Genomic DNA, 167,077 nt, shown 5'->3' with positions numbered 1-167,077 from the left:
CCGGCTTGTGCTTCTTCTGGGGCATTCCTTCATCCTCCTCAGGCCCGAAAGCCTACTTCAGGGAGGACCACTTTTCAGGGGGCAGACCACCTTTGCTTCGCCTTCTGCGACCAGAGGTACCTTAATCTTGCCTCCCCCCTCGGCATTCCCAGTAATCTGGTTTGATTTGTTCGAAGAAATGGTGACGGTGGAGGGTGCGCCCATCCAGTCAAGAACTCTGTTCCAGAGGTCCTCGGCGCGTTCTATGCTGGCTCCGCGTACGGTGATCAGATGATCGTCAGGCACGACCTTCTTGATCAGAACTGTCTTGCCGCTCTTGGAGGGGCCAGCGATTGAAATAACGAGGTTTGGTGTCTCATAGAAGTCTATCAATTTTTGTTCGAGTTGGTGTGCAGCCCGGTCGACGTATGTGACAGTCGGGATGTCATTCGGAGTGAATACTTCATAGACCTTCACGCAATCCCCCATTGAGTTTGTGAGCGCGTCTCGGCTGCGCGTTTTTTGAGATCAGCTAACATCCAGTGCATGTTCGAGTTTGGTTGCGCAAGGCTCCTTGAGTAGCCTCGAGATGGACGCGATCAGCAGAGCAACATCGAGAGCACCGCTCCGAGCGCCCTTGATGGGAACAAGGATGAACGAGCGGCCCGCATATTTCCCCCTGATCGGAAAGATGCCCGTTTCGCATGTCACCCTTAGAACGAAGTTGCGGTTGCCCGGCCCTCACCTCGCCAGGCGCGCTCCTCATGGCGAGAGCGCGCCTCACGTGGCGGGCCGGGACGTAAGAAAGAGAGGGATCTCCGCACCGATCTTGACGGCCCAAGGCGCGGTGCCTGTGGCACCAATGGGGATCTCCAGATGACGACTTACCCTGCCATCGCCATCGAAACTGCCGTTCCTGCCATCTTCCCGCTCGCCAAGACATCCAGCGCATTTTCGCGCTGGCGGGCCTACTTTGAGGGGGGAGCGATGACCTCATTGCCTGCTGTGAATAGTTGAGTGGCCCAAAGTGGAGGCTCATGGCCGAAACCCTCATTATGGCGGTGCTCCGCTCCGAGCCCCTCGGCCGATGGCACCGCCGCGTTCTCGAGGAGCTGCGTGGCCTGCTCGCATTGGAGCGGATCGATGATCTTGAAGACACCGAAGCCAGACCGTTCGTGTGCCTCGACCCGGAGGACCCGAAGGTCCACGTCTGCTGCCGTCACTTCGATGCCCTCGACGACATCGTCCGGCAACTGCGCACCGAAGAGCCGGCAGCTCAGGACGGCGGGCGGCAGATAGGAATCCAGGCTCCGGCAACCTGAGGCCCCACGTCCGCCCGAGTGAGGCGGACGCTTGACGCGTCGGCATCGGGCTGGCGCAAGGAGAGCTCTCCATGACGATCATTACCAAGACCCATTCCGACTTCGCTTGCGCGGAGGACATCGCCGCAGGCGCGCTCCAGGCTGGTCGCCGTGCTGCCGCGGGGCTGCGCCAGCTCGGGATCGTGCCGGGCGGCCGTGTCGGTCATCTGGCGCGCCTCCTGAGCTCCGAAGCATTGTTCGAGGAACTCGCGCTCGCCGAGCTCGAGGAGCTGGAAGGCGAGCTGCACGTCCTCGTCGAGGCGGAGGCATACTACGTGCCAGCCTACGGCTCATCCGACGCGGAGGAGCCGATCTCGCCGGACCGGCGTCTCACCGAGACAGGGCGCCACATCGAGCGCGTCCGCTCGGACGTCGCCCAAGCTCTGCATCTTGCGAGATACATGCTCGATCTGGCTGTGGCGGAGAGGGTGGTTGGTCGGGCGCGAGGATTCCTCGAGAGAGGCAAGTAAGAGCTCTCCCTCGGACGGGGAGGAGACGCCGGCGGGATAGCCAGCTGCTGTTCAGATCACCGCCGACACACCCTGACCCCCTTTGCGATGGGATTGCGAAATTCCTTGCCGGATCCGCTTCGTCGATCCGCGGACCGGCCAACCTCCCTATCAGCGGCGCCGAACGCCGCAGGACACAAGGAGCCCGTCACATGAGTGACACCACCGACCACCCCAAGCCTGCACCCCAGCCGATCACCGTGACGCTCGAGCTGCCCGCGCGCGTAGTCATGCACTACGACCTCATGACGGAGGCGGGTCTCTACCTCTCCACGGAGGAGGCGCTTCGTCAGGCGATCCTCAATTCCCTTCGATTTGAGAAGGGCAGCCATCTCTCCTTGCGCCTCGACGCGGATGCGGGCGAGGACAAGCACGCCGACAAGGCCGAGATGAGCGAGGAACCCAGTTCGACGTTCGAGGCCTGATCTCGTGCGACCGGGTGGTCCAAGGCCGCCCGGTCAACCCCCTGTCCGACCTCCAAGACTTCAGCAGGATAATGACCATGCCGATCGAAATTCCGCCCGAAGAGATCGTCATTACCGGCCAGCAGGCAACATGGCGTGGGTGGCCTACCGACATCGGGCCGAAGCAGCGGCTCATGGCCGCGCTGGATGCCGCCGGACACGGGCTGCTCGTCGAGGCCTGCCTGCGACGTATCATGGCCAGGCAGCTCGTCCTCGAGGTCGAGGCCATGTCGCACCACGAGAAACTGCTGTTCGAAGCCACCACCCTTGGCTGGGCCCGGTGACCGCATTCTCACGGGAGTTCAGCAGACATGACGAGGGGACTCCTCTCGATCCTGCCGGAATTTCGACGTCATGTCCCATCATGAGCGGGGGAAGTTCCTCATGAGGACTCGCACCCCCTGAACCTGCCTGAGGACGTCGCCTGAGGAGAACCTGCTCCGCAGGATCCGCGAGCAGGGTCCCGAACTGAGGAAAGAGCGAGATCCTTCCGGACGAACGCTCTCGTTCCCCAACAGCGATCTGCGCTCCGCACCGGTCGGGTCAGCAGGTGGCGCCTTCCCCCCTGCCCTTCCAGCGGGCCCGGGCGGCGAGGTCCACAAGCCGGCGCTGGCGATGGTCGAGCCGGCGCCACGCGGTACGGAAATCATCGTAAGGCTCGGGCAGAAGATCCGCGCGGCCGAACGCGAGAGCCACCGCAATCGCCTCGCTGATCGAGAGACCTTCCACGGCCTCGTCGACCGTGCAGGACGAGGAGAGAATCTCCCTACAGGCGCAGGCATCCGCCCGGAAGGGCTCGTTCAACGGGGACGGAAGAGACTGGGCGGTCCCGCGCAAGTGCTCGAGATCCGAGAGCTCGGCGAGGTGGTCGTTCTTGTCGTACATCATGGCAAGGTCCTTCAGGAGCCTGGCGGAATGCCCGGCCTGACAAGGAGATTGGTCCACCCGATCCGCCCGGAAACGGCTTGCCCCGACGACATGGCCTGTCCTGAGGGCGAATCGCGGGTCAATGAGTCGAGCCGGCTCGAGCACATTTTGCGACGGGCGTTCCGGGAACCAGCTTCCCTCGATGGAACACCTGAACTTCACAGACCTTAACGACGCTGAACTCGTCGCGCAGACCATCAGCACGGCCGACTACGTCCGGCTGATGCATCCCGAAGGCTCGGTCGGGAAGCTGTCTCTCATGGTCAAGACCGGCGCACGGCAGGCTCACAGCAAGATCTACCCGGTCGACGAGGCGCCGCTCCGCGCGGAATGCCTGCTCGACTACGACGCCTATGTGACGCTCCACCGGTTCCATGGCCCTCGGAAGATCGCCAAGCTGGCATCCTTGAATGGGTTGTTCTTGGACCTCGACGTGGATCGGGTGCCCCCGATGACGGCCACAGATCCCGCCATGTGGTGGCTGGAGGTGAGCATGCGCCTGTTCGACCTCAAGCTGCCCGAACCGACCTTCGTGCTGTTCACGGGACGTGGACTCGCGGCCATCTGGTTGGTGGTTCCCCTGCCCCCTCAGGCGCTCCCGAGGTGGCACGCGGCGCAGACCGCGCTCATCGAGCTGTTCCGCTCACTGGGGGCGGATCCGAGCTGCCGCGACGCGGCGCGCGTCACGCGCCTGCCGGGCTCTATCAATTCCAAAAGCGGCAAGGAGGCGCGGCTGATCACGGGCACCCTCCAGCGCCTGGACTTCGACGCTCTCGCCGACAGCATCTACACGGCTGCGGGACGCCCCGCCCGAGCCGAGCTCCAGAAACGGAAGGAACGACAGGCAAGACTGGCAATCACTGGCATGCCGCAGGGCCTCACGCCGAAGGCGCGTTTCCGGGCGGTTCTGCGCGATCTCGACCGAGTCCGGACCGCTTGGGGCGGCGCCGTTCCGAAGGGCGTGCGCAACAGCTGGCTCCACCTTTACGCGACCAGCCTCGCCCATTTCTCTACGCCGCAGGAAGTCGAGAGCCGGATCCTGGAGGTCGCGGCCTTTGCCACACCGGGTCTGCCACCGGCAGAAGTCCGGGCGCTCATCAAGGCCGCTTCCCGGCATGCGGCCCTACCGGTCTCGGCGGGTCCGCTCAAGGACGGGCGATACCACTACTCAGGCGCGACCATTGCGGAGATACTGGGCATCTCCGCCGAGATGACCCAAACCCTCGGCCTCGAGCAGGTTATGCCCGAGGAGGAACGCGCGCGTCGAAAGGCTGCGAGGGAGCAAGAGCGGCGGCAGACGGCTGGTGCCGCGACCCGGGAGGCATGGCTGGAGACGAACGATCAGGAGCGTCGCCAACCGTGGGTCGAACTCGGCATCTCCCGCCGAACATACTTCAGGCGCAGGGCAGCCGGGACGCTCTGTGCCGACCAGGGTGCCACGACCGAAGTTGGCACTGGTCCGTGTCCGCTACTGGGGGGCTCCGCCTCGCCGGAGGCCCAGGTCGAGGGGCAAAGCCCCTCGACGGAAGGCTCCACACCCCCCAACCCTTCCCGCCGCCACGAGCCCGCCAGCTCAGCCGACAAAGCCGAGAACGCTCCGGAACTCGCGGCCGACACCTGCTTCGAAGTCGTTGTCGAGACGCATCCGCGTGTGCAACCTTTGTACCAGCCGGGGGTGATCGATTTCGCACGCCGGCGGCTGTTCTACCGCTTGGGGAGTGGCCGTCCGGGGCGAAATGATGTCTGCTCCGGTGTCGCGAGTGGGATGGGCGAAAGTGGTGCAGGAGCAGCGCAAGCAGATCGCGGCAGGACAGGCTGCAAGCCAGAATTTTTCCCACCTTGAAGAGATTGATGCGCCGCTGGCCATGCTCGGCTCCCATGCCGAACGCTACTTCGTCGACGACGCGAATACCGCCCTGATCAAGACCCGCCAGTTTGCCGAGCGGCTGGCCCAGGTGGTCGCGGAGCGGTCGGGCATTCTCCTCGAGCCTCGCGACACCTTCGCCGATCTTCTCCAAAGGATGCGCGCCGATGCCGTCGTCCCCAAGGAGGTGCTCGACGTCCTGCATCACCTCCGGGTTGCTGGTAACGACGCCGTCCATGGCTTCGCTGGTGAGCGCAGGGCTGCCTTCGAGTCGATGAAGCTCTGTCACCGCCTCGGCGTTTGGCTCCGGGCGACCGTCACCCGCGTGCCCGGCTTCGCCATGGCGTTCGTACCGCCGCGGCCGGCCGCGAACGAGGCCGAGGACCTGCGCGCACAGATTGCGGCTCTTCAGGCCGAACTCGAAGCGCACTCAACTGAAGCCGAGCGTCAAGCCCAGGCGCTCCATCTGGCGCGGCAGGCGGCTCTCGATGCAGAGGAGCGGGCTCGCCTGGCCGCGGAAGAGCGGGAGGTCTACGAGGAACTGGCCCAGGAAGCCGAGCGGCGGGCCAACGAGGCGCAGTCCGCACCCGCGGCCAGGGGCTTCGTGCAGGCCGCCTTCGAATCCGCCCGAAGCCTGGATCTCGACGAGGCCGACACTCGCCTTCTGGTGGACGAGCAACTGCGGCAGGCGGGCTGGGAGGCGGACACGAAGGTCCTGCGCCACTCGGCCGGCACCCGGCCGGAGCGTAACCGCTACATGGCGATCGCGGAATGGCCTACGGCTTCGGGCTCGGCAGATTATGCGCTCTTTGTCGGCCGCACCCTGGTCGGGGTGGTCGAGGCCAAGCGGCAGCGGACAAACGTGCCGGCCGCGCTTGATGTGCAGGCCAGCCGATACGCGAAGGACATCCAGCCCAGCGATGCGTTCCAGATGGCTGGTGGGCCCTGGGGCGAGCACCGGGTTCCCTTCATCTTCGCCACGAACGGCCGCGGCTACTATCCTCAGATCTCGATCCAGAGCGGTATCTGGTTCCGGGACACCCGCCTGGCCATCAACGCCGCCCGGGCACTCGAAGGTTGGCCCACGCCAAATGGGTTGATGGAGCGGCTCGAGGTGGATCGGGCCGCTGCCGAGAAGGAACTGGCCACGAAGCCCTTCGACTTCGGCTTCCCGCTCCGGCCCTACCAGGTGAACGCTATCAAGGCCGTCGAGGCCGCCATCGCCGAAGGTCGGCGCGAGATGCTGGTGGCTATGGCGACCGGAACTGGCAAGACCAAGCTCGCCATCGCGATGATCTACCGGCTCCTAGAAGCGAAGCGCTTCCTGCGGGTCTGCTTCGTCGTCGACCGCAGCGCGCTGGGCGAGCAGGCGGAGACCGCCTTCGAGACCACCCGCATGGTCGGCGCCCGGACCTTTGCAGAGATCTTTGGCTTGCGGGGCCTGGAGGACGCCGACATCGATCTTGATGCCAAGGTCCACGTCTGCACGGTCCAGAGCTTGGTGAAGCGCATTCTGGAGCGCGAGCCCGAGCGCCGGCCGCCGATCGACCAGTATGACCTCATCCTCATCGACGAGTGTCACCGCGGCTACCTGCTCGACCGCGAGATGAGCGCGGCCGAGGCGACCTTCCGCGACGAGAACGACTATGTCTCAAAGTATCGGCGGGTCGTGGAGTACTTCGATGCCGTCAAGGTTGGCCTGACCGCCACTCCCGCGCTCCACACGGCGCAGATCTTCGGTGCCCCGATCTACCGCTACAGCTACCGTGAGGCGGTCGTGGACGGCTGGCTCATCGACCACGATCCGCCGCACCTCATCACGACCGCTCTTAGCAGTGCCGGCATCACCTTTGAGGCCGGCGAGACGATCGAGGCCCTGAACCCGTATACGGGTGCCATCGACACCGCCACGCTGGAGGATCGCCTCGACTTCTCGGTCGAGCACTTCAATCGGAAGGTGCTCTCCCCGCAGTTCAACAAGGTAGTGGCCGAGGAACTTGCCCGGCGCATCGACATCCTGTCGCCGAATGCGGGCAAGACCCTGGTCTTTGCCGCCTCCGACCTCCACGCGGACGAGGTAGTCCATCAGCTTCGGCAGGCCTATCGAAACGAGGGGCTAGCGATCGAAGATGGCATGATAGCGAAGATCACCGGCTCGGTCGACGCTCCCGGAAAGCAGATCTTGAAGTTCAAGAACGAGGCGGACCCGCGGATCGCAGTGACGGTCGATCTTCTCACCACCGGGATCGACGTGCCGACCATCACCAGCCTTGTCTTCCTGCGCCGGGTCAACTCTCGGATCCTCTACGACCAGATGATCGGCCGCGCCACGCGCCGCTGCGACGACATCAGTAAGGAGGTTTTCCAAGTCTACGACGCGGTCGACCTTTACCCGAACCTCCAGGCGATGACGGAGATGCGGCCAGTGGTCGTGAACCCGCAGGTTGACTTCGCCACCCTCTTCGGTGGGTTCGAGGGGACGGAGGACGAGAACCACCGGGACGAGATCCTCGACCAGCTCATTGTCAAGCTTGCCCGCAAGATCCGGAAGATGACGGACGAGATCCGGACCCAGTACACGGCGCAGGCTGGCGAGACGCCGGAGCAGACGCTCACGCGCTTTCGCAGCGGACCCTCGGCTGACGTTCAAGCCTGGACCAGGCAGCGGCCGGGCCTCGGCGCCTTCTTCGATTTTGAGGGGCCGCGAGGCGCCCCGCCGATCATCCCCATCTCTCATCACGACGACCGGGTGATCAGCGTGACGCGTGGCTATGGTGAGGGTGTCCGGCCTGCCGATTTCATCGACGCCTTCACCAGCTTCGTGCGCGAGAACGGCAACCGGATCGCCGCGCTGAACCTGGTCCTCACCCGCCCGCGCGACCTCACACGCGGGAGCCTGCGCGAGCTCAAGCTGCTCCTCGACGGCCATCACTTCACCGAGCCCGCGCTGCGGGCCGCGTGGCGCGACCAGACCAGCGAGGATGTCGCGGCCGGCCTCATCGGCTTCATCCGGCAGGCGGCGCTGGGCGACCCCCTCGTGCCCTATGCTGAACGGGTCGACCATGCCATCCGGCGCGTAGCTGCGCGCCACAGGCTCGATGATCCGCAAAGGCGCTGGCTCAACCGGATCGCCGATGAGATGAAGAGCCGGATCGTCGTCGACCGCGAGTCGCTGGACGAGCCGCCCTTCGCCCAGCAGGGCGGTTTCCGACGGCTCGACAAACTCTTCGAAGGCAGGCTCGAGGCCCTCCTCGACGACCTCAGAACGGAGACATGGGAGCCCGCAGCTTGATTGATGAATTGGAAACCGACGATATTTTGGAAGCTGTCGCGCAACAGGCGGGCATGCAACGACAGGACGTAAGCTTGGTTGCGGATCTGCTGTTTCGAGAGATGCACAAGCGCCAGTATGAAACGGAGACGGACGACTATCTTTGCAGTCGCCTACGATTCGACCTGAGTGAATTCGCCTGGATACACCTGTATCAGTTCTTAGTTCTTTGCCAACTGCGAAGTTCTCATACGCGGGACGCAGAGGATCTGATTGGAAACAGCATAGTTCAATTGCAGTATCTTGGCGGAAAATCGCAATGGCGAAAATATTTCATTGAGATGACCAACTGGAAGATGTCTTCGAAGTACGGAAGAGACACGGGATTGTATTCATGAGTGCCACGCAGGACATCGTCGCCAAGCTCTGGAATCTTTGCCACGTCCTGCGCGACGACGGGGTGACCTACTCGGAGTACGTGACGGAGCTCACCTACCTGCTTTTCCTCAAGATGCTGGAGGAGACGGGCCAGGAGAACCGGCTGCCGCCGGAGTACCGCTGGGCGAACCTCGCGCGGCGCGAGGGTCTCGACCAGCTCTCCTTCTACAAGCAGCTCCTCAATGCCCTCGGCGATCCGCTTGAGATGGACGAGAAGGGCAACCGCAAGCCAGCGAAGGACCCGCTGGTTCTCGCCATTTTCACCGACGCCCAGACGAAGCTGAGGAAGCCTGCCAACCTCAAGAGCCTGACGACCAGCATCGACGGGCTCGACTGGTTCGATGCCCGCGAAGAAGGCCTGGGGGACCTCTATGAGGGTCTCCTCCAGAAGAACGCCGAGGATCGCAAGTCTGGGGCTGGGCAATACTTTACGCCACGTCCACTGATCGACTGCATCGTCCGCCTGATGAAGCCCCGGCTGGGCGAGCGGATCCAGGATCCGGCGGCCGGCACAGGCGGCTTCATCGTCGCTGCGCACCGGCGCATCCACGAGAAGAATAACGAGTTCTTCGGCCTCGACGAAGGCGTGGCCCAGCGTCAGATCCGCGACTGCTACATCCTGGCCGAGCTGGTCCCTGACACCCACCGCCTCTGCCTGATGAACCTCATGCTCCACGGCATCGAGGGCCAGGCGCAGTCCATGGACACGCTGACCGCCGAGGGCGCGGGCCTGCCCAAGGCGGACCTCATCCTCTCCAACCCGCCCTTCGGTACAAAGAAGGGCGGCGGCCGGCCGCAGCGCGAGGACTTCTCGACCACCGCCGGCACCTCCAACAAGCAGCTCGCCTTTGTGGAGCACATTATCCGCGCGCTAAAGCCCGGCGGCCGTGCTGCCGTGGTGATCCCCGACAATGTTTTGTTTGAGGACGGCGTGGGCCGGCTTTTGCGTCAGATGCTCATGGACTGGTGCGACCTGCACACAATCCTGCGCCTGCCGACCGGCATCTTCTACGCCCAGGGCGTCAAGACCAACGTCATCTTCTTCACCCGCAACGGCGGTGGCGCCCAGAAGGGCGGGACGCAGGAGGTCTGGGTCTACGACATGCGGGCCGGTGCCCCCTCCTACGGCAAGACCCGGCCGCTGCGCGAGGCCGACTTCGCCGACTTCGAGGCAGCCTTCGGCGACGATCCCTACGGCCGGGCCGAGCGGCGTGACCAAGGCGAGGAGGGCCGCTTCCGCCGCTTCACCCGTGAGCAGATCCGAGAGCGCGGTGACAACCTCGACATCTCCTGGCTGCGCGACGGCGAGGAGGAGGCCGAGGACGGCCTGACCGACCCCGATGACATCACCGCCGCGATCCTCGGCCACCTGCGCGAGGCCACGCGGGAGATCGAGGCTCTGGTGCTGGAGCTGGAAGGCGAGGAAGAAGAGGCGCCAGAGGCGATGGCGGCGGAATGAAGCGCTTGCCTGCGACGGAAGTCCCCAGCGATGAGGCTATCCCGGATAGCTGGTCATGGATCAGTCCGGACGAGCTCGCCTCAGATCATCCACACTCTATCGCAATCGGTCCTTTCGGCAGCAATCTGTTGAAGTCCGACTACCAGGACTCTGGTGTGCGACTTATCTTTGTCCGGAATATTCGAGCCGCAGACTTCTCTGATCTCGGCTCGCGATTCGTTTCTGAGAAGAAGGCATCGGAGCTTCGATCGCACTCCGCAGATGCGGGTGATCTGCTTGTCACTAAGATGGGTGACCCCCCAGGCGACACGGCGATCTATCCGGAGGGATTGGGTCCGGCTATAATCACATCTGACTGCATCAAGATTACACCGCATCCCGGTCTGACGTCATCAGAATTCCTATCTGCCGCGATTCGGTCGCAGCCAGTGAAGAATCAGATCTTGGCAATCACCACCGGCGTTGCCCATCAGAAGGTAAGCCTCGACCGGTTTCGCAAGATTGCCATTCCCATCCCTCCTCTGCCCGAACAGCGGCGGATCGTGGCGAAGCTGGACCGGCTCTCGGCGCGCTCCGCCGCCGCGCGCGACCACCTCGCCCGCACCACCAAGTTTGCCGCCCGCGCCAAGCAGGCAATCCTCGATTGGGAAACCGTAGCTGGGCTTTCGTCCTGCCAAACACAATCAATCGCTGATGTGGCAGCGACCTTATTTGATGGGCCGTTCGGTTCAAATCTGAAAACTGAGGATTATACCGCGTTTGGCGTGCGAGTTGTGCGCCTTGAGAATATTGGAGTGATGAGTTTCCGAGCGGACAAGGAGACCTTCATCGCCGTTGAAAAGTTTGCGACGCTTCGTCGTCACGAACTCTTTGCCGATGATGTTGTGTTCTCCTCATTCGTGGCTGATGACATACGCGCAACCCTCATCCCCGGGGACCTCGGTCCGGCGATCAATAAGGCAGATTGCTTCTGCATCCGGGCAGACAGGAGCGTCATCTGTCCGAAATTCCTGCTATATCGGCTCAGCGCCCGCCAGACGTTTTGGGACATGGAGCAACTTGTCCATGGTGCGACCCGGCCAAGGATCGGGCTGAATCACCTGAAGACTTATCGAGTCGCGGTGCCGTCGATTGCAGAACAACAAGCCATTGTCCGCCGCATCGAAGCCGCCTTCGCCCGTATCGACCGGCTGACCGAGGAGGCCACCCGCGCCGCCCATCTCCTCGACCGGTTCGACGAGCGTCTGCTAGCCAAGGCCTTCCGGGGCGATCTCGTCCCCCAAAACCCAGACGACGAACCCGCCGAGGTCCTCCTCGCCCGCATCCGCGCTGCCCGCGCCGGTGCTCCCACTGCAAGGCACAAGAAGAGGTCGGCTGCTGAATGACGACAGAGTTCCGTAGCTCCCCGTTGACGGACGGGAACTTCAAGGCAGCACGCATCACGATCACCCCGTTTCTGTCGCAGCTTCCTACGGACGTCATCGGGGGATCGGACAAGGCGCGACCGGCGCCTCGTAGATTGAAGCTTCACTGGGGCCAGATTTCTACCGAAGCGGACCTGCCGACCGAAAGGCACTCCGGACGCCCACGCGGCTTCATGAGGGAACGTGGCGAGTTCACCAAGGCGGTGTTGGCCGAGGCGGCGCCCGGTGATGTGGTCGTGTTCCAGCAGATCGGCCCATATGAGTATCGTCTCATGGTCGAGAAGCCTGATGGCCGCCGTGTTACCCCGTCGCAGTCCGACAACGAACTGAAAGAGCGCGTTCGAAGATGGGCTATGCGCGAGACCAGGCCAGAGCAGCAGAATTTCCGCCGACAGATCGCCGAGCGCGATGGCCTCAGGTGCGCCGTCACAGGGTGCGCCATCCCCGAAGTACTTGACGCCGCTCACATCGCCCAGCGCGCTACTGGCGGGCCGGATGATCCGCGAAATGGAATGATCTTGCGAGCAGACGTCCACCGCCTTTTCGATGCTGGCCTCCTGACTATCGATCCGGCGACGCGCACGGTCGTGGTCTTGAGCGTCGTCGATGACGCCACCTACCGTGACATGTGCGGACGGGTGGTTTCGACGAAGGCCCATCTGGGTAACCTGCCACCTTCGTCGGAGATGCCGGCGTAGAGGCTACGTCGCGCCTTTTGCGTTTCCGTCCACATCCGGACGACTCCAATTCCTCCCTGCCACCCCATCGGGGCGGTAGCGCGGGTATCGGTAATACCGGCGCTTACCATTACCAGAGGCAGGAGCCGAAGATGACCACCAACAACAAGGCTAGCGCCGCCCTCGAGAAGAAGGTGCGGGCGGCGGTCGCCGAACTCGAGAAGGACGGTGTCCGCGTCACGAATGCGACCGTTCGCGCAAAGACCGGCGGGTCGTTCCGCGACCTCGGTCCGCTCGTCAAGGCGTTGCTTGCCGAGAAGGAGGCCCGCGCCAAGGCCGAGCGCGAGGTGCCGGAGATGCCGGACGACGTGGCCGAGCTCGCCACGGCGCTCTGGGAAGGAGCGTATCGCCTCGCCGACGAAGGCGCCGCCGCTGAACGCCGGGCCAGTGCCGAGAGGATCAAGGCGCTCGAGGCCGAGCGGGATGACCGCGAGAACGAGGTCGCCCTCCTGGAGGACGAGCGTGACGCCACCCTGACCCGGGCCGAAGCGGCGGAAGTCAGGCTGGCTGCGCAGGTCAGGGAAAACCTGGAACTGAAGATGAAGATCGCCAGCTTGGAAGGACGTCTTCAGGGGCGCATCGAGGCGGCCAAGGAGAGCGGCAAGGAAGCTGACGACGCGACGGACGGGGCAAAGCGCGGCCCCGACGATCCCCACCAGACGAACATGTTCGGCCTCATTGGCGAACCCGCTGCCGTTGAGCGCCCGGCAGCGTGATCCGGATCGCCTGAACGTCCTCATCCGTGTGCAGCCTCGCCCGCTCCGGGTCAGAGGCTGCACACGGATCATGTCGGCCGGTCTCGAGGTCGAACCCGCGCCGGCCCGCCTCCCATTTGAGCAACTGCTGCCCCCGGTCGAAGCCGGCATGGATTTCCTGTTGCCCGACCGTGATCTCCGCCGCGTCCCTGGTGGCAAGAAAGCAGTCGCGCAGGCCCCTGTTGGACATCTCGTCGAGCCGGGCCTTCACCTTGCGAGGATCCGGATGAGCCTGAATAGCCCAGGCGCCCGGGAAATCTTCCACCTCGTAGGTGACAGTCTTGGAGGCATCCAGGATCTCCTGAAGGCCAGGAGACACCGGTCGCCCGTTGCGGCTCTCCGCATCCGCGACGACGGCCGCGCGGCGGGTGACGTCAGCCTCCGACCGTCGCACCGCGAACACCCTCTCTCTGAGCCGGAAGGCCTGCCTTGCGAAGCGGACCAAGCGTCCATAGGCAGGCTGGATGCGCGTCCAGAGCCTGCCCTGCTCCTCCGACGGCTGTGCTTCTGCCTCTGGTCCGTCCTCCAGCCCCTCTGGCTGGCCATGCTCGGCAGGCGTGTACTCCAGGCGGTGGTCAAGGATGGCCTCCAGCCCCTCGGTCATCGCGTCGGCATAGGCGTTGACCTCCGCCTCCCTCTCAGACGCGGCTGAGAGCTTCTCGTCGGCGTGGCGCTCCTTCTTCTCGGCCCTCCGCTCGGCCCCCTCGGCGTCCGCCAGGGAGGCATCCAGGGCGACCTCGTCGAGGAAGATCTCCGCCTGGCGAAGATCCAGATCGTTCTCGCGATCACGCAGGTTCAACTCCTTGGCGCGGATCGCGCGAGCCCGTGCGTTGCGATACTCCCGGGGCGGGACGTGACGGACGGCATCGGGCAGCGGCAGATCCGATTCCTTGGCGTCACGCACCTCCTGCGCCCGCTTCTGGCCACGCACGAGCCCAATCTTCGAGAAGTGCTCCCCCGCCACGTCCTGGGCCAGCTCGTAGTCGGCGAGAAGGGGATGGGCGGAGGGCTGAATGAGCCGCTGCATGCCGCGCGTCTTGTTCGTGGTCTCGGCAGTGACGAAGAGCACGGCATGGAAATGTGGCGTTTCCTCGTCTAGGTCTAGGCGCAGGTGCCGCACAGCACCGGGGAAGTACTTCTCGAAGAACTCCAGCGTCGCCTCCTCGAAGGCTGCGATCTTCTTCTTGCTCAGGGTGTGGACGACGTCCTTGCCGTTCGGATCAACCCCGTAGGTCGTGAGCACGTCGTCGAGGTCGGACATGATCTCGACCTCGAAGTACTGCCAGTGCGCCGTCACCACTACCTCCCGGATCGGACCTTGGGAGTTGCCGTGCCAGGGGTTGGTCAGGCCCATCTCCTCGCGCGCTTTGGCCTCCTTCTTGCGTCTGCGCGCATGACAAGCCGCTACCTCCTCATCGAGGTTCTGGCGCTTCATCTGCCGAATCTCGGCCCGCACCTCCTTCGCGAAGGTCGGGCCGACATGGACCTTGTTGCGATCCGAGAAGGCCAGCTCGATGTTGTCGAGAGGTCCCCCGCTGCGCCGGGCATGCATTTCGATGCGGGCCAGAGCGGCCGGATAGATGCTCGCAAACCGGAACACGATCGGGTGCTTCTTCTCTGACATGGACCCATCTCCTCACCATCCGGTGGGGAGATCGCGCTGCAAAGCTGCGCCCGCTCCTCGGGGAGCGGGTTTGATACTCAGTAGGAAACTCGCACTGCGGCTACGCCTGCGTTCGAGTTTTCCCTTCGCCGGGCTCTGCCCTGGACCCGCCCTCCGGGGGCACCTGCGCGGTGGGCGGCCGGGCGTTCGCCACCCCGGCACCCTGGCGCCTCCGGCGGCGAGGAGAGGCGGGTGCCCCCTCTCCTCGACCTCTCCCGCCATCACACAGGGGAAAGGCCCAGCCGGCCTCCTCTATGACCTGACATCGGCGGCCCGAGATCGCAAAGCCGCATCCATCGTTCAGGGGGACCAGCGTCGGCCCGACCTCCGCGCACGTCCGGGTCCTCGAGGCGAGACCCGGCCGAGCGCGGGGGCCAGGGCTCCTGGGATCGATAGCAATCACAATCATCCGAGGACCCCCGACCTGGGCAAACTACCGGCCGAGGAGCCAACAGACTGGCAATGATCCACACCCTTCCTTCATCTGCCACGAGCGCGCAGTCATGCCGAGGCGACCGACTGCGGCAGTTCATCGAGGAACACAGCAAGGCATCGAGGAATGCCGCCGGCCTCTCGGGTCGTCCACGTCACGCGAGAACGGTCGATGAACCGGTCGGTCTTCTCGCCCAGCGGGCCGTCCTCAACCGTCGATGCCGGGTTGCTGATCTTACCGACCTTGCCCTGCGTCGCGCGCCTTAGATATCGAATATGCCGAACGGCCGACGTTCTTGGCGAGAGCCTCGGACAGTGTTTGATCCGTGGAGCCATCGCTTAGCGGGGAAGGTGACAGATCAAACCTCACCCCCTGGTCGCTCGCATCCTATATTCAGAGAGAGGCTGATTACGACACTCTTCATCCCACCCCTCTCGCTGCGCCTACGTCATAGAGCGCAACGAGAGGCTGTGCGCATTCTAAACCGGCTTGATCGAACGCGGGTTGAGGAGATCGAGCCGTTTCTCCTCGGCCGTGCACCACCGCCGAAGGTAGTCATTCAGATCGCCATGACGATCTCGTCCCGCGAAACCCTCAGGTCATTGAGTCTCTGTATCGTCGATCCAAAGAGCATCGCGGTGGTTCAGCAAGTACCGATCGTCGTCTTTGGGAAGCGCCGACAGGCAGCCGTCATGATCGAAAGCAGGGTCTATCTCACCTTTGTCAATCTGGTGTTGGCCCAAAGGCACCCCGACGGACGGCCGTTCTACACAGCTTGTGACGAGAGGCTCAGGGATCTCCTCCGGCCCGACCTCGGAGCCCTCAACGTGGTCGACCGGCTCGCTGGGCTTCCGGATCCCGAGGCCGCCCTGAGGCAGTACTTCAGCGTCCTACATGCTTTCCAGGAGTTGGAGTGCCGGCGCGACGAGAGCCATCACGCCCGGATCACGCGGCTCCGTGCAGGTGCGGAGCTTTAGAAGTCAGGCTGACCTTCGATCTGGGGAACCCTCAATCAAGGCAGGCTCCGCGCAGACCAGAAAGGCTGCCTTTTCCGCATCGGCCAGACCGCTTGTGCAGACAAGCCTTGTCACGTCGACGGGCCAGCACGGGCCTCTGCCTCACTCGACCCCCTACCCTCTCGACGCCCTGCGATATCAGAGGCTGACCAACGTCAAAACGGGGACGCGAACCCGCTCGGCCTCTGGGCGGGACCCCATCGGGAGTTTTCGGCTGCTGAACGAGAGGCGGCTCGATCTCCCGACCACGCAATGCAGGAGCGTGGAAATGACGAACAAGGGTGCGACTTCGGTCCTCGATCTCTTCACTATTTCTAACCCGTCCGTGGCAGACCTGGTCATGCTGACGGGCGACCAGCTGGCCCGCCTCCAGGGCTTCGAAGGCGTTACGTCCTCCTTCCGTTCGTGGTGCACGCAGGTCGGCATCACCACGGTTCCGGGTCGCCGCGACATCTACGACCCGCGCCATGTGCGGCAGCGCCTCGATGCCATTCAGATGAATCACCCCGCGCCGGCAAACACCGACGTGCTGGTCTCTACCCCTATGCAGCAGCGGAAGGCTCGCATGTCCCATGGCTGACACCACCGGTATCCATCGCGTCTCGAAGACCCTCACCGACGGCACTGTTCGTCAGTATCACTACGCCTTCCGCGGCGGCCCCCTCTTCTGGAAGACCGGAGACAAGATCCCGGTCGACTCCCCGGCCTACGAAGCATCACGTCAGAAGAAGATTGCTGAGCATCGGCGGTCCAAGAGCCTGCCGCAACTGAGCCTGTCGTCGCCGGAGGAGCGCACCACGAAGATCATCATGGACCGCTACCGCGCCAGTCCGGCCTATGTGTTGCGCGCCCAGCGGACGAAGGACGACTATGACGAGTTCTTGGACTCATTCGTCAAAGAGTTCGGCCCTGACCCCATCAAGATCTTCGAAGACCCCGAGTCGGTGTCTCACATCAACGACTGGAAGCAGGCCTGGGCGCACGCACCGCGCCGGTATGACTATGCCACCACCGTTGTGACCCGTTTCCTGAATTGGGCAAAGGCCACCGACAAGGCGATCAACACCCATCACCACTGGAAGCAGGAACGGTACTACAATTGCGACCGCTCCCACATCATCTGGTTGCCGCAGGAACGTGAAGCTCTGCTTACAGGAGCATCTGAACGGGAGTACCGGATCGCGGTCGCAGCGCTCAATGCTCTCACGCCCCAAGACATCGGCCTGATCAAGCCCGAGCACGTTCATCCCACGCCCAAGGGTCGCCGGTTTCTCTGGCGGCGCACCAAGACGGGGAAACCCTTCAGCATCCCTCTGACTCCGGACCTCGACCGGGTTGTCGACGAGACCCCTCCCGACCAAGAATATCTGTTCGTGGCGCTCGATGGCGGCCAGTTGAGCCCGGAACGGGCTGCTCAGATCGTCCGAGCGATGAAGATGCGTGCGAATTTCCGGCAGCCGAATAGCATCCGGCAGGAACTGCGCCTGTATGATATGCGCGGCACCGCTGCGACGCGTCTTTTCCGGGCGGGCTGTTCGTTGAAGCAGATTGCGACCTACATGGGTTGGGGCATTCGCCATGCCTCCAACGTGATCGAGAAGTACGTGTGTCTCGTGCCGGAAGAGGCGGATGACATCCTAGAAAAGCTGGCACTTGCCCTGTCGCGTGAGATCGAGTGATCGGACATGATTACGTCCTCACGGTCTCTCTCTCTCGCTTCCGGCCTGCGGGCCGTTGGCGGAGGGTAACCTGATCGAGCAATCCAGAGATGGAGTATCTGAAGAGTTCCTAGTCTCTGGGATCATCGAGCTGGATCATGATTGTTCTGACACATCTGCCGTGAGAAAGCGTGGCCCGGGGGTCATTGCGAAGGGGTGTGCGTCAATCAGGAATGGCGGCGTCCGTGGAAGGCCGGACTGGATGCGCACGCCTGAACCACAGCCTCAGGTCAGCGTCCGTGCAGCCGCAGGCTGACCGAAGGATGCGATGAAATCTTCCAAGGCGCCCGGCATGCCAGGAGTGGTCACCGACGGTGGATCGTCAGACCGCAGGTCCAGATACAGGCGTGCTGCGGCGAGGAGGCCGTCTCTGACCATGGCCGCCTCATGCCGCGCCACTGTGTCAGACAGCCGGTTGTCCCCGTCTAGGCCCAGCGCCTCGATCCGCCGCATGCCGCGCTGGGGGAGCCCCGCTCGCCGGTGCAGCATCGGGCCCAGCACCTGTTCGCGAAAGAAGGCGAGCATGCCCATGGCCTCGAAGAGCTCGCTCCGGCCGAGCTTTGTGGCCCCGTAGTGGAGCCAGATCCAGGCGCGCGCCTCAAACCAGTCCGGGTCCCGGTTGGGCCAGGCCACCGGGGCCTCGTCGAGCCGAGCCTCCAGCGCGGTAGGATCTCGGGAGAACAGGATGGCAGGCCGCTCGATGAGCCGGTCCAGGTCGGCCAGAGTGACCACCTTCAGGTCCACATGGAGAAGGGGTGGTCCATAGAGGCAGATGAGCAGGCGCGGCTCGCCCACGTGCTCCCCCGTAAAGGCGCTGAGCAAGGGGCCAAGCACCTCGGCAAAGGCGCGGCGCGATGCGAGCAGGTCCTCCTGAGCCTCCGGCTCCGCCACCAGGACGAAGTCGAGGTCCGAGAACTCGTCCAGCCCGCCGTGGATGAACGAACCGGCCGCCAGCAGGCTGTGGATCCGTGGGTCCCGCTCGACAGCGTCACAGATGCGCTCGAGGAACTCGGCGTGGGGCTGGGGCAGCGTGCGGGTCATCGTGTCTCCAGGGCAGCGGCTTACGATAGGGGGAGGAACTTGCCAGCAGCAACACGAGACGACCCCCTTCTGGGCAGTCCAACCTGCACCACGCAGCTAGAGCGCCCGCCAGAAGGTGAGCTTGCCGTCGCCTGGGCCCCAGTAGTCGGGGATGAGCGCCACGCGCTCGTAACCCAACGCCTCGTAGAGCGCCCGCGCCGCCTCCATGGGTGGCTCGGTCGAGGTGTCGATCAGCACCATGCGCGCGCCTTGCTCGCGCAGCCGGCGCTCGACTTCGGCGATCAGCGCCCGGGCCACGCCACGGCGCCGCGCGTCGGGTTGGACGCCCAGGAACAGGAGGTTCCACACGCCCGGCCCGGGCTCCGGCGACAAGTAGGCGGCCCCGGCGCCGTCTCCGGCCAGGAGCCAGACCCGGCCCTCACCCCCACCCTCGAAATGGCCGGGCAGGCTGCCAGCAAAGCCGTCACCCTCCTCGGGGGTGAACAGGCCGCAGTCGCGAATGACGGCCTCAAGGGCGGGGATGTCGGAGGCGTGCGCGTCGCGTATGGCAATGGGGTGGGTCAATGTCGTGATCCCTGTGTATCGTGTGATGGGGCAGGCGTGTTCGTCGTGGTGAGCATGGCCCCTGCCGCTCCCACGATCAGCACAGCGCCGGCGAGTTGGAGGGATGCGATGCGCTCGCCCAGGAACAGCATGCCGCCCGTCACCCCGAACACCGGCGTCAGGGTCAGAAACAGGCCCGTGACGCTGACGGGCAAGCCACGCAGGCCCACAAGGTAGAGCCAGAAGGCCAGCGCATACTGCACCCACCCGGACACCACCGCGAGCAGGACCATCTCCCGGGGCAGGCTGGCCGGGAGCCTCTCCAGCCCTGAGCTCAAGGCGACGGCGGCCAGGCCGACCACGACCAGAAGGCCCAGGCTTTGCTGGAGGCAGGTCAGGACCAACGGCGAGGTGTCGATCACCAGACGGCTCGAAGAGACCACATAAATGGCGGCAAAGGCGGTCCCGAGCAGAACGAGCGCGTCGCCCCGCAGGTCGCCCTGACCAAGGCCGGACAGGTCCGGCAGCGACACAAGGCAGACCCCCAGGAGGGCTGCGCCGATGGCGCCCGCCACGACCCATCCCGGCCGGACGCGGAACACCGCCCAGGCGAGCAGGACCACGAACACCGGCTCGAGCGCGGCAACCACCGAGGCGTTCCCGGCCGTGGTGAGCGCGAGGCCGGGCACGCCCACCGCATAGGCCAAGCCTGGCTCGAACAGCCCGGTCGAGGCGGCCCGCAGCGCCGGCCCTCGCGGTCCGAGGCGCAAGCCGAATGCGAGTACGGCCAGCCAGAGCACGGCGACGCTCGAGGCAAGCTGGATCGACAGGAGCGTGAAGGGCGGGATGGCGTCCAGTGCCCCCTTGGTCATGACCGTCGCCCCACCCCAGCAGGCGGCCGAGCCCACCATGGCGACGACTGAGATCCCCCGGCCCAGACCGGGGCGGAGATCCTGGACCGCCTCGCTCATGGTCCGTCGATCTCCACGGCGCGGCGCTCCACCGGGCAGTTGTTCCGGCCGCAGGCCTCCTCGTCGCACAGCCGGCAGATGTGATCGGCCACCGCGCGGCTCGTGGCGAAGTTCTGAAGCAGGCGCGCCATGCCGCGCTCGAGGGCGCCCCGCTCGTCGTCCTCCAGAACCGAGACAGCGCCTTCCAGCACCTCCGCTCGGGCTCGCATCGCGGCTGATCGCAGGGCGATCCCCTGCTCGGTCAGCAGCAGGCCTACGGACCGCCGGTCGGCCTTGCCTTCGCGCTGGACCAGCCCACGCCGCTCCAGGTCATCGGCCAGCCGAACGGTGGCCGAGTGGGTCAGACCGAGGATGCGCGAGAGCCCGCCCAGCGACTCGCCTGGGTACTCGCCCAAGGTGACAAGGGCCCCAAGCGCACTGGGGCCGAGGTCCGCGGACGCCTGCATGCGCCGGAGCTGTTCGTCCGTGACCGCAAGGGCTAGGGCTCCAAAGAGGTTGGCAAAACGGTCGATAGGGTCAAACCTATATGTATGCATCATACATAAAGTGATCTTTCTGTGAGTCAACATTTCTCGAGAACAGGCTACAGACGATCAATGCGTATTTCTTAAATTCTGCCGAGGTGGAGCTGTTTGGTTGTGCCCTTGCCGACCTGCACGCCGCGGCTCACAGCGCCTTCCGCATCCGGTAGTTGGTCAGCACCACCCCGCGGATGACCACCACCTGCTCCGTGATCACCGACCAGCCCTGCCGCTCGAAGAACGGCCGGGCCATCCGGCTCGCCTCAGTCGTGAGCACCGAGGCACCACGCTCCCGCGCCCTTGCCTCCACGGCCCGGTAGAGCTGCCAGCCCACGCCCCGGCCCAGGACCGCAGGCGCCACGAACGCCAGGTCGATATGCCCCCCCGTCCCAGCGAGTGTCATGAAGCCCACGAGCCGGCCGTCCTCCTCGGCCGCAAAGCCCTCCACGCCCCAGAGCCGGTCGCGCCAGCTGTCCGGACCGGGAGGCTCGCCCGCCCAGGCCCGCCGCTGCGCCTCGGTGTAGTACTTCCTTGTGCCCTCGCGCACGGCGTCGAAGAAAACCCGCGCTGCGTGCGGTCCATCGTCAGGGCGCAGCGGGCGGATGGTAACAGGTGGCATGTCGGTCTTCCCTGCATGTCGAAGGAGCTGGGCTTGAGGATCATATGCCTGAACGGCTGGGGCGGCACGCTCTGGGACGAGCTGGACGGCTACCTGCGCGCGGAACAGCCGGACGTGCTCTGCCTTCAGGAGGTCGTGCATACGCCAGCAGCCATGACGGGCTGGCTCACCTACCGCGACGGCGACCATGTCCTACCGCAGCGGGCCAACCTGTTCCGCGAGGTCAATGCTGCCCTGCCCAGGCACCGAGGCACCTTCTGCCCGGCGGCTCAGGGCGTGCTCTGGGACGGCGACCAGGCGGTTCTCTCGGAGTGGGGGCTGGCCACCTTCGTGCGCGCGGACCTCCCCGTTATCGGCCAGGCAAAGGGCTTCGTGCATGGGGCCTTCTCGCCCGACAGCTACGGCGAGCATCCCCGATCGCGCACCGCCCACGCCGTTCGCGTCCACGACTTCGAGCGGGGCTGGCCCGTCACGATCGCTCACATGCACGGGCTGCGCGATCCTGCTTGGGGCAAGGCCGACACGCCCGAGCGGCTGGCGCAGGCGCACCGGCTCGCGCGCCTCGTGGGCTCCGTGGCCGAGCCGGGGGAGCGGCTCGTGGTCTGCGGCGACTTCAACGTCGAGCCGGATAGCGAGACCTTCGAGGTGCTCGGGCGGCTCGGCCTGCACGACCTCGTGACCGGCGGCGGCCACCGGGACACCCGGACCTCGCACTACCGCAAGCCCGGCCGCCTCGCCGATTACCTGCTCGTCAACGACGCGGTTGAGGTCCTGGCCTTCGAGGTGGTCGAGCACCCTGAGGTGTCCGACCACCGGCCACTGCTCCTGACCATCTGAGCGCTTCCAGCGGTCGCGGGCCCCGCCCGCACCACGCTGCGGGACAGCTCGGCCCCGCCTCCCGTGCCGGGATCACCGCGCAGCTAGGTTCTTCGCACCATCGTTCGACGCAGCCCTCGCACGAGCCGCCCATCGATCAGGGCGAGCCCCGCCCCGATCAGCGCCATGCCGAGAAGGTGCTGCGGCTCCAGCGCCTCGCCCAGGAACAGGAGGCCGAGCAGGATGGCGCTGACCGGGATCAGGAAAGTCACGAGCAAGAGGTTCGTGGCCCCCGCCGTGGCCAGGATGCGGAAGTAGAGCACATAGGCCAGCGCCGTGGAGAGGGCCGTGAGGCCGAGGAGCGCGCCCCAGGTGGCGAGCGAGGGCATGGGCAGCGTCCAGGGCCGGTCCACGAGCAGCACCAAGGGCAGCAGGACCGCGCTCAAGGCGCAGACCTGCCCGGTGGCGGTGGCCAAGGGCGCCACGCCCATGCGGCGGAAGCGCCGGCCCCAGAGGCCAGCCAGCGCATAGGACAGTGCCGCGGCCAGGACGCCGAGCTGTGCTGGCAGGTCCGCCCCAAGGGTGCCCACGGCATCAAGGCCGATCGTCACCGCAACCCCCGACAGCCCGACTAGCACGCCCCCGAGGCGCTCGGGCGTGAGCCGCTCGTCGGCGGTGAGGACATGGGCCAGCACGACCCCGAAAAGCGGCGTCGTGGCGTTGAGGATGGAGGCCACGCCCGAGGCGATGTGGTGCTGGCCCCAGACGATCAGCGTGAAGGGGACCGCGTTGTTGAGGAGCCCCATGACCCCGAACGCCGCCCAAGCGCGGCCGTCCCTTGGTATCCGCACGCCCATGGCCCGGCACACCAGAAGCAGGATCCAGGCGGCCAAGGCGACGCGGGCGAGCACGATGGTGAGGGCCGGCAGCTCGCGCACGGCAATGCCGTTGAAGAGGAACGAGCCGCCCCAGAGCACCGACAGCGCGAGGAGCATCCCCCACTCCCCGGTGGTCATGGGACGGCTGGCGGCGGTTGTCATGTGTGACTCTTGTGGCTCTCCGGTGTGCTGCCGGCCGGGAGCTAGCCGCAGGGTGGTGGGGCCGCGACCCGGTTCTTGTGGTTTCCGCGCGGACGGTTGGCTGGCCCGGAGCTTCGGCCGGACCTGAGCGGAGCATTGATGAGGACGAGCTAGAGCCTCAGGGACAGCGCAGAAGTCATAATTGACGCACGCGTCATCGACTGGACAGGATCAATATCTTGGACTGTGCATAAGTCCGGTGCGGTACTCGCCTGCCTACGCTGCCCCGCCCATCGGGACCGATGCTTCCACGCAATCGTGGCAAGTGGTCGTATGTGCGCCAGATCCGATTCGCTTGTAGATCCGATCCCTCGGAGCGAGTGTAAACCACGATAAACCGTGTAAACCTTGGGCCTTGGCTCGCAAGCCAGCTTTCGGCCAAAAGCTAAGAAAACATGGTGCCGGTGAAAGGACTCGAACCTTCACGAGGGGTTGCCTCGGCGGATTTTGAATCCGCTGCGTCTACCATTCCGCCACACCGGCCAGCCCCGCTGCTCTAACGTCCCGCATCGCCTCCGTCAAAGGGTCAAAGATCCCTCGTCCCGAACGTGTCGCATTGGCCGATGTCGCCGGACTGGTACCCCGTGTAGAACCAGCGCTCGCGCTGTTCGCTGGACCCGTGCGTGAAGGAGTCGGGTCGCACGGCCTGTCCCGCCTCCTGTTGCAGCGTGTCGTCACCGATCTGCTCGGCCGCGTTCAGGGCCTCGTCGATGTCGCCCTGCTCGAGGGTGCCGAGCTGAGTCTGGGCATGATAGGCCCAGACCCCGGCGAAGCAGTCGGCCTGAAGCTCGATCCGGACGGCGCTGCTATCGGCGCCCTGCTGGCTGCCCCGCTGCGCCTGGGACAGGATACCGAGCAGGTCCTGCACATGGTGGCCGACCTCGTGCGCGACGACATAGGCATCGGCAAAGTCGCCGCCGGCCCCAAGTTGCCGATCCATCAGGATAAAGAAATCTGTATCCAGATAGACCTTCTTGTCGACCGGGCAGTAGAACGGCCCGGTCTGGGCGCTTGCTCCACCGCAGCCGGACTGGGTCGATCCCTTGAAGAGAACCAGGGTCGTAGGCTCGTAGGTCTGGCCCAGCTGGTTCTGGAAGATGTCGGCCCAGACCTCCTCGGTGTCCGCGAGGGTGACCGAAGCGAACTGGGCCGCCTCCTCGTCGGCCTGGGTCGGCTCGTAGGGACCGCTCTGGATCATGCCGCCGCCGCCGCCATTCAAGATCGGCGTGAGGTCGACCCCGAGGAAATAGCCTATCAGCACGATCGCCAGGGCACCCACGCCGCCGACGCCGCCGATGGCGGCCCCGCCGCCCATCCGGCGACGATCCTCGATGTTGCTGCTCCCGCGCCGCCCCTGCCACCTCATGGCCGACCTCCACCGCTGTCCATTGCCGGTTCACAACGCGACGAGCCAGACCAAAGGTTCCCATAACCGTCTTGTCACTTCGGTCTGGCTCGGAAAGGGTGCGGGGCGATTCCCGGAGACCCGACTTGACCCGCAATACCCTCGTTCTCCTGGCTGCCGGAGGCTCCTTCGCGCTCCTGGCCGGGGCCTACCTGTTCCAGGCCATGGGCTATCCGCCTTGCGCGCTGTGCTGGTACCAACGCTACCCCCACTTTGCCGCCGTCGCGATCGGGGTCCTCGCCCTTGCTGTCAGGGGCCCGCTCTTCCCGATCCTGGGCTCCATCGCCGCGTCCGCGACGGCCATCCTGGGGGCCTACCATACGGGGGTGGAACGTCACTGGTGGCTTGGCCCGGCGCATTGCACGGGGTCGGGCCTGGGCGGCCTGTCGGGCGGGGACCTGCTGGCGGTCGAAGGTCCGCGGATCGTCATGTGCGATCAGATCGCCTGGCAATTCCTTAGCCTGTCCATGGCCTCCTGGAACGCGATCTTCTCTTTGGTGCTGATGGTGATCTGGATCGTGGCGGCGCGGCGGTCCTCTAGCCAGGCCGCCTGATCGGCCGCCGCGTGCTGAGGAGCAGGTTTGTCTCGCTCCTCGTGACGCCCTCGATGCGCCGAATGGCGAACAGCACCTGGTCGAGCGCCTCCAGCGTGGGCGTTCCGATCTCCACGATGAGATCCCAGGTGCCGTTCGTGGTATGGAAGGCCGTGACCTCGGGCAGCCCCGAGATCCGCGCCATGACCCGGTCCGTCCCGCGTCCTTCCACCTGAAGCATCATCAACCCGCGAACCGGAGCCGCCGCCACGTCGGCCCGGCTGAGCACCGTGAAGCCGGCGATCTCGCCGGAGGCGATGAGGCGCGCCATCCGCGCCCTCACGGTGGTTCGCGTCACGCCCAGATCATGGGCAAGCTCCGACAGGCTCGCCCGTCCGTCGCGCCGCAGCGCCGCCATCAGCCGTTGATCCAGTTCGTCCAAGGTTGCTGCCCAGATTGCGCAATCAACATACCATTCGCACAGAATACCTACTTCAGTCCTCCACTCAACGAAACGAGCCTGACATTATGGAATCGCGTGACATCATTCTCATCGGTGCCCCCGTGGACAGCGGCAAGCGGCGCCGCGGCTGCCTCATGGGGCCGGACGCCTATCGCGTGGCGGGCCTGGCCGAGGCGCTGTCCAGCCTGGGGCACCGGGTCGTGGACCGGGGCAACGTGGCGCCGGACCCGGTGGACGTGGCCGAGGATCCCCGGCTTTTCGCGCTGGGCGAGACCGTGGGCTGGACGGTCAGCCTGATGCGCGCGGCCGAAGAGGCGGCGCCACAAGGGATGCCCATCTTCCTGGGCGGCGATCATGCGCTGTCGATGGGATCGGTCGCCGGCGTCGCGGCCCATGCGCAGCGGGTGGGCCGGCCCCTGTTCCTGCTGTGGCTGGACGCCCATAGCGACTTCCATACGCTGGCCTCGACCGAGACCGGCAACCTCCATGGCGTGTCCGTGGCATATCTGGCTGGACGCGACGGGTTCTCCATGTTCCCGGCCATGCCCGCGCCGATCCCGGGCAAGAACATCTGCATGATCGGGCTGCGCTCCGTCGATCCCGCCGAGCGTGCCGCCCTGGCCGAGACCGAGACTCACCTCGCCGACATGCGCCATATCGACGAGGTTGGGATCAGGACGCCGCTGGCGGACTTCCTGGCCCGGGTGGACGCGGCGAACGGGCTTCTTCATGTCTCGCTCGACGTCGACTTCCTCGACCCGGGCATCGCTCCGGCCGTGGGCACGACGTCGCCGGGCGGCGCGACCCTGCGCGAGGCCCATCTGGTCATGGAGATGCTCTGCGACTCGGGCCTCGTCTCCTCCCTCGACCTCGTGGAACTGAACCCCTTCCTCGACGAACGCGGGCGCACCGCCGGAGTCATGGTGGACCTCACCGCGTCCCTGCTCGGACGCCGCATCTTTGACCGACCCACACGGAGCCTCGCATGAACGCCAGCTTTCCCATGCCTGTGACGCACGCGGCCGCGCCGTCCGAAAAGGCGCTGATCCCCTTTGTCAGCGTCGCGAACATGATGCGCCTCGTGCATCGCATCGGGCTCGAGGCCATGCTGGCCGAGATCGCCGAGGTCATCGAAGGCAACTTCCGGCGTTGGGAAAGCTTCGACAAGACGGCCCGCATCCCGGCCCATTCGCCTGAAGGCGTGATCGAGCTGATGCCGACCTCGGACGGAGAGGTCTACGGGTTCAAGTACGTCAACGGCCATCCGCGCAACATGCGCGCCGGGCTCCAGACGGTCACGGCCTTCGGGCTGCTGGCCGACATGCACACCGGCTACCCGGTCCTTCTGTCCGAGATGACGCTGCTCACGGCCCTGCGGACGGCGGCGATGTCGGCGCTGGCGGCCCGGCACCTCGCCCCCCAGGGTGCGAAGGTGATGGCCCTGATCGGCAACGGCGCCCAGTCCGAGTTCCAGGCCGTCGCCTTCAAGGCCATCTGCGGGATCGACACCGTGCGGCTTTGGGACATCGACCCCCGGGCCACCGCCAAATGCGCGGCGAACCTCGCTGGGCATGGACTTCGCGTCGTGGCCTGCGCCACGGCCGAGGAGGCGATCCTGGGCGCGCAGATCATCACCACCGCGACCGCCGACAAGAGGCTGGCCACGATCCTGACCGACAACATGGTGGGCGCGGGTGTGCACATCAACGCGGTCGGCGGCGACAGCCCCGGCAAGACCGAGCTGGCCCGGGACATCCTGCTGCGTTCGGACATCTTCGTGGAGTTCCCGCCCCAGACCCGCATCGAGGGCGAGATCCAGCAGCTCGATCCCGAGCATCCGGTGACGGAGCTTTGGGAGGTGATCGCGGGGCGGAAGCCCGGTCGCCGGGACGACCGGGCGATCACGCTGTTCGATTCGGTCGGCTTCGCGGTCGAGGACTTCTCGGCGCTGACCTATGTGCGCGAAAAGGCCGTGGCGACCGGCCTTTACGACCTGCTGGACATGATCGCGGATCCCGACGATCCGCGCGACCTGTTCGGGATGCTGATGCGCGCCGGGGCCTGAAGGCCGCGCGGGCGGGTGGGACGCAGTCGGCACGGGAACCTCCTTCAATCGGGTGCGACGGCGAAACAGTCCCACGGAGCAGTTAACGCCGCCCGACAGCATCGCGCGTTGCGCGGGCCGGCTCCTCTGGACGCCCCGGGCCTGTCCTTCCATGATGGCCCGACACCAGGGGAGGAATGGTCATGGCGGAACGGGTCGGCTTTGTGGGCGTGGGCCTGATGGGTCACGGGATGGCGCACAACATCCTGGCGAAAGGGCATTCCCTGACCGTGGTCGCCAACCGCCGACGCGAGGCGGTCGAGGATCTGGTCGCCAAGGGAGCCACCGAGGCCCCCTCGCCCGCCGCGCTCGCCGAATCGTCGGACGTGGTCGTGCTCTGCCTGACCGGGTCGCCGCAGGTCGAGGCCGTGATGCGGGAGATGATGCCGGCGCTGCGCCCGCGCAGCCTGGTGATCGACTGCTCCACCTCGGACCCCACCGTGACGGAACGGCTGGGCGACGAGCTTCACCCCCGCAAGGTGTCGCTGGTCGATGCGCCGCTGTCGCGGACGCCCAAGGACGCCTGGGAGGGCACGCTCGACTGCATGGTCGGATCGACCGACATGGACTTTGCGCGCGCCGAGGCGATCCTGAGCACCTTCTCGCGCCGCGTGGTCCGGGTCGGCGGGCCGGGCGACGGGCACAGGATGAAGCTGCTGAACAACTTCCTGTCCCTAGGCTATGCCGCCCTCTATTCCGAGGCGCTGGCGCTGTCCCGCAAGGTGGGGATCCCCGTCGCGGGGTTCGACAGCGTGATCCGCGGCGGACGGATGGACTGCGGGTTCTACCAGACCTTCATGGAGTATGCGCTGGACGGCAACCGCGAGGCGCACAAGTTCACCATCTCGAACGCCTACAAGGACCTGCGCTATCTCGAGTCCATGGCGAACGCGGCGACGGTGGCCACGCCCATGGCGTCAGCCGCGAAGAACACCTTCGCCTCGGCCATGACCACCGGGGGCGACGGCCCCGAGGACTACATCCCCCACCTTGCCGACTTCGTCGCCCGCGCGAACGGGATCAGTGATAGGTGAACTCGCCGGTGACGTGCCGCCACTCACCGGGCTTGATCAGCTTGCGGTGGGTGAAGCGCACGGAGTGAAGCGGTCCCTCGATCTCCTTCTGCCAGAATTCGATGAACTCGAAGAGCCGGGGATGATCGGGGGCCAGGTCGTAGTCCTGCCACACGAAGGTGTTCAGGACGTTGCGGTAATCGGGCATCCGGTAGAAGAGTTCGGCCGTGGTCAGGCCGTATCCCCTGAGCATCAGCTCGGTCTCCGAGGCGGGTCGTGTCGTCATGTCGTCTCCCCTGTCGAGGCGGTTCAGGACCTCTACGGAACAGGGTCGATCAAGGTTCCCCAATAAGTCAACAATTTCAGTTTGTTAGCAAATGGCGTCCGCGGCTGCCACCCTTGTTTGCGGGAGCGTTCTGCCCTATATGCAGGGGGTGTTCAGACCCGACACCGACTAGATATTGAGCAGGCCCGTTCGCATGACCGACACGCCCGACACCCCCGACGAGACCTTCGGCGCAAGCCCGAAAGGCGTGCACGGCCCGACCGTCTCGATCGAGGAGGAGATGAAGTCCTCCTACCTCGACTACGCGATGAGCGTGATCGTGTCCCGCGCGATTCCCGACCTGCGCGACGGCCTCAAGCCCGTGCACCGGCGCATCCTGTACGCCATGCACGAGACCGGGAACACGCACGACAAGCCCTACCGCAAGTCCGCGCGCCCGGTCGGCGACGTCATGGGGAAATACCACCCCCACGGCGATGCCGCGATCTACGAGGCGCTGGTGCGGATGGCGCAGGACTTCTCGATGTCGCTGCCGCTTCTGGACGGCCAGGGCAACTTCGGCTCGATGGACGGCGATTCCGCCGCGGCCATGCGGTACACCGAAGTGCGGATGGACAAGCCCGCGGCCTATCTCCTTGCGGATATCGACAAGGAAACGGTCGACTTCCAGGACAACTACGACGGCAAGGACCGGGAGCCCACGGTCCTGCCGGCACGCTTCCCCAACATGCTCGTCAACGGCGCGGGCGGCATCGCCGTCGGCATGGCCACCAACATCCCGCCACACAACCTGGGCGAGGTCGTGGACGCGACGCTGGCGCTGATCGAGGACCCGGACCTCACCTCGGAAGACCTGATCCAGTACGTCCCCGGCCCGGACTTTCCCACGGGCGGCCAGATGCTGGGCCGGTCAGGCGCGCGCAAGGCCTACCTCGAGGGGCGGGGCTCGGTCGTGATCCGCGCCAAGACGCATATGGAGGAGATCCGCGGCCGTCAGGCGATCATCGTGGACGAGATCCCCTACCAGGTGAACAAGGCCACGATGATCGACCGCATCGCCGAGGCCGCGCGAGACAAGCGGATCGAGGGGATCGCCCACGTCCAGGACGAATCCGACCGCAACGGCGTCCGCGTGGTCATCGAGCTGCGACGCGACGCGACCGCCGATGTCGTGCTGAACCAGCTCTGGCGCTTCACGCCGATGCAGACCTCGTTCGGCTGCAACATGCTGGCGCTGAATGGCGGCAAGCCCGAGACCCTGACCCTGCGCGGGTTCCTGACCGCCTTCGTCGACTTCCGCGAGGAGGTGGTCGCCCGTCGCACCGCGTTCGAGTTGCGCAAGGCGCGGGAGCGGGCGCATATCCTCTGCGGGCTCGCGGTCGCGGTGTCGAACGTGGACGAGGTGGTGCAGACCATCCGGTCGTCGCGCGATGCGTCGGAGGCCCGGACGCGCCTGATGGAGCGCCGCTGGCCCGCCCACGAGATCGCGCCCTTCATCCGGTTGATCGACGATCCCCTGCATCCGATGAACGAGGATGGGACCTACAACCTGTCCGACGCGCAGGCGCGCGCAATCCTCGACCTGCGGCTGCAGCGTCTGACCCAGCTGGGCGTTCAGGAGGTCACCGACGAGCTCCAGGAGCTGGCCGGCAAGATCAAGGAGTACCTCGAGATCCTGGGCTCGCGCGAGCGGATCATGGGCATCATCGCGGACGAGTTGCGCGAGGTGCGCTCGCTCTTCGCCGTGCCGCGCCGGACCGAGATCACGGAATGGGCCGCCGATCTCGAGGACGAGGACCTGATCGAGCGCGAGGACATGGTCGTGACCGTGACCCAGGGCGGCTACATTAAGCGGACCGCCCTGTCCGAGTTCCGGTCGCAGCGGCGTGGTGGCAAGGGCCTTTCGTCGATGCAGACGAAGGAGGAGGACGTCATCGTCCAGCTTTTCGTCGCGAACACGCACACGCCGCTGCTGTTCTTCACGACCGACGGCATGGCCTACAAGCTCAAGTGCTGGCGGCTGCCCTTGGCCGGACGCACGGCTAAGGGCAAGGCGCTGGTCAACCTCCTGCCCATCGACCAGGGCGTGACGATCGCGGCCATCGTGCCCGTGGACCGGCCCGAAGACCACTGGGATGAGCTTCAGATCGTCTTCGCGACCTCGACGGGGGATGTGCGGCGCAACGCCCTGTCCGACTTCACCGACGTGCGGCGCGGCGGGAAGATCGCGATGAAACTGCCTGACGGGACGCGGCTCGTGAACGCCAGGATCGCGTCCGAGGAGGACGATGTGCTGCTGGTCACGGATCATGGCCGCGCCATCCGTTTCCCGACCACCGACGTCCGCGTGTTCAAGGGCCGCGATTCGACCGGGGTCCGGGGCATCACGCTGCGCGACGAGAGCGATCACGTCGTGTCGATGGCCACCGTGCGCCACTTTGAAGCCACGTCCGAGGAGCGCGTCGCCTACCTCAAGATGCGGCGGGCCGTCCTGGGCGTCACCGACGAGGACAACGGCGTCAGCCCCGAAGAGGATGAGGCCGTGGCCGGGGCGATCAGCCAGGAACGCTACGCCGAGATGTCGGCGGCCGAGGACCTGATCCTGACCGTCACCACCGGCGGCCTGGGCAAGATCAGCTCCAGCCACGACTATCCGGTGCGCGGGCGCGGGGGCCAGGGCGTCGTCGCCATGGACCTGTCCGACCGGCGGGGACGCGAGACGGGCCGCATCGTGGCCGCCTTCCCGGTCGAAATGTCGGATCAGGTCATGCTCGTGACCTCGGGCGGGCAGTCGATCCGGATGCCGGTCGACGGCATCTCCTTCCGCTCGCGCGGCTCGGGCGGCGTGCGCGTCTTCGACGTGGACGGCGAGGAGGTCGTCTCCGTCGCCAAGGTGGCAGAGCAGGCCGAGGCCGACGGCGCGCTCTGACCGCGTCGGAAAACCTTGCGGGTCCGGCGGTTCTCTGCCGGACCTGGGCGCCAACGTGCCGACGCCCCCTTGCCCCTCATCGCGCTTGGTCGCAGGATGCAGCCAACCGAGACGTGACCGCCCAAGGTCCGCATCACATGAGGGCACGAGCATGACCACCCGCTTCCTTCCCGCTTTCGCGGTTCTCCTCGCGCTGCCCGGCGGCATGGCCGCCGCGCAAGGCTTTGCCGGCGCCGAGATCTCGACCGAGCTGCTGGCCTATGCCGACGACCTCGACCTGGGCGAAAAGGAGTACCGCGGCGCCCTGGAGTTCGACATCTATTCCGGCTTTGGCGCGGCGGCGGACCTGTCCTACCACAACTCGCGCGAGTTGGGCCTGGGCGGCCATAACACGACGCTGCACGGCTTCTACGACCGCCTGCCGATGGCGACCGTCGGCCTTTATGTCGGGCGGGACAGCAACGACGATGACGAGACCAACCTGTACGGGGTCGAGGCCGCGACAGAGGTCATGGGCGGCAACATCCAGGGTTCGCTAGGCTCGTACAATGGGGACGACGGCGACGGCGGCATGCTGTCGGTGGACGCGCGCTACGGGTTCGGCAACTTCGCCGCGACCGGCTTTGCCGGCGGGCTGACCGGCGACATCGAAGGCAGCCGTTTGGCCCTGGGGGGCGAGTACCAACTCGGCCTGGGGCCGACCCTCTACGCCGAAGTCGGCCGGAGGAGCGTGGACGAGGATCCGGAGGCTTATGTGAGCGTCGGGGCGCGGCTGGCCATCGGACCCAAGGCGGGGACGACCTTCGATTCCCGCAGCTTGTTCGAGATCCTGCCGGGCCGCTGAGGCCCGGAGCTTTGCCGCCGACGGGTGGGCCGGTCTTGTCGACGGCGCCGGGATCGCGGCGATCTGACCGGCTTCGCCCTTCCCAATCCGGCGGGATCGCCCTAGACCCCTGCCCATGAGCGACGCGATCCATATCATCGGCGGCGGGATGGCGGGGGTCGAGGCGGCTTGGGCCGCGGCCCAGGCCGGCGTGCCCGCCGTCATCCACGAGATGCGGCCCAAGACCGGCACATTCGCCCACAAGACGGGCGACCTGGCCGAGATGGTCTGCTCCAATTCCTTCCGGTCGGACGACCATGAGCAGAACGCCGTGGGCCTGCTGCACTGGGAGATGAGGGCGGCGGGCTCGCTCGTCATGCAGATGGCGGCCCGGCACCGCCTGCCCGCCGGCGGCGCGCTGGCCGTCGACCGGGAGGCGTTCTCCCAGTCGGTGACGCAGGCGGTTCGGCAGCATCCCCTGATTTCCGTGGTCGAGGAGGAGATCTCCGCGCTTCCGGCGAATGGCCGCTGGATCGTTGCGACCGGACCCCTCACCTCGGGTCCGCTGGCCGAGTCGATCCGTCAGGCGACCGGGGCAGAGTCGCTGGCGTTCTTCGATGCCATCGCGCCCATCGTCCATGCCGACACGATCGACATGAACGTGGCCTGGCTCCAGTCGCGCTACGACAAGGGCGAGACCGAGGAGGAGCGGACCGCCTACATCAACTGCCCGATGACCCGTGACCAGTACGAGGCCTTCATCGACGCGCTTCTCGCCGCCGAGAAGACGGAGTTCCATGAGGGCGAGACCGCTGGTTACTTTGATGGATGCCTCCCGGTCGAGGTGATGGCCGAGCGTGGGCGCGAAACCTTGCGCTTTGGTCCGATGAAGCCGGTCGGGCTGACCAACGCCCATCAGCCGGACGTGAAGCCCTATGCCGTGGTCCAGTTGCGCCGCGACAACGCGCTGGGGACGCTGTACAACATCGTGGGCTTCCAGACCAAGATGAAGTACGGGGCGCAAACCGCTGTTTTCCGGGGCATCCCGGGGCTTGAGAACGCAAGCTTTGCCCGCCTTGGCGGCATCCACCGGAACACGTTCATCAACTCGCCCACGCTGCTGGATGGGCAGATGCGGCTGAAGGCCGGGCCCCATCTCCGCTTTGCCGGCCAGATCACCGGCGTCGAGGGCTACGTGGAATCGGCGTCCATGGGGATGCTGGCGGGCCGTCTCGCTGCCGCCGAGCTGAAGGGTGAGGTCCTGCCGCATGTGCCGCCGACCACCGCGGTCGGGGCTCTGCTGAGCCACATCACCGGGGGCGCGGACGCCAGGACGTTCCAGCCGATGAACGTGAATTTCGGCCTGTTCCCGCCCTTGCCCGAGGCGCGCTCGGGCCGTCGCGGGCGAGCCGACCGGTATCGCGGCTACACGGAACGGGCCAAGGCCGACTGGACCGCATGGCTGGCGGGCGGACTGGCTCAGGCGGCCGAGTGAGGACACGGTTCGCGCCCTCGCCCACGGGGCCGCTGCACCTCGGTCACGCCTTTGCCGCCATCACCGCCCATGACCTCGCCCGCGCGGCGGGGGGCGCCTTCCTGCTCCGGATCGAGGATATCGACCGGGTCCGCTCCAAGCCGCAATGGGAGCAACAGGCGCTGGACGACCTGGCCTGGCTCGGGCTTGGCTGGGACGAGCCGCCGATGCGCCAGTCGGATCGGCTTGGGACTTACCGCGCGGCGCTGGCCGAACTCTGGGCGCTGGGGCTCCTTTATCCCTGCACCTGCCAGCGCCGCGATATCCTCGAGGCCGCGACCGCGCCGCAGGAAGGCGGGGCGCCGCTGATCGGACCTGACGGGATCGTCTACCCCGGCACCTGCCGGCACCGGCCGCGGACCGGGCCGCTTCCCGAGGGCGTGGCGCTGCGGCTCGACATGGAACTGGCCTTGTCCGGCACAAAGGTCCCCCATTACACGGAGACCGGAGTGCATCGCCCGGGACAGGTCGTCGTCGATCCGATCCGGATGATCCGCGAGGTCGGGGACGTCGTGCTCGCCCGAAGGGACTTCGGCACCTCGTATCACCTGTCCGTAACCGTGGACGATGCGGCCCAGGGGGTGACGCTGGTCACGCGGGGCGAGGATCTCGCCGAGGCGACCCCGATCCATGTGCTGCTGCAGCAGCTGCTCGGATTGCCGAAGCCTACCTATCACCATCACCGCCTGATCCGCGACGAACACGGGCGGCGGCTGGCGAAGCGCGAGGATGCCAAGGCTATCGCCCGCTACCGGGCCGAGGGCGAGACGCCGTCAGACATACGCCGCCGGATCGGCCTCTGACCGCTCCACGCCATCGCGCACGGACGTGAAGAAACAGCTGCGCGCGCCCGTGTGGCAGGCCGGCCCAGTCTGGCGCACCTTGAGAAGGAGCGCGTCGCGGTCGCAATCCACCCTCAGCTCCACCAGCTCCTGGACATGGCCGCTCGTTTCGCCCTTGACCCAAAAGGCGCGGCGCGACCGGGACCAGTAGGTCACGCGACCGGTCTCGAGCGTGCGGGCGACAGACTCGGCGTTCATCCAGGCGAGCATGAGCACCTCGCCGGTGGCATGATCCTGCGCGATGGCCGGGATCAGTCCCGCGTCGTTGTAGGTCAAGGTCGCAGGATCGAAGGCCATGGCAGGAGTCCTTTGGCAACACGGGCGAACGCGCCTATCTAGGCGTGACGCGACCGAAGGGCAAATCATGTCGGACCAGGACCTCCTGCAACTCTACTCCACCCGCATCCTGGCGCTCGCCTCCAGCATTCCGCGCCTGGGCCACCTGCCCGAGCCGCAGGGCACGGCCCGGCGACGTGCGCCCCTGTGCGGCTCCTCGGTGGCCGTGGAGGTGGCGCTGGAGGATGGCCGCGTCCGCGAGTTCGCCCAGGATGTCCGTGCCTGCGCGCTGGGCCAGGCCGCAGCCTCGGTCGTCGGCGCGACTGTCGTGGGGCTGACCCCCGACCAGGTCCGGGAGGGACGTGACGCGCTCTGGTCCATGCTGCGGGACGGGGCCGAACCTCCGGTCGCGCCCTGGGACGGCTTTGCGGTGCTGATCCCGGCCCGCGACCATCCGAACCGGCATGGCTCGATCATGCTCGCGATCGAGGCCACGCTCGAGGCCATCGAACAGGCGTCCGGAACGCAGAAAAAAGCCGCCGCGACCTGACAGGCGCGCGGCGGCTGAGGAAGCACCCCCGCCGGGACCCGGATCATCCGCCGGGAACCAGATGGTTCCCCCTTGGCCACAGGGCAGTCGGCCAAGTTTCCCGTCTCGAGACAGGGAGGCGGCGCCGGTACGGGGGCGCGGGCAGATCAGAGAAAGCTGGGCAGGACCAGGGACCCCACAAGGATCACGACCAAGGACAGGGCTCCGACGGCGTCGGACAGCAGATCCCAGTCGAGTTCGGTCATCAGTTCGTCGTCGCGTTCCATCCCGTCCTCCTGTCGTTCAGATTCGTTGCCCATTTGTTCTCATGCTCTTCATCACCTGTAAAGAACTTTATGAGAACATAGTTGCCGACGAGGGAACTGTGGCCTTCTGCCCAGTGAACCGGGGGCGGGTCTGTCCTGCCGGCGGTGGCTTCGTTAGCCGACGCTGATCAGTCGGATTGCCCTGTCCTGCTCCATCAGCCACAGGAGCAGGCGCGCCGCCTGTCCCCTTGGGCTTTCCAAGCGCGGATCGTCGTGAAGGAGCTTGCGGGCGTCCCGCTGGGCCGTCTCCATCAGCCCGGCCTGCCGTTCCAGATCCGCGATGCGGAACCGCGGGAGCCCGGACTGGGCCGTGCCGATCACGTCGCCGGCACCGCGAATCGCGAGGTCCTCTTCGGCGATGCGAAAGCCATCCTCGCTCTCGCGCAGCAGCGTGAGACGCCTCCGCGCCGTTTCGCCGAGAGGGGCCTCATACAGGAGGATGCAGGTCGAGGCAGCTGAGCCCCGGCCGACCCGGCCGCGAAGCTGATGAAGCTGCGCCAGCCCAAAGGTCTCGGCCCTCTCGATCACCATGATTGAGGCGTTGGGCACGTTCACCCCGACCTCGATCACCGTAGTGGCGACCAGCAGCGCGGTGCGCCCCTCGGCGAAGGCCTGCATGGCGGCGTCCTTCTCGGCCGGGGGAAGACGTCCATGGACAAGCCCCACCTTTGCGCCGAACACCTCCCGGAGTTGGCGGAACCGCTCCTCGGCCGCGGTCAGGTCGCTGGTGTCGGACTCTTCGACCAGAGGGCAGACCCAGTAGGCTTGCCGCCCTTCGGCGATGGCCCGGCCCAGGCTGCCCACGACCTCGTCCAGCCGCTCGGTGGAGACGAGCAGCGTCGTCACGGGCTTCCGTCCGGGCGGCTTCTCGTCGAGGACGGACAGGTCCATATCGCCGTACTGGGCCAGCGCCAGGCTCCGCGGAATGGGCGTCGCCGTCATCACGAGAACGTCGGCCAATTCGCCCTTGGCGCCCAGCTCCATCCGCTGAGCGACCCCGAAGCGGTGCTGCTCGTCGACGACGGCCAGGCGGAGGTCGCGGAATTCGACGTCCTTCTGGAACAGCGCGTGCGTGCCCACCAGGATGTCCGTCCGACCCTCTGCCAGCGCGGCGAGCTTGGCCGCCCGCTCCCCCCCTTTGTCGCGTCCGGTCAGCAGTTCGACAGTGACCCCGGCAGCATCCGCAAGGGGCTTCAGCCCGTCGTAGTGCTGCTGGGCAAGGATGCCCGTCGGCGCCATCAGGGCGCCCTGCCCGCCCGCCTCGACGACGACCAGAAGAGCAAGGAGGGCGACCAGGGTCTTTCCGGCGCCCACATCCCCCTGCAACAGGCGGTTCATGCGCCGACCCGAGGCCAGGTCGGCCTCGATCTCGGCCACGGCCCGCAGCTGAGCCGCCGTCGGCCGATATGGCAGGGATTCCAGCACCCGCTGGCGGAGCCGCCCGTCGCCGCGCGTTTCCCGCCCTCGGGCGCGCCGGGCCGTCGCCCGCGCGAGCGCCAGCGTCAGTTGATGCGCGAACAGCTCGTCATAGGCCAAACGCTTGCGCGCGGGGGCGTCGGGCGACAGGTCGGCCGCCTCATTGGGCGCGTGCCCCTCCCGGAGGGCCTCGCGCCAGGACGGGATCCCGTCGCGCGCCATCAGCCCCGCGTCGATCCATTCGGGCAGCTCGGGCGCCAGCGCCAGCGCACCCCGGACAGCCTTGCCCATGGTCTTCTGGGTGACGCCGGCCACGAGCGGATAGACGGGCTCGAAGGCCGGGAGGTTTAAGACGTCATCCTCGGGCAGGATGTAGTCCGGATGCGCCATCCGGCCGACGCCGTCGTAAAGCTCGACCTTTCCGCTCACGATACGGCGGCTTCCGAGAGGAAGCGCCCGGGCGGGCCAGTCGGCCGGCGCATGGAAGAAGATGATCTGGAAGCTCGCCTGCGAGTCGGACACCGTGACGATGTGCGGCTTGCCCTTGGCCGCGGGGGGGCGATGACGCTCGACCTTGACGGCCACGGTCACGGTGGCGGGCAAGGAAACGTCCTGGATGCTGCCCCTCAGGCGACGGTCGATCCCGCCTTGCGGCAGCGTGAACAGCAGGTCCCGCGAGCGGCCAAGGCCCGCCTGCTCAAGCGTTTGCGCCGTCTTCGGCCCGATCCCCTTGAGCCCGGTCAGGGACCCGAACAGGGGCCATAGGATCTCGGGCCGTCCCGTGGATCGCCCGTTCATGCGGCCCCGATCATGTCCAGCCAGGTGGCTTCGTCGATGACCTTGACGCCCAGCCGTTCCGCGTCCTTGGCCTTGGATCCGGCCCCCGGTCCTGCCACCAGGAGATCGGTCTTGGCCGACACCGATCCAGCGACCTTGGCCCCCATGGCTTCGGCGCGTGCCTTGGCTTCGGCGCGCGTCATTTTTTCCAGGGTCCCCGTGAAGACCACCGTCTTGCCGGCCACGGGGCTTTCCGTGGCGCGCGGGGCGGGATTGTCGATCCGGAGGTGCGGAATCAGCCGGTCGATGGCTGCCCTTTCAGCCTCCTGGTGGAACGCGGTCACCACCGACGTGGCGAGCACCCGTCCCACCCCGTCGATGGAGTTGAGTTCCTCCCACTCCGGACCTTCGCCGACCCGGGCTGCGGTCATGGCGAACTCGAAGGCCGGCCAGGATCCATAGTGCTGGGCGAGCAGGGCCGAGCCAGCCTCACCCAGATGCCGGATGCCAAGCGCGAAGATCAGCCGGGCGAGAGCGATGCTGCGCCGCTCTTCGATCGCGCGGAAGAGATTGGCCGCACTTCGCTCCCCGTAGCCCAGGCGGTCGCGGAGCCGTTCAGAGTTCTGGCGGTCCCGCTCCTCGAGCGTGAAGATGTCGGCGGGTTCCCGGATCGGAAGCACGGGATCGTTGAAGAACATTTCGATCTGCTTGATCCCCAAGCCTTCGATGTCGAAGGCGTTCCGGGACACGAAGTGCTTGAGCTTTTCCACCGCCTGCGCGGGACAGGCGATGCCGCCCGTGCAACGGCGCACCGCATCGCCAGCATCGCGAACGGCGTCGGACCCGCATTGCGGGCAGATCGTCGGGAACGCGAAAGGCGCAGCGTCGCTGTCGCGCCGGGTCAGGTCCGCGTCCACGATCTGCGGGATCACGTCACCGGCCCGCCGCACCTCGACCCAGTCGCCCGGCCGCAGGTCCTTGCCGCCCCGGATGGGTTCTCCGGTCGAAGCCGAGCGGCCGGCGATGTAATCCTCATTGTGGAGGGTGGCGTTCGACACCACCACCCCGCCGACGGTGACCGGCTGGAGGCGGGCGATCGGCGCCAGCGCCCCGGTGCGGCCGACATTGATCTCGATGGCAAGGAGGCGCGTCCACGCCCGCTCGGCCGAGAACTTGTGCGCTATGGCCCAGCGCGGCGTCGTTGAGCGGAAGCCTAGCCGTCGCTGGAGCCCGATCTCGTTCACCTTGTAGACCACACCGTCGATGTCGTAGCCCAGGGTCGCCCGCTGCGCCTCGATCTCCTCATAGGTCGACAAGAGGGCATCCGGGCCGTCGCAGAGCCTTGCGAGGGGGTTGACCTGAAAACCAAGCTCCCTGAGCCGCTGCAGCGCCCCCCACTGCGTGTCCGCCAGCGGCTCGGACATCTCGCCCCAGGCGTAGGCAAAGAATCGGAGCGGCCGGCTGGCGGTGATCCGGGCATCCAACTGGCGCAGGGATCCCGCCGCTGCGTTACGTGGGTTGGCGAACACCTTCCCACCGGTCTCGATCGCACGCGCGTTCAAGGCGGCGAAGTCCCCATGGGTCATGTACACCTCACCGCGGATCTCGAGGACACGGGGAGCCCCCTCGGCCAGTTGGTTCGGTATGTCCTCCACGGTGCGGGCGTTTGCCGTCACATTCTCGCCCACCTCGCCATCCCCGCGCGTCGCGGCCTGGACCAGACGTCCCTCTTCGTAGCGCAGCGAGAGGGAGAGTCCGTCGATCTTGGGCTCGGCGACATAGGCGAGCGGCACGTCCGGCCCGAGGTTGAGGAATCGGCGCGTCCGGGCGTCGAACTCCCGGATATCGTCCGGCTGGAAGGCATTGGCCAGGCTCAGCATCGGCACCCGGTGCGCTACCTTGCCGAAGCCTTCCGCAGCGGCGGCCCCGACCTGATCGGACGGGCTGTCAGGCCTCTTGAGGTTCGGGTAGCGGCCCTCAATGGCCGCGTTCCGGCGCTTCAACTCATCATAGGTGGCGTCCGACATGATCGGCGCATCAAGCCCATGGTAGGCTTGGTTCGCCGCAGCAAGCTCCTGCGACAGCCGGCTCAACTCGACTGCGGCCTGTGCCTCGGTCAGCGCGTTCACGTCGGTGGTGGCGAGATGGACGGCACCGGCATCCATCGAACCAGAATCGCGTGCCTGCATGTCACCCCTCCGACGTCTGCTCCTGAGTGATAGGCAGAGGGTCCGCCGTGGTCCAGACGTCGACCTCCTGTGGAGCCCCCTGAGACCGAGCCGCCGGCGGACGCAGCAGATCAGCTCATGTCAGCGGAGGCGGGCGGTCCAAGGGCGACGGCTGGCCTGGACTAACAGCAACGACGACCTTGAACGCGTCACGCGCCCAAGGATCCCAAAATGCCCGACGGAAGAGCGGACTTCAGGGATGCGCCGCCGCAGATCTCAGAATGGGGTGCCGCGGGGTCAGCCTCAGGCCCCGACTGCCATCCGCTCCATGTCACGTTCCACGGGCTCTGGATCGCGCAGCACGTAACCACGCCCCCAGACGGTCTCGATGTAGCTCTCGCCCCCGGTCGCTTGCGCCAGCTTCTTGCGAAGCTTGCAGATGAAGACGTCGATGATCTTCAGCTCGGGCTCGTCCATGCCGCCATAAAGGTGGTTGAGGAACATCTCCTTCGTCAGGGTCGTCCCTTTCCGAAGCGAAAGGAGTTCCAGCATCTGGTACTCCTTCCCGGTCAGGTGAACGGGTTGCCCGCCGACCTCGACGGTCTTGGCGTCGAGGTTGACGGCAATCCGGCCCGTCCGGATGACCGACTGCGAGTGGCCCTTGGACCGGCGGATGATCGCATGGATGCGGGCGACCAGCTCCTCCCGGTGGAAGGGCTTGGTCAGGTAGTCATCCGCCCCGAACCCGAAGCCCCTGAGCTTGCTGTCGGTGTCATCCTCTCCCGAAAGGATCAGGATAGGTGTTTCGACCTTGGAAAGGCGCAACTGTCGAAGCACCTCGTGGCCCGGAATATCGGGAAGATTGAGGTCGAGGATGATCAAATCGTAGTCGTAAAGCTTCGCAAGATCGATCCCCTCCTCGCCCAAGTCCGTCGCGTAAACGTTCAGGTTGGCGTGGGTCAGCATCAACTCGATGCTGCGAGAGGTAGTCGGGTCATCTTCTACGAGCAGGATTCGCATCCCGGGGCCTCCGCTACTCGATTCGCGAGCCACCCTAATGGGCCATTGGTTAACTGCTCGTTACGAGATCTCCGTAATTACATTTCTCGTTATGGTTGTCGATACTTCTGCAGCCATGTCGTCCGGAGCGCAGCCTCCCCATGCGAAGAGACAGCCTGTTCCCATTCCGTGAACTCCTCGTCGCTGAGACCGTAGGTCCCCAGCGCCGTGCCGCGGGAGATCAGTCCCGCAGTCACCGCGCGCACCACCGCAGCCTTCCGCGAGGCCACCCACCTTCGCGTGTCGGGCGGCGGCAGATCCGCCCGGGTCATGATCGTTCCATCGGGCAGCGTTACCGAACGCGGCCCATCAACCTTGCGCAGAAACATCTCTCACCCCTGTTTGACGGTCCTCGCGTCGGGGATGCTGTGCCCTGCAGCCTTAAGAGTGGGTGAAGCCGGGGGTTGTGAATAGACGGCATTTTCTTATATTGTCCACCAACTTGGGCCGAATACGGCCCTGCCTGGACCCGGTTCTCATGCCCCTCGATCCCGCCGTTCCTACCCTTGGGCTCAACTCCCTGGGCCTTCCCAAGCCGCCGAGCGAAACCCGCGTGGTGGTCGCCATGTCCGGCGGCGTGGACAGTTCGGTCGTGGCCGCCCAGTTGGCGGAGGAAGGTTACGACGTCGTCGGCGTCACCTTGCAGCTTTATGACCACGGGGCCGCGCTTGCGAAAAAGGGGGCCTGCTGCGCGGGGCGCGATATTCACGACGCGCGTCGCGTTGCGGAAACAATGGGTTTCCCGCATTATGTTCTCGATTACGAAACTCTGTTTCGCCAATCGGTAATCGATGAGTTTGCGGACAGCTATCTGGCCGGCGCAACACCGGTGCCTTGCATCCGATGCAATGAACGGGTGAAATTCCGGGATCTGCTCAATGTGGCAAAGGACCTGGACGCCGACTGCATGGCGACCGGGCATTACATCCGGCGCGAGGTGGGGCTCCTTGGGCCTGAACTTCACCGGGCGGCCGATCCGGCGCGCGACCAGTCGTACTTCCTCTTCTCCACCTCGCGCGAGCAGCTTGGCTACCTTCGCTTCCCCCTCGGAGGGCTTGCGTCCAAGGCCGAGACCCGAGCCCTTGCGGCGCGGTACGGGCTGCCCGTCGCGGACAAGCCGGACAGTCAGGACATCTGCTTTGTCCCGTCGGGCAACTATGCGGCCGTCATCGAGAAGCTTCGGCCCGGAGCGGCGGAGCCGGGCGACATCGTGGATCACGAAGGCCGGGTGCTGGGACGGCACGACGGGGTCCTTCGCTACACCGTCGGACAGCGGCGCGGGCTCGGGATCGGCGGACTGGACGAGCCGCTGTTCGTGGTGCGGCTCGATGCCGAGAAGCGGCAGGTCGTGGTCGGCCCGCGCGACCTTCTCCGCTCCCGCCAGATCAGCCTGCGGGAGGTGAACTGGCTTGGCGACGGACCCCTGGACCGGGAGCATGACGTGCTGGTCCGCGTTCGGTCCACTCGGCAGCCGGTTCCCGCTCTGGTCCGGCCTGCGCCGGACGGTGCGGAAGTGACCCTGCTATCGCCGGAAGAAGGCGTAGCCCCTGGCCAAGCCTGCGTGTTCTACGCCCCCGAAGGCACCAGGGTCCTGGGCGGCGGCTGGATTTCGCGTGCCTCGTAGCAGGCCCGCCGGGGGTCGCCTGGCGTCAGCTCCACCGGGCCAGGATGGCCCTGGCAGCCCGGAGCCCGGGGGGTTCCCCTCCTGCGCCGAGCCGCTGCATGGTCAACTCCATGGCGGCCCGCTGGGCGCCGGGGTTGGCCATGACCGAAAGCAGGGAGTCGGCGATCGGTCCGGGCTGGCAGTTGGGGCCAAGAAACTCGGGCACGGCACGGACATCCGAGACGATGTTCACAAGGGTTGCCGTGTCCACCTTAACCATCCAGCGCGCCACCTGCCAGGTCATCCAGGCCATGTCATAGGCGATCACCATCGGCGTCCCGCTTGCCGCCAACTCAAGCGAGACGGTTCCAGAGGCCGCCAGCGCCACATCGGCTGCCTTGAAGGCTGCCCTCTTTGCGCCTTGGGCCAGTGGGTCGCTCCGCGGATTGAGGATCACCGGCTTGAGGGGCCAGGAGGCCGTGAGGTCGCGCACCAGATCGGCGACAGGCCCGGCCGCCGGAAGCACGACTTGCGTCCCTGGGCGTGCGGCGGCCACGCGGCCCAAGGCCTCTCCGAACCGGGCGCTCAGTCGTTCGACCTCGCTCCGGCGCGAACCGGGCAGAGCGAGCACCAGGGGAGCATCCCCGATCCCGAGCGCGCTCCGGAAGGCCTGGGCCTCGGCTTGGGTGGCCACAGGTTCGGCCACGACCGGATGGCCGACGAAGTCGCAGGGAATGCCCTGCGCCTCCCAGAGCGGCGGCTCGAAGGGGAAGAGGGCCAGCAATTGGTCCGACACCCCCCGCAGCTTCCGCGCGCGCCCGGGCCGCCACGCCCAGATGGTCGGAGCAACGTAATGGACGCAGCGAACCGGAGCACCTGCCGCCTTGACCGCGCGCGCCACACGGAGGCCGAAATCAGGACTGTCGATCGTGAGCAGGATGTCCGGCCGCGACGCCAGCACCGCCTGAATGGTCTGATCGAGCCGCTGCCGAAGAAGCCGGTATCGTCCCAGCACCTCGACGACCCCCATGACGCTGAGATCCGACATCGGGAAAAGGCTCGAAAGCCCCTCTCCGGCCATCGCATCCCCGCCTACGCCTTCGAAGACCACGTCCGGGCGAAGGCTCTTCAGACCGGCCATTGCGGCGGCCCCCAGCCGGTCTCCCGAAGGCTCTCCGGCAAGGACGAAGACCTTCACTGCGAGGGCTCGCGGACCCAGAGCACGAGACCGGCCGCGTCGGCCGCGGAGATGGTCGCGCTGTGGTCCAGCATCATGACTCCGCCCGCCTCGATGACGATGGCGGACAGCCTGGACGCCCGCGCGAGTTCGACCGTTCCAGCGCCGATGACCGGCAGATCGGCCCGTCGATCCTGCCCAAGCTTGGGCGCCTTGTAGAAGAGCGCCCCCTCTGCATGCTCCCGCGCGGAGCGGAGCATGACATCCGTGCCGGGCGCCGCCTCGACCGCGATCACCTGGCCCCGGCGCACGATCAGGCCCTGGCCCACATCGGCAGGCGCCATGATCCGGTGAACCTGCTCGGCCCGAGCCGCATCGGCCTCGTGCTGGCGGGTCGGCTGGGCGACGCTCAAAATGCCGGGGGCGGGAAGGAGGGCGGGAACGAGGTCGTGGGCCGCCACGATGCCGAATCCCGCTTCCTCGAAAAGACTGAGGGCGGCCCGCAACGCGCCATCATCGCCCTGCCCCAATGCCGCAACGATCCGTGGCACCAAGGGGACGGTCGCCTTGTCGATCTGCCCTGGATCGATCGAGGGACGGCGAATGCCGCCGCTGAAGCACACCTGCCCGACGCCCAGGGCCCGGAGATGCTGCAGCAGGGTGCCCACATGCTCGACCCGGAACGTGACCGGTGCCCCTGCGGACGGGTTCAACTCGGTCCTGTCGCTGACGACACAGACGATGCTGGGCTCGCCCCGCTCGTGCAGAGCGCTCACCAGACGTGAGGTCAGCGGGTCGGGACTGCCAACGAGGGCGATCATCTCGGCGTCATGAACTGGCGGTCCGACCCGGCCAGCACGAAATCCGCCCATTCACGAACCAGCGCGCTCTCCGACTCAGCAAAGGACCGCATCCGTTCGAGGAAGGAACCCTCCCCTTCACGCAGGACCTGAAACGCGGCCCGCAGGGCCGAGATGTCGTCCCGCGGAATGCCCCGGCGCTTGAGGCCGACGAGGTTCAGGCCTTCGAGTTCGCTCCGCGGACCTTGGACGAGACCGTGGGGAATGACGTCATGCGTGATCTTGGACATCCCGCCGATCATGGCGCCGCGTCCGATCCGCACCCACTGATGCACCCCGGCAAGACCCCCGATGACGACGTCGTCGCCGACGGTGCAATGCCCCGCGATCGCCACGGAGTTGGCGACGATGACCCTGTCCCCGACCTGGGCGTCATGGGCCACGTGACAGTTCGCCATGAACAGGCACCCGTCTCCGATCCGCGTCTCACCCCCGCCACCGTCGGTGCCGATGTTCATGGTGACATATTCGCGGATGCGATTGCGCGCCCCGATCCGCAGGCGGGTCCGCTCGCCCGCGTATTTCAGATCCTGCGGGATCTCGCCAAGGACCGCGAAGGGAAAGACGACGGTCCCTGCCCCGATCTCGGTGTCGCCGGCCACCACGACATGCGACCGGAGCTCGACGCCGTCGCCCAGGACCGCGTCCGGTCCGACGACGCAGAACGGGCCGATCCGGACCCCCTGGCCGAGCCGCGCCCGGGGATCGACCAGTGCGGTGGCATGGACCTCCATCAGGCGCCCGCGCCCCAATCGACCATGGCCGCGAACTCGGCCTCGGCCGCCAGTTCGCCATCCACGGTCGCCCGGCCCGCAAAGCGCCAGACCTTTCCGCCCGGCTTGCCCCGCACGGTGGTCACGTCCATCAGGAGCTGGTCGCCGGGAACGACCTTGCGGCGGAACTTACAGTTGTCGATCGACATGAAGTAGATGAGCAGGTTCCCCCCGGTCAGCCCCAGGGAGGTGCCGATCATCACGCCTGCGGTCTGGGCCATGGCCTCCACGATGGTCACGCCGGGCATGACCGGCACCCCCGGGAAGTGACCCTGGAAATGCGGCTCGTTCATCGTGACGTTCTTGAGGCCCTGCGCCCGGGACGTACCCTCGATGTGACGGACGCGGTCCACCAGGAGGAACGGATAGCGGTGGGGCAGGATGCGCTGGATGAGGTGGATATCCGCCTCGGTGATCGCCGTTGGTTGGCCTCCCTCGGCAGCCGCCTGCTCCATTGCGCATCCCCTCTGACTATGCGGCGCCTGCCTAGCAACAAGCCCCCGCACCCGCAAGCGCCCCGGATCAGCCGTCCTGATCGGGGCCCGATGTGCCAGGCGCCGCCTCGGCCGGATCCGTGGACCCGGGCTCCTCCGGCTCCGGACTCGGCGGCGCCTCGGCTGGGCCGCTGTCCGTCGGCGTGGTGGAGCCGGCGCCGCCCTGTCCTTCGCCGAGTTGCTGGTCGATGGCCGTGATCGCTTCGTCGGTGATATCCACCAGACCCACGCTCAGAAAGACGTCACGCCGTTCCAGGATGACGGCGGCTCCGCTGTCGATCATCAGCCGGGCCAGAACGGGCGTGACGGCATTGAGGAAATCCTCGCGTCCCTTGCTGACGGCGGCCTCGAGCTCGCGCTGCTTGGCGTCCTGCTCGCTTCGGATCGACTGGACGCGGGTGTCGAAGGCTTCCGCTTCGGATCGGAACGCCTCGACCTCCATGCTGGGCCGACGGTCGGTAAGCGCACGCTCCTCGGCCGTCAGTTCGGTGGCCAGACGGTCATTCTCGGCGGCCAGCGCTTCTGTGCGGGCCTTCAGGTCCTCGTTGATACGCCGCCCGTAGCGCGTTTCGCTCAGGAGCCGGTCGACGTCGATCGTGAGGATCGGGCTCCGGATCTGCCCCATCGACAGGTCGGTCTGGGCCGCAACCCCCTGCGGAGCCGCGACCGCCAGGACGAGCGAGGCGATCAGGGCAAGGGCGCGCATCAGAACTGGGTTGAGACCGTCACGTCGAAGTTCTGAACCTCGTCATAATCCTCGGCGATGAGGGGACGGCTGAAGTTGAACCGGAGCGGGCCCAGAGGCGTGGTCCAGAACAGCGACAGGCCGGCGGTGGCGCGCGGTGTGAACTCATCGCCCAGGATGCGGTCGCCTTCGGGCGCGTCCACGCCGACATCCCAGACCGAGCCGTAGTCCACGAACGCCCCGCCCGAGACGCCATATTCCTCCGGAACGGGAAGCGGGAACTCGGCCTCGAGGCGGGCGACGGCATAGGTATTTCCGCCCAGCGCGTCGTCCGTGTCCTCGTCCCGCGGCCCGATGCCGCCACGCTCGAACCCGCGCATGATCCGGGAGCCAAGGAAATATCGGTCCGTCACACGGCTGTCGCCATCCGTGAAGTTCAGGATCCCGCCTTCGACCGTCGCCCGCAGGGTGAGATCCTCACCCCAGACCTTGGTTTCAGCCGAAGCGAGCGCCGAGGTCTGGATGAACATCCGGTCGCCGAATCCATACTCCTGACCGGCGCGGATCAAGTAGTTGGTCGGCGTGTCGATGTTGTTCCGCCGGGTGTCGAAGCTGAAGGTGAACCCGACCGAGTTCGTCCAGATGCCGCCATCGTCGGCCTCGTTCTTGATGATCTGGCTCGCGTCCTCATCGACATCGGTGATGTCAGTGAACTCGGTGGCATAAAACACGTTCAGCCGGCCGCGTTCGCTGATCGGAAAGCCCAGCGACGGCGAAAGGCGGAAGTTGTTGGTGTCGTAAAGCGCGCTGGCGTTGTCCGTCTGACGGAAGTTGAGGCTGATGCCACCTTCCAGATCGCGCCCCAGGAACTGCGGCTCGGTGAAGTCGAAGGACAGCCGCCGGTTGTCCTGGCCGGTCGAGATGCTGAAGTTCAGCTCCTGCCCGCGGCCCAGGAAGTTGTCTTCGGAGAAGCTGGCGATCAGCGCCGGACCGTCATCGCTCGAGTAGTTGACGCCGAAGGACAGCGACCCGGTCGGTTTCTCCTCGACGTTGACGTCGATCACGACTTGGTCGGGCGCGGTCCCGGCGCGCGCCTCGACGTCGGCGTTGGCGAAGTAGCCGAGCGCGCGAATCCGCTCGGCGGACTCGCGGATCTCGCGCGGGTTGAACGGATCCCCCTCGACCGCGCGAAACTGGGACCGAATGACCCGGTCCAGCGTGGTCGCGTTCCCCTCGATGTCGATCCGCTCGACGAAGATGCGGTCCCCGGGAACGAGCGCATATTCAAGGTTGAGGATGCGTCCCCGCTCGTCGCGGGTGATGCGGGGGTCCACACGGACGAAGTTGATCCCCCGCCGGAGCGCCACGGCCTCGATCCGGGAGATGTCGTTGTCGATCGCCACCGGCGAATAGGTCTGTCCGCGATGGACCCTGATGACCGACTGGAAGATCGCGGGATCTGCCTCGGGGATCGCACTGGTGACGGCGACGTTGCCGAAGGTGAATTGCTGGCCTTCCTGAATGTTGAAGGTGATCAGGTAGGCGTCACGCTCCCGCGTGAGGTTCACGTTCACATCGTTGATGGTGAAGTCGGCATAGCCGCGGGACCGGTAGAAGTCGGTCAGGAGCTGCCGGTCCAGGTCGATGCGCTCCGCCACGAAGGTGTCGCTGCCGATGATCGCGCGCAGCAAGCCGGCCTGCCGCGTTTCGAGCACATTCCGGAGACGACGCTCGGAGAAGCTGCGGTTCCCGACGAACGAGATCCGCTCGACCTCGGTGACGCCACCTTCGGCGACCTGGAACACGAGATCGACCCGGTTGTCGTCGCGGCGGATGATGGACGGGGTCACGACGGCGTTGACGCGGCCGGCGGTCACATAGGCCTGCGTGATCGCGGCGGTGTCCTGTTCGGCCTGCGTCGGGGAGTAGACCCGCCGCTCAACGGACTTCACCAGAGCCGAAAGCTCCTCGTCCGAAAGGGACGAGTTCCCTTCGAAGTTGATCCTGTTGATCGTTGGCCATTCCTGCACGCGGATGACCAGGGTGCTGCCCTCGGGAACCACGTCCACGGCTTCGAAGAGCCCGGACGAGCGCAGCGCCTGCGCGGCGTCGTTCAGCTGGCCCGCCGACACGGCTTCGCCCTGCGAGATGCCGGCACGGGCCAGGATGGTTCCCGTCTCGATCCGCTGGTTGCCCTCGACCCGAACCGAGTTGAAGCTGAAGGTCTGGGCGCCGAGCGCGAAAGGCGTGGTCGAAACCAGGACCGCCGCCATCACGCGGGCGCGCCATGCCGCGCGTTTCGTGCGCCACTGGGAACCGCTCATCTCCACCGCCCGCTTCTTGTGCTTATGCGGGCTCAGGCGTAGCCGCATCCAGACCTGTTGTCAAAAGCCACGCGGCCCCTTGGCGAGAGGTCAACCCAGAGCGCGGGATGCAAGCCACGCTGCCAGGATCAAGGCCCCACCCACTGTGAAGAGGGCCATCGCCCATTCCGCCAGGATCACCCCCAGCATCGTCGCCGCCCGAGCGGCGGGCAGAATCCTCGTCATCCCTATGGTCTCCCTTCTGGGACACCTTGCGGGAAGGTTCTTACGATTCGGTAACCAGCCCGTCAGGGGCAGAGGAAAAGGTCGTTCGCGACAGCCCAGAACATCAGGGTCAGCAGGAGAGAGAGCCCAGCCGCCATGAGAACCCGCAGCGCCCGATCCCCCGGCGGGCGACCGGTAACCGCCTCCCAGGCGTGGAAGACCAGATGCCCGCCATCGAGGACGGGAATCGGGAACAGGTTCATGAGGCCGACAGCGGCGGACAGGACAGCCAGGAACGACAGGAAACTCGAGGTGCCCTGAGAGGCCATGGCGCCCGAGGTTTCGGCGATTCCCACCGGCCCCGACAGGTTGCAGGTCGAGATGGCCCCGGTCAGCATATGCCCGATCCCCGACAAGGATGAACTGAGCACGAACCAGAGCTGCCCGACTGCGTCGCCGATGGCCGTCGGCAACCCCGGAGTCTCGGTCCGGGCCTCGAAGAACGGAGCGGCCGAGAGCCCGACAAGCCAGCGTGTCTCGAAGCCTCCGCCCGGCAGCGGCATGTCCGCCCGCCTCGGCACGACGGTGAACTCGTGCTCCTGGCCGTCGCGCCAGATCAGAAGCCCCATAGGACGCCCGTCGGACACACGGACCGCCTCGACGAGGTCGTCGAAGGCCTGGACGGGGCGGCCGTCGAGTTCGAGGACCACGTCGCCGGCACGGATCCCCACGTCCCATGCGGCGCTGTTCGGCGAAACCGAGGCGGCGACCGGCGGGAACGGGAACGGTCCCGGCACGGTCAACTCCTCATCGTCCCGACGGATCCTGTAGTCGACGGTCGCGGCCGATGGCAGTTCGGCGGCCACGTCGGCCAGGGAGTCGACGGTGACGGACCGGCCCGCAATCGCGAGGATCTGGTCACCTTCCCGCAGATCCTGCACATACCCCGGAGGCAAGGGCTCCAGCCGTTCGATGGTCAAGGGATCGACCGGGCGGCCCTGGGTGAGGATCAAGACGAGGAACAGGACGATCGTCAGGAGGAAATTAGCAAAGGGTCCCGCAGCCACGGTCGCGGCCCGCGCCCAAAGCGGCGCGCCCAGCATCGTGTGGCGGCGATCCGTGCCTGCGGGCGCCGAACCTGCCCCGACCGAGGCGGCATTGGCATCCCCCAGGAACTTGACGTATCCCCCCAGCGGCAGGGCCGCCACCTGCCAGCGCGTGCCGTGGCGATCCGTGCGCGAAAACAGCACGGGCCCGAACCCCAGCGAGAAGACCTCGGCCTTGATGCCGGTCCAACGTCCGACGATGTAGTGGCCGTATTCGTGGATCGCGACAATGATCGACAGGGCCACCACGAAGGCAATGAGCGTAAAGGCCAGGTTGCCGAACTGCGGCAGGAATTGCGTCACGTCCACCTGGTCACTCCCCTATGCGCGCCACGGCATCTCCGGCCCGCAGGCGGGCGATCCGATCGGCCTCGAGGACATCCTCGAGGATCGGTGTCGCGTCATGGGAACTTAGGCGTGGAAAGGCCGGATCGCCACCCAGGCGGTCAAGGGTCTCCGTCACGACGGATGCCATGTCGGTGAAACGGAGGCTGCGCGCAAGGAACGCATCCAGCGCAACCTCCTTGGCCGCGTTGAACGCAGCCCCCGACAGGCCGCGGGCCTCCATCACCCGACGCGCGAGGGCAAGGGCCGGATAACGCTCGACCTCGGGGGCGCGGAAGTTGAGCTGCCCGATCCTCGCCAGATCCAGCCGCTCGACCGGCAATTCGGCGCGGGCGGGATGGTTCAGGGCGAAGCCGATCGCATGACGCATGTCGGGCGCGCCGAGATGCGCCATCAGGGCACCATCCCGGAACCCGACGAGCGCGTGGATCAGGCTTTCCGGATGGATGAGGACCTCCACGGACCGGGGCTCAAGGTTGAACAGCTCCCGCGCTTCGATGATCTCGAGCGCCTTGTTGAACATCGAGGCCGAATCGATGGTGATCCTCTGCCCCATGGCCCAGTTCGGGTGGGAGGAGGCCTGCTCCACGGTCGCCGTGCAAAGACGTTCGAGCGGCCAGTCGCGGAACGCCCCGCCCGAGGCCGTGAGGATCACGCGCTCGACCTCGCGCGCGTCTTCCCCGCGAAGCGCCTGGAAGATCGCGGAATGCTCGCTGTCCACGGGCAGGATCGTCGCTCCGCTCGCCTTTACGCTGGCCATCACCAGCGGGCCGGCTGCCACCATCGTTTCCTTGTTGGCGAGCGCCAGGGTCCCGCCACGGCGCAGGACCTCCAGGCTGGGCAACAGTCCCGCAGCCCCCACGACGGCATTGATGCTCCAATCCGCAGGCCGGGCCGCAGCCTCGGCCACGGCGGCCGCACCGGCCGCGACCTCGATCCCCGTCCCTGAGAGACACTCCTTGAGCGCCGAGTAGAGCTGGTCGTTCGCCGTCACCGCGAGCTTTGCCCGCATCCGCATCGCGTCCTGCGCCAGCAGGTCGATGTTGGCCGCGCCGGTCAGTGCCTCGACCTCGAACTCGTCCGGCCGCCGGGAGATCAGGTCGAGGGTGTTCTGACCGATGCTTCCCGTCGCGCCCAGGACGGTGATGCGCCTCACGTCGGGCCCCCGGGGACGCCCACCACGGCACTGACCAGCAGCATGAACAGCGAAGCCCCCAGCATCGCGTCGAACCGGTCGAACAACCCGCCATGCCCGGGAATGAGGGCCGACGAGTCCTTGACGCCCATGCGTCGCTTCAGCGCGCTTTCGGCGATGTCGCCCCATTGGGACGCCACGCTCAGCAGGATGGACAGCGGCACCATCTGCGGACCCAGACCCGCGAAGCTGCTGAAGATCATGCCGACCGCCGCCGCGCCGACCCAGCCCGCGATCGTCCCCGACCATGTCTTCTTCGGACTCACGCGGGGCCAGAATTTCGGCCCGCCGATCAGTCGGCCCGCGAAATAGCCTGCGACGTCGGTCATGACGACGACGCCGATCAGCCAAAGGAGCCAGTAGAAGCCGTATTCCAGACGGAAGGTCACCAAGCCCCAGCCTGCGACCTGGACCCCCAGCGCAAAGGCGAAGAAGGTCAGCCGCTCACGCTTCAGGGTCACCGCGCCGCCGATCGCAGCCAGCAGGAACAGGACGAGCCCCCAGGTCTCCTGCAATTCGAGCTGGCCGGAAAGCACGCTGGCCACGAGGGCCGCCAGCAGCATCCCGCGCGTGGGTCCCTGCGGCTCGATCATGGTCCAGAGTTCCCAGATCATCACCGCCGTCACGAAGACGGTGACCATCTGGAACCAGACCCCGCCCGCGACGACGCAGGCCGTCCCGATCCCGATCATGACGGCAGCCGAGGCCGCCCGCGGCCCCAGATCGGCCCATCGCGACGGATCGGCGGGCGTTCTCACGCCGGGGCCTTCACCCCGCCATACCGGCGGTCGCGGGCCGCGTAGTTCTGGACGATGCGCCCGAATTCGGACGCGGAGAAATCGGGCCAGAGCGTGTCGATGAACTCGTACTCGGCATAGGCCGACTGCCAGAGCAGGAAGTTCGAGATCCGGGCCTCGCCCGAGGTGCGGATCACAAGGTCGGGGTCCGGCAGGACATGGGTGTCGAGGAACCGCGCCAAGGTCTCGGCGTCCACGTCCTTGTGGCTCAGCCGCCCCATCTCGATCTCGTAGGCGAGCCGCTTGGCGGCCCGGGTCACCTCGTCGCGCCCGCCATAGTTCAGGGCGATGGTGAGGTGCACCCGGTCGTTGCCCGAGGTGAGCAGCTCCAGGTCATCCATCAGTGTCACGAGCTTGTGGTCGAGACGGATCCGGTCACCGATGAAGCGCACGCGCACGCCCCGTCGGTAGAGATCCTGCGCCTCGCGCTGGATGTAGCGACGGAAGAGCGACATCAGTCCGGCAACCTCGGACTGGGTCCGCTTCCAGTTCTCGGTCGAGAACGCGAAGATCGTGAGATACTTCACCCCGTAGTCGGGGCAGGCCTCGACGATCTCCCGGACCCGCTTTGCGCCGGCGTGGTGCCCGAGGAGACGCGGCCGTCCGCGCATCTGGGCCCAACGGCCATTGCCGTCCATGATGATCGCCACGTGCCGGGGTCCGGCCGGGCCGGCACCCCGCGGGGCGTCCGTCTTGCTGTCTAGGGCCATGGCCGAACTCCGGATTAGGTCAGGTCAGACCTGCATGATTTCGGCCTGCTTGGCCTCGAGCGTTTGGTCGACCACCTTGATGTAGCGATCGGTGAGGTCCTGGACCTCGGACTCCCAGAACTTCACGTCGTCCTCGGACAGGCCGTTGGTCTTGGCCTTCTTGATCTGGTCCATCCCGTCGCGGCGCAGGTTCCGCACGGCCACGCGGGCGTGCTCGGCGTAGTTGGCCGCGACCTTGGACAGCTCGCGCCGCCGCTCCTCGTTCAGCTCGGGAATCGGGAGCATGATGATGGTGCCGTTGGTCTGCGGGTTGATCCCCAGGCCCGAGTCGCGGATCGCCTTCTCGACCTTGGAGACCATGCCACGGTCCCAGACGTTGATCGTCACCATCCGCGGCTCCGGCACGTTGATGGTGCCGAGCTGGTTGACCGGGGTCATCTGTCCATAGGCCTCGACCTGGATGGGCTCGAGCATGGAGCCCGAGGCGCGGCCGGTGCGCAGCGAGGCGAACTCTGTCCGGAGCGAGGCAATGGCCCCTTCCATCCGGCGCTGGAGGTCGTCGGTGTCGAGTTCGAAGTCGTCAGACATGAGGGTATCGTCCCGAGGTTCGTCGCGGGTTTGGTGCTCTATATCCGCATCGCGACGAGGTTGTATAGGTGCGACGGACGTCGGGCCGTCCAGCTTGTTCCTGGCTGTGCACAAAAGCCCCTGCCAGCCCCAATTGTGTTTGCAATAAGGCGCTTACAGGGCGCTCCGGTTTCAGGGCTTCTCATAGGCGCTGCCGTCCTCGGCCCGCCGTGGCTCGGCGACATACCGCCCCTGCCGGGGGACGGCCACCTGGGGGAACTCCTGGGCCAGGCGATGAAGCGCGGCTCTCATCTCGGCCCCGTGCAGCGGCTTGCCATGCATCGTGAGCGCGATCTCGGGCTCCAGCTCCGCCAGCACCCCGACCGAATGCCCGGCCGCCGGCCAGTCCACCGTGAAGTACATCGGCGGGCCATGCATCTGCGGCTCCTGTATCGCCACCTGATAGGCGGACTCCTGTCCCGTGGTCACGAAGGCGTCCCCGGCCAGGAGGCAGCGATCCGCCTCGCGCCAGAACGAGACATGGCCGACGGTGTGTCCCGGCGTATGGAGCCAGCGCCAGCCCGGCAGGAAGGGCACGCTTCCATTCGCCGGGAGATCGTGAAGTCGGGCTCCGACATCGACGGGCTTGGGAGAGAAGAGCGGCGAGAGCAGGGCCATCAGGCCCCCGCCCACGCTCGGGTCCCCCGGCGGATAGGCGGCGGAGCCGTCGAGATACGGCCGCTCCAGGGGATGGGCGTAGACCGGGACGTCCCATTCCTCGGCCAAGGCCTCGAGCGCGCCGACATGGTCGATGTGCCCGTGCGTCATGACAATGGCGGCGGGCCGGGATGCCTCACCGAACCTTGCCGCCGCCGCGCTGCGGATGAAGCCCCTGGTCCCGGGCAGTCCGGCGTCGATCAGGACCCACCCACGGTCGGGCGCTCCGGGCGGCCCGACGAAGACCACGTTGACCATTCCGAGCCGCCGGTAGGCGACGTCAGGCGTCACCTCCCGGGTCTTGTCGGCCCTTGCGGCGTCCAGCACGGGATGCGTGGCCACCGCCTCGTCTGGCACGGGAATCTGCTCGGCCATCCTCGCCTCCGCCGTTGGGTCGGGCGGACAACGGGCGCTGGCCTGAGCGGGTTCCGGTCAGCCGTGGACCGTCGTGTAGGTTCCGCGCCCCGCGAGGATGCCCCGGAACCCGCCGGGCTCGTCGAGCGAGAAGACGATGATCGGCAGGTTGTTGTCCCGCGCGAGCGCGATGGCGGATGCGTCCATCACGCCGAGGTTCTTGGTCAGGACCTCGGTGTAACCCACATGGTCGAACCGTTTGGCATCGGCGTGCTTCTTGGGATCCTTGTCATAGACCCCATCGACCTTGGTGCCCTTGAAGATGGCCTCGCAGCTCATCTCCGAGGCGCGCAGGGTCGCGGCCGTGTCGGTCGTGAAATAGGGGTTCCCGGTGCCGGCCGCAAAGATGCAGACGCGCTTCTTCTCGAGATGACGGACGGCGCGGCGGCGGATGTAGGGCTCGCAGACCTGATCCATCGGAATGGCGCTGATCACCCGGGTGAAGACGCCAAGGGCCTCCAGGGAGGACTGCATGGCGAGCGCGTTCATCACGGTCGCCAGCATCCCCATGTAGTCCGCCGTGGTCCGCTCCATCCCCTGGGCCGAGCCCTGGAGCCCGCGGAAGATGTTGCCGCCGCCGATCACCATGCAGATCTCGACGCCAAGATCGCGGACGCTCTTCACCTCGCGGGCGATCCGCTCCACGGTGGGCGGGTGCAGGCCGAAGCCCTGGTCGCCCATCAGCGCTTCGCCCGAGATCTTGAGCATGACGCGCTTGAACGTTGGCTGGGAGGACTGGAACTCCGGCGTTTCCGTTACGTCGTTCATCCGCTGCCTCCGCCTGCTTCCACCGGCGCCTCCAATGTCGCAAAGAGCGGAGGGATTCAATGGGAGGCAGCGATGGATCTGCGCGGGATTCCCCCGAACCGGCCCGTGCTGATCGCCGGGCCGACCGCATCCGGCAAGTCGGCCCTGGCGATCCGGATCGCACGCGACGCGGGCGGGATCATCGTGAATGCCGACGCGCTGCAGGTCTATTCCGGCTGGCGGGTCCTGACCGCGCGCCCGTCGCCCGAGGAGGAGCGGGACATCCCCCATGCGCTGTTCGGTCATGTGGGGATGGAGCAGGCCTACTCCGTCGGACACTGGCTCCGCGATGTAGGGCCGCTGCTGGACGGCCCTCTCCGTCCGGTCATCGTCGGCGGGACAGGGCTCTACTTCAGCGCCCTCACCGAGGGTCTGGCCGAGATCCCCGCGACGCCGCCCGAGGTCCGCGCCGAGGCCGACGGCCTGAGCCTCGAGACGCTCCTGTCCGGGCTGGACCCGCGCACTGCGGCCGGTCTCGACCAGCGCAACCGCGCCCGCGTCCAGCGGGCCTGGGAAGTTCGAACCGCCACCGGGCGCGGCTTGGCCGACTGGCAGGCCGACACGCCACCGCCGCTCCTGCCCCTGCCCCGCGCCCACGCCGTCGTTCTGCGGCCGGAGGTGCCCTGGCTCAATGCGCGAATCGAGGCCCGGTTCGATTCGATGCTGGCCCAAGGCGCGGTCGAGGAGGTGGAGGCGCTACTCCCCGTGTGGCGGGCCGGCACCCCGGCGTTTCGGGCTCTTGGCGCCGAGGAGATCCGAGCTTGGCTTGTTGGCGAAATAACGAGGAGCGAGGCCACGGAGCGTGCCGTGATCGCGTCACGCGCTTACGCCAAACGGCAACGGACCTGGTTCAGGTCGCGAATGGCATCCTGGCCCCCGATTTCGCTGCCCTGAGGTCGCTTTGGCGAGCCAAGGAGTCGAAAGCGCGCATTGACCTCGCGGGGCCCGCCGTGCCCAATGCGCAAAGCCGCGCGTGGTGCCGGTCCGGCCCGATCTGGACCGCACCCACAAGAATGCGGCGAAGGGGAGACAAGATGACGCTTCACACCACAGCCCTCCGCGCCGTGCATCCGGCGGCCCTGCTGTACGCCGAGGAGGCGAAGGCCGGGCTGCTGTCCCGGCGTGAGTTCCTGACCCGTGCCACGGCGCTGGGCGTGGCGTCGGCCACCGCCTACGGCCTGATCGGGCTTCCCTCGCCGGCCAATGCCCAGGACGCGACGACCCCGGTCCAGGGCGGCACGCTGCGGATGAACATGGAAACGCGGGCGACCAAGGACCCCCGCACCTGGGACTGGTCCGAGATCGCGAACTTCGGTCGTGGCTGGCTGGACTACATGGTCGAGTATGAGCCCGACGGGTCGCTTCGCCCCATGCTGCTGGAGAGCTGGGAGGCGAACGAGGACGCGACGGAATGGACGCTGAAGGTGCGCCAGGGCGTCAAATGGAACAACGGCGACGACTTCACCGCCGAGGACGTCGTGAACAACATCCGCCGCTGGTGCGACGGCACCGTCGAGGGCAACTCGATGGCAGCCCGGTTCGGCGGCCTCATGGATGCCGCGACGAGCCAGATGCGCGAGGACGCGGTCGAGATCGTCGACCCCGCCACCATCCGGCTCAAGCTCTCCGAGCCTGACATCGCCGTCGTCGTGAACATGGCCGACTACCCGGCTGCCGTCGTCCACCAGAGCTACGACAACGGCGATCCCGCCGCGAACCCCATCGGGACCGGCGCCTTCCTGCCCGAGACCAACGAGGTCGGGGTCAAGCAGGTGCTGGTCCGCAACCCCGACCATACCTGGTGGGGCACAGCGGTCTATGGTGGCCCCTACCTCGACCGGATCGAGTACATCGACTACGGCACCGACCCCGCCGCCGTGCTCGCGGCCGCCGAGTCGGGCGAGGTCGATGCGACCTACCAGACGACCGGCGACTTCATCGACATCTACGACGGCCTGGGCTGGGTGAAATCCGAAGCCGTGACGGCCACCACCCTCGCCGTGCGCTTCAACCAGAGCCAGCCGCCCTATGACAACGTCGAGGTGCGCAAGGCGCTCCAGATGGCGGTGGACAACAACGTCGTGCTCGAGCTCGGCTACAACAATCTTGGCGTCGTGGCCGAGAACCACCACGTCTGCCCCATCCACCCCGAATATGCCGAGCTCCCGCCTCCCGTGGTGGACCCGGCCGGGGCGAAGGCTGCCCTCGAAGCCGCCGGGCAGGCCGACACCGAGTTCGAGCTGATCTCACTCGACGACTCGTTCCAGGCCGCCACCTGCGACGCCGTCGCCGCGCAGATCCGGGACGCCGGGATCAACATCAAGCGGACGGTCCTTCCGGGGTCGACGTTCTGGAACGACTGGCTGAACTACCCCTTCTCGGCGACGCAGTGGGTGATGCGCCCCCTTGGCGTGCAGGTCCTGAACTTGGCCTACAAGTCCGGCGTGGCCTGGAACGAGACCGCCTTCGCCAATCCGGAGTTCGACGCCGCGCTGGCGCAGGCCAACTCGATCAGCGACGCCGATCAGCGTCGGGAGGTCATGGCGACGCTCGAGAAGATCATGCAGGACCAAGGGGTTCTGATCCAACCCTACTGGCAGTCCCTGTACCGGCACACCACGGCCCAGGTTCATGGGGCGGAGCAGCATCCGATCTATGAGCACCACCACTACAAGTGGTGGAAAGAGGCCGCGTCCTGAGCGGCGGCGGAACCACCGTGGAAGGGCGCGTCCACCTGCGCGCCCGTCCGGCCCCCTCCGCGCGGGCCTGAGGGCGTGGGAAGGGGACGACCTCCATGCTGCTGTTTCTCGTCAAGCGCCTCGTCACGATGCTGGTCACGGCCATCTGCCTGACCATCGTCGTCTTCGCCCTGACCAACCTTCCTCCCAACCTCGAGAAGATCGCCAAGTCCGAGATCGGCACGCGGATCTCGGACGCGGAAGTGACATCCTGGCTGGACAAGAACGGCTTCGGGGCGCCGCTGCTGGTCCGTTACGGTGAATGGCTGGGCCTACTCCCGGGTTGGACACGGACCGACGAGAATGGCGTCGTCTACGGCCGCTGCATCCGTGAGGGCGAGGATCCTGCGACGGCTCCCATCCGTTGCGGGGTGCTCCAGGGCGAATGGGGCTATTCCCGCGTCTTCCGGCAGGAGGTGGCCGACGTCATCGCCCGCGGCCTCGGCCTGACGGGCAAGCTCATGTTCTGGGTCCTGCTCGTGATGGTGCCCGGTGCGCTGCTGACCGGCGTCCTCGCCGGGATGCGGGAGGGATCGCGCACGGATCGGGCCCTGTCCACCGCCTCGATCGTCGCCACGGCGACCCCGGAATACGTGTCCGGCGTCGTCTTCATCGCCGTGTTCACCTCGTCCGCGGTGGGCCTGAAGTGGTTCAACGGCTCGGCCACATCGGCCATGGACGATGCGACGCTCGTCAACTTCACCCTCCCGGTGCTGACTGTCGCGCTCTATGCGATGGGTTACGTCGCCCGCATGACCCGGGCCTCGATGGCCGAGGTCATGACGGCGCAGTACATCCGGACAGCGCGGCTCAAGGGCGTGAGCTTTCCAAAGATCGTCCTGCGTCATGCACTTCGCAACGCGCTGATCGCCCCGTTCACGGTCATCATGCTTCAGATCCCCTGGCTCCTGAACGGCGTCGTGATCGTGGAAACGCTGTTCAACTACAAAGGCTTTGGCTGGACGCTGGTGCAGGCGGCCGGGAACAACGACATCGACCTGCTGCTGGGGGTGTCCGTGGTGTCGGTCATCGTCGTGCTGCTGACCCAACTCATCTCGGACGTGGGGTACGTGTTCCTCAATCCCCGCATCCGCCTCGCCTGAGAGGAAGAGACCATGGAACCCATGACCTGGACCGGCAGCCTTGGGTTCGTCCTGAACCCCCTCCTGCTGGCGGGCGGAGTTCTCCTCCTGGTGGCGGTCGTGCTGTCGGTCCTGATCCGCCTGGTCACGCCAGAGCCGCAGGTCACGGTGAGCCCGGATGGCACGCTCGCGGTCCATCCCGGACTACGCAGCTACACGAGCCTGGCGGTCCGGGCCGCCGGCGCCCTGCTCGTTGCGACGCTGCTGGCCTATGTCCTGGGGGGCATCCTGCTACCTTGGGGTCAGGCAGGGATCGTGGGCGCCATCGCGCGCCGGTTCCTCCCGGTCTGGGTGGCCCTGATCCTGACCTTCACGTTGTCGATAGCTTACAGCCCGCATCTCGGTCTCTACGGGAGGCTGTTCGACTCCACCGTCGGCAAGATCGGCTTCGGGCTCGTGATGTTCTGGGTGTTCACCGCCCTGAGCGTGGGGGTGTTCGGCTGGATCGCCACGCATGACCCGCTCGCCGCCGTATCGGGCCTCAAGAACAAGCCTCCCGGAATACCGGTTCCGGGGGTCGACCTGCTCGGTCCTGGGTCGCATTATCTGCTGGGCGGGGACAACCTGGCCCGGGACGTGTTTTCGCGGGTCGTGCATGGCTCGTGGATCGTGGTGCAGATCGCTCCGATCGCCACCTGCTTCGCCTTCATGGTGGGGATCACGCTGGGCCTACCAGCGGGGTACTATGGTGGCCGGCTCGACACCGCGATCTCGTTCCTGGCGAACCTGATCCTCGCCTTCCCTGTCATCCTCCTCTTCTATCTCCTTGTCACGCCAGAAATCGTTCAGACCGGCATCCCCAGCTTCATGGCGGCGGGGCTGTTCATCTTTCCCCTGGTCTTCGTCGGCGTCCTCATCTGGTCGCGCTACCGGACCGAGCCGCGCCGCGCGATGACGATGCTGGGCGTCATCCTGGCCGTGATGGGATGGGGCTACCTTTCGCTGATCAGCCAAGCTGGAACACCCCTGGCCTTCATGGGGCCGGTCGACCTGTTCGATGTCCCGCCGGGGGTGCTCGTGGTGTTCGTGTCCGTGGTCTTCGTCAATTCACCGACAGTGTTCCGGATCGTCCGGGGTCTCGCCATGGACATCAAAACGCGGGACTACGTGGCGGCCGCCCAGACCCGGGGGGAACGGCCCTGGTACATCATGCTTTGGGAGATCCTGCCGAACGCCCGGGGGCCATTGATCGTCGATTTCTGCCTCCGGATCGGCTATACGACCATTCTCCTGGGAACCCTGGGCTTCTTCGGCCTCGGACTGCCCCCCGAAAGCCCTGACTGGGGCTCGACGATCAACGCGGGACGGCAACTGCTTGCCGTGTTCCCGCACCCCGCCATCGTGCCCGCCGTCGCCCTGCTGAGCCTTGTCCTGGGGCTCAACCTCCTGGCGGACGGCTTGCGCGAAGAGAGCCTGAGGGACTGAGGACATGAACGCATCCCATGGCCTGGGCACGATGGAATCCGCCGCCGCGCTGCTCGAGATGGAGCGTGGCCCCATCCTCGAGATCGATGATCTCTCGATCTCCTTCTTCACCCGCACCCGCGAGATCCCGGCCGTCATGTCGTTCTCGTGCTCGGTCATGCCTGGCGAGGCCGTTGGGCTGGTCGGGGAATCCGGGTGCGGCAAATCCACCGTGGCGCTGGGCGTCATGCAGGATCTCGGGGTTAACGGACGGGTCGTCGGAGGGTCGATCCGCTTCAAGGGCCGCGATCTCGCCAGGATGACTCCGGCCGAGTTGCGTCAGATCCGCGGCTCGGAGATCGCGATGATCTACCAGGAGCCGATGGCGTCCCTCAACCCGGCGCTGACCATCGGGCGGCAGTTGATGGAAGTCCCGATGATCCACCAGGGCGCCAGTTCGGCCGAGGCGCGTGCCCGCGCGCTCGAGGTCGTGGGCGACGTCAAGCTTCCCGATCCCGAGCGGATCCTCCGGTCCTATCCCCACCAGTTGTCCGGGGGGCAGCAGCAGCGGATCGTCATCGCCATGGCGCTGATGTCCCGGCCGTCGCTCCTGATCCTGGATGAACCGACGACCGCGCTGGACGTGACGGTCGAGGCCGCGGTGGTCGAGCTGGTGAAGGAGCTCGGGCGGAAGTACGGGACCTCCATGCTGTTCATCAGCCACAATCTCGGGCTGGTCCTGGAAACCTGCGACCGCATCTGCGTCATGTATTCGGGCGAAGCCGTTGAACGTGGCCGGGTCGGCGACGTCTTCGACCAGATGAGGCATCCCTACACCCAAGCCCTGTTCCGGTCGATCCCGCTGCCCGGCGCCGACAAGAACCTGCGTCCTCTCAAGAGCATACCGGGCAATTTTCCCCTGCCACATGAACGACCGCCCGGCTGCAACTTCGGGCCGCGCTGTTCCTATTTCCAGCAAGGCCGTTGCGACGCGCAGGATGTACCCATGTTCCCCGTGGACGGTGGCGACCGGCATGAATCCCGATGCCTCCGCGTGCGGGAGATCGACTGGAGCGCCCCGGACACGATCGCATCCGAGCAGGAGAAGTTGGCGCCCGGTCCTGTGGTGCTCCGGCTGGAAGACCTCAAGAAGTACTACGAGGCGGGGAGCAGCGCCTTCGGCGGCAAGGCCAGGCGCGTCGTGAAGGCCAATGAGACGCTGAGCTTCGAGGCTCGCGAAGGTGAAACGCTCGCCATCGTCGGGGAGTCGGGCTGCGGCAAGTCGACCTTCGCCAAGGTCCTCATGGGCCTCGAGACCGCGACGAGCGGGCGCATCACCCTGTTCAACCAGGACATCCAGTCGACGCCCATCCAGGCGCGCGATCCGGGCACCGTGTCGAAAGTGCAGATGGTGTTCCAAAATCCGTTCGACACCCTCAACCCATCGATGACCGTCGGCCGCCAGATCACGCGCGCCCTGGAGGTCTTTCGGATGGGGCGCTCCGGCCACGAGCGTCGCGAGATGATGCTGCGCCTTCTTGATGTCGTGAAGCTGCCGCGTGCCTTTGCCGACCGGATGCCGCGGCAACTCTCGGGCGGGCAGAAGCAGCGTGTCGGAATCGCCCGGGCTTTTGCCGGCAGCGCCAAGGTGGTCATCGCGGACGAGCCCGTGTCAGCCCTGGATGTTTCCGTCCAGGCCGCCGTGACCGAGCTCCTCATGGAGATCCAAAGGAAAGAGCGGACGACGCTCCTGTTCATCAGCCACGACCTGTCCATCGTCCGCTATCTGAGCGACCGGGTGCTCGTGATGTATCTGGGGCATGTGGTGGAGATCGGGACGACCGATCAGGTCTTCGCGCCGCCCTACCACCCCTACACCGAAGCCCTGTTGTCAGCGGTGCCGATTGCCGACACGAAGGTGGAAAAGACCCATATCGTGCTCGAAGGTGAGATCCCGTCGGCGATGAACCCGCCCCCCGGATGCCCCTTCCAGACCCGGTGCCGCTGGAAGAGCGCGGTTCCGGGTGGTCTCTGCGAACGGCAGGTTCCCCCGATGCGCACGCTCGCGCCCGGGCACCAGATCAAGTGCCATCTGCCCGAAGAGGAACTGCAACGGATGCAGCCGGTGATCCGCCTCGCGGCCACCTAGTCGAACAGCAGCGCGCGCTTGGGTTAGGGTGCCAGCCCACCGGTCCGGCCGCTCCGCAACGGGGCCGGGCCTTCAGTGACCCCAAATAGCCTTTACATAGCCCTGCGTTTCCGCATAGGGCGGGACCCCGCCATACTGCTGAACCGCTTCGGGGCCGGCATTGTAGGCTGCGAGCGCAAGGTCCCAGGTCCCGAACCGTTCATACTGGCGGCGCAGGTAACGTGCGCCCCCTTCTAGGTTCTGGCTCGGGTCGGTCGGATCGACGCCCAGCAGCCGGGCCGTGTCCGGCATCAGCTGAGCCAATCCGATGGCGCCCTTGGGAGAGACGGCGCCCTGGTACCAGCCCGACTCCTGCTGGACCAGGCGGAGGTACAGATCCTCGGGCACGTTATGGCGGCGCGCGGCCTCGCGGGCGACTTCGATCAGGGGCCCATCATAACGCCCATTGTAGGACGCCACCGGAAGCTCGGGCAGTTCCACCCGGGGGGGCTGCAGCCGCGTGGAGTTGTTGTACTGCTGAGCCGCCCGGCCATCGAGCACGGACAGTTGCGACGCGAACAGTCCGGGCCGATTCATGGTCGAGATCGTATCGGCGGCCGCGGATTGAGCCATCCAAAGACCCAGTACGCATCCACCCAGCAGGACCGACGATCCCTGAAAGCGCATTGCCAACCTGTCCCGGTTCCCTTTTCGTGTCCGGCTAGCCTACCCAATCTGACGAACTTTGCCAGATCGTTCTTGCGGCTTATCCACAGTCCGAGGCACGGGGCGGCGGCCGAGATCGTGGTGACGGCTCCAAGATCTGCCCTTCTGTCCCGCCGCCCGACGCGCCTCATGGGGTCCGGCCCCTGCCACGACCTTGCTCCCTGTGCCGTCGGGGTCTCCGGTGCCGCCCCGCGGGAGTTGCACTCGGGCGTCGCCCGCCTGAATTCCGGCCGGCTCCGGAGTTCGCGGGTTCATGCCGTGGACCCGCATCTGTAAGGCCCTTACAGGTGCGGGGATCGGCCGTGTTCCGCTTTCATTCCGGGGCATGACATGGTCTAACTGCGTGACGCACGACGCGACGAGACAAAGGAGAGAGCCATGGCGGGCTCGGTGAACAAAGTAATCCTCGTGGGGAACCTGGGCCGCGACCCCGAGGTGCGGAGCTTCCAGAACGGTGGAAAGGTGGTCAACCTGAGGATCGCGACCTCCGAGAACTGGAAGGACCGCAACACCGGGGAGCGCAAGGAGCGCACCGAATGGCACTCGGTCGCCATCTTCGACGAGAACCTCGCCCGCGTGGCCGAGCAGTACCTCAAGAAGGGGTCGACGGTGTACATCGAAGGGCAGCTCGAGACCCGGAAGTGGCAGGACCAGTCCGGCCAGGACCGCTACACGACCGAGATCGTCCTGCGGCCGTTCCGCAGCTCGCTGACCATGCTGGGTGGCCGGGGCGGCGACTCGGGCGGGGCCGATACCTACGCTGACAACGAGCAGGGCGGCGGCTACGGCGGCGGTGGCCGCGGTGGGTACGGCGGAGGCTCGTCGGGCTCGGGCGGCGGCTACGGCGGGGGCCGGAGCGGCGGTGGCGGCTCCGACCTCGACGACGACATCCCGTTCTGATCCGAAGCGACCGGCCGCGGCTTCGTCAACGGCAGATGGACGGTTCAGGGCGGGCTTCGGTCCGCCCTAGCCGTTTCGAAGCACGTCCAGCACCGTTTGGGTCGGCACGTCGTCGGCCACGAAGGCCCGTCCGATGCCGCGGGCGAGGATGAAGCGCAGCTTGCCGCCGACGGCCTTCTTGTCCTGCCCCATCAGCTTCAAAAGCTCTTCGGCCGTCGGCAGCCCGCCCGGGACGTCGGCGAGGTTGCACTTCATTCCCATCGCACGGAGATGCGCGCGGACGCGTGACGGGTCTTCCTGGCTGCACAGGCCCAGCCGCGCGGACAGGTCGAAGGCCAATCCGAGCCCGACGGCAACGGCCTCGCCATGCAGAAGGCGGTCCGAGTAGCCGGTCGCCGCCTCGAGGGCATGGGCGAAGGTATGGCCGAGGTTGAGGAGGGCCCGGTCCCCTTCCTCCGTTTCGTCGCGCATGACGATCTCGGCCTTCATCTCGCAGGAGCGGCGCACGATCCGGTCCAGGGCCGAAATCTCGCCGGCCTGGATCGCAGCGCCGTTCGACTCGAGCCAGTCGAAGAACGCGGCGTCGCCGAGCAGACCGTACTTTACCACCTCGCCGTAGCCGGACAGGAAGTCCCGGCGCGGCAGGGTCGCCAGAAGGCCGGTGTCCGCAAGCACCAGCACGGGCTGGTGGAACGCTCCGACCAGGTTCTTCCCCTGTGGGGTGTTGATCCCGGTCTTGCCGCCGACCGACGAGTCCACCTGGGCCAGGAGCGTCGTCGGCACCTGGACGAAGCGGACGCCGCGCCGCAGGACCGCTGCCGCGAATCCCACGAGGTCGCCGATCACGCCGCCGCCCAGCGCCACCACGAGGTCGCGGCGCTCGACCTTCCGATCCAGGAGCCATTCGACGGTTTCCGCGAGATGACCCCAGCTTTTTGTGCCTTCGCCCGGCGGAAGGACGAGGACTTCGGAATCGATCCCGGCGGCGGAAAGGGAATCACGGAACGCTTCCCAGTGAAGTGCAGCCACATGGGCGTCGGTCACGACCGCGACCCGGGGACGACGCAGCAGTGGCCCGAGAAACCGTCCGGCGCCGGCCAGGAGCCCTTGGCCGATCTCGATGTCATAGGCACGGCCGGGCAGGTCTACGCGGACGGTCATGGCGTCTCCAGAATGTCGGGGCGGCCGGCCAGGATCTCGATCGCGCGGCTCGCCGTCTCTTCGATCGAGAACCCGGGTTCGGTGCGGACGTGCAGTTCCGCCAGACGGTAGATCGGCACCCGCTGCTCATACAGCTGGGCCAGCGTCGCCCTGGGGTCGGGCGTCTTGAGGAGCGGGCGCGTGTCCTTGTGGCGCACGCGGTCCCACAACAGATCGAGGTCCGCGTCCAGCCACATGGCAACCCCTGAGGCCGAGATCGCCTGCCGGTTCCGTTCCGCCATGTAGGCCCCGCCCCCGGTGGACAGGATCACGGGCGGACCGGACAGCAGCCGGGCGATGACTTCAGCCTCCCGGTCGCGGAAGAAGGGCTCTCCGTCCCGGGCGAAGATCTCGGGGATGGTCGCCTTCGCCGCATCCTCGATGGCGGCGTCGCTGTCGAGGAACGGCACCCCGAGTCGCGCGGCCAGTGCCTTGCCGACGGCGGTCTTGCCCGATCCCATCATGCCGACCAGCACGAGGCTGCGGCGAAGCCGTGCGGACGCGGGCTCCGAAACCGGGGCCTTGCGCGCGCGCGGGGCTTTTTTCTTCGGTTCGCTCCCTGCCATCCACCGGGCCATGCTGTGGCGGGCCGGCCCATGTGGGACCGTGCCGATTTCATCTTTGCATGACCTAATGGGGTGAACTCCGGGAAAAGGCCATATATAACCCGACCGGCGGCGCAGGTTGGCCGCTGGGGGATCGGACGGGACGATGTGGCGACTCATCAAGGTTCTGCTGATCCTGGCGGTGCTCGCCGGGATCGCACTGATAGCCTTTGCCTATGTGGGTCCCCTCATCCTGCCGGGCGACTTCCAGCCGCCTTCGCATCAGGTCGAAGAACCCGTGGAACTGAACCTTCAGTGACCCAGCGAGTCGCCCTTGCCGCCACGCTGATCCTGCTGGCCACGCCGATCGCGGCCCAGGACTCTGCGGCCCCCTTGTCCGCGATCGACTGGCTGTCCCAGAGCGTGGAAAGCGCCTCGGCCTCGCGGGTCGAGCAGCCACCCCGGCCCGAGCCGCCGGTTACCGGGAACGCGGCGGCTCCGACCATCTCGGTGGCGCCACTCGCGGCGGCGGCCAGCGCTACGGGCATCCTGCCGCCCGAAGTCACTGGCCTGCCCCTCGACCTCTGGGCCAAGAGCGATGAAAGCGTCCTGATATCGCTGATCCGGGCCGAGCAGACAGAGACCCTGCCCGCCCTTCAGGAGCTCATGGTCACGCTCATGCTAGCTGAGGCCAGCGCCCCGGTGAACGGGTCCGCAGACGCCATGTTCCTGGCTCGCGTGGACAAGCTTCTGGACCTCGGAGCCCTGGAGGCGGCGCAGTCGCTGCTCGAATCGGGCGACCTTCATGACGCCGAGACCTTCCGCCGCTGGTTCGACGTATCCCTGCTTCGCGGCACCGAGGCGGACGCCTGTACGCTCCTGCGCGACAACACCTCCCTCGCGCCCACGCTGATGGCGCGGGTGTTCTGCCTGGCCAGGAACGGCGACTGGAACGCGGCCGTGCTGACGCTGAACAGCGCGCGGGCGCTAGGCGACGTCACGCCGGACGAGGACGGGCTCCTGACCCGGTTCCTCGATCCCGAGTTCGCGGAACCGGAGGAAGACCTCCTGCCCCCATCCCGCCCGAGTCCGTTGGTGTATCGCCTGAAGGAGGCGGTGGGTGAGTTGATGCCCACATCCGGCCTGCCTTTGGCCTTCTCTCACGCGGACCTGCGGGACATCGTGTCTTGGCGCGCGCAGATCGAAGCGGCCGAGCGATTGGCCCGACACAGCGTCCTGTCCGAGAACGTCCTTCTGGGAATCTACACGGCGCGCGCGCCCGCGGCTTCGGGGGGGATCTGGGACCGCGCCGCTGCGATCCAGAGGCTGGATCGTGCCTTGTCGGCAAAGGACAAGGCTGCCGTCGGCGACGCCCTACTGCCAGCCTGGAAGGCCATGCAGGATGTGGACCTCGAGGTGCCGTTCGCGCGGCTCTTCGGACAGCCTCTCCTGGACCTCGGGCTCGACGGTGAAGCCGGCACATTGGCGCACCGGATCGCCCTGCTCTCTCCCAGCTACGAGGACGCCGCCCGGTCCTATGCCCCCATCTCTGCCCAGGACCGCGTGCTGCGGGCCGTGGCGAGCGGAGAGGTGACAGAGGACCTCGTGGGAGGAGACGCCCCCTCCGAAGCGGTCCTGTCGGGATTCCGGAACCCCACCCTGTCCGAGCCCCTGAAAGCCGCCATCGAGGAGGGCCGCACCGGCGAGGCCATCCTGAGGGCCATCGCGGCCTTTCAGCAGGGCTTGGACGGTGACCACAAGGCGATCACCGAAGCTTTGGCCACCCTGTCGTCCGTCGGGCTGGACGACGTGGCGCATCGGGCGGCGCTGCAATACCTGCTGCTGGACGCCCGCGCATGAGCGAGGGGCGCTGGATCGAGGCGTTCCTCGACACCATCGCCGCCGAACGCGATGCCGCGCTGAACACCAGGATGGCGTATCGGCGCGATCTCGAAGATTTCGCGGTATGGCTCGCTGGACGGCGGGTCCATCTGGGAACCGCCACCCGGTCGGATATCGATGGATATCTGTCCTCCTGCGAGGCTGACGGGCTCTCCAAGGCGACACGGGCGCGACGGCTTTCGTCGATCCGGCAATTCTTCCGCTTTGCCCTCGATGAAGGCTTGCGCACCGACAATCCGTCGCTCCGCCTTGCTGGCCCAGGCCGGTCACGCAAGCTGCCGGGGACCTTGGACGTCCCGGAGATCGAGGCGCTGATCGCTGCGGCCCGGACAGCGCCGCGCGACCGAACCCGGAGCACCTGCCTTCTGGAGGTGCTCTATGCGACGGGGATGCGGGTCAGCGAACTCGTGTCGCTGCCGGTGGGAGCCGCGCGCGGCGACCCCAGGGTGCTCCTCGTGAAGGGCAAAGGCGGGAAGGAGCGCATCGTTCCGCTCTCTGTCACGGCCCGCGAGGCGTTGGCCCATTGGCTGAGTGAGAGGGATGGCGCCGAGGCGGCGCGGGGCGGCGCCGGGCCGGCGTCCCGCTTCCTGTTCCCGTCCCGTGGATCGGCTGGACATCTCACCCGTCAGGGCTTTTTCGGGATGCTCAAGGAACTCGCTCTTCGGGCTGGGATCCCGCCGGAGCGCGTGACCCCGCACCGGCTTCGGCACGCCTTTGCCACCCATCTGCTGGCGGGCGGTGCCGACCTTCGGTCGATTCAGGTCATGCTGGGCCATGCCGATGTGGCGACAACGGAAATCTACACCCACGTCCTCGACGAGAAACTGAAGGAACTGGTCCTCACCAGGCATCCGTTGGCTCAACCGGACGGGGATGCCAGTTAGTGGAACGGCCTTCCTCGTGTCCCGGCGCGCCGTGCTCAACGTCGAATTAACTAAGGTCTGCGAATCTGCAGTTGTTCGGGATGCAGCAAGTCCCCTCGCAGTCCGAACACTTCCTCCCTGTGAACTTGCCGCGCCTTCGGGCGCGGCGCTTTTCCGTTCCAGCGGGCAGCGGCTCCGGGCAGGCTGCCGGCGGGAATCCCGTTGACGCATAAGGACAGTTGCCCTAACGTCCGCTTGAAAGCTGGCCAAGTCCGGCAGGGAGAAAGTGGGAAAGGGGTGCGGGTTCGCACCCCTTTCTCATTTTCTTGATCTCCGCATCCTTGCCCCTCCTTCGGGAGCATGAGCCCCTGACACTCCGGCCTGCGCGTGCTAAGCGCGGCCCGACGCCACATTCGGAACGGACACGACTCGATGCCGATCTCGCTCAAGCCCCTCACCTTCCTGGCCCTGGTCGCCTTGGCCGGCCCGGCCCTCGCGCAGGAGACCACCGATGCTCCCGCCACGGACCCCGCCGCCGCGGCAACGGCGCCGGCGGACGATGCCGCATCCGGGGCCGATCAGGCCAATCCAACCACCGACCTGAACATGGGCGAACCGGCAGCCGCCTCGGGCGAGCCGCAAGTCGGCCAGCCCTACACCCGCGAGTCGTTCGGCGATTGGGCCCTGCGTTGCCTCAAGTCCGCCGAAGGTCCGGACCCCTGCCAGCTTTACCAGCTTCTGCATGACGATCAGGGCAACACCGTCGCCGAGATCAGCATGTTCCCGCTGCCCGAAGGCCAGCGGGCCGCGGCTGGCGCGACGATCGTGGCCCCGCTGGAGACCCTTCTCACTGAAGAGCTGACCCTTTCGGTCGACGGCACGGGCGCGCGCCGCTATCCCTTCACGTTCTGCAACCGCGCTGGATGCATCGCCCGGGTCGGGTTCACCGCCGAGGAGTTGGCTCAGTTCAAGCGGGGCAACTCTGCGCAACTGTCGATCGTCCCCGCCGCGGCGCCGGACCAGACCGTCGACCTGACGATCTCCCTTTCGGGCTTCACCGCCGGCTTCGACGCGAGCTCGGTGCCGCCGGACGCCGCCGAGCAGCAGTAACCTCCAAACCCCAGGCGTCCTGCCCGCCGTGGCGGGACGCGTGGGTCAGGCGGCCTTCAGCGCAAGCACGGCGTTGAGGCCGCCGAACGCGAAGGCGTTCGACAGGCACGCTTCGACCTTCGCGTCACGCGCGACGTTCGGCACGACGTCCAGCAGGCAGTCCGGATCGGGCGCTTCGTAACCGATGGTTGGTGCGACGACGCCCTCCCGCAGGGCCATCAGACAAGCCAGAAGCTCGATGGCTCCCGTTCCGCCGATCACATGCCCATGCATCGCCTTGGTCGAGGAGATCATCAGCGACCCGGCGTGATTGCCGAAGGTGCGGGACAGGGCCGCGCATTCCGTTCGATCGTTGGCAGCCGTCCCGGTCCCGTGGGCGTTCACGTAACCGATCGACTCGGCGCTCAGCCCGGCATCGGCAAGGGCCGCACGCATGGCCCGGTCCGCCCCGTCAACCGAGGGTGTCACGATCTCCCCGGCGTCGGCCGTCATGCCGAAGCCGGCGACTTCCGCGAGGATCTCGGCCCCGCGGGACACGGCGCGGTCCCAGTCCTCGAACACGAAGACCGCCGCCCCCTCGCCCTGGATCATGCCACTCCGGTTGGCGCTGAACGGTCGGCAAGCGTCGCTCGACATGACACGCAGGCCTTCCCAAGCCTTGATGCCGCCAAAGCAAAGCATGGCTTCGGACCCGCCCGTCAGCATGACATCCGCGGCGCCCGAGCGCACCATCTGCAAGGCCAACCCCATCGCGTGGTTCGACGATGCGCAAGCCGAAGAGACGGTGAAGGTCGGCCCCTGGAGCCCGTGCTGCATGCTCAGCGCACTTGACGCGGCGTTGGCCATGAGGCGCGGGACCACGAAGGGGTGAACGCGATTCTTCCCTTCCTGGTAGACCGTGCGATAGTTGTCATCGACCGTCGAGAGTCCGCCGCCGCTGTTGCCGAGGATCGCTCCGGCACGCAACTTCAGAGCGTCGTCCAGGACAAGGCCGGACTGCGCGACGGCCTGTTCGGCCGCGATCAGGGCGAACTGCGTGAAGCGGTCGAACAGGGTCAGCTGCTGCCGCCCGAACCTTGCCGTCTCGTCGTAGTCCTTGACCTGCGCGCCAATCTGGACGGAAAGGCGCTCGACGTCGCGCAGGGCCAGCTGGTCGATCCCGCAGCGCCCCTCCCGCATGGCGGCGAAGGTGGATGGCACGTCGTGACCCAGGGCATTGATCGTCCCCGCGCCCGTGATCGCGACACGACGCATCAGGCCCGCCCCGAGATCAGCCTTTCGACGGCCTCGATGATACTCCGCACCGACGAGATGTCGAAGTCGCTTGCCTCGGGATCGTTGGCGTTGAACGGAACCTGGATGTCGAAGGCTTCCTCGATGGCATAGATGCTCTCGACCACACCGAGCGAGTCGATGCCGAGGTCAGCCAGCGTCATATCCTCGCGGACATCGGACGGGGCCAGAAGCGCCTGCTCTGCGATGATGGCGATGACGCGCCCGCGCGTGTCCATTGGTTGTCCCCGGTGCCAGTTGGGCCTGACTTACTCATCCTTCCGGGGCTTTGGAACCCCTGCGGCAAGGTCGCGCAGAAGGCGCGGCAGCCGCCGCAGCGCCTTGTAGCTTTCGATCTGCACGTCCATCCGCGTCGCCGGATAGCCCATCATGACACGACCCGCCGGCACGTTCGACAGGGCCGCCGTATTCGCGGTCAGCACGGCGTCGTTGCCGACCGTCAGGTTGTCGCCGACCCCGGCACGGCCGCCCAGCACGACCCTGTCGCCAAGGACACTCGAGCCGGCGACGGCGGCCTGCCCGCAAAGAAGGCAATGCCGCCCGATGACGACGTTGTGGGCGACCATCACCAGGTTGTCGATCTTGGTCCCATCCCCGATGCTGGTAGGCCGGATGGTTCCCGCATCGATGGTGGCCGAAGAACCCACCTCGACGTCGTCACCGATGGCCACGCCCCCGAGCGAGTGGATCCGGTGCCAGGTCGGGTCCGCAGGCACAGGCACCTCGCCTCGGCCCAGCGTCTCCCGGGCGATCTCGACATAGGCGGGCTCACGGGTCACGAAGGAAAATCCGTCGCCGCCGATCACCGCATTCGGCTGGACGACGACACGCGCCCCGATCCGCACGCGGCGCCCGATCCGAGCCCCGGCGTGGAGCAGGCCCTGCGGACCGATCCGCGCGTCGGTCCCGACGGTGACATGCGGACCAAGCCGCGTGCCGTCCCCGATCACCGCGCCCGGTCCCACCACGGACAGCGGCCCGATTCCGACGTTGCGCCCCAAGCGGGCGGTCGGATCGATGATCGCCGAGGGGTGGACCCCAGCCGGATAGGGGCTCTCATCGAGGAGTTGCGTCAACCCGGCGAGGGCGAGCCTCCCCCGCGGCGCGAAGACCGCCGCCTGGAGACCCAGCGCCCGCCAGTCGGCGCCGGGCCAAAGGACGGCGGCTCGCGCCGTTCCGCGCGCCAGTGTCTCAGCCCAGGCCGGGGCGAGCGCGAGCGCGAGGTCCCGCGGCCCGGCCGTGCCCGGCTCGGACGCGCGGTCCACCTCGATGGAGAGGTTTCCCGCAGCCTCGGCCTGCAGGGCTTCGGCAATCTCCGCGATGGTCGGCATGTGCATCCCCGTGCTTGTCGGGGCGCGTTCTAGCCCTGGAGCGGCGCGGCCTCCACCCCTTGAGCTTCGAGAGCGGCCCAGATGCGCCCATCGCGGCCGTACACGTCACGCCGAAACTGGAGGCCCCCGCGAACGTTCGTGAATGCGGTCCGGTATTCGAGGTGGACGGGAATCGGCTGGTCCAGATTGACGCGCGTCTCGGCGCCCGACCGGAGCTTGTCCTGGAAGAACCCCTGCGGATCGGAGGTCTGCCGCGCCAGCAGGCGGTAGGCGAAGTCGCGCGGGTCGGCCAGGCGGACGCATCCATGGCTGAAGGCCCGTGTCTCACGCTGGAACAGGTCCTTGGCCGGAGTGTCGTGCAGGTAGATGTTCCACGGGTTCGGGAACATGAACTTGACCACCCCGAGGGCGTTGCTGTCGCCGGGAGGCTGGCTCATCGCGAAGGGAAAGTTCGACGGCGTATACGCGCCGAAGTTCACGGCGCCCCGGTCGATCGCGCGGCCCGAAGAGTCGGTAATCCGGAGGTGGCCGGCGGCGTTCGGATTGCTCTGCAGTTGCGGCAGGTATTCCTTGACGATGATCGAGCGCGGCACGAACCAGCTCGGGTTGATCACCATGAACTGCATGAGATCCGAGAATTCGGGGGTCTGCCGGTCCTCGGCGTTCCCGCCGATAACGGCGCGGGTGCGGAAGGTCGGCACCTCGTCGTCCACGATCATGGCCGAGAAGTCGGTCAGGTTCACCCAGACATGACGGGCTCCGCGCGGCCCTGCGTTCCAGCGCTCCCGCTCGAGCGCCACGAGCACGGATCGCAGCCGGTCGGTCGGCGACAGGTTGACCTGCTCAAGGGTGCCTGACCCGGCCACGCCATCCGCCGCTAGGCCATGTTCGGCCTGGAACGCCCGCACGGCCTGAGTCATTGCCGCGTCGTAACGTGCGGTGGCCGTCGGCGTGAGATATCCCATGTCGATCAGGCGATCACGGAGCGCGATCACGCCCGGTCCGTCCTGGCCCGGCTCGTAGGCGGTCCCGGCCACCTCGCGGCCCCAGCCCCCGTTCGCGATCAGCTCCTCCAGGCGGATCTTCTCCCGGAGAAGGCGGGCGTATTCCGGCGTGGCCGGCGCCAGCCCACGGATGAAGGAGACGGGCTCCTCTTCCGGAAGGACCGTGATGATCCCCAAGGGGTCTGCCGCCAGCACCTCGCGCTTGATGTGGGGATCGACCTTGGACGGAACGAGCATCCCGGCATTCAGGTCCCCCGCGAGCCTGAGGAACGCCTGGCTCACCTCGACCTCGGCGCGCCCCTGGTCATAGGGGGACCTTGCCTCCTGCAAGCGACGGACGAGGGCCTCGGGATCGTGACGCTGCCCCCCGAGGCCGTGCATCGGAGCCTCGGCCATGGCCGCCAGCAAGGCATTGCGACGGGCTACGACGGCGTCGTCCGCCCCGGTCCAGATCCCCTCGAACGAGCGGCCGCGATAGAAGGCGGCAAGGACATCGCTCTGCGCGGCCGCCTCGGCGACGCCTTGGCGGAATCCCGTCACCGCGGACAGCGCAGTGGCTCCCGTTGCGGGAAGCGAAGCTGCCAGGGCGCCTGCGGACAAGCCCGCAAGGAATCGGCGTCGGGATGTCATGGTCATGGGGGCCTCGGGCTGCTGATGCGGGGACAAGGTGAAGATAGTGGGTTTCCGCCGAGGACGCCACAACGCGCCTGCCATGGCGGGGTGAGGCGATCGGGCATTTCTGCAACAGCGAACGGCCGCCCAGCATGTGAGCAGATTCCCGCCTAGTTAACTAGATGGCAAGAAACTCTGTGGCAGTCTGACCTTGGTAGAGCTCGCGAGTCATGTCATAGTCGTGAGGCATCTGGGCAAGGATGACAAAAAATACCCATGAAACATGGGTTTATAATATAGGCGACGGGACAGGCGCTGGCGGTATGGACAACAACAGCTCTTCGGGCATTTCTCGGCGTGCGCTCTTGGGCGTGTTCGCAGCAACGGCAGTCACGGCTGCCCCAACTCTGACAAACGCGGCTGGCCTGCTTCGCGGGGCAGGCGATATCCGGCGGGTCCGCATGTATTCGGGCCGTACCGGTGAACATATGGACACGATCTACTGGATCGACGGCGAATACATCGCCGAAGCCGTCCGGGAGATCAGCATGTTCATGCGCGACTGGCGGAACGGCCAGGCCGTGGCCATGGACACACGGACGATCGACATCATCGCGGCGACTCACAATCTCCTGGATGTGTCGGAGCCGTATATGCTGCTGTCGGGCTATCGCTCTCCACAGACCAACGCGATGCTGCGGGCGAACTCGTCGGGCGTGGCCCGCAACTCTCTTCACATGCGGGGTCAGGCGGCCGACCTCCATCTCGACTCGCGGTCGGTGAACCAGATCGCGCGGGCTGCGGCAGCGTGCCAGGCGGGTGGTGTCGGGCGTTATTCCAGCTCGAACTTCGTGCATATGGACTGCGGCGACGTCCGCACCTGGGGAAGCTGACGCCTCGCTGGGCAGCTCAACTGCCCGCATGACCGACCGATCATCGGCCCGGCCCTGTTTTCATCAGGGCTGGGCTGATCTGTCTTCGGGTGTCGGTGCGCATGACGTCGGGCAGGTCCGTGGTGCCCTTGTCGGGAATCGTGGCGCCATCCAATGACAGGTCGTTTCCTGGATCCGCCGGATCGCAGGCCAACGTGTTTGGAACGCGTTCCACATGTCTGCGGGCGCGCCCTGCCCTCGTCCATTCAGGCGGGAGCCGCGTATGGTCTGAGGTGGGCCTGATCCGTCAGACGCAAACCGCGGGGCTCCTGGAATGATCGATCGAGCCTGCCCTGACATGGGCAGCCGCTCTCCCATTCGGATCCAGCGCCTCTGTGGAGTCGGATCTGCGGGCTGCCATTCTGATCCGGAATCATCACCTCACCGCAACTGAGTCGCGATATTTCCACAATCTAGGGTCAATCTGTCGCCAGATCCTCAGGAAGAGGACGCCGGTTGAAGGACAGTGCGATGACGATCAGTGTTCCAAGCCTGCCGGCTCTCGTGGCCGGTCGCGCCCTCAAGGCCGACGCAGCAGCCGCGGCGGAGCGGACTCTCCGCGACGCCGCGCGCCTGCTCGACGCCTACGAACTGGCGGCCGGCCTCATGGACAGCCTGCCCGACGAAGCCCGCGCCAGCTTTGCCCAGGCGCTGGCCCGGAAGCTTGCCGCCACGGACAGCATGGCGAAGGCCTGCCAGTCACGACTCGATGAGGCTGTGGAGTTCTGCCGGTCGTTCGGGCGTTTCGTGTCGCCCGTGGAGATGGTCGAAGTCCCGGGTGCCTTCTTTGAGATGCTGTCGCCCTATCTCGACGATGCGATGGACCCGGTTCACCGGATGCTGGCCAAACGGGCTGGCCCGGGCTGCTCGGTCGAGCTTGTCGAATCGTTCTTCCCACGACCAGTGCCGGTCGGCGCCGCCTGACGCCGTGCCACACCCCCTCAGAAGGCGCTCCGCGCTGCGGAGATGAGGGCGTGGTGAAGCGATGCCGCCGATGAGCGCGGGCCAAGCAGAGTTATCCGGTCATCGGCCTGGCGGAGGACATAGCACCCCAGATGCTCGATGATCGTGCGGGTCGCGGAGCCCGGCACGAAGCGCACCAGGTCGAGATTGCACAGCCGTTCGAACATCGGCCGCAATGGGCCGGTCACCTCAAGCCTGACCCACGCGTCCGTCTGCTCGGTCACGGACGCCGATTCGCCAAAGATCGTCTTCAGCACAGCGGCAATGTCTTCGTAGGTGTCCTGAGGCCCCTCGATCATCCATTGGGACGGCGCAAGCCAAAAGCCCGCCCAGTCGCCCTGGCGCACCATCTGCCCCGGCGCAGGCAGGGGGATTCCGGCATCCGCGGCGATGCGGCGGACCTCATCGTCCCGCCCCCGCCGGCTCGCCAGGGACCCAAGGGCCGTCCCCATCGACTCCGCGATCCGAACCGGACCGACCGCGACCACGTCGGGCTGGTCGATGCCAAGCGCCGGCCGCGCCCTCAAGCGATGTTCACACACGGAGACGCTCTCCTTCCGGATCGACAAAGTGCGGGGATACGATCTCGACCTCGACCTCGGTCTTGGCGAGCAGGTTCACGGCCCTCAGTCGTTCGCCCAGCCGGCTGGCCCCATTCCTGAGGTAGGCCAAGGCGATCTGGTGGCCCAGGTGCGGTGAGTGGACCACCGAGGTCAGCCAGCCGTCGTCGTTGGCCGCCACGGGGTCCCGGCCCGCGGCGATCAGATGGCTTCCAGCCTCCAGCACCGCCTTGGGGTCCACCGGCCGGATGCCCACCAGCCGAAGCCCGTCGGCACGGGCGAGTTCCTCCCGCTGGGACAGGACCATGCCAATGGCATCCTTCTTCTTCGACACCATCTTGCCCAGGCCCAAGTTGAGCGCCGTGGTCTGACCGTTCAACTCGTTGCCGGCTATATGACCCTTCTCGACGCGCAGGACGCCCAGAGCCTCGGTCCCGTAGGGCATGACGCCCAGATCCTGTCCCTGCGCCATCATCTCGCGGACGAGAGCATCGCCGTACCGCGCCGGGACGGCGACCTCATAGGCCAACTCCCCCGAAAAGCTGATGCGGAACAGGCGCCCACGCAGGCCGCCGCACACCGTGACGTTGGCGCAGGCCATGTAGGGGAACGCGGCATCGGAGATATCCTGATCCACGATCCGCTGCAGCAGCCTCCGCGCGTTCGGCCCTGCAACCGAGAACTGCGCCCAGGCTTCTGTGGTGGAGATCAGCTGAATGTCGAGGTCGGGCCAAAGGCACTGCCGACAGAACTCGAGGTGCCGGAACACCGGGACCGCGTTCGCGGTCGTCGTCGTCATGATGTACTCGTGTTCGCCCAGTCGGGCGGTCGTGCCGTCATCAATGACGATGCCATCTTCGCGCAGCATGATCCCGTAGCGGACCTTGCCCACCGGAAGCGTCGAGAAGGTGTTGGCGTAAACCCGGTCAAGAAAGACACCCGCGTCGGTGCCCTGAATGTCGATCTTGCCCAGCGTGGTCACGTCGCAGATGCCGACGCCCTTACGCGTGCCCAGCACCTCCCGGTCCACCGACTGGCGCCACGTCGTCTCGCCGGGCCGAGGGAACCACTGCGCGCGCATCCATAGGCCGGCCTCGACGAAGATGGCCCCCTGTTCGGCCGCCCATCGGTGCGACGGCGTCAACCGACGCGGCTTGAAGTCCTCGCCCCGGGAGCGCCCGGCCAGCGCGCCCATGGCAACCGGCGTATAGGGCGGGCGGAACATCGTCGTCCCCGTCTCCGGGATGGACTTGCCCGTGAGCTCGGCCATCACGGCCAGGCCGAGCATGTTGGACGTCTTCCCCTGGTCGGTCGCCATGCCGAGCGTCGTGTAGCGCTTCAGATGCTCGACGCTCCGGAAGTTCTCCTGATGCGCGAGCCTGACGTCCTTGACCGTGACGTCGTTCTGCAGATCCACCCAGGCCCGCCCCGCGCCGGACACATGCCAGAGCGGCGAAAGGCGCACGGGGGCATCTTCCGCCTCGGGAAGTTCGGGCTTCTGAGTGGGAAGCCCCAACTCCTCCAGCACGTCGTTGGCCCGGGCTGCCCCGGTGGCAAGCGCTCCATGGGTGGACATGACGCCCGCCGCCGCGCCAGCAACCTTCAGCCCCTTGGGTCCATTCGGACTGGGCACGAAGGCTGCAATGGATTCGTCCCAGACCGGACGTGCCGACTGATGCGAGGTGAGCGCAACCGCCGGATTCCAGCCGCTGGACACGGCCAGGCAGTCGCAGGCGATCCGATCCTCGCGGCCCCGGCCATCACGAAAGGTGACGCCGCGCAAGCCGAGCCGTCCAGCAGCATCGGTGACCACGGCCCCCTTGATATGCCGGATGCCCGGCAGCCGATCCCCTTCAGCGCGGGCATCGATCACGGCGGCCACGTCCACGCCCGCCGCGTCCAGGTCACGGGCCGTGCGCAGTCCGTCGTCGTTGTTGACGAAGAGGGCGACGCGCCGCCCCGCCGCCACGCCCCAGCGGTTGGCATAGGTCCGCACCGCGCCAGCGAGCATGATCCCGGGCCGGTCGTTGTTGCGGAACGCGATTGGCCGTTCCACGGCACCGGCGGCCAGGATCGCCTGCCTGGCGTAGACACGCCAGAGGATCTGCCGGGGCTTGCCCGCCTCGGGAGCGGGCAGGTGGTCGGCCACGCGCTCCACCGCGCCGTAGATGCCGTGGTCAAAGACACCGAAGACTGTCGTGCGCGTCATGAGGCGCACGTTCGGCAAGGCAGAGAGTTCCGCGACCACGGATTGGGCCCAGGCTGATCCCATCTGGCCGCCCACGGACAGGGTTTCCGCGTTCAGGCGCCCCCCAAGGACGAAGTCCTCGTCCATGAGGATGACCCGGGCCCCGGCCCGTCCAGCCGTCCGCGCCGCCATGAGGCCCGCAGGACCGCTTCCGATCACGAGCAGGTCGGCATGAAGGAAGCCCTTGTCGTAGCAGTCCGGGTCCTCGGCGCGAGAAAGGCTGCCCAAACCGGCCGCGCGACGGATCACCGGCTCATAGAGCGTCTCCCAGAAGGCCGCCGGCCACATGAAGGTCTTGTAGTAGAAGCCTGCGGTCAGGAACGGCGAAAGAAGGTCGTTGATGCCCATGACATCAAAGGCGAGGGACGGCCAGCGGTTCTGACTGCACGCCTCAAGACCATGGAAGAGTTCGACCACCGTCGCACGGGAGTTCGGCTCCTGACGGGCCCCCGAGCGGAGCTCGACCAAGGCGTTCGGCTCTTCGGACCCTGCGGTCAGGACGCCGCGCGGGCGATGGTACTTGAAGCTGCGGCCCATCAGGCGAACGCCGTTGGCCAGCAGCGCCGACGCAAGGGTGTCCCCGGGATGCCCCCGGTAGCTGCGCCCGTCGAAGGCGAACTCCAGGCTGCGGCTGCGGTCGATCAGGCCACCCGGCAGCCGCTCCGGGGTGCTTGTCGCGTCTCGGCCCTGCCCGGCTCGAACACCATCCCCGCTGTAGCGAGGGTCGTGAGGCCTGGTATCGCCCTTGACGAAACCGAACAACTCGCCCTGTCCGGCGAAGGTCCCCGACACGCGCGCGTTCATCGCGACCGTCCCCTTGCTCGCGCCACATCCTGCGCCAGCACAGCCCCAAGGATCTCGTGAGTGACGGTGTTGCGGGTCACCACGATCCAGGACCGGTCGCCCTGCTCGTGGAACCAGAGTTCCCGGTGGATCCCGGCCGGATTGTCCCTGAGGTACAGGTAGTCGTGAAACGCCTCCGGGTTGGCCAGCCCGTCGGGCCGGTCGATCAGGGCGGCGTCGCCGAGATAGGTGAACTCCTGCGCGTCGCGCAGGCCCAGGATCGGATGCGGAATCAGCATCGTAGGAGCCTCAATGCAGGTTGGGCTGGGCGCCTTGGCCCTTTTCGTCGATCATCGCGCCCCGTCGGAAGCGGTCGAGCCGGTAGGCGACCGCCGTCGGATGAGGCTCGTCCCGGGCGATGAGATGCGCGAAGCAGTAGCCCGAAGCCGGCGTGGCCTTGAAGCCGCCATAGCACCAGCCGCCGTTGAAATAGAGCCCCTCGACCGGCGTGCGGTCAATGAACGGAGAGCCGTCCATGGACATGTCCATGATCCCACCCCAGGTCCGCAGCAGCCGCGCCCGGCCGATCATGGGCATGAGCGCCATGCCTCCCTCGGCCACGTCCTCGATCACGGGCAGGTTTCCCCGCTGGGCGTAGGAGTTGTAGCCGTCGATGTCGCCGCCGAAGACCAAGCCCCCCTTGTCCGACTGGCTGACATAGAAATGGCCGGCGCCGAAGGTCATGACGCCGTCGATGACGGGCTTCAGCCCCTCGGTCACGAAGGCCTGGAGCACATGGCTCTCGATCGGGAGCCGCAGGCCCGCCATCGCCATCACGGTCGAGGAGTTGCCCGCGACGGCGATGCCGACCTTGAGCGCGCCGATGTAGCCGCGCGTGGTCTCGACGCCCAGGACGCGGCCGTTCCGGATCCGGAACCCGGTGACCGCGCAGTTCTGGATGATGTCGACGCCATGCTCATCGGCGCCACGGGCATAGCCCCAGGCCACCGCATCATGCCGGGCAGTCCCACCGCGGCGCTGGAGCAGGCCGCCCTTGATGGGGAAGCGGGCGTGGTCGAAGTTCAGGAACGGGTACATGGCCCGCACCTGCTCCCGGTCCAGCAGTTCGGCGTCGGCGCCATGAAGGATCATGGCATTGCCCCGGCGGGTGTAGGCGTCGCGCTGCGCGTCCGTGTGGAACAGGTTCAGGATCCCGCGCTGGCTGACCATCGCATTGTAATTGAAGTCCTGCTCCAGCCCTTCCCAGAGCTTCATCGAGAACTCGTAGAACGGCTGGTTGCCGTCCAGGAGGTAGTTGGACCGGATGATCGTCGTGTTGCGGCCGACATTGCCGCCGCCGATCCAGCCGCGCTCGAGAACCGCGATCCGGGCCCGCCGGAATTCCTTGGCAAGGTAGTAGGCTGCGGCGAGCCCGTGGCCGCCGCCGCCGACGATGATGATGTCATAGGAGGGCTGGGGGTCGGGGTCGCGCCAGGTTGGCGTCCATCCCTTGTGCCCCGTCAAAGCCTCGCGGAAGACCCGCAACGCCGAGAATCTCATGGTCCGTCTTTGCCTTCGGCTGCGCTGTTGGAAGAACCGGAACCGGCAGACCTGCATGCCGCTGCCGGTCCCGGAACGATCATGAACGACCCCATCTGACCGGCGGCGCCGTCGGCATGGGCCGACGCCGCTGCCACGGCCGCACCGGTCAGATGTCCAGGGTATTGTCGCGCTCCCACCCAGAGAAATGGGCCATGTACGAGTTCCATTCGTCATGCTTCAGCTTGAGGAAGGCTCTGGAGAATTCCTCGCCCATCATGGCTTTCAGGGTCTCGTCCTTGTCGTACTCGCGCAGCGCATCGAGCAGGTTCAGCGGAAGCTTGGGCGCCCCCCTGACCGTGTGCCCCTGGGTGTACATGTCGATGTCGTGGCGCGGACCCGGATCGGCGCTGCTGCGGCACCCATCAAGGCCCGCCGCTATGATCACCGCCTGCAGGAGATAGGGGTTTGCCGCCCCGTCCGGCAGCCGAAGCTCGAACCGCCCCGGACCCGGCACCCGCACCATGTGCGTCCGATTGTTGCCGGTCCACGTGACGGTGTTGGGCGCCCAGGTCGCCCCCGACACGGTACGGGGGGCGTTGATCCGCTTGTAGCTGTTCACCGTCGGGTTGGTGATCGCGGCCAGCGCCGAGGCGTGCTTCATGATCCCGCCCAGGAAGCAGCGCCCCCGATCCGAAAGGCCCAGTTCCTTGCCCCCGTCGGCGAAGGCATTGCTCTGTCCATCGAGGTCCCAGACAGAGATGTGGGCGTGGCACCCCGATCCGGTCAGGCCCTTGAAGGGCTTGGGCATGAATGTGGCGCGTAGGCCGTGCTTCTCGGCAATGCTGCGCATCATGAACTTGAAGAAGGAATGCTTGTCGGCGGTCCTGAGGGCGTCGTCGTACTTCCAGTTCATCTCGAACTGGCCGGTCGCATCCTCGTGGTCGTTCTGGTAGGCCTCCCAGCCGAGCTGGAGCATGTAGTCGCAGACCTCGGCGATCACATCGTAGCGGCGCATCACCGCCTGCTGGTCGTAGCAGGGCTTGACCGCGTTGTCGTAGGGATCCGACACCTGCGACCCATCGGCGTTGAGCAGGAAGAACTCAGGCTCGACCCCCGTCTTCACGCGCAGGCCTTCCTTGGCGGCCTCGGCGATGAGCTTCTTGAGGACGTTGCGCGGGGCCTGCTCGACCAGCTCGCCTTCCATGGTCGCGGTCGCGGCGACCCAGGCGACCTCGGGCTTCCACGGCAGCTGGATGACCGAGGACGGATCGGGAATGGCCATGAGATCGGCATGCGCCGGTGTCAGGTCGAGCCAGGTCGCGAAGCCCGCGAAGCCCGCCCCGTCCACCGACATGTCGGCGATGGCCTGTGCGGGCACCAGCTTGGCCCGCTGCCCGCCGAACAGGTCGGTGTAGGAAATCATGAAGTACTTGACACCGTTGGCCCTGGCAAACTCGGCCAGATCCTGAACCTCGCCGCTCTGTCCTTCCCAGGGGCCCCGGTGAATGTCCTGCGCCACGTTGCGTCTCCCTGTCTTGGTGCAAGGCCCCGGTTGATCCGGGGACCGTTCGGTTCACATCCCGGTCCGGCCGGGGATCCAGTTCGTTCCTGCCAGGGGGACGCCCGCCATGGCGGCCGCCTCGATGGTCAGCGCGCACAGGTCCTCGGGCTCGAGGTTGTGGAGGTGCGACTTGCCGCAGGCGCGCGCGATGGTCTGTGCCTCCAGCGTCATCACCTTGAGGTAGTTCCTGAGCCGCCGCCCCCCCAGGATCGGATCGAAGCGACCGTAAAGCTCCGGATCCTGGGTGGTGATGCCGGCGGGATCGCGGCCCTCGTGCCAGTCGTCATAGGCCCCGGCCGTGGTGCCCAGCTTGCGGTATTCCTCTTCCAGAGAGGGATCGTTGTCTCCCAAGGCCACGAGCGCCGCCGACCCGATCGCGACCGCGTCCGCGCCCAGCGCCAGAGCCTTGGCGACGTCCGCACCGCTGCGAATGCCACCCGAGACGATGAGCTGCACCTCGCGATGCATCCCGAGGTCCTGAAGGGCCTTCACCGCCTGCGGGATGCAGGCCAGCGTCGGCATGCCCACATGCTCGATGAAGACGTCCTGCGTGGCAGCGGTGCCGCCCTGCATCCCGTCCACGACGACGACGTCCGCCCCGGCCTTCACCGCCAGCGCGGTGTCGTAATAGGGCCGCGCGCCGCCCACCTTGACGTAGATGGGCTTCTCCCAGTCGGTGATCTCGCGCAACTCAAGGATCTTGATCTCGAGGTCGTCGGGCCCTGTCCAGTCCGGGTGCCGGCAGGCCGAGCGCTGGTCGATCCCCTTGGGGAGGTTGCGCATCTCGGCCACGCGGTCGCTGATCTTCTGTCCCAGCAGCATCCCGCCGCCGCCAGGCTTGGCGCCCTGCCCCACGACGATTTCGATGGCATCGGCACGGCGCAGGTCGTCGGGGTTCATGCCGTAGCGCGAGGGCAGGTACTGGTACACCAGCGTCTTGGAGTGCCCCCGCTCCTCCTCGGTCATGCCGCCGTCGCCGGTGGTGGTCGAGGTGCCCGCTTCGGTCGCGCCGCGCCCCAGCGCTTCCTTGGCGGGGCCCGAGAGCGCCCCGAAGCTCATCCCCGCGATGGTCACGGGGATGTCGAGGTGGATCGGCTTCTTGGCGTGGCGGGTGCCCAGCCAGACGTCGGTCGAGCACTTCTCGCGGTAGCCTTCCAAGGGATAGCGGGAAATTGAGGCGCCCAGGAACAGCAGGTCGTCGAAGTGCGGCAGCTTCCGCTTCGAGCCGCCGCCGCGGATGTCATAGATGCCGGTCGCCGCCGCGCGGCGGATCTCGGCGTTGGCGTCGTTGGAGAACGTCGCGGAGAACCGCGGGGGCGTGCGCAGGAACTCGGTCACGGGCGGAGCCTCAGTAGGACGACGCGTTGTCGATGTTGAAGTTGTAAAGCTTGCGGGCCGAGCCGTAGCGGCGGAACTGCGAGGGATCCGCCGTCGCATCCGCCTCGCCCCGTTGCAGAAGCGTTTCGAGGACCTCGTAATGCTCGGGCCGCATCTCCTTCTCGATGCAGTCGGCCCCGAGGCTCTTCACCTGGCCGCGCACGAAGAGCCGCGCCTCATAGAGCGAGTCGCCCAGCGCCTCGCCCGCATCCCCCAGCACCACCAGGTTGCCGGACTGGGCCATGAAGGCGGACATGTGGCCGATGTTGCCGTGAACGACGATGTCGATGCCCTTCATCGAGATGCCGCAGCGCGATGAGGCGTTGCCCTTGATGACGAGCAGCCCCCCTCGCCCGGTGGCGCCCGCGTATTGCGACGCGTCGCCTTCCACGATGACGGTGCCGGACATCATGTTCTCGGCGACGCCCGGTCCGGCCGAGCCGTCGACGCGGATCGTGGCCTGCTTGTTCATGCCGGCGCAGTAGTAGCCGGTGGTGCCCCGCACGATGATGTCGATCGGGGCGTCCACCCCTACGGCGATCGCATGCGACCCCTTGGTGTTGACGATTTCCCAGGCCGTCTCGTTCGTCTGACCCCTGAGCTGGTGGAGCATCTCGTTGAGGGCCCGGAGCCCTTGGGCAGCGAGATCGAAGGTCTGGCGGGGACGGTCCAGGTCAGAGCGGGCGATGGTCGCGGTGTGCAGCATCAGCGTTCCCAAAAGTAGACGGTGGCGGGCTCGGGCTCCCAGACGCGGGCGGCTTCGATGCCCGGAAGGGACACCATCGCACGGTATTCGGACCCGAAAGCGACGTACTGGTCGGTTTCGGCCATCACTGCAGGCTTGCAGGCGATCGGATCGCGCACCACGCCGAAGCCGTTCCTGGTGCCCACGACAAAGGTGAAGAAGCCATCCAGATCGGTGAGCGTGGCCTCCATCGCCTCGCCCAGGCCGGATCCATTCCTGATCTTGTGGGACAGGAACGCTGCCGCGACCTCGGTGTCGTTCTCGGTCTCGAAGGCCATGCCATCGCGCTTCAGGCTGCGGCGGACGGCGTTGTGGTTGGACAGCGAGCCGTTGTGGACCAGGCACTGGTCCGGACCGGTGGAGAACGGATGCGCGCCCGCCGTCGTCACAGCGGATTCGGTGGCCATGCGCGTGTGGCCGATGCCATGCGTCCCGGCCATGGAGGCGATCTCGAAACGGGCGGCCACGTCCTTGGGCAGACCCACTTCCTTGTAGATCTCGATCCCTTCCCCGGCGCTCATGATCCGAACGGCGGGACGGAGCGCCCGGACCGCAGCCCTAGTCGAGTTGAGCCGGTCGTCCGGAACGTCGATGACGGCGTGAGTGTCCTTGACCGCGACCTGAACCGGGGCACCAACCGCTTGCTCGAGGTCCGCCTGCAGGCCGTCGAAGTCGCTTGCCGGATCGGGCGACTGCACGGTCAGCTTGGCACGGCCATCCCGGGCACGGCGGTAGATCGCGATGCCGGCGCTGTCGGGGCCGCGGTCCGTCATCGTCGCCAGCATCTCGGCGAGCATCGCCCCGAGCTGCGGCTCAAGTGTTGGGTCCTTCAGGAACAGGCCCACGATTCCGCACATGCCATTCGCCTCCGTGCAACTCACGGCAAATGGCTACTCCGATCAGACCGTCATATCAACCCTCAGGAATAAGTTTTCACCTCCGGGCAATCATGGCTGGGGGTAGGAGATGATGGACAGGTACCGGGCCGGGAGCTTTTCGAGGATTTCCGGGCCGTGCTGCGCGTCGGCGTCGAACAGCAGGCTGTCCCCAGGCCGAAGGTGGAACAGCTGGTCGCCATGCCGGTAGGTCACCTCCCCCTCCAGCATGTAGAGGAGTTCGATCCCGTCGTGCTGGAAGGTCGGAAAGACGTCCGACTCCTCGGTCAGCGTGATGAGGTACGGCTCCACTACGACTCCCGCTGCATTCGAGCCGATATGCCCCAGCAGATGATACTGGTGTCCGGCCCGGGTCCCCCGACGTTCGATCTCGATGTGCTCGCCGGCCTTCACGTGCTGGACCTCGCGCCGCTCCTCGAAGCCACGGAAGAAGGCGGTGATGGGCGCCGAAAGTGCATGGCTTAGGGCCTGCAACGTGGCGAGCGACGGCGAGGTCTGCCCGTTCTCGATCTTGCTGAGCATCCCTATCGAGAGACCTGTCGCAGTGGCGAGATCGGCCACCGTCATCCCTTGCTGGCGGCGGTAGGCGCGGACTTCGCGGCCGATCGCACTTTCAAGGTTCCGGTCGGCGATCTCGCGGATCCGATGCGGGTCCTGATTGAGCGACGGTTTCTGACGGGAGATCCGGGGCGATGTCGATCCGATCGGGTCGTCGATGTTGTCCGACATATGCTGAGCGTCCTATGTCCTGATTTTTCCTGCAAGGAAACATGATGGGATAGCGGCGGCAACCCGAAAGCGACCAGCCGCAGGCCGACCTCTTCGAGGATTCGGGCCTAAGTTCATGACGGCGCTGGGCAAACATCACGGGAGAACCTCCGGCGGAGCGAAAGTGAACATACGTCCAGTGAACCGCCGGCCCCCTTCGGTCGTTGCGGACGGGACACGAGCACAAGGATGGAGCAAGCGCGATGCTGACACGCCGTCACCTGCTGGCCACAGGGCTGGGAACCTTGGCTGCCGCAGCCACCGGAGCCTGGGCGCAGGACGAGATTGCGGTGGCACAGATCCTTGCGCCCGAGTTGCAGCCCCGGATCGTCCCCATCCAGGCTGGCGTTCCGGCCGGTCAGGTTCATGTGGACCCGAACCGTTTCGCGCTGTACTGGACGCTCCCTGACCAGACGGCCATCCGCTACTCGTGCGGGATCGGCCGACCGGGGCTCTATGAGCCGGGCGTCTACTATGTCGGCGCCAAGAAGGAATGGCCCTCGTGGACGCCCACGCCCGACATGGTCGAGCGCGAGCCGGAGCTTTACGAGCCCTATGCCGAAAAAGGGATGCCGGGCGGGCCGGACAATCCACTTGGCGCCCGGGCGCTGTATCTCTTTACGGCTGACCGGGGCGATACCTTCATGCGCATCCACGGAACGAACGCCCCGCAGACCATCGGCGCGGCGGTGTCGAACGGATGCACGCGGCTCATCAACGCGGACATCATCGACCTGTATAGCCGAGTGCCGGCGGACACGCTGGTGTTCCTTTACCCGAAGAGCGATCCGCTGGCCGGGTGAGACCAGAGACAGTCGGCGGGGTCCGGGTCTTGGGCCGTCCAAGCCCTGCGCCCGGGCGATCCAGGCCGATCCCGACTGCACCGGACCGCTGAACTCGTGACGTGTTGTTCGATCGAGCAGCGATCGGACGCGCCATGGGGACGAAACTTCCTGCACCGAATGGATCGGGGTGGACCTGCGCCCCCCAGGCCCCGCTCAGTCGTCCGGTCCCGCTCCGGGCAGGGTCCGCTCACCATTGGCCGTGACCGAGGTAGTCGAGGTCCACCTCCGGAAACTCGTCCAGGCGGTCCAGGATCTGCTCGAGCGTCAGAAGATCGACGCGGATGAGGCTGGCCTTGTTGATCAGGTGCGTTCCGGACCTGCTCCGGAACGGGAGGAAGGGATCCCCCTCGGCCAGCAGGTCGCGGACCCGCTGACCCCACTGGACGTAGACGAGGCCCAGCAACTCCTCTCCGTTGGAAAGCAGGATCCGAAGGGGGATCCCGTACCTTTGCTGCTTCAGGTGGTGCTCCATGTTCTCCTGCCGAGGGTTGGTGCCAGGGAGTCGCCGAACCTCCTGCCGCCCTGTCGGGTCATGGCAACCCGGGGTGTCCGCAGCGCTCCTGACCGGGACGCTACGGGATCAGGGTTAACGGTTTCTTCCAGCAACGGACGCAGGGCGGCACGGCGGCCCGGCCCGTTCCCTCCTCGGCCCGAGGACGGGCCTGGATACCTTGCCGATCTCCACAACGTCGGCCATAGCCCTGCGTGATCAGCAGAGGGAGCGGGAGCTTGGAAGCGAATCCTCATGTCATCGTCGTCGGTGGCGGGATCATCGGCGCGTCGGTCGCATGGCACCTGGCACGGGGCGGCGCGCGCGTGACCGTCGTCGAAGGGGCCGAGCGTGGCGGCCTCGCGACCCCTCGGTCCTGGGCCTGGATCAACGCGAGCTGGGGTCACCCCGAGCCCTACATCCGCCTCCGCATGCAATCCATGGCGGAATGGCGCACCCTCCAGCCCGAAGTCCCAGGGCTGGATGTGAACTGGTGCGGTGGCCTCGTCTGGGATCTGCCGGATGCGGAGCTGCGCGCCTTCGTGGCGGAACGCGCCGCCCAGGGCTATGACATCCGTCTGGTCGAAGCCGACGAGGTGGCGGCCCTGGAGCCCGCCCTGTCCAACCCGCCCCGGATCGCCGCCCACTCGCCCGCCGAAGGCGCGATCGAGCCCCTCGAAGCGACGATGGCCATCCTTGCCGACGCCGAGCGTCGTGGAGCCCGGGTGATCTCGGGCCAGCCGGTCGATCGGATCCTGTCGGAATCCGGGCAGGTCGTGGGTGTCAGGCTCGCCGATGGCTTGGAGATTCGTGGCGATCAGGTCGTTCTCGCCACTGGCGCCACGACCGCGACGCTGGCCGCTCAGGTCGGGGTCCGGGTGCCGGTGGATGACCCCGCCGGGCTCCTGGTGTCCACCAAGCCGGTGCCGCCGCTCCTCAACGGGCTGGTGGTCGGGCCGGGGCTGGAGCTGCGTCAGTTGCGGGATGGCCGCCTGCTCGGGTCGGGTCACTACGCGGGCAGCGATCCCGGCACCGACCCGGATGCGGTTGCCGCGGCGCTCCTCGACGCCATCCGCGCCGGCGTCAAGGGCGGCGAGCGTCTGGAGCTGCACGGCTACACCATCGGCCACCGCCCCGTGCCGAGCGACGGCCTTTCCATAATCGGCCCAGCGGCGCCCGGGCTGCATGTCGCGGTGACCCATTCGGGCGTGACGCTTGCGCCGGTGATCGGACGCATCGTGGCCGAGGAGATCCTGACCGGGCGGCGCGATCCCATCGCCGACGGCTTCGGGCTGGACCGCTTTGCCCCATGATCGGGTCGGGCGGGGCGCATGGCCCCGCCCGCCCGTCCTCAGTATCCCTGCTCTTTGTCGCCGAACCATTTGGTCAGCAGGGCATTCAGCGACCCATCCTCCTTCATCGAGGTGATCGCGTCGTTGAACTTCTGCTTCAGCTCGGTGTCGCTCTCCCGCACGCCCATGCCGATCCCGCCGCCAAGCGGAACCGGATCGCCGATGAAGCTGAGCTCTCCGCCCGAGGCGTCGACGATCGGAGTGAGGAAGTCGGTGTCGGCGAACACCGCGTCGGCTTCGCCGTTCTGGACGGCCGCAATCGTCTCGTCCTGCGTGGCGAATTCGAGGAGGGTCGCGCCCGTCTCGGCGACATGGCTGGCCTGGAGGGTCGAGGTCTGCACGGCGATCGTGCCGGAGGTCACGTCGACGTCCGCCGAGAGGCCGACATAGCTCGACGGCGTGGGCGGGATGTAGTCCTGCGTGAAGTCGATGACCTCGTCACGCTCGTCCGTGATGCTCATGCCCGCCATGATGGTGTCGTAGTTGCCGGACACCAGGTTGGGGATGATGGAATCCCATTCGTTGGTGACCCACTGGCAGGTCAGCTGGGCGCGGGCGCAAAGCTCGTTGCCGAGCTCGACCTCGAAGCCGTCGACCTCGCCCTGGTCGTTGATGAAGTTGTAGGGAGGGTAAGCGCCCTCGGTGCCCATGCGGACGACGTCCTGCGCAGCCGCCGCGCCAGCAGCGACCGCCAGGGCGGCGGCGAGGGTCAGGGTTCTCATCTTCGGTCTCCTAGTTCGGATGATGCCATATGCGGTGCATCAAACGGCCTGGAGCGAACAATCACAAGCGCTGCTCTGGGTTCAGGGCGGACCGAAGAGGTTCATCGGCGGGCATGCCTGGCCCGTGCGGCGCCAGTCAGTCCAGAACCTGGAAATGAACCTCGGTCGGCTGGCACGCCGCTCCGTTGATCGGGACCATGTCCTGCGGAGGGTGTCCACCACCTGCTGGCCATGCGTGTTGACGATTCGCAGCGCCTGCCCGGCCGAAAGCCTTGCGGCGCGGCTGCGGCGCGCTGGCACGGTTCCCGGATCGGTCGTCAAGAGGTCGGCTCCTTGCAGGCCAGCCCTGGCCTGCCTGGTGGCGAAGTGCCCCGCGCGACGTGATCGCCGGCGGGGCATGGTCGGCTCAGGCCCCGACCTGGATCTGGAGCTTGACGTCCGCCGGGCGCCCTTCGGCGGCACGATCAAACGCTTCGATGCTGCGATCGAAGGAAAAGGTCTCGGTGATCAGCGGCTTGAGATCCACCTTGCCGGACGCGATCAGGTTCAGCGCCCGGTCGAAGACGTTCGCGTAGCGGAAGACCGTCCGGATCTCGAGCTCCTTCCCGATCGCGGCGGCCAGATCGAGCTGATGCGGCTCGACCGGGATGCCGACGATGACCAGCGTGCCGCCGGGTGCCGCGAGATCCACGAGCCCGGCGATCGCCCTGGGGCTGCCGCTCGCCTCGAACACCACGTCGGCGCCCCAGCCATCCGTCTCGCGCGAGACTGCCTCGACCAGGCTGCCCTGGGCGACGTTCACGGGAACGATGTTGGGGTACGACCCCGCGAGGTCGAGCTTCGGCTGGTGCACGTCCGAGATGATGACCTTGCTGCATCCTCCCGCCAGGGCAGCCAGCGCGACCATCAGGCCGATGGTGCCCGCCCCCGTGACGACGGCGACGTCGCCGGGCGTGATCCGCGCCTTGACGGCGGCCTGCATGCCGACCGCGAAGGGCTCCACCATCGCGGCCTCGGCAAAGCTGACGTTGTCCGGGATCTTGAACGTGAAGGCGGCGGGGTGAACGACCGTCGGGGCCAGCACGCCATGGACCGGCGGCGTCGCCCAGAAGCGCACCGCCGGGTCGACGTTGTACATGCCCAGCCGGGACGCGCGGGAGTTCGCGTCGGGGATCCCCGGCTCCATCGCCACGCGATCGCCCGCCTTGAGATGGCGGACGTTGGACCCGACCTCGACGACCGTGCCCGAAGCCTCGTGGCCCAGGACCATGGGCGCGCGGACCACGAAGGGTCCGATCGCACCGTGGGTGTAGTAGTGCACGTCGCTGCCGCAGACGCCGACCGTGTGGATCGCGATCCGCACGTCATCGGGGCCGAGCGTGTCATCCAGTTCGATGTCGCGAAGGGCCAGCCTGCCCTTCTCCTCAAGTACCAGCGCCTTCATCGCCACCCCCATGACTCGTGTTGGTTCCAGATGTGATTGAACAGATCACGCCGCTGCCGTCCATGGTCCGGCTGGCGCGCGGCGGATTTGCGAACAGTTCGGTCCGCTTGCGCCGCCCGACCGAAGCCCAGGTCGCCGTCCCGACTCCGCCCAGGAGATCAGCATCGGGACGCATCCCTGCACCCGGTCCGGGCGACTGGCGCAGCCTTGCCGGACAGAACGCGGCAAGGCGGCCCGCTGCGACGGGCGCGCATGGCAGGGTCGGACGCAGAGGAGGACCCGCATGATCATACGGCAACCCCGGCCCCGGAGGCTGCAACTCGGGGACAAGGTGCGACTGGCCCGAGGCACATCGACATGGGCGCAGCACTTCAACCTGCGGGATCGGACCGGCGAGGTCATCGATCTCATCGACGACGGCACGCCCGACTTCCGTGTCACCGTGGCCTTCGACGGCACCTGGCTGCCTCCTGGTCTGCCCGAGACGGTCTTCGAGAAGGTTCCGGACTAGACCCGCCCCGATCCGGCAGGGCTCAGTCGTCGGGCAGGTTTTCCCGGAACACGATCATGAGACGCGGGGGAACGACCGTGTAGGGCTTGCCCGCGGCGGCCGACGTGAGGGCGTTCAGCGCTTCCCGGGCCTCGACACGGGGGTTCTGGTCGATGACGGCGTCCATCACACCCTCAAGGACAAGCCGCTTGTTCTCCTCCGTGGCCTCGTGACCGATCAGGAGGACCTTCCCGGCGACGCCGCGCTCCCGCAGCGCCCGTGCAAGGCCGGCGTTCCCCGCGCCGGAATTGTAGATCCCCGCGAGATCGGGATGCGCATCGAGCAGCGCAAGCGCGATGTCGTGCGCCCGTTCGCCGTCGTCCATCGTCTCGCGCGGTTCAACGAGCCGCAGGCCGGGGAAATCCTCGGCCAGGACGCTGCGGAACCCCATCTCGCGCTCCTCGTGCCCCCGATAGGCGCGGAACCCGGCAAAGAACGCGACCTTCGCGCCCGACTTCGGACCGACAAGCCGGCCCATCACGTATCCGGCCAAGCGTCCGGCCTGACGGTTGTCGGTGCCCACGTAGGCGACGCGCGGAACGCCCTGCACATCCGACACCAGCGTCACGACCTGAGTCCCGCGCTGGGTCAGGCTCCTCATGGCCTGGCGGACGAAGGGGTGGTCCAGCGCCACGACCCCGACCCCGTCGAAGTGATCGGGCAGGTCCGAGAGCCGTCGGGCGAACGTCTCGGCGTTGAAGTCGTCGATCGTCTCGACCTCGACCTCCACGCCCGGGCGTTCGGCCGCCTGGGCCACGATCTGCGCCCGGAGCGCTTCGATGAAGGCGTTCGTCCCGGCCGGCAGCACGAAGGCCAAGCGGATGGGGCGGGCCGTCGCCTCGGGCGCCTCCATCTCCTCCGCGAGATAGCCGATCCGCCGCGCCGTGGAGAGCACGATCTCCCGGGTGCGCGGATGCACCCCCTGGCGATTGTTCAGCACCCGGTCGACTGTCGCGGAGGATACGCCCGCTTCCCGAGCCAGATCGAGCAATGTCACGCGCATGACGGCCGGGCCACTCCCTTGCAGATCCGTGGCGGGCCGTTCCCTCAGCCCCGCGCGTCGTCCCTGAGGCGATGCCGCAGGCAGGTCAAGCCCATGACCACCCCCTTTGGCGGTTGATGTATTCTGAGGTTCCCTGCCGGCCACTCGGCTCAAACTTCGCTCCTCCCGCTCTCGAGGCGCCACGTTGCATCCCGAACCCTCATCCAGGGAGGCGTCAGGACTGCCCGGACCATGGGGCCGGCCGGTTGGCGCGACGCTCGGCCTCCCGCCAGCTGCCTTGTTCAGTGCATCATCAAATCAATCACGCCTGACCGCAAGAATTGATTGACAGAGCGGCCACCCACATCAGAAAACATCACTCATGGGGCGCGACAACAACGAGACCCCGGATTCCAGGGAGGAGTCATGGCCAAACAGAACGGCCTCAGCCGGAGAGGGCTGTTGAAGTCCGGCTTCACGTTCGGCGTATACGGAGCGGCCGTCGGCATCGCCCCGCGGTTCATCCGGCCCGCCTGGGCCCAGGACGGCGCCCTCGCCCCCGGCATGATCGGCGGGCCAACGGGGTTCCCCGGAGCCGAGCGCTACCAGTACGGCCCCGATACGCCCGAGGGCCGCGCGATCGAAGCCGCGAAGGCCATGAAGGCCAACGGGTCGGCCCCGGCGCGCATCGTCCTGGGGCTGTCGGACGGGTCCATCGGCCAGCTCACGCAGCCGTTCCCGGCGGGGGCGCCGTCCGTCAAGGAGGTGTGGGAGCGGGAGACCGGGATCCCGATCGAGATCGTGGGCCTGCCGAACGGGCAGGAGTTCACGAAGGTGATGCAGGACATCTCCACGAGCGGCGGCGGCTACGACATCTACTCGGTCGAATGGAACCGCTTGGGCGACCTCGCGGAATCCGGCGGCATCGCCAATCTGGACGAGTTCGTGGCGGCCCACCGTCCCGAGTGGGACGACCCCGAGGACGGCTATGTTGGCGGCTCGCAAGGCGTGGCCCTTCTCAACCAGTATCGCGGCTCGACCTATGGGGTCTCGCTGGACGGCGACTTCCAGACCTGGGTCTACCGCAAGGATCTGTTCGAGGATCCGGCCGAGCAGGCCGCCTTCGAGCAGCAGCATGGGCGCCCCCTGGGCGTGCCGCTGACCTGGGACGACCATGCGCAGGTCGCCGCGTTCTTCCACCGGCCGGACAAGGGGCTCTTCGGCTCGACCGACCTCAGGAACCAGGGCTGGGGCTACACCAACTGGTACCAGCGCTACGTGAGCATGGCGGCCCCCAACCAGTTCCTGTTCGGGGATGACGGCTCGCCGCTGATCAACGGCGCGCAGGGCGTGCAGGCGACGCGCGAGTATGTCGACTCGCTCGCGCATCATTCGCCGGACGCTATCTCCTGGGGCTGGCCCGAGCAGTACGGCAATTTTGGCTCGGGCGGGGCGGCGATGACCTGCGCCTTCTCCAACCTGCCCAAGTTCCTCGACAATCCAGGCAACGCCGGCAGCACCGTCACCGGCAAGATCGGCTCCATGCTGCCCCCGGGCCGGCAGGTCGAGGGCGGGATCAACAGCCGGTCCGTGCTCTGGTATTCGCTCACCGGGATGGTGAGCGCCCAGAGCGAGGCGCCCGAGGCGGCCTACCTCCTGCTGCAATGGCTCGGTTCGGCGCGCATCTACGCGTGGATGTCGGCCAACCCGGGCGGCTACCTCGATCCGTTCCGGCTGTCGGACTTCAACGATCCCCTCGTGAACGAGACCTATCACGAATACCATGTGAAGGTCCTGCGCGAGACGGTGGCCCGCACGGTGCCGACGATCAACTATCCGGGCGCGACCGCCTTCCACAACGCGCTGGATGAAAGCCTCATGGCCGCGCTGACGGGCGAGAAGACACCCGAGCAGGCGATGGAGGACGTCGAATCCGAATGGACCCGGATCGTCCGGCGGACAGGCGAGGACAAGGTCGTGGACGCCATCCAGAAGGCCAAGGCCGCCTGGCCCACGACCATCGACGCGATGAACTGATTTCTCCCGGCCTGGGGGCGGGGTTCCGGCCCTGCCCCTCCTTTTCCTGAACGAAAGCTCCGGGTCCGATGACGCGTTCCCCCATCTTCGAAACCTTCCGCTATGCGGCGATCCTGATCGCCCTCGCCATCACGCTGGTGCCCATCCTCTGGATGGCCTCCATGGCCTTCAAGCCGATCCCGGAATGGCAGGCGACCGGCCAGAACCTGACCTGGATCCCCAAGGACCCGACTCTCGACAACTTCCGCTTCATCTTCGGGGAAAGCTCGTCGAACCTGATCGTGGCGCTGGACCGGACCGCGGTGCAACCGATCGTGGCGTCGCTGCTTGCCTCGGTCCTCGGCACCCTGATCGCCATGACGGCGGGCACGGCCGCGGCCTACGGGCTGTCGCGCTACGGATCGGGCCAGAACCTGCCCCTGGCGCTGCTTCAGCTCAGGCTGTTCCCGCCGATGGCCGTCATGATCCCGGTGATGATCATGTGGGCGTTCCTGGGCTTCATGGACACGTGGTGGGGCCTCGCGCTCATCTATGGGATCGTCACCCTGCCCTTCGCCTTCTGGCTGATGAAGACCTTCTTCGACGACATGCCGCGCGAAATCGAGGAAGCGGCCATGGTCGAGGGCTGCTCGCGGTGGCGGGTCTTCACACGGATCACGTTGCCGATGATGCGGGCGCCGCTCGCCTCGGCCGCGCTCTTCGTCTTCATCCTGAACTGGTCGGACTACCTGATCGCGCTCCTGCTCACCACGCGCGAATGGGTCACCATCCCGGTCTACATGGCGTCCCTGTCCTCCTCGATGACCGGGCAGCTCTATGGGGCCAAGGCGGCCCTCGGGCTGATCGCGGCGGTGCCGCCGGTCATCCTGGGCATCCTCATCCAGCGCCACCTCGTGCGTGGCCTCACCTTCGGGGCTCTCAAGCAATGACCCTCGCCGATGCGCCCCTGGCGCCCCCTGTCCCTCCGACGCCCGCCGAGGACGGCGCGCGGCTCGGGTTCCGCCTCACGCTGCCCGCGCAGGTGCTGGTGCTGTTCATCGCCGTCTTTCCGCTGCTCATGCAGCTCTACATCTCGCTGACCGACTGGTCGCCGCTGGCGGGCGTGGCCTGGCCCCGGGCCTGGGAGTTCTGGAACGGCTTCGCCAACTACTCGGACCTGGCGCAGGACGGGCGGCTCTGGGCGGCGCTGGGCCGGACGGCGCTGGTCATGGCGGTCTGCGTCCCCGTGGAGTTCCTGCTTGGCCTGAGCCTCGCCATGCTGTTCGTGGATGAATTCCCGGGCAAGCGCGTGGCCTATTCCATCCTGATCATGCCGATGATGGTCGTGCCTGCGGTGGCCGGCTACATGTTCTTCATGCTGTTCCAGTCGGGCGGACCCGTGAACGGCCTCCTGGGGACCCTTCTCGGGCGCGACATCGCCGTGGCCTGGCTATCGGACCCGACGCTGGCCCTGGTGGCCGTGATGATCGCGGACATCTGGCAGTGGACCCCGCTGATGTTCCTGATCCTGCTGGCCGGGCTCGTGGGCGTGCCGCAGGACCAGATGCGGGCGGCGACGCTCCTGGGCGCCTCGGCCTGGCAGCGGTTCCGCACCATCGCCCTCCCCCGCATGAAGACGATCATGATCATTGCCCTCGCGATCCGCGTCATCGAGAACTTCAAGATCTTCGATACGCTTTACATCATGACCGGCGGCGGCCCCGGCGTCGCGACCGAGACGATCAGCGTCTACATCTACGAAGTCACGACCCAGGACCTGATCTGGGGCTACGTGGCCGCCATCGCGCTGGCGATCCTCGTGATCCTCTCCGTGGCGGCGGTCTGGGCGATGAAGCGCATGGGGAGGGCCGCGGCATGAGCGCGATCCACCTCGAGCATCTGGCGAAGCGCTTCGGCGGCTTCACCGCCCTCAAGGCCATGGACCTTCGCATCGAGGACGGCGAGTTCATGGCCCTCCTCGGGCCGTCGGGCTGCGGCAAGTCCACCACCATGAACATGATCGCCGGGATGGAGACGCCCAGCGAGGGCCGCATCCTCTTTGGCGACCGCGACATGGCCGGCGTGCCGATGGCGCGGCGCGGCGTGGGCTTCGTCTTCCAGAACTACGCCATCTTCACCCACATGACGGTGCGCCAGAACCTGAGCTACGGCCTGCGCATGACCGGCCGGCCCAAGTCCGAGGTGGAGCGGCGCACGCTCGACATGGCCGAGTTCCTGCAACTGACGCCGCTTCTGGACCGGCGGGCGGACCGGCTTTCGGTCAACATCCTCCAGCGCGTCGCCATCGGCCGGTCGGCGGTGATGGAGCCGGCCATCTTCCTCCTCGATGAGCCGCTGTCCAATGTCGACGCGGCCTTCCGCGCGGTGATGCGGACCGAGCTGAAGCAGCTCCAGCGGCAGTTCCGCCAGACCATGGTCTACGTGACCCATGACCAGCTCGAGGCGATGACCATGGCCGACCGCATCGCGGTCATGGACCATGGCGTGCTCCAGCAGGTCGGGCGGCCCATCGACGTCTACAACGATCCCGCCAACACCTTCGTGGCCGCGTTCATCGGCTCCCCGGGCATGAACCTTCTCCGGGGGCGCCCGGTGCGGACGGACCGCGGCCTGGCGGTGGACCTGGGCGTCCTGGGCGTCACGCCGCCCCTGGCCGCGCCGCAGGCCCGGGCCGCGGAGCAGGCCCGCGGGGAGGTGATCTACGGCTTCCGGCCCGAGCAGACGACCCTGGCCCGGGAGGGGATCGCAAGCCCCGTCTCCTTCGTCGAACGGATCGGCGCCCGCAGCATCGTCCACCTCGGCGACGGCCCTGCCGTGTTCAAGGCCGTCTTCGAGAACGACGTCCCGGCCGCTGTCGGCGATGTCGTCCGCGTCCTGCCGCACGCCGACGCGGTCCGCCTGTTCGACGCCCAGACCGGAAAGGCCCTCTGATGTCCGAGATCGCCTTCCGCAACGTGACCAAGCGCTATGGCGCGACCCTGGCCGCCGACGACCTCACCTTCACGATCCGGGACAACGAGTTCTTCTGCTTCTTCGGCCCGCCGCTGGCCGGGAAGACGACGATCCTGCGTCTCATCCTGGGTCTGGAGACGCCGGACGCCGGAGAGATCCTGATCGACGGCCGCCCTGTCACGCATGTGCCGCCCGCGCAGCGGAACGTCGCCATGGTGTTCCAGAACCTCGCCCTGTTCCCCCACATGACGGCCGAGGAGAACGTCCGCTTCCCTCTCGTGGAACGGCGGGAACGGCCCGAGGTCATCGCCGCGCGGCTGCGCGACGTGGCGGCCAAGCTGCACATCGGCCACATCCTCCACAAGCCGCCCGCGCAGCTGTCGGGCGGCGAACGGCAGCGCGTTGCGATCGCGAGGGCGCTGGTGCGGGACCCGGTCGCCTATCTCATGGACGATCCCATCTCCGCGCTCGATGCCCGCCTGCGCGAGGAAACCCGGGTCGAGCTCAAACGGATCCAGCGCGAGGCCGGGCGCACCCTGGTCTATGTCACGCATGACCAGGAGGAGGCGATGTCGGTCGCGGACCGCATGGCCATCCTCGAGAACGGGCGGATCCGGCAGATCGGCACGCCCTCGGAGGTCTACGACCGTCCGGCCAGCGCCTATGTCGCGCGGCTGCTGGGCGCGCCGATGATGAACATCCTGCCCATGACGCGCACGCCGCAGGAGGCCGAGGCTGCAGGTGGCGCCATCCGCCTGCCGCTGCTCGACCTGCCCTCCGGCGCCGCCCAGATCGGCGTGCGGCCCGAGAACCTGCGGGTTCTGCCCTGGCAGGGCGACGGCACGCCCAGCCGCGTCGCCGACGTGGAGCCGCTGGGAGGCTATACGGTCGTCACCCTGGACGCCGGAGCCGTGCCGCTTCGCGCGCTCCTGCGCGGGCAGCCGGATATCCGCATCGATTCACGCGTGGCGCTCCGGGTCGACCCGGGCCGCGCGCATTTCTTCGGCGAGAGTGGCGAAGCGCTCCGCCTGGCCCCGGGAGGATCGGCATGAACGACATGAGCACAAGCGCACAGGGCTTCGCTCCGGACCCCGAGGTCCGGACCAGCAGCCTTCGCATCGGTTGCATCGGCGCCGGCATGATCATGGCGGAATGCCACCTGGCCGCCTACAAGGAGGCCGGGTTCCCGGTCGCGGCCATCGCGTCGCGCACACAGGCCCGCGCCCAGGGGGTCGCGGACCGGTACGGGATCCCGACGGTCCACCCCACGCCCGAAACCCTGATCGAGGATCCGTCCATCGAGATCCTTGACATCGCCTATCCGCCGGACCAGCAGCCTGCCCTGATCCGCCATGCCCTCCGGCAGCCGCATATCAAGGGGATCCTGGCGCAGAAGCCACTCGCCCTCACGCTCGCGGACGCCATCAGCCTGCGGGACGAGGCCGCGGCCGCCGGCAAGATCCTGAGCGTCAACCAGAACATGCGCTACGACCAGTCGATGCGCGTCCTCAAGCAGATCCTCGACCGCGGGGACCTGGGCGAGATCGTCTTCGCCCAGATCGACATGCACGCGATCCCGCACTGGCAGGCCTTCCTCGAGGACTACGACCGGCTCACGCTGGCCAACATGAGCGTGCACCACCTCGACGTGCTCCGCTTCCTGTTCGGCGACCCGGACGAGATCACCACCATCACCCGCAAGGACCCGCGGACGACCTTCGAGCACTCGGACGGCATCACCGTCTCGACGCTCCGCTTCCCGTCCGGAGTCCTTGCGCTGAGCCTCGAGGACGTGTGGTCCGGCCCGCGCGAGGGGGGCTACACGGACGACCAGCACATCGGCTGGCGCGTCGAAGGGACGGACGGCGTCGCCAAGGGCACCATCGGCTGGCCGACGGGCGCCGCCTCGACGCTGTCCTATGCGTCGAAGCGGACGACCGATGGCGAGTGGATCACGCCCAGCTGGGGGACCATGTGGTTCCCCCACGCCTTCGTGGGCGTCATGGAGCAGCTCCAGCACGCCGTCGCCACGGGCACGCCGCCTGCCCTCTCGGTTGCGGACAACGTGAAGACCGTGGCCCTGATCGAGGCCGGCTACCGTTCGATCGCCGAGCGGCGGACGGTGCGGCTCGATGAAATCGACATCCGATAAGACCTGATAGGGGAGGAACGACATCATGATGCAAACGGGGATCTTCACGGGCTATTTCCCGTATGGCCTGGAGGAGACCGCGAAGCGCATCCGGAGCCACGGGTTCAACACCGTCCAGCTCGACCTGCACTTCAAGGACATCGACCTGAGCCACGGCCAGATCACCGCGGACAAGGCCAAGCGCGTGCGCGACACCTTCCGCGACAACGACCTGCCGATCAGCTGCATCTCGGGCTACACCAACATCATCCACCCGGACGAGGATCATCGGAAGCAGAACGTCGAGCGCCTGAAGGAGATCATCCGCAACGCCCGGCTGTTCGGCACGCCCTACGTCATCTCCGAGACCGGCACCTTCAACACCGAATCCGAGTGGATGTCGGATCCCAAGAACCGGACCGAGGAAGGGTTCGAGACCTGCCGCAAGGTGATCGCCGAGCTCGCGCAGGAGGCCTATGACCACGGGTCGATGTTCCTGCTGGAAACCTACGTGAACAACGTCGTGGGCTCGGTCGAGGAAACGGTCCGCATGTTCGCCCAGGTCGATCATCCCGGCCTGGGCCTGTTGATGGATCCCACGAACTACTTCGAGGACCACAACATCGACCACATGGACAAGGTGCTGAACCAGGTCTTCGACACGCTGGCCGACAAGATCAAAATCGCCCATGCCAAGGACGTGGCCCGCGCCCAGGACAGCAGCGAAAAGCACGCCGACATCGGCGACGACGACGCCCTGGCCTCGCACACGTTCCGGGGCGTGGGGGCCATCGCCCTCGATGCGCCAGGGATGGGCGTCCTCAACTACGACCTGTACCTGAGGCGGCTGAGCGAGAAGCACCCGAACATCCCGATCATCATCGAGCATCTGGACGAGGCCGACGTGCCCCGTTCCAAGAAGTTCCTTGAAGACAAGATGCGGGCCAACGGCCTCTGACCTTCCAGGGCCGCCCGCATGTCGGGCGGCCCTGCCCCGACGACAGGACAAGACTGACATGCCTGAGCTTTTCGGACGCACCCTTTCCCGCCGCGACGTGGCGGCCCATGCCGGGTCGCTGTCGGCCTTCGGAGGCGTGCGCCTGGTCACCCTGGGCGATGGCCCCGAGCGTGGCGTGCGTCTGCTCGAGTTCCGCACCGGCTCGGGCCTGCGGTTCACGGTCGCGGTCGACCGGGCCATGGACATCGTGGAGGTCGAGCACAAGGGCCGGTCGATCGGCTGGCATTCCCCGACCGGCCTCCGCCACCCCGGGTTGCACGAGGTGGAAGGCGAGCAGGGCTTGGCCTTCGCCCGGTCGTTCACAGGGTTCCTGGTGACCTGCGGCCTGGACCACATCCTCGGGCCCGACGAGGTTCCGGCCGACAATTACAACTATCCCGGGAAGAAAACGGTGAAGCACGTCCTTCATGGCCGCATCACGTCGATCCCCGCCCGCCTGACCGGCTACGGCGAGCGATGGGAAGGGGATCGCTGCGTCCTGTGGGTCGAAGGCATCGTAGCCCAGTCCGCCGTGTTCGGCGAGAACCTCCATCTTCATCGCCGGATCGAGGCCGACCTGGGCGGCGACGAGATCCGCGTGCAGGACCGCGTGGTGAACCAGGGCTTCCTGCGGACGCCGCACATGTTCTTCTACCACGTCAACCTGGGCCATCCGCTGCTGGAGGACGGCGCGCGCTACCTTGCGCCGATCCGCGAGGTGATCTGGGCCGCCCATTCCGGCCCCCGCTACCAGGCCCAGGGCGTGGGCTACCGCCGCGCGCCGGCCCCGGCGCTCGACTTCGTCGAGCAGGTCTGGCAGCACGAGATGGCCGCCGACGGCGATGGCCGGGTGCCGGTCGCCCTGGTCAACGACCGGCTGGGCCTCGGGGTCGAGGTGGCCACCCGCAAGGACCAGCTTCCCTGCGCCTACGAGTGGCAAAACTTCCAGGCCGGCAGCTATGCTTTGGGGATCGAACCCTCGACCCATCACGTCCTGGGCGACAACGCCGCGCGCGACCGGGGCGAGATGATCTGGCTCGGTCCCTTGGAGGAACGCTCCTACGAGTTGCGGGTCCGCGTGCTCGATGGGGCTGCGGCGCTCTCCGACGCCGAGGCGCGGATCTCGGCCATCGCCATGCAGCCGCAGGAGGACTTCCCCGAGCCGTCGGGCCGCTTCGGGCCGCTCAGGGGCGCGCAGGATGGCGGAGCGTCATGACGACGGCTCCAGCTGCCCTGCTGCCGGGCCATCCAGCGCTGTCGGGCTGATCCACGGATCGCCTCGACTTTCACCAGGCCAGTCCCGAACGGGGACCGGCGTGACTACCATTGAGGATATGAATGCGAAAGAAGCCGACCGTAGCCGACCTGCGTGCGCTGAAGGGACAACGGCAGCTGACCATGCTGCGCTACTTCAGCCTCGACGAAGCCCAGGCCGCCGAGGAGGCGGGCATCGACGTGGCCTCGGTCCCGCCCGAGCTGCTCACCGATCCACGGTACCGAGATGTGGCCCCATCCATCTTTTCCATGACCGGCAAGACGCATCTGGAGGCCGGCACGAAGGAGGATTACCTCCGCTGGTCCGGGCAGATGATGCAGGCAGGAGCCGACGCCATCTACTGTTCCGGCAGCCTCGACACCGTGGCCTTCCTCGCGCGCGAGCACATCCCGGTGGTGGGCCATGTCGGCCTGGTCCCGTCCCGCGCGACCTGGACCGGCGGCTTCAAGGCCGTGGGCAAGACCGCCGACGAGGCGCTGCGGATGTACGACGAGGTGAGGGCCTACCAGGACGCGGGTGCCTTTGCGGTCGAGATCGAGGTCGTCCCCGTCGAGGTGGCGACCGAGATCAGCCGACGCGTGGAGATCCTGCTCTGGTCCATGGGCTCGGGGCCGGGCTGCAATGCGCAGTACCTGTTCGCGGAGGATATCCTGCGGACGAACTGCGGGCATATGCCTCGGCACTCCAAGGTCTACCGGGACTTCTCGGCGGAGTTCGACCGTCTCCAGCGCGAACGGGTGTCCGCCTTCCGGGAGTTCATCGCGGATGTCGAGACGGGCGCCTATCCGGAGGACAAGCACCTCGTGCGCATGAAGGAGGACGAACTGAGCGCCTTCCAGGCTCGGTTGGACAAGGTCTGACCGAACACGGCGGGTGTCGTCCGGACCTGCGGCACGGCGTTGCCGAAGGAACGCCCAACACAGGATGTCCTAGCATGGGTCCCGGTCTCCAGCCCAGGCACCTGCGGATCAGGCGCAACAGCCCCTCGCGCCATCAGCTGAGCGCCTGGAACTCCACCCGCCGGTTGGCTCCCGCCCGGGGATCCGAGGGCTCGAAGAGGAACCGCTCTCCGAGTCCGACGGCTTCGAGGCGATCGGCGGTCATCCCGCACTGGCCGATGAAGTAGCGTCGCACCTCCTCGGCGCGGAGCAGCGACAGCTTCTCGTTGTACTCCGCGCTGCCGGCCGCGTCGGTATGGCCCACGATCCGGAACAGGTTGATGCCGCTGTCCTTCATCACATGGCAGAGCTGGTCGAGCTTGGGCAGCTGATCCTCGGCCAGCACGGCGGAATCGAAGGCGAAGGTCACCCGCACGTTGACCTGGAGGCTTTCGTCGAGCTGGCCGAACACGACGGTTCCCGGCGTTGCCATCGAAGGGTTGGCGGCAGCGGTTACGGTGGTTCCCAAGGCATCCGACCCTGCGGGTTGGGCCAGTCCCTCCGCGCCCGCCGTGGCCGGATGGCGGCTGCGGTCCGAACCGCGCCCTGCGAGTTGCTGGTCGGACGCATCAGGATCGGCGGGCTGCATGAGCTGGTCCTGGACGGCTGGCGCGACGTCGTCCTGGACTGTTTCGGAGGTCGCAAGGTCCGGACTGGTCGAAAGGTCGTCGACGGTCACGAGCTCCAGGCCCCGGGCCATGCCCAACCCACCCTGCCGGGCGGACTGGAAGGCGTCCCGCTGCCGCGTGAAGAGGTCGAGGAGCTCCTCGTCGGTCATCTCCTGCGCGAGGACGGGCACCGGTGGAACGATCAGGAGGCAGAGCAGGAGGCCGAAAGGAAGACGCATGTCGCACCCGGTCGGCTACAAGAAACGGATTACCTTGACCCAAGGTTAAGGTATGCTCGCCGTCAAGGCAATTCACAACCCTGGCGGGACCTCGCATGCCTGATCACGGGGACACGTCTTGCAGGCGGCTGCCGTCATGATCGCGCCCGTGACCAGGGTTCCCCTGGGCGGTGCCCCGGCTCCGCGTCCCGAGGGGGCAGGTCTCACGCACCGTGGCCGGGTACGATCCCGAAACGAGGATTCCATCCTGACCGATCCAACAGGCCTTCTGTGGGCGGTGTCGGACGGGATGGGGGGACACGGGCATGGCGACGTGGCCTCGGACATCGTAATCGACTGCCTTGCCGACATCAGCGATGCCGAGTTGGAACTGGGCCTCGGCGAGGTCCTGCTGGCCGCTCTCCGACGGGCCAACCGCATGGTCCGCGAACGCGGGCGCGTGCTCGGTTCCACCTCCATGGGCGCCACCGTCGTCGCGGCGGCGATCAGCCATCTGGTCGCCCATGTCGCCTGGGTCGGCGACAGTCGGGCCTACCTGTTCCGCCGGGGCGGGCTTCGCCTGCTGACCCACGACCACACCGTGATCCAGGATCTCCTCGACCACGGCGATCTGACCCCCGATCAGGCGAGCCTCCATCCCGAGTCCCATGTCGTCACACGGGCCATTGGCGGGGCGGATGACGTGGATCTGGACCTGACGCGCGTGCGCCTCCTGCCAGGGGATTGGCTGGTGCTGTGCAGTGACGGCCTGACGGGCTGCCTGTACGACCAGCGCATCGGGCAGGCACTCGCCGCGGCGCCCTCGCCTCAGGACGCCTGCCGCCAGCTCCTGATCGAAGCCCTGGAAGCCGGAGCGCCGGACAACGTGTCCGTGATCGCCATCCACATCCCGGAGGGCTGAGAATGCGGCGCGGCAGCCTGGCCGGTGCGACCGTCATCGCGATCGGGCTGGTGGCCGCTGCCATCGCCTTTGCGGTGGTCACCTCTCTCCTCGATACCGCGGACGCCACCACGGACCTCCGGCTCAGCCGCATCGAGCAGGCGCTGGCGGACTCCGATCGCAGGGCGCGGGACCTCGGCGAGGATCTCGCGGAGGCCAGGGCCGATGTGGCGCGGCTGCGCGACGACCTGACCGTGCTGGCGAACCGCCCGCCGCCTTTGTCCACCGCGCCTGCCGCCCCGGCCGGCCCGGTCGATGCAGGCCAGGTGATCGACCCCGAGGCCGGAGGAGGCGAGGACTTCGAGGCGCCACAGGAAACCCAGCAGCCGACAGAGGTGATGCTGCTTGCCAAGCAGCGCTTCAACAAGGGCATCACCCAGCCACGGAACCGCACGATGATCGAGATCCTGGGCCAGCCACGGGACAGCTACGGAACGGATTGCCAGCCGGTCACCAATCCTCGGCTCAGGTCCCTTCTCGATACCCGGCAGGTCGGCCCCATCCAGGTGACGATGCTGCGCCCGGCCCTGGACAGCCTGGAGCGCGTGCTGACCCGCCTCCAGGCCAACGAACCCGATATTTACGCAAAGCTCGGGACCGCGGGGGCCCTGTGCGCGCGGTTCATCCGGGGTTCGACCAGTTCGATCTCGAACCATTCCTGGGGCACGGCCATCGACCTCACGCTGGCCGGGGAACTCGACGGCTTTGCCGACGGCGGGACGCAGCTCGGGCTGGTCCTTCTGGCCGAATACTTCAACGAGGAGGGCTGGTTCTGGGGGGCCACCTACGGACGGGAGGATTCGATGCATTTCGAGGTGGGAGAGGAGACGCTCCGTGCCTGGGCTGCGGAAGGCCAGATCTGATTCAACCGGCGACGCCCTGCCCTCGGGCAGAGGCGCGCCGTTCGACCGGGCTGCGGCTCCGGCGCTGGCCCTGGCGGATGAACTGGCGGAGTTGCCGGACTGGCAGGATACGCCCGGGCTCCTCCGAGAAGCGCGGAGCCGGCTCGACCGCTTTGCCGACGAGTTGAAGCAGGCCGGCATCCCCGCCGTCGCGATCCCGCCGGCCCGGCTGGCGCTGGGCTTTGTCATCGACAGGCGCGCCCGCGCGAACCCGGGCCTTCCCTGGCGGGAGTGGGGCGCGGGCGCGCACCGGCTGCTATTCGAAGGCGAGGAGATGTCCGAGGCTCGTCTCCGGGACTTCGTCGCGCGGGCCGAGGCCGCTGGTCCGAGCCTCGCCGCCCTGGCGGCGTTCCTGCGCTCGTGCCGCGATCTGGCCGAACCTGGCGATGAGGCCGGCAAGGGCAGCGCCTCCGACGGGTGGGCCGGCCTCCTTGTCGGAGCCGTGCTGGGCTTCCTCCTTCTCGTGCTGGGCTGGATGGTCCAGGCGGAATGGCGGTTCCACCGGGAAACGGCCCGGGCCTTTGCAGCCGAGGCGCTGCTTATCGGGCTGGACCGCCCGGGGGAGATCCCGGACCTGGGCGCGCGGCTCGACCGCCTTGCGGCCGCCGTGGACGATGCGGACCGGTCGCTGGCCAGAGCCCCGATCCATCTGTTCGCCGGCCCACTGGGGTTCGATGCGGCCACGGCCATTCACGCGAGGCAGTCCCAGGCGATCGGGCAGCACCTTCCGCCGGCCCTGGGCCGCGCCATCGGCCGAGTCCTCGCCCAAGAAGGGGACAGCGTCGCGCTTTATGACACTCTGCGGGCCTGGGACATCCTGTCAGGGGCGGCCGATTGGAATCCAGCCTACCTGCAGGGCTGGCTCGCGGATCGCTCGGATCTGCTGCCGGAGCTTCAGGACCTCGTGCCGCATGTGGGCCGCCTTGTCGCCCCGACGCAGCCCCTCGCGCCCGTTGATGGCGAGCTGCTGGCGCAGGCGCGGGGATTTGCCGCCGAGGCCAGCGAAACGGATCGCGCCTGGATCGAACTGGCCCGATCCTCGGCGATGGCCGGGCTCCCACCCTGGCGTCCCACGTCCGAGGTGCCAGGACTGGACGAGATCGCGGTCCGCAGGTCCGGCCTGCCGATCGGAACGCCGATCCCCGGCCTCTACACGGCAGCCGGCTGGGATCTGGCGGGGTCCGGAGCCGCCGCCGCAGCGGTCGCAACGGCCCGGGCCGAAGCGCGGCGGATGTTCAACTCCGAACCCGGGACGACGCCGGAGCCGGCGGATCTCGTCATGGCCAGGCTCCAGGAGGAAACACTGAGGGCATGGAACGGCTTCCTGGCTGACCTGCGCGTGAGGCCGCTGGATCGACCGGCCACGGCGGTCCGCGTGTCGGGGCTTCTCGCACGGCGGGCGTCTCCGCTGGAGGTGCTCCTCAGAGCCGCGTGGGTCGAGGTCGGCGGCCCCGACCGGAGCCGCCCGCAGCCGCTCCAGCTGAAGATCGCCGCCGCCTTCGGGCCGACGATCCAATTCCTCGAACAGGGCGGCCCTGGCCGGCTCTCGGACCTTTTCGCCGCTCTCAACGCGGCACTTGGCGCGCGCGAGGCCGATGAGGACCAGCGCAGCGAGAGGCTATCGGCTTTCCAAAGCCGCGCCGCCGCCATCGCGGCCCTCCGGCAGGCCCCCCCGGTCGTGGTCCAGGTGGTCGAGGATGTGCTGGCCCAGACGACCGTCCCCCGGGCGGATCAGATCGCGAACCCCTTCACGCAGCGGTGGCAGCGTGACGTCTTCGACCTGTGCCGTCGCGTCGCCGAGGGGAGGTTTCCCTTCGACCCGGCGGGACAGGACGCCGATCCCGCCGACTTCGCGGCCCTGCTGGGACCGGGTGGGGCGCTGGATCGCTTTGTCCAGGGCGAGGCCGGCCCGTATCTGGACATGACCGCGTCGCCTTGGCGGTGGAGGCCCGAGGCCCGCTTCTCGGGCCTGTCCGCGCAGAGCGCCGAAATGTTCGAGCAGGCCCAGTCCGTTCGGCTCGCCTTCTTCGGGTCGTCCGGGCAGCTTGGCACCTCGTTGAGCCTTGCCACGCTGGCCGAGCGCGGCAAGGCGGAGATAGCCCTTGGCGGCGCCACAGCTTCGGTGGATGCCGCGTCCGATGCGGTGACGTTGGACTGGCCGGGCGCGGACCCGGCCGCAGGGGTCGCGGTCACGTTCGGAGGTTCGGAAGGAGGCCTGTCCCACGCAGGCCCTTGGGGACTCCTGCGGCTGGCGGCCGGGCTGAGACTGCGCGAGCGTGACGGCGGGCGACGCTTCCTCCTCGACCTCCGGTCGGACGCGGGACGCCTCTTCGTGGAGCTGAGCTTCCCCTCGGCGGCCAATCCCATCGCGGGACTGGCGCTGGCCAAGGGCTTCACCTGCCCCGCAGCCCTATGACTTTCCCTGCGGCAACCCGGAGCGACTGCGCTATGCTGGCGACGGGCCGACTGCACCGCAGATCCCTGGCCGGAGGCGATCACCCGTGACCGACCGCGAGATCACCCTCACCACCCCGCTTGGCGACCGGCTGGCCTTTGCCGCGCTGGAGGGCCACGACGAGATCAGCCGCTGCTTTGCCTTCGCGTTGTCGATGGTCGGCGAAGATGTCGACGTGGAGGCCAGCGACCTCTTGGGACAGGGCGTCACCGTCTCCATCGGTCGCCCGGAGCCCGTCCATCACCTGCACGCCATCGTCACCGATTTCAGTTACGAGAATACCGCCCTGGGCGAAGCCCGCTACCGGGCGACGCTTCGCCCGGCCTTCTGGCTCCTGTCGCTTTCGACGGACAACCGGATCTTCCAGAACCTGACGGTCGTGCAGATCTTCGAGGAGGTCCTAAAGGACTATCCGCAGGTGCGCTTCGACATCCGGCTGCGAAGGTCCTACCCGCCCCGGACCTACTGCGTTCAGTATGGCGAATCCGACCTGGATTTCCTGCAGCGTCTCCTGGAGTATGAAGGGATCTTCTACTTCTTCGAACACGAGCGCGACGGCCATCTTCTGGTCCTGGCCGACGAGAACTCGCGGATCGCGCCGGTGGACGGGCTCGAGACGGTGCCGTGGCAAGGGGATGAGCGGGCCAACTTTCTGGACGGCGATTTCATCGTGGAGTGGTCGGCCGCGCAGTCCGTCCGGACGACCCGCTTCGCCCATACGGACTACGACTTCGAGAAGCCTTCGGCCAACCTGATGTCGCAGGCGCAGGACAAGGGCAGTCTGTCCGACCCCGGCACCGAGGCCTACGCTTATCCGGGCAATTACGTGGCCTTTGCCCGGGGCGACGACCTCGCGGAGCTCCGGGTCGAAGAGATCCAGGCGCCGCGGCACCGCGTCCGCGCCCGGGCCACCGCCCCGGGCCTTCGCTCGGGATCGAGCTTCTCCCTGGCCGAGTTCCCCCGCCGGTCCGAGAACGGTAGCTATCTCGTGCTTCGGACCGAATACCGGATGTGGGATGGACAGTATCGGAGCGGCACGGCCCAGACGGGCCGGGGCAACGAGGTGGGCTGCGAGGTGCGGCTGGACCTCCAGCCGTCCGACCTGCCGTTCCGGCCGGAACGGCGCACGCCGCGCCCCCGCATGACCGGCCCTCAGACAGCCGTCGTCGTCGGTCCCGCCGGCGCCGAGATATTCACTGACAAGTATTCGCGCGTGAAGGTCCAGTTCCATTGGGACCGGAACGGTCGAAAGGATGCGGATTCGTCCTGCTTCATCCGGGTCAGTTCGGCCTGGGCGGGCGCGGGTTGGGGCTTTATCCAGATCCCGCGCATCGGCCAGGAGGTCATCGTCGACTTCCTCGAAGGGGACCCGGACCAACCGATCATCACCGGCCGGGTCTACAACGCCGAGCAGATGCCGCCCTACGGCTTGCCGGGGTCCGCGACCCAGTCAGGGTGGAAGTCGAACTCCTCGCCGGGCGGCGGTGGGTGGAACGAGCTGCGCTTCGAAGACAAGAAAGGGTCGGAAGAGGTCTACTTCCAGGCCGAGAAGGACCACAACGAGCTGGTCAAGAACGACGAGTCCCGCCGCATCGGCCACGACTGGAAGGAGGACGTGGGTCACGACGCCACGCAGGGCGTGGGCCATGACCGGACCGAGACGGTGGGCCACGACAAATCCACGACCGTCCGGAACAACCGCCTGGTCGAGATCGGCGCCAATGACACCGAACATGTCGGGGCGGACCGTTCCCTGACCGTGGATGGCGACGAGACGATCCATGTCGTCGGCAACTCGACCGAGTCGATCGACCGGCTGCACAAGCAGACTGTCGGCCTCGCGCAGATGATCCTCGTGAAGGCGGGACGGACGGACAAGGTCGGGCTCATGGAAAGCCGGGTCGTCGGCAGCCACCAGACCATCACCGTAGGCCGGAAGCGAAGCGTCCGGGTTGGCGGGAAGCAGCATCACCACGTCCAGAGCGACGACGAGACGACCGTGAAAGGGGGTCAGACCTTCAAGATCACCAAGGACCATGGCACCGATATCGGCGGCAATCAGACCCTGAAGCTGGCCGGCGACCAGAGCGCCGACATCGGTGGCAAGCAGACGGTCAGCGTGGCCAAGGATCAGGCGCTGAACGTCACTGGGACGGTCACGGTCACATCCGGCAAGACCATGGTCCTCGAGGCCGCGGACCAGATCACGATCCGATGCGGGGATGCGGTGATCATGCTGAAGAAGGACGGGAGCATCAGCATCAAGGGCAAGGACATCGTCCTGGATGGCAGCGGCAAGATCACCGGCAAGGCCGGAGGGGATCTCGTGCTCAAGGGGTCGAAGATCCTCCAGAACTGACGAGAGCGGCCAGAACCGAATCCGGTCGGAGGGGATCGGCCGCCCGAGGTCGCTGGCCGTTGGCCCAAAGCAGAAGAGGCACGGCCGGCGCGCCCCCGCCACCGGGCCGCGCCAAGGCGTCGAGGCGCTGCCACAGGGTATCGGCATCTCGCCCCGTCGGGTCCTCGGGCGACAGGAGCGGGAGCGCGTCGTCGCACCAGCGATCAACCTCCGCTGGATCGGGGGCGAAGGGCAGCACCACGAGGCCGCTCAGGGGGAAGCGCCGGCCCGCGGAGTCCCGGCTCGGAACGATGACGCCCGAGGCCGTCCGCGACCCGGATGCGAGCTGGAAGCGCAGGCCGCCAGCCGGCCATGCGACGGACGGCCCGGCAAGGTGCCGTGTCAGCCATAAGTCCCAGCTCCGCCGGAACTCCGGTGCCAGGCCGCGTTCGACGAAGTCCCCGGTCCAGGGCACCTTGCCGAACAGCCCGGCATAGCCGGCGTCGCTCAGATCCGCTCCGGACATGCGAAGCCGTCGAACATGCCCAGGTCGAACGGATTGTCCACGCTGGCCGCGCGAAGGTCGAAGGTCGCCGCGAAGCCCCCAAGCGTCAGCCGCAGCCGGAACAGTTCAGGCAGCTCGGTCCGGGAAAGGTCGCCGTCATGGATCAGGCGCAGGAAGGCCCAGGCGCCCGTCTCGGTCGTGATGGCCTCGGCCGAGCCGTCGATCGGCGCAAAGGACAGCGACACGAGATTGGTGCCGTCCGTCCCCGGCCAGGTCATCGGCACGGGCCGGGTCGCGGCATTGAAGTACACGAGCACCTGCCCGTCGACGTTGAGCGTGACCCGGCTCGCATTCGCGGTGAGGTCCTTGGGCTCCAGCGTGAACGCCAGGAGAGGACCGGCTCCGCCTGGGAACAGGGCGTCGCGGATGGTCCTCGCCTTCTCGAAGGGACGAAGCGACTCGGGCGGAAGGCCGAAGTCGGCCCGCCAGCGCCAGGGCCGGGTGGTCGTGTCCACATAGGGCAGGAGCTGCGACCCGGTGAACTCGTCGAAAAGGCCGCCCGTCCCGAAGAGCCGCTGGAAATCCGCCACGGTGACGTCGATCGCGCTCGCGGCGTCGAACGGGTACCGGCCAGCCGTGGCAGAGCGGCAGAACGGCAGCACGTCCGCCTGCAGCCGGGCGTTGAGCTGCGCCACCACCGCCTCGCGCGTGACCGCGATGGTGTCGCCGGCGATGCCCGCCACCCAGTCGTCGACCGGGTCGGGCAGGTCGCGGGCCACGTCGGCGATGGCGCCAGTCAGCTCGGGAAGGCCGCCCCTGGCCAGGAGTGCGGCCTCCGGGTCGGGGCTCGCCGCCACGGTCTGGAGCTCATTGGCCAGCGCGCCGAGTGCGGCCACGACGTCGTCGATGCGGGGAGGCGCGTCGTCGACGCTGTCGATGACCGTCTTCAGCGGGCGGAAATGGGCGGCGACCTCGTCGCCCGCTGGCGTGGCGGTGGAAGTTCGGCTGCCTGATGCAGGAACCACCTTGGCGCCCGTTCGGGCCAGCCGACCGAGCGCGCCCAGCCGCTTGACCGCTGCGGACACGAGCCCCGGGGGCACCTCGCCGCCCTCCCCGCCTCCCGCCTCGGCGGTCTCGACGCGGGTTAGTTCGGTTTCGTCGACCACGGCCCGGAGGAGGCGTCGCAACGCGCTGTCGTCGCTTGCCAGGTCCTTGAGGTTCTCGGTCGCGACAGTCAGGTCGCCGATCGGGGCAAGGCGGATGTCCCTCAGGAAGCCGTCCCATTGCGCGATGTAGTCCTGCTCGTAGAGGCGCAGGATCTCCTGCTCCAGTACGCCCGCATCCGCCTCGGCGCTGTCCTGGCAGCCCCCGGCAAAAACCAGGCGGTCCAGCGCGGCCTGGGCTGCAATCTCGGGCACGAGCGGCAGGACCGTGTCGTGAAAGCCGTCATAGGTGAAGGCGCCGGCCAGACCGGCCTGCAGGGTCCGACCCGACAGGCGGGTGAAGATCTTGGGCCCGTGGGGACCGGCCGCCTCGGCCGGCGTCCATTCCGGCAGCGCGGTCACCGCCGGGTCCGACATCAGGGCGTTGTAGGCGCGCACGGCCAGCGGGATCTCGCACAACGCCTGAAGCGCCGCCTGGACCAAGGGCTGGTCCGGGGCGATGGTGGAGTCGTCGCGGCCCCACCGCTCCAGGGCCGCAGCCTGATGCCGGCGCGCGGATTCGGTGGGAAAGGGATCGATCGGGGCCCCGCTCGGCAGCGCCTCCTGCCACCAGACCGATGCGAATTCCCGGTCAAAGGGGGCGAGCCCGGTCATCATGTAGTAGGTCTTGAGAGCGCCCAGAAGATAGTCGGGGTCGCGGATCTGCCGCCAGATCGTCGACTCCAGCACGGCCACCATCCGAGGCCTGAGGATGTTGGACAGCGCCCGGTCGTAGGCGATCCGCTGCGTCTCGGCGAGCTCGCGTCCGGCCGTCGGTCCAAGGATGGTGAGCGGATGCTTGGGCACCGACACCGCGGCCGCCTCGACCTCGTCCATGGCTGCCAGCGCCAGATCGAGGTCCAGCGGGTCCGTGGGCGCCTGACGCGCCGCAACGTCGGCCAAGCGGCCCTGCAATCCCGTGAGCTGCCGCTCCTGCTCGGCAATCACGCCGGAGTAGCGGCCGAACGAAAAGACGAAAACGGCAGCCAAACAGGCGGTGACGAGGACCGAGGTGGCCAGCGTGCCGCGCCAGATCCATTTCCTCCGGTCCTCGGCCCGAGGATCGAGGATGCCGAGCCCGGCCTCCCGGAACATGACATCGGTGAAGAGACGGCGCAGGAAGAACGACCGCTTCTCGCCATGCCGTCCCGGCGCGGGAACCTGGGGCGGCAGGCCGAAGTCGTCGGCCAGCTCGGCCACGAGCCGGTCGATGGGCGAGCCTTCCTGCGTTGCCGACGTGAGATAGACTCCGCGCAGCCACGGGGCCTCGTCATAGCGCGTCTGTCCGAAGGCGGCTTCGACCAGCAGCCTCAGGGGTGCCTCGAGCCGCAGGATCTGGGCCGGGAAACGGAAGATCTCCGCCCGGCGGGACAACGGGAGATCTTCGGCAAGCAGGCCCGCAACCCGGGCTTCGGCCTGTGCGGCGAGCGCCTCCAGTTCGTGACCGACGGCTGCGGCGTCCACGCCCTTGCGCGGCGGAAAAGTCGCGCCCCACACCTGCTCCCGCTCCTCCTGCGTGAGTTCGCCGTAGAACGCGTCGAACCCGGGAACGAGATCCAGCTTGGTGACGACCAGATAGACGGGCAGGTCGAGGGCCAGACGGTCCCGCAGCTCGGCCAGCCTTTTGCGAATCTCGCGGCCATGGGCGCGCAGGTCGTCCTTGGGACCCAGCAACTCGCGGACGGAGATGGCGACGATGACCCCGTTCAGCGCACGCCGGCCCCGGTGTTTGCGCAGCAGGTCGAGGAAGCCCAGCCACTCGGCCGCGTCCACCTCCGGAGCACTGGCCTGTTCCGTGTAGCGGCCTGCCGTGTCCACGAGCACCGCATCGTCGGCAAAGAACCAGTCGCAGTTCCGCGTCCCGCCGACCCCGCGCAGGTCGTCGCCCAGATCGATCGGGAAATGCAGGCCGGATTGCCTGAGCGCGGTGGTCTTGCCGGTGCCGGGCGGACCGATGAAAAGGTACCAGGACACGTCCCGGAGGAACCGCCGGTCCCCGAGCCTCGATCGCTTCATCTCGGCCAGGACAGCCTGGAACTTGGTATTGATCTCCTCGACGGCCGACTGGCCGGGTCTCTCGACCGGGCGTTGCGGCTGTGCGAGCTCTTCCACGAAGATCCGGTTGGCCCGGGCGGCCCGAAGCTGGGCCAGAAGCACCGAGACCAGCCAGGCGACCACGATCATGCCGATCGCGATCAGCCGGACGGTCGGAGATTCGAGCGGCACGGCCTCGCCGATCTTCACGATCGCCCCGAATTGCCAGACGAGAACGCAGAGCAGGACGATCCCGACGAAGGTCCAGAGCCTCCGTGAGAAGATGAACCTGAGGACCGATTTCAGGAGGCGCATCTCAGAGCCTCTTCTCGATCCGGATCTCGACCCGGCGGTTCTGGGCCCGCCCCTCGGGCGTCGCGTTGTCGGCGACCGGCTCGCTGTCCGCCCTCCCCTCGGCCTGCAAGAGTTCGTAAGGCACGCCAGCCTCCGCCAGGAGGCGCGCAATGGTCTGGGCGCGCGCCTCGGACAGGCCCTGGTTCGAGGCGAACGGATTGCTGGCCTGAACGGGCACGGAATCCGTATGGCCGATCACCGTGACGCGGCCGATCACCTCGGCATTGTCAAGGATGGTCCGCGCGATCGAGGCGAAGAGCGGACGATACACGTCGTTGACCTCCGCACGGGCCGAGCGGAACACCTCGGGGCTGGAGCCGCGCACGACCAGCACGGCCAGGCCTACGTCGTCGTGGCCAGTGAGCGCCGGGCCAGTGTCCGCCGGGGCCGCCGCCTGGAACTGCGGCAGAAGCTCAAGGACGACGGGCTCGACCGGCAGGGCGGCCTCGACGGGCTCGCTCACCGGATCCGTTTGGCGAATGGGTCGATAGATGCCCGCGGGTTCGGGCGGCGGGATCAGCCGGGCCAAGGCGTAGAGTTGCTCTCCTTTCTCGGACAGCCTCATTCCGAGTCCGACATAGATGGCCGTCACGACGGCCAGCGTCCCCAGACCGATCGTCCAGAGCGGGACCGCGAACCGACGCGGAACATCCGGTACGTCCACGCCCTCCCATCGTGGTGACAGGGCGGATCGCATCGCGTCGGGGCTGCGGAGGAGGCGGGCCAGTGCCGCCCGTGTCTGAAGCAAAGCCGCTTGCCCCTGCCGCGCATCGACCCGGAACCGCCCCCGAAATCCCAGGCACAGGCACATGTAGCCGAGTTCGAGCAGGTCGCGGTCGCGCTCAGCATAGCGCTGGAGGTCGGCCAGCCGTTCGAAGAACCGGGTCCCGGGATCGACCTCGCCGGCCAGTTCGACCACCAGGGGACGACGCGGCCAGTCGCTTTGCCCGCCCCAAGGCGTGTTGATGGCCAGGTCGTCGAGGAGTGCGGCGACGAACCAGGCGGCCTGATCGGCGCGGCTGAGCGGGACGCCCCGCGACACCGCGGCGTCGCGCGCCTCGATCAAGTTGGCGAGCAATCGAACCCGCAGGGTTTCGGCGCTTTCCGGTGGGGCGGCGCCTTCGAGTTCCGGCGCGATCTCCAGAAGCGGGGCAAAGCTTGCCACCAGCGGGTTGGGATGCGCTCGGGGATGCCGAACCGAGACGGCGCCGGTTCTGCGCGGCTGGGACCGGGCAGAGGCTGGCTCTGGACGGTTCTCCGAACGGACCGGCTCGGCCCTTCGCCCCGACGGCCGGATGCGCGTCCGTCCCGCGTCGTTCATGAGGCCGAAGGGGTCATCCGCGTCGGTCATGGCATCACTGGCTCACCGCATAGCAGTCGATCACGGGCTGTCGTTCAAGCTGCCCCGAGACGCCGATCACGAAGCCCGGCGATTCGAGGATGTGGCCCCAGTGCTCGGACTTGCGGTCCAGTTCGAGGCACAGGCGATCGCCGTCGTAGGGGATCTCGCGCGGCTGGGAATGCAGCGGCCTGAGCGGGATCCCGGGCAGGCGCGACCGCCAGAGCTTCTCGAACTCGTCGGCGGCGCCGACCGTGGCCTGATCCACGAAGATGCGGCGCAGCAGCGCTTCCGAGAGGTCCGAGGCGACACGGACCACGATCCGGCTCGACTTGAGGATCTCTGGATTGTCGATCCGCACCTTCCAGATGTTCTCCGAATGGACTGCGACGGGGAGCGCGCGCGACTTGGGCTCGACGTGGCGCAGCGACAGCATGAGCGACCGGAGCGTGTCGGCCAGCGCGGAGAAGGCTGGCTCCGGGTCCTCGTGGGCATAGGTCGCGAGTTCCGACAGCCGCCGCGACGAGGACCCGTAGGTCGCCATGCGACCGGCGAGCCCCGCCAACTCCATGTACAGGTCGGCCGGATGGTAAAGGTCCTGCGCCGCCATATGCGCGATCCGCGGCCCGGCGGCGTTGGCCAGCTCAAGGATCAGGAGGTTCTCGACCGAGCGCCCGGTCCCGCCCAGCACCATGCGCCCATGCGCCTCGGCGATGCGTTCCAGCCCCGTCGCGACCTCCTGGGCGAAGGCGGCGTACCAGGGGGCCGCCGCAGTCACGAGCGCGGGCGGCAGGAAGCCGGGGGCAAGCCGCACCGACCCGTCGGCCGCCAGCCCTTCGATCCGTGCCACAGGCATCGTGACATAACCTGCCGTGTCCTCGCCCGGAACGAAAAGGCGCGCCGTCAGGCTGGCCACCTCGATCTCGGTCGGCTCCGCTCCGCCCCGGACGGCGTCCCTGACCGTCACCAGGGCTCCGCGATAGCGGGCGCCTCCGGGCGCGGAATGCGCGGGCTCGGTGGTCGGGGTGCCCGGCCGCTCGGCCGGAATGCCGATCCGCGCGAAGCCAGCCGCACCTTCGCGCCGGACCGCGACCCCTTCGGGCGGAAGGGCGTCGCCGGGAATGGCGAAGGGCGTCCCGTCAGGAAAGAGGCCGATCGCCCGGGACAGGCCGACACGCCCGGACCGGAGGGCGCCCTCGTCCAGAGCCAGCGCGGAGAATCCCCAGGCCTGCAGATGGGCAGCGCGCAGGCTCCCTCGCACGAGGGCTTCGACGAACCGGTCCTGTTGCTGGAAATGCTGGGTGCGGAGGAAGAGACCCTCCGACCAGACCACTCTGTTTGCCCCGTCCATCCCGCTTCACGCCGGGCTGATCGCCACGCCGGAACTCGTGGCGGCCAGGTTCAGGTTGACGCTTGATCCCGGCGTGACAGGTGCCACGACCCTGAATGCCTTGCCCGCCGGATCGCGGTAGCCGCCTACGATGCCCAAGGCGGTGGTCGCGGGGTCCAGCGGAACCACCGTGGAGGCTGTCCCGCCGGGCGTCAGCGCGATCTGGGTGGCCGAAACGAGATCCCCGCCCAAAGCCGTCTCGGGCGTCTGGAGCGCAAAGAAATCCGCAGCCTCGAAGGCCGAGGCCGACCTCAGCTGCAGCACGGTCAGGGTCAGCGGCCGGTCCGCGCCATCCGGCCCGGGGTTCGCCCCGGCCGCCCCGGTCGCCGTGATGGTCGCGGCGGCGGGCGGGGGCTCCTCCTCGGGCTTCGCGCAGGCCGACACCGCCAGCAGAGCCAGCGCTCCCCCGCCCAGCAGCAGGGTTCGACGATCAGTCATCATCTGTCCTCCCTTGTCCTTCATAGGCGTCCCGGAAATCCTGGCCGACATCCCCCAGGAACCGCTCCTCGGCCGACCTGGCGATCGACGCGAAGCGTTCGCAGTAGAGTTGCCAGAGGAGGGCCGAGCGTCCTCCGGCAAGGATCGCGCGAAGCCGCCCCGCGGCTTCCATTTCCCGCTCGATCAGGTCCGGGTCGAACCGCTCGATCATCCGTCGCAACGCGGCCTGAAGCCCGGACCAGGACCGCAGCTGATGGTCGGCCAGATCCCGCGCAGCGGCGGCAATCGCCTCGTCGGCGTCCATGTAGCCGGGCCGGGCCGGGCCGATCAGCGCCAGGAGCATGTCCTCGGGCACGGGCAGGAACTTCAGCGGATTGACGTTCGAGGATCCGATCACGGTCTGGGCCACCCGCAGGTTGCGCTTTTCGCGCGCACGGTTGCGTAGCGACTGATCGACGACCCCGACGAGGGCCCGGACCCGGCGGCCCAGCACCTCCATGTCGGCCGGTCCGATCCGGGCCGCCTCCGCGGCGTCCAGTCCCATCCCCCTCAGCAGGGCCTCGACCAGATCGCTCGCGGCCTCGGCGGCTGGAGTGGGCGGAGGTTCCGCTGCCGGTCCGGGCGTAGCGCGGCCCCGCGAAGGCGGGCGGTCGTCCGGCTCGTGGGGAGGATGGGCCCGGGCCTCGGACGGGAAGGCGAACCCGGCCCGGTCGTCCCCGTCGTCCGATACGATCTCTCGCGCGCGGATATGGCCGTCCTGCCTTGGGCCGGGCACCGCTTCCAGCGTGAAGTCGTCCGGATCAGGGGACCTGCGCCTGGCTTCCGGCGCCGCCCCGCCCCGCGCCCTCTCGCGGTCCCGGTCGAAGGGGTCGGGAAGATCGGGTGGTCGGGGCGACTCGGGCTCGGCCGTCGAACGCCGCGAGAAGAAGTCGTCATCGACGAAGAGGCCCGGTCCCGTCTGGCCCTGACCGGCGGCCCGGCCAGCCACGCTGGCGTCGGATCGGAGTTCCACCCGGACGACGACATCGCCCAAGCGGAGCCGCATCCCATCCTGCAGGGGACAGCTTCGGCCGGCGCCGAGCGGAGTGTCGGCCCCGTCCACGAACAAGCCGCCCCGGCTCATGTCGGTGACGGTGAACCCCTCTTCATCGCCCGCGATCAGGCAATGCCGGCGGGAGACGAACATGTCCGGATCCTCGATCCGCCAGTCGGCTTCGGCGCCACGCCCGATGCACAGGTCGCCGTCGCGGTGCAGGACCTCCGTGACCGGCTGCTGGTGCGGGGAATGCTCGATGACGAGGCGCAGGCTCATGCGGCATCCCTCGTGATGCGGCGCAGGGACAGGTCGTCGCGGTCGGCGGCGCGGCGGGTGGGCAGCCACGCGGTCCGCCCCAGGGCGACCTGTCCGAGCCGAGGCTCGGGGACCTCGTCCCGATGCAGCACGGGTCTGAGGTCGACGTCGACCTCGCGCCCGACCAGATGCAGGACCAGATGCCGCAACCGACGTCGAAGGGAGCGGTCGTCGGCCAAGCGGACGAAGGCCTTCAGTCCGACAGGACCCACACGGAGCTCGATCCTGTCCTGTCGGGAGAACACACGCTCCCCCACGACAGCCCCCCGGCCGAGGCGGGCATGGTCGCGAGCGATCCGTGTCTGGAGCGGAACGGGGATGTCGATCCACGCGGCCACGAACTCTTTCAGGCGGACGGGCGCATCCAGGAGGTCGGCGAGGGGAACGGTCAGCCGCTCGCCACCAGGCAGCTGGTGGGCGATCCGGGTCGCATGGTCGAGCTTGACGGCTTCGGTGTCGGCCATCGGACCGCCTGGAGGCCGAAGGCCCGGCAGCCCCACACCCGCAAGGGCCGCCAGAGTCGCCCCGATCCGACCGGCTCCCGGACCTCGCCCAAGATGGACCGCGGGTTGCGCGTCCCCCCAGGCTCTCCAGTACAGGCCGATCATCCGGTGCTGGAGCATGTTGCAGAACTCGAGCGCAGTCCTGTCGGCGGTGGCCTGGTCGCGCCCGGTCTCGAACCACCGCTGCGACAGCCGCTCAAGGATCCATCGGGTCAGGTGGAGAGGCATGGGTCCCTCGGGGCCGAGCAGGCCGATGACCTCCACATCCACCCGGGGCGGTCCGTCCCCTACCCGGACCTGCGCGACGTCGCCTGTCGCGATGGCGAGACGAGCGGACTGGCCCAGGCGCGCGGGTTCCCGGTCGGGCGGCCCGCCCCGTCCGAAGCGTCCGCCCGACGCCTCGAGACGCCGAAGCAGCTCGAAGAAGCCCATCGAGGCGGCGCGATCCGGCGCGATCAGATCATCGCCCGGGCGCCGAGCGTCATCGGCCATGCCACCTCCTCCTGCCGCTGGCCCAGGCGGACCCGGGTGCGGACGAATCCGTTGACCGACGCGTGCCGCGCGAAAAGGCGCGACAGCAGCGCAGTGAGCAGAAGCGTGCTCGAACCGGCCAGAGGCCCCTCGTCGATGCCCAGGGTGATCTCCAGTCCTTGCCCGAAGCAGAGCGGCCCCGGCAGGTCCAGCCGCTCCACGACGCGCCGGGAGGTCACCTGGCGCAACGCCTGGATATGGCGCGCCAGGGAGGGATCGCCCCGGTCGGCATAAAGTCCGACGAGCGCCAGAAGGGGCTCTGCCCCCTTGACCTCCTCTCCCAGCGACAGATGGCTGAGGGCAAGCTGAGCCACCAGCCGCCACGCCACGTCGTCGTCCTCCACCTCCCCGCCGGGTCCCCGCCTAGGGGGACGGCCGTGGCCGCCCGGGATCGGACGGCGGACCGGGCCCAGAAGCTCCACCTGCCGAACCGGGTCCCCGCTCTCGATGAGCAGAGTCGGAGCGTCGTCCAGGATCGGCAGGTCGCGGTTCGTGCAGATGGCCCGGATGTCGAGCGACTTGGGGATGCGCTGTCCCGCGACCGAAATGTAGAGATCGTCGCCGGCATAGACGGTCCGCATCTGCCCGCGGCGGATCTCATCCTCGCCGGGCCGGCGCGGCCGCCGCTCGGTGGTGTAGACGGCGCCGGTCGCCGTCCTGCGCGACAGGCCGTGCAAGGGCACGATCGCTGCCTCCGGTCCGTCGGCGTCGGCGTCCTCGACCCGCAGCAGGCGATAGATCTCGAAGTCGCGCGGCTCGGTCCGGTCAGGGTGGACGACATGGGCGGACCGGCGCGGGTCCAGGTCGACGACGTTGCACTCCTTCTCGAACAGGTTGACCACCGGTGTCGCGAAAAGCCGGAAGTCCCGGGCCGAGAGGTCCGCGATCTCGGGCCGCGCGAGCCGGAGCGGGATCACCGCCTCGAGCGGGCCGCCGGTGCAGTCCCGGACCGCCCGGGCAAGTCCCTCCAGCCGCAGGTAGTGGAACCGTTCGGGCATCAGGAAGTATTCGCGCAGCAGGCGATAGCCGCCGAACGCAGGCCGCACCGGCGGCAGGAGGGCCTCCGTATCCTCCAGCCCGGCCATCCGGGCCGGAATTGCCTGATGGTAGGGCCTGCCCACCCCCGGGGTCGGAGAGGTTTCAGCCGCGCGCGCCTGGACTGGCAGCGGATGGCTGTGGATGGCGTCGAACAGGACCCCGCCCCGCCCCGCCAGGAACAGGTCCAGCCGATCCAGCGCCAGTTCGGACAGCGTGCCCGGCCCATCGCGCAAGAAGGTCAGGCGCAGCCCTGCCTCGGCCTCCCGGGACGTGTCAGGCAGGCCCGCGGAATGCAGCGCCCCTCGGTCCGGAAGATACTCGGCCCGCTCCAGCCGCAGGGGCCAGAGCGTCACATCCTGCGCCGTGGTGTAGATGGCGCGTGTCGCGAGCCCGTCCCGGACGGCCGCGGTCAGCCGCGTGCCCCGCGGGACGGTGTGCCCCCCGTGCATCCCCGCGACCTGGGGCCCCGGATGAAGGATCGCCATCCCGGCGGCAGGTCCCGGCGACAGAAGATCGGGCGCCAGGGCGTCCAGCAGCATCTCGATGTAGCGCGTGCTCTCGAGGTCCAGCTTCAGTCGCGTCCGGGCTGCCAGGTAGGCCACGCCCTCCAGAAGCCGCTCCACATAGGGATCGGGGCATGGCACGGCATCCAGCGACAGGTGGCGGCCCACCGTCGGGTTCAGCGCCGCAAACTCGCCCGCAAGCTCCCTCAGGTGGATCAGCTCCTCCTCGTAGTAGCCGAGAAAGGTGCGGTCCATCTCAGCGCTCCGCGAGCTGGGTCGCCGCGCGGCCGCTGTCGAGGTCGATCATGGTCGACAGCCGAAGCCGTTCGGGCACCGGCGACAGCAGGAGGAGGCCCTCCAACTCGATGCGGAGGCCCGTCCTGTCGTTCGTGGCCACGCGGACGACGATGGTGTCCGACCGGAGCCTGGGTTCATAGACCGCGACCACCTCGCGCAGCTCCCGGGACAGGCGGTCCGGGTCGAAGTCCCGCGCGCGCCGACCGGCGAAGGCAGGCACGCCATAGTTCAGGACGCTCCGGCGCGCTTCCGGAAACTCGCGGATCAACGAGGCGGCACTGGACATGTGGGCGCGCTCCGCATCCGTCAGGAGGGGATCGCACTCGAAACGCTCGACGTTGAACAGGGCTTCGATGTCCCGGCGAACGGCCTCACGCAGGACGTCTGGAGTCACGACGATGCCCCGGTCCTTGAGGAAGGCCTGCCGCTCGCGCATCGCGATCAGGTCCCGCAGCTCACGCCGGTGCAGGTCGTCGAGCCCCGGCTCCTGCTCGACCCCGCGCCGCCCCGCCGCCAGGAGCCGTCCGAGCGTCTCGGTCCCAAGCTCGCGGCCGAGTTCGGCGGTGCGCGTCGCCATCTCGGCTTCAAGTCCTGGCAGGTCGTCGATCAGGCGGTCCCACAGGCTGGGCTGGACCGCCTCGCGCCGTGCCTCCCGGATGCCGGATCGTTCCTGCACGCGACCTCCCCACCCGTCCCGGCTCAGCGACCGGCGACGATGTCGTATTCGATCTCGTGCTCGTCTCCGGCCGAATGATCCTCGGCCTGGACGGTGTAGACCACGTTGATCTTCTCGGCCGTGAAGCTGACCTCCTCCTCGATCATCTGCTCGGCCGTGGTGGCCTCGGTCTCGAGCATCTTGAAGCCCGACACGGCCGCGTTCGACAGCGTGATCTTGAGGTAGTCGAGATGCGCGTCCCCCGAATCCTTTCGGGCCATGATGACGATCTCGGGGATCGACTTCGCCTGCATGACCGCGAGGGCGAGATAGGGCGACGCCGCGTCCGTGAACTTGCGAACGGTGACGTCGCTGATCTGCGCCCGGCCCCGCGACCGGCCCGATCCCAGATTGGCGGAGGACTGTTGGACGACGGTCCAGGCGATCGAATGGACGTCGATCTCCTCCTCGTGGTCGGCGCGCTTCGACTCGCCCTTGATGTCTTCGATCTTCACGTAACCGGAGATCGCCATCGTGATATGCTCCCCCTGCTAGCGGGCGGTCAGCCCTTGATCGATGGAAGTTCGGAGACGAGCCGCAGGCTCGCGTTGATGCCCTCGAGCTGGTAGTGCGGGCGCAGGTAGAAGCGGGCGTTGTAGTAGCCCGGGCGACCCAGGACGCTGTCCACCTGCACCTCGGCCCGGGCAAGCGGGCGCTTGGCCCTGGCCTTGTCGTCGGCCATTGCGGGGTTCGCCAGCACGTAGCGGTTGATCCACTCGCTCAGCCAGACCTGCATGTCGGCCCGTTCCTTGAAGGTGCCGATCTTGTCCCGCGCGATGGCCTTCAGGTAATGGGCAAAGCGACAGACCGGGAACAGGTAGGGCAGGTTCGCCGACAGCCGTTCGTTGGCCTGCGCGTCGGGATCCACCAGACGACCCGCCCGCGCCTCGTCGTCCTGGAGCGAATGCGCCCCGATGAAGGCCGCCATGTCGGTGTTCTTGCGATGCAGGATCGGCATGAGGCCCAGCTTGGTCAGCTCCGCCTCGCGCCGCTCGTCGATGGCGATCTCGGTCGGGCATTTCATGGCGACCGTGCCGTCGTCCGTCGGGAAGGTGTGCACCGGAAGGTTGATGACGGTGCCGCCCGACTCGACGCCCCGGATCTGGGTGCCCCAGCCATACAGCTTGTGGCTGCGGTTGATGTTCACCCCCATGGGGAAGGCCGCGTTCATCCAGACGTAGTTGTCGTGCTTGCCGTCGATCTCCTCCTCGAAGGCGAAGCCCTTCACCGGGACGGTCGCGGCGCCGTAGGGCAGGCGCGCCAGGACGCGCGGCATGGTCAGGCCGATGTAGCGGCTGTCCTCGCTTTCCCTGAGGCTCTGCCAGCTTGCGTAGTCGGGCGAGGACACGATCTGCTGGAGGTCCTGCGGGTTGGGCAGCTCCTGCCAGCTTTCCATCCGGAACAGCGCCGGAGCCGCCGCCGCGATGAAGGGCGCATGGGCGGCGGCGCAGATCCCGGACAGGTTGCGCAGCAGGCTCACGTCCCTGGGATGATGGCTGAACTCGTAGGCGCCGATGATGCTGCCGAAGGGCTCCCCGCCCAGCATGGAATATTCGTCGGAATAGATCTTCTTGAACAGCGGCGACTGGTCCCACATCTGCCCCTCGAAGTCCTCGAGGGTGTCGGCCAGCTCGTCCTTGCTGATGTTCATCACCCGGATCTTCAGCTTCTGATCCGTCTCGGTGTTGTTCACGAGATAATGGAGCCCCCGCCAGGTGCCCTCGATGGTCCGCACCTCGTCGGAATGCATGATCTCGTTGACCTGCGCCGACAGCAGCCGGTCGATCCCGGCGATCAGCGACTTGATCGACTTGATCGCATTGCCCGATATGGTCGCGGTGCCCGACCGCTCGGTCGCGGCGCGGGCCAGGTTCTGCACGAGCGCCTGAAGCTTCTCGCTTTCGGTGTCCTTGACCCGGAAATCCTTCTCCAGCAGGCTGCTGAACTCGTCGAGCGACAGTGCTTCGGCCGGGGCGGCGGCGACGTCCTGCTTTGCGGCATCGGCCATGGTCATTCACCCCCCTGCCCGCTCTTCATCGCCTCCCCGGCGACCTGCGCCAGGAGCGGCTCGTTGGACAGAAGCTGGGCGATGCGCTTTTCGGCGTTCACCTTGCCGTCCATGTAGCCCAGCAACTCCTCGAGCTGCCGCCGCATCCTGAGGAGCTCGGCGAGGGCCGGGACCTGCTCGGCCACCCGGTCGGGCGCAAAGTCGCGCATGGACCGGAAGGTCAGGTCGACGAACATCTCCTCCTCGGACGGCTGGCCGTCCTGCGCCGGGAGCCGGTTCGGCACCCTCGCCGTGACCCGGGGGGCGACGGCGTCCATGAACTTGCCGAACCGACCGGCATCGACCTCGACGAAGTTCCGGTCGCCCACGGGCTTCTGCGCTTCCCGGCTTTCGGACGCTCCGGCGAGGTCGGCCATCACGCCCATGACGAAGGGCAGCTCGATCGTCGTCGGACTTCCGTAATGCTCCACGTCATAGGCGATCTGGACCCGCGGGGCGCGGTTTCGCTCGATCACCTTCTGCTTGCTTTCAGCCATCGGCGGCTCCCCCCTTCGCTCTCGTCTTCTCGTCGGTCACGCCGGCGAGGTTGCGGACTTCCTTCATCCCGCTGGGCGCAAGCTCCTCCATGAGCTGGAGGAAGGTCATGGGCACCATCCGCCTCAGGCGCCGCGCCAGCAGCGGGATCGGCGATGCGGGTTCCGTTTGCTCATAGAATTCGATGATGCGGTCCAGCATCCGCTCCACATCCTGCCGCGATGTCACCACATCCCCGCCGACCTGGTCCGGCGCGGCGGACGGGCCGCCCGCAGCCGCGGCCGTCGCGGGCGACGGACCTGCCTGGGGCAGGACTGTTCCGGCCGCATCCTGACTCTGGCCGGACTGACCCAGGGTCGTGGCCACCCGTTCCAGAAAACGGCCGAGCCGGGCAAAGGTCACGCCCGCCCCTTCCTCCGCCAGCCGGGCGGACAGCCGGTCCTCCAGTCTGCCCAAGGCGGCGCGGGCCAGCGCGACGCCTTCGCTCAGGTCGGCCAGCCGGGTCGGCTCCTCGACGGCGAGCATGCGGCAGCCGGTCCTCACGCGTCCGACCCTGGCCTCGTGCTGCGCCGCCATCGCGGCCCGTTCGGCTTCGCCCAGTCCCGGCGGGGTTTCGTTGAGGAAGGCCGTCCGCGACAGGCTGCCGGCAGCAAGGTCTGCGCCCGTGAACCGTCCGAGGCTCCTCAGGCTGAACAGGGCCATGTAGGACAGGTCGCAAAGCAGGCCGTCCTCATCGTTCTCGAGCTGGAACAGCGCGTTGAGCCGACGGACCGCCGCGTCCCGGGGCGACGGACGGTCCCGCAGCACCGGGTGCAACGTCGTCCAGTAGGTCTCGACCGCTTGGGTAAGGAGCGACAGCCCTTGGGCCATCCCCCGGAACCCATCGATCTGCGCCAGCGCCCTGACGACGATGACAAGCAACCGCAGGTCATGCCCGTCGGCTCCGACCTCCTCGCAGCGCCGCAGCACGTCGTCCCAGTCCACGGCCGGCTCGGAGTCCGGAGCCTGCGCCCGCGCGGACTGCGTGGCGGGAAGAAGAATACGCTCGATGGCATGGAAACGGGCGTCGTTCCGAAGCTCGAGCCCGGAGGGGTTCGCTTGCGAGATGGGAACAAGGAACGAGTCAATCGATGTCACGATGTCCGCCTCTCCAGGGCAAGGACAGGACGGGGCAACTGCAATCAGCTTGGATCCAGGACGAGCGCCGTCACGAAACCACGTCGATCCGTCTCACCGTCAGGTTGACTGTCGCAGCACGTTATCCTTGCGTCAAGGTCGGCCTTCGAGCACCCGGGCGGCCAGGGCGGTCAGGTTCCCGGGCTGGTTTCTCTCGACCCCCGCCAGAGCCTCGGCGAACGAGGCGACGGATTCGTCGCGGGGGCGTCGCACACTAAAGAGGGGCTCGCGCGAGAGGAAGGCGATGACTTCGCTCTTGCCGAAGTCCTGCGCCGATATGCGGAAGGCGAGCTTGGTGTTGTCGTGGGAGAACTCGTCGATCGAGTGCAGCACGGGGATGCGCCGGATGCCGTTCTCGACCGTGCCCAGTTCTGCGATCCGATGCTCGGTCTGGCTGATGTTGGGCAGCAGGTTGAAGACCTTTCCGGTGTTGTCCACCAGGATGACCCAAAGCCAGCCGTCGCGGACCGTGGCAGGCAATTCGACCTCCACGACCGGGTTCGCCCCGGCGGAATAGATGCCCGACAGGTTGACGCCTCCGGTGGCCCCGTCCGAGAAGCGGATGGACATCCCGGCTGAGGGCAGCGTCGGCAGCAGCGCGCGGATCGCGCAAAGGTCGGCATTCAGGACCGAGGCCTCCAGCTGGACCGGACGATCTCCGGCCACCGCGTCCAAGGCTTCGCGGATGCGAACCTCGTCCCCGGCGGCCGCGACGTCGCCTGTGACGCGAATCCGGTCCGCAGGGCCGTAGGCGTCCTCCGGTGGCTCGATCAGTCCCATGGAACCGCAGGTCGCGACCGGCGCGAGCGCCCCAATCACCTGATCCGGGCGAAGCAGCCGCGGCGCCAGGCGGAGGTCCAGATCAAGGCTGAGGCCTGCCTCGCTCGCGCGCTCGGTGAGGGCGGCGGCGAGGCGGTCCCGGGATCCGGTATCGGGCGCAAAGCCCGACAGGTGCACGGCGCTTCCCTCCGCCTCGAGCGTCCAATCCTCGAGCCCTGCGGCAGCCTCGATCATCGCGGCCATCGTTCCGGGCCAGGCCTCGGACGGCACGCCGCGGGCAAGGACCAGGCTGACCTCGGGTGGCATCTGGCCGGCTATGGCGCCAAAGGCCTGCCGCAACGCAAGGGAGGCCTCCGCGTCCGGAGCGTTGCCCTCCAGGATCGGCCCACCCAGGACACTTGCGGTCAGCCGATAAGGGACGGCCTCGGGGAGATCGGGCTGAAGGACCCCGTCCAGCATCCCGGCCCGCCAAAGACCGCCGCCGGCCCCAAGGACGATGACCAAGAGCCCTGCGGCCACGAGCCCCCACTTGCGTCCTGTCCTTTGCCCGCCAGCCTTGGCCGGCCGGGCCCCCCGGCCCAGGCGCAAGGCGTTCTCGAAATCCGCCAGCGCCTCGGTCGCCGATGCAGGCCGGGACCCCGGCGCCGGAGCCGACAGTTTGTCGATCAGCCCTTTGAGCGGCTGCGGCAGACCCTCGGTGTCGAGCGGCAGGCGCTTGCGGCGGACGATCTCTCCCGGCGTCGTGCCCACGAACGGCACCTCGCCCCGCCAAGCCGCCAGCAGCGACGCCCCCAGGGCGTAGAGATCGGAACGCGCATCGGCCTGCCCTTCCAGCTGCTCGGGCGCGGCGTATTCATACTTCCCGGCGAAGTCGTTGCCGACGATCGTCCGAGCTCCCGGCGTGGTATCCTTGGCGATCCCGAAGTCGATGATCGTGGCCCGCTCGGGCTCGCCCCCGCGGAGGACGACGTTGTCGGGGGAAAGGTCGCGATGCACGATCCCCCTGCGATGGGCCGCCGCGAGCCCCTCGGCGACACGGTGGCCGACGATCAGCAACTCCCGCGGGTCGAAGCGCCGCCGCCGCAGCTCGTCGAACAGCGACGGCCCGTCGATGAAGTCCATGACCAGGAACACGTTGCCATCGTCCGAGCGGGAGCATTCCGTGTAGCGCACCACCGCATCGTGGGCGATGTCGCGCATCTGCTCCTCGCGGCGCATCAGCTCGATGTAGTCCTCGTTGCCCGAGAACTGGCGGGCCAGCGCCTTGACCGCTACGATGCGCCCGGACACCAGGTTGCGCGCCCGGTAGACCTCGCCCGTGCCGCCCCGGCCCAGCACGCCCTCAATCTCGTAGGTGTTGTTGAGCACCTGACCCTGGTGGAAGATGTCCGTCGGAAGGGGCTGGATCATGCGCCGTTCCTCCTCGGGCCGAGAAAGTTGTCGCCAGCGGCCCAACTCCTTCATAGACTGGAAGCCGGGCCGCGTGCCGGAAATCTTGCATCGGAACGCGGCAGGATCCCACAGGGGAGGGTCCGATGGCCGCACGGGGTACGGGCGAAACCATCAAGCGGCGCGAGCTGGTTGGAAAGCTCAATCCCACCTGCCTCAGGGCCTTCTCGGACGCGGCCCAGACCGCCAAGGCCCGCGGAAACCCCTATGTCGAGTTCGTCCACCTCGTGGAACAGCTCTCGATGTCCCCGCGCTCGGATTTCGAGATCCTGCTCAGGTCCGCGGGCGTGGACCTGTCGCGGCTTGCCGCCGACACGGTCCGCGCCATCGACGCCCTGCCTCGCGGCGCAACCGCGGTCGAGGAGTTCTCGGACCACATCTTTCGCGCCATTCAGGAGGCCTGGACCTATGGGAGCCTGGAATCCGGCGACGACACGGTCCGATCCTCGTATATCCTCCTGGCCGCGCTCAGGACGCCGGTCCTTGAGGGGCTTCTGCTCAAGATCAGCCTCGAGTTCGACAAGCTCGATGCGGCGTCGCTGGTGCCGGCCCTCCCCGACCTCCTGTCGGACTCGGCCGAGCAGACCGGCGCCCCGCCCCCCGCCGCCGCGTCGCCGCAGGCCGGGGGGCGCTCGGCGCTCGCGCAATACGCGACGAACCTGACGGCGCGGGCGCGCGACGGGCGCATCGACCCTGTCGTCGGGCGGGACGCCGAGATCCGGCAGATCATCGACATCCTGATGCGTCGTCGGCAGAACAATCCCATCCTCACCGGTGAGGCGGGGGTGGGCAAGACGGCCGTCGTCGAAGGGTTCGCCCTGCGCCTGGCCAAGGGCGACGTGCCCCCCCAGCTCGCGGGCGTCGATCTCCACATGCTCGACATCGGGCTCATGCAGGCCGGGGCGAGCGTCAAGGGCGAGTTCGAGAAGCGTCTCAAGGCCGTCGTGGACGAGGTGCAGTCGAGTTCCACGCCCATCATCCTGTTCATCGACGAGGCGCATACCCTGATCGGCGCGGGCGGGGCTGCCGGCACGGGCGATGCGGCGAACCTGCTCAAGCCGGCCCTTGCCCGGGGAGAGCTTCGCACGGTCGCCGCGACCACCTGGTCCGAATACAAGGAGCATATCGAAAAGGACCCTGCCCTGACCCGGCGCTTTCAGGTCGTGAAGGTCGAGGAGCCTTCCGAGGACGCGGCCATCCGCATGTGCCGCGGCATCGCAGGCGTGCTGGAGAAGCACCACAAGGTCGAGATCCTGGACGAGGCGATCGAGGCCGCCGTTCGCCTGTCGCACCGCTACCTTCCGGCGCGCCAGTTGCCCGACAAGGCGATCAGCCTGCTCGACACGGCCTGCGCCCGGGTCGCGGTGAGCCAGCACGCCACCCCCGCCGAGGTCGAAGACATCGAACGGCGCCGGGCCAGCCTCCTGGTCGAGCAGGACATCATCGCCCGCGAGGCCGGGATCGGGCTGGACGTCGGCGACCGGCCCAAGGACGTGGCGAACGCCATCGCTCAGGCCGAGGCCGAGCTTGGTCAGGCCAAGGAAAGGTGGGACGCCGAGAAGGCCCTCGTCGACGAGATCCTGGACCTGCGCGCACGCCTCAGACGCGGCGGCGCTGCGGTGGATGCTCCGGCGGGGATTGCAGGGCCGGAGCGTTCCGAGGTCGCCCCCCAGCCCTCCGTGCCCGAAGCTTCGGGCAGCGCCGCCGATGGGGACGCCAACCCGTCGCCCGAGGACTGCGCACAGATGATGGCCCAGCTCCGCGCGCGCATGACTGAGCTCGCGCAGGCGCAGGGGGAACGGCCGCTGATCCTCCCTGCGGTGGACCGGAACGCCGTGGGCTCGGTGGTGCAGGACTGGACCGGGATCCCGCTGGGCCGGATGCTGGCGAGCCAGACCGAGAAGGCGCTGAAGCTGGCCTCGATCCTGTCGGACAGGGTCGTGGGCCAGGACCATGCCATGGGTATCATCGCCAATCGAATCCAGACCGCCTATGCGGGGCTAGGCGCCTCCGAGAAGCCGGTCGGCGTCTTCCTTCTCTGCGGCCCGTCTGGGGTCGGAAAGACCGAGACCGCCCTCGCCCTGGCCGAGGCCCTCTATGGGGGAGAGCAGAACCTCGTCTCGATCAACATGAGCGAGTTCCAGGAAGCGCATACGGTGTCCACGCTCAAGGGCGCGCCGCCCGGCTACGTCGGCTACGGCAAGGGCGGAATCCTCACCGAGGCGGTCCGCCGGCGGCCCTATTCCGTGGTGCTCCTCGACGAGGTCGAGAAGGCCCACCCGGACGTCCACGAGATCTTCTACCAGGTGTTCGACAAGGGGATGATGGACGACAGCGAAGGCCGGCGCATCGACTTCAAGAACACGCTGATCCTGCTCACGTCCAATGTCGGGTCCGAGGAGATCATGGCGCTGACCGAGGACGGCCGACAGCCCGGCGACCGGGATGAACTGGCGGCGGCCCTGCGCGCGCCGCTCCTCCGGGTCTTTCCGGCCGCCTTTCTCGGGCGGGTGGTCACGATCCCTTACCTTCCGCTCTCGGACGCGATGATCGAAGCGATCGCCGGCCACAAGCTGCGCTCGATCGCGCGCCGCCTCGCCGACGGCTACGGCGCGGAGCTCACGTTGGGCGAAGGAGCGCTCGACCTCATCAAGGCGCGCTGCACCGAGATCGAGTCGGGTGGACGGATGATCGACGCGATCCTGACGAACACCCTGCTGCCGGAGCTGAGCCGGCAGGTGCTCGGCCGCAAGCTGGCCGGGCAGACCCTGGCAAAGGTCACCGTGACCGGGGGTGACGGTGGGTTCGCCTACGCCTTCGAATGAGGATCCACGAGGCCGAAGCAGGTCCATGACTGCCCTTGCCCCGGCTGGGGCGTCTTCGCGGGCCGGGAATCATCCGCGTCGAGCAGGCCGGCCCGCCAGCGGCTGCGGGGCGACACGTTCTGCCTCGGGACGGCCCCAAGTCGGGATAACCGCACCCGCCGCCGCGTAGACAGCGCCGGCTCGTGATGCGAATCTCGGATCGCACGACCCAGGGGAGGACCCGTGATGCGCCGCCTGATTGCCGCCCTGCTTGTCTTGGCCACGCCGGCCCTTGCGCAAGGCGATGCCCCGGACGGGGTGCCGGACCGCCGGGTCGCCATCTCGCGGGACGTGGACTTCTATGGCTCCGACCTCACGCAACTCTTCGACCTTTCGCTCGATGCCTGTCAGGCGACCTGCCTGGCCGACAGGGCCTGCGTCGCGTTCACCTACAATCAGGGCGCTGCCTCGTGCTTCCCCAAGAGCGGGGTGGGCGAGATCCGGCCCTTTGACGGCACCATCTCGGGCCGCGTGCTCGACACCGATCCGGATGTTCTGGCCAATGCGGCGCAACGGGCGGCTCGGCTCGGCTTCCTGCCTCCCGGGGACCTGGAGGGCGCGGAAACGCTGGGCCGGGAGGTCGGTCGGGAGCACTCGTCGGACGAGTTCTCCGCCCCCGAGCTGATCGCGGCGGCCCGGGAAAGAGAGGCGGCCGGCGATCTCCTCGCGGCATTCCGTTTCACGGGAGCCGCAGTCGCCCTGAACGACGATCCGGGCCTCTGGCGCGACTACGCCCGCCTGGGGCTGTCGCTCCCCTCGGGGTCGAACGAAGCGGACATCGCGCGCGGACGCGCCGTGTCGGCCTCCATCGCAGCCTACCTGCGAAGCGCCGACGGACACTCGCAGGCCGACGCCCTCACCCTGCTGGCACAAGCTCTCGAAGCGCAGGGGCGCGGACGCGAGGCGATCCCGGTGCTTCGACAGGCCTATCAGCTCGATCCCCGGCCCGAGCTGGATGAGGCGCTCGACCGGGTCGTCGGGCTGTTCGGGTTCAACGTCACGGACACCCAGGTCGACAGCGACGCGGCCGAGCCTCGGGCCTGCGTCTCCTTCAATGAGGGTCTCAGGCCCGGCTTCGACTACGCTCCCTTCGTCCAGCTGCCCGATGCCGCCTTGACGGTCTCCGCCGACGGCCAGCAGCTTTGCGTGGATGGGCTGGCCCATGGGCAGCGGATCCACCTGGCGCTGCGCGAAGGCCTTCCCTCCGCCTCGGGCGAGACGCTGGCCAAGACCGTGCCTCTTGACCTTTACGTCCGCGACCGCAGCCCCGCCGTCCGGGTTCTGTCGCGCGCCTATGTGCTGCCGCGGGACGGACAGACCTCGATCCCGGTCGAGACCGTCAACCTGTCCGAGGTCGCGCTGCGGCTGTCGCGGGTCAACGACCAGAACCTGCTCCGGACGCTGGTGGACGGCAACTTCGACGCGCCCGTCTACGACTGGGACCAGTCCTGGTTCACGGAGAACCTGGGCCAGCTCGTCTGGGAAGGGACGGTGGAGGTCGGGAAGGCGGATCTGAACGCCGACGTCACGACCGAGGTGCCCCTGGCGGAATTGCTGAAGGACCAGCCCGCCGGGGTGTTCGTGCTGACCGCCGCCGTTCCCGGCCAGAACCTCGACGCCGCGCCGGCCACGAGCCAGTGGTTCGTGCTGTCCGACCTCGGCCTTGCGACCTTCCAGGGCGATGACGGGCTCACGGTGGTGGTGCGATCCCTGTCGGACGCGTCGGCCGTCGAAGGGGCGCAGGTTGCCCTTGTGTCCCGAGCCAACGGCGTGCTGGGGCGGGCGACGACGGATCCAGAAGGGGTGGCCCGCTTTGCCGCAGGCCTGTCGCGCGGCACGGGCGGCGAGGCTCCGGCGCTCGTCACGGTCACCAGAGGTGACGCAGCCGCTCCGTCGGACATGGCCTTCCTGTCGCTCATGGACCCGGCCTTCGACCTGTCGGATCGCGGCGTCGAGGGGATCGAGCCCTCGGGACCGACCGATGCCTTCCTGGCGACGGATCGCGGGGCCTACCGTGCCGGGGAGACCATCCATGCGACGGCGCTGCTGCGCGACGATCAGGCGAGGGCCATGTCCGGCGTCCCCCTGACCGCCGTGCTCACCCGTCCCGACGGGGTCGAATACGCACGCGAGACTTCGGCGCAGGATGCCGCGGGCGGGCACGTCTTCGCCTTCGACATCGCCCCCAACGCGCCACGCGGCACATGGCGCCTTTCGGTCCTGATCGACCCCGAGACCGAGGCGCCGCTGGCCGAGAGCCGCCTTCTCGTCGAGGACTTCCTGCCCGAGCGCATCGACGTGACGCTCGACGCACCCGAACGCGCCCGGATCACCGATGCCATCCCGGTGGACGTGCAGGCCGACTGGCTCTTCGGCGCACCCGCGGCAGGGATCACCCTGGAGGGCGACGTGACGCTGGCCGCCGCACAGGACGTGGAGGCCTACCCTGGCTACACTTGGGGCTTGCACGACGCACCCGTCGGAACGCGGCAGGACAGCTTCGGCGGGACGATCACGGAAGCGGATGGCTCAGCGAAATTGTCTCTGGCCCTTCCCGTCCTCGACGAGCCCCCGATGCAGCCGCTCGAGGCCAGCATCGCCGTCCGGGCCGTCGAAAGCTCGGGCCGCCCGGTCGAGCGCCGCGTCACCGTGCCCGTCGATCCGGGACGGTCGATCCTGGGACTGAAGGTTCCGTCCGAACCTGTCGCGGTGGGGGGCGTGGCCCAGGTCTCGATCCTGGGGCTTGGCCCCGAGATGGCCCCAGAGACGATGACCGTCGCCTGGACCGTGAACAAGCTCGAAACGCGCTACCAGTGGTACTCCCTCGATGGCGACTGGTCCTGGGAGCCGGTGACGCGCCGCGTCCGTGTCAGCTCGGGCCAAACGGCCCTGGACGGCCGCAGCCCGGCGACGGTTCGCGTTCCCGTCGAATGGGGCCGCTACGAAATCGTCGCCGAACAACTGGATGGCGACCATGCGGCGGCCTCGGCGACGTTCCTTGCCGGCTGGTACGCCCCGGCTTCGGCCGAGGAGTCGCCCGACCGTCTGGATGTCTCGCTCGATGCGGACCGCTACAAGCCCGGTGAGACGGCCACCCTGCGGATCGCCGCCGAGGGTGAGGGAACGGCCATCGTCTCCGTGCTCGCGAACCGGCTCGTCGCCCTCAGGGCCGTGGAGGTCACGGCCGGCGAGACGCAGGTGCAGCTTCCGGTTACGGACGACTGGGGCACCGGGGTCTATGTCGCAGCGCACCTGCTTCGGCCGCTCGACGGCCGTGCGCCCGAGGACGCGCGGCTTCCCGCCCGGTCCCTGGGAATCGCGCATGCGTCGATCGACCCCGGTCGGCGTCATCTCTCGGTGGCGCTCGATGCGCCCGCCGAGGTCCGGCCGAGGCAGCCCCTGACCGTCGGGATCGACGTCCAGGGCGTTGTGGCAGGAGAGCCCACCTATGTAACGCTGGCCGCGGTCGACGTGGGGATCCTGAACCTGACCGGCTTCGAAAGCCCGGATCCGGCCGCGCACTACTTCGGCCAGCATCGTCTCGGCGTGGAGTTGCGGGACCTCTATGGCCGTCTGATCGAGCCGACCGGAGGGGCGGCGGGGGTCCTGCGCCAAGGTGGCGACGGCATGAGCGTCACCACTCAGTCGTCCCCTCCGACCGAGGACCTGCTGGCCTATTTCCAAGGTCCGGTGCAGGTGGACGCCCAAGGTCATGCCGAGGTGACGTTCGATCTTCCGGCCTTCAACGGGAGTGTCCGGCTCATGGCCATCGCTTGGTCCGACGACGGCGTGGGCGCGGCCGAGGACGAGGTCATCGTCCGGGATCCCGTGGTGCTGACGGCCTCCCTGCCCCGTGTCCTGTCGCCGGGGGACGAAAGCCGCCTACGGATCGACCTGACCGAGACGGCGGGGGTGGGCGGCCAGTACGAGGTGCAGGTGATCCCGTCGGAGGGGCTGTCGATCCCGATGACGCGCGAACGCCCGCTGGCGGACCTGGAACCTGGGGGAACCTGGCGGCGGGACCTGAGGGTCATAGCCTCCGCGCCCGGCACCCACGACGTGACCGTTCGCATCACGACGCCCGATGGCGAGCGCCTGGAGCGGACCTATCCGGTCAACGTGACATCCCGCGACCCGGTGACCGCCCGCACCCTGCGCTTCACCCTGGATCCCGGGATGGGGTTCACGTTCGACGATACGGTGCTCGCAGGCTTTGTTCCGGGCTCGGCCGAGGCGGCGCTGTCGGTCGGCCCGCTCGCCCGGCTCAACGTGGCCGGCCTGCTGACCGCCCTCGACCGGACACCTTACGGCTGCACCGAGCAGGTCACCTCCCAGGCCCTGCCCCTGCTCTATCTCGCCGATGTGGCGAAGGCGCTGGATTTGATGCCCAGCACAGATCTGGATCGGCGCATCTCGGATGCGATCACGCTGATCCTGGCCAATCAGGACTCGAGCGGGGCGTTCGGCCTTTGGGGGCCCTGGTCGGGGGACCTGTGGCTCGACTCCTATGTGACCGACTTCCTGAGCCGGGCGCGGACTCAGGGCCACGAGGTGCCCGATGTGGCATTCGCGCTGGCGATCGCCAACCTCAAAAACCAGGTTGCCTACTATCCCGACTTCGAGGCGGGCGGCGAGGATCTGGCCTACGCGCTCCTAGTCCTGGCGAAGGAAGGCGAGGCCCTGGTGGGCGACCTGCGCTACTACGCCGACACCAAGGCCGATCAGTTCGCCACGCCGCTGGCGCTGGCGCAACTGGGCGCAGCGCTGGCCGCTTACGGGGACCAGCCCCGGGCCGACCGGCTCTTTGGCCAGGCGGACGCGATGCTCGGAATGGCCGGGGCCGAGCCGCAGCAATCCGTGTGGCGCGCCGACTATGGCACGCAATGGCGCGACGCCGCCGCAGTCCTGACGCTCGCCGTCGAGGCCGGGAGCAGCGCGGTGGACACGGGCGCGCTGTCTGCGGAGGTCGGGAGCCATGTCAATGAACCCGCTTCCACCCAGGAGTCGGTCTGGACCCTTCTGGCCGCAGCCGCGATGTCGCAGGATGCGGGCGCAGCCGGGGTAACGGTGAACGGAACCGTGCCGCAAGGACCGGTGGCCTGGCACATGGAGGAGAATGGCGCGACCGCCCGGGTGGAGAACACGGGCACCCGCGAGATCGACCTGACCGTCACGGCGCTGGGCGTGCCCGAGACGCCGGAACCGGCTGGCGGCACCGGATGGTCGATCGAGCGGACCTACTACACCTTGGACGGGGCGCCGGTCTCGCCGAACGAGGTGGCTGTCGGCACGCGGCTCGTCGCGGTGCTGCAGGTCACGCCGATGGGGTTCCAGGCGGCGCGCCTCATGGTCAACGATCCTCTTCCGGGGGGGTTCGAGATCGACAACCCCAACCTCCTGTCCAGCGGAAGCACCCGCGGGCTGGAGTGGCTGACCGCAATCCAGCCCAGCCATACGGAGGCCCGTGACGACAGGTTCCTGGCGGCGGTGGACTGGCAGTCCGAGGATCCCTTCGAGGTCGCCTACATCGTGCGCGCCGTGACCCCCGGCGAGTATCGACACCCCGCGCCCTCCGTCGAGGACATGTACCGCCCGGCGATGCGCGCCAACGGCGCCACCGGCGAGGTGACCATCACGCCATGAGGGTCGCGCGCGCCCTTCTGGCTCTGACGCTGGCGCTCTGGGCCGTGGCGGCGGGACGCGACGCGCTCGACGCCTGGGTGGATGCGACGGTGCTGCCGCCGCTGGTCGCCGCCCAGTCGCCCGAGGTGGTCGACCGGAACGGTCGGCTCCTGCGCGCCTACACGGTGGCGGACGGTCGCTGGCGCATGGGCGTCTCGATCGACGCGGTCGATCGCCGTTACCTCGACATGCTGGTGCGCTACGAGGATCGACGCTTCTGGAACCATCACGGCGTTGACGGCTGGGCGTTCCTTCGCGCCGCAGGTCAGGCCGTGGTGTCGGGTGGGGTCGTGTCGGGCGGATCGACCCTGACCATGCAGGTCGCCCGCCTGCTGGAGGAGAGCGGCACAGGTCGCTGGATGGGCAAGATCCGGCAGATCCGGGTGGCCCTGGCGCTCGAACGGCGGCTCACCAAGGCTCAGATCCTTGAGCTCTACCTCGAGCGGGCCCCCTTCGGCGGCAACCTCGAAGGGGTGCGGGCCGCATCGCTCGCGTGGTTCGGAAAGCCTCCCACGCGCCTTACTCCGGCAGAGGCGGCGCTGCTGGTGGCGATCCCACAGGCCCCGGAGTCGCGCCGGCCGGACCGGCACCCCGACGTGGCCCATGTCGCCCGCGACCGCGTGCTCGCCCGCATGGCGCGCGACGGCATCCTGCCCGCGGAAGAGGCTGACGCGGCCACGACGGAACCGGTGCCGGACCGCCGGATCCCGTTCCCTCTCTTGGCCGCCCATGCCGCCGACCGTGCCCGGGCGGTGCATCCTCTCGCTCAGGAGGTGCGGCTCACGATCGACGCATCGCTCCAGGCGCGGCTCGAGGAACTTGCCGCCCAGGCGGTCCGGGACCAGGGGGACCGCCTTCAGGTGGCGATCCTGGTCGCGGACCATGCGACCGGGGACATCCTGGCCTCGGTCGGCTCCTCGGGCTTCACCGACGACGCCCGCCGGGGCTTTGTGGACATGACCGAGGCGCGACGTTCCCCCGGATCCACGCTCAAGCCGCTGATCTACGGTCTCGCCTTCGACCGTGGGCTCCTGCATCCCGAGACGCTGATCGCCGACCGGCCCACCGACTTCGGAGGATGGCGGCCGCAGAACTTCGATGGCCTGTACCGGGGCGACGTGCGCGTGCGCCAGGCGCTGCAGCTGTCGCTGAATGTCCCGGCCGTGAAGGTCCTCGAGGCCGTGGGGCCTGCCCATCTCATGGCGGGATTGCGTCAGACAGGGGCGCATCCCGTCCTGCCGAACGCCAGCGGGGACTCGCCCGGGCTCGCGATCGCATTGGGGGGCATGGGGCTCTCGCTTCGGGATCTGACCGGCCTTTATGCCGCCATCGCCCGGGGCGGCCTGTCCGTGGATCTCCGGATCGACCCTGGCCAAGCTGCCCCCCATTCAGCCACCCGTGTCCTCGGCGACGTGGCGGCTTGGGAGCTGGCCGACATCCTGCGCGATACGCCGCGTCCGCGCGGCGTCCGGGGCGAAGGCATCGCCTTCAAGACGGGGACCTCCTACGGCCACCACGACGCCTGGGCGATGGGCTTCGACGGCCGGCACGTCGTCGGCGTCTGGATGGGTCGGGCGGACGGCACGTCGGTTCCCGGCGCCTTCGGGGCGGACCTCGCGGCCCCTGTTCTTTTTGCCACCTTCGAGAGGCTGGGCCGGGTGACGCCGCTCCCTCCTGCACCCCCGGCCACACTCATGGTCGGCAACGACGCTCTGCCGGCGCCGCTGCGCCGTTTCCGCGGGGATGAGGACGTGGGGACCGACGGACCCATGCTCGCTTTCCCGCCGGACGGGGCCATCATCGAGGGACAATCCGTCACCGCGCGGATCACGGGAGGGCTGGCGCCGTTCACCTGGCTGGCGAACGGCCGTCCCGCGGGATCTTCGCGGTCAAGGGAACTCGCCTTGGACGACCTTGGGGAGGGCTTCTCTCGGGTCACCGTGGTCGATGCGAACGGCCGCGCGGCGTCGGCCGGATTCGAGCTTCGCCCGCTCGATTAGGCTGGCCTCAATCCTCCGGCTCCGGCGCACCCAACTCCCGGACGCGCTCCGCCAGCCGCTCCAGGAACGAGGTCAAGGCGCTGGTCGGGTCCTTGTCCCTGGATGTCACGACCGAGATCCCCCAACGGTTCAGCACGGCCTCCTGAGCTGGACCGGCCCGGGGCAGGAAGACCCAGCTTCGTGGCCGGTTCTGCTCGTAGGGGGACCTGCTCCAGCTTTCCCAAATGCGGTGAAGCAGCAGCCGGATGTTGAGGTCCTGCATGGAGTACCCGATGAAGAGCAGGGTCCGGCTCATGGCATCGGCCCGGAACTTCACGTCCAGGGGGCTGTCGAAGTTGAGCCGGGAAAAGTAGTCGGACTCGGTGATGACAAGGCTGGCATCGTCGTCGAAGTCGCCATGGAACTTGATGATCTGCGTGCGGTGCGACCCCGCGAAGGTCAGGTCGCGCTCATTCGCGATCTTGGCGAAGGCCTTTCCCTGGGTCTCGAAGGCGAGCTCGAGGTTGCGGTCGTAATTGGTCGTATAGATGAGCGGAAAATCGAGTTCGACGATGAGCTGGTGCACCCGCGAGTCCCGGACCCGCTCTTCCGAAACCTTCCATTCGCGGTCCATCCAGCTTCGCAACGGGCCGATGCTGCCATGCCGGATCCGGTAATATTCGGCGAGGATCGGGTGGTCGAGGCTGACGCCGGCCATGGCCTCCTCCTCCAGCCCCAGATCCTCGACCATGTGGTCGATCAACTCCTGCCAGGACGGCAGCCCCACCACCATGGAGACGCCCGCGCCCACGAACAGGATGGCACGGCGATCGTGGATCGAGCGCGCCAGTTCATCAATGTCATCTGCCATGATCCCTTCGAACCGGAGAGGCCGTCGAATGTTCCCCGGTCGACCCCTGCGTTGATCCGGTCCTCGCCGGATGGGTCGGGCGGAGATCGACGGGATCACGCAGCGAGGGGCAGGATCCGCTCCTCGATCAGGGCCATGAGGTCGCCGAAATAGCCTTCGCTCCGCGCCGGAAGCGTCGGATCGGAGGTGATGACGATGGTCAGCCCCGGATCCGGGGCCGCCGCGATGATCTGCCCGCCATAGCCGCGCGCGATGGCAAGCCGTCCGGCCGGCGTGTCACCCAGGAACCACCCATAGCCATAGGCCAGCCCCGAGAAGGGCGACCGCGTGGCCGGGGTGAGGCTTGCCTCCACCCAATCGCGGGAGAGCACCTGCCGTCCGTCCCAGGTGCCGCCCTGGCGCAGCAACTCGCCCACCCGCAGCATCGCCCGGGGACTCAGAGCCATCTCGTTTCCGCCCAGGTAGTAGCCCTGCGGGTCCCGCGTCCATGGCGCGATCTCGATATCGAGCGGGTTGCCCAGCCATTCGCGCGCAAGGGTGAGGAGCGACTCGCCAGAGGCTTCGGCCAGCGCCGCGCCCAGCACGTGGAAGGTGCCGGTCGAGTAAAGCATCCGCCCCCCCGGCTCTGCGACGAAAGGACGCGAGAGCGCATTGGCCACCCAATTGGAGGACGACACCCATTCCCCGTAGCTCGGCCCCGAGGTCCGCTCGAGCCCGGCCCGCAGCGTCACGAGATCCTCCATCGTCAGCCCCGCGACCCGGGAATCGGCTCCGTCCGGGATCAGCCGGGGCGCGACCTCGCCCAAGGTGGACGTGACCGACGGAACCACCCCGCGGTCGATGGCCGCCCCAAGAAGCAGCGCGACGATGGACTTCGACACCGATTTGACGTTGGTCGGAGTGTCGAGCCCAGAGCCTCGGATCGCCTCGGCCAGGACCGGCTGCCCGTCCTGGGCGATGATGATGGCGTGAAGCTGCGGCAGCGACCGGGCCGCTTCGGCCACGTCGTCCCAGGTAGGCTGCTGGGCCAGGGCGGGGCGGGCGGCAAAGGCGGCAACGCCTGCGAACAGGGTCCGGCGGCTCAGTCGGATCATGGCGGCTCTCCAGGCTAGGTGCCAGCGATGATGGCGGCCAGAACGGAGCGGTCCAATCAACCGCTGGTGAGCGCCCGGCGAACCCGGCGACCCGCAGGGCACCAGCAGGGAGCTTCAGGGGACCAGGCTGGCCGACGCATCCTGGGAGGCGATGCCCCGGGCCGCGGCCCGATGCTGCTGCATCCAGCGATCCAGGCGGGCCGTCATCGCTGCGTCGAAGCGAAGGCCAAGCTTGCTGCGTCGCCAGAGCACGTCCTCGGCCATCAGCGCGTACTCGCGCTCCATGAGCCAGCGCAGCTCGGACTCCGTCAAGGTTGCGCCGAAGTCCTCGCCAAGGTCGCGGGCCTGCTTGGCCTGGCCCAGCCAGATCCGGGCCTCGGTGCCGTAGGCCCGCACGAGGCGACGCGCCCAGCGCTCGTCGAGGAAGGGGAAGTCGCGCCGAAGTCCGGCGGCCAGGGCCTCCGCCCCATCGACCGGAAAGTCCCCCCCGGGGAGCGACACCCCTGCCGTCCAGGGTCCGCGCCCATTCCCCAGGACAGGCCCGATCCGGCCCACCGCGGCCTCGGCCAGCCGGCGATAGGTGGTGATCTTGCCCCCGAAGACGTGAAGAACGGGCGCCCCCCGGCTGTCATCGAGCTTGAGCGTGTAGTCCCGGGTTGCAGCTGTCGCCGAAGCGGCCCCTTCGTCATGGAGGGGTCTCACGCCCGAGTAGGTCCAGACGATATCTTCGCGCGATATCGGCGCGGCAAGGTACTCGGACGCGAAGGCGCAGAGATAGTCCTGCTCCTCTGGCGTGCAGACCGGAGGCACCGAGGGGTCCGGGTGCTCGACATCCGTCGTCCCGATCAGGGTGAAGTCCGTTTCATAGGGGATGGCAAAGATGATGCGCCCATCGCGCCCCTGGAAGAAGTAGCAGCGGTCGTGATCGAAGAGCCGTCGTGTCACGATGTGCGAGCCACGGACCAGCCGCACCCGGTCCCGCGATTCCAGGCCCAAAGCGTGGCTCAGCACCTCGCCGGCCCAGGGTCCTGCCGCATTGACGATGGCCCGGGCGCGGACCGTCGTGCGCGAGCCCGAACCGTCCTGTCGCGCCACCTCCGCCTCCCAGAGGCCCGCCTTGACCTTCGCGGACATGACGCGGCTGCGGGTCATCACGGTCGCCCCGCGAGCCTCCGCATCCCGTGCGTTGAGGACGACCAGGCGCGAATCCTCGACCCAACAGTCCGAGTATTCAAACGCTCGGGTGAACCGCGGCTTGAGAGCCCGCCCTGCCGGGTCGGTCCTCAGGTCCAATGTCCGGGTTCCGGGCAGGATCTCCCGTCCACCCAGGGTGTCGTACAGTCCGAGGCCGAGCCGGATGAGCCAGTCGGGGCGCCGCCCCTTCATCCACGGCATCGCGAGTCCCAGCGCCCGCGACACGGGAGTCTGGCTTTCGAACCTCATGTCGGGATTGAGCGGCAGCACGAAGCGAAGCGGCCAGGAGATATGTGGCATGGCCCGCAGGAGGGTTTCCCGCTCGATCAGGGCCTCGCGGACCAGACGGATTTCGAGGAACTCGAGGTAGCGCAGCCCACCGTGAAAGAGCTTGGTCGACGCCGAGGACGTCGCCTGGGCGAGGTCGCCCGCTTCGCAGAGCACCGTACGGAGCCCCCGGCCCGCCGCATCGCGGGCGATGCCGCAACCATTCACGCCTCCACCAATGATGAGGAGGTCGAAGGGTTGGTCCGCAGCAGGAGTCGGCACGGCACTCTCCATGTTCGCTGATGTTCGATATAATCCCCCCGCGCGCGAATGCACGCATTTCCGCGCATATCGTGCTTCGTTTTCCTTCCATATTGATATGCAGCGTCTCGCCAACCGCGCCGGAATCATGCTACCGATCTCGCCCACCTGCTGGAGTTTCGGATGTCTCAGTCACTTCGCCAGCCCGAGATCGTCGACCTTGCGCGGCGCGATGGAAAGGTCACGGTGGAGGACCTCGCCCAGCACTTCGGTGTCACGCTGCAGACGATCCGCCGCGATCTGGCCGAACTGGCCGAGACCGGGCGGCTGGAGCGGGTGCATGGCGGCGCCGTCTACCCGTCCAGCACCACCAACATCGACTACGAGGAACGGCGGCGACTTCAGGCGGGCGCGAAAGCGGCCATGGCCCGGGCCTGCGCGGAGATGATCCCGAACGACGCCTCGGTGTTCCTGGCGATCGGAACCAGCACAGAGGCGGTGGCGCACGAGCTTGTCCATCACCGGAACCTCTTGGTCGTGACCAACAATCTGAACGTGGCCAACATCCTGCAGGCCAGCCCGGATTGCAGGGTCGTCGTCGCGGGCGGCGCGCTTCGGCACGCCGATGGCGGGATGGTCGGAGCGCTGACCGCGCAGACGATCCGGCAGTTCAGGTTCGATGTCGGGGTCATCGGATGCTCGGCCCTCGATGAAGGGGGCGACCTGCTGGACTACGACCTCGAGGAGGTTGGGGTCAGTCGTGCGGTCCTGGACCAGGCCCGTCGATCGATCCTGGTGGCGGACCATTCCAAGTTCCAGCGCCATGCCCCGGCCCGGATCGCCTCCCTGGCCGAGATCGACTGCGTCGTGACCGATCGGGCGTTTCCCGAAGCATTGGCGGGCCTGTGCCGCGACTGGCAGACGACCGTCATCGTCGCGGCCCATCCGGCCTGTGCGGGCTGACCCGGGAAGGGCCGCGTGCTCAGGGTCCGATCACGCGACGGACGGCATCCTGCCATAACCCAAGGCGGCGGGTGCGCTCGTCGGATGGCATCGACGGGGAGAAACGCCGCTCGAGCGACCAGCTTTCCATGAAGCCCTCGGGGCCGGGGACCACGTTGGCCGCATAGCCTGCCAGCCAAGCCGCTCCGAGAGCCGTCGTTTCCCGAATGGCTGGTCGGTCCACCGGTGTCCCGAGAAGATCGGACAGGCGCTGCATCGTCCAGTCCGAGGCCGTCATCCCGCCATCCACCCTGAGCACGGTCTCGTTCGCGGCCGGCCAGTCGAGCCGCATGGCCTGCAGGAGGTCGTGAGTCTGGAACGCGACCGACTCGAGGGCCGCGCGCGCGAACTCGGCCGTGCCCGAGGCGCGGGTCAGGCCGAAGACCGCCCCCCGCGCACCCGCGTCCCAATACGGTGCGCCCAGCCCGGTGAAGGCCGGGACGAGGATGACGTCCTGCTCGGGGTCGGCGGATCGGGCAAGATCACCGGACTCCTCGGCACGCCCGATCAGATGCAGGCCGTCCCGAAGCCACTGGACCGCGGCCCCGGCGACGAAGATCGACCCTTCCAGGGCGAAGGTGGTGCGCCCGCCCAGGCGATAGGCGATCGTGGTAAGCAGGCGGTGGCGCGACCGGACGAAGTCCGGGCCCGTGTTCAAAAGGGCAAAGCACCCCGTCCCATAGGTGGATTTCATCATGCCGGGGTTGAAGCAGGCCTGTCCCATGGTTGCGGCCTGCTGATCCCCGGCGACACCCCGGATAGGGAGCGTCCCGCCAAGCAAGGTCGTCGTGCCGAAGTCGTCCGCGCAGTCACGCACGTCCGGCAGCAGGTTCATCGGGACGCCGAGCCTGCCGCAGAGTTCCTCGTCCCAGGCGCCTGCCCGAATGTCATACAGCATGGTGCGGGCGGCGTTCGTGGCATCGGTGGCGTGGACCCTGCCTTCGGTCAGTCGCCAGATCAGGAAGCTGTCCACCGTCCCGAACAGCAGATGCCCGGCCGTGGCGGCGTCCCTAGCGCCGTCGACGTTGTCGAGCAGCCAAGCCAGCTTGGTGGCCGAGAAATACGGATCGAGGATGAGGCCCGTCCGGTCGGCGACGGCCTCGGCCCAGCCCTCGGACGCCAGGGCCTCGCATGTCGGGGCGGTGCGGCGGTCCTGCCAGACGATGGCATTGTGGATCGCCCGCCCCGTCCGCCTGTCCCACACAAGCGTCGTCTCGCGCTGATTGGTGATGCCGAGCCCAGCCACCTCGGTCGAAGCGATCCCCTGCATCACCTCCCGCGCCGTCGCGAGCACCGAGGACCAGATCGCCTCCGGGTCATGTTCCACCCAGCCCGAGTGCGGGAAGATCTGCGGGAACTCCTGTTGCACAATCCGAACAGGACGCAGGTTCCCATCGAAGAGGATTGCGCGCGAGGAGGTCGTACCTTGGTCGATGGCAAGAAGATGGGTCATGCTCCAAGCGTTACCTTACTCCCCGTCCGGTTGGCAAAGCAGGATCAATCTTGGTTCCAGGCCAAAGCCGCCGACGGTGAGCGAGGACGCGATGCCCCAAGACCAAGCCACCGGCATCAAGACGCCTGACCCACGCAGGACGGCAGGCGGCATCGAGCGTTGGCCACGGTCCGTCGTCAGGTCCCGCCCGCCCCATAGGCCAGCAGGAACATCCGCACCGCCGAGTCCACGTTGGCCCTGATGGTCGCCGCCGAAGGAGGGGTGCGTGCCTTGCCGAACAGCCTGGGCCTCAGCAATCCTGCTGCCGACAACTCCACGAACTGCTGCGCGGCCAAGGGCACATCCGTCACGGCAAGCCGCCCCGCGACGGTTTCGCGCTCCAGCAGCCGCCGGAGGCTGCCCTGGATCCGCTGGGTGCCGCCATCGAAGAAGCGCGCCCCAAGCTCGGGCATCCGTTCGGCCGTGCTGATGATAATGCGCTGCGCCCTGACCGCGTCGTCCGAGCAGATGAGTTCGGCCAGCCGGCATCCGTAGGCATGGAGCCGGTCGCGAAGCGGGCGGTCGCCGTCGAGAAGCTGGTCAAGGTCGAGGAACAGCCTGTCCCTCTCGCGCGCCATCAGGGCAACGAACAGTTCTTCCTTGTTGGAGAAGTAGACGTAGATGGTGCCCTTGGAGACGCCCGCGGCCCGACAGATGTCGTTCATGCTGGCCGCATCGTAGCCTTGGTCCATGAACACCTGCCGTGCGCCGTCCAGGATCTGATCCCGCTTGGCAGGGTCTTCGCCGGCCGAATGGCGCCGTTTTGGCGACGACCCGCCTTCGGCGGAATCGCAGGGATCCAGCGCGTCCTCGTCGCCGCCAGCCGTCGAACCATTCTGCCAAGAAGTCATGCGATCCCTCGTGCTCACAATCTCCATATAATCGAACCGATCGGTTCTATGAACCCTTGATTGGTACTGGGTCCGGCGCTACATCGCCATCGAACTGAACGGTTCGGTCGGGATTCGCGACCGCCGTCGGGATCCTCCATCAACGCCGCCGGCGGCGCTTCAAGGATTGGCGAGATGTCGCGACACGAACGCCTCAACCAGGACACGGCGCTGGACGCCGGTGCCGCCCGCCCTGCCCCTGCCGAGGGTCCCGCCGCGCGGCAATCCGGAGCGGACGCAGCCGCCCCCGCAGCCCAGCCCGTGGCTGTCGAGGCCGCCGTGGTGCCCCCCAAGAAGGGCCGCAAGAAGCTGATCCTGGGCGTGATCGCCTTGGCGGTCTTGGGCGGCGTCGCCTACAAGGCGCAGGATTACTGGACGGAAGGCCGTTTCCTTGTCGAGACGGACGACGCCTATGTGCAGGCCGACATCACGCTGATCAGCAGCCGCGTGCAAGGCTATGTGGCGCAGGTGCTGGTCGACGCGAACGATCACGTCCGCATGGGTGATGTGCTCGTGCGCCTGGATGACGGCGATTACCGGATCGCCTTGGATACAGCCCAAAGCCGCGTGGCGACCGCCGATGACACGCTGGCCCGGATCGACGCCCAGATCCAGGCCGCGCAGGCGGGTATCACCCAGGCCGAGGCGGCGCGCGACGCCGCCGAGGCGCAGCTCCGCACGGCGACCTCTGCGGCGGAGCGGTCGCGCAGCCTGGCGCAAAGCAACGTGGTGGCGCAGGCCAAGCTTGATGAGGCGAACGAGGGTCTCGACACCGCGACTGCTGGCCTCGCCCAGGCGCGGGCCGCCGTGACCAGCGCAGAGGCGCAGGTCGCCGTGCTCCGCGCCCAGCGGGGAGAGGCCGAGGGCACCCGCCATGAGCTCGAGCTCGCAGTGGCCCAAGCGCAGCGGAACCTCGACCTGACGGTCCTGCGCGCGCCTGCGGATGGCATCGTCGCGAACCTGTCGCTCGAGACCGGCGACCTTGTGCAGCCGGGCGCCCGTCTTGCGGCCCTGGTGCCGGACGGCGACCTTTATGTCGAGGCGAACTACAAGGAAACCCAGATGGAGGGCATCGTCCCCGGCGAGAAGGTGCACCTGACCTTCGACGCCCTCCCGGACCAGGAGTTCGAGGGCACCGTGGCCTCGACCGCTCCGGCCACGGGCTCGGTCTTCTCGCTGCTGCCTGCGGACAACGCGACCGGCAACTTCACCAAGGTCGTGCAGCGCGTGCCGGTGCGCATCGAGATCCCCGCGGAGGCCCTTGCAACGGGGCAGTTGCGCGCCGGCCTGTCGGCGGTCGTCGCCGTGGATCGCCGGACCGCCCCCGACCGGGAAGGCCAGCAGCACGCCGCGCTGACCGCCGCGACCGGGACGGAGTAACGTCCTTGGCCGCCCCCGCTGCTGTCCCTGCCGAGCCGGAGCTCACGCCCCGGCGCATCGTGGCGTTCCTCGTCATGGTGTTCGGGATGTTCATGGCGATCCTGGACATCCAGATCGTCTCGGCCTCCCTGCCCGAGATCCAGGCGGGGCTCGGCGCCAGCGGGGACGAGATCAGCTGGGTGCAGACCAGCTACCTGATCGCCGAGGTCGTCATGATCCCGCTTTCGGGCTTCCTGGGGCGGGTCATGTCGACGCGCATCCTCTTCACGGTCGCGGCGGCGGGGTTCACCGCGTCCAGCTTCCTGTGCGCGATGTCGTCGTCGATCAACGAGATGATCCTTTGGCGGGCCGTGCAGGGCTTCGTGGGCGGCGGCATGATCCCGTCGGTCTTCGCCGCGGCGTTCACGATCTTTCCGGCGTCCAAGCGCAACATCGTGTCCCCCATGGTCGGGCTCGTGGCGACGCTCGCGCCCACGGTGGGACCGACCCTGGGAGGCTACCTGAGCCATACAATGTCGTGGCATTGGCTGTTCCTCGTGAACGTCATTCCGGGCATCGCCGTATCCGCCGCGGCCTTCACGCTGATCGACTTCGACCGACCCAACTGGAACCTGTTCTCCAAGTTCGACTGGTGGGGGCTGCTCGCGCTGGCCGCGTTCCTGGGCGGCCTCGAATACGTACTGGAGGAGGGACCCGGGAACGACTGGTTCGCCGACGAGGCGGTGGCGATCATGGCCGCGATCACGGTGGCGGGCTGCATTGCGACCTTCTGGCGCGCGTTCACCCGGGACGAGCCGCTCGTCGACTTCTCGGCCTTCGGGAACACCAATTTCGCCGTCGGATCCGTCTTCAGCTTCGTCATGGGTATCGGGCTCTACGGCCTGACCTACCTTTATCCGCTCTACCTGTCGTCGATCCGGGGCTACGACAGCCTGATGATCGGCGAAACGGTCTTCGTCTCGGGCATGGCGATGTTCGTCTCGGCGCCCCTGGCCGGGATCCTGTCCTCGCGGCTCGATCTCAGGGTCATGCTCCTGCTGGGCTTCATCGGCTTCGCGAGCTCGACCTGGATGCTGACCGGGCTTACGGCGGACTGGGACTTCCATGAACTTCTGCTGCCCCAGATCCTGCGGGGGCTGTCGCTGATGATCTGCATGGTGCCGATCAACAACCTCGCGCTTGGCACCCTTTCTCCGGCGAAGATCAAGGGAGCTTCGGGCCTTTATAACCTCATGCGCAACCTGGGCGGCGCCGTGGGCCTCGCGATCATCAACACGGTGCTGTCGGACCGGCGCGACCTGCATTACGCCCGGCTGGCGGAGTCCGTGACCTGGTCCAATCCGGAGGCCGTGCGGCAGCTCGACTCCATGGCGGCCAACCTCCAGTCCCAAGGGCTCGACGGCTCCACGGGGGCGCTGATCCAGATGGCCGGACGGCTTCGCGGACAGGCGGCGGTGATGTCCTTCATCGACATCTTCATGCTCATCACCGTCCTGTTCGGCGGACTGGCGGTGACGGCGCTCCTCATGAAGAAGCCTGCTCCGGGCAAGGCGGCCGGGGCGCACTGACGCGGGGGCGGCGCGCGCCCCTTCGTTGACCCCATCGACGCCGCCGCTAAGGTCACCGGGCAAGGTCAGACACGCAGGAGCGACCATGAACACGCAGCAACGGATCGCCGCCGGGACCATCGATGCCGATCGGCTCGACCGGCTGGCCGAACTCGCGGTCAAGGTCGGCCTGAACCTGCAACCCGGCCAGGACCTCCTTCTGACGGCTCCGGCCGAGGCACTCCCCTTGGTCCGCCGGATCGCCGAACATGCCTACCGGGCCGGCGCGGGCATCGTGACGCCGATCCTTGCCGATCCCGAGGTCACGCTGGCCCGCTACCGGCACGCGCCGGATGCCGCCTTCGACAAGGCGGCGGGCTGGCTCTACGACGGCATGGCCAAGGCCTTCGACGCCAACACCGCGCGGCTTGCCATCGTCGGCGACGATCCCATGCTGCTGGCGCAGGAGGATCCCGACAAGGTCGGCCGGGCCAACCGGGCCATGTCCATCGCCTACACGCCCGCGCGGGAACGCATCACCAACTTCGAAATCAACTGGAACATCATCGCCTGGCCCGGCCTCGCCTGGGCGCAGAGGATGTTCCCCGATCTCTCGCCCGAGGATGCGCAGGGTCGGCTCGCCCAGGCGATCTTCGCCGCCTCGCGCGTGGACGGCGACGACCCGGTCGGCGCATGGGAGGCGCACAACGCCGCCCTGCGGCACCGGTCGGATTGGCTAAACGGGCAGTCCTTCGCGGCCCTTCACTTCACGGGGCCGGGGACCGACCTGACGGTCGGGCTGGCCGACGGCCATGAATGGATGGGCGGCGCCTCACTGGCCCGGAACGGCGTGATCTGCAACCCGAACATCCCCTCGGAGGAGGTGTTCACCACGCCTCATGCCCACCGCGTCGAAGGTCATGTGGCCTCGACCAAGCCCCTCTCCCACCAAGGCACCCTGATCGAGGACATCCGCGTGCGCTTTGAGGGCGGCCGGATCGTCGAAGCCCACGCCTCGCGGGGGGAGGCCGTGCTGATCAAGGCGCTGGATACCGACGAGGGCGCGCGTCGGCTAGGGGAAGTCGCCCTGGTCCCGCATGGGTCGCCGATCTCCCAATCGGGGTTGCTCTTCTTCAACACCCTGTTCGACGAGAACGCGGCGTCCCATATCGCCCTGGGCCAGTGCTACTCCAAGTGCTTCCGCGATGGCGCGACCCTTTCCGAGGAGGAGGTTGCCGCGCGCGGCGGCAACCGGAGCGCCATCCACATCGACTGGATGATAGGATCGGCCGAGATCGACATAGACGGCCTCTCGGCGGATGGGAGCAGGGTGCCCGTCTTCCGGAAGGGCGAATGGGCCTGAGGGCGGCCTGCCCTCCTTCCGACCGGACGCGCTGCATTCAACCAGTACAACCTGCGCCATCCGAATGCTGGTGCGGAAAGCGTGCGGAACCTTCCGCAACATCCAATCCGGCAGCCCTTATCGCGACCGCCGACCGCCTCCGTCTGGCCCGGACCGTCCCGGGTCGGTCGTGCCTCCAACTGCATGGGCGACACCAACAGTCCTAACGCAGCCTTCGCTTGGGCGAGATCGGGGGTCGTCCCGCGTCAAAGGTGCCCCATGGCGGAGACAGCTTTCTACTGGAACAGGTCTCAGCCGTCCCGATCCGCTGACGGAAGAAGGCTGGCATAGTAGGCGGCCAGGGCCGCGATATCCTCGTCGGAGAGGTCCCGGGCGGCGGCCCGCATCAGCTGGGCCTGGGGTCCGCCGCCCCGCGCACCCTCGCGCCACAACCTCAACTGGGTGCCGAGGTAGGTCTCGTATTGTCCGGCAATGGCGGGCCCGGGTCCCATGGGCGATGCGGGATTCGCCTCGGGACCATGGCAGGCGGCGCAGGCTGGAACCTCGGGGTCTGCCGTTGCGGCATGGGCCAAATCCCGCCCCCGGGCCGCGAGGGTCGGGTCCGCAGGCTGCGGCTCGGCGGCGGCGGGCAGCGAGCCGAAATACGCGACCAGCCGATCCAGTTGCTCCGGCATGAACTCGGAGGCGGCATGGGACATGATCCCGCTTTCGCGAAGGCCGCGGTCATAGGCCGTGATCGACTCGGTCAGGTAGGCGGCGTCCAGCAGGTCGAGCCGCGGAATATGCGGGTTTCCGGAGCGTCCATCGAGTCCATGGCAGCCGGCGCAGTAACCCAGCCCTTCGGGGCCGCGCGCCTCCGGCGTCTCGGTGAGTGCGGCATAGGTCTGGGCATCCATCCCGCCCTGCACCCGCACCAGGAACGCGACCACCGACCACATCTCGTCCTGTCGGCTTGAGGGCCAGCCGGGCATCCCGCTCATCTTGACGCCCTCGCGCAGGATCCAGCCCAGATGGCGCGGGTCCCAGTCCCTGACCGCCACCTCGATCGGAGGCGGCCGTGGCATCATCCGCTCGATGGTCGCGGTCCGTTCCTCACCGGGCGCGGCATGACACTGACGGCACGCCCGGTCGAAGTGACGCGCGCCCAGCGCCGCCAGGGCGTCGGTCAACTCCGGGACCTCATGCTCGGGGGGGGCCCTCAGCTTGACGGACTGCCTGTAGGCCGTGTGGAGGACCCATTCGGTGATGGGCCAATGGCCAGCCCGGGCAGAAACGTTGTAGAGCCCGCCGAACACGACGGCCGCTCCGGACAGCACTGCCAGCGCCATCAAGGCCACGATGGTCAGGAGGACGGTCCTCATGCCACCTCCCCGTCCGGCAGGCGCAACGCCCGGGCCGTGAGCCACAGGCCCCCTGCCAGGTAGATCGGCGTGCCGATCCCCAGCATCAGCAGCCCCCCCAGGCGCTGGCCGCCGACATCGGGGGACGTTCCACAGATGGCGGCGTAAAGGTCATTGCCTGACAGGACCAGCAAGGCCCCGAGCAGGGTCATGTGCATGGAAGTCAGCAGGAGCGCCCCGGCTCCGGCCAGCGGCTGGGCCGCCCCCAGCGCGCCCGCCCAGACCATCAGCCCTCCGATCAGGAACATGGCCTGCTCGGCAAATCCCCATCCGGGATCGAGACGGGCCGCCCCATGCAGCACGGGCAGGTGCCACCCCCAGACGATGGCGAACTCCGCAGCCGCGCCCGCCAGGACAGGAACGTGCATCCGGCGAACCAGGCTTGGGACCGACAGCACGATCAACGGAGCCGCGCAGGCAACGAGCGTCATGTGCGTCAGCATATGCGCGGGAAAGGCTGCCCCGAACCAATCTTCGAGTGGAGCGCCCCAAGCCAGCGCCAAGGCCGCGCCGGCCGGGGCCAGGACTGCCATCCGGGGGCTCATAGGCAACTCGTCTCGAAGAAGGCGGGCAAGGCCGTGTAGATCACGCCCAGGAAGGAGATGATCGACAGGAGAAGCGCGGCATGGCCCAGGAACTGGGTCCGATCCTCGTTGGACCCGTCGTCATCGTCGAAGACGTCGTCGTTGCCGTCGCGCCATTGCGTCCAGGACCGGCGTCCCGCCCAGCCGATCCCGGCCAGGGCCGCCAGCGTTCCGGCGCCGATGGACCAGCGCATGGCCTCGATCGCCGGTGGCGACGCGTCCAGCTTGGCGCAGATCACGGCAGCGGCGGCATAGCAGGCGATGAAGTGAAGCGCCCAGATCAACGGCCCGAGGGTGATCCGCCAAAGGCTCGCCTGTTCTTCGGCGAACTCGTGCTCGGGGCTCGGCGGCTGGTCGGTCATGTCACAGGAGCCTCGGCAGGCCGGCCACGGTCGCGACGGTGACCAGCACCTTCAGACCCAGGAAGTGCCAGAACAGCGCAATGTTCCACAGCGGCGCGTCGTAACGCGGCGTGAACCGGCCGGTGAGCAGCCCGGCCAGGCAGAAGAGTTGCATCAGCACACCTGCCAGGATGTGGAGCGATGTCCAGATCACGAGGACCCACATCGTGGCCGGATAGACATGGGTGGTTGGGTCGAGGTCGGGAAGGTGGACCGCGCCGACCAAAGCCGCCCCGCCGAGGCAGGCCAGCACCGCCGCGGCAAGAAGGCAGAGCATGGCGATCCCGCTGCGGTGACGACGGTTCGTCGCACGGGCCCCGACCGTCAGCGCCCAGCTTGCGGCCAGCAGGACTCCGGCGGCCACCGACAGCGCAGCGTCGGCGAAATCGGCTCCGGGCGGCGGGAAGTCCGGGCGGGCGGTCCAGTAGAAGAAGACTCCGAAGACGAGGCTCGCGAAGGCGGTCGCGTCACCCAGCATGGTGATCCACATGCCCCACCAGCCGACAGCCCCCGGCCCCGAGACGTAAAGCGGCAGCCGCATTCCCAGGCCGGCGTCCTTCATCTCGGCCTCTGGCCGGACCGTTGCCGTCCGCCACAGCCAGACGAGCACACCTGCGATGGCCACCACCGTCGCCGCCAGGGCGGGCCGATACCATTCAAAGGTGGGAAGGATGAAGGCGGCGCCCGTCGCGACTGCGGTGAAGATGGTGATCCAGGCTGGGCCCGCCACCCGAAGCACCTGGAGCGGACGGGCGTCGATGACCGAGGTCACCAGGGTCTCGCGCTTCATCTCGGGGGCGTCAGCCAGGTAGAACCGGCCAGCCTCGATCCGCTCGACAAGGCGGTCCTGCTGCCAGACGGGATAGCGGGTGTCGATGTAGGGGACGGACCGCGCCCCCCAATCCTCGTCAGGGTCGGGCGTGAATTCGAGGGTGCCCGCGTTCCAGGGGTTCCGGCGGGCCGGACGTTCCCGCCCCTTGGGACGGATCAGGTCCCAGGCCAGCACCGCGAAGCCAGCCGCGATGACGAAGGCCGCCACGGTGGACACGAGGTTGAGCGTATCCCAGCCCAGACCGCTCGGATAGGTGAAGACCCGGCGCGGCATTCCCAGTAGCCCCGTGAGGTGCATGGGCAGAAAGCTCACGTTGAAGCCCGTGAAGATCAGCCAGAAGGCCCAGCGGCCCAACCGTTCCGAGAGCATTCGCCCGCTGATCAACGGATAGAAGTAGTAGGCGCCCGCGATCACCGGAAAAACGAAGCCGCCGAACAGCGTATAGTGCAGGTGCGCCACCACGAAATAGGTGTCATGCGCCTGCCAATCGAACGGCGCGACCGCCACCATGACCCCCGTAAGTCCCCCGGCCGTGAAGATGGCCAGCGACCCCGCGATCCACAGCATTGGTAGCCCCATCTTGACCCGCCCGGCCAGCAGCGTCGCCACGAAGGCAAAGAGCTGGATGCCCGTCGGGATCACCACCGCCTCCGAGGCCGCCGAGAAGAAGCCCAGCGACATCGATGGCAGCCCGGTCGTGAACATGTGGTGGACCCAGAGCCCGAAGCTCAGGAACCCCGTCCCGACCGCCGACAGCACGATCCAGGAATAGCCCACGATCGGCCGCCGCGCGAAGGTGGGCACGATCATCGCCGTCAGCGCGATCGAGGGCAGGAAGATGATGTAAACCTCCGGGTGACCGAAGATCCAGAACAGGTGTTGCCAAAGTAGCGGGTCGCCCCCCCGCTCTGGGTCGAAGAACGGCCAGTCGAAGGCCCGCTGCAGCTCGAAGAGCAGGTCCCCGGCGATCAGCGGCGGGAAGGCGAACAGGATCATGCCGCCGACCACCAGCACGTACCAGGCATAGAGCGGCATGAGGTTCACGCGCATCCCCGGCGGGCGGCATTTCAGGACGCCGACGATCAGCTCCACGGCGGCGGCGATGGACGCGACCTCGATGAAGGACAGGCCCAGAAGCCAGATGTCCGATCCCACGCCCTCGTCCTCGACGGAGAGCGGCGGGTACATGAACCAGCCGGCGCGTGGCGCGGCGTCGAAGAGCACCGAGCCCAGCACGAAGACGCCGCCGATCAGGAAGCACCAGTAGCCGTAGGCGGACAGCCGGGGGAACGGCAGGTCGCGCGCCCCAAGCAGCGATGGCAGAAGCAGGATCGACACCGCCTCGAACATCGGCACGGCGAAGAGGAACATCATCGCCGAGCCGTGCATGGTGAAGAACTGGTTGTAGCGGTCCGCCGACAGGAAATCGTTGTCCGGCACGGCCAGCTGCACGCGGACGAGCAGCGCGAGCACACCCGCCGCCAGCATGAAGGCGAAGGCCGTCATGGTGTACCAGACCCCCACCTGCGAGTTGTTGACGATGCTGAGGGCTCGCCAGCCAGTCGGGTTCTCCCAGGTCCTGCGCAGGCGCTCGGCCTGAGCCCGCGACTCCTCGGGTGGAACTGGCTGCATCAGGAGCTCCTCGGGCGGGGGGAACGGTCCCTCGGGAGGTGGTGCGCTCGTGGGGGTCATTTCAGGCTCCAGAGCCAGTCGGCCAAGGCCGTCAGCTCATCCTCGGGCAGGTGAGCATAGGCTGGCATCCGGACCCCGGGCTTGAAGGCGGCCGGGTCGCGGATCCAGTCCGCGATGGCCTCCGGGGTCATCGGCAGGATGCCGGCCGCCACGGAGCCGCGCGCGCCCAGATGCGTGAGATCGGGACCGACGGCGCCGCGGGCTCCGGTGCCCCGGACGGCATGGCAGGCTCCGCAGCCCTGGGCGGCGAAGATGGCGGCGCCGGCGCCACCCGCCCCCCCGGCCGGTGCGGCCTCCCGCGCCAGCCAGTCACGAAAATCGCCCTCCTCCATCGCCACGGCCTGGAGTGCCATGAGCGCATGGGACAGCCCGCAGAACTCGGCGCACTGGCCGCGCCAGAGCCCCTCCTGCGTCGGATGCAGCGACATCCGATTGATCCGTCCAGGGATCATGTCCGTCTTGCCACCCAGGGCAGGCAGCCAGAGGGAGTGGATGACGCCCGTCGAGGCAAGCTCGATCTCGGTGCGCTGCCCGACCGGCAGGCGGATCTCGTTGGCGGCGACAATGGGCGCATCGGCTCCGTCGGGCCAGTACTCCACGCGCCACCAGAACTCCTCGCCGGTGACGCGAAGCCTCAGGCCTTCGCCGACGGCCCTTTGGTCCGGCATGATCGACAGGCCATAGGACAGCAGCGCGGTGAGCACCACGACCGGCAACCCGATGCCCCCGCCGATGATCAGCGCCTCCGCCCACCCGCGCGAGACCGGTCGCCCGCCCCTCCGCGTGGCGTAAAGGAACAGGCCATTGATCCCCAGCCAGAGGACGACGGCCCCGACCAGCATGACGGTGAACAGGCGATCGAGTTGTGCGGCGTCAGCGCCTCCGGTGGACAGCGCGGATTGCGGGCCGTCGCAGGCTGTCAACAGGAACGGCGCCAGCACCCACCAGCACCCAAGCTGACTGGACGGGCCGAGTGCCAACCGTTCCCGAGCCGAGCCCGAGGTCAGTCCGGGTCCGGCTTGGCGTCCGGCAGAGGGCAAGGACAGGTTGGCCCGCGTCGTCATCCACCTTCCGCTTGAACCAGCTACATACGTGTCAGATCTAGCCCGGCCCGAAGGGAAGCAACCGCCTCCGGCGAGCGAAGTCCCGCGTCCTGTCCGCGCCGTCGGGATCGTCCCGACTGGCCGTCTATCCGGCAGGGAACGTGACCACGAAGCGCGTCCCTGGGGGTCCCTCTATGGCGAGCGTGCCCTCCAATTGGCGCACGAAGCCGTCGAGAAGCTTCATCCCGACCCCTCCCGACCCGGACCTGGTCTCGGCCGGCGGCAGACCGGTGCCATCATCGGCCACCACAAGCCGAAGGCTGCCTTCGCCGACCATCGAGAGGACGATCCGGATCGACCCCCGATCGCGGCCCCGGAAGGCATGCTTGACCGCGTTGATGACCAGCTCGGTGACGAGGAGGCCCAGAGCGATGCCCCGCGCCGGGGCCAGCAGGATGCCTTCCCCCGCCTCGACCTCGAGGTCGAACTGGTTCCCGGCCAGGAACGCCGCCTCAAGCTCCCGCGCCAGGCCACGCAGGTAGGCGCCGGCATCGAGGCTCTGCACCTCGTCGCGGGTCAGCCGGAACAGCTGGCGATGGACCAGCGCCATGGCCCTGAGGCGTTCCTCAGCGTCGCGAACCGCGGCTTGGGCAACCGGATCCGAGATGCGGCGGCTTTGGAGGCTGAACGTGCTTTCCATGAGCTGGAAGCTGTTCATCACCCGGTGGCTCATCTCGCGGGCCAGAAGCTCGTTGCGCTGCGCAAGCCGCTCCGTTTCGCGGGCCATCGACCGCAGCTCGGCTTCGACCCGGTCGCGCTCGGCGCGGCTGGCGTTCAACTCATCCATGTAGCTGTCGAACTCGGCCCCAAGAGCCTCGATCTCGCCATCCCTCGACTTCATCCGCGTCCGGGCATCGTCATTGCCGGACCTCCGGGCGGCCAGCACGGACGCGATCTGCGACACCGGCCCCCGGACCAGGCGCTGGCCCAGGCCCCACGACAGGAGCGCCGCAAGGATCGCCGCCGCCGATGTGAGGGCGAAGGTTCGCGCCATGGCAAGGTTGATTGGGCGGAACGCCTCGTTGCGGGAGATGCCCGCACTGACATAAAGACCTGCTGGAGCGGCCCCGACCGGCACAAAGCCAAGGATGCGCGTGGTCCCGTCCTGGCTCAGGACCTCGGCGGTCCCTGGCGCGTCGCTATGGACGAAGGACTGGAAGCTGTCGGGAATCGTGGTCCCGACGAAGCGCTCCGGAAAGGGTTCGCGCGCGATGATGACGCCCTGAGGGTCGGCGATGGTCAGCGATCCGTTGGCGGCGATCTTTCTCTCGCGCAGGGACCCCGCAAGCCATTCGAGGTCGAGGACTGCCGTGACGACCCCGACAGCTCGGCCGTCTGCGCCCGTTACGGCCAGGGCCAGGGGCAGCACCTTGTCGCCCGTCACCCGGGCAACCGTAAAGTCGCCCACCACAAGACGCCCCTTCGCGGCAAGCGCCTCTTGGAAATAGGCATGCTCTGCGACATCAAGGTCGATGTCGGACAGGTCGTCGCGGCAAGCCACTCGCCCCATCGTGTCCGTGACGATGATGCTTTTGAACTGCGGGAGAAGGGGCTTGAGACGGTCCAGATACCGGGTGCACGGCTCGCGGTCGAACGACTGGACCGCCGGGGCTGCGGCGATCGCCTGCAGGATCCCAGCCGACCCGGAGGTGAGCCGCTCCATCTCAAGCGCCGCTTGCGTCGCAGCAGCGAGCGCAAGCCCACGCACCTCGGCCTCCCGGCTCTGTCGAAGTGCGATCTCGTTGTAGAGCAGGGCCAAGAGGATCGGGATCAGCGCGGACGCCGTGATCGCAATGACGCGCTGAGCGACCGAAAGGCGCATCGACGGTATCCAGTCCCCCAAGCCCCGGTCCGCCGGCAAGCCGGACGAGCCTTTGCGAGCCTAGCATGGGGGGCCCGGGAACCTGCAAGCCGTGATCTCTGGCCGGGCCGGATCTGCCGTCAGGTTCCGGATGGACAGGGCCTCTCGCGCCGATGCGCCCTGGATCGGGGCACCGCCGCAGGCAGCGACCTTAGGCCCGGTTCACCGCTTGCCGCGCCGGGGCGGTTGTCCGCCATCATTGCCCGGACGGGATCGGACCCGCCTGTCCTTCGGACCGGTGGGGCCGGCTGGCTTGCCGCCGAAGGACTTGCCGCGATGAGGCGTGACCGCCAGCGACGCGTCCGAGCGACTGGCCTTGGTCCGGCTGCCAGACTCGGTGGAGGCGGTCTTGGCCTTCTTGGCTGCTCGCGGCTTGCTGGTCGGGGCGTCCGCCTCGGTGGATTCTCTGCCAGCCCTGTCGTTCACCTCCGTGGACCGTCCAGTCGGCTCGGGCGACGGGTCCGACGGAGCCAAGTCGCGCGTCTGGTCGTCCCGCTCCGCACCCTCGTCCTGCGGTCGGGGCGCCCGCGAGCGCACGGGACCGGCGTCATCCACGTCCTGCCCCGGCTTGCGCCGGTTGGCCCGCGGCTTGGCCGTCGGACGGGACGACATGTCGGGGGCTCCGTCCAGTTGCCGGACCGTGACGCCGTCCTCAAGTTCCGCCCGGGGGCCGAGGGTCGCCAGAAACCCGGAGGCGCTATCGCGAGCGATTTCCACGAAGGTCTCGGACTGCTGCACGCGGATCGCCCCGATCGCGCTCTTGTCCAAGCGTCCCGCCCGCAGGATCAGCGGCAGGAGCCAGCGCGGCTCGGCACGATCCTCCTTGCCTACCGACAGCGAGAACCAGACGCTGGGGCCGAATGCCGCCTTGCGCGGCTTGGGCTCGGCGGGCGCATCGGCCCAGCCCAGTTCCTCCGGCGCGGACTTGCCGGCGCGGTGGAGCAGGAGATACGCGGCTGCGATGCGCTCGGGCGAGTATGCTTCCAGGAGTCGTGCCGCAAAGGCTTTCTGCTCGTCGGACAGCTCCTCGGTCCAGACCGGATCCGAGAGCAGGCGCTCCTCGTCACGGCGAAGGATCTCGTCGGCCGAGGGTGCGACGGTCCATTCGGCCTCGATGCGCGCGATCCGCAGCAGGTTCTCGGCCTTTCGGACGACCTTCGGCGGAACGATCATCACCGAGGTGCCCTTGCGGCCCGCCCGACCCGTCCGGCCCGAACGGTGGAGCAGGCCTTCGGCGCTCGAGGGGAGCTCGGCATGGATGACGAGCTCGAGGTTCGGAAGGTCGATGCCGCGCGCCGCCACGTCCGTGGCCACGCAGACCCGCGCCCGTCCATCGCGCATCGCCTGGAGGGCATGGGTGCGCTCCTTCTGGCTGAGTTCGCCTGACAGGGTCACGACCGAGAAACCGCGGTTGGAGAACCTGGCGCTCAGGCGGCTCACCACCGCGCGGGTGTTGGCGAAGACGATGGCGTTCCTGGCGTCATGATAGCGGAGGACGTTGATGATGGCGTTCTCGGCGTCCGCTGGGGCGACCCGCATGGCCTGATACGCAATATCGGCGTGCTGGCTTGTGCCGGACAGCGTCGTCACGCGAACGGCGTCCCGCTGGTACTGGGCGGCGAGCTTGGCGATCTGCGGGGGCACGGTGGCCGAGAACATCAGCGTCCGCCGCTCCTCGGGCGCCTGGCCGAGCATGAACTCCAGATCCTCGCGGAAGCCGAGGTCCAGCATCTCGTCCGCCTCGTCGAGCACCACGGCGCGCAGGTGCGACATGTCCAGCGATCCGCGCTGGATGTGGTCACGCAGCCGGCCCGGCGTGCCCACGACGATATGCGCCCCACGCTCGAGCGCACGGCGTTCGTCCCGCATGTCCATGCCCCCCACGCAGGACACCACGCGACCGCCGGCCTTGGAGTAGAGCCATGCCAGCTCCCGCATGACCTGGAACGCGAGCTCCCGGGTGGGAGCGACGACCAGCGCCAGGGGCGCCTCCGCCGGACCAAGGACATCCGCCTCGCCCATCAGCGTAGGGGCGATCGCCAGGCCGAAGGCCACCGTCTTGCCCGATCCGGTCTGGGCCGACACGAGCAGGTCCGAGGTGCGGAGTTCAGCGTCGGTGACGGCCTGCTGCACCGCAGTCAGGTTGTCGTATCCACGCTCGACGAGCGCATCGGACAGGGTCTGTATCATTCGGGAGATCCGATTCAGCTAGGTCGGCGCGGCGGTGCGCATCGCGACGGCCAGGACGGGCGACGCGCGTTTGACGTCCCACTGAAGCCCTGAACCGCTGGGGTCAAGGGTAATATTGCCCTCCGGTCGTCCGAGCGGGGTCGCCACCCGCATCCACTCCATCCCGTTCGTCCAGAGCGCCCCGGCCTGACGGCTGGCCCTGGCTTCCATGACGCTTGCCGATCCGGGCCTGCAATGAGACACTGTTGCGCGACTTACGTTCATCGGTCCTTTAGGCGATCGCACCTTTCCCGGTCGGAGAGGCTGAGGCGGACGATGATGACCACGGCGCCACCAGGGCCAGTCTACCAGTTCGACGGCTATACCCTCGATCTTGGGGCCGGCACCCTGCGCCATGCGGATCAGGAGATCGCGCTACGACCCAAGACCTACGCCGTGCTGACTCATCTGGTCTCGAACGCAGGACGGATCATCGGGCGGGATGAGCTGCTCGATACGGTCTGGGCCGATGTCACGGTCACCGAGGATTCACTGACCCAGTGCATCTCGGAACTCCGTCGCGCGCTCGGCGACGATGGAGGGGGCCTGCTCAGGACGGTTCCCCGTCGGGGCTACCTCTTCTCGGGGCACATTGTCCGTGGGCCAGCCACCGTTGCCGCGTCCGGTCCGGAGCGGTCGGACAAACCGGCCATCGCCGTGCTTGCGTTCGAGGATCTCAGCCGGGACCACGATCAGGATTACTTCGCCACGGGGCTGACCGAGGATATCATCAGGGCCCTGTCGCTGGTCCGGGAGATCTTCATCGTTTCGCGGGCCGCCACGGCCGTCTACCGCGGGCGGACCATTCCGCCCCGGCAGATGGCCGAGGAGCTCGGCGTCCGCTACCTGCTGGAAGGAAGCGTGCGCGTGGCCGGCGAGCAGATGCGGGTCACGGCGCAACTGGTGGACAGCGTCACCGGATCGCTGATCTGGAGCGAACGCTTCGAGGGCACCCGGGAGGACGTCTTCGCCTTCCAGGATCGGATCACCCGGCAAGTCGCTGTCGCACTTCAAATAAAGCTGACCTACGGCGAGCTTGCCCGGCTCTGGGACGGGCAGACTCGGGACCTTGCAGCCTGGGAGAAGATGGTCGTTGCCAGGGACCTGTTCCTTCGATTCAACGAAGGCGACAACCTCCGGGCAAGGCTGTTGCTCCGCGAGGCTTTGGACATCGACCCCGGCTATGTCACGGCGATGGTCCTGCTCGGCCTCACTCACTGGTGCGATGCCCGGTTCTACCTGTCCGCCGATCCCGAGCTGGCGCTGCTCCAGGCGGAGGAGCAAGCCCAACGGGCTCTGGCTGCCAATTTCGGGGTTGCCGGGGGTCACATGCTGGCTGGACTGGTCGCATTCCTCCGCGACCGCCATGAGGAGGCCGTCGCACAATGCCGCCGAAGCTGCGACCTGGCGCCCGGCAATTCGTGGAACTATGCCGTGCTGGGGCTGGTCCAGATCTACGGCGACGACCCGCACGGTGCTCTCGTGGCCTTCGACACAGCGTTCAGCCTCTCGCCCCGACCCCCCAACTGGTACCTGTACAACCTCGCGCTGGCGAACCATTGGGCCGGTCGCCCGGGCGCGGCGGAGCAGGCCCGGCGCTACCGGGATGCGGAGCCCAGCGACCCTTATGGTTATGCCAATCTGGCGATGATCCTCGCTCTACAGGGCTATGAGGCCGAGGCGGCCCGGGAGGTGGCTTCGCTGCGACGTCTCTTTCCCAGCTTCGGGATGGAGCAGATCCGCCGTTCCCAGCGGTATAAGGACGCTCGCAAGCTGGAGCTTGCGGTTGCCAGCCTTCGTAAGGCCGGACTTCCCGAACAGGGCGAGGCTCGAGGCGCAATGACGAATGTATCGGACTACCGAGCCAAGTAATTTCGTCCGGATTTCGTCCTTCTCTCAGGACCCGAAAGGCGCGGTGGCGCATCCTGCCTGGACGACGTGCCGTTCTCAGTTGCCAGGAGTGGTTCCCATGCTTGCCGCCCGCAGGACGCCCAGCCTCTCGTTCTTTGCGACTCTCCAGCACCTTGCCGACTTTCATCCGGTCGGAGTCATCAGCCATGGCGGTCGGTCAGGCCATGACCGCCAGTTGCAGGACGCCATAGGTCGCCTTCCGCCACATCTTTTGGACGACATCGGGGTCGATCCAAGCATCGCGACCAAGGATGATCCGTCCCCCATCTTCTCGGGTCGCGGCTGACATCAGGTCGGCAGGCTCATACCCTGATATTCAGAGCGGCGCAGGATGGGTGCGCCGAGCAGCCCAGTTCGCTGCAACAGATCACACTCTGGATGCGAGGGCCGGCGTCACCGTGCCGCGAGAGTCCAGACGCCAACAGGCTTGGCCCGGATAGTTCAAGAACGAAGCGTGTCTAGCACCCACGACGACTGCTCATCGCTGGCTGAGCCGGGCGTTCGGGCCAGTGGCCCCGACCGGGGCCTGCGGGCAGCATCGGTCCAGGAACGGGTGCCCGGGCTGGGAGGCAGCGAATGGCACGCCCATCGCTACCTCCCGCTGAAGAGCTGCCCCGGCGGGAATCCGAGCACCCCTCAGTTGAGCGAGACCACGAAGTTCTGAAGGAGCAACTTCACGCATCCAGCGCCGGTGCCATCCTAAGCCTATAGATGATGAACATGATGCAACTATCGATGAAACAGTCGATTTGTCCAGATGCTCTTCCCTAAAGGCCGGCTTAGCTACCCGAGGGCAAGCTGCAGAGTGGCCTTGACGAGACTGACGGTGGCCGCCCAGCCCGCGACGCAGGTCAGCAGGACGACCCCGCACATCAGTAGCGTCAGAGCGTCGATCTTCTCGATGTTCAGAAGGCTTGCATCATCAGGCTCTGCTTGGACCACGTCCTCGTAGAACCCGATCGGCAACGCCGGGTCCCGGACAGCGATGCCGGCAGCTCCGGCCGAGACCCGGGCTGTGATGACCGGCTCTTCGAAATCCCAGTGAACGGGATGAACCACGATGCTCGTCGCTGTTCGCGGTCGGATCGGAGTGAGGTCAGACATGCTCGATGTCCCTTCATGACGAAAGCAGATGATCGGAGGGCCAAGGACGAGCCTCGGCACCGGAACTCCGACCGGACGGTCTTGGGGTCGGGAGCTGCCGAGTCCGGCAGCCCCCCAACTGAGGCTCAGGAGGTCTTCTTGCGGCGACCAAGGGCCGCCATTCCGCCCAACGCGGACAGCAGAAGGAGGCCTGCGGCCGGCACCGGGATCACGGCCGCTTCGACTGCGAAGTCGATGTCGGCCACGCCACCCTTACGGACGCCGGTGTCAATGACCTCGCCAAAGGTCAGCACGAGGTCGACCGTTTGGCCGGCCTGGACGAACAGCGGCTCCTCGAAGCCGGTCGTGACGTCCTGCCCGACCGTGACCGGAGCGGCGGTCCCGAACGCGAAGGACACCCCGCCCTTGAACGCGGCGGAGAGCTGCTGGACCGTGCCTCCAAGGATGGAGAGTGCCGCACCGCCCGAGGACGTGTTGGTAAAGGAGAACGTATAGGTGTCTCCGGCGTCGCCGATCTCGAAGACCCCGTCGAAGAAGAAGTCGTCACTCAGGAGGTCGTAGCTGCCGCCCGGCGATACAAGGGTCGTGGCCGAGGCCACGCACGGTGCAGCCAGCAACACAGCTGCCAATCCCGCTGCCTTCAATCTGTCGATCATGGTAGACCCTCTTATGACTGTTTTCTGCAGGCGCTCAATCACACGCCCCGGTCGCGAGCTAGAGTCATACCCGAAACAATCCACTGCTGACGGATAGCAGCCACGGGGCGGCAACTAGGTCAGAGGGTGAGATCAACACCTATATCGATGGTTGATGGGTCCTCCCGAGCGCCTAAACCGCCAATTCCTCGGGGGAGTCCGGACGAAAGGCTCGTTCGCGCTCGACCGGCGCATTGCCGGGACAGAACGACGCACAACGACGTGGATCGGTCAGATGCCTGCTTCTTGAGCAAAGCTGGAAGGACGAAGGGCGCCGGACCTAACGGTCGCGACGCCCCCTGGCCGGATCAGAAGTCGTAGAACCCGAAGTCCGCCTTGGAGAGCGTTCCGACTCCGTTCAGGGTGGCGACGAGGATGGCATCGACGTTTTCGTCGATCTGACCGTCCCGGTCGGTGTCCACGCCCTTGCCGTCCTGATCGAACCAGAGCCTGTGCGTGTCAGTCTCGAAGACGAAGGTCGGTCCAGACGTCGTCACGTCGACGCTCTTCTGGTTGCGGATCCTGAAGTTGTCCGCATCGACGCCGAACTCTGACTCGAGGATCGACAACTCGTCGTCGGCCTTGTTGAAGTCCTTGATGATGTCATGCGGCCAATAGGTTGGATGGCTGAGGAAACCTTCGTCGAGCTCAAGGACGAAGCTATCCTTGCCGCCCCCGCCGGTCAGTTCGTCGGCACCGGATCCCCCGTCCAGGACATCTGCGCCACCCCGACCATTCAGAACGTCATCTTCCGAGCCTCCGTCCAGCGAATTGCCCCTCCCGTCGCCGAACATGTAGTCGTCATGGGAGGAGCCTTCGATGTGCTCGACGCTCGAGAGCCGATCGCCCAGGGCTGCTCCGGAGTTCGCGGACTGCTTGGCCAGGTCGATGT

143 protein-coding genes and 1 tRNA gene (1 of these 144 cut by a window edge) are annotated in these 167,077 nt (G+C 67.5%); 61 read left to right on the top strand and 83 right to left on the bottom strand.

Going from position 1 to position 167,077, the window contains the following annotated elements; all coding sequences use genetic code 11:
• Positions 1 to 57 precede the first annotated feature (57 nt).
• A complete protein-coding gene (locus J3P31_RS10355; RefSeq protein ID WP_210528350.1) occupies positions 58 to 456 on the bottom strand; it encodes a hypothetical protein in 399 nt (132 codons plus the stop codon).
• Between the two features lie 560 nt (positions 457 to 1,016).
• Here J3P31_RS10355 and J3P31_RS10350 point away from each other — a divergent pair.
• From J3P31_RS10350 to J3P31_RS10335, 4 genes are all read left to right on the top strand, one after another.
• The gene (locus J3P31_RS10350; protein ID WP_210528349.1) at positions 1,017 to 1,301 is read left to right on the top strand and encodes a hypothetical protein; all 285 of its coding nucleotides are present in this window, start codon (positions 1,017 to 1,019) and stop codon (positions 1,299 to 1,301) included.
• Positions 1,302 to 1,372: 71 nt separating this feature from the next.
• The gene (locus J3P31_RS10345; protein WP_210528348.1) at positions 1,373 to 1,810 is read left to right on the top strand and encodes a hypothetical protein; all 438 of its coding nucleotides are present in this window, start codon (positions 1,373 to 1,375) and stop codon (positions 1,808 to 1,810) included.
• A gap of 191 nt (positions 1,811 to 2,001) precedes the next feature.
• Positions 2,002 to 2,274: a hypothetical protein gene (locus tag J3P31_RS10340; RefSeq protein WP_210528347.1), complete on the top strand. Its 273-nt coding sequence runs from the start codon at positions 2,002 to 2,004 to the stop codon at positions 2,272 to 2,274.
• Between the two features lie 77 nt (positions 2,275 to 2,351).
• Positions 2,352 to 2,597 (top strand): hypothetical protein, encoded by a 246-nt coding sequence (locus J3P31_RS10335; RefSeq protein ID WP_210528346.1) that lies wholly within the window; start codon positions 2,352 to 2,354, stop codon positions 2,595 to 2,597.
• 259 nt (positions 2,598 to 2,856) lie between these two features.
• Here the strand turns inward: J3P31_RS10335 and J3P31_RS10330 are convergent, their stop codons facing one another.
• Positions 2,857 to 3,201 (bottom strand): hypothetical protein, encoded by a 345-nt coding sequence (locus J3P31_RS10330; protein WP_210528345.1) that lies wholly within the window; start codon positions 3,199 to 3,201, stop codon positions 2,857 to 2,859.
• A 181-nt stretch (positions 3,202 to 3,382) separates the two neighbouring features.
• On the opposite strand from J3P31_RS10330, the gene J3P31_RS21360 reads away from it, so the two are divergent.
• The 7 genes from J3P31_RS21360 (at position 3,383) to J3P31_RS10300 (ending at position 13,149) form a co-directional block, all read left to right on the top strand.
• Complete coding sequence (locus J3P31_RS21360) at positions 3,383 to 5,083, top strand: DNA-primase RepB domain-containing protein (protein ID WP_246849391.1); 1,701 nt, start codon at positions 3,383 to 3,385, stop codon at positions 5,081 to 5,083.
• Positions 4,977 to 8,396, top strand: coding sequence for a type I restriction-modification system endonuclease (gene hsdR, locus J3P31_RS10325; RefSeq protein ID WP_368373062.1), 3,420 nt, complete (start codon positions 4,977 to 4,979; stop codon positions 8,394 to 8,396). The genes J3P31_RS21360 and hsdR overlap by 107 nt, the downstream gene beginning before the upstream one ends.
• Positions 8,378 to 8,773, top strand: coding sequence for a hypothetical protein (locus J3P31_RS10320; protein WP_210528343.1), 396 nt, complete (start codon positions 8,378 to 8,380; stop codon positions 8,771 to 8,773). The genes hsdR and J3P31_RS10320 overlap by 19 nt, the downstream gene beginning before the upstream one ends.
• Entirely contained in the window at positions 8,770 to 10,272 is a 1,503-nt protein-coding gene (locus J3P31_RS10315; RefSeq protein WP_210528342.1) for a class I SAM-dependent DNA methyltransferase, read from the top strand. Before J3P31_RS10320 ends, J3P31_RS10315 begins: the two co-directional genes overlap by 4 nt.
• On the top strand, positions 10,269 to 11,657 hold the full coding sequence (locus J3P31_RS10310; protein ID WP_210528341.1) for a restriction endonuclease subunit S: 1,389 nt from the start codon (positions 10,269 to 10,271) through the stop codon (positions 11,655 to 11,657). Before J3P31_RS10315 ends, J3P31_RS10310 begins: the two co-directional genes overlap by 4 nt.
• A complete protein-coding gene (locus J3P31_RS10305) occupies positions 11,654 to 12,394 on the top strand; it encodes an HNH endonuclease (RefSeq protein WP_210528340.1) in 741 nt (246 codons plus the stop codon). The genes J3P31_RS10310 and J3P31_RS10305 overlap by 4 nt, the downstream gene beginning before the upstream one ends.
• Before the next feature lie 131 nt (positions 12,395 to 12,525).
• The gene (locus J3P31_RS10300) at positions 12,526 to 13,149 is read left to right on the top strand and encodes a DNA-binding protein (protein WP_210528339.1); all 624 of its coding nucleotides are present in this window, start codon (positions 12,526 to 12,528) and stop codon (positions 13,147 to 13,149) included.
• On the opposite strand, the gene J3P31_RS10295 is transcribed toward J3P31_RS10300, so the two are convergent.
• Positions 13,109 to 14,812 (bottom strand): plasmid recombination protein, encoded by a 1,704-nt coding sequence (locus J3P31_RS10295; protein ID WP_210528338.1) that lies wholly within the window; start codon positions 14,810 to 14,812, stop codon positions 13,109 to 13,111. The genes J3P31_RS10300 and J3P31_RS10295 overlap by 41 nt on opposite strands.
• Positions 14,813 to 15,754: 942 nt before the next feature.
• Here J3P31_RS10295 and J3P31_RS10290 point away from each other — a divergent pair.
• The 3 genes from J3P31_RS10290 (at position 15,755) to J3P31_RS10280 (ending at position 17,979) form a co-directional block, all read left to right on the top strand.
• The gene (locus tag J3P31_RS10290) at positions 15,755 to 16,261 is read left to right on the top strand and encodes a hypothetical protein (RefSeq protein ID WP_210528337.1); all 507 of its coding nucleotides are present in this window, start codon (positions 15,755 to 15,757) and stop codon (positions 16,259 to 16,261) included.
• Between the two features lie 307 nt (positions 16,262 to 16,568).
• Positions 16,569 to 16,880, top strand: a complete 312-nt coding sequence (locus J3P31_RS10285) for a hypothetical protein (RefSeq protein WP_210528336.1) — start codon at positions 16,569 to 16,571, stop codon at positions 16,878 to 16,880.
• Positions 16,873 to 17,979 (top strand): tyrosine-type recombinase/integrase, encoded by a 1,107-nt coding sequence (locus J3P31_RS10280; RefSeq protein WP_210528335.1) that lies wholly within the window; start codon positions 16,873 to 16,875, stop codon positions 17,977 to 17,979. The genes J3P31_RS10285 and J3P31_RS10280 overlap by 8 nt, the downstream gene beginning before the upstream one ends.
• Positions 17,980 to 18,243: 264 nt before the next feature.
• Here J3P31_RS10280 and J3P31_RS10275 read toward each other — a convergent pair whose 3' ends face one another.
• From J3P31_RS10275 to J3P31_RS10255, 5 genes are all read right to left on the bottom strand, one after another.
• A complete protein-coding gene (locus tag J3P31_RS10275; RefSeq protein WP_210528334.1) occupies positions 18,244 to 19,059 on the bottom strand; it encodes a hypothetical protein in 816 nt (271 codons plus the stop codon).
• A gap of 96 nt (positions 19,060 to 19,155) precedes the next feature.
• Entirely contained in the window at positions 19,156 to 19,623 is a 468-nt protein-coding gene (locus J3P31_RS10270; protein WP_210528333.1) for a GNAT family N-acetyltransferase, read from the bottom strand.
• Positions 19,620 to 20,573: a DMT family transporter gene (locus tag J3P31_RS10265; RefSeq protein ID WP_210528332.1), complete on the bottom strand. Its 954-nt coding sequence runs from the start codon at positions 20,571 to 20,573 to the stop codon at positions 19,620 to 19,622. Before J3P31_RS10265 ends, J3P31_RS10270 begins: the two co-directional genes overlap by 4 nt.
• A complete protein-coding gene (locus J3P31_RS10260; protein ID WP_210528331.1) occupies positions 20,570 to 21,019 on the bottom strand; it encodes a MarR family winged helix-turn-helix transcriptional regulator in 450 nt (149 codons plus the stop codon). The genes J3P31_RS10265 and J3P31_RS10260 overlap by 4 nt, the downstream gene beginning before the upstream one ends.
• A gap of 220 nt (positions 21,020 to 21,239) precedes the next feature.
• Positions 21,240 to 21,713, bottom strand: coding sequence for a GNAT family N-acetyltransferase (locus J3P31_RS10255; RefSeq protein ID WP_210528330.1), 474 nt, complete (start codon positions 21,711 to 21,713; stop codon positions 21,240 to 21,242).
• Positions 21,714 to 21,746: 33 nt separating this feature from the next.
• Here J3P31_RS10255 and J3P31_RS10250 point away from each other — a divergent pair, with 33 nt between their 5' ends.
• Positions 21,747 to 22,550, top strand: coding sequence for an endonuclease/exonuclease/phosphatase family protein (locus J3P31_RS10250; RefSeq protein WP_210528329.1), 804 nt, complete (start codon positions 21,747 to 21,749; stop codon positions 22,548 to 22,550).
• An 83-nt stretch (positions 22,551 to 22,633) separates the two neighbouring features.
• Here J3P31_RS10250 and J3P31_RS10245 read toward each other — a convergent pair whose 3' ends face one another.
• The 3 genes from J3P31_RS10245 to ypfJ all read right to left on the bottom strand — a co-directional run bounded on the left by J3P31_RS10245 (position 22,634) and on the right by ypfJ (position 24,974).
• The gene (locus J3P31_RS10245; protein WP_246849392.1) at positions 22,634 to 23,569 is read right to left on the bottom strand and encodes a DMT family transporter; all 936 of its coding nucleotides are present in this window, start codon (positions 23,567 to 23,569) and stop codon (positions 22,634 to 22,636) included.
• A gap of 435 nt (positions 23,570 to 24,004) precedes the next feature.
• Positions 24,005 to 24,091, bottom strand: a tRNA-Leu gene (locus J3P31_RS10240).
• 43 nt (positions 24,092 to 24,134) lie between these two features.
• Positions 24,135 to 24,974: a KPN_02809 family neutral zinc metallopeptidase gene (gene ypfJ / locus J3P31_RS10235; RefSeq protein ID WP_210528328.1), complete on the bottom strand. Its 840-nt coding sequence runs from the start codon at positions 24,972 to 24,974 to the stop codon at positions 24,135 to 24,137.
• Between the two features lie 125 nt (positions 24,975 to 25,099).
• Here ypfJ and J3P31_RS10230 point away from each other — a divergent pair, with 125 nt between their 5' ends.
• Positions 25,100 to 25,567 carry a disulfide bond formation protein B gene (locus J3P31_RS10230; protein WP_210528327.1) on the top strand — a complete coding sequence of 156 codons (468 nt, stop codon included), beginning with the start codon at positions 25,100 to 25,102 and terminating at the stop codon, positions 25,565 to 25,567.
• Here J3P31_RS10230 and J3P31_RS10225 read toward each other — a convergent pair.
• Positions 25,551 to 25,988, bottom strand: a complete 438-nt coding sequence (locus J3P31_RS10225) for an Lrp/AsnC family transcriptional regulator (protein ID WP_210528326.1) — start codon at positions 25,986 to 25,988, stop codon at positions 25,551 to 25,553. The two genes, J3P31_RS10230 and J3P31_RS10225, sit on opposite strands and share 17 nt — an antisense overlap.
• 86 nt (positions 25,989 to 26,074) lie before the next feature.
• Between J3P31_RS10225 and rocF the strand changes: the two genes are divergently transcribed.
• The 3 genes from rocF (at position 26,075) to J3P31_RS10210 (ending at position 29,147) form a co-directional block, all read left to right on the top strand.
• Complete coding sequence (gene rocF / locus J3P31_RS10220; protein ID WP_210528325.1) at positions 26,075 to 26,998, top strand: arginase; 924 nt, start codon at positions 26,075 to 26,077, stop codon at positions 26,996 to 26,998.
• Positions 26,995 to 28,074 (top strand): ornithine cyclodeaminase, encoded by a 1,080-nt coding sequence (gene ocd, locus J3P31_RS10215; RefSeq protein ID WP_246849393.1) that lies wholly within the window; start codon positions 26,995 to 26,997, stop codon positions 28,072 to 28,074. The genes rocF and ocd overlap by 4 nt, the downstream gene beginning before the upstream one ends.
• Positions 28,075 to 28,250: 176 nt before the next feature.
• Positions 28,251 to 29,147 (top strand): NAD(P)-dependent oxidoreductase, encoded by an 897-nt coding sequence (locus J3P31_RS10210; protein WP_210528324.1) that lies wholly within the window; start codon positions 28,251 to 28,253, stop codon positions 29,145 to 29,147.
• Here the strand turns inward: J3P31_RS10210 and J3P31_RS10205 are convergent.
• On the bottom strand, positions 29,134 to 29,412 hold the full coding sequence (locus J3P31_RS10205; RefSeq protein WP_210528323.1) for an usg protein: 279 nt from the start codon (positions 29,410 to 29,412) through the stop codon (positions 29,134 to 29,136). The two genes, J3P31_RS10210 and J3P31_RS10205, sit on opposite strands and share 14 nt — an antisense overlap.
• Before the next feature lie 193 nt (positions 29,413 to 29,605).
• Between J3P31_RS10205 and gyrA the strand changes: the two genes are divergently transcribed.
• The 4 genes from gyrA (at position 29,606) to gluQRS (ending at position 35,501) form a co-directional block, all read left to right on the top strand.
• On the top strand, positions 29,606 to 32,341 hold the full coding sequence (gene gyrA, locus J3P31_RS10200) for a DNA gyrase subunit A (RefSeq protein WP_210528322.1): 2,736 nt from the start codon (positions 29,606 to 29,608) through the stop codon (positions 32,339 to 32,341).
• Between the two features lie 151 nt (positions 32,342 to 32,492).
• Entirely contained in the window at positions 32,493 to 33,185 is a 693-nt protein-coding gene (locus tag J3P31_RS10195) for a hypothetical protein (protein WP_210528321.1), read from the top strand.
• A gap of 115 nt (positions 33,186 to 33,300) precedes the next feature.
• Positions 33,301 to 34,659 (top strand): methylenetetrahydrofolate--tRNA-(uracil(54)-C(5))-methyltransferase (FADH(2)-oxidizing) TrmFO, encoded by a 1,359-nt coding sequence (gene trmFO / locus J3P31_RS10190; protein ID WP_210528320.1) that lies wholly within the window; start codon positions 33,301 to 33,303, stop codon positions 34,657 to 34,659.
• Complete coding sequence (gene gluQRS, locus J3P31_RS10185; RefSeq protein ID WP_210528319.1) at positions 34,656 to 35,501, top strand: tRNA glutamyl-Q(34) synthetase GluQRS; 846 nt, start codon at positions 34,656 to 34,658, stop codon at positions 35,499 to 35,501. Before trmFO ends, gluQRS begins: the two co-directional genes overlap by 4 nt.
• Here the strand turns inward: gluQRS and hisI are convergent.
• A complete protein-coding gene (gene hisI, locus J3P31_RS10180; RefSeq protein ID WP_210528318.1) occupies positions 35,472 to 35,837 on the bottom strand; it encodes a phosphoribosyl-AMP cyclohydrolase in 366 nt (121 codons plus the stop codon). The genes gluQRS and hisI overlap by 30 nt on opposite strands.
• 67 nt (positions 35,838 to 35,904) lie before the next feature.
• Here hisI and J3P31_RS10175 point away from each other — a divergent pair, with 67 nt between their 5' ends.
• On the top strand, positions 35,905 to 36,366 hold the full coding sequence (locus J3P31_RS10175) for an iron-sulfur cluster assembly scaffold protein (protein WP_210528317.1): 462 nt from the start codon (positions 35,905 to 35,907) through the stop codon (positions 36,364 to 36,366).
• A 419-nt stretch (positions 36,367 to 36,785) separates the two neighbouring features.
• Here the strand turns inward: J3P31_RS10175 and recG are convergent, their stop codons facing one another.
• The 4 genes from recG to sciP all read right to left on the bottom strand — a co-directional run bounded on the left by recG (position 36,786) and on the right by sciP (position 42,420).
• Positions 36,786 to 38,885: an ATP-dependent DNA helicase RecG gene (recG, locus tag J3P31_RS10170; protein ID WP_210528316.1), complete on the bottom strand. Its 2,100-nt coding sequence runs from the start codon at positions 38,883 to 38,885 to the stop codon at positions 36,786 to 36,788.
• Positions 38,882 to 41,053, bottom strand: coding sequence for an NAD-dependent DNA ligase LigA (ligA, locus tag J3P31_RS10165; protein WP_438270295.1), 2,172 nt, complete (start codon positions 41,051 to 41,053; stop codon positions 38,882 to 38,884). Before ligA ends, recG begins: the two co-directional genes overlap by 4 nt.
• 282 nt (positions 41,054 to 41,335) lie before the next feature.
• Entirely contained in the window at positions 41,336 to 42,052 is a 717-nt protein-coding gene (gene ctrA, locus J3P31_RS10160) for a response regulator transcription factor CtrA (RefSeq protein ID WP_210528315.1), read from the bottom strand.
• Positions 42,053 to 42,141: 89 nt separating this feature from the next.
• Entirely contained in the window at positions 42,142 to 42,420 is a 279-nt protein-coding gene (gene sciP, locus J3P31_RS10155; protein WP_210528314.1) for a CtrA inhibitor SciP, read from the bottom strand.
• Positions 42,421 to 42,569: 149 nt separating this feature from the next.
• Between sciP and mnmA the strand changes: the two genes are divergently transcribed.
• On the top strand, positions 42,570 to 43,715 hold the full coding sequence (gene mnmA / locus J3P31_RS10150; protein ID WP_210528313.1) for a tRNA 2-thiouridine(34) synthase MnmA: 1,146 nt from the start codon (positions 42,570 to 42,572) through the stop codon (positions 43,713 to 43,715).
• Between the two features lie 25 nt (positions 43,716 to 43,740).
• Here mnmA and lpxB read toward each other — a convergent pair whose 3' ends face one another.
• From lpxB to pyrH, 14 genes are all read right to left on the bottom strand, one after another.
• Positions 43,741 to 44,892, bottom strand: a complete 1,152-nt coding sequence (gene lpxB / locus J3P31_RS10145; protein ID WP_210528312.1) for a lipid-A-disaccharide synthase — start codon at positions 44,890 to 44,892, stop codon at positions 43,741 to 43,743.
• Positions 44,889 to 45,692: an LpxI family protein gene (locus J3P31_RS10140; protein ID WP_210528311.1), complete on the bottom strand. Its 804-nt coding sequence runs from the start codon at positions 45,690 to 45,692 to the stop codon at positions 44,889 to 44,891. The genes lpxB and J3P31_RS10140 overlap by 4 nt, the downstream gene beginning before the upstream one ends.
• A complete protein-coding gene (gene lpxA / locus J3P31_RS10135; protein WP_438270294.1) occupies positions 45,689 to 46,465 on the bottom strand; it encodes an acyl-ACP--UDP-N-acetylglucosamine O-acyltransferase in 777 nt (258 codons plus the stop codon). The genes J3P31_RS10140 and lpxA overlap by 4 nt, the downstream gene beginning before the upstream one ends.
• On the bottom strand, positions 46,465 to 46,959 hold the full coding sequence (gene fabZ, locus J3P31_RS10130; RefSeq protein ID WP_210528310.1) for a 3-hydroxyacyl-ACP dehydratase FabZ: 495 nt from the start codon (positions 46,957 to 46,959) through the stop codon (positions 46,465 to 46,467). Before fabZ ends, lpxA begins: the two co-directional genes overlap by 1 nt.
• 67 nt (positions 46,960 to 47,026) lie before the next feature.
• Complete coding sequence (locus J3P31_RS10125; protein WP_210528309.1) at positions 47,027 to 47,704, bottom strand: OmpH/Skp family outer membrane protein; 678 nt, start codon at positions 47,702 to 47,704, stop codon at positions 47,027 to 47,029.
• Positions 47,704 to 50,007 carry an outer membrane protein assembly factor BamA gene (bamA, locus tag J3P31_RS10120; RefSeq protein ID WP_246849397.1) on the bottom strand — a complete coding sequence of 768 codons (2,304 nt, stop codon included), beginning with the start codon at positions 50,005 to 50,007 and terminating at the stop codon, positions 47,704 to 47,706. Before bamA ends, J3P31_RS10125 begins: the two co-directional genes overlap by 1 nt.
• A 90-nt stretch (positions 50,008 to 50,097) precedes the next feature.
• Positions 50,098 to 50,232, bottom strand: a complete 135-nt coding sequence (locus J3P31_RS21615) for a hypothetical protein (RefSeq protein ID WP_256439143.1) — start codon at positions 50,230 to 50,232, stop codon at positions 50,098 to 50,100.
• Positions 50,233 to 50,294: 62 nt separating this feature from the next.
• The gene (gene rseP, locus J3P31_RS10115) at positions 50,295 to 51,626 is read right to left on the bottom strand and encodes an RIP metalloprotease RseP (protein WP_210528308.1); all 1,332 of its coding nucleotides are present in this window, start codon (positions 51,624 to 51,626) and stop codon (positions 50,295 to 50,297) included.
• Between the two features lie 4 nt (positions 51,627 to 51,630).
• Positions 51,631 to 52,818 (bottom strand): 1-deoxy-D-xylulose-5-phosphate reductoisomerase, encoded by a 1,188-nt coding sequence (gene dxr / locus J3P31_RS10110; protein WP_210528307.1) that lies wholly within the window; start codon positions 52,816 to 52,818, stop codon positions 51,631 to 51,633.
• Positions 52,815 to 53,615 (bottom strand): phosphatidate cytidylyltransferase, encoded by an 801-nt coding sequence (locus tag J3P31_RS10105; RefSeq protein WP_210528306.1) that lies wholly within the window; start codon positions 53,613 to 53,615, stop codon positions 52,815 to 52,817. The genes dxr and J3P31_RS10105 overlap by 4 nt, the downstream gene beginning before the upstream one ends.
• A complete protein-coding gene (uppS, locus tag J3P31_RS10100) occupies positions 53,612 to 54,364 on the bottom strand; it encodes a polyprenyl diphosphate synthase (protein WP_210528305.1) in 753 nt (250 codons plus the stop codon). Before uppS ends, J3P31_RS10105 begins: the two co-directional genes overlap by 4 nt.
• Before the next feature lie 24 nt (positions 54,365 to 54,388).
• Positions 54,389 to 54,952 carry a ribosome recycling factor gene (frr, locus tag J3P31_RS10095; protein ID WP_210528304.1) on the bottom strand — a complete coding sequence of 188 codons (564 nt, stop codon included), beginning with the start codon at positions 54,950 to 54,952 and terminating at the stop codon, positions 54,389 to 54,391.
• Between the two features lie 171 nt (positions 54,953 to 55,123).
• Positions 55,124 to 56,023, bottom strand: a complete 900-nt coding sequence (locus tag J3P31_RS10090; protein ID WP_210528303.1) for an MBL fold metallo-hydrolase — start codon at positions 56,021 to 56,023, stop codon at positions 55,124 to 55,126.
• Between the two features lie 57 nt (positions 56,024 to 56,080).
• On the bottom strand, positions 56,081 to 56,830 hold the full coding sequence (gene pyrH / locus J3P31_RS10085; protein ID WP_210528302.1) for a UMP kinase: 750 nt from the start codon (positions 56,828 to 56,830) through the stop codon (positions 56,081 to 56,083).
• Positions 56,831 to 56,902: 72 nt separating this feature from the next.
• Here pyrH and miaA point away from each other — a divergent pair, with 72 nt between their 5' ends.
• From miaA to J3P31_RS10060, 5 genes are all read left to right on the top strand, one after another.
• On the top strand, positions 56,903 to 57,763 hold the full coding sequence (miaA, locus tag J3P31_RS10080; RefSeq protein WP_210528301.1) for a tRNA (adenosine(37)-N6)-dimethylallyltransferase MiaA: 861 nt from the start codon (positions 56,903 to 56,905) through the stop codon (positions 57,761 to 57,763).
• Positions 57,764 to 57,903: 140 nt separating this feature from the next.
• A complete protein-coding gene (locus tag J3P31_RS10075) occupies positions 57,904 to 59,568 on the top strand; it encodes an ABC transporter substrate-binding protein (protein WP_210528300.1) in 1,665 nt (554 codons plus the stop codon).
• A gap of 95 nt (positions 59,569 to 59,663) precedes the next feature.
• Positions 59,664 to 60,710: an ABC transporter permease gene (locus J3P31_RS10070; RefSeq protein WP_210528299.1), complete on the top strand. Its 1,047-nt coding sequence runs from the start codon at positions 59,664 to 59,666 to the stop codon at positions 60,708 to 60,710.
• Positions 60,711 to 60,722: 12 nt separating this feature from the next.
• The gene (locus tag J3P31_RS10065) at positions 60,723 to 62,174 is read left to right on the top strand and encodes an ABC transporter permease (protein WP_210528298.1); all 1,452 of its coding nucleotides are present in this window, start codon (positions 60,723 to 60,725) and stop codon (positions 62,172 to 62,174) included.
• Positions 62,175 to 62,232: 58 nt separating this feature from the next.
• Complete coding sequence (locus J3P31_RS10060; RefSeq protein WP_210528369.1) at positions 62,233 to 64,302, top strand: dipeptide ABC transporter ATP-binding protein; 2,070 nt, start codon at positions 62,233 to 62,235, stop codon at positions 64,300 to 64,302.
• 72 nt (positions 64,303 to 64,374) lie between these two features.
• Here J3P31_RS10060 and J3P31_RS10055 read toward each other — a convergent pair whose 3' ends face one another.
• Positions 64,375 to 64,914 (bottom strand): lytic transglycosylase domain-containing protein, encoded by a 540-nt coding sequence (locus tag J3P31_RS10055; RefSeq protein WP_246849398.1) that lies wholly within the window; start codon positions 64,912 to 64,914, stop codon positions 64,375 to 64,377.
• 471 nt (positions 64,915 to 65,385) lie between these two features.
• Here J3P31_RS10055 and ssb point away from each other — a divergent pair, with 471 nt between their 5' ends.
• Positions 65,386 to 65,907 (top strand): single-stranded DNA-binding protein, encoded by a 522-nt coding sequence (gene ssb / locus J3P31_RS10050; protein ID WP_210528296.1) that lies wholly within the window; start codon positions 65,386 to 65,388, stop codon positions 65,905 to 65,907.
• A gap of 66 nt (positions 65,908 to 65,973) precedes the next feature.
• Here the strand turns inward: ssb and aroB are convergent, their stop codons facing one another.
• Positions 65,974 to 67,068, bottom strand: a complete 1,095-nt coding sequence (gene aroB / locus J3P31_RS10045) for a 3-dehydroquinate synthase (protein ID WP_210528295.1) — start codon at positions 67,066 to 67,068, stop codon at positions 65,974 to 65,976.
• The gene (locus J3P31_RS10040; protein WP_210528294.1) at positions 67,065 to 67,673 is read right to left on the bottom strand and encodes a shikimate kinase; all 609 of its coding nucleotides are present in this window, start codon (positions 67,671 to 67,673) and stop codon (positions 67,065 to 67,067) included. Before J3P31_RS10040 ends, aroB begins: the two co-directional genes overlap by 4 nt.
• A 145-nt stretch (positions 67,674 to 67,818) precedes the next feature.
• Between J3P31_RS10040 and J3P31_RS10035 the strand changes: the two genes are divergently transcribed.
• The 4 genes from J3P31_RS10035 (at position 67,819) to J3P31_RS10020 (ending at position 71,527) form a co-directional block, all read left to right on the top strand.
• Positions 67,819 to 67,971 carry a hypothetical protein gene (locus J3P31_RS10035; RefSeq protein WP_210528293.1) on the top strand — a complete coding sequence of 51 codons (153 nt, stop codon included), beginning with the start codon at positions 67,819 to 67,821 and terminating at the stop codon, positions 67,969 to 67,971.
• On the top strand, positions 67,968 to 69,512 hold the full coding sequence (locus tag J3P31_RS10030) for a hypothetical protein (protein ID WP_368373059.1): 1,545 nt from the start codon (positions 67,968 to 67,970) through the stop codon (positions 69,510 to 69,512). The genes J3P31_RS10035 and J3P31_RS10030 overlap by 4 nt, the downstream gene beginning before the upstream one ends.
• Complete coding sequence (locus tag J3P31_RS10025) at positions 69,509 to 70,438, top strand: tyrosine recombinase (RefSeq protein ID WP_210528292.1); 930 nt, start codon at positions 69,509 to 69,511, stop codon at positions 70,436 to 70,438. Before J3P31_RS10030 ends, J3P31_RS10025 begins: the two co-directional genes overlap by 4 nt.
• A 411-nt stretch (positions 70,439 to 70,849) precedes the next feature.
• Positions 70,850 to 71,527: an invasion associated locus B family protein gene (locus J3P31_RS10020; protein ID WP_210528291.1), complete on the top strand. Its 678-nt coding sequence runs from the start codon at positions 70,850 to 70,852 to the stop codon at positions 71,525 to 71,527.
• A gap of 45 nt (positions 71,528 to 71,572) precedes the next feature.
• On the opposite strand, the gene J3P31_RS10015 is transcribed toward J3P31_RS10020, so the two are convergent.
• From J3P31_RS10015 to J3P31_RS10000, 4 genes are read right to left on the bottom strand one after another with little or no spacing between them, the layout of a single operon-like run.
• Positions 71,573 to 72,781: a beta-ketoacyl-[acyl-carrier-protein] synthase family protein gene (locus J3P31_RS10015; RefSeq protein WP_210528290.1), complete on the bottom strand. Its 1,209-nt coding sequence runs from the start codon at positions 72,779 to 72,781 to the stop codon at positions 71,573 to 71,575.
• Positions 72,781 to 73,038 (bottom strand): acyl carrier protein, encoded by a 258-nt coding sequence (locus J3P31_RS10010; RefSeq protein WP_210528289.1) that lies wholly within the window; start codon positions 73,036 to 73,038, stop codon positions 72,781 to 72,783. Before J3P31_RS10010 ends, J3P31_RS10015 begins: the two co-directional genes overlap by 1 nt.
• 30 nt (positions 73,039 to 73,068) lie before the next feature.
• Positions 73,069 to 74,151 carry a UDP-3-O-(3-hydroxymyristoyl)glucosamine N-acyltransferase gene (locus tag J3P31_RS10005; RefSeq protein ID WP_210528288.1) on the bottom strand — a complete coding sequence of 361 codons (1,083 nt, stop codon included), beginning with the start codon at positions 74,149 to 74,151 and terminating at the stop codon, positions 73,069 to 73,071.
• Between the two features lie 29 nt (positions 74,152 to 74,180).
• Positions 74,181 to 75,791, bottom strand: a complete 1,611-nt coding sequence (locus J3P31_RS10000; RefSeq protein WP_368373058.1) for a L,D-transpeptidase family protein — start codon at positions 75,789 to 75,791, stop codon at positions 74,181 to 74,183.
• 299 nt (positions 75,792 to 76,090) lie between these two features.
• Between J3P31_RS10000 and mepK the strand changes: the two genes are divergently transcribed.
• Both mepK and J3P31_RS09990 read left to right on the top strand, forming a co-directional pair.
• A complete protein-coding gene (mepK, locus tag J3P31_RS09995; RefSeq protein WP_210528287.1) occupies positions 76,091 to 76,660 on the top strand; it encodes a peptidoglycan L,D-endopeptidase MepK in 570 nt (189 codons plus the stop codon).
• 510 nt (positions 76,661 to 77,170) lie between these two features.
• A complete protein-coding gene (locus J3P31_RS09990; protein ID WP_210528286.1) occupies positions 77,171 to 77,623 on the top strand; it encodes a hypothetical protein in 453 nt (150 codons plus the stop codon).
• A 17-nt stretch (positions 77,624 to 77,640) separates the two neighbouring features.
• On the opposite strand, the gene J3P31_RS09985 is transcribed toward J3P31_RS09990, so the two are convergent.
• From J3P31_RS09985 to J3P31_RS09945, 9 genes are all read right to left on the bottom strand, one after another.
• Positions 77,641 to 78,204 (bottom strand): sarcosine oxidase subunit gamma, encoded by a 564-nt coding sequence (locus J3P31_RS09985; RefSeq protein WP_210528285.1) that lies wholly within the window; start codon positions 78,202 to 78,204, stop codon positions 77,641 to 77,643.
• Positions 78,197 to 81,274 carry a sarcosine oxidase subunit alpha family protein gene (locus J3P31_RS09980; RefSeq protein WP_210528284.1) on the bottom strand — a complete coding sequence of 1,026 codons (3,078 nt, stop codon included), beginning with the start codon at positions 81,272 to 81,274 and terminating at the stop codon, positions 78,197 to 78,199. The genes J3P31_RS09985 and J3P31_RS09980 overlap by 8 nt, the downstream gene beginning before the upstream one ends.
• Positions 81,271 to 81,552, bottom strand: a complete 282-nt coding sequence (locus J3P31_RS09975; RefSeq protein WP_210528283.1) for a sarcosine oxidase subunit delta — start codon at positions 81,550 to 81,552, stop codon at positions 81,271 to 81,273. The genes J3P31_RS09980 and J3P31_RS09975 overlap by 4 nt, the downstream gene beginning before the upstream one ends.
• Positions 81,553 to 81,562: 10 nt before the next feature.
• The gene (locus tag J3P31_RS09970) at positions 81,563 to 82,813 is read right to left on the bottom strand and encodes a sarcosine oxidase subunit beta family protein (protein WP_210528282.1); all 1,251 of its coding nucleotides are present in this window, start codon (positions 82,811 to 82,813) and stop codon (positions 81,563 to 81,565) included.
• 148 nt (positions 82,814 to 82,961) lie between these two features.
• Positions 82,962 to 84,314 (bottom strand): type III glutamate--ammonia ligase, encoded by a 1,353-nt coding sequence (glnT, locus tag J3P31_RS09965; RefSeq protein ID WP_368373057.1) that lies wholly within the window; start codon positions 84,312 to 84,314, stop codon positions 82,962 to 82,964.
• Positions 84,315 to 84,368: 54 nt separating this feature from the next.
• Complete coding sequence (locus J3P31_RS09960) at positions 84,369 to 85,694, bottom strand: FMN-binding glutamate synthase family protein (protein WP_368373056.1); 1,326 nt, start codon at positions 85,692 to 85,694, stop codon at positions 84,369 to 84,371.
• Between the two features lie 10 nt (positions 85,695 to 85,704).
• Complete coding sequence (locus tag J3P31_RS09955) at positions 85,705 to 86,439, bottom strand: GltB/FmdC/FwdC-like GXGXG domain-containing protein (RefSeq protein ID WP_210528280.1); 735 nt, start codon at positions 86,437 to 86,439, stop codon at positions 85,705 to 85,707.
• Positions 86,439 to 87,335, bottom strand: coding sequence for a class II glutamine amidotransferase (locus tag J3P31_RS09950; protein ID WP_210528279.1), 897 nt, complete (start codon positions 87,333 to 87,335; stop codon positions 86,439 to 86,441). The genes J3P31_RS09955 and J3P31_RS09950 overlap by 1 nt, the downstream gene beginning before the upstream one ends.
• A 90-nt stretch (positions 87,336 to 87,425) precedes the next feature.
• Positions 87,426 to 88,103: a helix-turn-helix domain-containing protein gene (locus tag J3P31_RS09945; protein WP_210528278.1), complete on the bottom strand. Its 678-nt coding sequence runs from the start codon at positions 88,101 to 88,103 to the stop codon at positions 87,426 to 87,428.
• A 242-nt stretch (positions 88,104 to 88,345) separates the two neighbouring features.
• Here J3P31_RS09945 and J3P31_RS09940 point away from each other — a divergent pair, with 242 nt between their 5' ends.
• Entirely contained in the window at positions 88,346 to 88,945 is a 600-nt protein-coding gene (locus tag J3P31_RS09940; protein ID WP_210528277.1) for a L,D-transpeptidase, read from the top strand.
• Positions 88,946 to 89,174: 229 nt separating this feature from the next.
• Here J3P31_RS09940 and J3P31_RS09935 read toward each other — a convergent pair whose 3' ends face one another.
• Positions 89,175 to 89,459, bottom strand: a complete 285-nt coding sequence (locus J3P31_RS09935; protein WP_210528276.1) for a DUF6812 domain-containing protein — start codon at positions 89,457 to 89,459, stop codon at positions 89,175 to 89,177.
• Between the two features lie 257 nt (positions 89,460 to 89,716).
• On the opposite strand from J3P31_RS09935, the gene J3P31_RS09930 reads away from it, so the two are divergent.
• Entirely contained in the window at positions 89,717 to 90,790 is a 1,074-nt protein-coding gene (locus tag J3P31_RS09930; protein ID WP_210528275.1) for an NAD(P)/FAD-dependent oxidoreductase, read from the top strand.
• Between the two features lie 38 nt (positions 90,791 to 90,828).
• Here the strand turns inward: J3P31_RS09930 and J3P31_RS09925 are convergent, their stop codons facing one another.
• The 3 genes from J3P31_RS09925 to J3P31_RS09915 all read right to left on the bottom strand — a co-directional run bounded on the left by J3P31_RS09925 (position 90,829) and on the right by J3P31_RS09915 (position 92,995).
• Positions 90,829 to 91,551, bottom strand: coding sequence for a transporter substrate-binding domain-containing protein (locus tag J3P31_RS09925; RefSeq protein WP_210528274.1), 723 nt, complete (start codon positions 91,549 to 91,551; stop codon positions 90,829 to 90,831).
• Between the two features lie 81 nt (positions 91,552 to 91,632).
• On the bottom strand, positions 91,633 to 91,950 hold the full coding sequence (locus J3P31_RS09920) for a DUF1989 domain-containing protein (RefSeq protein ID WP_210528273.1): 318 nt from the start codon (positions 91,948 to 91,950) through the stop codon (positions 91,633 to 91,635).
• A 7-nt stretch (positions 91,951 to 91,957) separates the two neighbouring features.
• Positions 91,958 to 92,995, bottom strand: coding sequence for an NAD(P)-dependent alcohol dehydrogenase (locus tag J3P31_RS09915; RefSeq protein ID WP_210528272.1), 1,038 nt, complete (start codon positions 92,993 to 92,995; stop codon positions 91,958 to 91,960).
• Between the two features lie 283 nt (positions 92,996 to 93,278).
• On the opposite strand from J3P31_RS09915, the gene J3P31_RS09910 reads away from it, so the two are divergent.
• Complete coding sequence (locus J3P31_RS09910) at positions 93,279 to 93,506, top strand: hypothetical protein (protein WP_210528271.1); 228 nt, start codon at positions 93,279 to 93,281, stop codon at positions 93,504 to 93,506.
• A gap of 22 nt (positions 93,507 to 93,528) precedes the next feature.
• Here the strand turns inward: J3P31_RS09910 and J3P31_RS09905 are convergent, their stop codons facing one another.
• Positions 93,529 to 94,548: a LacI family DNA-binding transcriptional regulator gene (locus J3P31_RS09905; RefSeq protein ID WP_210528270.1), complete on the bottom strand. Its 1,020-nt coding sequence runs from the start codon at positions 94,546 to 94,548 to the stop codon at positions 93,529 to 93,531.
• A gap of 405 nt (positions 94,549 to 94,953) precedes the next feature.
• Here J3P31_RS09905 and J3P31_RS09900 point away from each other — a divergent pair, with 405 nt between their 5' ends.
• The 9 genes from J3P31_RS09900 to J3P31_RS09860 all read left to right on the top strand — a co-directional run bounded on the left by J3P31_RS09900 (position 94,954) and on the right by J3P31_RS09860 (position 104,780).
• On the top strand, positions 94,954 to 96,564 hold the full coding sequence (locus tag J3P31_RS09900) for an extracellular solute-binding protein (protein WP_210528269.1): 1,611 nt from the start codon (positions 94,954 to 94,956) through the stop codon (positions 96,562 to 96,564).
• Between the two features lie 68 nt (positions 96,565 to 96,632).
• Positions 96,633 to 97,493 carry a carbohydrate ABC transporter permease gene (locus J3P31_RS09895; protein ID WP_210528268.1) on the top strand — a complete coding sequence of 287 codons (861 nt, stop codon included), beginning with the start codon at positions 96,633 to 96,635 and terminating at the stop codon, positions 97,491 to 97,493.
• Positions 97,490 to 98,422 (top strand): carbohydrate ABC transporter permease, encoded by a 933-nt coding sequence (locus tag J3P31_RS09890; RefSeq protein WP_210528267.1) that lies wholly within the window; start codon positions 97,490 to 97,492, stop codon positions 98,420 to 98,422. The genes J3P31_RS09895 and J3P31_RS09890 overlap by 4 nt, the downstream gene beginning before the upstream one ends.
• A complete protein-coding gene (locus J3P31_RS09885) occupies positions 98,419 to 99,495 on the top strand; it encodes an ABC transporter ATP-binding protein (RefSeq protein ID WP_210528266.1) in 1,077 nt (358 codons plus the stop codon). Before J3P31_RS09890 ends, J3P31_RS09885 begins: the two co-directional genes overlap by 4 nt.
• On the top strand, positions 99,495 to 100,568 hold the full coding sequence (locus J3P31_RS09880; protein ID WP_210528265.1) for an ABC transporter ATP-binding protein: 1,074 nt from the start codon (positions 99,495 to 99,497) through the stop codon (positions 100,566 to 100,568). Before J3P31_RS09885 ends, J3P31_RS09880 begins: the two co-directional genes overlap by 1 nt.
• Positions 100,565 to 101,668 (top strand): Gfo/Idh/MocA family protein, encoded by a 1,104-nt coding sequence (locus tag J3P31_RS09875; protein WP_246849399.1) that lies wholly within the window; start codon positions 100,565 to 100,567, stop codon positions 101,666 to 101,668. Before J3P31_RS09880 ends, J3P31_RS09875 begins: the two co-directional genes overlap by 4 nt.
• Positions 101,669 to 101,693: 25 nt before the next feature.
• A complete protein-coding gene (locus tag J3P31_RS09870) occupies positions 101,694 to 102,605 on the top strand; it encodes a sugar phosphate isomerase/epimerase family protein (protein ID WP_210528264.1) in 912 nt (303 codons plus the stop codon).
• Between the two features lie 58 nt (positions 102,606 to 102,663).
• Positions 102,664 to 103,860, top strand: coding sequence for an aldose 1-epimerase family protein (locus tag J3P31_RS09865; RefSeq protein WP_210528263.1), 1,197 nt, complete (start codon positions 102,664 to 102,666; stop codon positions 103,858 to 103,860).
• 122 nt (positions 103,861 to 103,982) lie between these two features.
• Entirely contained in the window at positions 103,983 to 104,780 is a 798-nt protein-coding gene (locus tag J3P31_RS09860; RefSeq protein WP_210528262.1) for a 3-methyl-2-oxobutanoate hydroxymethyltransferase, read from the top strand.
• Positions 104,781 to 104,913: 133 nt separating this feature from the next.
• On the opposite strand, the gene J3P31_RS09855 is transcribed toward J3P31_RS09860, so the two are convergent.
• Positions 104,914 to 105,705 carry an OmpA family protein gene (locus J3P31_RS09855; protein WP_210528261.1) on the bottom strand — a complete coding sequence of 264 codons (792 nt, stop codon included), beginning with the start codon at positions 105,703 to 105,705 and terminating at the stop codon, positions 104,914 to 104,916.
• Positions 105,706 to 105,853: 148 nt separating this feature from the next.
• Between J3P31_RS09855 and J3P31_RS09850 the strand changes: the two genes are divergently transcribed.
• The 4 genes from J3P31_RS09850 to J3P31_RS09835 all read left to right on the top strand — a co-directional run bounded on the left by J3P31_RS09850 (position 105,854) and on the right by J3P31_RS09835 (position 112,361).
• Entirely contained in the window at positions 105,854 to 106,606 is a 753-nt protein-coding gene (locus J3P31_RS09850; RefSeq protein WP_368373055.1) for a PP2C family protein-serine/threonine phosphatase, read from the top strand.
• A gap of 2 nt (positions 106,607 to 106,608) precedes the next feature.
• Entirely contained in the window at positions 106,609 to 107,508 is a 900-nt protein-coding gene (locus tag J3P31_RS09845; RefSeq protein WP_210528259.1) for a M15 family metallopeptidase, read from the top strand.
• Positions 107,480 to 109,963 carry an ImcF-related family protein gene (locus tag J3P31_RS09840; protein ID WP_210528258.1) on the top strand — a complete coding sequence of 828 codons (2,484 nt, stop codon included), beginning with the start codon at positions 107,480 to 107,482 and terminating at the stop codon, positions 109,961 to 109,963. Before J3P31_RS09845 ends, J3P31_RS09840 begins: the two co-directional genes overlap by 29 nt.
• Positions 109,964 to 110,048: 85 nt before the next feature.
• Positions 110,049 to 112,361, top strand: a complete 2,313-nt coding sequence (locus J3P31_RS09835) for a type VI secretion system Vgr family protein (RefSeq protein WP_210528257.1) — start codon at positions 110,049 to 110,051, stop codon at positions 112,359 to 112,361.
• Here J3P31_RS09835 and tagF read toward each other — a convergent pair.
• The 14 genes from tagF to J3P31_RS09765 all read right to left on the bottom strand — a co-directional run bounded on the left by tagF (position 112,333) and on the right by J3P31_RS09765 (position 130,448).
• Complete coding sequence (tagF, locus tag J3P31_RS09830) at positions 112,333 to 112,866, bottom strand: type VI secretion system-associated protein TagF (RefSeq protein ID WP_210528256.1); 534 nt, start codon at positions 112,864 to 112,866, stop codon at positions 112,333 to 112,335. The two genes, J3P31_RS09835 and tagF, sit on opposite strands and share 29 nt — an antisense overlap.
• Entirely contained in the window at positions 112,848 to 116,396 is a 3,549-nt protein-coding gene (gene tssM / locus J3P31_RS09825; RefSeq protein WP_210528255.1) for a type VI secretion system membrane subunit TssM, read from the bottom strand. The genes tagF and tssM overlap by 19 nt, the downstream gene beginning before the upstream one ends.
• Before the next feature lies 1 nt (position 116,397).
• Complete coding sequence (icmH, locus tag J3P31_RS09820; RefSeq protein ID WP_210528254.1) at positions 116,398 to 117,786, bottom strand: type IVB secretion system protein IcmH/DotU; 1,389 nt, start codon at positions 117,784 to 117,786, stop codon at positions 116,398 to 116,400.
• Positions 117,787 to 117,790: 4 nt separating this feature from the next.
• Complete coding sequence (gene tssK, locus J3P31_RS09815) at positions 117,791 to 119,107, bottom strand: type VI secretion system baseplate subunit TssK (protein WP_368373053.1); 1,317 nt, start codon at positions 119,105 to 119,107, stop codon at positions 117,791 to 117,793.
• Between the two features lie 24 nt (positions 119,108 to 119,131).
• Entirely contained in the window at positions 119,132 to 119,602 is a 471-nt protein-coding gene (tssJ, locus tag J3P31_RS09810; protein WP_246849400.1) for a type VI secretion system lipoprotein TssJ, read from the bottom strand.
• Entirely contained in the window at positions 119,595 to 120,914 is a 1,320-nt protein-coding gene (gene tagH, locus J3P31_RS09805) for a type VI secretion system-associated FHA domain protein TagH (protein WP_210528251.1), read from the bottom strand. Before tagH ends, tssJ begins: the two co-directional genes overlap by 8 nt.
• The gene (gene tssG, locus J3P31_RS09800) at positions 120,911 to 121,948 is read right to left on the bottom strand and encodes a type VI secretion system baseplate subunit TssG (RefSeq protein ID WP_210528250.1); all 1,038 of its coding nucleotides are present in this window, start codon (positions 121,946 to 121,948) and stop codon (positions 120,911 to 120,913) included. The genes tagH and tssG overlap by 4 nt, the downstream gene beginning before the upstream one ends.
• Complete coding sequence (gene tssF, locus J3P31_RS09795; RefSeq protein ID WP_210528249.1) at positions 121,912 to 123,783, bottom strand: type VI secretion system baseplate subunit TssF; 1,872 nt, start codon at positions 123,781 to 123,783, stop codon at positions 121,912 to 121,914. The genes tssG and tssF overlap by 37 nt, the downstream gene beginning before the upstream one ends.
• Position 123,784: 1 nt before the next feature.
• Positions 123,785 to 124,501: a type VI secretion system baseplate subunit TssE gene (gene tssE / locus J3P31_RS09790; RefSeq protein ID WP_368373052.1), complete on the bottom strand. Its 717-nt coding sequence runs from the start codon at positions 124,499 to 124,501 to the stop codon at positions 123,785 to 123,787.
• A gap of 23 nt (positions 124,502 to 124,524) precedes the next feature.
• Positions 124,525 to 125,013: an Hcp family type VI secretion system effector gene (locus J3P31_RS09785; protein WP_210528248.1), complete on the bottom strand. Its 489-nt coding sequence runs from the start codon at positions 125,011 to 125,013 to the stop codon at positions 124,525 to 124,527.
• 29 nt (positions 125,014 to 125,042) lie between these two features.
• Positions 125,043 to 126,554: a type VI secretion system contractile sheath large subunit gene (gene tssC, locus J3P31_RS09780; RefSeq protein ID WP_438270293.1), complete on the bottom strand. Its 1,512-nt coding sequence runs from the start codon at positions 126,552 to 126,554 to the stop codon at positions 125,043 to 125,045.
• Positions 126,551 to 127,084, bottom strand: coding sequence for a type VI secretion system contractile sheath small subunit (gene tssB / locus J3P31_RS09775; protein WP_210528247.1), 534 nt, complete (start codon positions 127,082 to 127,084; stop codon positions 126,551 to 126,553). The genes tssC and tssB overlap by 4 nt, the downstream gene beginning before the upstream one ends.
• Complete coding sequence (locus J3P31_RS09770) at positions 127,077 to 128,219, bottom strand: type VI secretion system protein TssA (RefSeq protein WP_210528246.1); 1,143 nt, start codon at positions 128,217 to 128,219, stop codon at positions 127,077 to 127,079. Before J3P31_RS09770 ends, tssB begins: the two co-directional genes overlap by 8 nt.
• Positions 128,220 to 128,351: 132 nt before the next feature.
• A complete protein-coding gene (locus J3P31_RS09765; protein WP_210528245.1) occupies positions 128,352 to 130,448 on the bottom strand; it encodes a serine/threonine protein kinase in 2,097 nt (698 codons plus the stop codon).
• 125 nt (positions 130,449 to 130,573) lie between these two features.
• Here J3P31_RS09765 and tssH point away from each other — a divergent pair, with 125 nt between their 5' ends.
• The 3 genes from tssH to pbpC all read left to right on the top strand — a co-directional run bounded on the left by tssH (position 130,574) and on the right by pbpC (position 141,033).
• Complete coding sequence (gene tssH, locus J3P31_RS09760; RefSeq protein ID WP_210528244.1) at positions 130,574 to 133,312, top strand: type VI secretion system ATPase TssH; 2,739 nt, start codon at positions 130,574 to 130,576, stop codon at positions 133,310 to 133,312.
• 225 nt (positions 133,313 to 133,537) lie between these two features.
• Positions 133,538 to 138,994 carry an alpha-2-macroglobulin family protein gene (locus tag J3P31_RS09755; protein WP_210528243.1) on the top strand — a complete coding sequence of 1,819 codons (5,457 nt, stop codon included), beginning with the start codon at positions 133,538 to 133,540 and terminating at the stop codon, positions 138,992 to 138,994.
• Positions 138,991 to 141,033, top strand: a complete 2,043-nt coding sequence (pbpC, locus tag J3P31_RS09750) for a penicillin-binding protein 1C (protein WP_210528242.1) — start codon at positions 138,991 to 138,993, stop codon at positions 141,031 to 141,033. Before J3P31_RS09755 ends, pbpC begins: the two co-directional genes overlap by 4 nt.
• Before the next feature lie 7 nt (positions 141,034 to 141,040).
• Here pbpC and J3P31_RS09745 read toward each other — a convergent pair whose 3' ends face one another.
• The 3 genes from J3P31_RS09745 to glpD all read right to left on the bottom strand — a co-directional run bounded on the left by J3P31_RS09745 (position 141,041) and on the right by glpD (position 144,732).
• On the bottom strand, positions 141,041 to 141,883 hold the full coding sequence (locus J3P31_RS09745; RefSeq protein ID WP_210528241.1) for an SIR2 family NAD-dependent protein deacylase: 843 nt from the start codon (positions 141,881 to 141,883) through the stop codon (positions 141,041 to 141,043).
• A 95-nt stretch (positions 141,884 to 141,978) separates the two neighbouring features.
• A complete protein-coding gene (locus J3P31_RS09740; RefSeq protein ID WP_210528240.1) occupies positions 141,979 to 142,977 on the bottom strand; it encodes a serine hydrolase domain-containing protein in 999 nt (332 codons plus the stop codon).
• Positions 142,978 to 143,091: 114 nt separating this feature from the next.
• The gene (gene glpD, locus J3P31_RS09735; RefSeq protein WP_210528239.1) at positions 143,092 to 144,732 is read right to left on the bottom strand and encodes a glycerol-3-phosphate dehydrogenase; all 1,641 of its coding nucleotides are present in this window, start codon (positions 144,730 to 144,732) and stop codon (positions 143,092 to 143,094) included.
• 150 nt (positions 144,733 to 144,882) lie between these two features.
• Between glpD and J3P31_RS09730 the strand changes: the two genes are divergently transcribed.
• Positions 144,883 to 145,662, top strand: coding sequence for a DeoR/GlpR family DNA-binding transcription regulator (locus J3P31_RS09730; RefSeq protein ID WP_210528238.1), 780 nt, complete (start codon positions 144,883 to 144,885; stop codon positions 145,660 to 145,662).
• Between the two features lie 19 nt (positions 145,663 to 145,681).
• Here J3P31_RS09730 and glpK read toward each other — a convergent pair whose 3' ends face one another.
• Together glpK and J3P31_RS09720 are read right to left on the bottom strand one after the other, a co-directional pair.
• Positions 145,682 to 147,154 carry a glycerol kinase GlpK gene (gene glpK, locus J3P31_RS09725; RefSeq protein ID WP_210528237.1) on the bottom strand — a complete coding sequence of 491 codons (1,473 nt, stop codon included), beginning with the start codon at positions 147,152 to 147,154 and terminating at the stop codon, positions 145,682 to 145,684.
• A gap of 176 nt (positions 147,155 to 147,330) precedes the next feature.
• Positions 147,331 to 148,044 carry a TetR/AcrR family transcriptional regulator gene (locus tag J3P31_RS09720; RefSeq protein WP_210528236.1) on the bottom strand — a complete coding sequence of 238 codons (714 nt, stop codon included), beginning with the start codon at positions 148,042 to 148,044 and terminating at the stop codon, positions 147,331 to 147,333.
• A gap of 174 nt (positions 148,045 to 148,218) precedes the next feature.
• Here J3P31_RS09720 and J3P31_RS09715 point away from each other — a divergent pair, with 174 nt between their 5' ends.
• From J3P31_RS09715 to J3P31_RS09705, 3 genes are all read left to right on the top strand, one after another.
• Positions 148,219 to 149,463, top strand: a complete 1,245-nt coding sequence (locus tag J3P31_RS09715) for an HlyD family secretion protein (RefSeq protein ID WP_210528235.1) — start codon at positions 148,219 to 148,221, stop codon at positions 149,461 to 149,463.
• A gap of 5 nt (positions 149,464 to 149,468) precedes the next feature.
• Positions 149,469 to 151,031, top strand: a complete 1,563-nt coding sequence (locus J3P31_RS09710) for a DHA2 family efflux MFS transporter permease subunit (RefSeq protein WP_210528234.1) — start codon at positions 149,469 to 149,471, stop codon at positions 151,029 to 151,031.
• 85 nt (positions 151,032 to 151,116) lie between these two features.
• Positions 151,117 to 152,373, top strand: a complete 1,257-nt coding sequence (locus J3P31_RS09705; protein WP_210528233.1) for an aminopeptidase — start codon at positions 151,117 to 151,119, stop codon at positions 152,371 to 152,373.
• Between the two features lie 290 nt (positions 152,374 to 152,663).
• On the opposite strand, the gene J3P31_RS09700 is transcribed toward J3P31_RS09705, so the two are convergent.
• From J3P31_RS09700 to J3P31_RS09670, 7 genes are all read right to left on the bottom strand, one after another.
• The gene (locus J3P31_RS09700) at positions 152,664 to 153,734 is read right to left on the bottom strand and encodes a c-type cytochrome (protein WP_210528232.1); all 1,071 of its coding nucleotides are present in this window, start codon (positions 153,732 to 153,734) and stop codon (positions 152,664 to 152,666) included.
• Positions 153,731 to 154,306, bottom strand: a complete 576-nt coding sequence (locus tag J3P31_RS09695; RefSeq protein ID WP_246849401.1) for a cytochrome c oxidase assembly protein — start codon at positions 154,304 to 154,306, stop codon at positions 153,731 to 153,733. The genes J3P31_RS09700 and J3P31_RS09695 overlap by 4 nt, the downstream gene beginning before the upstream one ends.
• An 8-nt stretch (positions 154,307 to 154,314) precedes the next feature.
• Positions 154,315 to 154,719, bottom strand: a complete 405-nt coding sequence (locus tag J3P31_RS09690) for a hypothetical protein (protein WP_210528230.1) — start codon at positions 154,717 to 154,719, stop codon at positions 154,315 to 154,317.
• Between the two features lies 1 nt (position 154,720).
• Complete coding sequence (gene ctaD, locus J3P31_RS09685) at positions 154,721 to 157,282, bottom strand: cytochrome c oxidase subunit I (protein WP_210528229.1); 2,562 nt, start codon at positions 157,280 to 157,282, stop codon at positions 154,721 to 154,723.
• Positions 157,279 to 158,346, bottom strand: a complete 1,068-nt coding sequence (locus J3P31_RS09680; protein WP_210528228.1) for a cytochrome c oxidase subunit II — start codon at positions 158,344 to 158,346, stop codon at positions 157,279 to 157,281. Before J3P31_RS09680 ends, ctaD begins: the two co-directional genes overlap by 4 nt.
• A 124-nt stretch (positions 158,347 to 158,470) precedes the next feature.
• Entirely contained in the window at positions 158,471 to 160,207 is a 1,737-nt protein-coding gene (locus J3P31_RS09675) for a sensor histidine kinase (protein WP_210528227.1), read from the bottom strand.
• 201 nt (positions 160,208 to 160,408) lie between these two features.
• Entirely contained in the window at positions 160,409 to 162,436 is a 2,028-nt protein-coding gene (locus J3P31_RS09670) for a DEAD/DEAH box helicase (RefSeq protein ID WP_210528226.1), read from the bottom strand.
• Between the two features lie 315 nt (positions 162,437 to 162,751).
• Between J3P31_RS09670 and J3P31_RS09665 the strand changes: the two genes are divergently transcribed.
• Positions 162,752 to 164,347, top strand: coding sequence for a winged helix-turn-helix domain-containing tetratricopeptide repeat protein (locus tag J3P31_RS09665; protein WP_210528225.1), 1,596 nt, complete (start codon positions 162,752 to 162,754; stop codon positions 164,345 to 164,347).
• A gap of 822 nt (positions 164,348 to 165,169) precedes the next feature.
• Here J3P31_RS09665 and J3P31_RS09660 read toward each other — a convergent pair.
• From J3P31_RS09660 to J3P31_RS09650, 3 genes are all read right to left on the bottom strand, one after another.
• Positions 165,170 to 165,490: a hypothetical protein gene (locus J3P31_RS09660; protein WP_210528224.1), complete on the bottom strand. Its 321-nt coding sequence runs from the start codon at positions 165,488 to 165,490 to the stop codon at positions 165,170 to 165,172.
• A gap of 125 nt (positions 165,491 to 165,615) precedes the next feature.
• Positions 165,616 to 166,146, bottom strand: a complete 531-nt coding sequence (locus tag J3P31_RS09655; RefSeq protein WP_210528223.1) for a VPLPA-CTERM sorting domain-containing protein — start codon at positions 166,144 to 166,146, stop codon at positions 165,616 to 165,618.
• Positions 166,147 to 166,493: 347 nt separating this feature from the next.
• Positions 166,494 to 167,077 carry the final stretch of a calcium-binding protein gene (locus J3P31_RS09650; RefSeq protein ID WP_210528222.1) on the bottom strand. The gene runs 1,660 nt beyond the window's last position, so the window shows 584 of its 2,244 coding nt (coding positions 1,661-2,244); the start codon falls outside the window, past its right edge — the gene reads right to left on this strand; the stop codon is at positions 166,494 to 166,496.

Origin of the sequence: Rubellimicrobium arenae, assembly GCF_017916275.1 — a bacterium.
GTDB classification, from domain to species: Bacteria; Pseudomonadota; Alphaproteobacteria; order Rhodobacterales; family Rhodobacteraceae; genus Rubellimicrobium; species Rubellimicrobium arenae.
This window is presented reverse-complemented; position numbering and strand designations above follow the sequence as displayed.

Excerpts from the sequence above, each read along its gene's own strand:
- J3P31_RS10140 (WP_210528311.1), bottom strand. The coding sequence starts at position 45,692 with ATGATCGCCCTCGTTGGCAGTCCCGACCCGCTGACCTCACGTCTGGTG.
- J3P31_RS09745 (WP_210528241.1), bottom strand. The coding sequence starts at position 141,883 with ATGGCAGATGACATTGATGAACTGGCGCGCTCGATCCACGATCGCCGT.
- J3P31_RS10310 (WP_210528341.1), top strand. The coding sequence starts at position 10,269 with ATGAAGCGCTTGCCTGCGACGGAAGTCCCCAGCGATGAGGCTATCCCG.
- J3P31_RS09925 (WP_210528274.1), bottom strand. The coding sequence starts at position 91,551 with ATGAGAACCCTGACCCTCGCCGCCGCCCTGGCGGTCGCTGCTGGCGCG.
- miaA (WP_210528301.1), top strand. The coding sequence starts at position 56,903 with ATGGATCTGCGCGGGATTCCCCCGAACCGGCCCGTGCTGATCGCCGGG.
- J3P31_RS10335 (WP_210528346.1), top strand. The coding sequence starts at position 2,352 with ATGCCGATCGAAATTCCGCCCGAAGAGATCGTCATTACCGGCCAGCAG.
- J3P31_RS21360 (WP_246849391.1), top strand. The coding sequence starts at position 3,383 with ATGGAACACCTGAACTTCACAGACCTTAACGACGCTGAACTCGTCGCG.
- J3P31_RS10280 (WP_210528335.1), top strand. The coding sequence starts at position 16,873 with ATGGCTGACACCACCGGTATCCATCGCGTCTCGAAGACCCTCACCGAC.
- J3P31_RS09950 (WP_210528279.1), bottom strand. The coding sequence starts at position 87,335 with ATGTGCGGAATCGTGGGCCTGTTCCTGAAGGACCCAACACTTGAGCCG.
- J3P31_RS09915 (WP_210528272.1), bottom strand. The coding sequence starts at position 92,995 with ATGAAGGCGCTGGTACTTGAGGAGAAGGGCAGGCTGGCCCTTCGCGAC.
- frr (WP_210528304.1), bottom strand. The coding sequence starts at position 54,952 with ATGTCTGACGACTTCGAACTCGACACCGACGACCTCCAGCGCCGGATG.
- J3P31_RS10295 (WP_210528338.1), bottom strand. The coding sequence starts at position 14,812 with ATGTCAGAGAAGAAGCACCCGATCGTGTTCCGGTTTGCGAGCATCTAT.
- J3P31_RS10090 (WP_210528303.1), bottom strand. The coding sequence starts at position 56,023 with ATGGCCGAGCAGATTCCCGTGCCAGACGAGGCGGTGGCCACGCATCCC.
- mepK (WP_210528287.1), top strand. The coding sequence starts at position 76,091 with ATGGACAACAACAGCTCTTCGGGCATTTCTCGGCGTGCGCTCTTGGGC.
- J3P31_RS09720 (WP_210528236.1), bottom strand. The coding sequence starts at position 148,044 with ATGACTTCTTGGCAGAATGGTTCGACGGCTGGCGGCGACGAGGACGCG.
- hsdR (WP_368373062.1), top strand. The coding sequence starts at position 4,977 with ATGATGTCTGCTCCGGTGTCGCGAGTGGGATGGGCGAAAGTGGTGCAG.
- J3P31_RS10245 (WP_246849392.1), bottom strand. The coding sequence starts at position 23,569 with ATGACAACCGCCGCCAGCCGTCCCATGACCACCGGGGAGTGGGGGATG.
- glpD (WP_210528239.1), bottom strand. The coding sequence starts at position 144,732 with ATGGAGAGTGCCGTGCCGACTCCTGCTGCGGACCAACCCTTCGACCTC.
- J3P31_RS10005 (WP_210528288.1), bottom strand. The coding sequence starts at position 74,151 with ATGCCGACCATCGCGGAGATTGCCGAAGCCCTGCAGGCCGAGGCTGCG.
- J3P31_RS10035 (WP_210528293.1), top strand. The coding sequence starts at position 67,819 with ATGTGGCGACTCATCAAGGTTCTGCTGATCCTGGCGGTGCTCGCCGGG.
- rocF (WP_210528325.1), top strand. The coding sequence starts at position 26,075 with ATGGAATCGCGTGACATCATTCTCATCGGTGCCCCCGTGGACAGCGGC.
- J3P31_RS09675 (WP_210528227.1), bottom strand. The coding sequence starts at position 160,207 with ATGCGCCTTTCGGTCGCTCAGCGCGTCATTGCGATCACGGCGTCCGCG.
- J3P31_RS10055 (WP_246849398.1), bottom strand. The coding sequence starts at position 64,914 with ATGGCTCAATCCGCGGCCGCCGATACGATCTCGACCATGAATCGGCCC.
- J3P31_RS10265 (WP_210528332.1), bottom strand. The coding sequence starts at position 20,573 with ATGAGCGAGGCGGTCCAGGATCTCCGCCCCGGTCTGGGCCGGGGGATC.
- ypfJ (WP_210528328.1), bottom strand. The coding sequence starts at position 24,974 with ATGAGGTGGCAGGGGCGGCGCGGGAGCAGCAACATCGAGGATCGTCGC.
- J3P31_RS10210 (WP_210528324.1), top strand. The coding sequence starts at position 28,251 with ATGGTCATGGCGGAACGGGTCGGCTTTGTGGGCGTGGGCCTGATGGGT.
- J3P31_RS10345 (WP_210528348.1), top strand. The coding sequence starts at position 1,373 with ATGACGATCATTACCAAGACCCATTCCGACTTCGCTTGCGCGGAGGAC.
- J3P31_RS10070 (WP_210528299.1), top strand. The coding sequence starts at position 59,664 with ATGCTGCTGTTTCTCGTCAAGCGCCTCGTCACGATGCTGGTCACGGCC.
- J3P31_RS09705 (WP_210528233.1), top strand. The coding sequence starts at position 151,117 with ATGAACACGCAGCAACGGATCGCCGCCGGGACCATCGATGCCGATCGG.
- J3P31_RS09845 (WP_210528259.1), top strand. The coding sequence starts at position 106,609 with ATGCGGCGCGGCAGCCTGGCCGGTGCGACCGTCATCGCGATCGGGCTG.
- J3P31_RS09785 (WP_210528248.1), bottom strand. The coding sequence starts at position 125,013 with ATGGCGATCTCCGGTTACGTGAAGATCGAAGACATCAAGGGCGAGTCG.
- J3P31_RS09680 (WP_210528228.1), bottom strand. The coding sequence starts at position 158,346 with ATGACGACGCGGGCCAACCTGTCCTTGCCCTCTGCCGGACGCCAAGCC.
- J3P31_RS09990 (WP_210528286.1), top strand. The coding sequence starts at position 77,171 with ATGACGATCAGTGTTCCAAGCCTGCCGGCTCTCGTGGCCGGTCGCGCC.
- J3P31_RS09905 (WP_210528270.1), bottom strand. The coding sequence starts at position 94,548 with ATGCGCGTGACATTGCTCGATCTGGCTCGGGAAGCGGGCGTATCCTCC.
- tssG (WP_210528250.1), bottom strand. The coding sequence starts at position 121,948 with ATGGCCGATGACGCTCGGCGCCCGGGCGATGATCTGATCGCGCCGGAT.
- J3P31_RS09870 (WP_210528264.1), top strand. The coding sequence starts at position 101,694 with ATGATGCAAACGGGGATCTTCACGGGCTATTTCCCGTATGGCCTGGAG.
- J3P31_RS10260 (WP_210528331.1), bottom strand. The coding sequence starts at position 21,019 with ATGCAGGCGTCCGCGGACCTCGGCCCCAGTGCGCTTGGGGCCCTTGTC.
- J3P31_RS09935 (WP_210528276.1), bottom strand. The coding sequence starts at position 89,459 with ATGGAGCACCACCTGAAGCAGCAAAGGTACGGGATCCCCCTTCGGATC.
- tssJ (WP_246849400.1), bottom strand. The coding sequence starts at position 119,602 with ATGACTGATCGTCGAACCCTGCTGCTGGGCGGGGGAGCGCTGGCTCTG.
- J3P31_RS09945 (WP_210528278.1), bottom strand. The coding sequence starts at position 88,103 with ATGTCGGACAACATCGACGACCCGATCGGATCGACATCGCCCCGGATC.
- J3P31_RS10075 (WP_210528300.1), top strand. The coding sequence starts at position 57,904 with ATGACGCTTCACACCACAGCCCTCCGCGCCGTGCATCCGGCGGCCCTG.
- recG (WP_210528316.1), bottom strand. The coding sequence starts at position 38,885 with ATGAACGGGCGATCCACGGGACGGCCCGAGATCCTATGGCCCCTGTTC.
- bamA (WP_246849397.1), bottom strand. The coding sequence starts at position 50,007 with ATGAGCGGTTCCCAGTGGCGCACGAAACGCGCGGCATGGCGCGCCCGC.
- J3P31_RS09690 (WP_210528230.1), bottom strand. The coding sequence starts at position 154,719 with ATGACCGACCAGCCGCCGAGCCCCGAGCACGAGTTCGCCGAAGAACAG.
- J3P31_RS09970 (WP_210528282.1), bottom strand. The coding sequence starts at position 82,813 with ATGAGATTCTCGGCGTTGCGGGTCTTCCGCGAGGCTTTGACGGGGCAC.
- J3P31_RS10315 (WP_210528342.1), top strand. The coding sequence starts at position 8,770 with ATGAGTGCCACGCAGGACATCGTCGCCAAGCTCTGGAATCTTTGCCAC.
- J3P31_RS09955 (WP_210528280.1), bottom strand. The coding sequence starts at position 86,439 with ATGCTGCACACCGCGACCATCGCCCGCTCTGACCTGGACCGTCCCCGC.
- J3P31_RS09660 (WP_210528224.1), bottom strand. The coding sequence starts at position 165,490 with ATGTCTGACCTCACTCCGATCCGACCGCGAACAGCGACGAGCATCGTG.
- pbpC (WP_210528242.1), top strand. The coding sequence starts at position 138,991 with ATGAGGGTCGCGCGCGCCCTTCTGGCTCTGACGCTGGCGCTCTGGGCC.
- icmH (WP_210528254.1), bottom strand. The coding sequence starts at position 117,786 with ATGACCGACGCGGATGACCCCTTCGGCCTCATGAACGACGCGGGACGG.
- J3P31_RS09695 (WP_246849401.1), bottom strand. The coding sequence starts at position 154,306 with ATGGCAGTCCTGGCCCCGGCCGGCGCGGCCTTGGCGCTGGCTTGGGGC.
- tssH (WP_210528244.1), top strand. The coding sequence starts at position 130,574 with ATGGCCGCACGGGGTACGGGCGAAACCATCAAGCGGCGCGAGCTGGTT.
- J3P31_RS21615 (WP_256439143.1), bottom strand. The coding sequence starts at position 50,232 with ATGACGAGGATTCTGCCCGCCGCTCGGGCGGCGACGATGCTGGGGGTG.
- hisI (WP_210528318.1), bottom strand. The coding sequence starts at position 35,837 with ATGGCCTTCGATCCTGCGACCTTGACCTACAACGACGCGGGACTGATC.
- ctaD (WP_210528229.1), bottom strand. The coding sequence starts at position 157,282 with ATGACCCCCACGAGCGCACCACCTCCCGAGGGACCGTTCCCCCCGCCC.
- fabZ (WP_210528310.1), bottom strand. The coding sequence starts at position 46,959 with ATGGAGCAGGCGGCTGCCGAGGGAGGCCAACCAACGGCGATCACCGAG.
- J3P31_RS10255 (WP_210528330.1), bottom strand. The coding sequence starts at position 21,713 with ATGCCACCTGTTACCATCCGCCCGCTGCGCCCTGACGATGGACCGCAC.
- J3P31_RS10205 (WP_210528323.1), bottom strand. The coding sequence starts at position 29,412 with ATGACGACACGACCCGCCTCGGAGACCGAGCTGATGCTCAGGGGATAC.
- J3P31_RS09940 (WP_210528277.1), top strand. The coding sequence starts at position 88,346 with ATGCTGACACGCCGTCACCTGCTGGCCACAGGGCTGGGAACCTTGGCT.
- J3P31_RS09910 (WP_210528271.1), top strand. The coding sequence starts at position 93,279 with ATGATCATACGGCAACCCCGGCCCCGGAGGCTGCAACTCGGGGACAAG.
- J3P31_RS09895 (WP_210528268.1), top strand. The coding sequence starts at position 96,633 with ATGACGCGTTCCCCCATCTTCGAAACCTTCCGCTATGCGGCGATCCTG.
- J3P31_RS10350 (WP_210528349.1), top strand. The coding sequence starts at position 1,017 with ATGGCCGAAACCCTCATTATGGCGGTGCTCCGCTCCGAGCCCCTCGGC.
- J3P31_RS10010 (WP_210528289.1), bottom strand. The coding sequence starts at position 73,038 with ATGGACACGCGCGGGCGCGTCATCGCCATCATCGCAGAGCAGGCGCTT.
- J3P31_RS10305 (WP_210528340.1), top strand. The coding sequence starts at position 11,654 with ATGACGACAGAGTTCCGTAGCTCCCCGTTGACGGACGGGAACTTCAAG.
- trmFO (WP_210528320.1), top strand. The coding sequence starts at position 33,301 with ATGAGCGACGCGATCCATATCATCGGCGGCGGGATGGCGGGGGTCGAG.
- J3P31_RS10040 (WP_210528294.1), bottom strand. The coding sequence starts at position 67,673 with ATGGCAGGGAGCGAACCGAAGAAAAAAGCCCCGCGCGCGCGCAAGGCC.
- J3P31_RS10275 (WP_210528334.1), bottom strand. The coding sequence starts at position 19,059 with ATGACCCGCACGCTGCCCCAGCCCCACGCCGAGTTCCTCGAGCGCATC.
- J3P31_RS09855 (WP_210528261.1), bottom strand. The coding sequence starts at position 105,705 with ATGCGTCTTCCTTTCGGCCTCCTGCTCTGCCTCCTGATCGTTCCACCG.
- J3P31_RS09865 (WP_210528263.1), top strand. The coding sequence starts at position 102,664 with ATGCCTGAGCTTTTCGGACGCACCCTTTCCCGCCGCGACGTGGCGGCC.
- J3P31_RS09885 (WP_210528266.1), top strand. The coding sequence starts at position 98,419 with ATGAGCGCGATCCACCTCGAGCATCTGGCGAAGCGCTTCGGCGGCTTC.
- J3P31_RS09980 (WP_210528284.1), bottom strand. The coding sequence starts at position 81,274 with ATGAACGCGCGCGTGTCGGGGACCTTCGCCGGACAGGGCGAGTTGTTC.
- tssM (WP_210528255.1), bottom strand. The coding sequence starts at position 116,396 with ATGCGCCTCCTGAAATCGGTCCTCAGGTTCATCTTCTCACGGAGGCTC.
- J3P31_RS09655 (WP_210528223.1), bottom strand. The coding sequence starts at position 166,146 with ATGATCGACAGATTGAAGGCAGCGGGATTGGCAGCTGTGTTGCTGGCT.
- J3P31_RS09665 (WP_210528225.1), top strand. The coding sequence starts at position 162,752 with ATGATGACCACGGCGCCACCAGGGCCAGTCTACCAGTTCGACGGCTAT.
- J3P31_RS10175 (WP_210528317.1), top strand. The coding sequence starts at position 35,905 with ATGTCGGACCAGGACCTCCTGCAACTCTACTCCACCCGCATCCTGGCG.
- J3P31_RS09920 (WP_210528273.1), bottom strand. The coding sequence starts at position 91,950 with ATGCCCCGCCGGCGATCACGTCGCGCGGGGCACTTCGCCACCAGGCAG.
- tagH (WP_210528251.1), bottom strand. The coding sequence starts at position 120,914 with ATGAGCCTGCGCCTCGTCATCGAGCATTCCCCGCACCAGCAGCCGGTC.
- tssF (WP_210528249.1), bottom strand. The coding sequence starts at position 123,783 with ATGGACCGCACCTTTCTCGGCTACTACGAGGAGGAGCTGATCCACCTG.
- J3P31_RS09900 (WP_210528269.1), top strand. The coding sequence starts at position 94,954 with ATGGCCAAACAGAACGGCCTCAGCCGGAGAGGGCTGTTGAAGTCCGGC.
- J3P31_RS09860 (WP_210528262.1), top strand. The coding sequence starts at position 103,983 with ATGCGAAAGAAGCCGACCGTAGCCGACCTGCGTGCGCTGAAGGGACAA.
- aroB (WP_210528295.1), bottom strand. The coding sequence starts at position 67,068 with ATGACCGTCCGCGTAGACCTGCCCGGCCGTGCCTATGACATCGAGATC.
- J3P31_RS10330 (WP_210528345.1), bottom strand. The coding sequence starts at position 3,201 with ATGATGTACGACAAGAACGACCACCTCGCCGAGCTCTCGGATCTCGAG.
- J3P31_RS10320 (WP_210528343.1), top strand. The coding sequence starts at position 8,378 with ATGGGAGCCCGCAGCTTGATTGATGAATTGGAAACCGACGATATTTTG.
- pyrH (WP_210528302.1), bottom strand. The coding sequence starts at position 56,830 with ATGAACGACGTAACGGAAACGCCGGAGTTCCAGTCCTCCCAGCCAACG.
- gyrA (WP_210528322.1), top strand. The coding sequence starts at position 29,606 with ATGACCGACACGCCCGACACCCCCGACGAGACCTTCGGCGCAAGCCCG.
- J3P31_RS10340 (WP_210528347.1), top strand. The coding sequence starts at position 2,002 with ATGAGTGACACCACCGACCACCCCAAGCCTGCACCCCAGCCGATCACC.
- J3P31_RS09740 (WP_210528240.1), bottom strand. The coding sequence starts at position 142,977 with ATGATCCGACTGAGCCGCCGGACCCTGTTCGCAGGCGTTGCCGCCTTT.
- tssC (WP_438270293.1), bottom strand. The coding sequence starts at position 126,554 with ATGACCATGGCCGATGCCGCAAAGCAGGACGTCGCCGCCGCCCCGGCC.
- J3P31_RS09755 (WP_210528243.1), top strand. The coding sequence starts at position 133,538 with ATGCGCCGCCTGATTGCCGCCCTGCTTGTCTTGGCCACGCCGGCCCTT.
- J3P31_RS10015 (WP_210528290.1), bottom strand. The coding sequence starts at position 72,781 with ATGCGTCGTGTCGCGATCACGGGCGCGGGGACGATCAATGCCCTGGGT.
- ctrA (WP_210528315.1), bottom strand. The coding sequence starts at position 42,052 with ATGCGAATCCTGCTCGTAGAAGATGACCCGACTACCTCTCGCAGCATC.
- J3P31_RS10020 (WP_210528291.1), top strand. The coding sequence starts at position 70,850 with ATGCCGATCTCGCTCAAGCCCCTCACCTTCCTGGCCCTGGTCGCCTTG.
- J3P31_RS09700 (WP_210528232.1), bottom strand. The coding sequence starts at position 153,734 with ATGAGGACCGTCCTCCTGACCATCGTGGCCTTGATGGCGCTGGCAGTG.
- ocd (WP_246849393.1), top strand. The coding sequence starts at position 26,995 with ATGAACGCCAGCTTTCCCATGCCTGTGACGCACGCGGCCGCGCCGTCC.
- J3P31_RS09730 (WP_210528238.1), top strand. The coding sequence starts at position 144,883 with ATGTCTCAGTCACTTCGCCAGCCCGAGATCGTCGACCTTGCGCGGCGC.
- tssB (WP_210528247.1), bottom strand. The coding sequence starts at position 127,084 with ATGGCTGAAAGCAAGCAGAAGGTGATCGAGCGAAACCGCGCCCCGCGG.
- J3P31_RS10065 (WP_210528298.1), top strand. The coding sequence starts at position 60,723 with ATGGAACCCATGACCTGGACCGGCAGCCTTGGGTTCGTCCTGAACCCC.
- J3P31_RS10000 (WP_368373058.1), bottom strand. The coding sequence starts at position 75,791 with ATGACCATGACATCCCGACGCCGATTCCTTGCGGGCTTGTCCGCAGGC.
- lpxA (WP_438270294.1), bottom strand. The coding sequence starts at position 46,465 with ATGGAGGTCCATGCCACCGCACTGGTCGATCCCCGGGCGCGGCTCGGC.
- J3P31_RS09880 (WP_210528265.1), top strand. The coding sequence starts at position 99,495 with ATGTCCGAGATCGCCTTCCGCAACGTGACCAAGCGCTATGGCGCGACC.
- ligA (WP_438270295.1), bottom strand. The coding sequence starts at position 41,053 with ATGCAGGCACGCGATTCTGGTTCGATGGATGCCGGTGCCGTCCATCTC.
- J3P31_RS10195 (WP_210528321.1), top strand. The coding sequence starts at position 32,493 with ATGACCACCCGCTTCCTTCCCGCTTTCGCGGTTCTCCTCGCGCTGCCC.
- J3P31_RS09875 (WP_246849399.1), top strand. The coding sequence starts at position 100,565 with ATGAACGACATGAGCACAAGCGCACAGGGCTTCGCTCCGGACCCCGAG.
- J3P31_RS09670 (WP_210528226.1), bottom strand. The coding sequence starts at position 162,436 with ATGATACAGACCCTGTCCGATGCGCTCGTCGAGCGTGGATACGACAAC.
- J3P31_RS10125 (WP_210528309.1), bottom strand. The coding sequence starts at position 47,704 with ATGCGCGCCCTTGCCCTGATCGCCTCGCTCGTCCTGGCGGTCGCGGCT.
- J3P31_RS10285 (WP_210528336.1), top strand. The coding sequence starts at position 16,569 with ATGACGAACAAGGGTGCGACTTCGGTCCTCGATCTCTTCACTATTTCT.
- mnmA (WP_210528313.1), top strand. The coding sequence starts at position 42,570 with ATGCCCCTCGATCCCGCCGTTCCTACCCTTGGGCTCAACTCCCTGGGC.
- J3P31_RS09715 (WP_210528235.1), top strand. The coding sequence starts at position 148,219 with ATGTCGCGACACGAACGCCTCAACCAGGACACGGCGCTGGACGCCGGT.
- J3P31_RS09765 (WP_210528245.1), bottom strand. The coding sequence starts at position 130,448 with ATGATCCAGCCCCTTCCGACGGACATCTTCCACCAGGGTCAGGTGCTC.
- J3P31_RS10060 (WP_210528369.1), top strand. The coding sequence starts at position 62,233 with ATGGAGCGTGGCCCCATCCTCGAGATCGATGATCTCTCGATCTCCTTC.
- J3P31_RS09975 (WP_210528283.1), bottom strand. The coding sequence starts at position 81,552 with ATGCTGATTCCGCATCCGATCCTGGGCCTGCGCGACGCGCAGGAGTTC.
- sciP (WP_210528314.1), bottom strand. The coding sequence starts at position 42,420 with ATGTTTCTGCGCAAGGTTGATGGGCCGCGTTCGGTAACGCTGCCCGAT.
- J3P31_RS10300 (WP_210528339.1), top strand. The coding sequence starts at position 12,526 with ATGACCACCAACAACAAGGCTAGCGCCGCCCTCGAGAAGAAGGTGCGG.
- J3P31_RS09890 (WP_210528267.1), top strand. The coding sequence starts at position 97,490 with ATGACCCTCGCCGATGCGCCCCTGGCGCCCCCTGTCCCTCCGACGCCC.
- tagF (WP_210528256.1), bottom strand. The coding sequence starts at position 112,866 with ATGTCCGGAGCGGATCTGAGCGACGCCGGCTATGCCGGGCTGTTCGGC.
- ssb (WP_210528296.1), top strand. The coding sequence starts at position 65,386 with ATGGCGGGCTCGGTGAACAAAGTAATCCTCGTGGGGAACCTGGGCCGC.
- uppS (WP_210528305.1), bottom strand. The coding sequence starts at position 54,364 with ATGGCCCTAGACAGCAAGACGGACGCCCCGCGGGGTGCCGGCCCGGCC.
- J3P31_RS10025 (WP_210528292.1), top strand. The coding sequence starts at position 69,509 with ATGAGCGAGGGGCGCTGGATCGAGGCGTTCCTCGACACCATCGCCGCC.
- glpK (WP_210528237.1), bottom strand. The coding sequence starts at position 147,154 with ATGACCCATCTTCTTGCCATCGACCAAGGTACGACCTCCTCGCGCGCA.